The 226,301-nt window shown below is 60.7% G+C and carries 198 protein-coding genes, 1 tRNA gene and 14 pseudogenes (2 of these 213 running past the window's edge); 97 read left to right on the top strand and 116 right to left on the bottom strand.

Annotation, left to right across the window (positions count from 1 at the left end; genetic code table 11):
* From QYQ99_RS23480 to QYQ99_RS23470, 3 genes are all read left to right on the top strand, one after another.
* Positions 1-455: the 3' portion of a hypothetical protein gene (locus QYQ99_RS23480; RefSeq protein WP_302090253.1), read on the top strand. The gene continues 118 nt to the left of window position 1, outside the view; only the last 455 of its 573 coding nucleotides appear in the window; its start codon lies beyond the left edge, outside the window; its stop codon occupies positions 453-455.
* Positions 456-523: 68 nt separating this feature from the next.
* A complete protein-coding gene (locus QYQ99_RS23475) occupies positions 524-871 on the top strand; it encodes a PRC-barrel domain-containing protein (RefSeq protein WP_302090252.1) in 348 nt (115 codons plus the stop codon).
* Between the two features lie 1,023 nt (positions 872-1,894).
* The gene (locus QYQ99_RS23470; RefSeq protein ID WP_003053971.1) at positions 1,895-2,089 is read left to right on the top strand and encodes a hypothetical protein; all 195 of its coding nucleotides are present in this window, start codon (positions 1,895-1,897) and stop codon (positions 2,087-2,089) included.
* 255 nt (positions 2,090-2,344) lie between these two features.
* Here QYQ99_RS23470 and QYQ99_RS23465 read toward each other — a convergent pair whose 3' ends face one another.
* Positions 2,345-2,725, bottom strand: a complete 381-nt coding sequence (locus QYQ99_RS23465; protein ID WP_302090251.1) for a cupin domain-containing protein — start codon at positions 2,723-2,725, stop codon at positions 2,345-2,347.
* A gap of 568 nt (positions 2,726-3,293) precedes the next feature.
* Positions 3,294-3,539: a putative hemolysin gene (locus QYQ99_RS23460; RefSeq protein WP_302090250.1), complete on the bottom strand. Its 246-nt coding sequence runs from the start codon at positions 3,537-3,539 to the stop codon at positions 3,294-3,296.
* A 320-nt stretch (positions 3,540-3,859) separates the two neighbouring features.
* On the opposite strand from QYQ99_RS23460, the gene QYQ99_RS23455 reads away from it, so the two are divergent.
* Both QYQ99_RS23455 and QYQ99_RS23450 read left to right on the top strand, forming a co-directional pair.
* Positions 3,860-5,077, top strand: coding sequence for a GGDEF domain-containing protein (locus QYQ99_RS23455; protein ID WP_302090249.1), 1,218 nt, complete (start codon positions 3,860-3,862; stop codon positions 5,075-5,077).
* Positions 5,078-5,227: 150 nt separating this feature from the next.
* A complete protein-coding gene (locus QYQ99_RS23450; RefSeq protein WP_302090248.1) occupies positions 5,228-6,007 on the top strand; it encodes a YoaK family protein in 780 nt (259 codons plus the stop codon).
* Positions 6,008-6,021: 14 nt separating this feature from the next.
* On the opposite strand, the gene QYQ99_RS23445 is transcribed toward QYQ99_RS23450, so the two are convergent.
* Complete coding sequence (locus QYQ99_RS23445) at positions 6,022-7,134, bottom strand: GGDEF domain-containing protein (RefSeq protein WP_302090247.1); 1,113 nt, start codon at positions 7,132-7,134, stop codon at positions 6,022-6,024.
* Between the two features lie 322 nt (positions 7,135-7,456).
* Positions 7,457-7,771: a hypothetical protein gene (locus QYQ99_RS23440; RefSeq protein WP_302090246.1), complete on the bottom strand. Its 315-nt coding sequence runs from the start codon at positions 7,769-7,771 to the stop codon at positions 7,457-7,459.
* A gap of 484 nt (positions 7,772-8,255) precedes the next feature.
* Between QYQ99_RS23440 and QYQ99_RS23435 the strand changes: the two genes are divergently transcribed.
* Positions 8,256-9,275 carry a D-2-hydroxyacid dehydrogenase family protein gene (locus QYQ99_RS23435; RefSeq protein WP_302090245.1) on the top strand — a complete coding sequence of 340 codons (1,020 nt, stop codon included), beginning with the start codon at positions 8,256-8,258 and terminating at the stop codon, positions 9,273-9,275.
* Between the two features lie 17 nt (positions 9,276-9,292).
* Here the strand turns inward: QYQ99_RS23435 and QYQ99_RS23430 are convergent, their stop codons facing one another.
* Genes QYQ99_RS23430 through QYQ99_RS23420 form a run of 3 tightly spaced genes read right to left on the bottom strand, consistent with a single transcriptional unit; the run spans position 9,293 to position 12,143 of the window.
* Positions 9,293-10,099: a hypothetical protein gene (locus QYQ99_RS23430; RefSeq protein WP_302090244.1), complete on the bottom strand. Its 807-nt coding sequence runs from the start codon at positions 10,097-10,099 to the stop codon at positions 9,293-9,295.
* 3 nt (positions 10,100-10,102) lie between these two features.
* The gene (locus tag QYQ99_RS23425) at positions 10,103-10,534 is read right to left on the bottom strand and encodes a DNA polymerase III subunit chi (RefSeq protein ID WP_302090243.1); all 432 of its coding nucleotides are present in this window, start codon (positions 10,532-10,534) and stop codon (positions 10,103-10,105) included.
* Positions 10,535-10,586: 52 nt separating this feature from the next.
* Positions 10,587-12,143: a leucyl aminopeptidase gene (locus QYQ99_RS23420; protein ID WP_302090242.1), complete on the bottom strand. Its 1,557-nt coding sequence runs from the start codon at positions 12,141-12,143 to the stop codon at positions 10,587-10,589.
* A 23-nt stretch (positions 12,144-12,166) separates the two neighbouring features.
* On the opposite strand from QYQ99_RS23420, the gene lptF reads away from it, so the two are divergent.
* The 5 genes from lptF to QYQ99_RS23395 are packed head-to-tail and all read left to right on the top strand — an operon-like array spanning position 12,167 to position 17,015.
* Positions 12,167-13,276 (top strand): LPS export ABC transporter permease LptF, encoded by a 1,110-nt coding sequence (gene lptF, locus QYQ99_RS23415; RefSeq protein ID WP_302090241.1) that lies wholly within the window; start codon positions 12,167-12,169, stop codon positions 13,274-13,276.
* A complete protein-coding gene (lptG, locus tag QYQ99_RS23410) occupies positions 13,273-14,376 on the top strand; it encodes an LPS export ABC transporter permease LptG (RefSeq protein WP_302090240.1) in 1,104 nt (367 codons plus the stop codon). The genes lptF and lptG overlap by 4 nt, the downstream gene beginning before the upstream one ends.
* A 3-nt stretch (positions 14,377-14,379) precedes the next feature.
* Complete coding sequence (locus QYQ99_RS23405; RefSeq protein WP_302090239.1) at positions 14,380-14,808, top strand: sirohydrochlorin chelatase; 429 nt, start codon at positions 14,380-14,382, stop codon at positions 14,806-14,808.
* 58 nt (positions 14,809-14,866) lie between these two features.
* Positions 14,867-15,808 (top strand): CysB family HTH-type transcriptional regulator, encoded by a 942-nt coding sequence (locus QYQ99_RS23400; RefSeq protein WP_302090238.1) that lies wholly within the window; start codon positions 14,867-14,869, stop codon positions 15,806-15,808.
* Positions 15,809-15,848: 40 nt separating this feature from the next.
* Entirely contained in the window at positions 15,849-17,015 is a 1,167-nt protein-coding gene (locus QYQ99_RS23395) for a pyridoxal phosphate-dependent aminotransferase (protein ID WP_302090237.1), read from the top strand.
* Between the two features lie 116 nt (positions 17,016-17,131).
* Here the strand turns inward: QYQ99_RS23395 and QYQ99_RS23390 are convergent, their stop codons facing one another.
* From QYQ99_RS23390 to QYQ99_RS23340, 11 genes are all read right to left on the bottom strand, one after another.
* Complete coding sequence (locus QYQ99_RS23390; RefSeq protein ID WP_302090236.1) at positions 17,132-18,241, bottom strand: YeeE/YedE family protein; 1,110 nt, start codon at positions 18,239-18,241, stop codon at positions 17,132-17,134.
* A 96-nt stretch (positions 18,242-18,337) separates the two neighbouring features.
* Positions 18,338-20,071, bottom strand: a complete 1,734-nt coding sequence (gene soxB, locus QYQ99_RS23385; protein WP_302090235.1) for a thiosulfohydrolase SoxB — start codon at positions 20,069-20,071, stop codon at positions 18,338-18,340.
* A gap of 213 nt (positions 20,072-20,284) precedes the next feature.
* Positions 20,285-20,938 (bottom strand): sulfur oxidation c-type cytochrome SoxX, encoded by a 654-nt coding sequence (soxX, locus tag QYQ99_RS23380; RefSeq protein WP_302090234.1) that lies wholly within the window; start codon positions 20,936-20,938, stop codon positions 20,285-20,287.
* A 9-nt stretch (positions 20,939-20,947) separates the two neighbouring features.
* Complete coding sequence (soxA, locus tag QYQ99_RS23375) at positions 20,948-21,757, bottom strand: sulfur oxidation c-type cytochrome SoxA (RefSeq protein ID WP_302090233.1); 810 nt, start codon at positions 21,755-21,757, stop codon at positions 20,948-20,950.
* Positions 21,758-21,836: 79 nt separating this feature from the next.
* Positions 21,837-22,148 (bottom strand): thiosulfate oxidation carrier complex protein SoxZ, encoded by a 312-nt coding sequence (soxZ, locus tag QYQ99_RS23370; RefSeq protein ID WP_003053938.1) that lies wholly within the window; start codon positions 22,146-22,148, stop codon positions 21,837-21,839.
* Positions 22,149-22,180: 32 nt separating this feature from the next.
* On the bottom strand, positions 22,181-22,636 hold the full coding sequence (soxY, locus tag QYQ99_RS23365) for a thiosulfate oxidation carrier protein SoxY (RefSeq protein WP_302090232.1): 456 nt from the start codon (positions 22,634-22,636) through the stop codon (positions 22,181-22,183).
* A 47-nt stretch (positions 22,637-22,683) separates the two neighbouring features.
* Positions 22,684-23,757, bottom strand: a complete 1,074-nt coding sequence (locus tag QYQ99_RS23360) for a c-type cytochrome (protein WP_302090231.1) — start codon at positions 23,755-23,757, stop codon at positions 22,684-22,686.
* A complete protein-coding gene (soxC, locus tag QYQ99_RS23355) occupies positions 23,741-25,093 on the bottom strand; it encodes a sulfite dehydrogenase (RefSeq protein ID WP_302090230.1) in 1,353 nt (450 codons plus the stop codon). The genes QYQ99_RS23360 and soxC overlap by 17 nt, the downstream gene beginning before the upstream one ends.
* Positions 25,094-25,148: 55 nt before the next feature.
* Positions 25,149-25,469, bottom strand: a complete 321-nt coding sequence (locus QYQ99_RS23350; RefSeq protein ID WP_302090229.1) for a c-type cytochrome — start codon at positions 25,467-25,469, stop codon at positions 25,149-25,151.
* Positions 25,470-25,583: 114 nt separating this feature from the next.
* On the bottom strand, positions 25,584-26,075 hold the full coding sequence (locus tag QYQ99_RS23345) for a hypothetical protein (protein ID WP_302090228.1): 492 nt from the start codon (positions 26,073-26,075) through the stop codon (positions 25,584-25,586).
* Entirely contained in the window at positions 26,075-27,094 is a 1,020-nt protein-coding gene (locus tag QYQ99_RS23340; RefSeq protein ID WP_302090227.1) for an MBL fold metallo-hydrolase, read from the bottom strand. The genes QYQ99_RS23345 and QYQ99_RS23340 overlap by 1 nt, the downstream gene beginning before the upstream one ends.
* Before the next feature lie 160 nt (positions 27,095-27,254).
* Here QYQ99_RS23340 and QYQ99_RS23335 point away from each other — a divergent pair, with 160 nt between their 5' ends.
* On the top strand, positions 27,255-27,668 hold the full coding sequence (locus tag QYQ99_RS23335) for a DsrE family protein (protein ID WP_302090226.1): 414 nt from the start codon (positions 27,255-27,257) through the stop codon (positions 27,666-27,668).
* A gap of 62 nt (positions 27,669-27,730) precedes the next feature.
* On the opposite strand, the gene QYQ99_RS23330 is transcribed toward QYQ99_RS23335, so the two are convergent.
* Together QYQ99_RS23330 and QYQ99_RS23325 are read right to left on the bottom strand one after the other, a co-directional pair.
* Positions 27,731-28,039, bottom strand: coding sequence for an ArsR/SmtB family transcription factor (locus QYQ99_RS23330; RefSeq protein WP_003053925.1), 309 nt, complete (start codon positions 28,037-28,039; stop codon positions 27,731-27,733).
* A gap of 233 nt (positions 28,040-28,272) precedes the next feature.
* Positions 28,273-28,866, bottom strand: a complete 594-nt coding sequence (locus QYQ99_RS23325) for an NUDIX domain-containing protein (protein ID WP_302090225.1) — start codon at positions 28,864-28,866, stop codon at positions 28,273-28,275.
* A 176-nt stretch (positions 28,867-29,042) separates the two neighbouring features.
* On the opposite strand from QYQ99_RS23325, the gene QYQ99_RS23320 reads away from it, so the two are divergent.
* Positions 29,043-29,345 (top strand): DUF1493 family protein, encoded by a 303-nt coding sequence (locus QYQ99_RS23320; protein ID WP_302090224.1) that lies wholly within the window; start codon positions 29,043-29,045, stop codon positions 29,343-29,345.
* 265 nt (positions 29,346-29,610) lie between these two features.
* The gene (locus tag QYQ99_RS23315; RefSeq protein ID WP_302090223.1) at positions 29,611-30,549 is read left to right on the top strand and encodes an MBL fold metallo-hydrolase; all 939 of its coding nucleotides are present in this window, start codon (positions 29,611-29,613) and stop codon (positions 30,547-30,549) included.
* Positions 30,550-30,692: 143 nt separating this feature from the next.
* Here the strand turns inward: QYQ99_RS23315 and QYQ99_RS23310 are convergent, their stop codons facing one another.
* The gene (locus QYQ99_RS23310; protein ID WP_114864084.1) at positions 30,693-31,763 is read right to left on the bottom strand and encodes a 3-keto-5-aminohexanoate cleavage protein; all 1,071 of its coding nucleotides are present in this window, start codon (positions 31,761-31,763) and stop codon (positions 30,693-30,695) included.
* Between the two features lie 304 nt (positions 31,764-32,067).
* Between QYQ99_RS23310 and QYQ99_RS23305 the strand changes: the two genes are divergently transcribed.
* A complete protein-coding gene (locus QYQ99_RS23305; protein WP_302090222.1) occupies positions 32,068-33,237 on the top strand; it encodes a Bug family tripartite tricarboxylate transporter substrate binding protein in 1,170 nt (389 codons plus the stop codon).
* Between the two features lie 78 nt (positions 33,238-33,315).
* On the opposite strand, the gene QYQ99_RS23300 is transcribed toward QYQ99_RS23305, so the two are convergent.
* Positions 33,316-34,338, bottom strand: a complete 1,023-nt coding sequence (locus QYQ99_RS23300; RefSeq protein ID WP_302090221.1) for an AraC family transcriptional regulator — start codon at positions 34,336-34,338, stop codon at positions 33,316-33,318.
* A gap of 110 nt (positions 34,339-34,448) precedes the next feature.
* On the opposite strand from QYQ99_RS23300, the gene QYQ99_RS23295 reads away from it, so the two are divergent.
* From QYQ99_RS23295 to QYQ99_RS23280, 4 genes are all read left to right on the top strand, one after another.
* The gene (locus QYQ99_RS23295) at positions 34,449-35,360 is read left to right on the top strand and encodes a TauD/TfdA dioxygenase family protein (RefSeq protein WP_302090220.1); all 912 of its coding nucleotides are present in this window, start codon (positions 34,449-34,451) and stop codon (positions 35,358-35,360) included.
* 15 nt (positions 35,361-35,375) lie between these two features.
* Complete coding sequence (locus QYQ99_RS23290; RefSeq protein ID WP_302090219.1) at positions 35,376-35,978, top strand: RBBP9/YdeN family alpha/beta hydrolase; 603 nt, start codon at positions 35,376-35,378, stop codon at positions 35,976-35,978.
* A 100-nt stretch (positions 35,979-36,078) separates the two neighbouring features.
* Positions 36,079-37,137: a Bug family tripartite tricarboxylate transporter substrate binding protein gene (locus QYQ99_RS23285; RefSeq protein WP_302090218.1), complete on the top strand. Its 1,059-nt coding sequence runs from the start codon at positions 36,079-36,081 to the stop codon at positions 37,135-37,137.
* Between the two features lie 251 nt (positions 37,138-37,388).
* Complete coding sequence (locus QYQ99_RS23280) at positions 37,389-38,495, top strand: porin (RefSeq protein ID WP_302090217.1); 1,107 nt, start codon at positions 37,389-37,391, stop codon at positions 38,493-38,495.
* 134 nt (positions 38,496-38,629) lie between these two features.
* Here the strand turns inward: QYQ99_RS23280 and QYQ99_RS23275 are convergent, their stop codons facing one another.
* From QYQ99_RS23275 to QYQ99_RS23265, 3 genes are all read right to left on the bottom strand, one after another.
* Entirely contained in the window at positions 38,630-38,980 is a 351-nt protein-coding gene (locus tag QYQ99_RS23275; protein WP_302090216.1) for a Rieske (2Fe-2S) protein, read from the bottom strand.
* Entirely contained in the window at positions 38,949-39,605 is a 657-nt protein-coding gene (locus tag QYQ99_RS23270; protein ID WP_302090215.1) for a DsbA family protein, read from the bottom strand. The genes QYQ99_RS23275 and QYQ99_RS23270 overlap by 32 nt, the downstream gene beginning before the upstream one ends.
* A 91-nt stretch (positions 39,606-39,696) precedes the next feature.
* Positions 39,697-40,677 carry a quinone oxidoreductase family protein gene (locus QYQ99_RS23265; RefSeq protein WP_302090214.1) on the bottom strand — a complete coding sequence of 327 codons (981 nt, stop codon included), beginning with the start codon at positions 40,675-40,677 and terminating at the stop codon, positions 39,697-39,699.
* A 484-nt stretch (positions 40,678-41,161) separates the two neighbouring features.
* Between QYQ99_RS23265 and QYQ99_RS23260 the strand changes: the two genes are divergently transcribed.
* A complete protein-coding gene (locus QYQ99_RS23260; RefSeq protein ID WP_302090213.1) occupies positions 41,162-42,982 on the top strand; it encodes an acyl-CoA dehydrogenase in 1,821 nt (606 codons plus the stop codon).
* 221 nt (positions 42,983-43,203) lie between these two features.
* Here the strand turns inward: QYQ99_RS23260 and QYQ99_RS23255 are convergent, their stop codons facing one another.
* The 5 genes from QYQ99_RS23255 to QYQ99_RS23235 all read right to left on the bottom strand — a co-directional run bounded on the left by QYQ99_RS23255 (position 43,204) and on the right by QYQ99_RS23235 (position 50,243).
* Positions 43,204-43,428 (bottom strand): hypothetical protein, encoded by a 225-nt coding sequence (locus QYQ99_RS23255; protein ID WP_302090212.1) that lies wholly within the window; start codon positions 43,426-43,428, stop codon positions 43,204-43,206.
* Positions 43,429-43,624: 196 nt separating this feature from the next.
* Positions 43,625-43,843 carry a hypothetical protein gene (locus QYQ99_RS23250; protein ID WP_302090211.1) on the bottom strand — a complete coding sequence of 73 codons (219 nt, stop codon included), beginning with the start codon at positions 43,841-43,843 and terminating at the stop codon, positions 43,625-43,627.
* A gap of 674 nt (positions 43,844-44,517) precedes the next feature.
* A complete protein-coding gene (locus QYQ99_RS23245; protein WP_302090210.1) occupies positions 44,518-44,997 on the bottom strand; it encodes a hypothetical protein in 480 nt (159 codons plus the stop codon).
* A 955-nt stretch (positions 44,998-45,952) separates the two neighbouring features.
* Positions 45,953-48,673, bottom strand: a complete 2,721-nt coding sequence (locus QYQ99_RS23240; protein WP_302090209.1) for an RHS repeat-associated core domain-containing protein — start codon at positions 48,671-48,673, stop codon at positions 45,953-45,955.
* A 25-nt stretch (positions 48,674-48,698) separates the two neighbouring features.
* A complete protein-coding gene (locus QYQ99_RS23235; protein ID WP_302090208.1) occupies positions 48,699-50,243 on the bottom strand; it encodes a DUF6531 domain-containing protein in 1,545 nt (514 codons plus the stop codon).
* A 633-nt stretch (positions 50,244-50,876) separates the two neighbouring features.
* On the opposite strand from QYQ99_RS23235, the gene QYQ99_RS28390 reads away from it, so the two are divergent.
* From QYQ99_RS28390 to QYQ99_RS23175, 12 genes are read left to right on the top strand one after another with little or no spacing between them, the layout of a single operon-like run.
* Positions 50,877-51,566, top strand: a complete 690-nt coding sequence (locus tag QYQ99_RS28390) for a lytic transglycosylase domain-containing protein (protein WP_367882823.1) — start codon at positions 50,877-50,879, stop codon at positions 51,564-51,566.
* 5 nt (positions 51,567-51,571) lie between these two features.
* The gene (gene gspG, locus QYQ99_RS23225) at positions 51,572-52,003 is read left to right on the top strand and encodes a type II secretion system major pseudopilin GspG (protein ID WP_302090207.1); all 432 of its coding nucleotides are present in this window, start codon (positions 51,572-51,574) and stop codon (positions 52,001-52,003) included.
* A gap of 11 nt (positions 52,004-52,014) precedes the next feature.
* Entirely contained in the window at positions 52,015-53,217 is a 1,203-nt protein-coding gene (locus QYQ99_RS23220; RefSeq protein ID WP_302090206.1) for a type II secretion system F family protein, read from the top strand.
* A complete protein-coding gene (locus tag QYQ99_RS23215; protein WP_302090205.1) occupies positions 53,214-54,899 on the top strand; it encodes a GspE/PulE family protein in 1,686 nt (561 codons plus the stop codon). The genes QYQ99_RS23220 and QYQ99_RS23215 overlap by 4 nt, the downstream gene beginning before the upstream one ends.
* Complete coding sequence (locus QYQ99_RS23210) at positions 54,880-55,704, top strand: hypothetical protein (protein ID WP_302090204.1); 825 nt, start codon at positions 54,880-54,882, stop codon at positions 55,702-55,704. Before QYQ99_RS23215 ends, QYQ99_RS23210 begins: the two co-directional genes overlap by 20 nt.
* The gene (locus tag QYQ99_RS23205) at positions 55,701-56,279 is read left to right on the top strand and encodes a hypothetical protein (RefSeq protein WP_302090203.1); all 579 of its coding nucleotides are present in this window, start codon (positions 55,701-55,703) and stop codon (positions 56,277-56,279) included. The genes QYQ99_RS23210 and QYQ99_RS23205 overlap by 4 nt, the downstream gene beginning before the upstream one ends.
* Positions 56,270-56,881: a hypothetical protein gene (locus QYQ99_RS23200; RefSeq protein WP_302090202.1), complete on the top strand. Its 612-nt coding sequence runs from the start codon at positions 56,270-56,272 to the stop codon at positions 56,879-56,881. Before QYQ99_RS23205 ends, QYQ99_RS23200 begins: the two co-directional genes overlap by 10 nt.
* Positions 56,882-56,885: 4 nt before the next feature.
* A complete protein-coding gene (locus QYQ99_RS23195) occupies positions 56,886-57,428 on the top strand; it encodes a hypothetical protein (RefSeq protein WP_060710256.1) in 543 nt (180 codons plus the stop codon).
* Positions 57,425-59,755, top strand: a complete 2,331-nt coding sequence (locus QYQ99_RS23190) for a secretin N-terminal domain-containing protein (RefSeq protein ID WP_302090201.1) — start codon at positions 57,425-57,427, stop codon at positions 59,753-59,755. The genes QYQ99_RS23195 and QYQ99_RS23190 overlap by 4 nt, the downstream gene beginning before the upstream one ends.
* A 2-nt stretch (positions 59,756-59,757) precedes the next feature.
* On the top strand, positions 59,758-60,273 hold the full coding sequence (locus tag QYQ99_RS23185; RefSeq protein WP_302090200.1) for a type II secretion system protein: 516 nt from the start codon (positions 59,758-59,760) through the stop codon (positions 60,271-60,273).
* A 2-nt stretch (positions 60,274-60,275) separates the two neighbouring features.
* On the top strand, positions 60,276-60,668 hold the full coding sequence (locus QYQ99_RS23180; protein WP_302090199.1) for a type II secretion system protein: 393 nt from the start codon (positions 60,276-60,278) through the stop codon (positions 60,666-60,668).
* Positions 60,628-61,182 (top strand): type II secretion system protein, encoded by a 555-nt coding sequence (locus tag QYQ99_RS23175; RefSeq protein ID WP_302090198.1) that lies wholly within the window; start codon positions 60,628-60,630, stop codon positions 61,180-61,182. The genes QYQ99_RS23180 and QYQ99_RS23175 overlap by 41 nt, the downstream gene beginning before the upstream one ends.
* Positions 61,183-61,267: 85 nt before the next feature.
* Here the strand turns inward: QYQ99_RS23175 and QYQ99_RS28515 are convergent.
* A pseudogene (locus QYQ99_RS28515) lies at positions 61,268-61,640 on the bottom strand (helix-turn-helix domain-containing protein); the annotation flags it as partial.
* A gap of 40 nt (positions 61,641-61,680) precedes the next feature.
* Between QYQ99_RS28515 and QYQ99_RS23165 the strand changes: the two are divergent.
* Positions 61,681-62,818: pseudogene (locus tag QYQ99_RS23165) on the top strand (IS30 family transposase).
* A 9-nt stretch (positions 62,819-62,827) separates the two neighbouring features.
* On the opposite strand, the gene rng reads toward QYQ99_RS23165, so the two are convergent.
* From rng to QYQ99_RS23130, 7 genes are all read right to left on the bottom strand, one after another.
* Positions 62,828-64,315 (bottom strand): ribonuclease G, encoded by a 1,488-nt coding sequence (gene rng, locus QYQ99_RS23160; protein ID WP_302090196.1) that lies wholly within the window; start codon positions 64,313-64,315, stop codon positions 62,828-62,830.
* Positions 64,316-64,454: 139 nt separating this feature from the next.
* Positions 64,455-65,069, bottom strand: a complete 615-nt coding sequence (locus QYQ99_RS23155; RefSeq protein WP_302090195.1) for a Maf family protein — start codon at positions 65,067-65,069, stop codon at positions 64,455-64,457.
* Positions 65,070-65,179: 110 nt separating this feature from the next.
* Positions 65,180-65,647, bottom strand: coding sequence for a 23S rRNA (pseudouridine(1915)-N(3))-methyltransferase RlmH (gene rlmH, locus QYQ99_RS23150; protein ID WP_003075623.1), 468 nt, complete (start codon positions 65,645-65,647; stop codon positions 65,180-65,182).
* Positions 65,648-66,325: a ribosome silencing factor gene (rsfS, locus tag QYQ99_RS23145; protein ID WP_302090194.1), complete on the bottom strand. Its 678-nt coding sequence runs from the start codon at positions 66,323-66,325 to the stop codon at positions 65,648-65,650.
* A gap of 229 nt (positions 66,326-66,554) precedes the next feature.
* Positions 66,555-67,508, bottom strand: coding sequence for an oxygen-dependent coproporphyrinogen oxidase (hemF, locus tag QYQ99_RS23140; protein ID WP_302090193.1), 954 nt, complete (start codon positions 67,506-67,508; stop codon positions 66,555-66,557).
* Entirely contained in the window at positions 67,508-68,800 is a 1,293-nt protein-coding gene (gene purD, locus QYQ99_RS23135) for a phosphoribosylamine--glycine ligase (protein ID WP_302090192.1), read from the bottom strand. The genes hemF and purD overlap by 1 nt, the downstream gene beginning before the upstream one ends.
* A complete protein-coding gene (locus QYQ99_RS23130) occupies positions 68,797-69,516 on the bottom strand; it encodes a YebC/PmpR family DNA-binding transcriptional regulator (protein ID WP_302090191.1) in 720 nt (239 codons plus the stop codon). Before QYQ99_RS23130 ends, purD begins: the two co-directional genes overlap by 4 nt.
* An 80-nt stretch (positions 69,517-69,596) precedes the next feature.
* Here QYQ99_RS23130 and QYQ99_RS23125 point away from each other — a divergent pair, with 80 nt between their 5' ends.
* The 5 genes from QYQ99_RS23125 (at position 69,597) to upp (ending at position 75,938) form a co-directional block, all read left to right on the top strand.
* Positions 69,597-71,132, top strand: coding sequence for a helicase HerA-like C-terminal domain-containing protein (locus tag QYQ99_RS23125; RefSeq protein WP_302090190.1), 1,536 nt, complete (start codon positions 69,597-69,599; stop codon positions 71,130-71,132).
* 258 nt (positions 71,133-71,390) lie between these two features.
* Entirely contained in the window at positions 71,391-72,965 is a 1,575-nt protein-coding gene (locus tag QYQ99_RS23120) for a methyl-accepting chemotaxis protein (protein ID WP_302090189.1), read from the top strand.
* Between the two features lie 174 nt (positions 72,966-73,139).
* Positions 73,140-74,036: an enoyl-CoA hydratase-related protein gene (locus QYQ99_RS23115; RefSeq protein WP_302090188.1), complete on the top strand. Its 897-nt coding sequence runs from the start codon at positions 73,140-73,142 to the stop codon at positions 74,034-74,036.
* A gap of 182 nt (positions 74,037-74,218) precedes the next feature.
* Complete coding sequence (locus tag QYQ99_RS23110; protein WP_302090187.1) at positions 74,219-75,193, top strand: threo-3-hydroxy-L-aspartate ammonia-lyase; 975 nt, start codon at positions 74,219-74,221, stop codon at positions 75,191-75,193.
* Positions 75,194-75,305: 112 nt separating this feature from the next.
* Positions 75,306-75,938, top strand: a complete 633-nt coding sequence (gene upp / locus QYQ99_RS23105) for a uracil phosphoribosyltransferase (RefSeq protein ID WP_003053872.1) — start codon at positions 75,306-75,308, stop codon at positions 75,936-75,938.
* A 124-nt stretch (positions 75,939-76,062) separates the two neighbouring features.
* On the opposite strand, the gene QYQ99_RS23100 is transcribed toward upp, so the two are convergent.
* Positions 76,063-77,160 carry a DUF6817 domain-containing protein gene (locus tag QYQ99_RS23100; RefSeq protein WP_302090186.1) on the bottom strand — a complete coding sequence of 366 codons (1,098 nt, stop codon included), beginning with the start codon at positions 77,158-77,160 and terminating at the stop codon, positions 76,063-76,065.
* 4 nt (positions 77,161-77,164) lie between these two features.
* Positions 77,165-77,980 (bottom strand): MetQ/NlpA family ABC transporter substrate-binding protein, encoded by an 816-nt coding sequence (locus tag QYQ99_RS23095; RefSeq protein WP_302090185.1) that lies wholly within the window; start codon positions 77,978-77,980, stop codon positions 77,165-77,167.
* A gap of 292 nt (positions 77,981-78,272) precedes the next feature.
* Between QYQ99_RS23095 and QYQ99_RS23090 the strand changes: the two are divergent.
* Positions 78,273-79,027: pseudogene (locus tag QYQ99_RS23090) on the top strand (hypothetical protein).
* A 31-nt stretch (positions 79,028-79,058) separates the two neighbouring features.
* On the opposite strand, the gene QYQ99_RS23085 reads toward QYQ99_RS23090, so the two are convergent.
* Positions 79,059-80,933, bottom strand: a complete 1,875-nt coding sequence (locus QYQ99_RS23085; RefSeq protein ID WP_302090184.1) for a hypothetical protein — start codon at positions 80,931-80,933, stop codon at positions 79,059-79,061.
* 130 nt (positions 80,934-81,063) lie between these two features.
* Complete coding sequence (locus QYQ99_RS23080) at positions 81,064-81,768, bottom strand: YebC/PmpR family DNA-binding transcriptional regulator (RefSeq protein WP_167002829.1); 705 nt, start codon at positions 81,766-81,768, stop codon at positions 81,064-81,066.
* 187 nt (positions 81,769-81,955) lie between these two features.
* Here QYQ99_RS23080 and QYQ99_RS23075 point away from each other — a divergent pair, with 187 nt between their 5' ends.
* Positions 81,956-83,098 carry a PQQ-dependent sugar dehydrogenase gene (locus tag QYQ99_RS23075; protein WP_302090183.1) on the top strand — a complete coding sequence of 381 codons (1,143 nt, stop codon included), beginning with the start codon at positions 81,956-81,958 and terminating at the stop codon, positions 83,096-83,098.
* Positions 83,099-83,105: 7 nt separating this feature from the next.
* On the opposite strand, the gene QYQ99_RS23070 is transcribed toward QYQ99_RS23075, so the two are convergent.
* Positions 83,106-83,531: a virulence factor MviN gene (locus QYQ99_RS23070; RefSeq protein WP_302090182.1), complete on the bottom strand. Its 426-nt coding sequence runs from the start codon at positions 83,529-83,531 to the stop codon at positions 83,106-83,108.
* Positions 83,532-83,665: 134 nt separating this feature from the next.
* On the opposite strand from QYQ99_RS23070, the gene QYQ99_RS23065 reads away from it, so the two are divergent.
* Complete coding sequence (locus QYQ99_RS23065; protein WP_302090181.1) at positions 83,666-84,895, top strand: nucleoside recognition domain-containing protein; 1,230 nt, start codon at positions 83,666-83,668, stop codon at positions 84,893-84,895.
* A 60-nt stretch (positions 84,896-84,955) separates the two neighbouring features.
* Positions 84,956-85,573, top strand: coding sequence for an HD domain-containing protein (locus QYQ99_RS23060; protein WP_302090180.1), 618 nt, complete (start codon positions 84,956-84,958; stop codon positions 85,571-85,573).
* A gap of 6 nt (positions 85,574-85,579) precedes the next feature.
* Here QYQ99_RS23060 and QYQ99_RS23055 read toward each other — a convergent pair whose 3' ends face one another.
* Positions 85,580-86,233 carry a flavin reductase family protein gene (locus QYQ99_RS23055; protein ID WP_302090179.1) on the bottom strand — a complete coding sequence of 218 codons (654 nt, stop codon included), beginning with the start codon at positions 86,231-86,233 and terminating at the stop codon, positions 85,580-85,582.
* 321 nt (positions 86,234-86,554) lie between these two features.
* Here QYQ99_RS23055 and QYQ99_RS23050 point away from each other — a divergent pair, with 321 nt between their 5' ends.
* Positions 86,555-87,577 carry an ABC transporter substrate-binding protein gene (locus QYQ99_RS23050; protein WP_302090178.1) on the top strand — a complete coding sequence of 341 codons (1,023 nt, stop codon included), beginning with the start codon at positions 86,555-86,557 and terminating at the stop codon, positions 87,575-87,577.
* 88 nt (positions 87,578-87,665) lie between these two features.
* Here the strand turns inward: QYQ99_RS23050 and sbcB are convergent, their stop codons facing one another.
* Both sbcB and rtcR read right to left on the bottom strand, forming a co-directional pair.
* A complete protein-coding gene (sbcB, locus tag QYQ99_RS23045; RefSeq protein ID WP_302090177.1) occupies positions 87,666-89,105 on the bottom strand; it encodes an exodeoxyribonuclease I in 1,440 nt (479 codons plus the stop codon).
* Between the two features lie 102 nt (positions 89,106-89,207).
* Positions 89,208-90,818 (bottom strand): RNA repair transcriptional activator RtcR, encoded by a 1,611-nt coding sequence (gene rtcR, locus QYQ99_RS23040; protein WP_302090176.1) that lies wholly within the window; start codon positions 90,816-90,818, stop codon positions 89,208-89,210.
* Positions 90,819-91,020: 202 nt separating this feature from the next.
* On the opposite strand from rtcR, the gene QYQ99_RS23035 reads away from it, so the two are divergent.
* The 5 genes from QYQ99_RS23035 to QYQ99_RS23015 all read left to right on the top strand — a co-directional run bounded on the left by QYQ99_RS23035 (position 91,021) and on the right by QYQ99_RS23015 (position 97,990).
* Positions 91,021-92,598: a vWA domain-containing protein gene (locus tag QYQ99_RS23035; protein ID WP_302090175.1), complete on the top strand. Its 1,578-nt coding sequence runs from the start codon at positions 91,021-91,023 to the stop codon at positions 92,596-92,598.
* A gap of 699 nt (positions 92,599-93,297) precedes the next feature.
* Complete coding sequence (locus QYQ99_RS23030; protein ID WP_302090174.1) at positions 93,298-94,524, top strand: RtcB family protein; 1,227 nt, start codon at positions 93,298-93,300, stop codon at positions 94,522-94,524.
* Positions 94,525-94,574: 50 nt separating this feature from the next.
* Positions 94,575-94,745: a DNA polymerase beta superfamily protein gene (locus QYQ99_RS23025; RefSeq protein WP_302090173.1), complete on the top strand. Its 171-nt coding sequence runs from the start codon at positions 94,575-94,577 to the stop codon at positions 94,743-94,745.
* Between the two features lie 138 nt (positions 94,746-94,883).
* Positions 94,884-95,840 carry an AEC family transporter gene (locus QYQ99_RS23020; RefSeq protein ID WP_302090172.1) on the top strand — a complete coding sequence of 319 codons (957 nt, stop codon included), beginning with the start codon at positions 94,884-94,886 and terminating at the stop codon, positions 95,838-95,840.
* Between the two features lie 416 nt (positions 95,841-96,256).
* Entirely contained in the window at positions 96,257-97,990 is a 1,734-nt protein-coding gene (locus QYQ99_RS23015; protein ID WP_302090171.1) for a methyl-accepting chemotaxis protein, read from the top strand.
* 522 nt (positions 97,991-98,512) lie between these two features.
* Here QYQ99_RS23015 and QYQ99_RS23010 read toward each other — a convergent pair.
* Positions 98,513-99,457 (bottom strand): GlxA family transcriptional regulator, encoded by a 945-nt coding sequence (locus QYQ99_RS23010; protein ID WP_302090170.1) that lies wholly within the window; start codon positions 99,455-99,457, stop codon positions 98,513-98,515.
* Between the two features lie 266 nt (positions 99,458-99,723).
* Between QYQ99_RS23010 and QYQ99_RS23005 the strand changes: the two are divergent.
* Positions 99,724-100,083, top strand: a pseudogene (locus QYQ99_RS23005) (hypothetical protein); the annotation flags it as partial.
* Positions 100,080-101,213, top strand: a complete 1,134-nt coding sequence (locus QYQ99_RS23000) for a thiolase family protein (protein WP_302090169.1) — start codon at positions 100,080-100,082, stop codon at positions 101,211-101,213. The pseudogene QYQ99_RS23005 and the gene QYQ99_RS23000, both read left to right, overlap by 4 nt.
* Positions 101,214-101,680: 467 nt before the next feature.
* Here the strand turns inward: QYQ99_RS23000 and QYQ99_RS22995 are convergent, their stop codons facing one another.
* Together QYQ99_RS22995 and cls are read right to left on the bottom strand one after the other, a co-directional pair.
* Positions 101,681-102,532, bottom strand: coding sequence for an NAD-dependent protein deacetylase (locus tag QYQ99_RS22995; protein ID WP_302090168.1), 852 nt, complete (start codon positions 102,530-102,532; stop codon positions 101,681-101,683).
* Positions 102,532-103,971 (bottom strand): cardiolipin synthase, encoded by a 1,440-nt coding sequence (gene cls / locus QYQ99_RS22990; protein WP_419145848.1) that lies wholly within the window; start codon positions 103,969-103,971, stop codon positions 102,532-102,534. Before cls ends, QYQ99_RS22995 begins: the two co-directional genes overlap by 1 nt.
* A gap of 167 nt (positions 103,972-104,138) precedes the next feature.
* Between cls and QYQ99_RS22985 the strand changes: the two genes are divergently transcribed.
* On the top strand, positions 104,139-104,435 hold the full coding sequence (locus QYQ99_RS22985; protein ID WP_302090166.1) for a helix-turn-helix transcriptional regulator: 297 nt from the start codon (positions 104,139-104,141) through the stop codon (positions 104,433-104,435).
* A gap of 83 nt (positions 104,436-104,518) precedes the next feature.
* Positions 104,519-105,106: a GAF domain-containing protein gene (locus QYQ99_RS22980; RefSeq protein ID WP_302090165.1), complete on the top strand. Its 588-nt coding sequence runs from the start codon at positions 104,519-104,521 to the stop codon at positions 105,104-105,106.
* A 27-nt stretch (positions 105,107-105,133) separates the two neighbouring features.
* On the opposite strand, the gene QYQ99_RS22975 is transcribed toward QYQ99_RS22980, so the two are convergent.
* Together QYQ99_RS22975 and QYQ99_RS22970 are read right to left on the bottom strand one after the other, a co-directional pair.
* Positions 105,134-105,982, bottom strand: coding sequence for a fumarylacetoacetate hydrolase family protein (locus tag QYQ99_RS22975; protein ID WP_302090164.1), 849 nt, complete (start codon positions 105,980-105,982; stop codon positions 105,134-105,136).
* 131 nt (positions 105,983-106,113) lie between these two features.
* On the bottom strand, positions 106,114-106,845 hold the full coding sequence (locus QYQ99_RS22970) for a maleate cis-trans isomerase family protein (RefSeq protein WP_302090163.1): 732 nt from the start codon (positions 106,843-106,845) through the stop codon (positions 106,114-106,116).
* 273 nt (positions 106,846-107,118) lie between these two features.
* Between QYQ99_RS22970 and QYQ99_RS22965 the strand changes: the two are divergent.
* From QYQ99_RS22965 to QYQ99_RS22940, 6 genes and pseudogenes are all read left to right on the top strand, one after another.
* Positions 107,119-108,424, top strand: a pseudogene (locus tag QYQ99_RS22965) (MFS transporter).
* 183 nt (positions 108,425-108,607) lie between these two features.
* Positions 108,608-110,041, top strand: a pseudogene (hydA, locus tag QYQ99_RS22960) (dihydropyrimidinase).
* A gap of 15 nt (positions 110,042-110,056) precedes the next feature.
* Positions 110,057-110,803 carry an aspartate/glutamate racemase family protein gene (locus QYQ99_RS22955; RefSeq protein WP_302090162.1) on the top strand — a complete coding sequence of 249 codons (747 nt, stop codon included), beginning with the start codon at positions 110,057-110,059 and terminating at the stop codon, positions 110,801-110,803.
* A 142-nt stretch (positions 110,804-110,945) separates the two neighbouring features.
* Positions 110,946-111,593: a GntR family transcriptional regulator gene (locus tag QYQ99_RS22950; RefSeq protein WP_302093252.1), complete on the top strand. Its 648-nt coding sequence runs from the start codon at positions 110,946-110,948 to the stop codon at positions 111,591-111,593.
* Positions 111,594-111,752: 159 nt separating this feature from the next.
* Complete coding sequence (locus tag QYQ99_RS22945) at positions 111,753-112,340, top strand: chromate transporter (RefSeq protein ID WP_302090161.1); 588 nt, start codon at positions 111,753-111,755, stop codon at positions 112,338-112,340.
* Complete coding sequence (locus QYQ99_RS22940) at positions 112,337-112,936, top strand: chromate transporter (protein ID WP_302090160.1); 600 nt, start codon at positions 112,337-112,339, stop codon at positions 112,934-112,936. Before QYQ99_RS22945 ends, QYQ99_RS22940 begins: the two co-directional genes overlap by 4 nt.
* A gap of 94 nt (positions 112,937-113,030) precedes the next feature.
* On the opposite strand, the gene QYQ99_RS22935 is transcribed toward QYQ99_RS22940, so the two are convergent.
* Entirely contained in the window at positions 113,031-113,804 is a 774-nt protein-coding gene (locus tag QYQ99_RS22935; protein WP_302090159.1) for an SIR2 family NAD-dependent protein deacylase, read from the bottom strand.
* Between the two features lie 91 nt (positions 113,805-113,895).
* On the opposite strand from QYQ99_RS22935, the gene QYQ99_RS22930 reads away from it, so the two are divergent.
* On the top strand, positions 113,896-115,836 hold the full coding sequence (locus QYQ99_RS22930; protein WP_302090158.1) for a hybrid sensor histidine kinase/response regulator: 1,941 nt from the start codon (positions 113,896-113,898) through the stop codon (positions 115,834-115,836).
* A 78-nt stretch (positions 115,837-115,914) separates the two neighbouring features.
* On the opposite strand, the gene rlmB is transcribed toward QYQ99_RS22930, so the two are convergent.
* A complete protein-coding gene (gene rlmB, locus QYQ99_RS22925; RefSeq protein ID WP_302090157.1) occupies positions 115,915-116,685 on the bottom strand; it encodes a 23S rRNA (guanosine(2251)-2'-O)-methyltransferase RlmB in 771 nt (256 codons plus the stop codon).
* A gap of 292 nt (positions 116,686-116,977) precedes the next feature.
* On the opposite strand from rlmB, the gene sstT reads away from it, so the two are divergent.
* On the top strand, positions 116,978-118,210 hold the full coding sequence (sstT, locus tag QYQ99_RS22920; RefSeq protein ID WP_302090156.1) for a serine/threonine transporter SstT: 1,233 nt from the start codon (positions 116,978-116,980) through the stop codon (positions 118,208-118,210).
* A 99-nt stretch (positions 118,211-118,309) separates the two neighbouring features.
* Here sstT and QYQ99_RS22915 read toward each other — a convergent pair whose 3' ends face one another.
* Positions 118,310-118,990: an ABC transporter ATP-binding protein gene (locus QYQ99_RS22915; RefSeq protein ID WP_302090155.1), complete on the bottom strand. Its 681-nt coding sequence runs from the start codon at positions 118,988-118,990 to the stop codon at positions 118,310-118,312.
* On the opposite strand from QYQ99_RS22915, the gene QYQ99_RS22910 reads away from it, so the two are divergent.
* Positions 118,989-119,720 (top strand): arylesterase, encoded by a 732-nt coding sequence (locus QYQ99_RS22910; protein WP_302090154.1) that lies wholly within the window; start codon positions 118,989-118,991, stop codon positions 119,718-119,720. The two genes, QYQ99_RS22915 and QYQ99_RS22910, sit on opposite strands and share 2 nt — an antisense overlap.
* A gap of 17 nt (positions 119,721-119,737) precedes the next feature.
* Here QYQ99_RS22910 and QYQ99_RS22905 read toward each other — a convergent pair whose 3' ends face one another.
* From QYQ99_RS22905 to QYQ99_RS22885, 5 genes are all read right to left on the bottom strand, one after another.
* Complete coding sequence (locus QYQ99_RS22905) at positions 119,738-119,956, bottom strand: hypothetical protein (RefSeq protein WP_302090153.1); 219 nt, start codon at positions 119,954-119,956, stop codon at positions 119,738-119,740.
* A 21-nt stretch (positions 119,957-119,977) separates the two neighbouring features.
* A complete protein-coding gene (locus QYQ99_RS22900; RefSeq protein ID WP_302090152.1) occupies positions 119,978-120,775 on the bottom strand; it encodes a DUF2189 domain-containing protein in 798 nt (265 codons plus the stop codon).
* Between the two features lie 225 nt (positions 120,776-121,000).
* Positions 121,001-122,224: a PLP-dependent transferase gene (locus tag QYQ99_RS22895; RefSeq protein WP_302090151.1), complete on the bottom strand. Its 1,224-nt coding sequence runs from the start codon at positions 122,222-122,224 to the stop codon at positions 121,001-121,003.
* A gap of 84 nt (positions 122,225-122,308) precedes the next feature.
* The gene (locus QYQ99_RS22890) at positions 122,309-122,818 is read right to left on the bottom strand and encodes a BON domain-containing protein (RefSeq protein ID WP_302090150.1); all 510 of its coding nucleotides are present in this window, start codon (positions 122,816-122,818) and stop codon (positions 122,309-122,311) included.
* 176 nt (positions 122,819-122,994) lie between these two features.
* The gene (locus QYQ99_RS22885) at positions 122,995-124,260 is read right to left on the bottom strand and encodes an MFS transporter (RefSeq protein ID WP_302090149.1); all 1,266 of its coding nucleotides are present in this window, start codon (positions 124,258-124,260) and stop codon (positions 122,995-122,997) included.
* A 274-nt stretch (positions 124,261-124,534) separates the two neighbouring features.
* Between QYQ99_RS22885 and QYQ99_RS22880 the strand changes: the two genes are divergently transcribed.
* Positions 124,535-125,566: a patatin-like phospholipase family protein gene (locus tag QYQ99_RS22880; RefSeq protein ID WP_302090148.1), complete on the top strand. Its 1,032-nt coding sequence runs from the start codon at positions 124,535-124,537 to the stop codon at positions 125,564-125,566.
* A gap of 60 nt (positions 125,567-125,626) precedes the next feature.
* Here the strand turns inward: QYQ99_RS22880 and QYQ99_RS22875 are convergent, their stop codons facing one another.
* The 11 genes from QYQ99_RS22875 to QYQ99_RS22825 all read right to left on the bottom strand — a co-directional run bounded on the left by QYQ99_RS22875 (position 125,627) and on the right by QYQ99_RS22825 (position 140,053).
* Complete coding sequence (locus tag QYQ99_RS22875; RefSeq protein WP_302090147.1) at positions 125,627-127,486, bottom strand: acyl-CoA dehydrogenase; 1,860 nt, start codon at positions 127,484-127,486, stop codon at positions 125,627-125,629.
* A gap of 137 nt (positions 127,487-127,623) precedes the next feature.
* Positions 127,624-128,799 (bottom strand): acetyl-CoA C-acyltransferase, encoded by a 1,176-nt coding sequence (locus QYQ99_RS22870; RefSeq protein WP_302090146.1) that lies wholly within the window; start codon positions 128,797-128,799, stop codon positions 127,624-127,626.
* Between the two features lie 45 nt (positions 128,800-128,844).
* Positions 128,845-130,944, bottom strand: a complete 2,100-nt coding sequence (locus QYQ99_RS22865; RefSeq protein ID WP_302090145.1) for a 3-hydroxyacyl-CoA dehydrogenase NAD-binding domain-containing protein — start codon at positions 130,942-130,944, stop codon at positions 128,845-128,847.
* 243 nt (positions 130,945-131,187) lie between these two features.
* Complete coding sequence (locus QYQ99_RS22860) at positions 131,188-131,883, bottom strand: ABC transporter ATP-binding protein (protein ID WP_302090144.1); 696 nt, start codon at positions 131,881-131,883, stop codon at positions 131,188-131,190.
* 1 nt (position 131,884) lies between these two features.
* Positions 131,885-132,703, bottom strand: a complete 819-nt coding sequence (locus tag QYQ99_RS22855; protein WP_302090143.1) for an ABC transporter ATP-binding protein — start codon at positions 132,701-132,703, stop codon at positions 131,885-131,887.
* 3 nt (positions 132,704-132,706) lie between these two features.
* Positions 132,707-134,047 (bottom strand): branched-chain amino acid ABC transporter permease, encoded by a 1,341-nt coding sequence (locus QYQ99_RS22850; RefSeq protein WP_302090142.1) that lies wholly within the window; start codon positions 134,045-134,047, stop codon positions 132,707-132,709.
* 3 nt (positions 134,048-134,050) lie between these two features.
* Entirely contained in the window at positions 134,051-135,004 is a 954-nt protein-coding gene (locus QYQ99_RS22845; protein WP_302090141.1) for a branched-chain amino acid ABC transporter permease, read from the bottom strand.
* Between the two features lie 112 nt (positions 135,005-135,116).
* Entirely contained in the window at positions 135,117-136,352 is a 1,236-nt protein-coding gene (locus QYQ99_RS22840) for a branched-chain amino acid ABC transporter substrate-binding protein (protein ID WP_302090140.1), read from the bottom strand.
* 229 nt (positions 136,353-136,581) lie between these two features.
* Entirely contained in the window at positions 136,582-137,817 is a 1,236-nt protein-coding gene (locus tag QYQ99_RS22835) for a branched-chain amino acid ABC transporter substrate-binding protein (protein ID WP_302090139.1), read from the bottom strand.
* Between the two features lie 187 nt (positions 137,818-138,004).
* A complete protein-coding gene (locus QYQ99_RS22830) occupies positions 138,005-138,289 on the bottom strand; it encodes a hypothetical protein (protein ID WP_302090138.1) in 285 nt (94 codons plus the stop codon).
* A 120-nt stretch (positions 138,290-138,409) separates the two neighbouring features.
* Positions 138,410-140,053, bottom strand: a complete 1,644-nt coding sequence (locus QYQ99_RS22825; RefSeq protein ID WP_302090137.1) for a 3-(methylthio)propionyl-CoA ligase — start codon at positions 140,051-140,053, stop codon at positions 138,410-138,412.
* Between the two features lie 204 nt (positions 140,054-140,257).
* On the opposite strand from QYQ99_RS22825, the gene QYQ99_RS22820 reads away from it, so the two are divergent.
* The 5 genes from QYQ99_RS22820 (at position 140,258) to QYQ99_RS22800 (ending at position 144,132) form a co-directional block, all read left to right on the top strand.
* The gene (locus QYQ99_RS22820; RefSeq protein WP_437439053.1) at positions 140,258-141,793 is read left to right on the top strand and encodes a protein adenylyltransferase SelO; all 1,536 of its coding nucleotides are present in this window, start codon (positions 140,258-140,260) and stop codon (positions 141,791-141,793) included.
* On the top strand, positions 141,790-142,206 hold the full coding sequence (msrB, locus tag QYQ99_RS22815; RefSeq protein ID WP_280008463.1) for a peptide-methionine (R)-S-oxide reductase MsrB: 417 nt from the start codon (positions 141,790-141,792) through the stop codon (positions 142,204-142,206). The genes QYQ99_RS22820 and msrB overlap by 4 nt, the downstream gene beginning before the upstream one ends.
* Positions 142,207-142,420: 214 nt before the next feature.
* Positions 142,421-142,990: a septation protein A gene (locus QYQ99_RS22810; RefSeq protein WP_302090135.1), complete on the top strand. Its 570-nt coding sequence runs from the start codon at positions 142,421-142,423 to the stop codon at positions 142,988-142,990.
* Positions 142,987-143,253 carry a BolA family protein gene (locus QYQ99_RS22805; protein ID WP_302090134.1) on the top strand — a complete coding sequence of 89 codons (267 nt, stop codon included), beginning with the start codon at positions 142,987-142,989 and terminating at the stop codon, positions 143,251-143,253. The genes QYQ99_RS22810 and QYQ99_RS22805 overlap by 4 nt, the downstream gene beginning before the upstream one ends.
* Positions 143,254-143,340: 87 nt before the next feature.
* On the top strand, positions 143,341-144,132 hold the full coding sequence (locus QYQ99_RS22800) for a peptidylprolyl isomerase (RefSeq protein WP_409817003.1): 792 nt from the start codon (positions 143,341-143,343) through the stop codon (positions 144,130-144,132).
* Between the two features lie 75 nt (positions 144,133-144,207).
* Here QYQ99_RS22800 and QYQ99_RS22795 read toward each other — a convergent pair whose 3' ends face one another.
* The 3 genes from QYQ99_RS22795 to QYQ99_RS22785 are packed head-to-tail and all read right to left on the bottom strand — an operon-like array spanning position 144,208 to position 146,621.
* On the bottom strand, positions 144,208-145,101 hold the full coding sequence (locus QYQ99_RS22795; RefSeq protein ID WP_302090133.1) for a hypothetical protein: 894 nt from the start codon (positions 145,099-145,101) through the stop codon (positions 144,208-144,210).
* The gene (locus QYQ99_RS22790; protein WP_302090132.1) at positions 145,098-145,685 is read right to left on the bottom strand and encodes a sigma-70 family RNA polymerase sigma factor; all 588 of its coding nucleotides are present in this window, start codon (positions 145,683-145,685) and stop codon (positions 145,098-145,100) included. Before QYQ99_RS22790 ends, QYQ99_RS22795 begins: the two co-directional genes overlap by 4 nt.
* Before the next feature lie 39 nt (positions 145,686-145,724).
* Complete coding sequence (locus tag QYQ99_RS22785; RefSeq protein ID WP_302090131.1) at positions 145,725-146,621, bottom strand: hypothetical protein; 897 nt, start codon at positions 146,619-146,621, stop codon at positions 145,725-145,727.
* Between the two features lie 428 nt (positions 146,622-147,049).
* Here QYQ99_RS22785 and QYQ99_RS22780 point away from each other — a divergent pair, with 428 nt between their 5' ends.
* Positions 147,050-148,342 (top strand): purine-cytosine permease family protein, encoded by a 1,293-nt coding sequence (locus QYQ99_RS22780; protein ID WP_302090130.1) that lies wholly within the window; start codon positions 147,050-147,052, stop codon positions 148,340-148,342.
* Positions 148,343-148,404: 62 nt separating this feature from the next.
* Here the strand turns inward: QYQ99_RS22780 and QYQ99_RS22775 are convergent, their stop codons facing one another.
* On the bottom strand, positions 148,405-149,172 hold the full coding sequence (locus QYQ99_RS22775; protein WP_302090129.1) for an ankyrin repeat domain-containing protein: 768 nt from the start codon (positions 149,170-149,172) through the stop codon (positions 148,405-148,407).
* 123 nt (positions 149,173-149,295) lie between these two features.
* Here QYQ99_RS22775 and QYQ99_RS22770 point away from each other — a divergent pair, with 123 nt between their 5' ends.
* A complete protein-coding gene (locus QYQ99_RS22770; protein WP_302090128.1) occupies positions 149,296-149,784 on the top strand; it encodes an SH3 domain-containing protein in 489 nt (162 codons plus the stop codon).
* Positions 149,785-149,852: 68 nt separating this feature from the next.
* Here QYQ99_RS22770 and thiD read toward each other — a convergent pair whose 3' ends face one another.
* Entirely contained in the window at positions 149,853-150,725 is an 873-nt protein-coding gene (gene thiD / locus QYQ99_RS22765) for a bifunctional hydroxymethylpyrimidine kinase/phosphomethylpyrimidine kinase (protein WP_034365936.1), read from the bottom strand.
* Between the two features lie 290 nt (positions 150,726-151,015).
* Between thiD and QYQ99_RS22760 the strand changes: the two genes are divergently transcribed.
* The 7 genes from QYQ99_RS22760 (at position 151,016) to QYQ99_RS22730 (ending at position 158,063) form a co-directional block, all read left to right on the top strand.
* The gene (locus QYQ99_RS22760; protein ID WP_302090127.1) at positions 151,016-152,122 is read left to right on the top strand and encodes an FAD-dependent oxidoreductase; all 1,107 of its coding nucleotides are present in this window, start codon (positions 151,016-151,018) and stop codon (positions 152,120-152,122) included.
* 106 nt (positions 152,123-152,228) lie between these two features.
* Complete coding sequence (gene thiS, locus QYQ99_RS22755; protein ID WP_302090126.1) at positions 152,229-152,426, top strand: sulfur carrier protein ThiS; 198 nt, start codon at positions 152,229-152,231, stop codon at positions 152,424-152,426.
* Between the two features lie 159 nt (positions 152,427-152,585).
* The gene (locus QYQ99_RS22750) at positions 152,586-153,389 is read left to right on the top strand and encodes a thiazole synthase (protein WP_053281721.1); all 804 of its coding nucleotides are present in this window, start codon (positions 152,586-152,588) and stop codon (positions 153,387-153,389) included.
* Positions 153,390-153,399: 10 nt separating this feature from the next.
* The gene (thiE, locus tag QYQ99_RS22745) at positions 153,400-154,341 is read left to right on the top strand and encodes a thiamine phosphate synthase (protein ID WP_302090125.1); all 942 of its coding nucleotides are present in this window, start codon (positions 153,400-153,402) and stop codon (positions 154,339-154,341) included.
* Between the two features lie 333 nt (positions 154,342-154,674).
* Complete coding sequence (locus QYQ99_RS22740; protein WP_034349335.1) at positions 154,675-155,394, top strand: Crp/Fnr family transcriptional regulator; 720 nt, start codon at positions 154,675-154,677, stop codon at positions 155,392-155,394.
* Positions 155,395-155,650: 256 nt separating this feature from the next.
* Positions 155,651-156,736: a phosphotransferase gene (locus QYQ99_RS22735; protein ID WP_302090124.1), complete on the top strand. Its 1,086-nt coding sequence runs from the start codon at positions 155,651-155,653 to the stop codon at positions 156,734-156,736.
* Positions 156,737-156,788: 52 nt separating this feature from the next.
* Complete coding sequence (locus QYQ99_RS22730) at positions 156,789-158,063, top strand: acyl-CoA dehydrogenase family protein (protein ID WP_302090123.1); 1,275 nt, start codon at positions 156,789-156,791, stop codon at positions 158,061-158,063.
* Between the two features lie 256 nt (positions 158,064-158,319).
* Here QYQ99_RS22730 and QYQ99_RS22725 read toward each other — a convergent pair whose 3' ends face one another.
* Entirely contained in the window at positions 158,320-160,098 is a 1,779-nt protein-coding gene (locus tag QYQ99_RS22725; RefSeq protein ID WP_302090122.1) for a methyl-accepting chemotaxis protein, read from the bottom strand.
* Between the two features lie 297 nt (positions 160,099-160,395).
* Between QYQ99_RS22725 and prfB the strand changes: the two genes are divergently transcribed.
* From prfB to QYQ99_RS22690, 7 genes and pseudogenes are all read left to right on the top strand, one after another.
* Positions 160,396-161,500, top strand: a protein-coding gene (gene prfB / locus QYQ99_RS22720) for a peptide chain release factor 2 (protein WP_100086375.1) whose coding sequence is annotated in 2 segments (ribosomal slippage) — positions 160,396-160,476 and positions 160,478-161,500 — 1,104 coding nt in all. Because the reading frame shifts where the segments join, the coding sequence is not laid out codon by codon here.
* Positions 161,501-161,518: 18 nt separating this feature from the next.
* On the top strand, positions 161,519-164,221 hold the full coding sequence (gene pepN / locus QYQ99_RS22715; RefSeq protein ID WP_302090121.1) for an aminopeptidase N: 2,703 nt from the start codon (positions 161,519-161,521) through the stop codon (positions 164,219-164,221).
* 11 nt (positions 164,222-164,232) lie between these two features.
* Positions 164,233-165,216, top strand: a complete 984-nt coding sequence (locus tag QYQ99_RS22710) for a hypothetical protein (protein WP_302090120.1) — start codon at positions 164,233-164,235, stop codon at positions 165,214-165,216.
* A 61-nt stretch (positions 165,217-165,277) separates the two neighbouring features.
* Complete coding sequence (locus tag QYQ99_RS22705; RefSeq protein WP_003061245.1) at positions 165,278-166,300, top strand: class 1 fructose-bisphosphatase; 1,023 nt, start codon at positions 165,278-165,280, stop codon at positions 166,298-166,300.
* A gap of 13 nt (positions 166,301-166,313) precedes the next feature.
* Positions 166,314-166,389, top strand: a tRNA-Thr gene (locus QYQ99_RS22700).
* Between the two features lie 75 nt (positions 166,390-166,464).
* Positions 166,465-166,980, top strand: a complete 516-nt coding sequence (locus QYQ99_RS22695) for a thermonuclease family protein (protein WP_302093251.1) — start codon at positions 166,465-166,467, stop codon at positions 166,978-166,980.
* Between the two features lie 45 nt (positions 166,981-167,025).
* Positions 167,026-167,489 (top strand): annotated as a pseudogene (locus QYQ99_RS22690) (transposase); the annotation flags it as partial.
* Positions 167,490-167,692: 203 nt separating this feature from the next.
* Here QYQ99_RS22690 and QYQ99_RS22685 read toward each other — a convergent pair.
* A complete protein-coding gene (locus tag QYQ99_RS22685; protein WP_437439052.1) occupies positions 167,693-169,117 on the bottom strand; it encodes an MFS transporter in 1,425 nt (474 codons plus the stop codon).
* Between the two features lie 72 nt (positions 169,118-169,189).
* Between QYQ99_RS22685 and QYQ99_RS22680 the strand changes: the two genes are divergently transcribed.
* From QYQ99_RS22680 to QYQ99_RS28385, 4 genes and pseudogenes are all read left to right on the top strand, one after another.
* Complete coding sequence (locus QYQ99_RS22680) at positions 169,190-169,855, top strand: ArsR/SmtB family transcription factor (protein WP_302090118.1); 666 nt, start codon at positions 169,190-169,192, stop codon at positions 169,853-169,855.
* A 275-nt stretch (positions 169,856-170,130) separates the two neighbouring features.
* Positions 170,131-171,171 carry an IS481 family transposase gene (locus QYQ99_RS22675; RefSeq protein WP_302090104.1) on the top strand — a complete coding sequence of 347 codons (1,041 nt, stop codon included), beginning with the start codon at positions 170,131-170,133 and terminating at the stop codon, positions 171,169-171,171.
* A gap of 60 nt (positions 171,172-171,231) precedes the next feature.
* Positions 171,232-171,483 (top strand): annotated as a pseudogene (locus QYQ99_RS22670) (transposase); the annotation flags it as partial.
* A gap of 189 nt (positions 171,484-171,672) precedes the next feature.
* Positions 171,673-171,933: pseudogene (locus QYQ99_RS28385) on the top strand (hypothetical protein).
* Positions 171,934-171,938: 5 nt separating this feature from the next.
* On the opposite strand, the gene QYQ99_RS22660 reads toward QYQ99_RS28385, so the two are convergent.
* The 6 genes from QYQ99_RS22660 to QYQ99_RS22635 all read right to left on the bottom strand — a co-directional run bounded on the left by QYQ99_RS22660 (position 171,939) and on the right by QYQ99_RS22635 (position 175,645).
* Complete coding sequence (locus QYQ99_RS22660) at positions 171,939-172,817, bottom strand: hypothetical protein (RefSeq protein ID WP_302090116.1); 879 nt, start codon at positions 172,815-172,817, stop codon at positions 171,939-171,941.
* Between the two features lie 231 nt (positions 172,818-173,048).
* A complete protein-coding gene (locus tag QYQ99_RS22655) occupies positions 173,049-173,327 on the bottom strand; it encodes a crAss001_48 related protein (RefSeq protein ID WP_302090115.1) in 279 nt (92 codons plus the stop codon).
* Between the two features lie 123 nt (positions 173,328-173,450).
* Positions 173,451-173,954 (bottom strand): hypothetical protein, encoded by a 504-nt coding sequence (locus tag QYQ99_RS22650; RefSeq protein ID WP_302090114.1) that lies wholly within the window; start codon positions 173,952-173,954, stop codon positions 173,451-173,453.
* The gene (locus QYQ99_RS22645; protein WP_302090113.1) at positions 173,930-174,247 is read right to left on the bottom strand and encodes a hypothetical protein; all 318 of its coding nucleotides are present in this window, start codon (positions 174,245-174,247) and stop codon (positions 173,930-173,932) included. The genes QYQ99_RS22650 and QYQ99_RS22645 overlap by 25 nt, the downstream gene beginning before the upstream one ends.
* Before the next feature lie 20 nt (positions 174,248-174,267).
* The gene (locus tag QYQ99_RS22640; RefSeq protein ID WP_437439051.1) at positions 174,268-174,651 is read right to left on the bottom strand and encodes a hypothetical protein; all 384 of its coding nucleotides are present in this window, start codon (positions 174,649-174,651) and stop codon (positions 174,268-174,270) included.
* 109 nt (positions 174,652-174,760) lie between these two features.
* Positions 174,761-175,645, bottom strand: coding sequence for a LysR family transcriptional regulator (locus QYQ99_RS22635; RefSeq protein ID WP_302090112.1), 885 nt, complete (start codon positions 175,643-175,645; stop codon positions 174,761-174,763).
* 198 nt (positions 175,646-175,843) lie between these two features.
* Here QYQ99_RS22635 and QYQ99_RS22630 point away from each other — a divergent pair, with 198 nt between their 5' ends.
* Positions 175,844-176,362, top strand: coding sequence for a universal stress protein (locus QYQ99_RS22630; RefSeq protein ID WP_302090111.1), 519 nt, complete (start codon positions 175,844-175,846; stop codon positions 176,360-176,362).
* Positions 176,363-176,398: 36 nt separating this feature from the next.
* A pseudogene (locus QYQ99_RS22625) lies at positions 176,399-176,956 on the top strand (TerC family protein); the annotation flags it as partial.
* Positions 176,957-176,977: 21 nt separating this feature from the next.
* On the opposite strand, the gene QYQ99_RS22620 reads toward QYQ99_RS22625, so the two are convergent.
* The gene (locus QYQ99_RS22620) at positions 176,978-178,204 is read right to left on the bottom strand and encodes an IS256 family transposase (protein WP_034390491.1); all 1,227 of its coding nucleotides are present in this window, start codon (positions 178,202-178,204) and stop codon (positions 176,978-176,980) included.
* A gap of 71 nt (positions 178,205-178,275) precedes the next feature.
* Between QYQ99_RS22620 and QYQ99_RS22615 the strand changes: the two are divergent.
* Together QYQ99_RS22615 and QYQ99_RS22610 are read left to right on the top strand one after the other, a co-directional pair.
* Positions 178,276-178,713: pseudogene (locus tag QYQ99_RS22615) on the top strand (TerC family protein); the annotation flags it as partial.
* Positions 178,710-179,225: a universal stress protein gene (locus QYQ99_RS22610; protein WP_302090110.1), complete on the top strand. Its 516-nt coding sequence runs from the start codon at positions 178,710-178,712 to the stop codon at positions 179,223-179,225. The pseudogene QYQ99_RS22615 and the gene QYQ99_RS22610, both read left to right, overlap by 4 nt.
* A gap of 47 nt (positions 179,226-179,272) precedes the next feature.
* Here QYQ99_RS22610 and QYQ99_RS22605 read toward each other — a convergent pair whose 3' ends face one another.
* The 4 genes from QYQ99_RS22605 to QYQ99_RS22590 are packed head-to-tail and all read right to left on the bottom strand — an operon-like array spanning position 179,273 to position 181,095.
* Positions 179,273-179,830: a hypothetical protein gene (locus tag QYQ99_RS22605; protein ID WP_302090109.1), complete on the bottom strand. Its 558-nt coding sequence runs from the start codon at positions 179,828-179,830 to the stop codon at positions 179,273-179,275.
* Between the two features lie 22 nt (positions 179,831-179,852).
* Complete coding sequence (locus tag QYQ99_RS22600; RefSeq protein WP_302090108.1) at positions 179,853-180,434, bottom strand: hypothetical protein; 582 nt, start codon at positions 180,432-180,434, stop codon at positions 179,853-179,855.
* Positions 180,425-180,682, bottom strand: coding sequence for a hypothetical protein (locus QYQ99_RS22595; protein WP_302090107.1), 258 nt, complete (start codon positions 180,680-180,682; stop codon positions 180,425-180,427). Before QYQ99_RS22595 ends, QYQ99_RS22600 begins: the two co-directional genes overlap by 10 nt.
* Entirely contained in the window at positions 180,679-181,095 is a 417-nt protein-coding gene (locus tag QYQ99_RS22590) for a DUF1064 domain-containing protein (protein WP_302090106.1), read from the bottom strand. The genes QYQ99_RS22595 and QYQ99_RS22590 overlap by 4 nt, the downstream gene beginning before the upstream one ends.
* 559 nt (positions 181,096-181,654) lie before the next feature.
* Here QYQ99_RS22590 and QYQ99_RS22585 point away from each other — a divergent pair.
* Positions 181,655-182,176, top strand: a complete 522-nt coding sequence (locus QYQ99_RS22585; protein ID WP_302090105.1) for a hypothetical protein — start codon at positions 181,655-181,657, stop codon at positions 182,174-182,176.
* A 60-nt stretch (positions 182,177-182,236) separates the two neighbouring features.
* On the opposite strand, the gene QYQ99_RS22580 is transcribed toward QYQ99_RS22585, so the two are convergent.
* The 4 genes and pseudogenes from QYQ99_RS22580 to QYQ99_RS22565 all read right to left on the bottom strand — a co-directional run bounded on the left by QYQ99_RS22580 (position 182,237) and on the right by QYQ99_RS22565 (position 185,645).
* Complete coding sequence (locus QYQ99_RS22580; RefSeq protein WP_302090104.1) at positions 182,237-183,277, bottom strand: IS481 family transposase; 1,041 nt, start codon at positions 183,275-183,277, stop codon at positions 182,237-182,239.
* Between the two features lie 173 nt (positions 183,278-183,450).
* Positions 183,451-184,696, bottom strand: a pseudogene (locus QYQ99_RS22575) (IS3 family transposase).
* Between the two features lie 68 nt (positions 184,697-184,764).
* Positions 184,765-184,982, bottom strand: a pseudogene (locus tag QYQ99_RS22570) (IS481 family transposase); the annotation flags it as partial.
* 231 nt (positions 184,983-185,213) lie between these two features.
* Complete coding sequence (locus QYQ99_RS22565; protein WP_302090103.1) at positions 185,214-185,645, bottom strand: hypothetical protein; 432 nt, start codon at positions 185,643-185,645, stop codon at positions 185,214-185,216.
* 557 nt (positions 185,646-186,202) lie between these two features.
* Between QYQ99_RS22565 and QYQ99_RS22560 the strand changes: the two are divergent.
* A pseudogene (locus tag QYQ99_RS22560) lies at positions 186,203-186,985 on the top strand (recombination-associated protein RdgC); the annotation flags it as partial.
* Between the two features lie 472 nt (positions 186,986-187,457).
* Here the strand turns inward: QYQ99_RS22560 and QYQ99_RS22555 are convergent.
* Together QYQ99_RS22555 and QYQ99_RS22550 are read right to left on the bottom strand one after the other, a co-directional pair.
* Positions 187,458-188,321: a transglutaminase-like domain-containing protein gene (locus tag QYQ99_RS22555; RefSeq protein WP_302093250.1), complete on the bottom strand. Its 864-nt coding sequence runs from the start codon at positions 188,319-188,321 to the stop codon at positions 187,458-187,460.
* Between the two features lie 216 nt (positions 188,322-188,537).
* Positions 188,538-190,061 (bottom strand): RNB domain-containing ribonuclease, encoded by a 1,524-nt coding sequence (locus tag QYQ99_RS22550; RefSeq protein ID WP_302093249.1) that lies wholly within the window; start codon positions 190,059-190,061, stop codon positions 188,538-188,540.
* Between the two features lie 304 nt (positions 190,062-190,365).
* Between QYQ99_RS22550 and QYQ99_RS22545 the strand changes: the two genes are divergently transcribed.
* A complete protein-coding gene (locus QYQ99_RS22545) occupies positions 190,366-191,022 on the top strand; it encodes a DUF1566 domain-containing protein (protein ID WP_147282748.1) in 657 nt (218 codons plus the stop codon).
* Between the two features lie 693 nt (positions 191,023-191,715).
* Here the strand turns inward: QYQ99_RS22545 and QYQ99_RS22540 are convergent.
* Entirely contained in the window at positions 191,716-191,985 is a 270-nt protein-coding gene (locus tag QYQ99_RS22540; protein ID WP_302090102.1) for a hypothetical protein, read from the bottom strand.
* Positions 191,986-192,067: 82 nt separating this feature from the next.
* Between QYQ99_RS22540 and QYQ99_RS22535 the strand changes: the two genes are divergently transcribed.
* Positions 192,068-192,430 (top strand): hypothetical protein, encoded by a 363-nt coding sequence (locus tag QYQ99_RS22535; RefSeq protein ID WP_302090101.1) that lies wholly within the window; start codon positions 192,068-192,070, stop codon positions 192,428-192,430.
* Positions 192,431-192,793: 363 nt separating this feature from the next.
* On the opposite strand, the gene QYQ99_RS22530 is transcribed toward QYQ99_RS22535, so the two are convergent.
* The 12 genes from QYQ99_RS22530 to QYQ99_RS22475 form a co-directional block, all read right to left on the bottom strand.
* A complete protein-coding gene (locus QYQ99_RS22530; protein ID WP_302090100.1) occupies positions 192,794-193,195 on the bottom strand; it encodes a crAss001_48 related protein in 402 nt (133 codons plus the stop codon).
* On the bottom strand, positions 193,192-193,686 hold the full coding sequence (locus tag QYQ99_RS22525; protein WP_302090099.1) for a hypothetical protein: 495 nt from the start codon (positions 193,684-193,686) through the stop codon (positions 193,192-193,194). The genes QYQ99_RS22530 and QYQ99_RS22525 overlap by 4 nt, the downstream gene beginning before the upstream one ends.
* Positions 193,674-194,309 carry a lysozyme gene (locus tag QYQ99_RS22520; protein ID WP_302090098.1) on the bottom strand — a complete coding sequence of 212 codons (636 nt, stop codon included), beginning with the start codon at positions 194,307-194,309 and terminating at the stop codon, positions 193,674-193,676. Before QYQ99_RS22520 ends, QYQ99_RS22525 begins: the two co-directional genes overlap by 13 nt.
* The gene (locus QYQ99_RS22515; RefSeq protein ID WP_302090097.1) at positions 194,306-194,602 is read right to left on the bottom strand and encodes a hypothetical protein; all 297 of its coding nucleotides are present in this window, start codon (positions 194,600-194,602) and stop codon (positions 194,306-194,308) included. The genes QYQ99_RS22520 and QYQ99_RS22515 overlap by 4 nt, the downstream gene beginning before the upstream one ends.
* A 50-nt stretch (positions 194,603-194,652) precedes the next feature.
* Positions 194,653-196,455: a hypothetical protein gene (locus QYQ99_RS22510; protein WP_302090096.1), complete on the bottom strand. Its 1,803-nt coding sequence runs from the start codon at positions 196,453-196,455 to the stop codon at positions 194,653-194,655.
* 1 nt (position 196,456) lies between these two features.
* Positions 196,457-196,897, bottom strand: coding sequence for a hypothetical protein (locus QYQ99_RS22505; RefSeq protein ID WP_302090095.1), 441 nt, complete (start codon positions 196,895-196,897; stop codon positions 196,457-196,459).
* A gap of 8 nt (positions 196,898-196,905) precedes the next feature.
* The gene (locus QYQ99_RS22500) at positions 196,906-199,188 is read right to left on the bottom strand and encodes a hypothetical protein (RefSeq protein ID WP_302090094.1); all 2,283 of its coding nucleotides are present in this window, start codon (positions 199,186-199,188) and stop codon (positions 196,906-196,908) included.
* Positions 199,185-200,351 (bottom strand): hypothetical protein, encoded by a 1,167-nt coding sequence (locus tag QYQ99_RS22495; RefSeq protein ID WP_302090093.1) that lies wholly within the window; start codon positions 200,349-200,351, stop codon positions 199,185-199,187. The genes QYQ99_RS22500 and QYQ99_RS22495 overlap by 4 nt, the downstream gene beginning before the upstream one ends.
* Positions 200,345-201,007, bottom strand: coding sequence for a hypothetical protein (locus QYQ99_RS22490; protein WP_302090092.1), 663 nt, complete (start codon positions 201,005-201,007; stop codon positions 200,345-200,347). The genes QYQ99_RS22495 and QYQ99_RS22490 overlap by 7 nt, the downstream gene beginning before the upstream one ends.
* 116 nt (positions 201,008-201,123) lie before the next feature.
* Positions 201,124-202,239 (bottom strand): hypothetical protein, encoded by a 1,116-nt coding sequence (locus QYQ99_RS22485; RefSeq protein WP_302090091.1) that lies wholly within the window; start codon positions 202,237-202,239, stop codon positions 201,124-201,126.
* Between the two features lie 9 nt (positions 202,240-202,248).
* Positions 202,249-202,650, bottom strand: coding sequence for a hypothetical protein (locus QYQ99_RS22480; RefSeq protein WP_302090090.1), 402 nt, complete (start codon positions 202,648-202,650; stop codon positions 202,249-202,251).
* 199 nt (positions 202,651-202,849) lie between these two features.
* Positions 202,850-203,857: an NAD(P)H-binding protein gene (locus tag QYQ99_RS22475; protein ID WP_302090089.1), complete on the bottom strand. Its 1,008-nt coding sequence runs from the start codon at positions 203,855-203,857 to the stop codon at positions 202,850-202,852.
* A gap of 97 nt (positions 203,858-203,954) precedes the next feature.
* Here QYQ99_RS22475 and QYQ99_RS22470 point away from each other — a divergent pair, with 97 nt between their 5' ends.
* Positions 203,955-204,929, top strand: coding sequence for a LysR family transcriptional regulator (locus QYQ99_RS22470; RefSeq protein WP_302090088.1), 975 nt, complete (start codon positions 203,955-203,957; stop codon positions 204,927-204,929).
* Between the two features lie 166 nt (positions 204,930-205,095).
* Here the strand turns inward: QYQ99_RS22470 and QYQ99_RS22465 are convergent, their stop codons facing one another.
* Positions 205,096-216,216, bottom strand: coding sequence for a PLxRFG domain-containing protein (locus QYQ99_RS22465; RefSeq protein ID WP_302093248.1), 11,121 nt, complete (start codon positions 216,214-216,216; stop codon positions 205,096-205,098).
* Between the two features lie 293 nt (positions 216,217-216,509).
* On the opposite strand from QYQ99_RS22465, the gene QYQ99_RS22460 reads away from it, so the two are divergent.
* Complete coding sequence (locus tag QYQ99_RS22460) at positions 216,510-216,956, top strand: hypothetical protein (RefSeq protein ID WP_302090087.1); 447 nt, start codon at positions 216,510-216,512, stop codon at positions 216,954-216,956.
* On the opposite strand, the gene QYQ99_RS22455 is transcribed toward QYQ99_RS22460, so the two are convergent.
* From QYQ99_RS22455 to QYQ99_RS22420, 8 genes are all read right to left on the bottom strand, one after another.
* Positions 216,953-218,875 (bottom strand): hypothetical protein, encoded by a 1,923-nt coding sequence (locus QYQ99_RS22455; protein ID WP_302090086.1) that lies wholly within the window; start codon positions 218,873-218,875, stop codon positions 216,953-216,955. The genes QYQ99_RS22460 and QYQ99_RS22455 overlap by 4 nt on opposite strands.
* An 8-nt stretch (positions 218,876-218,883) precedes the next feature.
* Positions 218,884-219,558, bottom strand: coding sequence for a phage adaptor protein (locus tag QYQ99_RS22450; protein WP_302090085.1), 675 nt, complete (start codon positions 219,556-219,558; stop codon positions 218,884-218,886).
* A gap of 1 nt (position 219,559) precedes the next feature.
* Positions 219,560-220,003, bottom strand: coding sequence for a hypothetical protein (locus tag QYQ99_RS22445; protein ID WP_302090084.1), 444 nt, complete (start codon positions 220,001-220,003; stop codon positions 219,560-219,562).
* 67 nt (positions 220,004-220,070) lie between these two features.
* Entirely contained in the window at positions 220,071-220,550 is a 480-nt protein-coding gene (locus QYQ99_RS22440; RefSeq protein ID WP_302090083.1) for a hypothetical protein, read from the bottom strand.
* A 60-nt stretch (positions 220,551-220,610) separates the two neighbouring features.
* Positions 220,611-221,900: a phage capsid family protein gene (locus tag QYQ99_RS22435; RefSeq protein WP_302090082.1), complete on the bottom strand. Its 1,290-nt coding sequence runs from the start codon at positions 221,898-221,900 to the stop codon at positions 220,611-220,613.
* A gap of 14 nt (positions 221,901-221,914) precedes the next feature.
* Entirely contained in the window at positions 221,915-222,961 is a 1,047-nt protein-coding gene (locus QYQ99_RS22430) for a hypothetical protein (RefSeq protein WP_302090081.1), read from the bottom strand.
* A gap of 232 nt (positions 222,962-223,193) precedes the next feature.
* Positions 223,194-225,482: a hypothetical protein gene (locus QYQ99_RS22425; protein ID WP_302090080.1), complete on the bottom strand. Its 2,289-nt coding sequence runs from the start codon at positions 225,480-225,482 to the stop codon at positions 223,194-223,196.
* Positions 225,479-226,301, bottom strand: the 3' portion of a protein-coding gene (locus tag QYQ99_RS22420; protein WP_302090079.1) for a PBSX family phage terminase large subunit. 494 nt of this gene lie beyond the right edge of the window; only the last 823 of its 1,317 coding nucleotides appear in the window; its start codon lies off the right edge, out of view — the gene reads right to left on this strand; the stop codon is at positions 225,479-225,481. The genes QYQ99_RS22425 and QYQ99_RS22420 overlap by 4 nt, the downstream gene beginning before the upstream one ends.

Raw genomic sequence — 226,301 nt, 5'->3', positions numbered from 1 at the left:
CGACTTGCATCGTGGAGGCAGCGACTGCAATCCTGAGTGAGCCCGAGACCCACCACATCCTGCTGCGTGTCCGGATGAATACTGTGAGGAATATCGAGAGTTCCGCCTCAAACGTAAACCAAATGCTACGTCATGGCCATGAACTCACAAAATTCAGCGTTGCGCCACGTTCTCCTACAGAAGGGTTTTCCATGACTCGACGACCATGCACCCACAGCAAGCCAACCCGGTTTGCTGGTCACCAACCTGAAGGAGTGAAGGACATGACGCAACAAGCGAACCAGCAGCACAGCCCCAGCCAACAGGACAAGCAGCAGCAGCAAAACCCTGGGCAACGCCAGCCAGGCCAGAGCACCAGTCAGCCCGGCCAGCAGCAACAGCAAACCCCGGGACAGCAGAAGAACCCTGCTCAGCAACAGCATCCAGGGCAGCAGCACAAAACGCCTCAGCAGTGAAAGTCAGCGCCTCAGCGCTGGCCCACCTTGCCCGCGTTGTTCTGTACCACGCAAAGAAAGGAGCAGGCATGCAATTAGCCTCACCCGTCATCTCATCCGATCGTGTCAACGGCACCAACGTCTACAACCCCAACGGCGACAAGCTGGGAGCTATCGACTCACTGATGATCGACAAGCTCACCGGCAAGATTCGATATGCAGTGATGCAGTTTGGCGGTTTCCTGGGCATAGGCTCGGATCTCTACCCACTGCCGTGGGATAGCCTCAAATACGAACCCAGCCAAGGCGGGTACGTGGTCTCTGTTACCAAGGAGCGGCTGGAAAACGCCCCTCACTACGAGGGAGGCACATTGCCCGAATACACCGACGACTACGGCCGCCGTGTTTATGACCACTATGGTGTGCCCTTTGTCTAACCCCGGCACGCAGCCACACATGCGCTAGTGCCCAACCTCAAGAAGAACCGCAGGCCGGTCAGCGCCGGCCGCCAACCATTCGAAGTTCAGCCCACCTCGCGGTCGGCTTTTTTTTCGCGGAGATTTTCAAATGTAGCCTCCTGGCCACGCAGGCCTTAAGCGCAACCTCTCCCCGCAGGGTCAAGCGGGGCCATCTGGTGTGATTGTTCCAGGTACAAGGTATTGCTCAAAATCGAGGCCTGAAATACGCTTTACCAATACCGTACGTAGTGCACAAGCTGTGAACTGCGGTCTGAGCGGTCACGCCAGATGGTGACGTTACCCATCGCTTTCTGCCGAGCCTGAGGTTCTCTACCCTCCCTCCGCTTCCCCAGGCACGCCGCAAGGCATCGGCCTTTACACATAAGCCCACCCGCCAACGCCGGTGGGCTTTTTCTTTGGCGGCAGGCACTCAGTGCGGCCACGCAACACATGGGGTCGACGTCTGTTGACGCGCTGTACAGGGCAAATTTAAACTACTGTACAAATGAACAGCACTGATGAAAATAACAGTAAAATTCAAAGCAACCGCTTGCTGCACCAGAGCGCGAAGCGCATTCACTCCATACCTTCGTTGGTTTCGCCTGCTCGCAAGAGTGCTGGCCTTTTTTATTCGCCCCGCCCATTCAGCGGGCCTGCCTCTCGCCCATAGGAGATTCCATGCTGCACAACACCGTTCCTCAACCCGTTGATGAAGACCTCGTGCAGCGCCTGCGCGAAAAGGGGGGCCTGTGAAATGGCCACACACCCCCACCTTCGCGCTCGCGCTGCTCCTCGCAGTCCTGCTCTTGATCGCCCCGGCCTTGGAACAAGGCTACTGACCGCCGCGCAATGGGGCCTCACCCTGCTGGGGATTTTTTGCCTCATCGGCGTGGCCGTCGTCATTGCCACCACCCCGCAAGCATGGCCGCTGTGAACGGTCAATCTCATCGATTTTGATAGCTACAGGCGTTTTCCTGACAAGCGCCAGACCGGAGAAATATCATGGAAAAGATCATCGAATCCCTGATCCTCGTCGCCGCCATCTTCATGGGCGTACTGTGGCTTGCCACCCCCAACGCCCAAGCAGACGAACCCACCACACTCACCAAATCCGTGCGCGACGAATTCGCCTGCCCGGGCATGCACGCCGAATGGCTGGACGCCCACACCGTCCAGTGCCTGCGCGAAAAGCCCTGATCTGCCGCTACGCCCCCATTTCCCCGTGAACAGCCCATGTCCCATCGACACCGTGTGCCAATAACTGCAGCACCGTAACAGCCGACGCAGTCAGCGCAGCACACTGCCGACGGCTATTGAAAGCAAGACAGCTAGTTCAATCCAGACGATGCCATCACTAGCAGCACACTTTCAAATGCAGATAGGGCAAGCGCAACGGGATCACCAATTCAAAAGCTTGGAAGCGCCCTCCAAGCAGACAAAAGCCCGCAAGCACTATTCGGAAGGTTTTGCGTAGACCTCTGCACTTAGCACCTCAAGGCCGACAAAGGGTTCATTCCCTTCGACCCAGGCGTCATGACCGGGTGGGATGGCGTAGGACTGCCCTGCGCTGAGCATTTTCTGAGAGCCATCCTGCATTTGAACGGTGAGCTTTCCCGAAACGACATGCCCCACATGCGAGAGTTGGCAGTAGTCGGTCTTCACCACGGGCTTGATGCATTCGGACCAGCGCCATCCGGGCTCAAAGTTGAACCGCCCAATCGTGTAGCCCTGAAGCTTTACGAGCTCCACGCGAGTTTTGCTAGGTGTGCGAAGTTCATCGGGCTCGCTGTGCGACCTGACTTCTAGCTTCTCAACGCTGACTGGAGTGGCCATGATTTCTCCTTCATAAGAGCTGCACCTAGAGCTCCCAAGGAATTCTTCAGGTATGGCTGGTGAGCCGAAGGACAGGTGAAAAAACTTATCACTACGTCATTCGCATGGCATTGCAAGGAGCGCTTGTCAGTTACCAATTGCTGTATACGGCACGGCACCGCCTGCGCCGCCCAATCCACGGCTGACAGCAAAAAGCATGCTTTGACATACAGGGGGCCAACGCGACCCATCCCAAGCACCACAAGTTCGCACAATTTTTTCAGATTTGCATACCGCAAGCAGATCGAATGCAGCTGCATCAGAACGGCATGACTTCTTTGCGCAGACCCAAGACGGCGCGGTGCTGACTGTTTTGGACACAGCCAATGCCTTACAAATTGGTCAAGCTGGCTGAACTGTCCAGATCCCGCCCACCCAGCCTGCACAGTGTGGATTTGTTTGTTTTCTATTCACGGAAACGCGATGGGTCACGCCGCCCCTTGACCTCAGGGAGGTACATGCCGCGTCATCCAGCGCGCACCAGGCACCTGCTGGCACTTGAGCCCCCAATGTGAAGACTACGGCTCGGTTACTTTGCAGGGTGGTCGCGGCGGAACAGCTCCCACTCGTCAATTTCCATGCCGTTGGGCAGCACGCATATGCCGCGCTCTGCGGCAGTTGTCTTCTCGATGCGGGTCTTGCCGCCCAGCTTGGCGCAGTACACCGATGCTGGGTTGGCCATGCCGATCACAGGTGCAGCGGGCTGAGGCTGGGCGCAACCGCTGATGGCAAGCGCAGAAAGTACTGTGCTGGTGGTTCCAAGTGCTTTTTTCATGAACTCAATGTAGCAAATGCCGCCTTTTTCAATTGAGCCGCCCAAACTCCTGATTTGCATCAATCCCTCGTTTCCTTCATCCATAGGGACCAAGGGTTGGCACCGATGATGCTGGCGGCACTCTGTCAGCCAATGTCACTTTTAGTTATTTCACCTCCAAAAAAAGGAAAAGTGAACTGTCAGAAATCGCAAGAAGTTGTTAATTTCTGATCCGGAAGATGAGCGGCTGACACATTAGCGGCCGCCTTGGCATTTAGATTTGACTAGAGATATGGCCAGTCTGGCCTGTCTGTTGGTGATCACTAGCAGAAGGGCTGTGTATGCATACGAGCAACGACCACATCTTTGTGTTGATGCCATCTCTGTCCCTGCTCTTCTTGGCCGGCCTGCTGGGAGTGTGCTGGGCGACCCAGCCCAAGCAACGCTTTCTGCTCTGGCTGTGCGCCGCTTTCCTGCTGACAGCCATGTCCATCAGCATTCGCAGCGTGCTGAAGTTTGAAGTCCTCAATCACTATGTGGTTCTCGTCAACGCACTGTTTCTGGCGGGAGCTTGGTGTTTTTCCAAGAGCTTTTCAGAGCGTCGGCGTGTGCCCACATATCCGCTTGCAGCCCTTGCCCTGTGTGCCGCAACGCTGGCCTCGCTCTACTACTTCGCCAACGTGGCGCAGAACCCGGTGGGTCGGCTGCACACATTCGGTATAGGCGTAGCACTGATGCTCTTGCTGCCAGTGCCAGCAGTTCTCAAACGAGGCCTCACCAACGATTGGCTGGATAGGACTTTGCTGTGGTCCTATCTGTCTTATGCAGTCTTCACCATGCTGCGCCCAACGCTGGTTGCGACTTTCGCGCACAACGGTCTCGGCGATGCCATGGATGCCAACTCGACCTATTGGCTGACAACGCTGATGAGTATTTTGCTTTTTGCCTTGCTGTTCACGGTTTTAGTCTGTGCAGTCACCATCAGGGACACAGTCCGTCAACTGCGCACTGAACGCGACCTGGATGCTTTGACCCAGATACTGAATCGCCGCGCATTCAGGGAAGCCGCACAGCATCGCCTGACCGACCCGCGCCTGTACCCCATGGCGCTTCTGGCCAGCGATATTGATCACTTCAAACGCATCAACGACAACTGGGGGCATGACAAAGGTGACGAGGTCTTGCGGCTTGTCGCCGCAGCGATGCAGCACAATGTGCGCAGCAATGATCTGGTTGCACGCTTCGGCGGTGAAGAGTTTATGGTTCTGCTGACCAAGATCGATTTGCAAGGCGCCGAGCAAGTCGCCAAGCGCATTGGACTGGAGTTGAGAAATGACCAGGAGGTATTGCCGAACGGGCCAGCCCTGACACTGAGCTTTGGCATCACTTCAATCAGCAATGCTGAGCAGCTTGAAGGTGCACTGAGACAAGCCGACCAGTTGCTGTACAGCGCCAAAAATGCTGGCCGAGATCGCGTTCATGTGGAAGGCCGCACTTACCCGGACATCAGCTTTGAACACACCGTACCGGCAGACCACCCCATGGCCTTGTCGATGTGAGCCGGTGAAATCGCTGACCAATGCCATCACGCACCAGGCAGCTCACGTATCCAAGTTGGCCCACAATGATTCCTGTATGGTCGCTGGCAAACCAATTTGTCAGCATTGATGCACCCCGTCATGGGTGCACTTTTGTCAGTGGAATCTTTGATGCGCAGACTTCGCCATCTCACCAATCGGCATCGCACGCCGTCCACCAATATCGCACTGGGTCTGCTGCTGGCCTTTAACGCGGGCGCGGTCAACGCTGGCGGCTTTCTTGTGCTGCGGATGAATACCTCGCACATGACGGGCTTCGCCTCTCAACTGGCTGACGGCCTGGTGCTTGAGAACGCCAAGCTGCTGCTGAATGCGCTTGGTGCCATCATCGCCTTTACAACTGGCGCAGCCGTCTGCGCGTTGCTGGTGAACTGGGGACGCAAACGCCACCTCTACAGCGTCTATGCCCTGCCGCTGATGCTGGAGGCCGTCATGCTGATTGCCTTTGGCCTGATGGGCACAGTCACCTTGACCTGGAACACACCCTTTGCAGTGCCGCTGACCGTGCTGCTGCTGTCCTTCATGATGGGTTTGCAGAATGCCGTGGGCTCCAAGACGTCCGGCGGCAGCACTCGCACCACGCACATGACCGGCAATTTCACGGATCTGGGCATGGAACTGGGCAAGATGTTTTTCTGGAAGCGCCACGCCAACGCCGGCCTGCAACTATCGCCCCTGGTTCGGCATGACTGGCGCCGTATGAAGGTGTCCGCAGGGCTGATCTTGATGTTTGTGCTGGGCGGCATCACCGGTGCACTGGGCTTCAAGCATATCGGCTTCATCTGCGTGGTTCCGCTGGCCGCTCTTTTGCTTGTACTGTCCGTGCCGCCATTTATGCGCGACGCAGCGCAGTCCGCCGAACGGCCGTCACTCTTTAGCAAGAAGAGCTGAGTGGATCCGGGATCTCACGCCGCTGCCGCAACGCCCCCTGCTCCGTGCACGACGACCTGATCGCGCCCGCGCTCCTTGGCCTTGTAGAGCTGCTGGTCAGCCCGCATTACGGCTTCGCGCAAATCACTGCCGAATGTGTTGACCACGATACCCATGCTCAAGGTCACACGCTGGCCATCGGGCAATGGCGCAATGATCTCGACCGCACCTGCTCGAATACGCTGCGCCACACCTTGTGCGGTCTCAATGTCGGCATGGGTCAACAGCAGCACGAATTCTTCGCCTCCAAAGCGAGCCACCAGGTCGCTACCACGGACACTTGCCTGCACGACTTCCGCGACGGCCTTGAGCACTCCGTCGCCATACTCGTGCCCCCAACTGTCATTGACCCGCTTGAAGTGATCCAGATCCGCCACCACGATGGAAATCGGCTGCGCTTTTCGCTCCCTGACCAGCGGGTCTGCAAACTCCCAGAAGCCACGACGATTCAACACGCCAGTGAGCATGTCGTGATTGCGCTCGTCTCTGAGTGTGGCCATTGCATCCCTCATCGACACGATGAGCATGAGGCCCGAGAACACCAGGCTGAACAATAGCGAGCCCAGCATGGTGACCAGCCAGTAAATGGAGCTGAGCATGTCCTGGAGTTCAGTGAATCCAAGGAACAGCACCATGATGGGCCTGAGCACTGTGTAGATCGCAAAGGCCCCGTATGACCGGTAGAGCAGCTTCTCCAGCCCGTCACGTCTGACTTTTTTCAGCGCGATGGCAGGAAACGGTATGAAATGAATGATGCCAAGCCCTGTGTTCAGCCAGAGCACGCGCGCTGCAATGTTGTCCTGCGCGATGCTGTACTCGTAAAGAGCAGCAACCACGATGATCGATACCAGGGCCGAGAACTTGGGATATGAGGAGACGGAAAATTTCTGAGCGACGCCCCAGGTACAGAGCCAGGCGCCAAGCAGATAGATGGGCCCGGTGTAAACAGCCCACCGAACCAGCTGTCCGTGAGGCGTCAGGCATTGCCAACCCAAGGCAAGCCCCGTAAGCGTCAAACCACAAGCCGTCGAGAGCAAAAACACGGAACGGCACTGTGCAAGCCAGCAAAAAGCCATGAGTGCGCCCAATGCCGTTATGCATACCGGCGCGACCAACAAGTAGAGCTGCAAATTGCTAGACATGAATTGGCGGATCAGAAAAGCTCATTCACGCGGCAACGCAATTGTGGTGACCCATGCTCTGAGACCCAGAAGGTGGAGTCCATTTGCTAAGTGGACTGATAAACGCCTGAATGTTAACAAGTGTGCCGAGAACCCTGCAAATCTCCTCCGAAACCCATTGGTTTCCCTGGAGCGTCACGAGTTCGTCAAGAAGCAGCAACTAGCGGCCGCCCTCACCCGCACCCGCAGCGCTCACACTCGCCCCCGCCCCCGTCTTTGGGCGGGCTTTTTATGACTGAATCAAAGATGCATCTCCCAGGCAATACCTTCTGGAGTCATCGCCAAAGAAGTCGCTAGTCAACTGATGGACCTGCTCTGGAAGACCTTTGAGCGCCTTGAACGGCAAAACAGCCAACCTGCCCCAGCCTCGGAAAATCAACGCGGAACGCTTGCCGGCTGGCAATCTTGACGCATGGGTGAGCAAGCACCCGTTGTCTCGATGGCAGTCATCAGAAAACACCGGCGCCCAAAAAGCCTCTGCGCAGTCACACAGCATCTGCTTGATCAACGGCCGCAAGCCGCAGTGCCAGATGGCTGCGACCATGGCCGCTTCTCGGCGTCGCATTTGTGGCAATTACAGATGCCAGGCGCACAGGCAAGCACATGGCCCGGAATCACTTCCCTCACAGCCTCTGGAGGGTTTGGATACATCAGTGACACAGGTACTCGGCCAAGTGCCGAACTTGGCCTGCCGCATATGCCCGTCTACCCGCGACTGATGCCTATAACCCCAATTTCTAGCTGACGCAACAGCCTCCCGTCGCAACCCGGGACAAGCATGAATCACAATAGCATCCCCATCGGACAGAGCTTTTGCGGCAGGGGCATCAAGAGACCTGCAAATGGCTTGGGCCAGCGTAGCTTTCAGCACCTGCGCCCAACCTACGCTAAGCTCTGGAGTGTGTAGGGTGCGCGTAGGGAATCTGGTGGCGTCGATTTGGCGTTAGTTTTCACAGAAGCAATCCTAAGCCTTTGATCGCATTGAATTTCATTCAATAAACTCAGCCACTTATTTAAGGATTCCAGTGGTGAACATCGTTATCCTGGACGATTACCAAGACGCGGTTCGCAAGCTCGATTGCGCCAAGCTGCTCGATGCCTTCAACGCAAAGGTCTATACCAACACCATCAAGGGCGTGGGTCAGCTCTCGGTTCGACTGCGCGACGCGGATGTCATCGTCCTGATTCGCGAACGCACCCAGATCTCGCGGCAGCTGCTCGATAAACTGCCCCGGCTCAAGCTGATTGCCCAGACGGGCAAGGCTGGCGCCCATATCGATGTGCAGGCCTGCACCGAACGTGGCGTGGCGGTTGCAGAGGGCGTGGGCTCTCCCATTGCTCCGGCAGAGCTGACCTGGTCGCTGATCATGTCGGCCATGCGCCGTCTGCCGCAGTACATCTCCAATCTCAAGCATGGTGCATGGCAGCAGTCCGGACTCAAGGCGGCTTCCATGCCGCCCAACTTCGGACTGGGCAGCGTGCTGCGCGGACGCATTCTGGGTATCTGGGGCTACGGCCGCATCGGGCAACTGGTGGCGGGCTATGGCAAGGCCTTTGGCATGCAGGTCTGTGTCTGGGGCAGCGAGGCCTCGCGTCACAAGGCCGAGGCCGATGGCTATCTGAGTGCCCCGTCCAAAGAAGCTTTTTTTGAACAATGCGATGTGCTGTCGCTGCATCTGCGTCTGAACGACGCGACGCGCGGCATTGTGACGGCACAGGAGCTGGCACGCATGAAACCGACCGCCCTGTTCGTCAATACCTCGCGGGCCGAACTGGTGGAGCCCGAAGCACTGCTCTGTGCCCTGAACCGTGGCCGCCCGGGACTGGCCGCGATCGATGTATTCGAAAGCGAGCCGATCTTGCAAGGCCATGCCCTGCTCCGTCTGGAGAACTGCATCTGCACGCCCCATATCGGCTACGTGGAGCAGGACAGCTATGAGCTGTATTTCCGTGCGGCGTTCGAGAACGTGGTGAACTTTGCCAACGGCCAGCCCAGCAACATCCTGAATCCTGAAGTTTTCAGCGGCCCACTGCGTTTGAACCGCTAACCGCCACCGCTCGGCAACTACTGCCGGGCTTGCAGCGCCAGCTCGGCCTCCACGGCCTCGTAGACCGATTGACGCACCACGGTCTCCACTTCTTCACGCAGACGAAGCACCATGGATCGGGTCTGTGCTTCCACAACCTGAGCTATTGCTTCCTTGAGCTTGTGCTCCAGAACCAGATCCACCCGCTGCATCAGCCGGTGGACCAGATATTCTTCGGTCACCACGGCTCCGTGTGCATCCAGCGCCTGCTGCAGGCCGGCTGCCTCGAAGACCGGGTCGGGTTCAACGGCCTGCACCACATCCTGTGCCTGCACGAGCGGCTCGGCGGCTTCCTCATGGAAGGGCTCAGCCCCGGGCTGAAGCTCTTCATCCTGGGCTTGGCCAGCATCCGTAATGGATGGCTGCTCCGCCTGGTCTGCCAGCGCAAATGCTTCCACGAGCTCGGCAGTTGCCGACTCAGGCTCAGACTCCACCTGCACGGCCGCTCTTGCTTCCACCGCCTCCGCAGCCATGCTTTGCGCAAATGACTGCTGCGGCGGCAAGGATTCCGGCAAGGGGGGCAGCTGATGCGGAATACCTGCAGGCCGGCCACGGCCGTAAAGACCATCCGCCAGCCATGAGGTATGAAACGACGGCCGCGCCAGAGGGACAACGCTGTCTCCCAGCGTCTGCGGGCCCAGCACCTGCTGTGCAGCTGCCTGAGACTGCTCCGGCTGCGCCGACTGAGCGCTGTCTGCAGCATCTTCGGGCGCGGCAGCTTCGGGCTGGACCACCTCGGTCAGCGTGGGAACAAAGCGTGGCGGAACTTTGGATGAGGAGTTCATGACCTAGCCCTTGAGATTCAGATCGTGCCGGACAATGGAAAAACCACGCGCGGCATAGTCGCGCCAGCGGGCACGCGCATCCTGGCGATCCATCTCATCGCCGGAAGAAACGATTTCCACCACACGCTCAAAGCGCTCAAACCCCGAGGGCACCTGCGGCGTGAGATTGACCAGCACATCGCAATGGGGCAAGTCCTGCAGGTGTTCGGCCAGGATGACGGGAGAAGCAGCCAGCATCTGTGCTCCATCCGACTCGAAAGCATGGGCCAGAAAATCCGTGGCCGAGACGCTCCACAAACGGGGCGAAAGCCGGCTCAGCGCAGCGCCATCCCCCAGAACCACGATGCGCGCACCATGACGCAAAGCCTTGCGCGCGAAGCGACACACATAGCCCAGCTTGTCCGGTGCGTTGAAATGAAAGGCAATTTCTGTCACAGCTGTTGGCGGCAGCAGCAGTCCGAAACCGGGCTGCTCCTGCCGGCTTTCCTTAAGTCGAAGCCTTGGCTGTCACACGCGTGCGGCGTGCGGCCGCAGGCTTGGCAGCGCTCTTGCGCGACGCCGAGGTCTTGGCCGTCGCGGTTGCAGCGGCTGCCTTGCCTTGCTGGCCCAGCAGATATTGCACCAGCAGACCCACGGGGCGACCGGTGGCACCCTTGGCGGCACCGCTCTTCCAGGCAGTACCGGCGATATCCAGATGCGCCCAGGGAATATCGCCCACGAATTTCTGCAGGAACTTGGCCGCCGTCACCGCACCTGCGGCGCGCCCTGCCACGTTGCCCATGTCCGCAAAATTGCTCTTGAGGCCATCGGCGTACTCCTCGTCCAGAGGCATGCGCCAGCAAGGATCGAGCGCCATATCGCCAGCGGTCTGCAACGCGGCTGCCAGCTCGTCGCTGCTCGAGAACAGGCCGCTGCGCAAACCGCCCAGAGCGATCACGCAAGCGCCAGTCAGCGTGGCCATATCGACCAGCGCAGAGGGCTTGAAGCGCGCTGCGTAATGCAGCACATCGCACAGCACCAGGCGGCCTTCTGCGTCCGTGTTGAGGATCTCGATGGTCTGGCCGCTCATGCTGGTCACCACATCGCCGGGCTTGACGGCTGCACCGTCGGGCATGTTCTCGCAGGCGGGGATCAGGCCGACGACATTGATGGCCGGCTGCAGCTTGGCCAGCGCCTGGAACACGCCCAGCACGCTGGCAGCGCCGCCCATGTCGAACTTCATCTCGTCCATCTCGGCTGCAGGCTTGAGCGAGATGCCGCCGGTGTCAAAAGTGATGCCCTTGCCCACCAGCACGATGGGGGCCACGTTCTTAGCCGCTCCGTTGTAGTGCAGTTCGATGAAGCGCAGGGGCTCGCGCGAGCCCTGGGCCACCGCCATGAAGGCACCCATGCCCAGCTTGGCCACTTCGGCAGGGCCGTGGATCTTGCAGCTCATGCGTGCAGCCTTGGCAATGCTCTTGGCAGCATTGGCCAGCAAGGTGGGCGTTGCATGGTTGGCCGGGCGGTTGGCCCATTCGCGGGCCGTGTTCACGCCCTCCTGCTGCGCGACGGCAGTATTGAAAGCAGCGGTAACAGCAGCCGTCTTGGACGATACGCCCAGCACGAGCTTGGTCAGCGCAATGGGCTTGGCCTGGGATTTGGTGTGGGTATAGAGGTAGGTCGCATCGGCCACTGCCTGCACGGCAGCCGCTACAGCCTGGACATCGGCATCAAAGGCGAAGCTCACCACCGCCTTGGCAATGCCTTCGGTCTTGAGCACCGCGCCGCAGCCGGCCAAGGCATTGCGCACATCCTTGGCAGTACCCGCTCCCACGCCCAACAGCACCACACGGCGTGCGGCAATGGCGGGCACTTGGTACAAAGGCAATTGCTTGCCGCAAGACAGGGCAAAATCACCCTGCTTCACCGCATGAGCCACCATGGCTCCGATGGCGTCGCTGCCGAATGTGCCCGATGCTGCCTGTTCAGAAACCAGCACCAACAGCAGATCACATTTTTCACGCGCTGCAGCGGCAGCGGTCAGAGCCTTCAGTTCAAAGTTCATAATCGGTGTTTTCCTTTTAGCCAATGTTATTCGATTCATCCATACGCAAAGAGCTGGCCCGCAGCTTTGGTGCAACGGCCGTGGTTCTGATCACTGTGGTGATGACCATGATGCTGATCCGCACCCTGGGTCAAGCTTACAAGGGCAGTGTCAGCCCTTCCGACGTGATGCTGGTCATGGGTTTCACCGTGCTCGGACAACTCCCGACCATTCTGGGCCTGAGTCTGTTTGTCGCCATTGTGGGATCTCTTTCCCGCATGTACCGCGACAGCGAGATGGTCATCTGGTTTGCGGCCGGCCAGGGTCTGGCCAGCCTGCTCAAGCCTCTGCTTCGCTTTGCCTGGCCGGTGATTCTCATCACGGCAGTCCTGGCTCTGGGCGTGCTGCCCTGGTCCTATCAGCAAATCGAGCAGATCAAGACCCAGTTCCAGCAGCGCAGCGACTTGGATCGCATCGCCCCCGGCGAGTTCCAGGAATCGGCGGGCGGCACACGCGTGTTCTTCGTCGACAAGGATTCCCCTTCGGATATGGCTGCCAGCAACGTCTTCGTGGTCTCGCGTGACCCGGGCAAGGAGTCCGTGACCTCGGCCAAGGGCGCGCATCTGGCCGTCATCAAGGGCCAGCGCATGGTGATTCTGGAGGACGGCCAGCGCATGGAGACACACAGCGAAGACGGCTCGGTGCGCATCACCGAGTTCAAGGAATACGGTGTGCAGATCGACAACGACAACCCCGTCACCATGGAGGAGATGGCCGCGCGCAGCATGCCCACCAAGGACTTGATCGGCATGGATGAGCCGATTGCCCGCTCCGTGCTGGCATGGCGTCTGGGCCTGCCCTTTGCCGCGCTGAATTTTGTCATTCTGGGCCTGGCCATCTCCAGCGTGAACCCGCGTGCGGGCAATAGCAGCAGCCTGATGATCGCCCTCTTCGCCTTTATCGTTTACTACAACCTCATGACCCTGGGCGAGAGCTGGGTCAGCGCCAACAAGATAGGCATGTGGGGTCTGCTGGGCCTGCTGCACGGCAGCATCCTCACGGTCAGCGTGCTGGTGCTGCTGGCGCGCCATTTCCGCTGGTCGCCGCGCGATCTGCTGCAGCGCTCGGGCACCCGCAAGGAGGCCGCACGATGAAAGTCCTGCGCAACCTGATCTATCGCGAAGTCATACAGGCCGTCCTGTATGTCTCGCTGGCCTTTCTGGCGCTGTTCTTCTTCTTTGACCTGGTCGATGAAATGCGCTGGGTGGGCAGCGGCAATGCCGGCTACACCGCTACGCGTGCCTTGCTGTTTGTGGCCCTGTCCATTCCGGGCCACCTCTACGAGCTGATGCCGATTGCCGTGCTGATCGGCGCCATCTTCGTGATGGCCAAGTTCGCCCAGAGCTCGGAGTTCACCATCATGCGCACCAGCGGCATGGGCCCCTGGCTGGCATTGCGCACGCTGCTGATTCTGGGCATGAGCTTTGTGCTGCTCACCGTGCTGGTGGGTGACTATATTGCCCCTGCTGCCGACAACTTCAGCCAGAAACTGCGCGTGATCAGCAAGGGCCAGATCTCCCGGGGCGCCACCGGCGCCTGGCTCAAGGAAAAGCAGGGCGATCATTCTGTGGCCATCAATGTCGGGGCCGTCAAAAGCCCTGGCGATTTCGTCAATGTGCGCATCTTCGAGTTCGACAGCAAGGGCCGCATCGCCGCGCAGATCAACGCTCAATCAGCCCAGGTCGATGAAGACCAGGAGCAGTGGACGTTGAATGGCGTGCAAGGCAGCAAGATCGCTCAAGAAGGCGATGTCACCAAGCTCAGCCCAATCAGGGAAGCCAGCATGAACTGGCCCACCAAGGTCACTGCGGCCATGGTCTCGGGCGCGCTGCTCAAGCCCGATCGCATGACCACGATTGCACTTTTCCAGTTCATACGCCATCTGCAGGACAACGGCCAGGCGGCGCAGAAGTACGAAATCGAGTTCTGGCGCAAGGTCTTCTACCCGCTGAGCTGCCTGGTGATGGTGGTTCTCGCACTGCCTTTTGCCTATCTGCATTTCCGCTCGGGCGGTATCACGGCCTATGTGTTTGGCGGGGTGATGGCAGGCATCAGCTTTTTCTTGCTCAACAACGTCTTCGGCTATATCGGCACCCTGCAATCCTGGTGGCCCTGGCTGGCCGCCGCAGCGCCGGGCCTGCTCTACACCGCGCTATCGCTCTCGGCCTTTGCCTGGCTGGTTCTGAGACGCTAGACCATGAACGACAAGCAAGCTACTTTTCCTGCCCCATCCGGCCTGATCCTGCTGGCCCATGGCTCCAGAGACGCGCTCTGGCGCCAGCCCATAGAGGCCGTGCATCAAACGGTTCAGGCCATGCAGCCCGGCCTGCCCTGCATCTGCGCCTATCTGGACGCCTGCGCCCCGGATCTGCCTGCCGCCACTCAGACCCTGATTGCCCAAGGCGTCAAACATCTGATCGTGCTGCCGCTGTTCCTCGGTACCGGCAAACATGCACGCGAGGACATTCCGCGCCTGCTGGACGAATTGCGCCGGCAGCATCCCGACTGCCGGTTCGATCTGCAGACTGCGGCCGGTGAGAATCCGCGCGTCACGTCCCTGCTGGCGCAGCTGGCGCTAGAGGCGGCAGCCGGCAGCGAAGCGCTCAAACATACAGATTTCAAATAAAAAATAGCTTCTTTAGATATTTGAAGCATAATGATGCGAGTTCTTAGTCCATGCCGTCATGAACCTGCATCAATTCCGCTTCGTCCAGGAAGCCGCCCGCCGCAATCTCAACCTCACCGAGGCGGCCAAGGCCCTGCACACCTCCCAGCCTGGAGTCTCCAAAGCCATCATCGAGCTTGAGGAAGAGCTGGGCATCGATATCTTTGCACGCCACGGCAAGCGCCTCAAGCGCATCACCGAGCCGGGACAGGAAGTCCTCAAGAGCATAGAGCTGATCATGCGCGAGGTGGGCAACCTCAAGCGCATCGGCGAGCAATACAGCGCCCAGGACAGCGGCACGCTGAGCATCGCCACCACCCACACCCAGGCCCGCTATGTGCTGCCGCCCGCCGTGGCACGCCTGCGCGAGCTCTATCCCAAGGTCACCATCAGCCTGCACCAGGCCACGCCTGCCGAAGTTGCGCGCATGGTGATCGATGAAGTGGCCGAGATCGGCATGGCCACCGAATCGCTGGCTGACTACCCCGATCTCGTGACCCTGCCCTGCTACGAATGGCAGCATGTGCTGGTCATTCCCACGGGCCACCCGCTGGCGCAGAAAGAGCGCATCACGCTGGAGGACATCGCCCAGGAGGCCCTGATCACCTACCACCCGTCCTTTACCGGACGCGGCAAGATCGACCATGCCTTCGAGATGCGTCGCCTGCACCCGCATATCGTGCTGGAGGCCATCGATGCCGACGTGATCAAGACCTATGTGCGCCTGGGCCTGGGCATTGGCATCGTGGCCGAGATGGCCATGCGCGACGACCCCGTCAATGACCTGGTGGTGCGCCCCGTCGGCCATCTGTTCGGCGCCAGCGTGGCCCGTGTGGCCATCAAGCGCGGCGCATACCTGCGCAACTTCGTCTACCGGTTTGCCGAGTTGCTCAGCGACCGACTCTCGCGCGACCTCATCATGCGCGCCATGAACGGCAGCGTGGACGACTTCGGGCTCTGATCCGGCCCGCCCTAAGGGCTGGTGCCTGCGCACCCGGCCCATGCATTGCAAGACTATCGTGACTCCCCACTTTCCCAGCAAGCTGCCCAATGTGGGCACCACCATTTTCACCGTCATGTCGGCGCTGGCCGCCGAGCACAAGGCCGTCAATCTGGGCCAGGGCTTCCCCGACTTCGGTTGCGACCCCAGGCTGCTCGACGCTGTCAACGACGCCATGCGCGCCGGCCACAACCAGTACCCGCCCATGGCGGGCTGGCCCGCGCTGCGCGAAGCCGTGGCGGCCAAGATCGAAACGCTGCACGGCCGCCACTATGACGCGGGCAGCGAGATCACCATCACCGCCGGCGCCACTCAGGCCATTCTCACCGCCATCCTGGCCACCGTGCATGCGGGCGACGAAGTCATCGTGCTCGACCCCTGCTACGACAGCTATGTGCCCAATATCGAGATGGCCGGCGGCGTGGCCGTGCGGGTGCCGCTGACGCCCGGCAGCTTCCGCCCCGACTTTGCCGCGATCGCGGCCGCCATCACGTCGCGCACGCGCCTGCTGATCATCAACAGCCCGCACAACCCCAGCGCCACCATCTGGAGCGATGCGGAAATGCGCCAGCTCGAAGCCCTGCTGGCACCCACCAATGTGCTGCTGATCAGCGACGAGGTCTATGAGCACATGGTCTTCGACGGCGCCCAGCATCTGAGCAGCGCCCGCTACCCGGGCCTGGCCGAGCGCGCCTTCATCGTCTCCAGCTTTGGCAAGACCTACCATGTCACGGGCTGGAAGGTGGGCACCGTGGCCGCGCCCGCCGCCCTCAGCGCCGAATTCCGCAAGGTGCACCAGTTCAATGTGTTCACCGTGAACACGCCCATGCAGGCGGGCCTGGCGCAGTACATGCAGGACCCCGCGCCCTATCTGGAGCTGTCGGCCTTCTACCAGGCCAAGCGCGATCTGTTCCTCGGCGGCCTGCAGGGCTCGCGCCTGAAGCTGCTGCCCACGGCCGGCACGTATTTCCTCTGCGCCGACATCTCCTCGGTCTCGGATCTCGACGAGGCCGAGTTCTGCCAGTGGCTGGTCCGGGAAATCGGCGTGGCCGCGATTCCGCTGTCGGCCTTCTACGGCGACGGCTTCGATCAGCGCGTGGTGCGTTTTTGCTTTGCCAAGAAGGACGAAACCCTGATCGAAGCAGCCGCGCGTCTGCGCAAGCTCTGACACGCTGCAACCGATAAAAAAGGAGCGCCTACCGCGCTCCTTTTCTCGTTCTCAGCATGTTTTCATGCTGAATCTGTTTATTAACAAGCGCAAGCAGCTATCAAATTTATTGGGCTTCATACCGTCTTTGCCAGATGGCGCAGCATCAGCACCGCCCCCAGCACAATGCCGGCCAGCGCCACAAAGCTGCCCAGGCTGAGCATGGAGATCGCGCTGATGCCCTGGCCCACGGTGCAGCCCATGGCCGTCACCCCGCCCACGCCCATCAGCAACCCGCCCAGCAAATGACGGGCCAGGTCCCGGCGGTCGGCAAAGCCCTGCCACTGGAAGTCCCTGCGCCACAGCGCATGGACAAAGCTGCCCAGGACCACGCCTGCCACCGAGGCAATGCCCCAGGTCAGCACCTTGTTGCGATCGCTGAAGAACATCAGCCAGTCCAGCGTGTGCGCCACCGGCGTGACAAAGCTGAAGGCCTCGATACGGCCGCTGTAGGTCGCGGCATAGATCTGCTCCAGCGTCTCGGGGTGCTCGGCCACCAGCGCCAGATGGCCGCTGAGCCACCAGGCCGCCGTCACGCACAGGCCCACCAGCAGCCCGCCCAGCAGCACGAGCCGGCTGCGCTCGGCACCGGGCCGGGGGTCGAAGGCCAGCAGCAGCAGCAAGGCCCCCAGGCCCAGACCCAGCACGCCGCGCAGCAGCGTCAAGGGCCAGGCCATATGGCCGGCCAGCCACTCGGGCAACAGGGCCGGGCCCGCGAATTCAAGATGCACGCTGTCCAGCCAGCGCACCCGCGCCACGGCGGTGATGCCCTTGAGCGTGGCAAAGGCGGCCACGCCCATGACCAGCAGCACCACCAGCGCCTTGAGGCTGCCGCTGCCCAGCCGAGTCAGATTCCTGGCCCCGCAACCCGATGCCAGCACCATGCCTGCGCCAAACAGCACCCCTCCGGCCAGGGCCGACAGCCACAGCAAGCGGCGGCTGGCATACAGGGCATCGCCCACCTGCAACTGGCCCCACAGCGCCAGCGCCGTGAAGCCCAGCATGCTCACGGCGATGGCCATGCACCACTGGCGCGCCCGCCCCCAGTCCTGCAGATAGACCACATCGCTGATGGCGCCCACGGTGCAAAAGCGGGTCTCGCGCATCACGAAGCCCAGCATGGCGGCCAGCAACAAAATGGCCACCAGAACGGTGGCCGTCAGGGAATCAAACTCGGCAAGACTCATGCGGGCATTGGACGGCGCGGCCCGGCTTCAAGGCAATGGCATATACCCCAGCCCGCGCGCTAACGCTGTCTTAATCGGCTTTCCCATCGACTTTCATCAGACCCTGGCCAGCCCCTGATTGCCGCCGACATTGATCAGTCGGGGCTCATCGAGCCGGCGCGGCCCCAACGTCTTGCGGTCCTTGAGCCAGGGCTCTACCACCTCCCAGATCTGTTTGTGGCCTGCGCTCTTGGCATCTTCGGCCACGGGAGCCCAGCCGGCCACCTTGTATTTCTTGTCCGCTTCCAGCAGCTGGCCGTTCAGGCGCATGTCGCTGATGCGCCGGCCCGCGCCGGCCACCGGGTCGCACTGGTATTGCAGGCCGCCCACGCGCACCATGTCGCCGCCCTGCTGGTAGTAGGGATCGGGGTTGAAGAGGTTGTCGGCCACGTCTTCGAGCACCGTCTTGATCGTGGCACCCGTCATCTCGGTCACCGTGGCGTAGGAATACGTGGTGGCCGTCATGTCCATCAGCCATTCGCGCGTGATGTCCTGCCCGGCCAGCAGCGTTGTCCCCCAGCGAAAGCCCGGCGAGAAGGCAATCGGTGCATTCTGCACGGCCATCATGGCGTCCAGCAGCAACTGGTCGCCCGTGCCGTTGAAGTTGCCACGGCGGTACAGCGTGCCGTCGGTGCGCGCCAGCACTTCGCCCAGCCGGCTTTCATAGGGCGCACGCACCCGCGTGATCAGCGCCTGCATCTGGGTATCGGCGGGGAGGATGTTGGCGAACACCGGCAGCAGGCGGTACTGGAAGCCGCGCACCTTGCCGTCCCTGACATCGAAGTCCAGCACTCCGAGAAACTTGCCGTTGGAGCCCGCGTTGGTGACGATGGTCTTGCCCCCCGCGTTCTGCACCAGCGTGGGCACAGGCATGCCGTCATGCGTGTGCCCGCCCAAAATGGCATCTATGCCGCGCACGCGGCCGGCCATCTTGAGGTCCACGTCCATGCCGTTGTGCGAGAGCACGACCACCACCTTGGCCCCCTTGGCGCGCACCTCGTCCACCATCTTCTGTAGATTGTCGTCCTGGATGCCGAAGCTCCAGTCCGCCACCATGTAGCGCGGATTGGCGATCGGCGTGTACGGAAAGGCCTGGCCGATGATGGCCACGGGCACGCCGTTGATCTCGCGAATCACATAGGGCTTGAACACCGGATCGCCGAAATCGGCCGTCTTGACGTTTTGCGCCACAAAGTCGAGCTGCGTGCCGAAGTCCTTGTCGATGATCTCCTGCACGCGCTGCATGCCGTAGGTGAACTCCCAGTGGCCCGTCATCACGTCCACGCCCAGCAGCTTGCAGGCATCCACCATGTCCTGGGCATTGGTCCACAGCGAAGTGGCCGAGCCCTGCCAGGTATCGCCGCCGTCCAGCAGCAGCGCACCCGGGCGCGAGGCGCGCATGCGCTTGACCAGTGTGGACAAATGGGCAAACCCGCCCACCTTGCCGTAGCGCCTGGCCGCCGCCTCGAAGTCCAGATAGCTGAATGCATGGGCCGACGCCGTGCCGGGCTTGATGCCCACGGAGCGCAGCAGATGCTCGCCCACCAGATGCGGGCGCTGGTTCTTCATCGCAGCGATGCCGAGATTGACACTGGGCTCGCGAAAGTGCACCGGATTGAGCTGAGCATGGCAGTCCGTCATATGCAGCAGGGACACATTGCCGAACGGTGCCACCTCATACAAGGCCTTGTCGGCCAGCGACTGATCGGCGTAGGCATAGCGCTGCAAGCCCATGCCCGAGACACTGGCTGCCGCCAGCACTTGCAGAAATTCGCGTTTGGAAAGACTCATGCTGATATCCGTTGGTGCCTGAGCAAGCCAGGAATCAAGCACGGGCATTTCTACCCTGCCTGATCCGAATTTGCACAAGCTGTGTCCGTAATGCTGCGCGCCGCAACTGCTTGGCAAACGCCAGGCTGGGCACTCCATCGCGAAGGGGCATCCCCTCTCGAATTGCGAAGCAACGCGAGAGAGGGGGCAAGCGGCATGGCCGCTCAGAGCAAGCTATCTGTTGACGGGAGAGGCCGGATCGACCAGCAAGGCGACAAGATCCCGTGTCTGCGCTTCGCTGAGGATGCCGGAGTGACCGAAGCGCGGCATGCCCGAGCAGGCGTTGTAGGCCTTGGCGTTCCAGATCTTGCCCCAGGTGTACTCGACGATGGCTCTGGATTCGGGGCTGCCCGGATCCTTGATGCCGCGAATCTTTCCATAGTTGTAGAGACTGGGGCCCAGCGTGCCAAAGGAGATTTCTTCCTTGCTGATCTGGTGGCAGTTGTAGCAGTTGCCGCCATTGGCGCTGCCCGCCTTGTCGCTCCAGGTCATGCCCCGGCCGTTCTGGGCGATTTTTTCGCCCTCCTTCCAGTCGCCGAGCAGCTTGCCATCCTGAGGCCATTTGACGGTCTTGAGATTGGCCGCTTCGATGGCTTGCGCACGCTCAGGCGCCAGCGGCTTGCCGGAGGCATCGGCAGCGCTGCAGGCCGCATTCGCTTCGTCCTGCTGCAGGCGATCGACCTTGGCGATGCCCTGATCGCGAAAAGAGGTCTGCACCATCTTGGTCGTCAAGGCATCGATGTCCGCCACCCCGTCGACGGAGGCACAGCCGAGCACCAGCAACGATGCGGCCACGGCCAGGTACGGCATGTATTTTGGCTTGCGCATAGGGCCTCCTTATCGTTTGATGGCCGGTGCGCTCGACGCTCCGCCCTTGCCGTTGACGCCCATGAACACACCCAGCGCCACCGTCACGTCGCTGGCGTAACCGGGATAGGGAAAGCGCTGCTGACGGAAGCAGTCGTTGAGGCGGCGCTGCATGCTCCACAGCTCACCCGATGAGACGCGATAGGCGGGCCAGGCGCCAAAGCCTTCCGCTGCACCGGGGTTCCGGGTCAGATTGGGCAGATCCTGCATGCGGATGCGCTTGCCATCCGCACCATGGCAGGAGGCACAGGCAAAGTCATGCGGGCCGCCACGCATATAGAACAGGCGCTTGCCCGCCTCGTACATCTGTCTTTCCTGCGCATGGCTCTGGGGCAGGTTGAACTTCATGCCTTTGGACTGCGATGAAATCCATGCCACCAGCCCTTCCATGTTCTTTTGCTCGTCCTTGCCGAACGGTGTTGCCGCAATCTTCTGGGCGTCCAGCCCCTGCAGCCTGTCGATGCAGGTCAGCAGGCGCGACTCCAGATCCTGCACCTTGCCCGTGTCGGCAAAATAGCGCGGCAGCTCTACAAATGCGCCCTTGACCACGCCTGGCCCCTGGCCCAGATCGCACTGCTCCAGGGACGCCTTGCGGGGGCCTCGCTTTTGCTTCCACAGCTCCTCGCCCTTCATCTCGAACAGCTCGGCAGGGTTGCCGTCCTGCAGCATCTCGCGGTACTCGGCAATGCCGTCGGCCGTGGACTTTTGCGCCAGCACCGGCGCGGCCATGCACAAGGCCAGCACGGCGGCAGCCGCCTGGCCCGGGGAGGAATGTCTCATGGGGCACCTCTCTGCTTTTTTGATTGATTCTGGTCCAGGGTGAAGGCTGGCCGCCAGCCAGCCGCTGTCTGCGCCGTGCTCAGCTCACGGTCGCTTCATCCGTGCGGGTCTCGCCCTTGTTGTCCTTCCAGCTCACCGAGATCTTGTCTCCCGCCTTCGCGCCCTTGACCACGAACTGCAAAAACGGGTTCTTGGAAACCGCAGGACCCCATTCGGCCTGCAGCACCTGCTTGCCGTTGTGCGCCGCCGTCACCTCCTGGATAAACCAGGCGGGCACGGTCTTGCCTTCCGCATCCTTGCGCTGGCCGGTCTCCATCTCATGGGACATCAGCACGCGCACGGTGGTCTTGTCACCCGCAGCCTGGGCACGAATACGCATTGGATCAGCCATGTTCTTCTCCTGTTTCAGATGATTGGTTGCCATCAACCGCCACAGCCACCGAGGGTGACCTTGACTTCCTTCTTGGCATAGAAAGCCTTGCCGTCATTGGTGATGGCCACGGCATACACATCCGAGGACTGTCCCAGCTTGGCGCGGGTCAGAAAATTGGCGTCCAGCGCCTCGTTGACGGTGAAGGCCGCCACCAGCGTGTTGGGGTTCTTTTCCACCAGCACCAGCATCTGCTTCACATTGGGCAGGGTGGTCGCGGCCCCCAGGGGCACGACGGCACCGTTTTCGGCGATGTCGGGCGCCGTCAGCGTCACGTCCTTGCTCTCGGCAGGTGCCGACGCTCCCATGGCCTTGAGCACATCGGCCACGGTCTTGGCGTCGAAGGCGGTCTTGTTATAGGCCGCCTGCGCAGCCTGCGGCAGCAGGCCGGCGGCCATCAGCATGCCGAGCACGGCCGCGCTGTTCTTGAGGGCGTCTCTACGTTTCATCTTTGTCTCCTTTTCATTCACTTCACTGTCGCACGACACAAGCTGCATCAGGGCTTGGCGCCCGCCGCCAGCCACTGGGCAATCACCCTGGCATCAGCATCGCTGAGATTGGGCTGAGGCGGCATGGGTGTTGATCCCCAGACGCCGGAGCCTCCTGACTTGACCTTGCCGGCCAGATAGTCTGGCTGGCCGCCGCGCTTGCTGGCAATGTCGCTGAATGCCGGGCCAACGAGTTTTTGCGTCATGCCATGGCAGGCCATGCAGGCGTTCTTCTCCAGCAAGGCCGTCGGTGCCGCGCTGCCCGATTTCCCGGCGGCCGCAGGCTGAGCGGCCTTGCTGGCGCCGCCATCGGTAGCGATGCCGCGCTGGGCACCGACCAGCCGGTTCTGCTGGGCCAGATTGCCGTGGTTGTTGCTGGCATGCTCGGGCAAGGCCGAGCGCAGCCTGGGCTCAGGGCCGCAGTTGCTCATGCAGGCAGTGGCCAGCACATCGGGCCTGGCGCTCTTGCCGAACTCATTGCCGGGCCACAGAGCATGCCGGGTCGTCATGCCATTGCGGTTGGGCAGCTTGCGCTGCACCTCGGCAATGTTCGTATCGCTGAGCGTGAAGCTCTCGGGCACCACGCCGCCGAGGTTGAGCAGATAGGCGGTGACGGCATACACCTCTTCGGTGGACAGCGACTTGGGCGCATTCCAGGGCATGGCCCGGTTGATGTAATCCCACAGCGTCGAGACCGTGGCCACCTTCATCAGGGTCGTGCGCCCCGGAAAGGCCGGGTCCTTGAGCCGCGCCACATGGCCGGTCCTGATGTCCTCGGCCGTGGTGCCGCCGATCAGCGGGCTGAACACCTCGTTGGATTCGCCGAACACCCCGTGGCAGGACGCGCACTTGGCCTCCCACACATCCATGCCTTTTTGCACGGACCCCGAGCCCGGGGGCAGCCCCTTGAAATCCGGGCGCACATCGATATCCCAGGCCAGAACCTCCTTGCCCGTGGCATTGCGGCCCACGCCGGGATAGCGCTCTTCGCCAGACTTGCCCTGCGCCGCAGCGGGCCCGGCAGTCACGCCCATGACCAGCAACAGCGCCAGCAGCGCCAACGGTTTACGCAAGCTGAACATTGGCGACCTCCCCGTTGGCTCGTACCGCCCAGGACTGGATGGAGTTGTTGTGATAGATGGAGCGCGTGCCGCGCGCGGCACGCAGCTGCTGGTAGCTGGGCTGCACATAGCCCGTCTCATCCATGGCGCGGCTCTGGATGATGCATTCCTCGCCATTCCAGACCCAGTCCAGATGAAAGCGCGTCAGGCACTTGTCCATCACCGGCCCTTCGAGCCGGGCTGCACGCCAGTTGCGACCGCCGTCCACGCTCACATCCACGCGCCTGACCTTGCCGCGCCCCGACCAGGCCAGGCCCGTGATGCTGTAGAAGCCCTTGTCCAGCAGCATCTGCCCGCCGGACGGCGTGGTGACCACGCTCTTGCACTCCTGAATGCTGGAGTACTGGCGGTGCTGTCCGTCGGGCATCAGGTCCACATAGTGGATGGCCTCGTCCTTGGCCGCATAAGGCATGTCGCCCACTTCGATGCGGCGCAGGTATTTCACCCAGCTCACGCCCTGCACACCCGGCACCACCAGGCGCAGCGGATAGCCCTGCTCAGGCCGCAGCATCTCGCCGTTCTGGCCGTAGGCGACCAGCACCTCGCCGGAAGTGATCAGCTCCACGGGAATGGTGCGCGTCATCGACGAGCCGTCCGCCCCCTCGGCCAGGATGAAGCGGCCTTTTTTCAGATCGGCACCGGCCATCTCCAGCAAGGTGATCAGGGGCACGCCCGTGAACTCGCTGCACGACAGCATGCCGTGCGTGTACTGCACCGTGGGCACGGCCACGTTGCCCCACTCCATGCCGGTGTTGGCGCCGCATTCTATGAAATGAAAACGCGACACCGAAGGCAGACGCATGATCTCGTCCATGGTGAAGACCTTGGGATTCTTCACCAGACCATTGATCATCAGCCTGTGCCTGGAGGGGTCGATGTCCCACCAGCCCTGGTGGTGACGCTCGAAATGCAGACCGCTGGGCGTGACGATGCCGAACAGCGACTGCAGCGGCGCAAACGATACCGAAGCCTGCTTGGTCTGGGTCAGCCCCGGGCTCTGGCGACGCTGCACATTGGCCTCGTACCGGGAAGGCTTGCCGTAGCCGTCGGTGACCACCGGCTGACCCAGGCCCTTGCTGTGCGCGGGCAGCTCCAGAATATTCGGGTCTCCCTCGCCGCTCGCGGCCTGCCGGCCCTGCGCATGGACGGCTGAAGCGCCGGCCGCTGCGGCTGCGAAAGCCCCGCGAATGAAGTCACGCCGGCCTGCCCTGGCTTCGGCAAACACGGTGCCGACATCGCCTGAGCACACGAAATTCTCGGGTGCCTTGCGCACCTTGCCCGTCAACTGGCTTTGCATAAGCTCTCTCTTTGATCGCTGCTGGCGCTTACCGGGAAAGCGTGAGGCGCCGGTTTCATTGGGAACCCTTGAGAATCCAGGCCGCCAGTGTCTGGGTGTCGGCATCGCTGAGAGCGGGCTGGGCGGGCATGGGCACCGGCCCCCATTTGCCAAAGCCGCCAGCCTTGATGCTTTTGACCAGATAGGCCTGTGCATCGGCCTGGGCCGCATATTTCCTGGCCACGTCCTGGAACGCCGGGCCTACCAGTTTCTTGTCTGCCGCATGGCAGGCCATGCAGGCGTTCTTCTGCGCCAGCGCCTGATCCGCCTGCGCCAGTGCAGGAGCCGCCAGCCCCAGCAGCACCGTCAAGCCACCCAGCCAGGATGCAGTCTTCATCGCTTGGTCTCCTTATATTTATATATAAGCATGTTGTTATTTAAAGTATCGGACAGGATGCCCAATTTGAAATCCCGCGCTAACCCTCGTTATTCCCGAGCAGGAACAACGAGCTCAACGCCCCTGCACCGCTGCACGCGCCGTCTGCATGCGCTCATCCAGATAAGCGCCATAGAAATCGGGGATGGAGCTGCCGCTCAAGCGCTCGGCCACCTCCTTGTGAGCAGCGCCATAGAAGAGCACGGTCGGCGCGACCTCGATGCTCAGTTGCCTGACCATGCCGCCATGCGTGATCGCCGCGCCATTCCAGTCCCGCAAAGGCTCGGGCGACAGAAAATGAATCTGGGTCACCAAGGCCCCGGAGCGCTGCAGCGGCAGCAGATGATGCTCGCGCACGATCTTGCAATACGGGCAGCCATGCAGGCTGGCCATCACCACCAGCGGCTGCTTGTGGGCCAGCGCCAAGGCCAGGTCACTTTGCAGACTCTGGCTGGTGGGCAGCAGGCGCTCCGAGGCATCGAGCGCCGCCCATGCCGGTGCCGCGCCCGCCAGCAGCAACTGCAAGCACAGTCTTCTGCGGACATCAAAGAAGCGGGCCGTGGCCATCACGGCTTTTCCTGCTCCATCAGCAAGAAGGTGTTGTAGGCATTCATGCGATTGGCTTCCTTGAACAGCGGGTAAGCCGAGAACCTGGACCAGTCCGTCGCCTGGTAGGCCTCGTCAAACGGGTCGAGATTGGCTGCGGCCTTGCCCATGGCCCCGCGCAGATAGTGCAGATAGTCACGCGTCAGCTGCATGTCCTGGCGCGGCTGCTCGGAGGCCGGACCGTGGCCCGGCACCATGACCCTCACGGGCAGCTTGAGCAACTCGTCCAGCGCCGCAATCCAGTGGCGGCTGTCGGCCTGGCCCACATAGGGAATGCGGTTGCGAAACACCACATCGCCAATGAACAGCACACCGCTTTGCGGCAGGAAGATGGCCGTATCCTCCGGCGTGTGCGAGGGCCCCATGTGCTGCAGCACAAAGTCCACGCCCCCTATCTTCAGCGTGGAGCTGTCGCCTGCCACCCATTGATTCGCCGGCACCAGGCGCGTGCTCCGGTCGACCCAGGGCGCCAGATCCTTGCGCGAAGCCTCAAGCCGCAGATGCGCGGTCTCGGAGTTGATGTACTCACGCGCCTGGGCATGGGCCACGATTTTTGCGCCCAGGGCCTCGAACACCTGCAGGCCATAGATGTGGTCGGCGTGATAGTGGGTCAGCAGCACATGGCTGATGGGCTTGGGCGTCAGCGCCCGGATTTTCTGCACCAGCTCCTCGGCCAGTGCGGGTGAGCCCAGCGCATCGATCACGACCACGCTGTCATGGGTGATGACAAAGCCCGCATTGGAGATGAAGTTGCGATTGGCCGCACTGCCCAGCGCCGATACGCCCTGCACAAAAAACACATTGGCCGCCACCTGCTGCAGCTCCATCACGGGGGCACTGGCCGCCACAGGAGTGCCTGCCACGCGACTGCCCGCCACGGGGTGCGCATCATGCGCAGCAGCTGCTCCCGGCGCTGCGATGGCCGCTGCGATTGCCATTCCTGCAAAGCTCCTCAGCGCCGCCCCTGCCCAGCTTGTCATCGCGGTGTCTCCCTTCCGTGGGCAGCGACCGGCGACAGCGAAGCCGCCACTAGCGCTTGCCCTATTTTTGAATGTTTGCGTCATCGTTAATATAAGCAAGTGGCAATATTTAACCAGCAGCATCTTCCCTGATGCCTACAGACACCACAGGAGACCTTCGATGAAGCGCCAACTTGTTGCCCTGAGCTTTGCCCTGTGTACGGCGATTGCCGCCGCTCAGGATGTGAAAGTGGTCTATCACGTCAACACCGGCGTGGAAACGGCGGCCGCCATACTCGCCAATATCAATAACGAACTCAATGCCTCGCCCACGGACAAGATCGTGGTGGTCACCCATGGGCCCGGCATAGACTTTTTGCTGAACCAGGCCAAGGACAGCAAGGGCCGCGAGTTCAGCGGCCAGGTCAGCGCACTGGTGGGGCGCGGCGTGGAGTTCAAGGTCTGCAACAACACGCTGCAAACGCGCAAGCTCGAGGCCTCCAGCCTGCTGATGGAAGCCTCGGTCGTCCCCTCCGGTGTGGCCGAAGTCGCACGCCTGCAGGCCAAGGAGGGCTTTGTCTATCTCAAGCCCTGAGGCGCATACGGCCATGAAAAAAGGCGCCTGGTGCGCCTTTTCTTCTTTTGGGGCTCAAGCCATCAGTTCTGTTCGATGGCAATCTGCACGCAGATGGTGCGGCACATATGGACGACCTTCTCGTTGGCGATGAAGTAGTAGATGCTGACCCCTTCACGCCTGCGGCCCAGAATGCCGGACTGGTACAGCGTGTTCAGGTGCTGAGACATATTGGGCTGGGTCGTGTCTATGGAAGCGAGCAGTTCGGAGACGTTTTTCTCTCCGTTGCACAGCGCGCTGATGATCTTCAGCCGCATGGGGGCAGCCATAGCTTTGAACAGCTCGGCCGCACTCTCGAAAACGCTGTCATCCTCAAGCTCTGACGATTCCATGAAACACTCCTGAACACCGCTTCAGACCGCAACCTTCCAATAGAGGTGGTGCGCCATGGTGCATGGCACCAGTTTATAGGAAGGCCATGCAGCGCCTGTCATCATCCGGCGACAAACACTGATGGGCATCAGGCAATCCTAAAAAAGAAGCAGCCAGCGCCCGATTGACATGAATTTCAGGCACTTTTATAGCTAAAAATCATATTTTACGAGCGCAAGCAGCTATCAAAAAATCAGGCCGGCTTCCACTCCAGAGACCAGGCACCGCTTTGCACATTCTGCAGCCACAGGCAACAGCTCAAGGTCTTGGCATCGGTGACCTGGCCGCTACGCACGCCGTCCAGCAACTCGGCAGGTGTCATGCTGCAGACATCGAGAAACTCGTCGGCATCGAGCTGGCGCTCGCCCGCAGTCAGACCGCGTGCAAAGAAGATGTGAATGACTTCGTCGGAGTAGCCGATCGCCAGATGCATGGGGCCGGCATAGGCCCATTCGCGCGCGCTGTAGCCGGTCTCCTCCAGCAGCTCGCGCTGGGCGCAGACCAGCGGCCGCTCGCCCGCATCGAGCTTGCCAGCCGGAAACTCTGTCATGACCCGGCCCACGGGGTAGCGAAACTGCCGCTCCAGCAGCACGCGGCCATCGTCGAGCAGCCCGATCACCACCACCGCACCGGGGTGCACCACATACTCGCGCGTGGCCTGACCGCCATGGGGCAGGCGCACGGTATCAAGCTTTACTTGCAGAAAACTGCCCTGATGCACCAGCTCGCTTTTGATGGGGTGCTCGATCAGATGGCTTTCCTGAGCCTGTTTGTCTTGTTGGGTCATCTGCGACTCGTCTTTCAAAGCGCTGTGGTGACAGCGCAAATACAGGAAATCTAAAACAAAATATTTTGGCAGTTTTATTGGAAGGTGGATACCTTTACTTGGCCTGGCCATAGGCGCTTATGATGCGATACAGATCGGCATATGTACAAAAGACTGTATGGATCAAGAGGATCAATGTGAATAATAAAGAAAGCGAAGTAATTGACTTTCTATCAAATTTCTTAAGCATTAAAAAAGATGAAATAAAATTAGACTCTTCTATTCTTTTTGATTTTGGGGTGACCGGAGATGACGGAGAGGATCTAATTAAAACTTTCTCAGAGAAATTTTCTGTAGATATTTCTGAATTTAATTCTGAATTACACTTTGGCTCGGAAGGGTTCTTATCTTTTTTCAGAAAAATTCAAAGGAAATTAAAAGTTTATGACCTTATAAATGCAGCAAAATCAGGATATTTAAAGAATAAAGAAATTATCTAACTAGTTCAGCGCCAATAAACATATGAAATACAGTCAGCAAAAACTGTAAAAACCATAACTATTTACATCAGATTACACTGATACAGTGGCTTTGTATAACTTCCTATATCACGCGCACGCCAACAACGATTAAACAATATCTTCTCTCCAAGAGGAGTCACCAGTACCCCTTGCAATTTGATTTTTTGCAAAGCCGTTGATACTTGCAACACCCCCAAGGTCTTAATCTTCGCAGAAGCCGGCTTCACTTTCCTCTACCCAGACCATGACGCATCCCATCGACACAGCCCAGACAGACATACAGCGCCACCAGTTTGGCCGCGTGACGGTGTTTCGCGGCGCCAAGGGCGGCAAGTATCCGGACGGCAACCAGATCATGATTCGCGGCAGCGATACGCTGGCAGCGCTGGATACGCCTATTGTTGCCAACCATATCGGGGCCGAGTTCGATGCCGCCGAGCTGGTGGTGATGGGTCATGTGCATGAGGACCATATGGCTGGCCTGCACCGCCTGCCAGACGCACAGGTCTTTGCTCACGTGGGCGATCTGGCGGCCTTGCAAAGCTGGGAGGGCCTGGTTGCCACCTTTGGCTGGGCCGATTCGGCGCAGGCCGACCTCATGCGCAGCAAGCTGGAGAGCGAATTCTTCTACACCCCCAGACCCGATGCCAGGGGCTACGAAGATGGGGCCGTCTGGGAGCTGGGCCAGTCGCAGATTCGCGCCATTCATATGCCGGGCCATACGGCGGGCCACAGCGTGCTGCTGATCGAGCCCGAGGGGGTTGCCTTTATCGGAGATATCGACCTGACGGGCTTCGGGCCCTATTACGGCGATGCCTGCTCCTGTCTGGCGGACTTTCGCCGCAGCCTGGCACGGCTGCCGGAGATCGATGCCAGGATCTGGGTGACTTCTCACCACAAAGGCATCTACACCGAGCGCGAGACGTTTGTGCGAGACCTCAGGCGCTTTGCTGCTGTCATTGACGAGCGCGGTGCACGCATTCTCGAATGGCTGGCGCAGCGGCCCCTGACGCTCTCGCAGATGGTGGAGCAGCGCCTGCTCTACCCGCAAGGCTTTGATGCGCCCTGGGTGCTGGGGGCCGAGACGCGCAGCATCTCCCAGCATCTGGACGAGCTGCAGGCGGCCGGAGAAATCCTGCGGGAGTGCAATGTGCGTGGCGAAGACCTTTATCTGCGGGCTTGAATCCAGAAAAATAAAAAAGCCGACTTCTCAAGGAAGTCGGCAGGGCCAAGCGCTTGGCCACGCATCCACCAGGCAAGCGTGACAAACGCACAGCGGCTAGCCCTTGGCCGATGAGCCGGGCCCAGTCATCCGGGCTTTGAGACTCAGGCCACAGCATCCATGGGCTTGCGCAGAAAGCCCTGGTTGGCGCCCTTGCGGTTGGGTGCGAAGCCGTTCCTGGCCAGGGTTTCGTCGGCGGTTTCGTAGAACACGCCGATCTGCTTGATCTCGCGGGCCTGCTGGGCGGTGGCAATCGGGCGACCAAACTCGCCCGCAATGCGCACCAGCTGCCTGATCTGCTCCACGGTGCTCATCTTGCCGGTCCGGGTCTGGTTCCACAGCACGTCTTCGATACCGCAGCGCACATGCAGACCCAGTGCCATGCCGATCATGTTGATGGGCAGCACGTTCAGCACCGAGCTCTCCACCGTCACGATGGCGTTGTCGGGCACGGCGCGCAGCATATTGGCCAGGTTGTAGATATTGGCCTGGTCCATGCCGCCGCTGATGGCGACCCAGTTCATGACCAGCGGGCCCTTGTAGACGCCGCGGCGAATCATGCGCTCGATGGTCTCGAAACTGTTGATGTTGTAGACCTGGAAGGCGCTCTGGATGCCCTTTTCGGACAGGCGGCGGATGTGTTCTTCGACGAAGCTGGGGTTCGAAGGAACAATCATGTCCTTGTAGGTCTTGTGCAGATGCGGGAAGCCGCGCGAGACACCGCGGAAGTCGTCTTCGCCGGCATGCTCGGTCACGTTCATCTGCGTGGTGTTGACGGTCACCGTCACCTGATCGGGCACGGGTGTCAGCTCGGCCAGCATATGGCGGGTATCGTCGGAGAGCCACTTGGCTTGGCCATCCGGGCCTTCGGGCGCAAAGCTGATGGAGCCGCCCACCTGAATGATCATCTCGGGCACACGCTCGCGCACACCGGCGATCAGCTCGTTGAACTTGGACAGACGCTTGCTGCCCTTGCCATCGTCTTCCCGCACATGCAGGTGCAGCACGGTGGCGCCGGCCTCATAGCAGTCCACGGCCTTCTGAATCTGCTCTTCCATGGTGATGGGGATGTCCTCGGGGAAGTCCGAGGGAATCCAGCCCGGAGCGTAGGGAGCCGCCGTGATGATCAGCGGCTGCTGGTTTTCGGGATACAGGTGACCGTCGAGAAAGTTCATGGTTGTTGTCTCCGGTTTGAGTGCGAGAAATCAGTGTCTGGACCAGCGGCAACAGGGCATTTCAGTCCCTTGCCGATGCGTGAGGCCAGTATCAAATGCCGTGCGGGATGCCACTTTGCATTTCAGGACACGCGCTTTCTCAAACGCGACAGGGCCGGCAAGCCACGCCTGAAAGCGAGACAGGCAGCAAAGCTGCGCCAAGAGCTTCGCAGGCCGCAGACTCAAGCTGCCGCAGCCTGCGAACGACATCGCCCGCATCGGGTAAGTGCGGGGTACGGCAGTCATCAAATGCGAAGTCGCAGGCATGAACCGTCAAGTCCGGCGACTGGCCGCCAACCATCATGAATGGCTGCATTCCTCCACCCGGGCACCTGCACGCAAGGACATGCCAGACCCCATGACAAAACGACAGGAGACCTCCATGACAAGCGCCGTGAATTTCGCAGAACCCGCCACGCCATCACGCAAGCAACATAGGCGCGGCATGGTTCAAAGCCTGCGCTGCTGCGCCGCCGTGCTTTGTACCGGCCTGCTGGCCGCCACCGCCGCACAGGCCCAGACCCCAACACTCGCCTGGCCCGTCAAACCCATCCGCCTCGTCGTTCCTGCGCCTCCAGGTGGCATCACCGATGGTGTGGCGCGCCTGGTGGCCGATCATCTGCAGAGCAATCTGGGCCAGCCCGTGGTCGTCGACAACAAACCCGGCGGATCGGCCGTGATTGCCGAGCGCGCCGTGATGAATGCACCTGCCGACTGGCACACGCTGATGATTGCGCCCTCCAGCATCTGGACCGACTTTCCACTCACCGTGAAGACGCCGTTTGACGTGCACAAGACCTTCACCTATGTCTCGGATGTGGCCTCCATGGTGCATATGCTGGTGGCCAACAACAGCTTTCCCCCCAACAGGATTCAGGAGGTGCTGGACTATGCAAAAAAGAGCTCCGGCCCGATCAATATCGCCAACCTGAGCCCCGGCACTCGCTCCGACATGCTGGGCGAGCTGCTGAGCGAGAAAAGCGGCGGCAAGATCACCGCCATACCCTACAAGGGCTCGGCCCCTGCCATCGTTGATCTGATTGGCAACCAGGTACAGCTGACCTTTGAAGTGGTGACCAATGCAGCCCCGCTGGTCAAGGCCGGCAAGGTCAAGGCCCTGGGCGTGGTCTCGCCCAACCGCTCGCGCCTGCTGCCCGATGTGCCCAGCTTTGCCGAGCAGAACATGCCCGACTTTGTGCTGCCTGATGCCAGCGTGGGACTGTTCGTGCTCAGCAGCACGCCCCCGGCCCTGATCCAGAAGGTGCGCCAGGAAATGGACAAGGTGACTCAATCCGCCAAGTTCCAGGCGCAGCTCAAAACCCAGGGCTTTGACGCACCCCAGCCCGGCACGATGACGGAGCTGCAACAAAAAATGCTGAACACGGTGGAGCAGAACCGCAAAATTCTGAGCAAGCTCAGAATCGCCAGCAACTGAATGGCGCTGGCGTAGCCGCCCTCTCCCCGAAGGCGGCACTTTGGTAGTGTGTTTGGCGGGCCCCTGCGGCCCGCTTTTTTATGCGCCGCCTGTGCCTTCGGTCTGTGCCTTGGCACGGCTGTCCTTGGCACTGCAGCCAAACTGGCTCTGATACCAGCGCGAAAAACTGCTGGGGGCCGTAAAGCCCAGCAGCTCGGCCACTTCGGTCAGAGAGCGGTTGCTCTCAAACACATAGCGCACGGCCAGCTCCTTGCGGATATCGTTCATCAGCGAGGAAAAGCTCTGACCCTTTTCCGTCAGCCGGCGCTGAATGGTGCGTGGCACCACACCCAGGTGCTCGCTGACCTTGTCAATGCTGCAGCGACCGCTGGGCAACAGCAGCAAGATGGTGCGGCGCACATCGTCCAGCACCGCTTCCTCGCTCATGGGCGCCACGGACTCCAGCAGCTTCTGGGCATAGCGCACCATGGCAGGGTCGGCAAACTCGTTGCGCGTATCGAGATCGTCCTTGACGCACACAATGCAGTTGAACTCCTGATTGAACTGCACGCGCGGGCCGAACATCAGGTGATGCATGCTCAGGTCCTTGGGCGCGGCATGCTCGAAACACACCATGCGAGGCTGCCAGTCACGCCCGATGAGCTGCCGAATGGCGCGCACCATCACGCCCAGCGCCAGCTCCACGCGCTGGCGCGTAGGCTCATGGGCACGGCCGGCCAGCAACAGCTCACGGATCAGCACGGTATCGGCCTGCTCATCGAGCTCCAGCGTCATCGCGCCATTGAGCAGGGCCAGATGACGCACCAGCAGGTTCAGCGAATCGCGCAGCGTGGCCTGATCGCGAATCAGCAGGCCCACCGGCCCCATATTGGACAGCAGGCGCGAGCGCGCCATGCACAGACCAAAGCTCTCATTGCCCGACTGCGTGGCCGAGGCCTGCAGCAAACGCCCCACCTTGTCCACCGGGATCATCAGATCCGGCTCGTCGAGCACACCGGGGCTCAGGCCGGCATCGAGCAGCATGCGCGTGCCATTCAGCCCCGAAGCCTGGGCGACTTCGGCGTAATTGGTCAAGCAGGCTGCGCGAACGAGAGAGGCCATGGGGTTTCACTAACTTGGCACTAATTGCAAAGCACCAGTCATGTAATGACAAGCGCTGTTTGAGGGGAGTTTTCACACTGGCGACATTGATTCTATAAGGAGACTTCCCCATGAAAAACGAGGTTGGCGCAGCACCCGCCCTTATCCGCTCCAGCTCTTTGACCCGCTCTGTGGAAGTCAATCCTCTGACCTGCTCCATCGGTGCGGAGCTGTCCAACGTTCATCTGGGTGCGGCCGCCGAGGACGAAGGCCTGATGGCCGAGATCCGCCAGGCGCTGCTCAGGCACCGCGTGATCTTTTTCCACGACCAGAACATCACACGCGCCGAGCATGTGGCGTTTGCACGCAAGTTTGGCGAACTGGAAGACCACCCGGTGGTGGGCAGCCACCCCGAGCACCCTGGCCTGGTGCAGATCTACAAGACCCCCGACAGCCCTGTGGACCGCAACGAGAACTCCTGGCACACCGATGCCACCTGGCGCGAGCAGCCCCCCATGGGCTGCGTGCTGCGCTGCGTTGAATGCCCGCCCGTGGGCGGCGACACCATGTGGGTGAATATGGTGATGGCCTATGAGAACCTGCCAGCCGACATCAAGGTCAAGATCGAGCATCTGCGTGCCCGCCACAGCATCGAAGCGAGCTTTGGTGCCGTCATGCCCATCGAAAAACGCCTGGCGCTCAAGGCCCAATACCCCGACGCCGAGCACCCCGTGGTGCGCATCCACCCCGAAACCGGCGAGAAGATTCTGTTCGTCAACAGCAGCTTCACCACCCATTTCACCAACTACAACACACCCGCCAATGTGCGCTTCGGGCTGGACAAATCGCCCGGCTCCTCGCAACTGCTCAACTACCTGACCAGCCAGGCCATGATTCCCGAGTACCAGGTGCGCTTCAAATGGCGCAGGAACAGCGTAGCCTTCTGGGACAACCGCTCCACCCAGCACTACGCAGTGATGGATTACCAGCCCTGCCACCGCAAGATGGAACGCACCGCCATCATCGGCGGCCCCACGGACTGAGCCAGGAGACAGAAGATGACCTTGAACCACACGATTCTCATCATCCCCGGCCTGCGCGACCATGTGGAAGAGCACTGGCAAACACTGCTGGCCAAGGAGCTGACTGCGCAGTCCATCCCCTGCGTCACCGTGCCACCGCTGGAGCAGGACAAGCTCAGCTGCCAGGCCCGCCTGGACGCAATCGATCGTGCACTGGAGAGCATCGACGGCCCCGTCATCATCGTGGCGCACAGCGCCGGCTGCATGATGGTCGCGCACTGGGCGCTGCTTCGATCCCGTCCCGTTCTCGGAGCCTTGCTTGCGGCCCCCGCCGATGTGCAAACCCAGATGCCTGCCGGCTACCCCTCCAAAGATGTGCTGGCAGCCCACGGCTGGACGCCCATCCCGCGCCAGCGCCTGCCGTTTCCCACACTGCTGGCAGCCAGCAGCAACGATCCGCTGACCTCGTTGGAGCGCGCGCGCGGCTTTGCGCGCGACTGGGGAAGCGAGCTGGTGGAGCTGGGCCCGCAGGGCCACCTGAACCCAGCCTCGGGCCATGGCCCCTGGCCGCAGGCAAAACAGCTGATCGAGGATTTGCAGGCTCGGATCGAAGCCCGACAGCCCGAGCCAACGGCCTGAGCCGCCCGACGACCATCACGATGAATGCGCAGCCACCCACAATATGTAGTAGGTGCGCGCTGATGGGGAGCCAGACCTCCCCCATTGAAGGAGACAAGCAATGAAGGCAACGACACCCGCCTCGCGCAGTTCCGTGGACACGGCAGACTCTCGCACCGCGACAGCCAGCGCACTGCGCCGCAAATCAGGCCTGGCCGTCATGGCCGTAGCCGTGGCCGCCAGCCTGACCCTGCCCGCACAGGCCGAGCAAAGCGCAGACTGGCCGAGCAAGCCCATACGCCTGATCGTCACCGGGCCTGCCGGCGGCACGGCCGACACCCTGGCCCGTCTGCTGGCAGAGGGCATGCAGCAAGAGCTCAAGCAGCCCGTGATCGTGGAATCCAAGGCCGGTGCCTCGGGGGCCATCGGCATCCAGGACCTCAAGTCCCATGGCAAAAGCGGCTACACCTTTTTGGTGATTCAGGACGGAGCACTGAGCGAGGCGCCCCTGGCCCAGAAAGTCAGTTTCGACCCGTTCAAGGACCTGACTCCGCTGGCCCAGCTCACACGCACCGGCCTGGTCATGGTCGCCAACAAGGATCTGCCGTTCCAGACCCTGCCCGAATTCATCAGCTACGCCAGACAGCAACGCGACGGCGTGGACTTTGCCTCCTACGCCACGGGCCTGAAGGGTCACACCTCGGGCATGCTGCTGGGCCAGTTGGCCAAGATCAATATGCGCCATGTGGGCTACAAGGGCTCGCCCCCTGCTCTGGTGGACCTCATGGGCGGCCATGTCCCGGTGATGTTCGATGGCGTCACCACTTCGCTACCCCTGATTCGCAGCGGCAAGATCAAGGCGCTGGCCGCCGTCTACCCGAGCCGCCTGCAGGCCCTGCCCGACGTGCCGACGTTCACGGAGCTGGGCTACCCCCAGCTGTCCAAGCCCGGCTGGTTCGCCCTGTGGTCCCACCCGCAAACCCCGGCCGTCATCCAGCAAAAACTCCGGGATGTGGCGCTGACACATTTCCGCAAGGAGTCCGTGCTCAAACAGCTCGCTGCGCTGGGCATGGAGCCGGGCCAGCCCCTTACCACGGCAGAAATGACGGCCGAGCTCAAAGAGGCCAACCGCAAGCAGGCAGCCCTGCTCAAGTCCATAGGCTACAAGCCCGAAAACTGAGCCCCGGGCCCTTGAGCAGTGGCTCTCAAGCGGCTCCATCCCCTATCTGATTCAAGACCTCTGCCCGGTGCCTCCCCCTTGGCACCGTGGGCGGCTGCACCCGGCTCAAGCCCTTTTTGCGGATTCGAGCCGGGGGCTTGCCTGCGCCTTCAACCCATCCCCAGGCCCGGGCTCGGGTCCGGCTTTGCCCTGCTGTGTGTTTCGTCGGTTTGCCATCAGGCATCTTTTTTCAACGGTTCAAGGAGACATGAATGACTACAAAAAAAATGGCTTTCAATGCGCTGGGCGCTCTGGCATGCACGCTGGTGCCGCTGGCGGCCTCGGCACAATCGTCCGTGCAGGTCTACGGCGTGGTGGATATGGCCGTATCCAATTACCGCGGCGCGGGCGCAGGCTCGCGCCAGATGCTGACCTCCAGCGGCAATCAGGCCAGCCGCCTGGGCTTCAAGGGCCGCGAGGACCTCGGCAGCGGTCTGGCCGCAGGCTTTGATCTGGAAGCGGGACTCAACACCGACAGCGGCACCGGCCAGGCCTCCAACACCAACAACCAGCCTTCGGGGGCCGGCAGCGGCAACGGCCTGAGCTTCAACCGCAAGTCCCTGGTCTATCTGCAGAGCAAGCAATGGGGCGAGGTGCGCCTGGGCCGCGACTATGTGCCCGCCTTCTGGAACATGTTCAACTACGACCCCTTCCGCCTGGGCGTGGGCATGAGCCTGCATGTGCTGCACGGCACGACGGTGACGGGCTTTCGGGCGTCGAACAGCATTGGCTACCTCTCGCCCGGCTGCTCCAGCTGCAAGGGCCTGTTCTATCAATTGATGACGGCATTCGGCGAAAACGATGCCGGCCCCAACCGCCAGGACGGCCGCGCCTATGGTGCACGACTGGGTTATGGCGGCGACAACTGGGATGCAGCCGTCGCCATCACAACCACCAAGAACCGTGCCGCCGACGATTACAGGCAGATCAATGCCGCCGCCTCCTACCTCTGGGAGGGCCACCGCCTCATGGTTCTGGCTGCCGATCACCGCACCGGCAACCGCCTGGCAGCTCTGGACAATGCCAACCATGTACGCTACTGGCAGCTGGGTGCCATCTGGAAGGTCGGCAACGGCAACATTCCCATGAGCTTCATGCGCCTGAGCCGCAATGACAACAGTGGCAGCAGCTCCAACAAGTACGCCGTGGGTTATGTGCACAACCTCTCCAGGCGCACTGCACTCTACGGCACCTATGCCTACGTGGACAACCGCGGCAGCATCAACCTGCCCGTGGCCACGGGCGCGCTGCAAGGCCCGATTCCGGTCGCAGGCGGCAATGCTTCGGGCTTTGACATCGGCATTCGCCACACGTTCTGAGCCCAGTCCATGGCAACCGGCACCTGCTGGTTGCCGGCTGCCGGCCAGAGGACATCCATCCTGAAACCATAGAAAAAGGCCCGCAGAGATAATCCGCAGGCCTTCTTCATCGCACATCAGCGCTCGATGGTTTATCAGCAGTTGTCAGGCGGTTTGAGCCAGAGCAGCCCCTCTCTGACAAGAACTTCGTAGAGAGGAATCGTCATCTGCGGCGATGCCGTGCATCTGCCGCTGCGGATATCAAACTTGAGCCCATGCGCGGGGCAGCTCAGCACATGGGCATCGCAGCTGCCACCGGCCATGGAGGCACCCGCATGCGGGCAACTGTTGTCCAGGGCATAGAACTCGCCTTCGACATTCAGCAGCAAGATGCTCTGGCCACCAGGCGTGAAGACCAGCTTTCGCCCGCCCGGCGGCAAATCCCGCACGGCGCCGGCAGCCAGCAATGCGGTATCAGGCGAAGATGCTGTCGGCAACACGAGCATGCTCCATGGCCCGCAGCAGCTCTGCGGGCGCCACAGCGCCCGTCACCTGCAGGCGCTGGTTGAACACCATATGCGGCACGCCACCGGCATGGCCCGCCTCGCTTTGGTAGCGCAGCGCATCAAAGCGGGAAGGATTCCAGTCCAGTGCTGCCGAGTGCGCCAGCTGCTGCAGCACCATGACCGAGCCTATATCGCGGCCCTGTACAAAGTAGGCGGCAAAGATGGACTCCACAAAGCGGATCATGGATTCGCCATCGAGCTGGGTCTGGGCGTAGTTGACCAACGCACAAACCAGGCGTGTGCTGGGGAAGGTTTCAATCAGCGCATGATTGATCTGCAGGCCCGCCGCATGGGCCGCCGAGCGCACCTGGGCACGGCGAACCTCCACGGCCCTGGGGCCGCCCAGCCTGGCTTCATAGAAAGCCTGATAAGGCACTCCATGCTCCGGGATCTGGGGCAGCAGAGTGTCTGCATGCCATTGAATTGCAAGCTGCTGGTCGGGATAGGCGACCTGCATCATCTCACGGGCAGCCAGCAGATTGCGCAGACCGATCCAGCACCAGGGGCAGATCAGGTCCAGCGAAAAGTCGACCTGCAATGTCGTTGCAGCGCAGCGTTGAGTCATGGCATTTATTTCTGTGGGCAATCACCAGGGTTGATGCAATAAGGGCTGAATGGCTCAGCCCTTTTCATACCGAAGTGCTGCCTTCGGTATCTCAGAGCGTGAAAATGGCCGATCCCACAATCTTGCGGGCTTCCAGATCGCGGTGAGCCTGCACGGCGTCTTCCAGCGCATAGCGCTTGCTGATATCCACCTTGATACGGCCTTCGGCCACATGGGCGAACAGCTCGTTGGCCAGCTCTGCACGCTCCGTGGGGTCGGCGATGTAATGCGCCGATGCGGGACGGGTCAGGAAAAGCGAGCCTTTGCCGGCCAGAATCTGCGGGTTGAATGGTGCAATGGAGCCCGAAGCCGTACCCAGACAGACCATCAGCCCGCGCACCTTCAGGCTGTTGAGCGAGCCCTCGAACGTGTCCTTGCCCACGCTGTCGAAGACGGCATTCACGCCCACGCCGTCCGTCAGCTCACGCACGCGCTTGGCCACGTCCTCATGGCTGTAGTTGATGGTGTGAACACAGCCGTGGGCCTTGGCCACTTCAGCCTTGGCATCGCTGGAGACGGTGCCGATCACATTCAGGCCTTCCAGCTTTGCCCACTGCGACACCAGCAGACCCACGCCACCGGCCGCAGCATGCAGCAAGATGGTGTCGCCCTTCTTGAAGTCCCAGATCCGACGCATCAGGTAAGCCGCCGTCAGTCCACGCATGGTGATGGCTGCTGCGGTTTCAAAGCTGATGCTGTCAGGCAGACGGATCAGGGGAGCCGCAGAAATCAGGCGCTCCGTGGCGTAAGCGCCGATGGTGTTCAGTGCGCCGGTATAGGTCACGCGGTCGCCGACCTTGAAATCCGCCACGCCGTCGCCCACGGCCGTGATCGTGCCGCAAGCCTCGCTGCCCACGCCTGCAGGCAAAGGAGCGGGATACAGACCGGAGCGGAAATAGGTATCGGCAAAGTTCAAGGCCACAGCGCCTTGCTTGAGGCGGACCTGACCAGGTCCGGGTTGGCCGACTTCAATGTCTTCCTGTCGCAACACCTCGGGGCCGCCCACTTCGTGATAACGGATTACTTTAGCCATACAAACTCCCAGTCAGATACCAATCGAAAGGTGATACGGCACACGGCCTCACCTCGAACAGAATCAATACGAATCAATGACTTAAGCCATATCCCCGGTATTCCTCCATTCAGACTGGACTGAATTTATGGGAGTTCGTCTTCAGGACATTTCCCGAGAGCGCCGCTCTCTTGTCTTTACGCGACAGTACGGGTAAATACCAGGCATAAAAAGTTAACCTCAAAGTTTCTCTTTGATTGAAAGCTTGCCGCAAGCGTTGGCCACCATATTGCGCGTCTGCGACTGCGACAAACCCGTCCCAGCCTCTAGAATCATTCCGTTTACGTAAACGTCAAACCAATGCGAGGGCCAGGCATTCTTGCCAGGCGCCGGACATGAAGTCGAGGGAAGCCCCTGCCGTCCGTGGCAGGCAACATCCCCAACAATCCAAGGCACAACCCAGGTCTGGCTGCCAGCCGGGCCAGCATTCAAGGAAACAGAGACGATGACTTACAAAGCGCCCATCAAAGACATGCTGTTCGACATGGAGCATCTGGCCCAGATCGAGCAGGTCGCCCAGATTCCCGGCTTTGAAGATGCGGGGCTGGAAACCGCGCAGGCCGTTCTCGAAGAATGCGCCAAGCTTTGCGAAGGCGTGGTCGCTCCCCTGAATGTTCCCGGCGACCTCAATCCCTCTTCCTTCAAGGATGGTGTGGTCACCACCACGCCCGGCTTCGCCGATGCCTTCAAGCAGTACGCCGAAGGCGGCTGGCAGGGTCTGCAGCACCCTGCCGACTTCGGCGGCCAGGGCCTGCCCAAGACCATTGGCGCGGCCTGCATCGAGATGCTCAACAGCGCCAACCTGAGTTTTGCCCTGTGCCCGCTGCTGACCGACGGCGCCATCGAGGCACTGCTGACTGCGGGCAGCGACGAGCTCAAGTCCACCTACCTGGAAAAGCTGGTCACCGGCGAGTGGACCGGCACCATGAACCTGACCGAGCCCCAGGCCGGCTCCGACCTGGCCCTGGTGCGCACCAGGGCCGAGCCTCAGGGCGACGGCAGCTACAAGGTCTTCGGCACCAAGATCTTCATCACCTATGGCGAGCACGATATGGCGGACAACATCGTCCACCTGGTGCTGGCCCGCGTGGCCGGCGCTCCCGAAGGCGTCAAGGGGATCAGCCTGTTTGTCGTGCCCAAGTTCCTCGTGAACCAGGACGGCTCCTTGGGCAAGCGCAACGATGTGCACTGCGTCAGCATCGAGCACAAGATGGGCATCAAGGCCTCGCCCACGGCCGTGCTGCAATTTGGCGACGGCACGGCGGCGAGCATTGCAGACAGCACCGGCCCCGGCGCTGTGGGCTACCTCGTGGGCGAGGAAAACCGCGGTCTCGAATACATGTTCATCATGATGAACGCCGCGCGCTATGCCGTGGGCCTGCAGGGTCTGGCCGTGGCCGAGCGGGCCTACCAGCACGCCGTGGCCTATGCCAAGGAACGCGTGCAAAGCCGCCCCGTCGACGGCTCGGTCAAGGCCAGCGCCACCATCATTCACCACCCCGATGTGCGCCGCATGCTGATGACCATGCGTGCCAGCAACGAGGGCTGCCGCGCCATGGCCACCACGGCGGCTGCCGCCTACGATGCCGCCCACCACCACCCGGACGCCGAAGTGCGCCAGGCCAACCAGACCTTCTATGAATTCATGGTGCCCCTGGTCAAGGGCTACAGCACCGAGATGAGCCTGGAAGTCACCAGCCTGGGCGTGCAGGTGCATGGCGGCATGGGCTTCATCGAGGAAACCGGCGCCGCCCAGTACTACCGCGACGCCAAGATCCTGACCATCTATGAGGGCACGACCGCCATCCAGGCCAATGACCTGGTCGGCCGCAAGACCGCGCGTGATGGCGGCCTGACCGCCAAGGCCATTGCCGCCCAGATCGAGAAGACCGAAGCAGCTCTCATTGCCAGCGGCACCGATGCGGCCAAGGCCGTTGCCAGGAATCTGGCCCAGGCCCGCCAGGCCTTTGTACAGGTGGTGGACTTCATCGTGGCCAAGGCCAAGGCCGACCCCAATGCCGCCTATGCCGGAAGCGTCCCCTATCTGATGCTCACCGGCAATCTGGTCGCAGGCTGGCAGCTGGGCCGCTCGGTGCTGGCTGCGCAGGAGCTGTTGTCCAAGGGCCAGGACACGGCCTTCATGCAGGCCAAGCTGGCCACGGCACAGTTCTATGCCGAACATATCCTGACCCGCGTGCCCGGCCAGGCCGATGCCGTGATCAACGGCGCCGCCAGCGTGATGGCATTGCCCATGGATCTGTTCTGAGCCTGCACCTGAAGGCGGGGCGGCAATGCCCTGCCCCATCGTGAAATGCATGGAAATAGCGGCCAGCGCTTATGGATAAAGCGCTGGCCGCTATTTTTTTGAATCTCTAGAACGCACCTGGGCCAGTTGCCAGGCAGACTCCGGGGCCATCGCTCACGCGGGCAAATACTCGCCTCGGGTGGAATGAGCGATCTGTGCAACCCAGGAAGTGAAGCCATGGGCTACGGCAGCGCAATCATCCGGGACCTGACAGTTATCGTCATGCTGGGCTTGCAATGGATCTGTGGTGAGAGACCATCAATGCCTTGCAATCGGTAATGGCTCACCCACGTTCGGATCTTCTCCTCCGGCACAGACCATGGCCGCGCCAGCAACTTCGCTCCACCCTCACCAGCCAAGAAACTCCTGACGCCTGCGAGTTTGAATTCTGTTTGGTACTTCTTCATGGAACTCCTGAGTGTTTGTCCAACTCCTTGGGTCAGTTCAAACTCGGGGCGATTCATAGCGCCCAAACACTCAGCGGCGAAAAGAAGAAGCCACCCGAACCCCATAGCTTTAGCGGCTGGCTGGGGTAGCGGGTGGCTTTCTTGGTGAGTAATAGACCTCAGTGCGGACTACCTCAGATCTGGGTCGCACACGGCATCACGGCTTCGGCCTCTTCCAAATGGCATAGGCAACAATTGCGACTCCCATCAGGAACCATGATATGCCTCCCGCTAAGAACTCGTAGTCCTTGGGAAGAAGCCACTTGAGCACGTTGTCTAACCAGCAACTCGTGCTGCACATTCGCTGACCGCTCATCATGAGAGCCAGTCCAATTGCTATGGCTGTGAGCCCAATTCCAATTTCGACCTTATTCATAGGGCAGTCCTGTTAGCGAATGATGGAGCGCAACATGCCGCCTAATTGGCCACCACTGTTGCGATATTTTCCAATCGTGTCTAGCGCACTGTTCCGATCGGCACTGGGCGCATTAAACACTGGGCCGAGATTTGTTTGGGTGCACTTGCATCCGCTTGGGGCGTCATCTTGGTGATAAGCCGCAGGCAAGAAAGCAGTCGGAGATTTCCCAGGAGTACAAGAGTTTTCACTGCACTCCCTGCGGATCACTTCGAGATGGAAATCAACAGCCCTCAGCTTCTCAAGGCTCGATACCCCCTCGTCCTCCGTCCAATACAGCGCCGCAGCCTGCACAGGGTCTGCACCGGCGCTTGGTCCGCGCCTCAATGCTGCCTGCTGTCCTGCGGCAGCGGCTCTACACGCTTCGATATTCAGTCAAGCTTGTTACCACAATTTGCGCACTCGCTCGACGAGAAGCTTCGGAAGATGGCGAGCGCGGTTGCGCCGCTTGGCGGCGCCAACGGATGACCGCAGTGAAGGCAGCTAACGCGCTTGAGTCGCCAACTCCAGAAGAGAACATTCACGAAAAACAGAACCACAAAGGCCTCATGGACATAGAGGCTCAGAATGGCGATTAGAAAGCAAGATGCCACGAACAGCGCTAGCGAGGCTCGGTACTTTACGAGGGGGCCCATTTACGCCTCACTAACGGCCGAGAACGCGTTCGAACAGTCGGCCGAATGCCTCGCCCAAACTCCAGGCACCTGTAGCTGAATACGTAAGCGAACTGCCAATTTTTGACCCTCCGCCGAACTTGGGGCCACAATTTGCGCACCAGCGGAAGGTTCGACCACCACCAACTCCAAACTACCGGCCTCGCATGCTGCGCACCACTCGCGTCGTCGCGCTTCACTTAACCCAGATTCAGCATCAGGCAAGCTGGTTACCCACAGCAGCCATCGCTCAAGTACCTCTTTCGAGAGCTGCCCACTTGACGACCGAAGAACGCGGCTGACTACGTTCTGCAAAGTCATTGCCTCGCTGCGGAAAGCTTTCAGCCCATAAAACTCAACAGCGCGCAGAACGCCATCCTCTTGCCGCAGACTGAGCCGAGCAAGGCCGCTCAGCCTATCAACAGCAACGGCAATGACTTCCGCGTCGTGGAGTTGAACCATCTCTTGCTCTTGCATCTTTATCCCTCAGGTCCACGCCCTTGCAGCCAAGGGCTAATCGACACACCAGGTCCGCGAACCGGCTGGCCGTTAGGGCCACGCCCCCAGTTGTGCCCGTGCGGAACGCCTTGCCCATGGTTGTGGTCCCAATCAATGTCGTACTCAGGTTTCCCGTCCGTGCCGTACTTACGCTCTTGGCCCTGCCAGGGTTCACATGAGACGAGTCTGGCTCCCCGCTATTCGGGGTTTTTGTGCCCTCGTTGAAGGTGCAAACACCTGCAAGCAGGCATGCTTGGGGCATCACCCAGATCGCCGACTACGTCGCCGTCCGGGTTACACACTTCACCGGTTTGAGGATTAACCTCGTACTTGTCGCGACCACGCCCCTTATCGCTCTGCTTGACTCCATGAAAGCGGCCACGAGCGTCATTCGGATCGATGCCGCTATTCCTTCCCCATTGTTCTGCACCTTTGTCCCCAGGAATGAATCCTGGAGGCAGCCCAGAACTCATGAGGCGATCCAGTCCCATCAAAGCTCCCGCACCGACAACTCCTACAGCAATCTCAGTCGCCGTAATGCCGCCCGCCACAAGCGGCATTGCCAAACAGAAGGGGCAAAGGCCACGCGGGTCCGCCCAAGTCAATGGATTGCCATTGACATAGCCAAATGTATTAGTTCCGCCGAGTAACTAGACTCATGCAAAATTCTTAAATCCGTTGATCTACTGATTGGGCTCTCGACACTCGCAATCACTGCGGGCATCTTTGCCGAAATCTTTTGGCGTTAGAGGCCCTCGATAAACAAGAACGCCATCTTTATTAAAGGAAGCACATTTCTTAGTACATGCCTGTTGTGCAGTGGGAACGTCTCTTGCCAAATATGCAATCAGCCATGGCGCACCGCCTATCACAGTCAAGACAGCAACTACTACTAAGTTCCTCCGTCCATTTGTGGTCACTACCGATCCTCCACAAGTTTCCATGCCACGCATCGCATTGGCCTCATCTCAGGTCCTCCCCAATTTGAGCGGCAAATATTTCCTCTTGGATTTGGTGGGGATATGCCCTCCCATTTTTCACAGACCTGCCCTAGTCTAGGCATGCTCCAAGGGTAGTTTATTCCCACATAATGTCCAGGCAATCCCTGTGTTGGATTCGGTAGATTGGTGAATTGCTGAAGAATTGATCTGTCGCTCGGATAGCCGCCATTTTCGGAGGCGGTAGGAGCCCCAGCTGGAATTGAGCCACCACTACGGTTAATTTCGCGCGTACTCGGGATGTACCCGGGACGACCATACGGCGATGATGGACTACCTCCCCGCTGCAAGCCGAGTGGGTCAACAAACATCAATGGGTTTGCATCCACATAGGCAAAAGTATTAGTTCCGCCCAGTAACCCGATCGGATCGCTCTGAACATAGCGCCCTGTCTCCGGATCGTAGTCCCGGAAGTAGTTGTAGTTCAAACCAGTTTCATCATCACGAATCTGCCCAGGAAACCGCAGGGCGATGTGCGTGTGGCTCCCATCTCCATCCGGATCTGTTGCAGCATCGCGGTCACCGAAGGCCTGCGTCTCCGGCAACTGCCAGACCACCGCCTGCCCTCCATTGGTGGCGTGCCTCGGCGTGTCAAGGTGGTCTGCATGGAGGTAGATAGTCTCCAGATTCCCGGCAGCTCCAGCCGCATCATGGGTCACATTCAGCACAGCCACCGGAAGTGAGCCAATCCAAACGAAGTATTCAGACTTCGACGGCGCACCCGAGTTCCCATATGCTGTGCTGCCCAGCAATTGGCCGGAGAGATCGTACAGATAGGTGGTGGTACCTGCAGGCGTGATTTTGTGGGTGCGCTGCCCCAGCCCGTTGTAGATGAACGAGGCTACTACTGCACCATCGATGGATACGGACGCCAATCGCCCTTGCGCATCATGGACGAGTATGCGATTGGCCCGATCCTGCGCGAGATTGCCGGCAGCATCAGATGACACAACTTGACCGTCGATAGCCGTCAGTCTGTTGCTGTCGATGGCGTAGCTGTAGTTCACGGACACAGGCGCACTCCCGGCCGCGGTAGTGGTCTTGCGGACACGATTCCCGACGGAATCGTATTCATAGCCGGTGACCTCGCCACCGTCGCTGCTGCTGATCAGCCGATCCAGCTCGTCATACCCGAAACTGAGCGGTGTGCCTGAAGCCGATGCGATCCCTGTGATGTTCCCCTCAGCATCATAGGAATACGTTCCATCCAACGTGGTTCCCACACTGTGGGTCACAAGCCGAAAGTCCTGATCAAAAGTTCGGCTCAAGATCAGACCGTTACCCCATGTGAGCGCGTTGAGAGGACCGAAGGGGAGATAGGTCGCCCCGCTCACCAAATGAACCGGAGCGCCGCTGCCGACTTGCGCCGAGGCCCCAGTAAGCTGCCCTGCCGAATTGCGCGAGTATTGGATCTTGACCCCGCCTGGGTAGTCGATGGAGGTGACCCGGTTTGCAGCGTCATACCCGTATGCCAATGCCTCGGTCCGATTGGCACCGCCCAGCGCAGTCTGCCGGACCTGGCCGACCACATTGCCCCGCGCGTCATAGACATACCGCAGGGAGCCACTGGCATCAGTAACACCCGTTAGGTACCCAACGCCAAGGTTGCCTCCAGTGATGTCGTCATAGCTGAACTGCGTTGCCAGGCCAGGCGCGGAGGGCCAGGCCTTCGACGTGATGCGATTGAGCGCGTCGTAGGTTCTGGTGCTGACCACGCCGCGTGCATCAGTGAACTGCACGACATTGCCAGCGGAATCGTGGATGAAGGCTGATGCCCCCGTGTCCGGACTGGCAAGCGCAGTGCGGTTCCCAAACCCGTCGTGGGTGTAGCTGGTGGTCAATCCACGGGCATCGGTTACCTGGCTCACATTGTCTGCGGAGTCATAGCCCGTTGCTGTCACGCCATTGAGCGGGTCCGTGACGCTGACAAGCCTGTCCAGGGCATCGTACGCAAGGGTGCTCGTTCTCCCGAGCGCATTGGTGGTGCTGGCGACGTTGCTATTTGCGTCATAGGCGACATGGCTGGTTTGGGAATTTGCTCCAATCGTGCGCAACAGGCGGCCGAGCTCGTCGTACACCCACTGCTGCTGGCGCACGATCGTTCCCGGTCTACTCTTGACATTCTCGGAGGTTCGAGCCCCAAGTGCGTCCAAGACGTACTCCGTTCGCTCACCGAGGTTGTTCTCGATGGCGATCAGACGTCGTGCGTTGTCCCAGGTGTGCTCCAGCCAGCTACCGTCCCCTTGGGTAATGCGGGTGATGTCTCCGGTGGCGTTGTAGGTAAAGCTTGTCGTTGAGCCCCCCTTGGAGACTGAAGCCAGCCACCCCCGTGGCGTGTAGCTCAGCGTGGTGACGATGCCGTTGGGGTCAGTCACGGTCTGAGGGCTGCCGAAGCTATCGAAGTTGGAGAGGCTCGTGGCTTGTCCAAGCGCATTGAGAACCTGGCTCTGGTTTCCTGCAGCGTCATAGACGTAGGTAGATGCGTCGCTCATCTCGGTACGAGGGCCTTGAGACGAGATGAGTTGACCGGCTGGCGAATACCCGTAAGTCCACGTACGGGTCGCAGCCAATGCGCCCTCTGCGGCAAAAACTGCGGTGACGGCAAATGCCAGCGCGTGCTGGACGAATTTACGATTTACCATGGATTCCTCCCTGTTTCTGGACGGCTCAGTCATTAATGGTTCTGGTCAGGAGTCGTCCCTGAGCGTCATAGGTGAACGTTGTCGTGTTCTCAGGCTTCACGATCTGCGTGATCAAAGGCAAGGTGGCATGCCAGGTTGTCGCGATTGATCGTGCGCTTGGCGTGCCGCTGGCCTCAACGCGCAAGGTTTCGAGTCCACGATCGTTGTATTGATAAGTCGTCACATTCCCGTTGTTATCAGTCTTGGACGCTGGCAACCCCCTCACATCGTGTGTGTAGGTCGAGTTACTCATGGGGCAGTTCGCGGTCGGTTCGCCGACGACTTGAGTGATCCGACGCACGCCGTCGATCACCGCGAAGTGGTAGGTCGTAGGCTTGCCCAGTGCATTGGTCACCGTGGTGGTGCCGTCTACGTTGTAGGCCACCGTTGTCGCCTCGGCACCATCGGCATGTGTGCTCGAGGTCGGGCGGCCCTGCGAGTCATATGTCCAGGTTGCAAATCGGATGCCCCGCTCATCGGTGATGCCAGTAAGCAGCCGCGGGTAGAGCGAGTTTTCGTAGTGATACGTCCTGATCTTGATATCAGCACCCATCGTGCTCGTGACGGACTGGAGGAGTTGTCGGGCGCCAAACGAGTAGGAGAGCGTTGCACCTGGCGCAGTCATTGAAACGGGCTGCAGGCGACTGTCCTCGGTGAATGCCAGGCTGTTGCCATAGTCATCGGAAACCGTGACTCCGCCGGAGGCGGCATACACCAAGCTATGCGACTGACCAACTGCATTGGTCTGCTTCGTCAGGCGCCCGACCGAGTTGAACTCATACACCTCATTGCCCACAGCTACATAGCGGTAGCCGCTGGCAGTCTGGGACAGGCTTCCGAGTTCGGTAGACTCCTTCGTGAGCACCCCGCTTCCGCTGAAGACAGACTCTCTGCCATCAGCAAATATCAGCGTTGTGGAAGACGTCGTAATCCGCAGACGAGTCGAATACGAGTGAGTCCAGTCACCGCTTACGCTGTTGTAGTGGCGACTAAAACGCAGTGGGAAGCCTGAGTTTTTCCTCTCGTAGTCGGTCTCTTCTTGGTACTTGTTGCCAACTGAAAAATTGATGGGATTGCCGGCAACCGAGCAGGCCTGGTTGTTGCCAAGATCGTCCCGACCATTGCCCAAGGCCTTCGCCAGTTTTGGCGCTGGCGTTGCCGGCTCGTACAGGACGGTCATGTCGTCCGAAGCACTGCATCCGCCGACGCTGCCGGTGACTGACAAGCGGTTTTGGCCAACGCGCATCGTGACAGGCACTCCACGCCCCTCCAGAAAAGCCACAGCTGCAGTAAAGGATCCGGAGTAATTAAAGAATGGAACACCGTTCAATGTCGCCGTCACCGTACCTTGGTCGCCTAGTTGGGACTGCCCTCCACCGGTTCCGCTCACCACGATGTTTGGCGTACTTACTGTACTTCCACGTCCTGGCGAGGTAAATGTGAGTGAACACTGTGCATTCGCGCCAGCCGAATACCCATATAGAGAAAACGCTGCTGCAACTACAGCGCTCCATTTGTGGAAATATTGCATGATTCCAGACCCTCCTTATATGGCTAGTTAACCAGTGAAAACATATAGACGTGCCATTCCCTGGCCTATTTTCAGCCATGGATAAAGATGTGCTTAAGACTCCTCCCGAGCCCTGATTTGTGACAGATCGTCTCTGATTTTTTATTGAAAATGATGCTGTATACGCAGCGTGGCGCTGTGGTAGCTATTTTTATGCGCCAGCCCTTGATCGGGAGGTATCTAATGACCTATAAGGTCTAGATGCGTATTAGTCTGCAATTTATTATTGCCGCATTGCTTGCGAAAAACTTACACCATGCAATTGCTTCTTCATTTACCTCTCTTGCAATGCACTCGAAGTAGGACGGATTTACTATTCTTATTTTTTCGCAAAGGAGAAAATACTTAACCACAGTCAATCGATTGCATTAAATTCCTCTAAATATCTTTCTCACAAGCCGCGTGGCAGAAATGTGGGATAAATGGCGCGATATCTTGGTTTTTTGCATATTCAGCATCTGAATATCAACTAAATTGATGCTAGGATAGGGTTATCCTTGGGAGCTGACTAACAGCATGACTGCCATTTAATTGCATGGCTTTTCATAAAAAATAGCTACGGCAAACGACCGGAGTCCATTCAGAGGGGGATTAATGCACGTTTTCTCAGAATCGTTCCGTGTATCGGGGCCCCTATGCTGCCTTCAATACACGGCGAGGGCATTTCTGATTGCGGCAGTCTGGGCGGCAGCCACCGACGTGGCAGCCCAAGCGCATCCTCACCTGATGCTAGGCGTAGACGGTCAGCATCATTGGGCGAGCCACCCGACAGACAAGAATTTTCACCCCACGACACTTGGAGCCCGTAACTCCAGTCCAACAGACCCTGACGAAAGCCACATTGCGCGCTCCAGAGCGAGTTCTCACGGGATGGATTCGATCCGTAGACTAGCTGTGGCATCAGGCACTCGACATGGGGTCGACCCCGCATCTGTTCTCGCCTTGATCGAGGTGGAATCTAGATTCAACACCCATGCAGTGTCAGCAAAGGGGGCCCGTGGCCTCATGCAATTGATGCCCGCAACGGCCCTTCAATACGGGGTAACCACCGCGGCTGATTTGCACCGCCCCGAGGTCAATATCGATGCAGGCACCCGACATCTCAAGGTGCTTCTGACCCGGTACCAAAACAGTTGGCCGCTCGCTCTGGCGGCCTACAACGCTGGCGAAGGTGCCGTAGCTCGCAGTGATAGACGCATCCCGGGATTCCGGGAGACGCTGCTGTACGTGCCTTCCGTTCTCGCCAGCGCCGAGCGCTATCGCGTCACACTTCTCCCAAATTAATTGCCATGAAACTCCAACGCTCCGACCTCCGCGGCTTCACCCTGCTTGAGCTGCTTGTGGTGGTGGCCATCATCGGCCTGCTGGCCGCGTATGTCGGCCCGCGTTACTTCACGCAAATTGGACGCTCTGAACAGGCGGTGGCGAAGTCACAGATCGAAGGGTTCGCTAAGGCGCTGCATACCTACCGTGTCGATGTAGGCCAGTACCCAACGACACAGGAGGGACTGGAGGCGCTCATGCGTCCTCCTGCTGAATCTGCGGCCGCAGCAAAGTGGCGCGGCCCGTACCTGGAGAAGGCAGTGCCTCTGGATCCATGGTCCAAGCCTTACATTTACCGCAGTCCCGGCGATCAGAACCAGGACTTCGAACTCCTGAGCTACGGCAAGGACGGGCGCCCTGGCGGCACCGGTGACGCCGCAGACATCAGCAACAACTGAGGCCACGACTCGTGTCTGGCCAACGCTTCTTGGTGCGCGCGATGGATGCGAGCCAGCGTATTGTCGAAATCAAGATCGATGCGCTCGATGAGGCGGATCTCGAGCGCCAAGTCGCCACGCGCAACCTGGTCACTTTGACGTGCCGCGCCACGAGCCGCTCTCTCGGGTCATCTTTCGGCTCGCGAGCCGCGAAGTTTGACCTCTTGCTCTTCGTTCAGGAGCTCAATGCGCTGGTATCAGCCGGCCTGAGCATCACGGAAACGCTGGATACCCTCCTCGAACGCACGTCAACGGCTCAGGGGCAACTGGTGCTGCAGCGCCTGCTGGAGCATCTCAAGCAAGGCCTGCGCCTATCTCAGGCGATGCAGCAGCAGCCGGAGGTGTTTCCCCCCCTCCTCGTGGGCGTCATCCAGTCCTCCGAGGACACCAGCGACCTCCCCCGGGCATTGCTGCGCTACCTGCAGTACGAGACACAGTTGCAAGGCCTGCGGCACAAGATCACCAGCGCGGCCATCTATCCTGTGATTCTGATAAGCGTAGGGTCGCTCGTGGCCCTGTTCCTTCTGGGGTACGTGGTTCCGAAGTTTGCGGGGGTCTACCAAAACGGCTCACGCGAGTTGCCCGTCGCTTCCCACCTCTTGCTGCTCACGGGCCAATGGATCGCAGAGCACCGCGGTTTGACTTCTTCCGTTCTCGGGGCCGGCATTCTCGGGCTCGCTTGGAAGCTGTCGGAGCTGAAGAAATCCGGGCAATGGTGGCGGGTCCTTCGCTTCGTCCCTGGTGCCACACCACGGTTGGAAGTGCTGGAACTCTCGCGGCTCTACCTCACCATGAGCATGCTGCTGGAGGGCGGGTTGCCGATTGAACGGGCCATGCACCTCGCCTCCTCGGTCCTGATGCCGGCCCGGCAACTGCATTGGCAGAAGGTTCGGCACCAGGTCTATGAGGGCTCGTCGCTAACCTCGGCCATGGAGGCCCATGGTTTTTGCACCAACGTCGCCCAGCGTCTTCTTCGCGTTGGCGAACGCTCTGGGCAGATCGGAATGATGCTCGGCAAAGCCGCTGCCTTCTACGAATCGGAGACTGCGCGCTGGATTGAGCAGTTCACCAAGACCTTTGAACCCATCCTCATGGCCATCATCGGCATCGTGATCGGGCTGATCGTGATCCTTCTGTACATCCCCGTATTTGATTTGGCGGGCAGCATCCAATGAGTGATCTCGCCCACGCGTCCCTGGACGTCACCCGGCTGCATGAGCTGCGCCACACGGCAGCCAGCCGGAGCCTGGCACTCTCACAGTGCGTGTCTGACGAGCTGTCCATTCCTCTGCAACAAGCCACGGCACTGATCGCCGACACGTTCGGGATGGAGGTGGCGGATACGGCTCGGATGCAGCAGTGGACACCAGAGTTTGGGGCATGGCCCTTGATGCAGGCGCAACAGTTCCACGCCCTGTTGATGAGCAAGCCCGGGCGGGGGGACGTTTTGGCGATCATCACCGATCCATTTGACGATGTCTTGCTGAGCAAGCTTGAGCAAGCAGCTCGGCAGCCCGTCGAGCAGTTGCTCACCACGCGGGAAGACATCCACGCATACCTGCATCTGCAGGAGGGCTCCATGAAGGCCATGGACCAGCTCGAATCCGGCGCTGCAACTGCGGCCGATTCTACGGCTTTGATCGAGTCGCTCTCGCTGGCCAGCGTTGCGGAAGCTACCAGCCCTGCCGTCAAGTTGGTGAGTTCGACGCTCTACGACGCACTCAGATCCGGGGCAAGCGACGTCCACCTGGAGAGTACAGCGGCAGGCCTCGCCATCAAGTACCGGATCGACGGCGTACTGGATGAGATCAAGCAGTCCAGTGGCGTGGCTCTGGCAGAGCAGGTGATCTCTCGTATCAAGGTCGTTGCCAATCTCGACATCTCCGAGCGGCGTGTCCCACAGGACGGCAGCTTCCAGGTTCATGCCCAGGGCCGCCTGATCGATCTTCGCGTGTCGATTATGCCCAGCATCCACGGAGAAGATGCTGTGATCCGCATTTTGGACAAGCAGGCCATCATCGAGGCGCACGGCCGTCTGAGCCTGGATGCACTTGGCTTCGACAAGCACTCGATCGAGTTGCTGCGAGAGCTGACCCGGGCCGCCTACGGCATGCTGCTGGTGACGGGTCCGACAGGGTCAGGCAAGACTACCACGCTGTACGCATCACTGACCGAAACCAACTCGGGCCAGGAAAAGATCATCACGATCGAGGATCCCGTCGAGTACCAGCTCCCCGGGGTGCTTCAGATTCCGGTCAACGAGCGCAAGGGCCTGAGCTTCGCCCGGGGTCTGCGCTCCATCCTGCGCCACGATCCCGACAAGATCATGGTCGGGGAGATCCGGGACAAGGAAACCGCCGAGATTGCCATCCAGTCCGCGCTGACTGGCCACCTGGTGCTCACCACCGTTCACGCGAACAACGTGTTTGACGTGTTTGGCCGATTCACACACATGGGTCTGGATCCGTACGCGCTGGCTTCCGCGTTGAATGGCATCTGGGCGCAGCGTCTGATCCGGCTGAATTGCCCGAACTGCGCTCAACCCTATGAGCCCGAGGAAGCCGACTGGCGCGGACTCGAACGGGACCCGTCTGATCATCATCACTTCCGGTTCATGCGTGGGGTTGGCTGCGCACACTGCCGCGGAACCGGCTACAAGGGGCGCCGCGCGATCGCCGAGACGCTGCTGCTTGATGACGAGATGCGCGAGATGATCATTGGCGGCGCGCCGGTCAGGCAGATCAAGGAGCGCGCCAAGCTGAAAGGGTTCGCCACCTTGCAGGGTTCTGCCCTCGCCCTCGTGCGTGACGGACTGACGAGTTTGGAGGAGGTGCGGCGTGTCACGCTCTCTCTTTGAACGCAAGGGACCACAGCGCTCCGTCCTGGCCGCCCTCGGCAAGAGCGGCCTCGCCTGGCAGGTGGCTCTTGGAGCCGAGAGCGGTCCCATCGAGACCTCGGATTTCAGCGCAGGGTTCGCGCGGCTGGCCGTTCTGCAGCAGCGGATGCCCGTGCGCTGGGTCTGTGGCATCGAGCAAATGCCCCAGTGGCTGCAGATCGTTCCCGACGGAGTGCGCAGTTTGGGAGAGCTGCGCGCTGCAGCGTCCGCCAATGCACGCTATCGGCTGGGAACATTGCCTGGCGGTGCGACCTGGATCGCTGATGGCTACTGGTCTGCCAACGCGCCGTTCATCTGCCGAGCCATGAGTTCTGATCTCTTGGAGCATTTGGGCGCTCGCCCTTCGGTCACCTCCGTCCTCGAGGCCGGGCTGCAGTTGATGGACCGCAGTGCGTGCGCCCGTGATTCAGCCGGCGCTTGGCGCTGTGTCTCCAGTGCACATGAAGCCCACCTGCTGCATTACAGCGGCAAGCAATGCCAGCACCTGCGAAGCTTTCGTTTGCGGCAAGAACCGCAAGGCGGTGAAATTGGACGCGTTGTGCAGGCGGAATGGCGAAAAGAACGGGTGAGGTCCAACCTACTCGGCGATTCTCTAGAGTGGATCCATCTCGGGACGCTCGAAGAAGCATCAGTTCCTGATGGCCTCCAATGGGTGGATGCCCAGCTTCAGTCGCACCTTTCCCTAATTCCCCGGCCTGGAACAGACGGAGATGCTGTTCATCTGCTGAACGTCTTCAACGCGGTCACAACCTGGAGTTCCCCATGAAATGGGCCCGCTCCACGTTTCATTCCACTCTCCAATGGCAGCCTTGGGGTGCTGGAGAGCGCCGGGTATCCGCAGCCATCTTGTGGACTGCACTCTTGGGATCCATCGCTCTCCTCTCGTGGCTTGTGGTGGACCTCGCTGCAGTCCAAGCCGAGCGCGAGCGTCTTGCGACGGAGGCCTCGAAGGTTGACGAAAAGATCGCCTCCGCGCTCGGAACGCCCAAAATCACAGCATCTGGGGCGCAGCCATCCTCCGTCGACCGCGAAACACGTCGTGGGCTGAACCGGATGATCGGGCACCTCAATACGCCATGGCCCAGCATCCTGGATGCTCTTGAGCAAGCAACCCCACCGCACATTGCCCTGCTTCGCATTGAGCCAGAGAGCGGAAGCACGATCGCGATCGAAGCCGAGGCAAAGGTCATTGATCTGGTTGTTGCTTATGCAGGAGATCTGGCACATCGAGGGGTCTTCGGCGATGTCCGCTTGCAACGGCACATCACCAACGACCAGGACCCCAACCGGCCGGCGCGCCTGACCTTCAGCATTGCGCTGCGGGAGAGCCCATGGCGATGACACCGGGTCGAAACACTAACCTCCGGCTGGTGCTGGAAGTCTGGTTCTGGCGACAGGGCTGGGGAATCCCTGTGCTCGGGCTGTTGCTCACGGCCAGCGCCTTCGTGTACTGGCTTGCGATCGATGCCAAGCAGGCCCTTCGAGCGGACGACCAAACACTGCAATTGCAGAAGGGCCGGCTGACCAAGCTCGAGCAGTCGCAGCCCGCGGCCCCACCCATCGACCCAGAGCAGGAAACCCTGGCCGCCCTCAAGCAGATCGCGTATTCCGACATGGAAGTGAACGCGCTGATCCGCCGTGTGTATGCCATGGCGGCGGAGCATCAGGTCAGGATTACCGAAGCAGAGTATCGACTCACCACCCAGGGCTATGGCGGCTTCCATCAGCAGCAAATCATGCTGCCCGTGCAGGCCCCCTACCCCAGGATCAAGGCCTTGGCCCAGCAAATGCTTCGTGACTTCCCTGGCATGAGCATCGACCAATTGATGCTGCGCAGGGAAGATATTGCCCGCGACAAGCCGGAAGTCACCATCCGCGTCTCGTTCTGGGTCCTGCCGGGCAAGCCCTTGGTCACGGCTCCAGACAACCCGCCGACGCCGTGAGGACATGATGATGAAGATCACTCCTCAACGCCGCTGGCTTATATGGATTCCCTTGCTTGGCGTCGCGGGCTACCTCGCCCTGCAGCCGCCTCCCGACGAGGCTCCTGCAGATGTGGTCAAGCCAGCGCAGCGCCGGGAGGTGGCGCCAGGCCCTGCCAAAGCGCAGAGCCCGACCATGGCCTTGCTGGCATTGCGTCCCCGCACTGACGTCCTGGCCCTGGCCCCCTCTCCTGAAAGCACTCCGGCGCCCGGCAGTGTGGACCTCTTCGGTTCGAAGTCCTGGACGCCCCCGCCTCCCCCACCTGTGGCCCCTCCCCCGCCCCCAGCGCCAACCGCACCCACCTTGCCCTTCACGGTGCTGGGAAAGAAGCTGCAGGACGCTCAGTGGGAGGTGTACCTGTCACAGGGCGACTTCACCTATACGGCCCGCGAAGGTGCAGTGGTGACCGCCAACTATCGCATCGAGAAGATCAGCCCTCCTCATATGACACTGATTTATGTACCGCTGAACGAGCGGCAAACGCTTCTGATCGGAGACGCCTTATGACCGATCGGCGCAGAGGGTGGATCGCCGCTCGGGTAATAGCGTGCGCGTGTGCGGTTTCCGGGTGTGCTGCTCCTACGCCTTACGAAGAAGGCCAGCAGCTGGCGAGGGAAGGAAACCGCCGCGCTGCGACCGAGAAGCTCGCAGAGGCCAGCCGCCAGGAGCCACATTCGGCGCGCTATCGCCTGGAGACGCACAACGCCCGAGATGCGGTTGAAAACGACGACCGGGAGGCGGCCAAGACTGCCCTGAAGAATGGGCAGCCAGAACAAGCACGCGCCGCCCTCGGCAGGGCGCTGGGGGTGCCACGCAGCGCAACGGAGGCCTCGGATCTGCTCTATGCGCTGGATGTCCAGGATAAGCACCGTGCTTTGGTGAACCAGGCCAGGCTGGCACTGGACAAGAAGGAATGGGACACGGCCCGGGCGTTGGTGCGGCAGGTGCAGCTCGAGTCGCCCAACCACCCAGAGGCCGCTGTCTTGGCACAGGAGATTGCCAAGCTGGAGGCGGGGTCGAGGGGTGGTCAGCGCCAGGCGCTCAGCCAGAGTTACCGCAAGCCTATTTCGATCGAGTTCAAGGACACACCGCTCAAGTCCGTGTTCGAGGTGATCTCCAGAACCTCGGGGATCAATTTCCTCTTCGATCGCGACGTCAAGCTGGACCAGAAGACATCGATATACCTGCGCAATTCCACCATCGAGGCTGCAGTCAAGCTGACGCTGCTCACCAACCAGCTGGAGCAGCAGGTCTTGGATGCCAACAGCGTGCTCATCTATCCGAGCACCCAGGCCAAGACGCGGGAGTATCAGCCACTGAAAGTGCGCATCTTCTACCTCTCCAATGCAGAGGTGAAAACGGTCGCTGCGACGCTCAAAACCATCCTGAAAACCAAGGACCTGGTGGCGGATGAGAAGCTCAACATGCTGGTCATGCGTGACACGGCAGAAGCCATTGAGCTGGCCGAGAAGCTGGTCGCTGCGCACGACGTTGCGGAACCGGAAGTGATGCTCGAAGTGGAGGTTCTTGAGGTAAACCGCATCCGGCTCATGGAGCTGGGTATTCGCTGGCCCGAGCAGCTCGGACTGACACCGCTGGGTTCAAACACGTCTGGCCTGACCCTTTCCGAGCTCTGGCGCGCCGCTGGCGACGACAGTCGAATCGGCGCCAGCATTGGCGCCACCACCATCAACGCCCGGAAAGTAGGCACCGACGGCGAGGTATTGGCCAATCCGCGCATCCGGGTCAGGAACCGCCAAAAGGCCAAGATCCTCATCGGCGACAAGGTGCCAAACATCACCAGCACCTCGACTGCGACGGGCTTTCTTGCCGAGTCGATCAATTACGTCGACGTTGGTTTGAAGCTTGATGTGGAGCCCGTGGTCTACGTGGACGGCGAGGTGGGGATGAGCATCTCGCTGGAGGTCAGTAACCTAGTGGAGCAGATCAAGACCCAGGCGGGCTCCATTGCCTATCGGATCGGGACACGTTCAGCCCAGACCGTTCTGCGCCTTAAGGATGGTGAGAACCAGATCCTCGCTGGGCTGATCAACAACGAGGAACGGACCTCCGCGAACAAGGTGCCAGGCTTGGGCGACCTCCCCGTGGCCGGCCGGTTGTTCGGCAGCCAGCTGGACAACGCGACCAAGACCGAGATCATTCTCTCGATCACCCCTCGGATCGTACGCAACATCCGCAAGCCGGCTGCCTCCATGCTGGAGTACGACTCCGGCACCGAAGCCTTTGTGGGCCAGTACGCGCCTGCCCCAGCGGCACTGCCGGGCTCCGCATCTACCCCCAAAAAGTCCGCCTCCGGTGTACCTATGCCAGCAACGCCATCGGCACCTGCCGCAGCCAGTCCATCGCCAGGTGTCACGGACACTACAGGGGCCTCGGCAGGCGAGAAAGTAGCGACCTCCGCCAGGGCACGCTGGCTTGGGCCATCCAAGGTCAAGAAGGGAGACATGGTTGCCGTTCAGCTCGCTATCGATTCACCGCAGCCGATTGCCAGCCTACCTGTCTCCGTCGCATTCGATCCGAAAGCGTTTCAGGTCATCTCCGTCACTGAAGGGGACTTCTTCAAGCGTACTGGCGGCAAGAGCAACTTCGCACAAAGGGTGGATTCATCCGGACAGGTGCTGATGACGGGCACCCTCACGGGAGACGGTGGCGTGGAGGGCGCCGGTGTGCTGGCGACATTCAACCTGCGCGCCCTCGCCTCCTCCCCCGCGCAATCCAGTCTGCGAATTACGGCAATTGCGCCGGTGGGCCTAAAGGGCAGCAGTGTGACGACATCGCCGCCGCCTGCACACGAGTTCTCGGTGGAGCCCTGAAGATGCCTCGCTGCTCTCGCCTCCCGGCACATGTCTTTGGCAAACGAAGGAGCCGGCGGGGATTCACGCTCATCGAGCTGCTAGTAACACTGGGCATCGTGGCCGTGCTCGCTGCTATGGTAGTGCCTATCGCACAGATCGCGAGCCAGCGGCAAAAGGAAGCCGAACTGCGCTGGGCCTTGCGGGAGATCCGCGGAGGGCTGGATGCCTACAAACGCGCGTCGGATGGCGGGCGCATCGATCGAAAGGCCGGTGCGACGGGCTATCCGCCCAACCTGGAAATACTCGCTGAAGGGGTTGCGGACAAGCGCAGTCTGAAACGTGAGAAGATTTACTTCCTACGGCGCATTCCCCGAGACCCCTTCCACACGGACTCGACAACATCGGCAAGCGAGACTTGGCAGCTTCGCTCCTACGCAAGCGAACCGGATGCACCAGAGCCTGGAGACGACGTCTATGACGTCTACACATCCTCTGTCGTCACAGGCCTCAACGGGGTACCCCTCCGGGAATGGTGACCATGGATCGCAAGCAAATGCAATACCACCTCGCCGGCTTCACCCTGATTGAGCTCATGGTAACGCTCGCCATCGTGGCCACCCTCACTCTGATGGTATACCCTCGATACAGCCTGCGCATCGACGACAGCAAAGAGGCCGTCCTGCGGGAGAACCTGCGCGTGGTGCGATCGGTGATCGACGACTTCAGGGGCGACAAAGGCCGATACCCAGAGAACCTTGACGAGCTGGTTACGCAGCGCTACCTACGCGCCCTGCCTGTGGATCCAATGACCGAATCGGATTCGACCTGGGTGATCGTGGAAGTGCCCGAAGGCGAAACAGGAGAGGTTTTCAGTGTGCGAAGCGGCGCGAGTGGAACTGCACGCAATGGGCAGGCGTATGCGGACTGGTGAACGCGGCTTCGGCTATGTCTTTCTGCTCGTTGTCGTGGCGGTGCTGGGCTATGTCAGCGCGTACAGTATCTCGCGAGGTGATGCCTACAGTCGTAGGCAAGCAGAGCAGGAGCTGCTCTTGATCGGGCGCGAATTTGAAGCTGCACTCTACAGCTACTCGGGAATGCAGGCACCAGCGGTGGGCGCTAATCTGCCGATTGGCGTTATCGGAGCCACAGGCCCAGAACAGCTGTCAGATCTGGTACGCGATCCACGGTCACCGGGCATCCGACGGCACCTCCGGAAGCTCTATCCAGATCCCATTACTGGAAAGACGGAATGGGGCCTCGTTCAAAACGAGGCCGGCCAAATCGTGGGCATTCACAGCCTTTCAGCAGCCGCGCCGCTGAAGACCAATGACTTTGATGCTGCGCATGCACATTTCGAGAATGCGCGGACCTATGAAGAGTGGATTTTTGGGCTTCCTTTTCGCGCACCGCAGTCTCCCGCTCCTATACAAAAAGCGGAGCAGTAAAGCCTTTCAACACATATACAAATTGAATTGTTTTTGCACAAAATTTAAGCTCAAAAGATCAAGTACACATTCTATGTGTCAGGTTGGGCCGCAGTGCTCGCTCCCAAGCCGCTTTGCCGGCATTCGCCGCACGTTAACCACGTCTTGCCCCCGTTGCGTTGGATTTCGCGACTGACGGTGGATACCGCCCTTTTAAAACGAGCGGCCACGCAGCGTATTGACTCACCTGCGGCCAACGCCCTGGAAGTTTCTTCAAGCTCGGCCAGCGTCAGTGCCCTGCGATACAGATGCTGGACCATTGGCGGGATACCCCCGTGGCACTCAGAATGGTATGAATGGAGGTGTGCAGTCGATCAAATAGCTTGTCGATCTCGTGCAAGGTATCGCCGGCTTTCCAGCCGTTCCCACATCAGCGACATCTGCGATTCTGTGAAATAAATCCGCGGTCTTTGCTTCATGTAAGCACTCCTTCCGCCAGAGGCGGTCATTGTGTTGCAAATGAAGCAGCGACCCAGAATCTACTATTCGGACAGCCAGAAGGCGCTGATGTGGGAGCGCTGGAAGCATGGCTGGACGTTGCATGAGATCGGCAAGTTCTTTTATCGCGCCCACTCTTCGATCCATCGAATCCTGGCCGAGACAGGTGGAATCCGTCCCGCCCAACAGCACGGGCCGCAACCGCATTGACGCTGGCCGAACGAGAAGAGATCTCGCGAGCCATCGCAGCGGGGGCATCGATTCGGGCCATCGCTGCACGACTGGGACGAGCACCATCGACAATCAGCCGGGAGATCAAGCGCAATGGTGGGCACTACAGCTATCGTGCGAACCAGGCAGATGCAGCTGCCTGGGACCGAGCGAGGCGTCCAAATGCTGCAAACTCGTTATGAACCGCGCATTGGTCCAAACCGTGGCCCACAAGTTACGGGTGCTGTGGTCGACGCAGTAGATTACTGGTTGGCTCAAGCAGACTTATCCTTGCGACGAGAGCCGCCACGTGTCACACGAAACCATCTACCGCAGTCTGTTCATTCAAGCGCATGGCGCCTTGAAGAAAGAACTGTTGGAACACCTCAGACGCACCTGCGGAATGCGCCGCTCACGGCACTACACGCAGAAGACGGCCATCCATGGTCAGATCGCCGATGCCGTCATCGATCCGTGAGCGCCCGGCGTGCGCTGAAGACCGAGCTGTGCCTGGGCATTGGGAAGGCGATCTGGTCTTTGGAAGTGGCAACAACCTTGGTCGAGCTTCAAACGCGGTACGTGATGCGATGGCAAAGACTCGCAGACAGTCGTCAACGCGCTCATTAAGCATGCTCGCAAACTGCCACAGGAACTCTACCAATCTCTGACCTGGGACCGGGGTACAGAGATGCATGCGCACAAGCAATTCACCCTGGCTACGGACATCCAAGTTTACTTCTGCGACCCGCAAAGCCCATGGCAGCGTGCGAGCAATGAGAACATGAATGGGTGGCTCAGGCAGTACATGCCCAAGGGCATGAACCTATCGGGGCTGTCCCACCATCAACTCGACGCGATAGCGAGACAATTAAACGAGAGGTCGCGCAAGACGCTCGGCTTCCGTACAGCCGCTGAGATGTCCAGCGCATGTGTTGCATTGACCGGTTGACTCCGCCACTCAAAGTAGAACAATGTCATATTGCTCCTGCGCCATCGCAGTCTCGGCCTGCAGGGAGATCGGCTTGCCGATGAAGTCGGAGAGGCTGGCCAGATGCTGGCTTTCCTCGTCGAGAAACATCTCCACCACCTTGGGGGACGCCACGATGCGGAACTCATGGGGATTGAACTGGCGCGCTTCGCGCAGGATTTCACGCAGAACCTCGTAGCAGATGCTGCGCGCGGTCTTGACGTTGCCCTTGCCGGAGCAGGCGGCACAGGGCTCGCACAGCATATGGGCCAGCGACTCGCGAGTACGCTTGCGCGTCATCTCCAGCAGGCCCAGCTGCGAGAAGCCGCCGGCCATGGTCTTGACGCGGTCACGTGCCAGCTGGCGGCGGAATTCGGAGAGCACCTCGCCCTGATGCTCCTCGCGCACCATGTCGATGAAGTCCACGATGACGATGCCACCCAGATTGCGCAGCCGCAACTGACGCGCAATGGCGTGCGCCGCTTCCAGGTTGGTCTTGAAGATGGTGTCGTCAAAATTGCGCGCGCCGACATAGCCCCCCGTGTTGACATCGATGGTGGTCAGGGCTTCGGTCTGATCGACGATCAGATAGCCGCCCGACTTCAGATCCACACGCCGCCCCAGCGCACGCGCGATTTCCTCGTCAATGTTGTAGAGGTCGAAAATCGGCCGCTCGCCCTTGTACAGCGCCAGCTTGGGCACTGCCGCCGGCATGTATTCCTGGCCAAAGCTCTTGAGCAGCGCAAACTGCTCGCGCGAATCGATGCGGATGCTCTGGGTGTTCTCGCCGACCAGATCCCGCAGCACACGCTGCAGCAGGTTCAGGTCCTGATGCAGCACCGACATCACGGGCAGCTTCTGCGCGGCATCCTTGATGCGCGCCCAGGTCTTGCGCAGATAGCGGATGTCATCGGCCAGCTCGGCATCGCTGGATTCCTCGCCATTGGTGCGCAGAATGAATCCGCCGCCCCCGCCGCCGTCCTTGGTGCCGACCAGCTCCTGCAGACGGGCCCGCAAGGCGTCGCGCTCGTTCTGGGGGATTTTCTGGGAGATGCCGATATGGTCGTCCTGCGGCAGAAACACCAGCAGGCGCCCTGCAATGCTGATCTGCGTGGACAGACGCGCGCCCTTGGTGCCTATGGGGTCCTTGATGACCTGCACCATGATGGACTGGCCTTCGAACACCTGCTTTTCGATGGGTGTCAGCGGCTGGTCCTTGCGCGCAAACATCGGAGCTTCGCCGCTTTCCTGGCGCTGCCAGACATCGGCCACGTGCAAAAAGGCCGCACGCTCCAGACCGATATCGATGAAGGCGGACTGCATGCCGGGCAGCACGCGCGAGACCTTGCCCAGATAGATGTTGCCGACGAGCCCCCGCTCCAGCGGGCGCTCCATGTGCAGCTCCTGCACGGCACCATTCTCGACAATCGCCACCCGCGTTTCCTGCGGCGACCAGTTGATCAGAATATCTTGCTGCATTGACTGTCGTTCTTTCTTGATATGTCTTGGCTTTTGCTGCGCCCAGTGTGCGACGCGCGCATGGCTGGCGCAAGACAGCTGCCATGCAGACCTTCCCTTGGGCAAGCCTCAAGAACAGAGTGTCGATTGCGCCAAAGATTCAGAGCGGCCAGCCCAGCTGGCGCAAAAGCTCGGCAGTTTCGTATACGGGCAGGCCCATGATGGCTGAATAGCTGCCGCAGATCTGCGCAATATGCGCGGCCGCCCTGCCCTGTATGCCATAGGCACCGGCCTTGCCCATGGGCTCGCCCGTGACCACATAGGCATCGATCTGTGCCTCGGTCATGGGCGCGAAGCGCACGGTGGATACCGACAGCGCCTGCAGACGCCGCCCGCCGCTTTGCAGCGCCACGGCGGTCAGCACCTCATGTTCGGCCCCGGAGAGCAGACGCAGGATGCGTCGCGCGTCTTCGGCATCGGCGGGCTTGCCCAGAATCTGCTTGCCCAGTGCCACGGTGGTGTCGGAGCACAGAATGGGCGCTGCCGGCAGACCGCGCCGCGCATGGCGAGCCACGGCCGCATCGAGCTTGCCGGCCGTCACGCGCTGCACATAGTCATGGGGATCTTCCCCGGCCAGCTCGACCTCTATGGCCTCGGCATCCTCGGCGATATCGCCGGCTGCATTGGGCAGCAGCAACTCATGCGCTACGCCCAACTGCTCCAGCAGCTGACGACGGCGGGGACTTTGGGATGCAAGATAGAGAAATGGCGCCATGATTTTGATTAAAAATGGCCTCTAGCGCCCATATATAAAGCGCAACAGGCTATCAAAATCATAGTATCACGCACTGCGCGAAATTGCACGCAGAGTCCGATCACAAGCGCTTATTCGCGGTGGTAGGGATGGCCGGCATTGACCGACCAGGCGCGGTAGAGCTGCTCGATCAGCAGCACGCGCACCATGGCATGCGGCAGGGTCAGGTCGGAGAGACGGATGCGCTCATGTGCCGAGGCCTTGAACTCGGGGTCCAGCCCGTCGGGTCCGCCGATGACCAGGGCCACATCATCGCTCTCTAGCTGCCAGCCCTTGAGACGCTGGGCCAGCGCCTTGGTGGTCAGATTGGTTCCGCGCTCGTCGAGGACCACGATGCGGGTGCCTCTGGGAATGGCGGCTTCGATACGCTTGCGCTCTGCCGCATACAAGGTCTCCAGCGTCTTGGAGCCGCGCGGCTCGGTCTTGACGGCCTTGAGTTCGACCTTGAGTTCGGGTGGAAAGCGCTTGGCGTAATCGTCGTAGGCCGTCTGCGCCCAATCGGGCACATGCAGGCCTACAGCCACGATGGTCAACTTCATTTAGGCCTTGGCGCGGGGAGCACGCTTGGCTGCGGGTTTGGCCGCAACCGGCTTGGCAGTACGGGGCGTGCTGGGCTTGACGATCACGGTCTTGACCGTCTTGGCAGCGGCGGACTTGGCAGCAGACTTCTTGGCTGCAGGCTTGGCACCGGCAGTCGTCTTGGTGGCAGGCTTCTTGGCCGCAGCCTTCTTGGCGGCAGGCTTTTTCGCGACCACGGTGTTTTCCGCAGCAGCCTTTTCCACGGCCAGCTTGGCAGCCAGCTTCTTGGCGGCCACTTCGGCGGGCTTGGGCTTGGCGGCACCGATCTTCATACGCACCGGTGTCTCGCCCCAGATTTCTTCCAGGCGGTAGTACTGGCGGATGGCCGGCTGCATGATGTGGCAGACCACCGAGCCGCAGTCCACGATGATCCATTCACCGTTTTGCTCACCTTCCTGGCGGGGCACGGGAAACCCTGCTTCCTTGACGGCTTCACGCACGCTGGAGGCAAGTGCCTTGGTCTGGCGGTTGGAAGTACCCGAGGCCACGATCACGCGCTCGAACAGCGGCGACAGTGCTTCGGTGTTGAACACCTGGATGTCGGGGGCCTTGACGTCTTCGAGGCCGTCAACAATGGCTCGCTGGAGTTTGGTGACGTCGCGCTTGGCTGCGGAATCCGATTTGGTGGAGGTGGTCATCAGGCGATGGAATCAGTAAATGATGGGATCAATATAGCGTGTGCTGCGCCACACCCGTATCAGGGCTGGGTTAGCGTCTGCGTTCAGGCCCCTAAGACCTGTGCTCTTCACGCATTGAAAAAGGTTGACGCGCCAGTCGATAGCGCGCATCCAGCTATGGAAATTATAGTTTTCAAAAAATTTCCTTGCTGACAGGGCTTTATGCGCTGCCGGCAAGGAAACAGACTGATTACAGCCAGTCGCGGCGAATCAGGAATTTATCCAGCAAATCACGCTCAGGGGTACCCGGTGCATCCTCGCGCTGATAGCTCCAGTCCGCATGGGGCGGCATGGACAGCAAAATGGATTCGGTACGGCCGCCGGACTGCAGGCCGAAATGCGTGCCGCGGTCCCAGACCAGATTGAACTCCACATAGCGCCCACGGCGGTATCGCTGAAAGTCCACCTGCTGCTGGGTGTAAGGCAAATTCTTGCGTCGCTCCACGATGGGCAGATAGGCCTTCAGAAAGGCATCGCCCACCGAGCGCAGCATGGCAAAGCTCTGCTGCTGACCCAATTCACTGAAATCATCGAAGAAGATACCGCCGATGCCGCGCTGCTCGTTGCGATGCTTGAGAAAGAAGTACTCGTCACACCATTGCTTGAAACGCGGGTACAGCGGCTCGCCAAATGGTGCCAGCGCATCGTGGCAGGCCTGATGGAAATGCACGGCATCTTCTTCAAAGCCATAGACTGGCGTCAAATCCATGCCGCCGCCAAACCAGCAGGTCTTGGACTGCCCCTCATGGCCGGCCGAGATCATGCGCACATTCATGTGCACCGTGGGTACCAGGGGATTGCGCGGGTGAAATACCAGCGACACGCCCATGGCCTCGAACGGCGCACCCGCCAGCTCGGGCCGGTGCTGTGTGGCCGAAGGCGGCAGCTGCGGCCCGCGCACATGCGAGAAACCGCAGCCTGCACGCTCGAACACGCGCCCGCCCTCCATGATCTTGGTGACGCCGTTGCCTTGCAGCTTTTCGCCCGGCTCCTTGTGCCAGGCGTCTGCCAGAAAACGCGCACCACCCTCGCCTTCGATCGCTTCCAGCGCCTCGGTGATACGGGTCTGCAGACCCATCAGGTACTCACGCACCTCGGCCGCAGGCAGCTGATCAGCCACAGAAGATGAGGATGCCTGGATCATCAGTCGGCTTTCTTGACGGCGCGGAAGCCGATGTCGCGGCGATACTGGGCTCCATCGAAATGGATGCCACGTGCCACGTCATACACCTTCTGCTGCGCCTGCTTGACACTGTCGGCCAGCACGGTCACACACAGCACGCGACCACCGCTGGTCACGGGCTGTCCGTCATCGCCCAGCTGGGTGCCGGCATGGAAGACCATGGCATCGTCGGCTGCGGCGGGCAGCCCTGTGATGGCATCGCCCTTGCGCGGGTTTTCGGGGTAGCCGGCGGCAGCCATGACCACGCCCAGTGCGGTACGACGGTCCCACTGCAGCTCCAGCTGATCCAGCTTGCCTTCGCAGGCTGCCACCATCACGTCCACCAGATCACTCTTCAGACGCATCATGATGGGCTGGGTTTCCGGATCGCCCATGCGGCAGTTAAACTCCAGCGTCTTGAGATGCCCGGCCTTGTCGATCATCAGACCTGCATACAGGAAGCCGGTGTAGGGCACGCCGTCTTTTTCCATGCCACGGATGGTGGGCAGGATGATCTCGCGCATGGCGCGGGCATGCACATCGGCCGTCACCACGGGCGCAGGCGAATAAGCGCCCATGCCGCCGGTATTGGGGCCCTGGTCGCCATCCTTGAGACGCTTGTGATCCTGGCTGGTCGCCAGCGCCAGCACGTTCTTGCCGTCGCACAGCACGATGAAGCTGGCTTCCTCGCCTTCGAGGAACTCCTCGATCACGACGCGTGCACCGCCTTCGTTGTGCTGGACACCGTACTTGTTGTCCACCAGCATGAAGTCCACGGCATCGTGGGCTTCATGCAGCGACATGGCCACCACCACCCCCTTGCCGGCAGCCAGGCCGTCGGCCTTGATGACGATGGGAGCGCCCAGGCGATCCACATAGGCGTGGGCCGCGACGGCGTCGGTGAAGGTTTCATATTGCGCCGTGGGGATGCTGTGGCGCGCCATGAAGTCCTTGGAGAAGGCCTTGGAGGACTCCAGCTGCGCTGCAGCCTTGGTCGGGCCAAAGACCTTGAGTCCGTGGGCACGGAACTCATCGACCACGCCGGACGCCAGCGGAGCCTCGGGCCCAACCACGGTCACGACAATTTTTTCGGCCTGGGCCCATTCGCGCAGAGCCTTCACATCGGTGATGTTGAGGTTCTCCAGCTTGCCGCCAGCCAGGGCAGTGCCACCGTTACCGGGAGCCACATAGACCTTGGTCGCCTTGGGCGATTCGGCCAACTTCCACGCCAGAGCGTGCTCACGGCCACCGCCGCCAATCACAAGAATTTTCATAGTTCTGCGTTGTGGTAGACGTCCTGAACGTCATCCAAGTCTTCAATCATGTCCAGCAGCTTCTGCATGCGAGCTGCATCATCGCCTTCGAGAGCGATTGTATTTTCGGGGCGCATGGTCACCTCGGCCATGTCGGCGGTAAAGCCGGCGGCCTGCAGTACATCACGCACGGCTTCAAAGTCGCCGGGGGCCGTCAGCACCTCGATGCCACCTTCGTCATCGGTGATCACATCGTCGGCGCCAGCCTCCAGAGCGATCTCCATGACTTTTTCTTCGTCTGTGCCGGGGGCGAACATGATCTGACCCACGTGCTTGAACTGGAAGGCCACCGAGCCTTCGGTGCCCATATTGCCACCGTACTTGCTGAATGCATGGCGAACATCGGCCACCGTACGTACACGATTGTCCGTCATTGTGTCCACAATGATGGCCGCGCCGCCGATGCCATAGCCTTCGTAACGGATTTCCTCATAGGTCACGCCGTCGAGGTTGCCCGTGGCCTTGTCGATATTGCGCTTGATATTGTCGGCCGGCATATTGGCGGCCTTGGCCTTGTCCACTGCCAGACGCAGACGTGGATTGGCACTCAGATCGCCGCCGCCTTGGCGGGCGGCAACCATGATTTCACGAATGATGCGCGTCCAGATGCGGCCACGTTTTTCATCCTGGCGACCCTTGCGGTGCTGAATGTTGGCCCATTTGCTGTGTCCTGCCACAGGGAATCCTTTGATATTTGATTTAACCTAGCGGGAGCGATTTTACTTTTGACTGCATGCCCCCCCAGAGGAAACCCGAAATGGCTTCACCCCTTTTGATTGCCCAGCACTCTGCCACAGAATGTGTCCTGCTGCCCGGACTGGCCAATCGGCATGGCCTGATTACAGGCGCCACCGGCACCGGCAAGACGGTCACGCTACAAAAACTGGCCGAAAGCTTCTCGCAAATCGGCGTGCCGGTCTTCATGGCCGACGTCAAAGGAGATCTCAGCGGCATCAGCCAGGCCGGCAAGATCGAAGGCAAGCTGGCCGCATCGCTCAAGGATCGCGGCCTGGACCTGCCCCAGCCCCTGGCCTGCCCCGCCACGCTGTGGGATGTGTTCGGCGAGCAGGGCCATCCCGTGCGCGCCACCATCTCGGACATGGGCCCGCTGCTGATCGGCCGCATGCTGAATCTGAACGAAACCCAGATGGGCGTGCTCAATCTGGTGTTCAAGATTGCCGACGACAACGGCATGCTGCTGCTGGATCTCAAGGATCTGCGCGCCATGCTGAACTTTGTGGGCGACAACGCCAAGCAGTTCACCACCCAGTACGGCAACATCAGCTCGGCCAGTGTGGGCGCCATACAGCGCGGACTGCTGGGCATTGAAAGCCAAGGCGGCGACAAGTTCTTTGGCGAGCCCATGCTCGACATCAACGATCTGATGCAGACCGACGCCAACGGCATGGGCGTGATCAACGTGCTGGCGGCGGACAAGCTGATGAACGCGCCGCGTCTGTACTCGACTTTTTTGCTCTGGCTTCTGTCCGAGCTGTTCGAGCAGTTGCCGGAGATCGGCGACCCCGAGAAGCCCAAGCTGGTGTTTTTCTTCGACGAGGCCCACCTGCTGTTCAACGATGCGCCCAAGGTGCTGATCGAGCGCATCGAGCTGGTCGTGCGTCTGGTTCGCTCCAAGGGCGTGGGCGTGTACTTCGTCACCCAGAATCCGCTGGACGTTCCCGACAGCGTGCTTGGGCAGCTGGGCAACCGCGTGCAGCATGCCTTGCGCGCGTTCACCCCACGCGACCAGAAGGCCGTGGCCTCGGCCGCCTCCACCATGCGCCCCAACCCGGGCCTGGATATTGCCGCTGCCATCACCGAGCTGGCCGTGGGCGAGGCCCTGGTCAGCTTCCTTGACGACAAAGGCCGCCCCAGCGTGACCGAGCGCGTGTTCGTGATTCCGCCTGGCAGCCAGCTCGGCCCCATCACGGCCGAGCAGCGCAAGGCCCTGATCGATGGTTCCCTGGTCGCTGGCGTCTATGAAAAAGCCGTGGACCGCGAATCGGCCTTCGAGATATTGCGCGACCGCACAGCGAGCGCAACGCCTGTCAAGCCCGGCGACGCCCCTGTCGCGGCCGGAGCGGCAGACTCAGCCCAGCAAGCCAGCGCCACCGACTCCATGATGGACGGGCTCAAGGAGCTGCTGTTCGGGCGTACCGGCCCGCGCGGCGGCCAGCACGACGGTCTGGTGCAGACCATGGCCAAGTCCACGGTGCGCACCGTGGGCAACAGCCTGGGCAAGGAGATTCTGCGCGGCGTGCTGGGCGGCATTCTGGGCAACAAAAAGCGCTGATTCCAACGCACTCACTCGCTCCAAGGGCCTGCGTCAGCAGGCCTTTTTCATGGTCGCAGCAGAGAAAATCCTCAAGGCTGCACTCATTATGTCGATACATAATAAATCCAGCTCCTGGTGCCTGCCGCCAGACTCTTGGACATGTGCTGCTGCCTGCAGGCACAGCTGCTTCTTCCTCTACGCTAACCACGCTGCCCGGTCTTGCCGCAGACCACCAGTTCGCTCCGGCCGGGCAGTGCTTTTGCAAATTTTCAGCCAATGCAATTCAATCAATGGCGTGTATCCACCAAGCTGTGGTGCACTTTGGGCGGGCTTCTGACCATGATGCTGGCCGTCTCGCTGTGGAACCAGCACTCGTCCACCAAGGCCCTGCAAATCGGCATGCAGACCCTGGCCGACTATGACAATCGCATCAACCTCGCCCTGCAGTGGAAAGGTGCGACCGAGACCACGGGCGAGCGCGTGCTCACCAGCAATATGACCACCGACGAAGCACTGACCCAGCGCATGGACGAGCGTGTCAGCGAAGGCGTGGCCGTCAATGGGGCACTGCAGGCGCAGGTCATCAAACTGGCTCAAAGCGACGCCGACAAGGCCGCTCTGCAAAAAATTGCAGCCGTGCGCGCCGAAGTTCTGGCGCTGAACAAGCAGGCGCGGGAGATCAAGCTGACCGGCGATATCGAAGCCATGCGCGACTTCATCCGCCTGCAATATCTGGGTGCCATTGCCCGCTATGTCGATTCGCTGCAGAGCTTTGTGAAGCTGCAGGAGCAGCAGCGCGACGCCGCCAGCCTTCAGCTGCAGCAAGACCACCAAAAAGCGATCTGGCTTTCATGGGCAGTACAGGCTCTTGTGCTGACGGCCGCTCTGGGCCTGGCGCTGGCCCTCACCCGCTCCATCACCCAACCTCTGAACGAAGCCGTGGAGTTGACCCAGGCCATTGCGCAGGGCGATCTCACGGTGACCGCCGGCAACGACCGCCATGACGAGTTCGGCCACCTGCTCAGCTCCGTCTCGACCATGGCGGCCCAGCTACGCAGCCTGGTGAGCGATGTACGCACCAGCGTGCACTCCATCAGCACCGCCTCGTCCGAAATTGCCACTGGCAACCACGACCTGTCCGCACGCACCGAGCAGACTGCAGCCAATCTCGAGGAAACTGCGGCCAGCATGGAGCAGCTGACCGCCACCGTCGCCCAGGCCTCGGACACTGCCCGTCAGGCCAACCACCTGGCAGGCAATGCCGCACAGGTGGCTCAGCGCGGTGGCCATGTGGTGCAGTCCGTGGTCAGCAGCATGGGGCGCATCAGCGATAGCGCACACCGCATCTCCGACATCATCGGCGTGATCGACTCGATTGCCTTCCAGACCAATATCCTGGCCCTCAACGCGGCTGTCGAGGCCGCCCGTGCCGGCGAGCAAGGCAGAGGATTTGCCGTGGTCGCCGGCGAGGTACGCGCCCTGGCCCACCGCAGCGCCGAGGCCGCCAAGGAGATCAAGGCGCTCATCACCACTTCCGTGGACGCCGCCCAGGAAGGCGCCAGCCAGGTCTCCCAGGCGGGCCGCGTGATGGAGGAAATCGTCAGCAGCGTGAGCAAGGTCTCGGACATGATTGGCGAGATCAGTGCTTCGGCCATGGAGCAACATGACGGTATCAGCCAGGTCAACCAGGCCGTGACCAACCTGGATCAGATGACGCAGCAAAATGCTGCCCTGGTTGAAGAATCCACGGCTGCCGCTGTCTCTTTGAGCGACCAGGCCCAGCGCCTGACCGGCATGGTGGCCGTGTTCAAGGTCCATACTGCGGACAGAGCGCCAGCCCTGACTGCCTGATCCTGGTCGAAGTTGCTGGAACACAGCATCCGGCTCTTCACCAGCTTCTCTGCCAGCCGCTCCATTGCACCCAGAAAGGAACGGCTGGCACTGCGGGTTTGACCCAGCCCGATTCTTCTGTCTGCAGTCGCGAGTGCGACTGGCCCGGCCGATGCCGCAAGACACCATGCCGGCATGCCCCATATCTCTGACGACACCTTGCTGACCGCGGGTCTGAGCAGCTTTCGCCTAGACCTGGTCGACCATATCGCCCATCTGGTGCTCAACCGCCCCGATGCCTTCAACACCCTGAACCCCAGATTCTGGCAGGAGCTGGACCTGGTGCTGGATACGCTGCAGCGCAGCGGCCAGTCGCGCGCCCTGGTCATCAGCAGCACGGGCAAGCATTTCTGCGCAGGCATGGCACTTGAGACCTTTGCCGACCCCGACTTTGCGCCCAATGACCGCACGCCAGAGGGCCGCGCCGCCATCATCGACACCCTGGCCCAGTTGCAGTCCACCTTCAACAAGATTGAAGCCCTGCGCATGCCGGTGATCTGCGCCATTCAGGGAGCCTGCGTGGGTGGAGGGCTGGATCTGGTGGCCACTGCCTGCATACGCTATGCCAGCGCCGAGTCCTTTTTCTGCGTGCAGGAGATCAATATCGGCATGACCGCCGACCTTGGCAGCCTGCAGCGCCTGCCCAAGCTGATGCCGCTGGGCATCGTCAAGGAGCTGGCCTACACCGGCCGCCGCATGACTGCCCAGGAGGCCGCCAGCCATGGTCTGGTCAATGCTGTCTATGAGACTCCCGAAGCCGCCGTCACCGCAGCTCTCGCCTGCGCGCGCGAGATTGCGGCCAAGCCGCCCGTGGCCATCTGGGGCAGCAAGCAGGTGATCAATTACGCGCGCGACCACAGCGTGAGCGACTCGCTGCAGCAAATGGGCTGGGTGCAGAGCGGCATCTGGAGCAACCGCCATGTCATGGAGGCCGTGAGTGCCATGCAGGCCAAGCGCGCCGGCGACTTCCCCCCGCTGGAGCCGCTGCAGGCGTTTGCACCGACACTTCCTTCAGCGAACGATCGCTCCTGATTGAATAGCTATCAGCCCTTCCCAATAAAGGGCTGCATGCCTTTTCTTCTCGTATTTCTCTATCTTCTTGATGATCCGCTGGCCGCCATCGACATGTAGCTGAGCAGCAACGCAGCGATTCGGGCCGGAGTGGACCATGCGCCGTTATCATGGGTTCAGTCACCACCTCAGCCTGTCCTGCCATGAGCACAAACACCGCCCCCCTGCCCACTTATGACGATGTCGTGGCCGCTGCCCAGCGCCTGCAGGGCGTAGCCCACCGCACGCCGGTGCTGACCAGCCGCACCATGGACGAACAACTGGGCGCGCGCCTGTTTTTCAAATGCGAGAACCTGCAGCGCATAGGCGCTTTCAAGTTTCGCGGCGCCTATAACGCTCTGGCCCAGTTCACGCCCGAGCAGCGCAAGGGCGGTGCCCTGGCCTTTTCCTCCGGCAACCATGCCCAGGCCATTGCCCAGGCGGCCCAACTGCTGGACATGCCGGCCCTGATCGTCATGCCCGAGGATGCGCCCGCCTCCAAGATGGCGGCCACGCGCGGCTATGGCGCCCAGGTCGTCACCTACAACCGTTTCACCGAAGACCGCGAAGCCATCGCCGACAAGCTGGCGACCGAGCGCGGCATGACGCTGATCCCGCCTTACAACCACCGCGACGTGATTGCCGGCCAGGGCACGGCCGCCAAGGAACTGCTGGAAGAAGTGCCGGATCTGGACTATCTGTTTGTCTGCCTGGGCGGCGGCGGTCTGCTCTCGGGCAGTCTGCTGGCCGCCAACGCCCTGGCTCCGCAATGCAAGGTGATCGGGGTCGAGCCGGAAGCCGGCAACGATGTGCAGCAGTCGCTGCGCGCCGGCCATATCGTCAAGATCGATACGCCGCGCACCATTGCCGACGGCGCCCAGACCCAGGCGCCGGGCGATCTGACCTTTGCCATCATCCAGCAGCGCGTGAACGAGGTTCTTACCGTCAACGACGAGCAATTGGTCCAGGCCATGCGCTTTTATGCCGAGCGCATGAAAATCGTGGTCGAGCCCACGGGATCGCTGTCTCTGGCAGCCGCCATCCACGGCGGTCTGCCGCTCAAGGGCAAGCGCGTGGGCATTGTGATCAGCGGCGGCAATGTGGATTTAGAGCGTTTTGCCAGCCTGCTGTCCGAGTGACAGCGAAAATAGCGTCCGTTGCGGCCCGGCCCGCATCCGCCTGATCCCATTTTTTGCAAGCACGAGCCCGCCACAAGCGGGCCTGCCTGCCTTCACCACAAAGACCAAGAACATGAGCACTTTGCATTTGATCGACCACCCTCTGGTCCAGCACAAACTGACACTGATGCGCCGCAAGGAAGCATCGACCAACAGCTTTCGCCGCATGCTGGGCGAGCTGTCCACGCTGATGGCCTATGAGCTGACGCGCGACTTCCCGCTGCAGGACATCGAGATCGAGACGCCTATGGAAAAAATGACGGGCAAGGTCATCGACGGCAAGAAACTGGCCCTGGTCTCCATCCTGCGCGCAGGCAACGGCTTTCTGGACGGCATGCTCAACGTGGTGCCCGGCGCCCGTATCGGCCACATCGGCCTGTACCGTGACCCCGAGACGCTCAAGCCCGTCGAGTACTACTACAAGATGCCCGAAAACATGGGCGAGCGCGACGTGATCGTGGTCGACCCCATGCTGGCCACCGGCAACTCGGCCGTGGCCGCTGTGCAGCAGCTCAAGGACAAGAGCGCGCCCAAGTCCATCAAGTTCATGTGCCTGCTGGCCGCACCCGAAGGCGTGAAGACCATGCAGGCCGCCCACCCCGATGTGGACATCTACACCGCCGCCGTGGACCGCGAGCTGGACAGCCATGGCTACATCCTGCCCGGCCTGGGTGATGCGGGCGACCGTATCTTCGGCACCAAGTAAGCGGCTTTCGCCTCAATCGAAAACCCCCGGCAGCCGCCAGACTGCCGGGGGTTCTCTTTGCCTGAAACCTGCTCTAAAACAGCAGCGCCTGGCGAACAGACGCCTGAGCCTCGGCTGGTCAGCGCTAGCGCAGCGCCATATTGTTGAGCTTATCCAGCCGCGCAGGCCAGCTGCCTTGCCGGGCCGACTGCAGCAAGATACGCGTCCAGGCAATCCAGGCATCCCACTGCACGCGCTTGTCCCAGGCATTGCCCCAGGTGCAAAAGCATTGCAGCGCGCTCTCGGCAGCCCGAGCGGCCTCGGCGCTGCGGCCCGCGCTCAGGTATAGCTGGGCCAGCACCATCTGCGGCTCGCCCACCCAGGGGTTGAGGGTCACAGCCTGCTCCAGCGTGGCGGTGGCAGCGTCCAGATCGACCAGCGGCTGATCGAGCTGAATCACCGACCAGTACAGCGCCACCGCCGCAGCCTCGTTGCCCGCGCTCAGCAACTGGCTGCCGCTTGCAAACACGGGCGGCAGCGGCAGCTGGGTCTTGAGCGCAGGATGCTGCAGCGCATGGCCCAGGCCGCTGATCTGGCTGAGCATGCGGCTGCTGGGGCGCATGGGGCCGGGCCACAGCGACGCCGCCCAGTGCACGGCCTGCTGACGACTGTGGTCCACGGCCGGGAAACGCGAATAGATGTCTTCCTGCCAGCTGAACCACTGCTCCATGCTGTCGGCCATGCTGACGATCGCGAATACAGCCACTTCATAGGCCGTGAGCCTGAGGGTCTCGCGCGGCTCGGGGCCGCTGCGCTCGATCTGCAAGCTGCCGTCGGCTCCCAGCTCGCCCGCCAACAGCTTTTGCACGAACTGGGTACGGCTCATGGTGCAAAACAGGTAGACCAGATGCTCGGCCTGCTCTCCGACCAGGCGCTTGAGCTGCTCGCGCTCGTTGCCGGCATCGAACTTGACCAGATCGACAAAGGCATTGCCGTAGACACTGTGCAGCAGACCCAGCTGGCGCACCTCCCTGGGTTGCTGCCATAGCGCCAGAGAGCGCGCCACGCCTGCCAGATGGTGGCGAAAAGTGCCGGCCTTGTGCCAATCCTGGCCTACGCCGCGCTCCAGCACCACGGGCAGAAGCGACGCCAGATCGGCGTCACGGCTCAGCCATTCCTCGTCCAGCAAAGTCTTGGCGCGCTCGAACAGCGCCTCATCCAGTTGATTCCAGGGCTGATTCATGCACTCACCATGCGGTTGTGTAAGCACCCTTGAAGGTCTTTTCCACAAAGGCCTTGACCTCAGGTGACTGGTAGGCCTTCACAAACGCCTGCAGGCCTTTGCTGTTTTCATGACCGGCACGCGTGACGATGAGTACGGTCACATAAGGCGTGTTCACATCTTCCAGCGCCAGCGAGTCGCCCTGAGGGGACAGGCCGGCCGCCACGGCATAGCTGCTGTTGACGGCCGCGGCATCCAGATCATCAAGGGCACGGGCCAGCTGGGCGGCTTCAAGCTCGACAAACCTGAGCTTTCTGGGATTGGCCGTGATGTCCAGCACCGAGGCGCGCGCACCGGCATCGGCCTTGAGCGTGATCAATCCCTGCTTGGCCAGCACCATCAGAGCACGCGAGCCATTGGTGGGATCGTTGGGAATGCCCACGCGCGCGCCGCTCTTGAGATCGGCCAGCTTTCTGACCTTCTTGGAGTACACGCCCATTTGCTGGTTCACGGCCTTGGCCACGGGCACCAGCTTGTAGCCACGGTCCTTGTTCTGGGCATCGAGGAAGGGCTGGTGCTGGTAGATGTTGGCGTCGAGATCGCCAGTGGACAGCGCCGCATTGGGCTGGATGAAGTCGCCAAACTCCACCAGCCTGACCTTCAGGCCCTGCCTGGCTGCAACCTGCTTGGCCACTTCGGCAATCTGGGCGTGAGGGCCGGCCGTCACGCCAACGGTCACAGCCAGATCCTGGGCCTGGGCCAGCAATGCGGCAGGTACCAGGGCGGAAGGTACAAGGGCGGCAACCGCCAGGGCTTTTACGAGAGAACGCTTGTGCACCATGGGCACCTTTCAAGACAAATCCGGGAAATGCTGGTCCGCCAAGCATGTGCACACTCAGGGACAGCAGCTTGAAACTTAACGCATAAAGCAAACCTCAGCAGCCAGGCTGGGGCCCTCCCCCATCACAAAGCGGGATGGCTGACAGCGCGGCTCGGCAAATATCAATAAAACCAGCTCACTCCCTTACCTATCAAGCGATGATAGCTATCAAAACAGGAATACTTAAAGCACATCGCAGGCTTGACATTGAACTGCACTTCAAGCTTAAGTTGGGAGCCACAGGAGACTCCCCATGCCTCGTCGCATTCTTCACGTCCTCAGCAACGTCGCCCATTACGATGATCCTGCCGAGCCCATCGGCCTGTGGCTGCCAGAGCTCAGCCATGCCTGGGAGGTCTTTGCACGGCGGGGTTACGCGCAGCACCTGGTCAGCCCGCCGGGCGGCCACTCGCTGCTGGAGCCGCGCTCGCTGAAATGGCCAAACCGGGATGCCACGGCCAAGTCATGGCTGGGGGATTCAGCGCGCATGGCCCTGCTCTCCAACGCGGTCGCCCCTGATGCCGTGGACGCGCAGACTTTGATGCGATTTATTTCACCGGCGGCCATGCCGTGATAATTGACAGGCTCAAGGCCGGCAAGACACCTCTGGCCCCCGTGCGTGACGACCGTCTGCGCACCCTCATCTGGACGCCTGATGCTTACGGCCAGACCTGGAATCTGCCGTGCGACGATGAGCGTCCCAGCTACAAGCAGCTGATCTGCTGGGCCAGCCAGAGCTTTGGCCGCTCTTGCAGGTTTTCCCGCCATCGCCTGCTGCCCCGCTGGACACTGAGCGCAGCCGGCCTGATCTCCAAGCCCGTGGCAGAGCTGCGAGAGCTGCTGCCCCGCTATGCCCACGACAATCTGTTTGACTTCAGAGAGTTCAAGCAGGCATTTCCGGGGTTTTCCGTTACCAGCTACCGGCAGGGGCTGGCGCTGATTGCCAATGAATTTCAGCAAAATCAGCAGACATCCCTTACCCAGCCTGAGAAAGCAGCTATCAAATAAGAATCAACAATAAGAATCAATAGCTAAAAAGCTACCAACTCAGCGCCTGGGCCAGCTGCTCGGCCCGGGTTTGCTCGCGCGGACTCGCCACCGAAGCGCGCAGGATGGCTCGGCTTGCGCCCTGGTCAACGATCCAGAAGACGACGCGCTTGACGGGAGCTGCGCCCGGCCTGCTCTCCTGCGGGCTCACTTCAAACGTCCATTCGCGACCTTCAGGCCGGCGGTCCCTGGTGCGCGTCTGCGCAGTGAAGCTGCGCTTCTTCAAGCTCTCTGCCTTCAAGCGAAACTGCTTTTCCAGCGCGGTGCGAAGCAGCTTTTCCTGCGCCTCGTCGGACTCGGGGATCTTCAGCCCCGTGGTCAGACCCAGCAGTTGCCCAGTCATCAGATCGCGGTACATCATGCGCTGCGAATCCTTAGGCTCTTGCAGATGAAAGCCTGCTGCACGCATGGGCAGCACCATGCCGGTGCGCCGATTTTCCAGATCGGCCACCTGCGGCTCCTGGGCCTGCACCCAGATGTTCTGCAGCCCGCCTGCATTGCGCAGGTACTGGCGCATCAGTCGAGCGGCATCGGCGTCGCGGCCCTGCTGCGCCGCCAGCTCGGCCCCATATTGCTGAGCCTGGTCCACCAGCTCGGACTCCAGCCTGAACAGGCTGACATAGGGCCAGGCCTGCAGCGCCTGATCCAGATAGCGGCTGGCCTCGGCTTTCTGACCGACCTTGAAGGCCGAGATGCCCGCCACCGTATTCAGGCGCGCCAGCTCGGCGGGGAACTGGGCATCTACCAAGGCCGCGCGGGCCAGTTGACCGGCCCTGGACCAGTCCTCATCGACCCGCCAGGCACTGGCCACCTCGCGCTCCTGGCGCGGTAGCTCTGGCGGCAGCTCGGGCGCTTTGGGCCATTGCATGGCCTGCCACAGCTGGGGTAGCTGCAGCAGCGCGCTATCACGCTCGCTGTCCATTTGCTCGGCGTGCAGGCTCAATTTCCAGTTGCCGCGCACCAGCCCCCAATCCAGATGCAGGATGTCGGGCCTCCCCTCTTCTTTTTTCTCGCGGCTGGCCTGCTGACTTTGCACAGCGTCGGCGAACGGCAAGGCCGGCAGCCTCAGCCCAAGCGCTGGCGTCTGCTCGCGGGCAAAAATGCCATGCTCCTGCTGCAACGACTTCTGCCTGGCTGCAGCGTCCATGTCTTTAAGACCATCGTCATAACCGAGCCGCATGCGGACCCGCAAGCGCCTGCCATCGGGCTTCAGATAGACGTACTCCAGGTTCGCGGAGTCGTTGCGATCCCTGGCCGGCTCCAGCTGGACCAGTACCCAGCGCCCCTGCACCAGCGGCACGCTGAGCTGCGCGGCCTGGTAGTGCAGTTGCTTGTGTTCCGCATCCCACTGCCACAGCGGCGCAAAAGCCTTGGATTCCTGCCAAAGCGCCTGCAGATAGCGAGCCAATGCCTCCTGATCGCCAGCCATCATGGCGGCCGTCAGGCCCCGCTGTATCAGCGCCTGCATCTGACCGCTGACCGGGTCGTAGCCCTCGGCTGCGGCCAGAGCCATCATCTGGTCGGTCTGCAACACGGCCTGCGCGTACTGCCCTTGCTGATAAAGCAAGGTGTAGAGCAAACCGGAGGCATCGAGCTGCTCGTAAGGATTGCCGCGTGGCAGCGTCATGTCCAGCAGCTTGCGCGCCTGGGCGATGGCATCGTCCCAGCGTTTGGCCTGCGCGGCCTCGACCACGGCACGGCGCAGCCTGAAAAAAGGCAAATCCTGTTCGGCAGGCGAATCCGCCTGTCGCGCACCCCCCGTCAGCCTTTCAGGCTCGGCCGCCTGTGGCGCAGGGCCCGCCAGCAACAAGGCCACCGCCATAGCGGTCAGGGAAACAGGCGCGGGAATGCGAGGTAAAAAAACCATGAAGTCGATCCACAAGACAGTTCAGCAGGCTTGCAGTATAGAAAGCGGCTGCCGGGCCGCCGGCCGGGGGCGACTCGGGGCAAAAAAAGAGCGACCCCGGGGCCGCTCGTTTTGCCATGCTGCGATGACTTCAGTCCACCAGACCTGCGTAGACATGCTGCACATCGTCGTCGTTTTCCAGACCGGCCAGGAATTCCTGCACTTCTTCCTGCTGCTCGGCAGACAGGCTGCCCATGCTGATGGGGTTCTTGGCCTTGTAGCCCAGCTTGACCGACAGCACCTTGATGCCTTGCGCGGGCAAAGCCTTGCTCACGGCGTCCAGATCGGCAATATCGGTAATGAACAGGGTGGTGCCTTCTTCTTCGCCCGCTTCGAAGTCTTGCGCGCCGGCTTCGATGGCGGCCATTTCGACGTCGGCACCGTTTTCAGGCTCGCCTTCGATCATGCCCACATGGTCAAAATCCCAGGCCACGGCGCTCATCTGGCCCTTGCGGAAGCAGACACGCATATTGGGAGCCGTGCGATTGGGATTGTCGGTCAGACATTCCACCATCACTGGCACACGATGAGGGGCATAGCCCTCAAACAGCACGCTGGAATAGTTCACTGCGTCGGCACCAACGCCGGCGCCCTTCTTGATGGCGCGATCCAGCGTGTCCTTGGGCATGGAAGCCTTGCGGGCCGCTTCCACCGCCATGCGCAGGCGCGAGTTGGCAGCAGGGTCGCCGCCGCCCAGACGGGCGGCAACCATGATTTCCTTGACCAGCTTGCCAAACAGCTTACCCTTGGCATCGGCGACCAGCGCCTTGCCCTTTGCTTTCCATTGCGCGCCCATGGCTGCGTTCCTTGTTGAATGTTGTCAAAACCCGCGCTATGCACACGCAAGCCGCCCGCCAAAACATCGGCGAGCAAAAGCCGGATTTATACACCTGCGCGCAATCTTTTGTCGGCAAACTGCATCAAGTCCGGGTCATAAATACAGGCAAACAGCAAGCGATTGACCGCCCACCCAGGAGGAAAAAATGCACCGCATCACCATTCATGCCCTCGCGTGCAGTGTGCTGGCCCTGCTCGGCTCGCAGGCACTGGCGGCCGCCGAGCTGAGCACGCAAACCGTGGCAACGGGGCTGGAGCACCCCTGGGCACTGGCCTTTTTGCCGGACGGACGCTATCTGGTCACGGAGCGCCCCGGCCGCATGCGCACTGTGGAGGCCGGGGGCAGGCTCAACGCCCCTCTCAAAGGCCTTCCCGCCATCGCCGCCGCCGGGCAAGGCGGCCTGCTGGATGTGGTGCTGGACAGCGACTTTGCCAGCAACCGCCAGCTCTATTTCTGCTTCTCGGAGCCGGGGCAAGGTGCGGACAGAGGCAAGAACAGCACGGCCCTGGCCAAAGCCCAGCTCTCGGCCGACGCCGGCTCTCTGGAAAACGTGCAGATTCTGTTCAGCCAGCGCCCCAAGATCGATTCGGCCTTGCACTTCGGCTGCCGCATCGTGGAACGCAAGGTGAACGGCAAACCCGACGGCTCGCTGTTTCTGACGCTCGGAGAGCGCTACAAGGCCATGCAGGAGGCCCAGAATCTGCAAACCCATCTGGGCAAGATCGTGCGCGTCAACAAGGATGGCAGCGTGCCTCGCGACAACCCCTTTGCGGGCAGGCCCGATGCGCTGGCCGAGATCTGGAGCTATGGCCACCGCAACAGCCAGGGTGCGGCGCTGGGGCCAGGAGACGAGCTCTGGATGACAGAACATGGCCCGCAGGGCGGCGATGAACTCAACCGCATCGAGCCGGGCAAGAATTACGGCTGGCCCGTCATCACATACGGCGAAAACTATGGTGGCGGCAAGATCGGTGCCGGCATCACCGAAAAGACGGGCATGGAACAACCCCGGCATTACTGGGTACCGTCCATCGCTACCTCTGGACTCGCCTATCTGAGCAGCGAGCGCTATGGCGTGGCCTGGAAAGGCTCGTTCATCACGGGTGCACTCAAAGGCATGCAACTGCAGCGCCTGCAGATCGCCGATGGCAGGGTCACCGCCACCGAAGTGCTGCTGCCGCGCCTGGGCCAGCGCGTACGCGATGTGCGCCAGGGACCGGACGGCCTGCTGTACCTGCTCACCGATTCATCCAATGGGCAATTGATGCGCGTGCTGGCAACGCCTTGAGTTCGGATCAGCGCAGCACGCCGCGACTTCTGAGCCAGTAGAGATAGCCCACAATGCAGAACCAGAAGATGGCCTCTCCCAGCCACAGGCCCAGCGACAGCATATCGACCTGGCTGCCGAGCCTGCTGACATACCAGAACATGCCAGCCTGGCTGACCACGCCGAGCATCACGTAAAGAGCGCCCAGCAGCAAAGCCGCGCGATTGCGCGTCCACAGCAGCCACACCAGCGTGAAGCACATGGCCGAGTTCAGCGCCAGCATGGCCTGCAGCACCAGCGCCCACTGGATCCTGGCGGCATTGCGCCAGCCGTCTGAAAAATCGGCCTCCAGCAACATCCATCCGCTCATCAGGCCAAGAAAACCGAACAGACACATCAACAGGGCCAGCCCCTTGCCATAGGGCTGCTCCCAGAGAACTTGCTTTGCTGTCATCCGTCCACTGTCCCTGTCTGATTCAAAACATCTGAGAGCCCGCCATGCTCTCCCGGGCAACCAAGGAGCCACAGTGTGCCATTGCTGCCCCGGTTTCGCGCCACAATCGGCTGCAGTACAAAACAGGCGCTTATATGCTCAATGCCTTGTGGCTCGGTTTTTTTCTCGTGGCAGCGGCAGCTGCGCTCGCGCAGTGGCTGCTGGGCGGTCAAGCCCAGGTGTTCTCATCCATGGTTCAGGCCCTGTTCGCCATGGCCAGGCTGTCGGTCGAAGTGATGGTGCTGCTGTTTGGCACGCTCACGCTGTGGCTGGGCTTTCTGCGCATTGCAGAAAAGGCGGGCGTGGTCGAATGGCTGGCAAAGATGCTGGGCCCGCTGTTTGCCAAGCTCATGCCCGAGGTGCCGCGCGGTCACCCAGCACTGGGCCTGATCACATTGAACTTTGCCGCCAACGGGCTGGGGCTGGACAACGCGGCCACGCCCATGGGCCTCAAGGCCATGCGTGCTTTGCAGGAGCTGAACCCGCAGCCCGACACCGCGACCAATGCGCAGATTCTGTTTCTCGTGCTCAATGCCTCGTCGCTGACGCTGCTGCCGGTCACCATCTTCATGTACCGCATGCAGCAGGGTGCGGCCGATCCGACGCTGGTCTTCCTGCCGATTCTGCTGGCCACTTCCGCCTCTACACTGGTGGGCATGTTCAGCGTGGCTCTGGTGCAGCGCCTGCCCATCTTCAGCCCCGTGGTGCTGGCCTATCTGTTGCCCGTGGCACTGGCGCTGGGCGCTTTTATGGCGTTTCTCACCACGCTCAGCGCGGCGGCACTGGCCCAGCTGTCATCGCTGATGGGCAACCTCACGCTGTTTATGCTGATCGTACTGTTCGTGGGTCTGGGCGCGCTGCGCAAGGTCGCCGTGTACGACAGCTTTATCGAGGGTGCCAAAGAGGGCTTTGATGTCGCCAAAGGCCTGTTGCCCTATCTGGTCGCCATGCTTTGCGCCGTGGGCGTGTTTCGCGCCTCGGGCGCACTGGAATATGCACTCTCAGCCATCCGCTGGGCAGTAGATGCCCTTGGCGTGGATGCCCGCTTTGTCGACGCCCTGCCGACGGCACTGGTCAAGCCCTTTTCCGGCAGCGCGGCCCGCGCCATGCTGATCGAGACCATGCAAAGCCAGGGCGTGGACAGTTTTGCGGCTCTGGCTGCTGCCACGATTCAGGGCAGCACCGAAACCACGTTCTACGTGCTGGCCGTGTACTTTGGTGCCGTGGGCATTCAGCGCGCGCGCCATGCCGTGCCCTGCGCGCTGGTGGCCGAGCTGGCCGGCGTGGTCGCTGCCATCGTGGTTTGCTATCAGTTTTTTGGATAAATCTCAGAACTGGCGGGCGTTGCAAGCCGTTTTTCATCAAATCATTCAGAGAGCAAAGCCATGGACACTGCAGCTTCCCTGTTCCAAGCCTCCTGGCAGCGTACATGGCAGGCCCTGGGCCTGACGCCCCCCGCAGATCTGCTGCAACGCCTGCTCGCAGCCTGGGCCGAACCCCAACGCCACTATCACACCCAGCAGCATCTGGCCGAATGCCTGGGCCAACTCGACTGCGTCTGGGCACAGGCGCAGCGGCCCGGCGAAGTGGCTGTGGCACTCTGGTTTCACGATGCCGTCTACGACATCAAAGCCAGCGACAACGAGCTGCGCAGCGCCGACTGGGCGGCACAGGAACTGCAGGCCTCGGGCGCGCCCGAGGCCTGCTGGCGGCGAGTGCATGAGCTGATCATGGCGACCTGCCACAAGACCACGCCAGCCGATGCCGATGCCCGGCTGCTGGTCGATATCGATCTGGCGATTCTGGGTGCTGACCCCGTACGCTTTGCCGAATACGACCGCCAAGTCGCCGCCGAATATGCCTGGGTGCCGCGTCTGGTCTATGGCTTCAAGCGCAAGCAGGTGCTGCGCGGCTTTCTGGACCAGGCCTTCATTTATGCCACGCCGCACTTTCGGCAACTGCTGGAGGCCCAGGCCCGCAGCAATCTGCAGCAGATCACCTGAACAGGCCTACATCTCGTCAATGACCGTGCTGGCCGTGACGCTCAACGCGGGCGCCCGGCCCTCATCGGCCTCGACGGCAAAGCGGTCGCGGCAGTTGACGTAGAAGCTCGCCCCAAAACGCCCCACGGGGAAGAACTCCTGAAGACGCACCCGCCATTTCTCGGTGTCCACCAGCCCTTCGCGCACGGCCAGCCATTGGACTCGGCCGATAAAGACATAGCGGCTCTCGGTCTCCAGCGTCTCATGCAACACGCATTCAAAGGCCACCGGCGCCTGGGCAATGCGCGGCGGCTGCACGCTCTGCGACGGGGTTGCCGTCAGGCCTGTGTGCAGCAACTCGCTGTGCTCGGGCGGCAGACTGTCACCGCAGCGATGCATGGCAGAGGCCATGGCCTCGTCAGTGATGTGCACCACGAATTCGCTCGTGCGCAGGATGTTGGTGGCCGTGTCCTTCTGCGCCATATCCTGGCGCTTGTTGACGCTGAGCATGACCACCGGCGGGTCCTCGCCCATCATGTTGAACATGCTGAAAGGCGCCGCGTTCACCGTGCCATCGACACCTAGCGTGGTCACGAGTGCAATCGGGCGCGGCACGATCAGGCTGGCCATCAGTTTGTAGCGGGCATAGGTGTCCAGTTGCGCAAAATCAATTTCGGTCATTGCAGTCTCTCCCGGCCTTTGCGGCAGCTCTCGCCCTGGCGGCGGATCTGGTATGGATTCGATAGCAGGCTGCGCAATCAGCAGCAGCCCTGAAGCTGCACAGGATTGCAATATTCATGCCGGATGCCTGCCAGCCGACCCGCGCTCGATCTGCGCACGGCCACGCACCATCGCAGGCGCCCCATGCACCAGAGCCGGACACGCAGGTCCGGCACGCACCGTCGCAGTGCCCTCTTCAGCAGTTCATGCTTTGTATACACATTGGCATCGATCTTGCGCACAAGCAGCAGTCCCTTAGCCATCGATAAACCAAGGAGCCATATGCGCAAACGAACCTTTCTTCAGGCCGCCACGGCTGCTGCAGCCCTGAGCTGGAGCTCGGCCCAGGCGGCGGACACGCCGCTCAAGTTCCAGCTGGACTGGCGCTTCGAAGGACCAGCAGCCCTGTTTGTTCACCCCGAGCAAAAAGGCTATTTCAAACAGGCCGGTCTGGATGTGAATGTGGAGGCCGCCAGCGGTGCGGGTGCCATCCAGCGCGTGGCCTCCGGCACCCATGACCTGGGCTTTGCCGACCTCGCCGCGCTGATGGAATTCCACGCCAACAACCCCGATGCGCCCATCAAGCCTGTGGCGATCATGGTGATCTACAACACCACACCGGCCTCGGTGATGGCACTCAAGAAGTCGGGCATCACCAAGGCCGCCGACCTGACGGGCAAGAAAATGGGAGCCCCCATCTTTGACGCAGGCCGCCGCACCTTCCCCATCTTCGCCCAGGCCAATGGCGTGGGCGATGTGCAATGGAGCACCATGGAGCCGCAACTGCGCGAAACCATGCTGGCGCGCGGCGATCTGGATGCCGTCACCGGCTATACCTTCACCAGCCTGCTCAATCTGGAGGCCCGCGGCATCAAGCGCGAGGATGTGGTGGTCCTGCCCTACGCCACGCATGGCGTTCAGCTCTACGGCAATGTGATCATCGCCAGCCCCAGGCTGATTGCCGAAAAACCGGAAGCCGTGCGCGCCTTCCTCAAGGCCTTTGCGCGTGGGGCCAGGGAAGGCATTGCCAATCCCGAAGCCGCCATTGCGTCCATGAAAGCCAAGGACGGACTGGTCAACGTGCCGCAGGAGGTCAAACGCCTGAAGCTGACGATTGAGACCGCCATCGACAGCAAGGGCGCACGCGAAGAAGGCTTCGGCCAGTTGCGCACCGAGCGTCTGGCCAGGATGGCCGAGCAGGTCGCCAAAGCCTATGCCACCAAGAACCCGGTGCCGGCCAACGCCGTATGGAACGGCAGTTTCCTGCCCAGCATGGCGGAACTGGACATACTGCCGCGACGCTAGGTCAAGGCCCCCTATGCACGGACTTTGAAACATCGGGACAAAATAAAAAAGGCTGCCAGGCAGCCTTGTTTATTGAGGTTCAGCGCGATCAGAGTTCGGGCACCATGGCATCGGCATAGTCATAGAGCTCGCCCAGAATCTCCTCGGCGCGCTCGTCGGCGGTTTCTGACAGGCTGTCGATCATGGCAAACATCTGCTCGGCCGTACGTGCGCCGCCCTGGCCTTCGATCAGGCAGGCCGCGCGGTGCTCCTCCCAGCGCTGCTGCTCGGCGGCATTCAGCGTCATAGGGAAGTTGCGCGCACGGTAGCGCCAGACCAGCTCGGTCAGACGTGCGTCATCAAAGCCGGTCTTGTCCAGCGCCAGCTCCTGCGGCGAGAGGCGCTTGATGCGCTCAAGACGGCGTCGGTCCTCGTTGCCTACAAAGCCGCCATACAGATCCTGGTCCACGTCCAGCGGCTCACCCGCCTCGCGCGTGAAGACGGCCTTCCATTGCGCGCTCATGTCGGGCAGGTCGCGGGCAATCGCCGCATGCCGCATCGCCAGCTCCATGTCCACACCCCATTTTTCAGCCATTGCGGGGCTCAGGGTCTTGAGGCTTCCCACCACCATGGGCGACTTATTGACGTGGATGCTCTTGATGGGCAGACGGCTCACGCCCTCGGGCAGCTCGGCCTGACGCGTGAACAAACGCAGACGCAGGTCTTCGATGCTGATGCCCGAGAGCTCGGCCGGGTCGGCCGCCAGATCCCAGCAGATGACTTCGTTCTTGTTGGTGGGGTGGGTAGCCAGCGGCCACATCACGCCCAGACAGCCGCGCGCGGGGCTGATCATGCCGGTCACATGCAGAAAGGGGCGCGCGTGCTCCTGCGTGGCGGGCAGGCCCATCTCGCGCAGGGCGCCGTCCTTTTTATGCAGACCAAAGGCAAAGTCAAACAGGCGCGGCTGCTTTTCGCGGATCAGCCGGGCCAGGGCAATCGTGGCGCGCACATCGCTCAGCGCATCGTGGGCCTGTTCGTGCAGCAGGCCATTGGCGCGGGCCAGATCCTCGAGCTTGAAGCTGGGCGTGCCGTCTTCCTTTGTCGGCCACTGAATGCCGTCGGGGCGCAACGCATAGACCATGCGCACCACGTCGAGCAAATCCCAGCGGCCGCAGCCGTTCTGCCACTCGCGCGCATAAGGGTCAATGAGATTGCGCCAGAACATGAAGCGCGTGATCTCGTCGTCAAAGCGGATCGTGTTGTAGCCCACGCCCACAGTGCCGGCCTGGGCCAGCTCGGCCTCGATCAGCGCTGCAAATTCATGCTCGGCAACGCCTTCCTGCAGTGCACGCTGGGGCGTGATGCCCGTGATCAGACAGGATTGCGGGTCGGGCAGATAGTCATTGGCCGGCTGGCAATACCACATCACGGGCTCGCCGATTTCGTTGAGCTGGTCATCCGTGCGTATGCCCGCAAACTGCGCGGGACGGTCATAGCGCGGCTGGGCGCCAAAAGTTTCGTAGTCGTGCCAGAAGAAGGTATGAGCCATGGGCCCGAAGTATGCCTGCGAACCGGCAAAGCTTGCGGCTCAGCCCCATCAACTTCAAGTCTTTTTGGCCTTAATCCCTTATGGATAAAGCGCAAGCAGCTATCAATATGTTTGTTTGAGCTGCTCCCAATTCAAACCAAATTTATGCAGAAATTTGCGCAGCCGGTCTGCATCGTTGACCACGGCTTTTTGCTGGCGCGACTGGTCAAACAGTTTGCGACCCGCATCGGACAGCGTGGTCGATGCGCGGCAGACGGCGATGACGGACTGCAGTTGCAAGCGGTCAAACAGATCGATCTGGGCGATGGCGTCTTCGGACAGATAGTCGCCCAGATCCACCTCAGCCTTGGGCAGAACATGGCTTTGCGAATGCTGCCACAGCCAGTCCAGGCGCTTGATCTCGGCCTCCACCTGCCTGGTCGTGATGCGACCGCTGTCGGCCAGCGTGGCCAGCCGCGTGATGCTGGCCGCAAGGTCGCGGAAGTTGCCGCTCCAGGGAGCCTGGGCAGACTTGGCGAACTGCAGATACAGCGCCCTGGCCTCGGCGTTGAAGCGCACGGAGCTGCCGGTCTCGGCCACGGCGCGAAGCAGCAGGTGGTCGATATTGGGCTCCAGATCTTCGGGGCGCTGTGCCAGGCCCGGCAAGGTATAGGACCAGAGATTGATACGCGCAAACAGGTCTTCGCGAAAGCGCCCCTCGGCCACATCGACGCGCAGGTCACGGTGAGTGCCGGCTATGAGCTGAAAATCGCTGCTGACCTCCTTGTCGCTGCCCATGGGGAAAAAGCGCTTTTCCTCCACGGCCTTGAGCAGCATGGCCTGCTCGTCCAGACCGAGCTCGCCGATCTCGTCGAGAAACAGCACGCCTTCATGCGCCGTGCGCAGCAGGCCAGCACGGTCTGCCGCCGCCCCGGTGAACGCTCCCTTTCTGTGGCCGAACAAGGTGGAGGCCGCGCCGTCACCACGCAAGGTGGCGCAGTTGACCTCGACAAAATCGCCGGCCACCTGGTGGCGCGATTTCTTGAGCTCGAAGATGCGCCGCGCCAGATGCGACTTGCCCGCACCCGTGGGCCCGGTGAAAAGAATCGGTGCACGCGAGCGAATCGCCACGCGCTCTATCTCTTCAATCAACTGGTTGAACTGCGGGTTGCGCGTGGCTATGCCGTTCTTGAGGAAGTCCAGCGCCTCGGTCTGGGCCAGATGGAAGCGCTGGGCCAGGGCTTCGTAGCGCGTGAGGTCCAGATCGATCAGGATCATGTTGCCCGGCGAGCCCATCTGCTGCTTGCGCGGTGGCGAGGTCTGCAGCAGCACACCCGGTATCTGGCGCGACTCCACCATAAGGAACATGCAAATCTGCGCCACATGGGTGCCCGTGGTGATGTGTACCCAGTAATTCTCGCGCTCGGTATCAAAGCGGTAATTGCGCGCCCAGTCGTAAAGCGAGGCATACATCTCGCCAAAATCCCAAGGGTCCTGGACATCGGAGTCCACCAGATTGACCCGGGTTTCGGGCGAGACATTGGCAATGTCCTGCACCAGGGTCTGCGCCAGCTTGTCGTAGCGGCTGGAGTACAGCAGCTCCAGCCGGTCTATCACCTGGTCTTCATGCTGCATCAGAGATACCGTAGGCCGCCACTTGCTCCAGCGCCCTGCTCCCTGCCCTGAATCGAGCTGCGTTCCCATGAAGCCAATCACCACATTCTTTTTTGACATATCTTTTTGGATAAATATCTATCTTTAATTCTAATAATATTTCAATTCCTCTTCCACCGCATCTGCCACCAAAAGCAATTGAAATGAAATTTATCCAATTAATTCAATAACTTAAAATTTAACCACTCCACTTTCAAGAAGTTGGCACACCGCTTGCAATAACCTAAGCATCTGCAAGTTGAATGCAAACAGGAGAAGAAGAATGGTCAACACGCAATTGTTTCAAACCAGCCGCGGCGCACTGACTGCAGCCGCCAACACGGTCAATCAGGAAGGCGCCGCAGCCTATGCCTTCAGCCCCCGCCACCAGTTGGCCCAGATGGCCGTGACCGGCTGCCTGAGCCAGACTTTCTATGCCAGCGGTCAGGATCAGCTGGAGCAGTTGGGCAATCTGGTGCTGGAGGTGGACACGCGCTTTACCGCCCAGACGGCCGTCTATGCCCGCCAACGCGGCTATATGAAGGACATGCCAGCCACTCTGGCTGCCGCGCTGGCTGTATGGGATACCGCGCTGCTGAGCCAGGTGTTTGGCCGCGTGATCGACAACGGCAAGATGCTGCGCAACTTTGTGCAGATCGTGCGCAGCGGCGCCATGGGTCGCAAGTCCCTGGGCTCGGCACCCAAGAAGCTGGTGCAGAACTGGCTGCTCAATGCGAGCGAGAAGCAACTGCTCAGCGCTTGCGTGGGCAAGCAGCCATCGCTCGCCGATGTGGTGAAGATGGTGCACCCCAAGCCTCAGGAGGCTTGGCGTTCCGCATGGTTTGCCTGGTTGATCGGCAAGCCTTTTGATGAGGCATCTCTGCCTCCCATCACCCAGGCCTTCGAGCGTTTCAAGCGCGATGCGGCCCAGGGCCTGGTGAGTGCCGAGCTGCCTGATGTGCCGTTTCAGATGCTGACCGCACTTGAGCTGAAAGCCCAGCAATGGGCGCAGATCGCCCGCAGCGGCTCATGGCAGATGGTGCGCCAGAACCTCAACACCTTTGCACGCCATGGCGTGTTCGAGATCAAGGGAATGGCGGCACTGGTCGCCCACAAGCTGGGAGATGCCGACGCCGTGGCCAAGGCCCGTGCCATGCCCTACCAACTGCTGTCGGCCTACCAGGCTGCCGGTGAGCAGGTACCGGCCCAGGTGCGCGATGCGCTGCAAGATGCCATGGAGCATGCCATTGCCAATGTGCCCTGCTTTGCAGGAGCGGTAGTGGTCTGCCCCGATGTATCAGGCTCCATGCACAGCCCAGTGACGGGTTATCGCACCGGAGCCACCACGGCGGTGCGCTGCATCGATGTGGCCGGCCTGATGGCCGCCGCCGTGCTGCGCAAGAACAGGACGGCCCGTGTACTGCCCTTCGAGCAGAAGGTGGTGAAGCTGGAGCTCAACGGCCGCGACTCGGTGATGACCAATGCGACCAAGCTAGCAAAGATCGGCGGCGGCGGTACCAACTGCAGTGCACCACTGAAGCAGTTGGCCGATGAAAAGGCAAGGGTGGATATGGTGATCATGGTCTCGGACAACGAGTCCTGGGTCGATGGTGTGCGCCGCGGTGCCACCGAAACCATGTTGCAGTGGGAGCGCATCAAGCAGCGCAACCCCGACGCCCGGCTGGTCTGCATAGACATCCAGCCCTATGGCACGACGCAGGCCATGGAGCGTGACGACATTCTGAATGTCGGCGGCTTCAGCGATGCGGTGTTCGATGTGGTGGCAAGTTTTGCCGAAGGCAGGCTTGGCGCCGAGCACTGGGTAGGCGAGATCGAGAAGATCGCTCTCGAGTCCCAGTGAGTTGAAGTGATTATCTGTTGTTGGCGAATGCTGGTGGGACTACATATCCAAACTGTCCCGTCTCACCAACCCCTTGTCGCCCGCAGCAGATGTCCTGGATGAAGTTGAACGGTTTGAATGACTGGCTGCGAATGCCGGTGGAACTACATGGGTGCCCGGATTGCAGGTTCGATTCCTGCCCGCCTCGTCGGATCGAAAGATCAACGAGCGGTAGCCAAAGGTACAGCGCGGGTTATGTTTCACCCAGCCCTTGTCGCAGCAAGGCATTCATCACCATGGTTTGAGTTTGGCGCGAATGCCAGCAGGACTACATCTGGTTGCCGGGGTTCGATTCCCCAGCCGGGAAACCGGTCATGGCTATGTCTTGCTTCTCTGGTCGCGCCGCCTTTTTTGAACAAGACTTGCGCAAGCGTGAGTCCCATTGAATTTTCGGTTTGGCTGCCCTGCAGCGAATGCCGGTGGAACTACAGACTTTTAATCTCGTGGTCGCAGGTTCGAATCCTGCCAGCAGTTGCAAAGCTGTTGTAGCTCAGCCTGGTAGAGCACGATGTTTCACCAACCCTTGTCGCTGCAAGACCGCCATCCAAGACATGAACAACAAGGAAACGACTTGCGCAAAACCGGTCCAGGCAAGACGACTACCTCAGCAGGCAGTCCGTTGTTGCGCTCCTGTTTGCGTAGGTCCTGAAGGAAATCAAGATGTCCGAACACAATTACCAACTACTGGAAGTCGCTGGCGGCGTGCCCGTCAAGATGTGGACCAAGGGTGTGCCCGTGGAAACCGAAGCCCGGCAACAGCTGACCAACGCCGCGCGCCTGCCCATTGTCTTCAAACATATTGCCGCCATGCCCGATGTGCACCTGGGCATTGGTGCCACCATCGGCTCGGTGATTCCCACCGTCAAGGCCATCATCCCCGCAGCCGTCGGCGTGGATATCGGCTGCGGCATGATGGCCGCCAAGACCACGCTGCGCGCCGAAGACCTGCCCGACAGCCTGACCACGCTGCGCTCGGCCATTGAAAAAGCCGTGCCCCATGGCTCGGCACCCAGAAGCCGTGGCCGTGATCCTGGCGCCTGGGAGAACCCTCCCGATCTGGTGGACCAGAAATGGGCCACGCTGGTGGACGAGTTCGACGCGCTGTGCGAGCTGCACCCTAGGCTCGAAAAGACCAATAACCGCAAGCACCTGGGAACCCTGGGGAGCGGCAATCACTTCGTGGAAGTGTGCCTGGACGAACTGGGCTTTGTCTGGTTCATGCTGCACTCGGGCTCGCGTGGCGTGGGCAATGCCATCGGCAACCATTTCATCGAGCTGGCCAGGAAGGATGCCGAGCTGCACCAGCGCAATCTGCCCGACCGGGACCTAGCCTACCTGGAAGAGGGTGCCCGCTATTTTGGCGACTATGTGCGCGCCGTGTCCTGGGCGCAGAAGTTCGCCATGAGCAACCGCGAAGTGATGATGGCCAACCTGATCGCCACCGTGCGCCAGGTGATTACCAAGCCTTTCGAGTCCCACGTGGAGGCCGTGAACTGCCACCACAACTATGTGCAGAAGGAGCATCACTTTGGCGAGGATGTGTTCGTCACCCGCAAGGGCGCCGTGAGCGCCAAGCGCGGCGAGATGGGCATCATCCCCGGCAGCATGGGCGCGCGCAGCTATATCGTGCGCGGCCTGGGCAACCCCGAGAGCTTTGAAAGCTGCAGCCACGGCGCGGGCCGCGTAATGAGCCGCACCAAGGCCAAAAAGCTGTACTCGGTGGCTGACCAGATCAAGGCCACCGAAGGCGTGGAATGCCGCAAGGACGAGGGCGTGATCGACGAGATCCCCATGGCCTACAAGGACATCGACGCCGTCATGGCCGCCCAGAAGGACCTGGTGGAAGTGGTCCATACCCTCAAGCAGGTGATCTGCATCAAGGGTTGAATGAAGCGAGAGCATGGACTCACGCCCCATTGCCTGAAAGGAGATCCATTGTGCAAACCATTGAGCACAAAGCCATTCCGGGTGCATTCCTGCTACAGGAGGTCATGCGCGCCATGCACTGCAAACAGAAGCACGATTTGACGGCACTGCTTGCCAGTGAATCGGGCAAGCGAAGCTGGGGCTTCACCTCGCCCAATAGCAACCAAGACTTGCTCATTTAGCAGGTTGTGCGATAGCTCGCAGAGGAAGCGGGATCCGAAAACGAGTGTGCAGAGGCGTTAAGCTCAGCGCCCGAGAAGTGCATATGCTCAAGCCTGGAGCAAGGTGCAAGCAGCGATTCGGTTTTGTTGGAGAGTTGAATGAATGGTTCCGCAGTAGCGGCCCTGCTACCGGTGATTGCGTTGATCGGTACAGGTTTTGGCCTGGCGCGTGTCGGGCTGGTGCGGCAGGCTGCAGTCAAGGACATGTCCAACCTTGTGTTCCTGTTGCTGCTGCCTTCACTGCTGTTTCGCACCATGGCTCAGGTTCATATCGGTGAATTGGATTACCGACCGATTGGCGTGTATTTCCTGTCGGCCATCATCGTATTCGTGACAACGATGCTGGTCTACGGCTTCAACACCCTGGCTGCAGCGCGCGGATTGGCCAGCATGTTCAGCAATGCCGCCATGATCGGCGTACCGCTCGTGGGCCTGGCCTTTGGCGAGCAGGGACTGGTGACGCTGTTCACCTTGATCTCGGTGCACGCCCTGGTATTGCTGACGGCCGCGACCATGGTGTTCGAGTTGGCATCCTCGCGTGAACAGCATGCGGACGACACCCACAACAAACGGTCCATGGGGCGTACTGTCTGGCAGGCAGTGCGCAATAGCGTCATCCACCCTGTGCCTTTGCCGATTCTGGCTGGCTTGCTGTGGTCATTGACAGGCTGGCCTCTGCCTGACGTACTTGATACCTCGCTCAAGATGCTGGGCTCGGCCATGGGTCCCATGGCGTTGCTGCTCGTCGGCATCACGCTGGCATACACCAGGATCGGAGCTTACTGGCGAGCCGCGATGCGTATCACGCTGGTCAAGTCGCTGGTGCACCCACTTGTGTTTCTCACCTGCGCCTGGACGCTGCAGCTGCGTGGCCCGGCCATGGGGGTGATGCTGATCTGCTCAGCCTTGCCTGTGGGCGCCAACGCACTGCTCTTCACCCAGCGCTACCAGGTTGCCGAGGATGAGGTGGTGGCCAGCATTGCCCTCTCCACACTGCTGGCGCTGGTGACCATGCCGCTGCTGCTGATGCTGCTGCACGTCCTGCATGGGACATAGTTCCTCAAGGTAGTCCTTCGCGTATATCCACCCTGATTCAATCGGAGCTCAGTCTTGCCCTGCCGACGCATGGCACTGCGGCATTGGCTGAAACATTGCAGTGAGCCAGTCAGGAGCCGGCCAGCGAAAGTTGGAGCAGATCTCGACCTGTCCTGAAGAAAAGCTTGGCTTTGGAGTCCAGGCAGCTACTCCAAAGTGCCGGACGGGATGACGCAGATCAGTGGACAGGGAACAACGCTCATCCAGTTCGGCAAGGAGGAAGAAGGCAAGGACTTAGGCTCTGTCGTTCAGAAGCCGCAATCACTCATAAAAAAGGCGCCCCTGAAACCCTCGCAAAGTTACACTTTGAATACATGAACACAAATTGACACGAGCTCTCAAACCGAAAACATTGGCTGCTAAAGGAGGCGCGCGAAATGGATCGTTTGAAAATTTCCACTCGGCTGACTTTCTCGTTCATGACATTGATGGTGCTGATACTAGTGCTGGGAGGGGTGGCACTTTGGGGGTCGTCGACTCAGCGCTCAGCCCTGACCGACATCACCCAGAAGCAAATCCCGATCATTCGCACGCTGAACACCATCACGGATGGTGCCAATGAACAGGCGATTCAGTTCCGCAACCTAGCGATCTTTTCCACGGAGACGCTCCAGGCCTCGGCACGCGCCATGATTCAGAAGACCCGCACCGAGCTGGCTGCAGAAATGGATTCGCTGAGCAAGCACACGCACTCCGGCCTGGGACAATCGCTGCTGGAAGATCTGAAGCAGCGGCGCGTGGCCTTCCTCAAATCCGGTGATGAATTTCTTGGACTGCTCGATCAGGGCCAAAGAGATGAAGCGCTGAGATTGCTGGAAACCCAACTGCGCCCCAACCAACTCGAATATCAGCGGGTCATCCGCAGCATGCTGGATCACCAGACCCAAAGCTCCGACTTGGCCAGCCAGAAGGCAGAAGCTGCTGCCGACAATCTGTTCCAGGAAGTGTTGGCGGCAGGTGCAATCGCCATTCTTCTAGCGGTAACCCTGGCCATCAAGATTACTCGATCCATCACCGGCCCCCTGTCCCTGGCCATGGCAGCAGCCGACCGTGTGGCCAGAGGTGATCTTAGCGGCCAGATCACCGTGAAGTCTCAGGATGAAACCGGTCAACTGCTGAGTGCGCTGCAACGCATGCAACACAGCCTCGTGAGCACAGTGTCGGCGGTGCGTGGCAATGCTCAGGGAGTTGCGTCGGGCAGTGCTCAGATCGCCATGGGCAATAACGACCTATCCAGCCGCACGGAAGAGCAAGCAAGTGCTCTTGAACAAACTGCTGCATCCATGGAGCAGTTGAGTGCGACGGTCAAACAAAATGCCGACAACGCACGCGAGGCCAATCAGATGGCCGTGAATGCATCCTCTGTGGCCACACAGGGCGGTGAAGTGGTCGCAGAGGTCGTGGAGACCATGAAGAGCATCAATGACAGCAGCCGCAAGATTTCCGACATCATCGGTGTCATCGATGGCATCGCTTTCCAGACCAATATTCTGGCTTTGAACGCCGCCGTCGAAGCTGCCCGCGCCGGTGAGCAAGGACGAGGCTTTGCGGTGGTGGCAAGCGAAGTACGGGCTCTGGCTGGACGCTCAGCCGAGGCAGCCAAGGAAATCAAGCAGCTCATTACCACCAGTGTGCAGCGCGTGGAGCAGGGCTCCTTGCTCGTGGACAAAGCTGGCGAGACCATGACCAATGTGGTCACGGCCATTCGGCGCGTCACCGATATCATGGGTGAAATCAGCGCTGCCAGCCATGAGCAAAGCTCGGGGATGGCCCAGATTGGGGAAGCCGTTACCCAAATGGATCAAACCACGCAGCAAAATGCGGCATTGGTCGAGGAAATGGCCGCCGCAGCCAGCAGCCTGCACAACCAAGCACAGTCGCTGGTCGAAGCAGTGGCAGTCTTCAAGTTGTCAGAGCACCAACAAAATACCTCTGCCGCAATGCAGGCAGCCTCGGTCAACCCGACAAAACCAGCGACCGTAGCAAAGGTATCGGAGTCGTCACCCAAGCCATTCATGGCCACCAAGTCCCCTGTGCTGCGTCGACCAGTTGCTATCGCTGGAACACAGCAGGCTACGGACAAGCATGGCGATGACTGGGAAACTTTTTGACGGAGCTTCCGAGCAGATCCAGTGAACAAAGGCAGTGAGGCGTCAAGCCTGCCGCTTTTTGAACTTATCGGTGTCGTTGCATAGCTCCGTGCTCTACAGCAGATATGCGTAGACGATGAGCAACTCCACACACCAGGACCTGCTGCCAGTAGCTCCTTAGGCGCACTACAACGGCCAGCCTCAGGTGATGCTCGCCAAACCTTTCACACAGTGCCCCGCACTTTGAAGGAGGCTGACGGGCATCGCACACCTCAGCGAGGAACTCTCTCACCCGCAAGTCATCAGCCTGCTGACAGCAACCCTGTTTTTATTCGAGATGATGAGAGATCGGGATCCCAGGGGAGCCGCCTCCCCGCGCTAGAGCAGACATCCAAGTACTTGCATATCCCCCGCATCAGCGCCGACTGCGGCGTTAGTTAGTTCGCAGTTTACAGATCGCCATCATGGCCAGTTGGCTCAGTACCCGGCTGGTCGTTCCACGCACGGTGCAAGTTACGCATTTCACGGAGCGTGTCAGACGTTTTACGGCTCCACCCGAGCTTCGCGCCGTACGGCCTGTGGCGGCATGCCGAAGCCACGCAGGAAGGCTTCGCGCATATGGCGCCGGTCACGAAAACCTGTCTCCTGAGCAATCACCTCCAGCGGATGCCGACTGCCCTCAATCATCAGCCGCGCGGCTTCAAGCCGAAGACCCTCCACGGCTTTGGCGGGGGACTGCCCCGTCTCGGCCGTGAACACCCGGCTGAACTGGCGTGGACTCAAGCTGGCAGCCTCTGCCAGCTCTTCCACGCTCAATGCTTGAGAAAGGTTGCGCCGAGCATGCTCCAACGCCTGCTGGATGCGGTCTGACTTGGGTGCCAGCTTGAGCATCTCCGAGTGCTGTGACTGCCCGCCCGAGCGGCGCTGGTGCATGACCAGGCGGTGTGCAACCGACCGTGCAACCTTGGCGCCCAGGTCTTTTTCCACCAGCGCCAACGCCAGGTCGATCTCCGCTGTCATACCGGCAGAGGTCCAGATCGGTCCGTCGGCAATGTAGATGCGGTCGGCCTCAATCTGCGCCTGTGGGTGGCGCTGCTGCAAGGCCTCGGCCCAATACCAGTGCGTGGTGGCGCGGCGCCCATCAAGCAGGCCCGCGTCGCCCAGCAGGAAAGCGCCCGTGCACAGGCCGGCCACGCGCCAAGCGGATACCGTCACTTTGCTCAGCAGCCGGATCAGCTCCGGTGCCGGAGCGACGTCTCTTGGAGTGAGATTGCCCGCAACCAGCCAGGTGTCTGCCCTGCTGTTGGCTGTGAAAGGGTTTGCCTGCAATGCAAGCCCTGCCGAAGCTCGGACCGCGCCATTCATCGCATAGGTCTCCACCTCATAGAAAGGCTTCTCCGCCATCAGGTTGGCGAGTTCGAACACGGCCTGGGTGGCCAGCGCCATGACTTGGAAGCCTTCCGGCAGGATGTAACCGATGCGGTGCATAAGGAGCGTCCTTTTCGATGTCCTTTTTCATGACTATATACGTCATTTACGACAAACCACGCACATCGCACCATTCAGGCCATGGACAACATCCATCAACCTCAAGGAGTTCCACCATGGCACAAACCCATCTCGGTACCACCCTCGTTACCGAGGCATCCAGCGGCATCGGTGCGCCACATGCAACAAAAGCTCGCTCAGCGTGGCTATGACCTGATCCCGATCGCCCGCAGCGGCGAACAGCTGAACGCGCTGGCGAGCAGCGCAAGGCTTTTGTACTGGCTTTGAGCCAGTCGCTGCAGCATGAGTTGACTGACCAAGGTGTTCGGGTTCAGGCAGTGTTGCCTGGTGCCACGGCCACGGACTTCTGGGCCATCGGTGGATTGCCGGTAGAGAGCCTGGATGCAAGCATCGTGACGGGCGTCGAAGACCTCGTCGATGCAGCACTGCTGGGGTTTGAGCGTGGAGAAGAGGTCTCTACTTCCTCGCTGCATGCTGGCGAGAAGTGGGATGCCTATGAGGCCGCACGCCAAGCTATGGCTGGCCAGTTGTCCAGCAACATCGCCGCCCAGCGCTACGCCGCTGCGCCGCTGCGCATTGACTATCGCAAGGAGCCCATGTCATGAAAGCCGTTATTGCCGCATATGCGCGCTCGCCGTTTCACTTCGCCCGCAAGGGCCGCTTGGCCGAAGTGCGGCCGGACACGCTGGCAGCCCAGGTCGTACAGGGTTTGTTGAAGCGCTCCGACCTGGATCCTGCACTCCTGGAGGATGTGATCCTCGGCTGCGCCTACCCCGAGGCCTCGCAAGGCAACAATCTGGCGCGCATCGTCGGCCTGCTGGCCGGCCTGCCCGAGACCGTGGGCGGCATGACTGTGAACCGGTTTTGCGGCTCGTCGATGCAGGCCGTGCATATTGCCGCAGCGCAGATCGAGGCCGGCATGGGCGACGCCTTCCTCTGCGTGGGCGTGGAATCCATGACGATGGTTCCGCAGGGCGGCTTCAACTTCTCGCCGAACCCCCAGTTGCAGGCCAATACCGACGCCTATATTTCAATGGGCGAAACGGCGGAAAACGTGGCCCAGAGATGGGGGGTGACCCGCGCCGACCAGGAGTTGCTGGCACTGCAATCCCATCAGAAAGCCGCCGCTGCTCGCGACCGGGGTCTGCTGATCGATGAAATCGTGCCTATTCTTTTACCGGATGGAGAACTGCTGGATGCCGACGGCTGCATACGCCCCGCCACCACACTGGAGACCCTGGCCGGGCTCAAGCCCGCCTTCAGGCCTGATGGCGTGGTCACGGCGGGCACATCGTCGCCGTTGACCGACGGCGCTGCGGCCGTGCTGGTCACTAGCGACGATTTTGCCGAACGCCATGGTCTGCAAGCACTGGCGCGCATCCGCAGCTTCGCGACCGTGGGAGTGGACCCAGCGATCATGGGCATCGGTCCGATACCCGCCGCACGCAAGGCGCTGGCCCGCGCAGGTCTCACCGTGGCCAATCTGGACGTGGTTGAGATCAACGAAGCTTTCTCTTCGCAGGCGCTGGCCTGCATCCGAGACCTCGGCCTGGACATGGAGACCGTGAATATTGACGGCGGTGGGCTCGCCATCGGTCATCCACTTGGCGCCACTGGTGCGCGCATCACCGGCAAGGCAGCTGCCTTGCTTGCACGACAGCAGGGACGATATGCCCTGGCCACCCAATGCATCGGCGGTGGGCAAGGTATTGCGACGGTGCTGGAGAGACCGTGAGCTCATATCGACAGAGACCAAGACTTCAACTCCACTCGAGGAAACCATGATGCTCCGTAGCACCGAAACCCTGAACAGTCTGTTTGAACGCCAGCGCGGCACACTGCCCGATACCTTTGGCGCACGGCCGCACATTCCGACGGCCCCAGCTCCGCCAGGCGTTTCACGCTGGAGCTTTGGCCGCATGGCCCGCACCCATGCAGGCCACGAGCCGCTCAAGCGCGGCACACCCCCCCCTTGGCATTCCCCGCCGCTTCATGAAACGCAGCCATGCGCCGCTGCTGCGCCACGATTTGCACCCGATCGGTGGCAATGAACTCGAGACCGTGATCGCCGACACCGGAGGCATGCTGCCATGTATCTACCTCAACGAGACCGCTGCACGCTCGAGGAATATGCAGACTGTTTGCCGCGCCCTGCCCTCATCGACTGCGCAAAGGGAGGGAGGGAGGGAGTGAGTGAGTGAGTTAGCTTGCCTCGATCAGGCCCATCAAGACCTGGCCCACATCGGCCTCGAGCTTGAAATCCAGCAATACATCGGCTCGCGTCACCCCTTGGTTGATGGCCACGATGGACTTGCCCTGCTCATGCGCTGCCAGCGCAAAGCGGTAACCCGAATACACCATCAATGAAGAGCCGGCGATCAGCACGGCGTCAGCCCTGGCCACGGCAGCCATGCAGGTCTGCACGCGCTCACGCGGCACGGTCTCGCCAAAGAACACCACATCGGGCTTGATCAGGCCCGTTGCGCAATGTGGGCAGGCCGGCACGACAAAGCGACTGAAGTCCTGGTTTTCCAGATCGGCGTCGCCATCGGGCGCAGGTGTGGCATAGAGCTGGGCCCAGGCCGGGTTCAGTGCCAACAGCCGCTGCTGCAGATCGGCACGGGCAGAGCGCTTGTCGCAGTCCATGCAGCGTACGGTGTCGATGCGCCCGTGCAGGTCCACGATGTTCAGGCTGCCGGCCGCATCATGCAGGCCATCGACATTCTGGGTGATCAGCAACTCCAGCCGGCCTTGCCGCTCCAGTCGCGCCAGGGCCTGGTGGGCGGAACCGGGCCGCGCCTGACCCATCACGCGCCAGCCCAGCATGGAACGCGCCCAGTAGCGCTGACGCACCAGCACATCGCCCATGAAGGCCTGATAGGTCACGGGCTGTGGACGCTTCCACTGTCCGTTGCGGTCACGATAGTCGGGAATGCCGGCTTCGGTGCTGCAGCCGGCACCACCAATGACCACCACGCGCGGGTGCGCATGCAGCCAGTCCTGCAGGCGCCACAGCGCCAGAGCATCCACACAATGATTCAGGGTTTCACTCATTACAGCAGCGGTGATGTCAATCGGGCCACGGAACCGATCAGCCGTCGTCGCAGGCCTTTTTCGCTGCGATATTGCACCATTCGAGCCTGACCCAGGTCGGCATCGAACTGGGCAGCGATGGCCTGATTCAGCTCTGGCCCGTAGCCGATCACACAGACCTCGTAGTTGAGGAAAAAGCTGCGATAGTCAAAATTGGCTGTGCCGATCATGGCCATATTGTCATCGACCACCAAGGTCTTGGAGTGCAGCATGCTGGCTGCATATTCATAGATATGCACGCCACAGCGAATCAGCTCGTCAAAATAGGAGCGCGCAGCGGCCGTCACCAATAACGAATCGGACTTCTTCGGCACCAGAATGCGGACCTCCACACCACGCAACGCGGCATTGGTGAGAGCCGTCAGCGCGCCTTCGGTCGGCACAAAGTAAGGCGTGGTCAGCAAGATGCGCTGCTGGGCCGCGTTGATGGCCGCCAGATAGGCGCGGTAGATGGCGTCCAGGTGGTCATCAGGCCCAGAGGTCACGACCTGCATGGGGATGGGACCGTCTTCGCAATCAGGCAGCAGATCATCTAGATCGTCGGGCAGGCGATGCGGATCGTCGCTGCGGGTGTAGGCCCAGTCCTCGAGAAACACTGTCTGCAGCCAATTGACAACGGAGCCTTCGACCCGGATGTGCACGTCATGATATGCATCGTTACAAATGCGCTCGTTCTCTTCATCGGTGACGTTCACGCCGCCCGTAAAGCCCACTTTTCCATCGCAGACCAGAATCTTGCGGTGGGTACGGAAGTTGATCACGGGCCGCAGCCGCCGCCCTATCTTGGCGTCGTGAAAGCGCAGCACCTCGGCCCCGGCCTGCTGTAGCGGCTCCAGAAACTTTCGCCCCAGCTTCTTGGAGCCCAGAGCATCCACCAGCAAACGCACCTGCACGCCCGCACGTGCTTTCTCGATCAGCAAATCACGCAAGGCCGTGCCAGTCTGATCGGGCTCGTAGATGTAGTACTCCAGATGCACATGGTGGCGTGCTGCGCTCACGGCCTCGGCAATCGCATCAAAGGTAGCGCCCCCCCCCACAAGCAACTGCATGGAAGTGGCCGTGCTTACCGGGAAATCGCTGGTCATGCCAACCAGCCGCGCCACCTGACGCAGACGTTCCTGCTGGGCCGGAATGCGCTCCCTGAGCTTTTGCATGCTGTTGCGCAAACGCGAACGCTTGCGCGAGCGCAGCCGCTTGATACGCTGGCGTTTCATGCGCTGCGGACCGAAGTAGTAATAGACCAACAGACCCACCACAGGTAGCGCTGCCATGGACAACAGCCAGCTCAGCGTGGCAATCGGCTGGCTGCGCTGCAGCAGAATCCAGATGCCTACCACGACGACATACAGCGACCAGCCCACAGACAGCCAGAGCTTGACGCTCTCGTGGCTCAGCTGCATTGCTATCCAGTCCAATTGCGCACTCCTGTTGTTCGATGAACCATTTCCAACATGCCCTCGCAGTATGGCAGCGGCATGGCAGACTGCAGCGGTCCGCCTGACCGGGGAAACGCCCTCCAGCAGACGCCATGCTTTTGTGCCGCGCTACAAAGAGTATATTGATACGCATGACTTCCGAACTCATCACGACTCTGGCCCAGGCTCGCAAGGCCGCCCGCATCACCCAGGCCGATCTGGCCGAACGTGCCGGTCTGTCGCGTATGGCCGTACAGCGCACTGAAACCGGCGATGTCGACCCGCGCTTTTCCACTCTGCAGGAAATGGCCCGTGTACTGAATATGGAGCTGATCGCCGTGCCGGCCGAGCTCCACGCCCAGGTGCTGGCACTGATTCAGCCCCAGACCGACCAGAAGGGTGCAGCCAGCAGCATCGCCAGTCCGGTGACCGGCCAGGATTCGCTATGAAGTCTTACGTCTTGTTAACTTGAGAACCCTGTTTGCTCGGCCACAATGGCCCGTTTTTTTGCTGACATTCAGAGGTTTGAGAGATGGCGATTCACAACTGGGATTACGCACCGGAGGCGCTGGAGGTACAGGTCAGCGAATTGTTGCTGGCCACAGCAGATCAAAGCGACGAACTGGTCGATGAAAGCGTGCGTCTGGTCCTGCAGGAGCTGCGCCAGCACCTCAATATGGAGGTGATTTTTATCTCAGAGATCCGCAACAGCCAACGCATGTTCCAGCATGTCGATACTGCTCCCGGCAAGGAATTGATTGCTACTGGCGGCGGCGGCCCTCTGGAAGAGTCGTTTTGCCAGTGCGTACTCGACGGCGTTCTGCCCGGTCTGGTCCAGGATGCGGCCACCCACCCGGCCTTTACCAAGCTGCCGGCAACTCCTTTTCGTGTAGGTGCTCATCTGAGCACCCCTATCGTGCTGGCCAGCGGCAAGGTCTACGGCACGCTGTGCTGCTTCAGTCAGGCCGCCGATGAAAGCCTGACGGCCAAGGACCTGCAAAAACTCGAATGCGTGGCCAGGATCATCGCCAGGCGACTCGATATCAAGCAGGCTCAACAACTGCAGCCGGCCGAAGAAAAGCGCACGCCTTGCGGCCCGACTTCTCCCGGAAAGCTCTGAAAACCAGCTCTCCGGGGAAAAGCTGCGTCAGTTCACCGCCACGCAGACCTGGCGCTGCTCGCCCAGTCCGTCAGCACCCAACCGCACCACGTCGCCGGGCTTGAGAAAGACGGGCTCTGGCTTTTGACCCAGGCCCACGCCCGCAGGCGTTCCGGTGAGAATCACATCGCCGGCCTCCAGCGTCATGAAGTGGCTGATATAGCTGATGATCTTGGGCACGCCAAAGATGAAATTGCTGGTATTGCTGCCTTGCATGCGCTGGCCGTTCACTTCAAGCCACAACGCAATGCGGTGCGGATCGGCCACCTCGTCGGCCGTCAGCAGCCAGGGTCCCAGCGGTGCAAAGCTGTCATGGCTCTTGCCCTTGTCCCAGGTGCCTCCGCGCTCCATCTGCCAAGCCCGCTCGGACACATCGTTGCCCAGCACATAGCCGGCCACATGACCCAGCGCGGCCTGCTCGCCCACCCGCGTGGCGCGGCTGCCGATGACCACCCCCAGCTCCACTTCCCAGTCCACCTTGGTCGCCGCCGGCGCTATCTGTATGGCATCATTGGGCCCGCTGATGGCCGTGACCGCCTTCATGAACAGCACCGGTTCGGCCGGTGGCGCAGCCCCCGCCTCTGCCGCATGGTCTGCATAGTTGAGCCCCACGCAGACGATCTTGCCCACCTGCGCCACCGGGCAGCCCAGTCGGGGGGCTCCTGACACGGCCGGCAGCGCCTCGGATTGTCGATCGCGCCATTGCGCCAGCTTTTCTGGATGCAGCTCGGCGCCGCGCCAGTCCGCCACCCAGGCCGAAGCATCGCGCAACACTCCTTGAGCATCCAGCAGACCGGGCTTTTCCTCACCGGCAGCTCCAAATCGAACCAGTTTCATAGTCTCTCCATTCCTCGGAAATCACTTTCGGGCGCTCGGCACAAACACAGGTATTCCACCACCAGGCACCGTCATCCTCGACTCGTCTTTCACCACAGCCTGCTGGCGGCCCCTGCTTGAGCCACCCGCTGTCACGCCACTTCAAACAAGCGCCCCCACCCCTTGATATCCGCCGGGCTACGCCCTGCCGCACGCAGCATCCCCCACACCGTGGTACTTACCGTATCGAGCAGCGGCACATTCCAGCGCCGCTCCACCTGATCGGCCAGCTGCGCTGCATGCAGATTGGTGCAGTAAGTCACCACCGCATCGGGAGCGCCCTCCTCGATCACCTCTGCAATCAGCCCCAGCAGTTGCTCCGGCTCCACGAGCGCGAAGCGGTGATTGACCGAAATGTTCAGATGCCGGTGAGCCGTGGTTTCCACACCGGCTGCGCGGTAATTGTTGACGATACATTGCTGCACATCCGCGGTATAGGGGCTCACGATGGCCAGCTTTTTGACGGAAAGCTTTTGCATCAGCTCATTGAGCGCCAGGATGGCCGTCGTTGCCTTGATGCCCGTACGCTGCTCGATGCGCTCGCACAACTGCCGATCGCAGTCAAAACCGCGCCAGCCAGCAGCGGTACCACTCCAGCCGATCACATCCACTTTGGCATCCGCCAGCAGCTCTGCGGCCGCAAGAATCTTGCTGTCATCAAACTGATTGAGCGCGGCCTGCGCCAACGAAATCTCCGTCACCGTGAAGCGCGAAAAATGCGCCGAGCATCGACCCGCGCTGGCGGCAAGCGCACTGGTCAGAGGCTCCAGCGCCGTATTCGAAGAAGGCGTCAGCACGCCCAGGCATGTCTTGGTTGCAGTCATCTCTTGTGTTTCTCCGTGAAGGGCTGATCGTCTCAGCAGCCGAATCATATTGTTCTCAGTCCAGTGAAAAACGTCAACAACACTGTCAACAACAATAAAAGCGTAAATTCTTAAAGTCGCCAGAAAATACATTCCACTTCGTCTGTAGCACTGCGAAAATGCAGATATTTCAACGCAAATTTATTCACATAGGTGTTTTCTATATTGTTTACAACATTGTCGACATTTAAATTTTCATCACATCAACCAACCCTGGATGGAGTGACCCCGAAGATGCATATCCCGACCACAGCCGCAGCGGAGCACACGCAGGCTCCGACCAAAGTCCGATGGAAGATCTTCCTGATGATGTTGTTCCTCATCTCGATCAACTACATCGACCGAGCTTCGCTATCGGTAGCCATGCCGATGATTGCCAAGGAATTCGATCTAAGTCCTGCCATGCAGGGCTTGTTGCTGAGCTCTTTTTTCTGGACCTATGCCTTCATGCAGATCCCGGGAGGCATGCTTGCCGACAAATACGGCCCGCGCTCCGTCATCGCCGGCGCCACTCTGGGCTGGGGTCTGTTTCAAACCATCGCCGCCTTCACCACGGGCTGGTTCCCACTGCTGCTGACACGCCTGGGCCTGGGAGCCGCCGAAGCCCCCATCTACCCGGCCGGCGGCAAGCTCAACGGCATCTGGATGTCCCAGAACGAGCGCGGCCGCGGTGCCACGCTGCTTGACGGCGGCGCACCGTTGGGCGCCGCCCTGGGCGGCCATCATCATTGCAGGCCTGATCGCCTTCTTCGGCTCCTGGCGCATCTCCTTCGTGGTCGCCGGCGTCGGCACCATGATCGCGGGCTACTTTGCCTGGTCCTATATCCGCAACCACCCTCGCGAACATTCCGGCGTGAACGAGGCCGAAGCCCGTCACATCGAAGCAGCACATGCCGAAGACGCCAGGGCCGACGCCGGCACCAGCAAGGGCAAGCTGCTGGACTTCTTCAAGTACCGCTCGGTGTGGGGCATGTTCTTTGGCTGGATGTGCTTCAACGCACTCTTTTACGGTCTACTGACCTGGATGCCCACCTACCTGTCCAAGGTGCACGGCATGGACATCAAGGCCATGGGCGGCGCGCTTTTCGCCATGTTCTTCTCCGGCTTCGTGGGAGAAATGATCGGCGGCTGGATCGCCGACAAATGGCGTGAGAAAGGTGGCAACCAGGCCACCGTGCTGCGCACTCTGTTCGGCATTGCATCGATCATCGCCACCATCGCCATCTATGGTGTCTCGCAGATCACCGACCCCGTCACGGTCGTCATCCTGCTGTCCATCACCCTGTTCTTCCTGCGCTGGTGCGGCCTGTTCTGGTGCATCCCCTCCCTGATCGGAACCCGCAATCGCGTCGGCTTTCTGGGCGGCGTCATGAACCTCGGCGGCAATTGCGCCGGTATTGGCGTGCCCATCATCGTGGGGCTCATCGTGCAGGCAACAGGTTCCTACTTCATGGCGCTGATGATGTTCACCGGCGCAGGCGTGGGCTTGTTCATCTGCTCGGCCTTGCTGATCGACTACAGCAAGAAGGTACCCGTGTAAGCCTCAGGCATGAAGACAGCCAGAGCGGCCTGCCGACGCAGCGCCGCTCCTGCCTCCTCGGTACACAAAGGAAGCCCCTCCGAAGCAGCCACTGCCTCATCGAGCTTGAGCGCGCCACACACATCACCACAGTCATGCCAGCACCGGCAGCCACTCACTTTCAACGTAGAACCGACCCCGAACATGAACCCCTGCGAATTCGATATCGTGGTGCGCAATGCGCAAGTCGCAACCGCCAGTGACATCTTTGAAGCCGACATCGGCATCCGCAACGGCAAGATCGCCCAGCTGGGCAACAAGCTGCCTTCCGGCACCCACGAATACGACGCTCAAGGCCGAGTGGTCACACCGGGCGGTATCGATGCCCACTGCCATCTGGATCAGCCCATGGAACCGCCCGTGCGCATGGCAGACGACTTCGAAAGCGGCACCCGCGCTGCAGCCTGCGGCGGCACCACCACGGTCATCCCCTTTGCCGCCCAGGCCAAAGGCCAGTCCTTGCGCGCAGCCGTGGCCGACTACCATCGCCGCGCAGAAGGCAAAGCATGTGTGGACTATGGTTTCCACATGATCGTCAGCGACCCCACCCCGGAAGTACTGGAAAACGAACTGCCCGCGCTGATCCGGGAAGGCTACACCTCCTTCAAGATCTACATGACCTATGACGATCTGAAGCTCGATGACGGTCAGATTCTCGATGTTCTGGACGTGGCTCGCAAATACGATGCCACGGCCATGATCCATGCCGAGAATGCCGACTGCATCCAATGGCTGACCAAGCGCCTGGAAGCCAGCGGCCGCACCGCCCCCCGCTATCACGCAGTCTAGCGCCCAATGCTGGTGGAGCGCGAGGCCACGCACCGCGCCATTGCGCTCTCGGAGCTTGCAGATGTGCCGATACTCATCGTCCATGTCTCGGGCCGCGAGGCTGTCGAGCAGATCCGCTGGGCGCGCTCCCACGGCATGAACATCATGGCCGAGACCTGCCCTCAATACCTGTTCCTGAGCGCAGAAGACCTGGGCCTGGACGACAGCTACCAGGGCGCCAAGTGCGTATGCAGCCCGCCGCCACGCGACAAGGCCAACCAGGAGGTCATCTGGAACGGTCTCAATGACGGCCTCTTCACCGTATTCTCATCCGACCATGCGCCATTCAACTACGACGCCCCGGAAGGCAAAAAGCCGGGTGGCCAGGAGGTGTCCTTCAGCCATATCCCAAACGGCATCCCGGGCATCGAGACTCGCCTGTCCCTGCTCTATACCCACGGCGTGCTGGCTGGACGCATGACGCTGAACCGCTTCGTGGAACTGACCTCCACCAACCCGGCCAAGGTCTATGGGCTGCATCCGCGCAAGGGCAGCATCGCCATAGGAGCCGATGCCGACCTGGTCGTCTGGCAGGAGGGCGAGCGCACCATCAACAACCGCGACCTGCATCACAACGTGGACCATACTCCTTACGAAGGCCAGTTGATCAAGGCCTGGCCCTGCCTGACCCTGTCGGGCGGCCAGATCGTCTGGGATGGCGAGAAGTTCCAGGCCCGAGCCGGCCAGGGACGATTCCTGCAGCGTGGAGCCCCCACATTGCTGCCCAAGCGACCTGCACCCCGCTTCTGAACCGGAGCACACACCATGAAACTGCTCATCATCAATCCCAATATCTCCGAGAGCGTCACTTCCTTGATAGAGAAAGAGGCGAGGCTAGCCGCTGCTTCGGGTACGGAAATCACCATGCTGACTGCCCCTATGGGCGTGGCCTATATCGAGACGCGCTTCGAGGCCATGATTGCCGCCTACGCTGTAGCCGAGCTGGCCGCAACCCATGCCGCGCGGCATGACGCCGTCATAGTGGCTGCCTTTGGCGACCCCGGTCTCGAAGGCCTGCGCGAGGCCCTGGACATTCCCGTACTGGGCATGACCGAATCCGCGCTCATGAGCGCATGCATGCTCGGCAAACGCTTTTCGATCATCGCCATCTCCAGGCGCATTACCGCCTGGTACCGAGATATGGTCGAGCGCAACGGACTCATCGACCGACTGGCCAGCATTCGCTGCCTGGACGAGCCTCTGCGAGACATCGGAAGTGTGCAGGACGACCATGCCGCACGCCTGCAGGCCTTGTGCGAAGCAGCGGTCAGAGAAGATGGCGCCGACGTACTGATCATTGCCGGCGCCCCGCTGGCCGGCCTCGCCCGCTCCATCAAGCAGAGTTTGCCGGTACCGGCCGTTGATGGTGTCTCCAGCGCAGTCAACCATGCACAGAGCCTGGTCTCGCTGGCTCCCGCTCCAGCACGCGCCGGCAGCTTTGCCAAACCTCCACGCAAGGACTTCAAGAACCTCCCCCCGGGGCTCACCCAGCTATTGAGCCAGCTGCCCTGAGCACACTGCGGGATAACCTCAATCGGGACGTTCGAAGCCGACATGCCGTGTGACACTAGAATTCACCTACATGTCGACAAAAGACACTACAAAAGTGAACAATCGAAGCAATACATCTCGATCTGAAATTACCGTGGATGAAATGGCAACCCGCATTGCCACAGCCATCCATGAGCACCGACTGCTGCCGGGAACCAAGCTCGGCGAAGACAGGCTGGCCAATATCTTCAACACCAGCCGGGCTCGCGTGCGCGAGGTCCTTGCCCGCATGGCCCGCGACCAGATGGTGGAGTTGTTCCCGCAGCGCGGAGCCTTTGTCGCCAAACCCAGCATCGAGCAGGCGCTGGACGTCTTTGAAGCACGCCGACTGATAGAGCCAGGCATTGTGCGTCGCCTTGTTCTGAACATGGACAACAGCAAGATCCGTCGCCTGCAGACCCATCTGAAGCAGGAGCGCGAAGCACGTGCCAACTCCGACAAGCGAGCCACGGTGCGCCTGTCCGGCGAGTTTCATGTGCTGCTGGCGGAGCTGGCCGGCAACTCCGCGCTGCTGCGCAGCATGCGTGAACTGTCCACACTGACCTGCCTGACGATCTCGCTGTATGAATCGGCGGTCAACACCTGCTGCCTGGTGGATGAGCACGAAGCCGTGGTCGATGCCATCATCGCGGGCAATGGCGAGCTGGCAGAGCAATTGATGCTCAGCCACCTGGACCACATACAGGGCAGCCTGCGCCTGGAGGCCGATGCCGACGACGCTGATCTGGAGCAGATCCTGGGCGACCTCTGAACTGCGCCAGGCGTCGCGCTCCGGCAACAGGAGCCATCAAAGTGATCGATACACCCTTCTCTACTGAAGATGGCTCGAGCCGATCCGAAGACAGGCGCCCGGATTAGCATCCACAGCTGACTCCGATCACTCTCTGCCTGAGGCCTTGAGACCCGCCCGATGAGCTCGCCCGCCCCACCGTCCTTGCCGCTAGCCGAGCGGCCACGCCCGCGCCATCTGCGCGAACTGTTCTGGTCGCTGACCTTTCTGGCCTTGCAGGGCTTTGGCGGCGTGCTGGCCGTGGTGCAGCGCGAACTGGTCGAAAAACGCCAATGGCTGAGCAATGAGGAGTTCATGGAGGATTGGGCCGTGGCGCAGATCATGCCCGGGCCCAATGTGGTGAATCTTTCCATCATGCTGGGCGAACGCTACTTCGGCTGGCGCGGCGCCATCGTGGGGCTGTTCGGCATGCTGACGTTTCCCATGCTGGTGGTCATCAGCCTCACCTTGGTCTACACGCAGTTCGCGGCCAACCCGGCCGTTGCCGGAGCACTGCGCGGCATGGGCGCCGTGGCGGCAGGGCTGGTGGCGGGCATGGGCCTGAAGCTGGCCGGCACGCTGCGCAAGCACCCGCTGGGCAAGTGGTATTGCGCAGGGCTGGCCATCGCCGCCTTTGTGCTGGTGGCCGTGCTGCGCCTGCCGCTGTTCTGGGCCTTGCTGCTGGTGGGCGCAACAGGCTGTGTGCTGACCTACCGGAGGCTGGCATGAGCCCGCTGGCGATCGCGCTGCAGACCGTGGACTGGCTGCATCTTTTTGCCTATTTCCTGACGCTGTCGCTGATGGCCGTGGGTGGAGCCATCACCGCCGCGCCCGATATGCACCGCTATCTGGTCGACGGCAACCACTGGCTCTCGGAAACCCAGTTCACCAGCTCCATCGCCATTGCCCAGGCCGCCCCCGGCCCCAATGTGCTGTTCATCGCCCTGCTGGGCTGGAACGTGGGACTGAATGCGGGCGGCGGCGCCGGCCCTGCCGCCTGGGGACTGGGTGCACTGGGTGTTGCCGTATGCATGGTGGGCATTTTGCTGCCCAGCTCGCTGCTGACCTGGCAGGCCTCGCGCTGGGGTCAGCGCAACCGGGACAAACGCGGCGTGCGCGCCTTCAAGCAAGGCATGGCTCCGCTGGTGATCGGTCTGCTGCTGGCCACTGGCTGGCTGCTGGGCAGTGCCAGCGGCAACCCTGGCAAGGACTGGAAGCTATGGCTGCTGAGCCTTGCGTGCACATTGCTGGTATGGCGCACCCGCATTCATCTGCTGTGGCTGCTCGCTGGCGGTGCGGCGCTGGGTGCGCTGGGCTGGGTGTAAAAAAACAGTACCGTCAGGCTCCGGGTTCGGCAGATCAGGCCTCAACTGCCAAAGCAGTCTCTTTCCTGAGGCCGCTGCTGGCTCCAATGCCTGCCTAGTCGGAGCTTTGCAGCAGCAACGGCAGCACCTGCGCCGATGGCATGGCGATCATCTGGTCCGCCACCGAGTCCAGCTCGCTGGCATGCGGGTTGATGATGACCACGCGCGCCCGGTTGCGCCGTGCGATCTTGGCCAAACCTGCTGCCGGGTAGACTGCGCCCGACGTGCCGATCACCAGCATCAGCTGACATTGCTCTGCCGCCTGCTCTGCCCTGGCCCAGACCTGGCTGGGCAGAGACTCGCCAAACCACACGACGGCAGGCCGCAGCAAATTGCCGCAGGCGGCGCAATGAGGCGGCTCCCCGGGGACAGCCTGCTCCAGGTCGCAGGACGCACAACGGCGATTCAGCCAGCGATTGCTGTTCAGCTCTCCATGCAGGCTCAGCACCTCTTGACTGCCCGCCTGCTGGTGCAGGCCATCCACATTCTGTGTGATAAGTGTCATTCGACCGGGATGCTGCCTTGCCCAGCGCGCCAGCGCCAGGTGCCCCTCATTGGGGGCCACCTTGGCAACCAGCGCGCGTCGGTGCTCGTACCAGCGCCAGACATGAGCCGGATCGCGGCGGTACCCCAGCTCGCTGGCCATTTCCTCAGGCTTGAACCGGGACCAATACCCGTCTGCATCCTCCCTGAAAGTGGGCACTCCCGACTCGGCGCTGACACCGGCCCCTGTTAGCACGGCCACTCGCTGCGCCTCGCCCAGCCAGCGACGCACGCAGGCGATCGCGGCCAAGGACGTCGAAGAATTGTCAATAAGTGCTTGAACCAAGGCTATAACCTCAAAAAACAAGTTGCAACGTGGAATACTTGAATTTATCTGCGGAGCTTCTTCTTTGCCTGATATTGCACCACACCAGCATATGAACGAATCGGGCCAACTGTTCGCACTTCAGCAAGCCATGACGCCTGCAGCATTGGCATGGGGTCTTGTTGATGTCCAAACGTTGGAGCTGCGCTTTGCCAATCCTGCATTGCAGCGCCTTCTGCAACCCAGCCACCAGCCCCCCGGCATACCCCAACGCGAGATTCTGGAAACAGCCAGGCTCGCTATCAGGCAGTGCATGGAAACAGGCCTGGAAGCGACTGCAAACCTGCCCGATCACCCTGGGCTCTGGCATTTTTCACCGATTCAAGGCGCTGGCACGACAGAAGCGGTGCAATGCTATGTACTGCCTACCGAAACCTCGTTTCGTGAACCCGATGAAGAACTCGGGCTGGGACATGTCAACCGCTTTGAGGCCTTTCTGGACCACCTGCCCTACCAGGTCTGGATTGCAACACCCCATGGAGAAGTGACCTGGCTCAACCGGGCCCTGCATGAATACGCCTACCGGGAAGTACGCCTCCTGAGCCTGCGCGAAGGCATCTGGATTGATATCGTGCATCCCGACGATCTGGCGGCCGTCAACACCGGGCTGTCACGCGCCCTGATCACCGAAAAATCGACAGGATACCGGCTGCGCATCAAGCGCCATGACGGCCAGTACCACTGGTTTTTTTCGTCGCTGTCTCCCGTCAAGAATGCGCAGGGCAGGATTCTCTACTGGGTCGGCGCCAACCTGAGCATAGACAGCGTCCGGCAGTCCGAGAATCAACTGCGCGACCAGATCACCACGCTGAGCCACCAGCTGAGGCTCAAGCAGCAGGCGCTGGATCAGGCCGAGACCTACCTCGCGCAGGCCCAGAAGATGGGCATGGTGAACCAGCTGTCTGCCGGCGTCGCGCACGACATGAAGAACCTGCTTTTCATCACCGGCCTGCATGCCGGCATGCTGGAAAAGCAGTTGGGTGAGCCCGAGCAGCTCGAGCATGTGGATGTGATACTCAACACCATCCAGAAAGCAGGCAGCCTGGCATCGCATCTGACGGGGTTCAGCAGTCGCAAATCCATGCAGCTGGCTGCTGCCGACCCCCGTGCGCTGGTACAGGATCTGGAGCCGCTGCTGAGCAAGGCCGTCGGCCAGAACGCTGAATTGCAGCTGCATATGGCAAGCAGCATCTGGCCCATCAGCGTGGACAAGCTGTATTTCGAGAACTCGCTGATCAATCTCTGCATCAATGCGCGTGATGCCACCGAAGAGCACGGCCAGATCACGCTGACAGCGGAGAACGTGTTGCTCAAGCGCGCCAGCCATGCGGGCGACTACGTAATGATCAGCGTGGCCGACAACGGCACGGGAATGAGTGAAGAGATCAAGGCCCGCATCTTCGAGATGTTCTTCACCACCAAGCCCGAAGGCAAGGGCGCGGGCCTGGGCCTGCCCATGGTCAAGAACTTCATGGACCACGTCCAGGGCCTGATCGAGGTGGAAAGCACCCCAGGCCTGGGCACCATCGTGAGCCTGTACTTTCCGCGCGCACAACCGGTCATACCGCAGAGCCCGCAAGCCTCGGCCCCTGCGGGCCGGCAGGAAACGATTTTGCTCATCGAGCCCGATCTGGCCACACGCAATGCCATGGCCCAGGTGCTCTACGGACTTGGTTATCAAGTCGTGACCGCATATTTACCCGAAGTCGCGCTGCGCTATATCAACAGCGGCATGAAGGTGGATCTCATCATTGCCGCCGATGAGTTTTCCGGTGCCTTGAGCATCGCGAAAATGCAGGAAAAGCTGGCGCGGGAGAATGTTCTCATTCCGCTCATTCTCATGACAAGCAGCGAAGAGGCCGAAGTGCCGCATGCTCAGGAATGCCGCTATGTGGTGCTCAGCAAGCCCATGGAGATTGGTGAGCTGGCACGCACCGTACAGCGCATGCTGCATCCGGACTGCAAGACGCCAGCCGATCTGCCTGCCGTCTGAGAACGACTCGGCCGGAGCTTCAAAAAAGGCGCTGCTGCTCTCGCAGCCGCGCCTTGCTTCAGTACCCGGAAAGCCGACTCAGGCCTTGATCGCAACGGCTGCGGCCAGGCGCTGGCGCAACGCCTCATACAGGCATACCCCGCTGGCGACCGACACGTTCAGGCTTTCCACCGCGCCCTGCATGGGGATGCTGACCAGCGCATCGCAGGTCTTGCGGGTGAGCTGGCGCATTCCATCGCCCTCGGCCCCCAGCACCAGCGCTGTCGGGCCAGTCAGATCCATCTGATAGAGATGTTTGTCGGCATCGCCGCTGGTACCGATGATCCAGATGCCGCGCTCCTTGAGTTCCTTGAGCGTGCGCGCCAGATTGGTGACCATGAAGTAAGGCACGGTCTCGGCCGCACCACTGGCCACCTTGGCCACGGTGGCGTTGATGCCGGCCGCGTGATCCTTGGGAGCGATCACGGCATGCACGCCGGCGCCATCTGCCACACGCAGGCAGGCACCCAGATTGTGCGGATCAGTCACGCCGTCGAGCACCAGCAGCAGCGGGGCCTTCACCCCCTCCTCCTGCAGGTCGTCGAGCAGCTCATCGAGCGTGCGCGTGTCCTTGACTTCTTCCACGCGTGCAGCCACGCCTTGATGGCCGTGAGAGCCAGCCAGCTTGGCAATGCGCAGGGCATCAGCCTCGATCAGACGCACACCGGCTTCCTTGGCCCGCTCCAGAAACTGGCGCATGCGCGCATCGCGACGCGAAGCCTCGAAATAGACTTCAATGATGGATTGGGGGGCGGTCTTCAGACGCACGCCTACGGCGTGAAAGCCGAAAAGAACTTTGGGGGACGACATGGGGCCACATTATCCCGGCGTTTACGGCAGACCTGAGACTCGCAGGGCCATGTCTGGGCTGACAGCTGAGGTTTTCCATTGCCGCTACACTGCGCCCCCAACGGGCAAGGCACCGGCTCATCAGGCAGCACCAGCATGGCTTTTGCCGAGTGCGAGTCTTTACATGAAGCTCCACTGCCACCCAGAACGACTGGCAACAGGCTTGAGCCTGTTGCCCCTGCATTCACGCAACAGCCTCTTCATGTCGCTTGCGTGCTTGTATCCCCCTCCAATCCCATAACGAATACCCAGCATGCTCAACGCCTTGCTCGATTGGTTCAACCGCACCAGCCTGGTGCTGCAGATTGTGATTGCCCTGGTTCTGGGCGGCCTGGTGGCCTGGCTATGGCCCGCAGCCGCCCAGCCGGTTTCCCTGTTGGGCAGCTTGTTCATCGCCGCGCTCAAGGCTGTCGCTCCGGTTCTGGTGCTGCTGCTGGTCATGGCGGCCGTCAGCAGCCACCGCCCCGGCCAGCCAACGCAAATCAAGCCCGTGCTCTGGCTGTACGTCCTCGGCACACTGGCGGCGGCCTGTGTGGCCGTTGCAGCCAGCGCGCTCTTTCCCTCGGTGATTCACTTTCGTGAAGCGCCCAAAGTCCAGAGCGTGCCCGGCGAGATCAGCCAGGTGCTGAGCACCGTCGTCCAAAGCCTGTTCGACAACCCCGTCCATGCATTGCTGAACGCCAACTACATCGGCATTTTGGCCTGGGCTATTGCGTTGGGCCTGGCACTACGCCACGCCACACCCACCACCCGCACCATGGTGGATGACTTTAGCCATGCCATCACCCGCGTGATTCAAGGCGTGATTCGCCTGGCCCCCTTCGGCATCTTCGGCCTGGTGGTCGCCACCTTCTCCTCCGGCGGGCTGGAAGCACTCAAGGACTACGCCCATCTGCTGGCCGTGCTGGTCGGCAGCATGGTGTTTGTGGCATTGGTGATCAACCCAGTCATTGTCTGGACACAGACTCGCCGCAATCCCTACCCGCTGGTGCTGACCTGCCTGCGCGAAAGCGCAGTGACCGCCTTCTTCACGCGCAGCTCGGGAGCCAATATTCCCGTCAATCTGGCCTTGGCCCAGAAGCTCAGGCTCGACGAGAACACCTACAGCATCTCCATCCCGCTGGGCGCCACCATCAATATGGCCGGCGCTGCCGTCACCATCAGCGTGCTGACACTGGCCGCTGCCCATACGCTCAATATCTCGGTGGACATCCCCACGGCCATATTGCTGTGCGTGGTCTCTGCGGTCTGCGCCTGCGGTGCCTCGGGCGTACCCGGTGGCTCGCTGCTGCTGATTCCGCTGGCCTGCAGCCTGTTCAACATCCCCAACGATGTGGCCATGCAGGTGGTGGGGGTCGGCTATGTGATCGGCGTGATTCAGGACTCGACCGAGACAGCCCTCAATTCCTCGACCGACGTGCTGTTTACCGCAGCCGCCTGCCGCGCCGCAGAGCGCAGGGCCGGACTGGAAGTCGCGCGCATCTGAGGCTTGAGCTCAGAGACTGCTGATTGAATCGCTGCAAGCGCTTGTTTGATAAGCGCAAAAATCCCCAAAGGCCTGTGATCACACAGGCCTTTTTGTTTTTCAGACAGAGCGCCCGGCTTCTATGGTGATGCTGCGATCACATTGCGCCGCAATCTCGCGATCATGCGTAACCAGAATCAGGGTCGTGCCGCGCTCGCGGTTGAGTGCAAACATCAGCTCCATGATGGTCTGGCCCGTGGCGAAGTCCAGGCTCCCAGTGGGCTCGTCGGCCAGCAGCACGGCCGGCTCCACCACAAAAGCACGCGCCAGGGCCACGCGCTGCTGCTCGCCACCCGACATCAGCCTGGGATAGTGATTGAGACGCTGACCCAGGCCCACACGCTCCATCATCTGCGAAGCCCGTGCCCTCGCTTCGCGCTGACCCGCCAGCTCCAGCGGCAGCATGACGTTTTCCAGAGCCGTGAGATTGCCCAGCAACTGAAAGCTCTGGAAGACAAAGCCCATCTTCTGCGCCCGCACCGCCGCCCGGTCGTCCTCGCTGAGTGCAAACAGATCCTGGCCCAGCAGGCGGACCGTGCCGTGACTGGGGGTATCGAGGCCGGCCAGAATCGACAGCAAAGTGCTTTTACCCGAGCCAGAGGCCCCCACAATGGCAACTGTTTCACCGGCCGTGAAACTCAGATTGATATCCCGCAAAATATCCAGCACGCCTGTGGAATCGCTCACCGATTTGGACAGTTGCTCAACGGCAATCAAAGGAATGGCAAGAGTTTTGGACATGAATCAATTGGATAGCAAAAACGTCAAGAGTCGCAGCCAGCACTTTGCGCTGCAGCGCCGTCACTGTATCGCTGTTGCTCTGACGCTCGCCATTTCAGGGGCTTGCGGTGCGGCAGTAGCCTCATCGCCTGCCAGAAACAAGGAGCCGGCCAAGGCCGCTGCCGGCGCGAAACCCGGCCCGGTGCTGGTGCTTGGCGACTCCCTGAGCGCAGAATACGGCCTGACACGCGGCAAGGGCTGGGTGCAGTTGCTGCAGCAGCGCATGAGTGATGAAAAAAACCCGCGCAAGGTGGTCAATGCCAGTATCAGCGGCGAGACCACGGCCGGCGGCAGAGCGCGCCTGGCGTCGCTGCTCAGGCAGCATGAACCCGGCATCGTTATTCTGGAGCTGGGCGGCAACGACGCATTGCGCGGCCTGGCGCTGCAGAGCACACAGCAGAATCTGGAAGTCATGATCAAGGCAGCCAGGGAGGCCGGGGCCCAGGTACTGCTGGTGGGCATGCAGGTACCGCCCAACTATGGAGCGGCATATACCGAGCAATTTGCCGATATGTTCAGGAGCATTGCCGACGCGCAAAAGCTGCCGCTGGTGCCGTTTCTGCTGTCGGGCATCGGCGATGCTGCGGACGCCGAACGATGGTTTCAGAGCGACCGCATTCACCCCAATGCCCAGGCCCAGCCCCAGATGCTGGCCAATGTCTGGCCCAAGCTCAAGCCCCTGCTGAAATAAGCGACCGCCGCGCGGCCTCAGTCGCCGCCGCCTCCGCCATCACCGCCAGAGTCCCCGCCGTCCGAGCTGCAGGCACTCTCGTGGCTGCCCGAGCCGCAAAAATAGCTGTCGTTGAAGACGTCGCTGCCGTCTTCGCGGCTGCTCGCCGAAGTCCAGGCCAGCGGCGAATCGGTGCTGTGGCCCGAAGCGCCTGGCTGGGGCGTAAAGACTTTTTTCAACCAGTTCCAGAACTCCATGACATTCCCCCTCATTGCGCCTCAAGCAGCTTCCTCCTTGCTCTCGGCGCGGACGCTGGCTTTATAGGCATGCCAGCTGGCGCAACCCAGCAGCGGCCCGATGACGATCAGACCTGTACTGTAGAAGAGCAGCGAGACCGCAATCAACACGGTGATGATCAGCCCCCACAGCAACATCACACCCGTGTTGGCCCCCACCACGCGCATGCTGGTGATGCAGGCCGTCAAGGCATCGGTATCCAGATCGAGAATGGCGGGCAGTGAAACCACCATGCTGGCAAACACCAAGGCAGCAAATATCCCGCCAACTGCGGTGTAGCCCAGCAGGAACTCCCAGTTCTCGGGGCGCACCAGGGTCTGCAGCAGGGTGGCCGTACTGGGCATGCCGGTATCGAACGAGATGGCGAACACCACCATGGCGGCGCGCCCCCAGAGCATCTCCAGCACCATCAACACCATGACCAGCATGCCCATGCTGGCCAGATGCTTGTCCCAGCAGGTCAACGACTGCGACAGCAGCACGGGCTTGCCCTGCTCCAGCTGCTTGCTGACGTAGTACAGGCCCATGGCCATGAAGGGGCCGACCAGCAGACAGCCGCTGGCCATGGACATCACATATTCGGGGCTGGCGCGAAACACCCAGGCCAGCAGCCGCGCCATGCCCCAGAAACACAGGCCGTAGAACAGCGCAATCATGGGTGCGCGCCGCACATCGCCCAGACCGCGCACCAGCCATTGCCAGGGCTCGCTCCAGCGCAGCTGCAGAATCTGCAGATTGCCGGACTCGGCCTTGACCTCGGAAACAGGGGAAGCTTGCATGCGAGATCCTCCTTGGCGCCCGTGCCGCGCCTCGGTGGCGGCAGCTGACAGGAACAAGTTACCCGCTCGACCCTGAATCTGCATTGCGGAAAGCCCGCATGTCAGCCCTCCCGCATTTTTACTATGAAAATAAGAGCTTATAGCGCCTACCCACTATTGATTTCAGACAACAATGATACTAAAGTCTTTTATTCATAATCGCTTAAAGCTCCTATTTAGATAGCATCAATCAAAGGCCTTGAGCAGCGCCTGGGCCAGATCGGCCTGCAGATCGCTCGTATCTTCGAGGCCGATGGCAAAGCGCACCACGGTCCCCGCCTTGATATGGGGTGTGGCACGGCTGCGCATCTCGGGCAGCTCATAGGGCACGACCAGGCTCACAGGCCCGCCCCAGCTATAGCCCAGCTTGAACAGGCGCAGGCTGTCGCAGAAGCGATCCAAGGCAGCCTGGTCGAAGCGCTCGTCGATGACCACGCTGAACAGACCGGCTGCCACGCCATCCTGGCCCTGCCCTTGTCCGCACAGCTGCTTCCAGTAAGCATGGCCCGGGGCGTCAGGCATGGCGGGGTGCAAGACCTGCACCACCGCACTCTGGGTGGCCAGCCACTGTGCCAGCTGGCGTGCCGAGCGATCCTGTGCGTGATAGCGCAGGCCGATACTGGGCAGGCTGCGCAACACGGCTTCGGCGTCGTTGCCGCTCACGCCCAGACCCAGGCGCATGTGCGCGAGCTTGATGCGCATATGCAGGGGCTGGTTGCGCGTGATGATGCTGCCCATCAGCACATCACCGCCGCCGCTGGGGTATTTGGTCAGGGCATGGACCGTGACATCGACGCCCAGGCTGCCATCGCCCAGCAGGTCGAAGGGGCGAAAAGCCAGACCCGCGCCCCAGGTGTTGTCCAGCACCATGGTCACGCCCCTGGCCCGGCACAGGCGCACCTGCTCGACGAGATTCGGGAACTCCATGGTCACCGAGCCCGGAGCCTCCAGCCAGACCAGCTTGGTGGCCGGCGTGATCTTGGCCGCCAGGTCTTCGACGCTCATGGGGTCGTAGTACTGATGGCGAATGCCGAAATGGGCAAGTTCGCCCTCGGTCAGCGTCTTGTTGGGACCGTATACGTTATCGGGCACCAGCACCTCGTCGCCCGTCCTGAGCAGCGCCAACGACACCGTGGCAATCGCGGCCAGGCCGCTGGGCACCAGCAGGCACTGCAGCCCCCCCTCCAGCGAGGCCAGACGCTCTTCCAGTGCGTAGGTCGTGGGCGTGCCATGCAGACCGTAGGTGTAGCTGCTCTTGTCCAGCCAACGGCGTTCGCGCATGGCCTGCACATTCTCGAAGTACACGGTCGAGGCCTTGTGCACGGCAGGCTGAGGGCCTTCGAAGTCCGTGGGTGGCTTGTAAGGGTGGTGGATCAGATGGGTGGAGAGCTTGTGGTCGGCTTGGGTCATGCCCTGATCTTAGTGCCATGCAGCCACAAAAAAGCCAGAGGGCTTGCGCGCTCTGGCTTCATGCGAGATGCAGTCTGAAAGGTCTCAGCCAGCCTTCACAGTCAGATTGTTGTTGACCGAGGTCACGCCCTTGGCGGCCTTGGCAATCTCGCCGGCCTGGGCCTTCACGGCTTCGCTGGGCACGGTGCCGGTCAAGGTCACTGCGCCGCCCTTGGTGTCCACATTGATCTGCAGAGCGCTGATTTCCGGGGCCTTGATCAAATCGGTCTTGACGGCCGCGGTGATGCCGGCGTCATCGAGGGCAGCACCCGCCTTGGCAGCGCCTTCCTCCATCTTGTTGCCAGCCTTTTCCATGGCGGCACCAGTAGCCTCACCAGCCTTGGCCAATGCATCAGCGGCTGCATCGCCGGCCTTGGCCGTACCTTCTTCAATCTTGCTGCCAGCATTTTCCGCAGCCTTCTCGGTCTGGGAAATGGCGGAATCGAGCTTCTGGCCAGCGGTCTTGTTGTCCTCGGACTTGCCGCAGGCAGCCAAGCCAAAGGCCAAGGCGGTAATGGCCAGAACTTGGGCGGAACGCTTGAACATATTGGTCATATCGATTTCTCCCTTAATGCTTGCAAAAACATGACAGTTAACTGTAACCAGGCACCATTTTGTCCCGGATACGAACTTTTCCCGCATCCCTGTAGGACAAATTTGTCCGAATTTGTGACATTTAATTAATAAAAGTCATCTTCTGTAATTGACAGAAACGAGCTGCAAGCCTGCTCTCAGTTCACAGCCTCCCGCATGCGCGGATGGCGCGCAAATGCCAACCCCAGCAGGGTAGCCAACAGCATGACGAAACCGGCAAACAGGCTCACGGCCAGCGTAATGCTCCAGCGGTCGGCGATCCAGCCCACGGCCAACATGGGCAGCATGGAGCCGAGCAGACCTATGGTCTGGTAGGTGGACAACAGGCCGGCCCGGTTGTCGGGCCTGGCAAGACGGCCCACCATGGTCATGCCGGCCAGCATACACATGCCATGCCCCAGTGCCGTCAAGCCCACGCCCAAGATGAACAGCAGCGTCGAGCGCATCTGCAGGTTCCACATCAGCATGGCGTTGCTCAGCACCAGCAGCGCCATGCCGGCAAAACCGCAGCGGTGCAGCGGCAATTTCGCAGCCACCAGCTGAATGCCCGCTGAGACGAGCAAGATCACCGCAATGGCCGTACCGCTGACCACTGGGCCGCGCCAGGGAATCATCTGCTGTAGAAACAGCGGTGCCATGGAGGCATACAGCCCGAATACGCCGAACGCCACGAACGGATAGCCGCAGGTCAGTGCAAAAGCCAGGGAATCCTCGCGCACAGGCCAGGTCAGCCGCGGCAGGCAGTCCCGCCAGTGCAGACGTCCGGGGGCCTGCCCCGGCTGGCCCGCATCCCGCTGCACCGACTCCGGCAGCTTGAGCGTGACAACGCCCGCCACACCGATGCAGCCCAGCACCAGCGGCACCAGATAGGCCGTCGTCAAGGGCTGAGGCAGCCACTGCCCCGCCATGCCGCCGATCAAGGGCCCCAGACCAAAGCCCAGCACATTGAGAAAGCTGGCCACCATGGCCACGCGCTGAGGCTGCAGACGGGTGACTCCGTCAGCCGCCAGCAGCGTCAGTCCCGTGGTGGCGCTGATGGTGATGAGGCTTGACGACACCCCCACCATGAAGCGCCCGACGATCAGACTGGGCAGATTCCAGGCCAGCATGGAGATCAGGGTGCCCGCCAGCGTCAGGCACAGGAAGCACAGCATCACGCGCTCAAAGCCGATGCGGTCAGGCAGGCGCCCCAGAAACAGCAGGGCGCACAGCCCGCCGCACATATAGAGCACATAGATCAGCGAGATATCGCTGGGCCGCAACTGCCAGGCTTGCTGATAGAGCGCATAAAGCGGACTGATCAGCGCCGCCCCCAGCACTCCCACTACCAGGCCGAAGCCCACCCACCAGACCGAGGCCTGTGCCATTGTGGCGCCGGCCTGCCATATATTGCTTTGCGACATTTGCTGCCTCTTGATCGGGCCGGGCCTGCGACAGGGACAGGGCGACAGGCGTTCGTCCTGTCGCGCCGTCAGAGCGGGCCAGCTACTTGCTTGTGATGAGAACATTGTCTGCAAAGCCACATCGGCACGCATAGGCCAAACAAAGGATACATGCCCCAAGCCATTTGCAGCCAAGCACAGGCAGCTATGCTTTTTGACGATCAAAACCAGCACGTCAACGCATCAAACACCCGTCGCTATACTTTGCGCCCTAATGACAGCAGGATTTCCCGGCATGCGCCTGAACGTTTTTTTGCGCCCCTTGGTCTGTTTGAGTCTGCTTGGCCTTGCCGCCTGCGGCAGCAATCCCCCCAGCCCCGCAGCGACGCCCGAGCCGCCCACCGCAACCACATCAGCCCCCCCGATCAAGATCGGCCTGGCGCTGGGCGGCGGCGCGGCCAAGGGCTTTGCCCATATCGGCGTCATCAAGATGCTCGAGGCCAATGGCCTCACGCCCTCGTTCGTGGCCGGCACCAGCGCCGGCAGCGTGGTGGGTGCGCTCTATGCAAGCGGCATGAACGCCTTTGAGCTGCAGGAAAAAGCCGTGGCCCTGGACGAAGCCAAGATTCGCGACCTGCAGCTGTCCGCTGGCGGTCTGGTACTGGGGCAAAAGCTCGAAGACTATGTCAACGAACAGGTGCACCGCAAGCCGCTGGAGCAGATGGCCAAGCCCTTTGTCGCCATCTCCACGCGCCTGGAAGACGGTGAACGCACGGTGTTCGCACGTGGCAATGTGGGCCAGGCCGTGCGCGCATCCAGCAGCGTGCCGGGCGTGTTCCAGCCCGTCACCATCGGCAAGTACCACTATGTGGACGGCGGCATTGTCAGCCCCGTGCCGGTGGATGCCGTGCGCAATCTGGGGGCCGACATCGTGATCGCCGTGGACATCTCCAACAAGGCCAGCGGCAAGACTCCGGCCAATATGCTGGGAGCGCTCAATCAGTCGATTGCCATCATGGGCCAGAAGCTGGGCCAGGCCGAGCTGGCGCGAGCCGACATCATCATTCGTCCCAAGGTGCTGGACATCGGCCCGGCCGACTTCGCGCAGCGCAGCCATGCGATTGTGGAAGGCGAGAAGGCCGCCACTGCACTGATGCCGCAGATTCGCGAACGCATCGCCCAGCTGCGCGCCGAACGCGCCAAGGCCACTCAGGTCGCGCAGCAAAAGGCCTCCGAAGCCAGCTATCAGGACTGCCTGAAGCAGCGATCCAGCCTTCAGAAGCTGTCCGGCATGGTGGGTATGAGCGGCAACTGCGAAAAGCCCTGAGCTGAACCTGCCCCATGAAAAAGGCCCGCTGACGCGGGCCTTTTTGCAGCGCTGCGAGGCTCAGAACGCCTCTTCCTCCATCGCTGCGCAGGTCATGTCGCGCGCCTTGACCACCTGTAGCCAGGCGCCGATGCGCGGCAACTCGTAGTGGAAGAAGTAGCGCTGCGCCGCCATGCTGCCGCGATGAGCCGCAATCGCCAGATCCTTGTCCATGGCCAGTACGGCCAGTGCCACATCCAGCCAGATCCAGGCCAGCACCAGATGACCGAAGGCCTGCATATAGGGCACGGCATTGGCCAGTGCCTCCTGCGGATTGCCCGTGGCCCAAGCCGCCTTGGTGGTTGATCCAACATCGGCCAGCGCACGCGCCAGCTGGTTGGCATAGGTGCCCAGCCTCTCATGCTGCATGGCTCGCTGAATGGTCACGTTGATGCGGGCCGCCAGCAGCTGCAGGCCCTTGCCGCCGTCCATGACAACCTTGCGGCCCAGCAGGTCCATGGCCTGAATGCCATGTGTGCCCTCGTGAATCATGTTCAGGCGGTTGTCGCGCCAGTACTGCTCGACCGCGAAGTCGCGCGTATAGCCATAGCCGCCATGGATCTGGATGGCCAGCGAATTGGCCTCCAGGCAGAACTCGCTGGGCCAGCTCTTGGCCACCGGTGTCAACACCTCCAGCAGCAGCCTGGCTTCTGCCGCCTCCTCGCTCTGGCCGGTGTACTGCTCGTCCACCAACCTGGCGCACAGCAGGTTCAGGGCCAGCGCACCTTCGCAATAGGCCTTCTGTGCCAGCAGCATGCGTTTGACGTCGGCATGCTCGATGATGCGCGACTGCGGCCGGCTCGCATCCTTGCCGCCCTCGCCTATGGGCCTGCCCTGTGGGCGGCTTTGCGCATATTCGAGACTGGCGTGGTAGCCGGCCATGCCCAGCATGGAGGCCGCCATGCCGATGGAGATGCGCGCCTCGTTCATCATGTGGAACATGCATTTGAGGCCCTCCCCGGGCTTGCCGACCAGATAGCCTATGGCGCCCGCACCGCGGCCGTCCAGGCCCCCGCCACTCTGGCCGCGCACCGGGTATTTGCCTTCGCCAAAATTGAGCAAGGTATTGGTCGTTCCGCGCCAGCCCAGCTTGTGGTTGAGGCCCGCCAGAGCCACGTCGTTGCGCTCGCCGGTCAGCCGGCCCTCGGCATCGACCAGCTTCTTGGGCACGATGAACAGCGAAATGCCCTTCACGCCGGCAATCGTCTTGCCATCGGCGCCCGCAATCTTGGCCAGCACCAGATGCACAATATTCTCGGTCATCTCGTGGTCGCCCGAGCTGATCCACATCTTGTTGCCCTTGAGGCGATAGCGCGGCCCCAGTGCGTCGCTCTCATGCTCGATGCCATCGGGCTCTGCGCGCGTGGCGATGTCCGACAGCGACGAGCCCGCCTGCGGCTCGGACAAGGCCATGGTGCCGGCCCAGCGGCCATTGAACTCGTTGGCGGCAAAGACTTTTTTCTGGCGCTCGGTGCCATGGGCCATGATGGCGTTGGCATTGCCCGAGGTCAGCATGTTCGAGCCAATGCTGATGGAGGCCGCTGCGAAAAAGCAGTTGGCCGCCGCCTCCACGGTATAGGGCAGCTGCATGCCGCCCATCTCGTAGTCCTGGGCCGCGCTGAGCATGCCCGATTCGGCATAGGCCTCGCGGGCTTCATAGGTGCATTGAGGCAGGATGACTTTTTCGCCGTCGAACTGCGGCTCCTGCAGATCCACCGTGCGGTTGAAGGGCGCGTATTTCTCGCGCGCAATGCGCTCGCAGGTGTCCATCACCGCATCGAAAGTGTCGCGCGAATGATCGGCAAAGCGGGGGCGGCTGGTCAGTCCTTCGGCCTGCAGCCAGTCGTAGAGCAGAAAGTCAATGGTGGAACGCAGGCGCATAAATTACCCATAAAAACAGGCTTAAACGCTTATAAGTAAAGCGATTGAAGCTATCAAATTCATAAATCCAGAGGAGAGAAAAGCCGTCTCCAGCCCCAACTCAAGGTGGCCAGAAGACGGCTTGATCCAAGCCCTGCTTACAGGACTTCAAACACGCCTGCCGCGCCCATGCCGCCGCCGATGCACATGGTCACGCAGACACGCTTGGCACCACGGCGCTTGCCTTCGATCAGCGCATGACCCGTCAGGCGCTGGCCCGAGACACCATAGGGGTGGCCCACGGCAATCGCGCCGCCGTTAACGTTGAGCCTGTCAGCCGGAATGCCCAGCTTGTCGCGGCAGTAGATGACCTGCACGGCAAAGGCTTCGTTGAGCTCCCACAGGTCGATATCGTTGATCGACAGACCCAGCTTCTTGAGCACCTTGGGAATGGCATAGATGGGGCCGATGCCCATCTCATCAGGCTCGCAGCCGGCCACGGCAAAGCCCAGGAAACGGCCCAGGGGCTTGAGGCCCTTGCGCGAGGCGTATTCCTCGCTGACCACGGCGCAGGCACCGGCACCGTCGGAGAACTGGCTCGCATTGCCGGCGGTAATCACCCCGCCGGGCAGCGCGCTGCGCAGACCGCTGATGCCTTCCTTGGTCGTGCCCTCGCGAATGCCCTCATCCTTGCTCACGATCACCTCCTTGGTGACCATGCCACGCACCTTGTCCACCACGCCCATAACGGTCTTCATGGGGGCGATCTCGGCTTCGAACAGGCCGGCCGCCTGTGCCGCAGCCGCTTTCTGCTGGCTGGAGGCACCGTACTCGTCCTGGGCATCGCGGCTGATGTGGTAGCGCTTGGCCACCTGCTCGGCAGTCTGCAGCATGCTCCAGTAGATCTCGGGCTTCATGGCCGTCAGCTCGGGATCGAAGGCCATGTGCTGATTCAGATGGGGCTGCACGCAGGAGATGCTCTCCAGGCCACCGGCCACCAGCACCTCGTTCTCGCCCGCGATGATGCGCTGGGCAGCCAGCGCAATCGCCTGCAGACCCGAGGAGCAGAAGCGGTTGATGGTCAGGCCCGATGTCGTGACCGGCAGACCTGCACGCATGGCAATCAGACGGGCGACGTTGCCGCCGGTCGTGCCTTCGGGCAGGGACATGCCCATGATCACGTCCTCGACCTCGGCACCCTCGATACCTGCGCGCTCCACTGCGGCCTTGACCGCATGGGCACCCATGCTGGGACCGTAAGTCATGTTGAAAGCGCCCTTCCAGCTCTTGGCCAGCGGAGTGCGCGCGGTAGAAACAATCACTGCGGATGTCATGTTCTGTCCTTTGATTCTGGGTGTTTCGTGGCAGATCGTCCGCGCCTAGCTGAACTGCTTGCCTTCGGCGGCCAGCTTGGCCAGCAACGGTGCGGGCTGCCAGAACTTGGCATCGTCGTTGGGGTTCTGGGCAAAGCGACCCATGGCTTGAACCACGTTGAACAGGCCGACCTCGCCCGCATAGTGCATGGGGCCGCCGCGCCACAGCGGAAAGCCGTAGCCGGTCAGATACACCATGTCGATATCGCCGGACTTGCTGGCAATACCGTCTTCCAGAATCTGCGCGCCTTCGTTGACCAGCGCAAAGACCAGGCGCTGCACGATTTCCTCGTCGGAGATCTTGCGCGGCGTGATGCCCAGACTCTTGCGGTGCTCGTCGATCATCTTGGCCACCACCTCCGAAGGGATGGCATCGCGCTTGCCAGGCACATAGTCATACCAGCCCGCACCAGTCTTCTGGCCGAAGCGGCCCAGCTCGCACAGGCGGTCCGCACTGGCGCTGTACTTCATATCAGGCTTCTCGACATAACGGCGCTTGCGAATCGCCCAACCGATGTCGTTGCCCGCCAGATCGCCCATGCGGAACGGGCCCATGGCAAAGCCGAACTTCTCGATGGCCTTGTCCACCTGCTGTGGCGATGCACCTTCGTCCAGCAGGAAGCCGGCCTGGCGCGAGTACTGCTCGATCATGCGATTGCCGATGAAGCCGTCGCAGACGCCGGAGACCACGGCCGTCTTCTTGATCTTCTTGGCCACCTTCATCACCGTGGCCAACACATCCTTGGCCGTGGCCTTGCCGCGCACCACTTCCAGCAGCTTCATCACATTGGCGGGACTGAAGAAATGCATGCCCACCACGTCCTGGGGACGCTTGGTGAAGGCGGCGATCCTGTCCACATCGAGCGTGGAAGTGTTGGATGCCAGAATCGCACCGGGCTTGGCCACTTCATCGAGCTGCTTGAAGACCTGCTCCTTCACGCCCAGCTCCTCGAACACGGCCTCGATGATGAGGTCGGCATTCTTCAGATCGCCATAGTTGAGCGTGGTGGACAGCAGGCCCATGCGCTGCTCGTACTTCTGCTCGGAGAGCTTGCCCTTCTTGACCTGGGCTTCGTAGTTCTTGCGGATGGTCGCCACGCCGCGGTCCAGGGCTTCCTGCTTGGTCTCCAGAATCGTGACGGGAATGCCCGCATTCAGGAAGTTCATGGAGATGCCGCCGCCCATGGTGCCGGCGCCGATCACGCCCACGGCCCGGATCTCGCGCACCGGTGTATCGCCGGGCACGTCAGGGATCTTGGAGGCGGCACGCTCGGCCATGAACAGATGGCGCAGCGAACGCGACTCAGGCGTCATCATCAGCTGCATGAAGGCTTCGCGCTCGGCCACCATGCCGTCGTCGAATTTCTTGGTCGTGGCGTTCTTGACGGCTTCCAGGCAGCGCATGGGCGCATGGAAGTTCTTGGACATGCCCTGCACCATGGTGGCGGCAAACTCGAAATAGGCCTCGCCCTGGGGATGCTTGCAGGACAGGTCGCGCACACGCGGCAGCGGGCGGACGTCAGCGACCTCCAGCGCCAAGGCCTTGGCCTCGGCCAGCAGCGTCTCGGCCGATGCAGACATCTTGTTGAACAGCTTCTGGCCGGGCAGCATGGCCAGCATTTCGCTCATCACGGTCTCGCCGCTGACGATCATGTTCAGAGCGGCTTCCACACCCAGTGCGCGCGGCAGGCGCTGGGTGCCGCCGGCGCCCGGCAGCAGACCCAGCTTGACCTCGGGCAGTGCCACAGCCGTGCCGGGGGCGGCAATGCGGTAGTGGCAGCCCAGCGCCAGCTCCAGCCCGCCACCCATGCAGACGCTGTGAATCGCGGCAATCAAAGGTTTGGTCGACAGGTCCAGCTGCTGGATGACCGAGATCAGATGCGGCTCACGGTAGGCATCTTCCTTGCCGAACTCGGTGATATCGGCTCCGCCGGAAAAGGCCTTGCCGGCCCCGGTAATGACGATGGCCTTGACGGCGTCATCCGCCAGAGCCTGACGCAAACCTTCAACCACACCGCGCCTGGTAGCCAGACCCAGGCCGTTGACCGGCGGGTTGCTCAAGGTAATGACGGCGATGGCTCCGTCCACTTTGTATTCAGCAGTCATGCTGTTGTCCCCTGTTCAATAAATAGAAAAGAACGGTCGTGCGTTTTTTATTTTCCGAGTTTTGCTGCGTTGCGCAACTGATGCTTGTCCTGAGCGAGACAGCTCACAGAATGAGCACACCTCATGTCAGAGACATCAAGCAAGGGCCTGGGCGGCCCCACCGCCCCGCAGCAAGGTGTCGTCCCCCTCCCGCAAAGCGAGAGAGAGGGGGAAGCGGTAAAGCCGCTCAAGGGGTGTATCGGCTCACACCTCCAGCCACTCCTTGCGAACCTTTTCGTTCGCTCTGAGGGTCTCGGGGGTGCCGTCAAACACGATATGTCCGTGGCCCATGACCAGCGCCCGATCCGAGATATTCATGGCGATGGTGAGCTTTTGCTCGATCAGCAGCACGGACACGCCGCGATCCTTGATCTTCTTGAGGTACTCGCCCACCAGCTCCACGATCTTGGGCGCCAGCCCTTCCGTGGGTTCGTCGATGATGATGAGATCCGGATCGCCCATCAGCGTGCGGCAGAGCGTGAGCATCTGCTGCTCGCCGCCCGACATCACGCCGGCCTCGGTGTGCTGGCGCTCCTTGAGGCGGGGAAACATGGCATACATGTCGTCAAAGCCCCAGCGGCTGCCTTTGCCCTTGCCTTTCTGCCCCAGCATCAGGTTCTGATGCACGGTCAGATTGGGGAATACGTCACGACTTTCGGGCACATAGCCGATACCCAGATGGGCCACCTCATAGGCTTTTTTGCCGTTCAGGTTCTTGCCTTTCCAGTCCAGCGCTCCCTCCCAGTGCACCAGCCCCATGATGGCCTTGGCCGTGGTGGAGCGGCCCGAGCCGTTGCGCCCCAGCAGGGCCACGATCTCGCCCGCATGGACCTCGAAGTCCACGCCATGCAGCACATGGCTTTTGCCGTAGTAGGCATGCAAATCGTTGATCTTCAGCATCTCAATGCGCTCCTGCCTGTTGGTCTGCGACGGAAGATCCCAGATATGCTTCCTGCACTCTGGCGTTGGCACGCACGGCTTCGGGCGTGTCATAGGCGATGACCTCGCCATAGACCACCACGGCAATCTTGTCCGCGAGCCCGAAGACCACGCCCATGTCGTGCTCCACGGTCAGCAGCGTCTTGCCTTCGGTGACTTTCTTGATCAGCTGTATGAAATGCGCGGTTTCGCTGTTGCTCATGCCGGCCGTGGGTTCGTCCAGCAGGATGACGCTGGCACCGCCACCGATGGTGATGCCGATCTCCAGCGCACGCTGCTCCGCATAGGTCAGGTTCACCGCCAGCGTGTCGCGCTTGCGGTGCAGCCCGATCATCTCCATCAGCTCGTTGGCGCGTTCGTTGGCGTCATGCAGATTGGAGAGAAAGCGCCAGAAGCTGTAGCGATAGCCCAGGCTCCAGAGCACGCTGCAGCGCAGATTTTCAAACACCGAAAGCTTGGGAAAGATGTTCGTGATCTGAAAGCTGCGCGACAGTCCCATGCGATTGATTTCGAAAGGCTTTTTGCCGTCAATGCGCTGGCCGTGCAGCAGCACCTCGCCGCTGCTGGGCTCGAAACGGCCGCTGATGAGATTGAACAACGTGCTCTTGCCCGCACCGTTGGGGCCGATGATGGCGATGCGTTCGCCGGCATTGACCGCCAGATTGGCGCCGCGGATGATTTCGGTCTTGCCGAAGCTCTTGCGCAGATCGCGCAGCTCCAGCGCATGAGAGGACTGCTGCACCGCTTGCGCAGCCGGTTGATGGATGGCGATGCTGGACATGGTTCAGCCCTCCCCTTTCTTGATGCTTTCTTCAATCGCTTCCTGTATGCGGCCCCAGCGACGGGCCGTCAGTCGGCGCACGCCCTCCAACAGCCCCAGGCCCACCACGAACACCACAATCGCCACTGTCCAGGTGGCAGCAGCACCGGTGTCCAGCTCGGCTCCCATGAACGGCACCTTGGGGCCCAGAGCCGCATTGAGCTGCATGTGATAGATCATCTCGATCAGCGACGCAGCGCCGATCACCGTCACAGTTCCCGCCGCCAGAATGCCCAGATAGGGCATCAGCAGGCGCTTGAAATGGCCGAACTTGGCGACACGCAGATTCATCATGATCAGGCTGGCCACACCGCCGGGGGCATACATGACCATGAGCAGGAACACCAGGCCCAGGTACAGCAGCCAGGCCTTGGTCAGCTCGGACAGCAGCACCGATGCCAGCACCAGCAGCACGGCACCGATGATGGGGCCGAAGAAGAAGGTGGCTCCGCCCAGGAAGGTGAACAGCAGATAGCCTCCCGAGCGAACCACGCTGACGCTGTCCATGGCCGTGATGATCTCGAAATTGATGGCCGTCAGCCCACCGCCGATGCCGGCGAAAAAGCCTGCAATGATGAAGGCGAAGTAGCGCACGCGCTGGGTGTTGTAGCCCACGAACTCGACACGCTCGGGGTTGTCGCGCACGGCGTTCAGCATGCGCCCCAGCGGCGTGCCGGTAAAGGCAAACATGGCAGCAGTGCAGACAAAGCAATACACGGCAATCAGGTAATACACCTGCAGGCCCGAGCCGAAATCCAGTCCGAAGAACTTGCTGTAGACCCGGTCCGTGGTAATGCCGCCCTCGCCGCCGAAGAACTCGGGAAACATCAGCGCCATGGAGGCCACCAGCTCTCCCAGACCCATGGTGATCATGGCAAAGGTGGTGCCGGATTTCTTGGTCGTCACATATCCGAAGAGCGCGGCGAAGAACATGCCCGCAAGGCCGCCCACAATGGGAATCAGCACCAGCGGAATGGCCATCTCGCCTGCAGCGGCCTTGTTCATGGCATGAATGGCCAGGAACGAACCCAGGCCGGTATAGACCGCATGCCCGAAGCTCAGCATGCCGCCCTGCCCCAGCAGAATGTTGTAGGACAGACAGATGATGATCAGATAGCCGATCTGGCTGAGCATGGTCAGGGCCAGCGAGCTGGTGAAGATCAGCGGTGCCACGATCAGCGCCAGCGCAAACAGGCCCCAGATCAGAATTCGCCCTATGTTCAAGGGCTTGAAGCGGTAATGCCCCTGGTTCCGAGCTTTGTCGGCAGCAGAAGAATTCATGGATGTTTTTGCAATCGAAGACATGGCTCAATCCCCTCTGGTACCCAGCAAGCCCTTGGGGCGGAAGATCAGAATCAGCACCAGGAACAGGTAAGGCAGAATCGGCGCGACCTGCGACAGCGTCAGCCGCAGCACGGGCCAGCCGAAGGTGGACTCATTGACCTGATGGCCCATGGAGGCGAACAGGCCAGCCAGAGACCAGTCCAGTGCCACGGCAAAGGTCTGCAACACGCCGATCAGCAGCGAGGCCACGAAAGCACCGGCCAGCGAACCCATGCCGCCGACCACCACCACCACGAAAATGATGGAGCCCACGGAGGCCGCCATGGCGGGCTCGGTCACATAGGTGTTGCCGCCAATCACTCCGGCCAGACCGGCCAGCGCGCAGCCGCCGCCGAACACCAGCATGAACACGCGCGGCACGTTGTGGCCCAGCGCCTCCACCATTTCGGGGTTCTTGAGCGCCGCCTGAATCACCAGGCCGATGCGTGTGCGCGTCAGCAGCAGCCAGACAGCCACCAGCATCAGCAGCGCCACCAGCATCACAAAGGAACGCGACTTGGGGAACTGTGTGCCATACAAGGTGAACAGCGGCCCCTGCAGCGCCGATGGCAACGCATAAGGCACGGTGCCGCGCCCCCAGACCAGCTGCACCACCTCAAGAATCAGATAGGACAGACCAAAAGTCACCAGCAACTCGGGCACATGGCCATATTTGTGCACGCGGCGCAGGCTGTAGCGCTCGAACAGCGCCCCCAGCACGCCCACCAGCAGCGGGCTGAAAAAGAGCGCGGGCCAGAACCCGATGACGCCGCTGAGCGTGTATGCGAAGTACGCACCCAGCATGTAGAAACTGGTGTGAGCGAAATTAAGCACACCCATCATGCTGAAGATCAGCGTCAGGCCCGAGCTGAGCATGAAAAGCAACAGCCCGTAGCTCACGCCGTTGAGCATGGATATGGTGAAAAATTCAGGCGTCATCGACTTGCCTTGTTCTCATGAGCAAAAAGACCGCTGCAGCACTGCACCTGTTATGCGTTCTTGTCGGTGCGGATGCTGCAGCACGAGGGAAAGCGAGATATGCGAGCCTGACTCAGGACGGACGCTTCATCTGGCAACTGGTGGGCGTGCTGGCCACATAGGGCTCGTAGTACTTCACGGGGGCGAAGGTGTAGCCGGTGTTTTCGGCGTCATAGGGGAACTTGCCGCCCGCCTTCTGCCACTTCGAGATATACAGGCCCTGCTGCAGCTGGTGGTCGCTCTTGCGCATCTCAACATCGCCGTTGAAGCTCTTGAGCTTCATGCCCTCGAGCGCTGCCGCAACCTTGACCGGGTCGGTGGAGCCCGTCTTGACAAAGGCCGCATCCAGCAAGGCGAAGACATGGTAGATTGAGCTTTGCGTCAGGTCGTCGTTGAATTTCTTCTTGAAGCTTTCCATGCTGGCCTGAATCGGCGCGCCCATGTTGTAGTGCCCGTAGGTCACGGTATAGACCTTGCCGTCGGAGGCCGCGCCCATGGCCGTGGGAGCGCCGGCGCCAAATGCGTAATAGGTATAGAACTTGACGTTGTTCAGCCCCGCGTCGTTGGCCGCCTTGAGCAGCAGCGACAGATCCGCGCCCCAGTTGCCGGTGATCACGGTATCGGCTCCCGACTGCTTGATCTTGGCCACATAGGGCGCGAAGTCGCGCACCTGGGCCAGCGGAGAAAAGTCATCGCCCACGATCTGCACATCGGGACGCTTTCTCTTGAGCAAGTCCTTGGCGAACTTGGACACCTGCTGGCCATGCCCGTAGTTCTGGTTGATCAGATAGACCTTCTTGACCTCGGCATCGTCCTTCATGAAGGTGGTCAGCGCCTCCATCTTCATGGAGGTATCGGCATCGAGCCGGAAATGCCAGTAGCTGCACTTGCTGTTGGTCAGGTCGGGATCCACGGCCGCGTAGTTGAGATAGAGCAGCTCCTTGCCCTTGTTGCGGCTGTTGTGCTTTTCCAGCGCATCCATGATGGCCAGCGCCGGGCCCGAGCCATTGCCCTGCGTCACATAGCGCACGCCCTGATCCATGGCCGAGCGCAGCGCGGCCGTGGTCTCCTGCGGGCTGAGCTTGTTGTCCAGCGCCACGATCTCGAACTTCACCCCCGAGGCATTTTTCTTGTTGAACTCCTCCGCCAGCAACTGAAAGGTCTTGAGCTGATTCGTTCCCACGGCAGCCATCAGACCCGACAAGGGATCAATCCAGGCGATCTTGACGGTTTCGCCCTTCTGAGCCCAGGCTCCACCTGCACTCACTGCCATGGCCGAGACGGCCACTGCGCGTATAACCCATTTCATACTTGTCTCCTTTCACCATTTTTGCTAGCAACTTACGCCAATCTACCGGCCGGTAGACTTTTTCCCGCTGGGGAAAGCCTTAGGAACTATCACGCATGCGACTTGCCGGGCCGATTCGCGGCAGTTGGCGACACTTGCGCGACAGCTGCTCGCACTTGCAGACGAATGAAATCCGGGAACAAAAAAGGACGCCACCAGGGCGCCCCGAATATCGATCCCGCCTCCCCGCTCAGGACGGGCGCTTCATCTGGCAACTGGTGGGGGTGCTGGCCACATAGGGCTCGAAGTACTTCACAGGTGCAAAGGTATAGCCCGTGTTCTCGGAGTCCATGGGGTATTTGCCGCCGGCCTTCTCCCAGCGCGCGATGTACAGGCCCTGCTGCAACTGGTGATCGCTCTTGCGCATCTCGACCTCGCCGTTGTAGTTCTGGAACTTCATGCCCTCCATGGTCGCCGCGACCTTGACCGGGTCGGTGGTCTTGGCCTTGGCAAAAGCCTGGTCGAGCATGTTCAGCCCCGTGTACACGGTACCGGTGTACATGTCCTCGTTGACCTTGGCCTTGAAGCCCTTGACGATCTTGTCCATGGCACCGGGCATGTTCAGGTGGCCATAGCCCACCATATAGACCTTGCCTGCCGCCGCTGCGCCCATGGCCGTGGGCGCGCCCGTGGCAATGCCGTAATAGGTGTAGAACTTGACGTTGTTCAGGCCCGCGTCGTTGGCGGCCTTGATCAGCAGCGCCAGGTCCGAGCCCCAGTTGCCGGTGATCACCGTATCGGCGCCCGACTGCTTGATCTTGGCCACATAGGGCGCAAAGTCACGTACCTGAGCCAGTGGCGAGAAGTCATCACCCACGATTTCCACATCGGGGCGTTTGCGCTTGAGCATCTCCTTGGCGAACTTGGACACCTGCTGACCATGCGAGTAGTTCTGGTTGATCAGATAGACCTTCTTGACCTCAGGCACGTCCTTCATATAGGTGGTCAAAGCCTCCATCTTCATGGAAGTGTCGGCATCGAGCCGGAAATGCCAGTAGCTGCACTTGCTGTTGGTCAGGTCCGGATCTACCGCCGCATAGTTGAGGAACACGACCTCCTTGCCCTTGTTGCGGCTGTTGTGCTTTTCCAGCGCATCCATGATGGCCAGCGCCGGGCCCGAGCCATTACCCTGGAACACATAGCGCACACCCTGATCCATGGCCGAGCGCAGCGCGGCCGTTGTCTCCTGCGGGCTGAGCTTGTTGTCGATGCCGATGATTTCGAACTTCACCCCCGAAGCACTGCTCTTGTTGATTTCCTCAGCCACATACTGCAGGCTTTTGAGCTGATTGGATCCCAGCGCTGCCATCAGGCCCGAGAGCGGGTCAATCCAGGCGACCTTGACGGTCTCACCCTTCTGCGCCATCGCACTCCCCGCGCACGCCAGGATCACCGATGCTGTCAAAGCCTTGATTGCAAACTTCATAGAGCGTCTCCGTTGGTGGTTATGAGCGACGCCCAGCCTAAAGGGCAAGCCAGCGCCTGCGGCCTGGGGGTTGCCCTAGCGCATATCACATTGGTGACTGCAGGGTTTACCTCAGGCCACAACTTCAAAAACAATAGCTGGCTTCTCTCTCCCATAAGGGGCTAGAGGCACTTTAGACTTCAAAAGTCTAGAGAGGTAGCTGGCTTTCCGTCAGCGGCAGGCCGCTGGAGCTGCTCAGCACCTGAGGCTCAGGCAACTCCCTGCCATCCAGAAGCGGGCCTACCTCGCGCATCAGCGAATCGAAGCTCAGCCTGTCGGTCTTGACCCGGGCCAAAAGCTCCTTCACGCCGGGCAGCTGATCAAAGCGCGCGCCCGCCATCAGCGCCAGGCACAGAGAGTTGAGCAGGTCACGTGTGCCCGATAGCCCCTGGCGGCGTGCAAACACCAGTTGCTGACGCACAAACCAGTGCATGGCCAGTGGCGGCAATTTGTCGCGCAGATCGATCTGAATGGCCCGGCCGCCCAGACAAAAAAGCCATCATCTCGCGATGATGGCTTTGCTCGGGCAGCGCCAGGCCTGGCCTAAGGCGGTTCAGGCAGCCGAAGGCAGCTTGTAGTCCTTGAGTTCCTCGCGCAGACGGGTCTTGAGCATCTTGCCCGTGGCACCGATCGGAATGGCCTCCACAAACACCACATCATCGGGAATTTGCCACTTGGCCGTCTTGCCCTCGTAGAACTTCAGCAGCTCCTCGCGCGTGATTTCGGCACCTGGCTTCTTGACCACGGCCACGATGGGGCGCTCGTCCCACTTGGGATGCGGCATGCCTATGCAAGCTGCCATGGCCACGGCCGGGTTGGCCATGGCGATGTTTTCAATATCGATGGAGCTGATCCATTCGCCGCCGGACTTGATCACATCCTTGCTGCGATCGGTAATCTGCATATAGCCGTCGGGGTCTATCGTCGCCACATCCCCCGTCGGGAACCAACCGTGGCCATCAGCCCCGCGCACCAGGGGATTGCCGCTGCCTTTGTAGTAGCTGTCGACGATCCAGGGGCCGCGCACCAGCAGGTCGCCATAGCTCTTGCCATCCCAGGGCTGCTCGTCGCCGGCGTCGTTGACGATCTTCATCTCCACACCATAGATCGCGCGCCCCTGCTTCTGCCGGATCTTCATCTGCTCGTCCTTGGGCAGATCCAGATGCTTGTTCTTGAGCGTGCACAGCGTGCCCAGGGGGCTCATCTCCGTCATGCCCCAGGCGTGCAGCACCTCCACGCCATAGTCGTCCTGGAAGGCCGTGATCATGGCCGGCGGGCAGGCGGAGCCGCCGATCACCGTGCGCTTGAGCTTGGAAAAACGCAGGCCGCCCGGCTTCATATAGCCGAGCAGCATCTGCCAGACGGTGGGCACGCCGGCAGCAAAGGTCACGCCTTCCGACTCGATGAGGTCATAGACTGACTTGCCATCGAGCGCCGGGCCCGGGAAGACCATCTTGCAGCCCGTGAGCGCCGCCGAATAGGGCAGGCCCCAGGCATTGACGTGGAACATGGGAACCACGGGCAGCACAGAATCACGGGCCGACAGGCACATCACGTCCGGCAGCGCGGCTGCATAGGCGTGCAAGGTGCTGGAGCGGTGGCTGTAGAGCACGGCCTTGGGATTGCCCGTGGTGCCGCTGGTATAGCACATGCTGGAAGCGGTGTTCTCGTCGAACTGCGGCCAGCGGTATTGATCGGACTGACCCGCAATCCAGCTCTCGTAGCTGACAAGGCCGGGAATGCCGCTGTCAACCGGCAGCCGGTCTGCATCGCAGAGCACCACCCATTGCTGCACCTCGGGGCATTTGGCATGCACGGCCTGGATGATGGGCAAAAAAGTCAGGTCAAAGCACAGCACCTTGTCTTCGGCGTGGTTGACGATCCAGGCAATCTGCTCGGGGTGCAGGCGCGGGTTGACGGTGTGCAGCACCCGGCCCGAGCCGCTGACGCCGAAATACATCTCCATATGGCGATAGCCGTTCCAGGCCAGGCTGGCCACGCGATCGCCCTGGGCCAGCCCCAGGGAGTCGAGCTTGTTGGCCAGTTGGCGCGAGCGGGCCGCCAGATCCTTGTAGGTGTAGCGGTGGATATCGCCCTCCACACGGCGGGAGACTATCTCTCCATCGGCATGGTTGCGTGCGGCAAACTCGATCAGGGAAGAAATCAGCAGCGGCTGGCTTTGCATCAGACCCAACATTGGCACTCTCCTGGATATCGTTGTGATGATCGGGAAGCATCCTAGCGCGGGCTTCCCGGTCGTCATCTGAGGACTGTCACCAATGCGTAACCTTGGCGACCTTTGCCGGCATCCTCCCTCTGAACGATATGCGCGCACTCAGGGAAAAACCTAGGCCACCCGCCAGCTTCAACCGGCTCAACAACCCTGCAAGCCCTGTCCCTGATGCCGCTCAAGCACAATGCCCGCATGAGCGAATCCCCTGCCCCGCAATGGCGCAAGCCCGGCCGCTTCGAATCCCTGGGCCCTGCTTTTTTCACCTATCTTCAACCCACGCCAGTGCCCGAGCCGCACTGGATTGCCACCAGCGTCAGCACGGCCCGCTGGATGGGTCTGAACCCCGAATGGCTGCGCAGTGCCCAAGCACTGCAGATACTCAGCGGCAATCCTGCCCCCGACCATGGCAACGGCGGCAGCAAGTCGCTGGCCGCTGTCTATAGCGGTCACCAGTTCGGCGTCTGGGCCGGCCAGCTCGGCGACGGCCGTGCCATCTTGCTGGGCGAGACGGAGCAGGGCTTTGAAGTCCAGCTCAAGGGCGCAGGCCGCACCCCCTATTCACGCATGGGTGACGGCCGGGCCGTGCTGCGCTCGTCGATTCGCGAGTTTCTCTGCAGCGAAGCCATGGCGGCCCTGGGCATTCCCACCACGCGCGCGCTGGCGCTGACAGGCTCGCCCCTGCCCGTGGCGCGCGAGACCATGGAAACCGCCGCCGTCGTGACCCGTGTGGCCGAGAGTTTCATCCGCTTCGGCCATTTCGAGCATTTCGCCGCACGCGACATGCAGGCCGAACTAAAAGCCCTGGCCGATCTGGTCATCGACCAGCACTACCCTCAGTGCCGCACGGCCGCTGCACTGAACGGCAATCCCTATGCCAACTTTCTGCAGGCCGTGAGCGAGCGCACGGCCCGATTGCTGGCCCAGTGGCAAGGCGTGGGCTTTTGCCATGGCGTGATGAATACCGACAATATGAGCATCCTGGGCCTGACCATCGATTACGGCCCCTTCCAGTTTCTCGACGCCTTCGACCCCGGCCACATCTGCAACCACAGCGACAGCCAGGGCCGCTATGCCTTCAACCGCCAGCCCCAGGTGGCCTACTGGAATCTCTATTGCCTGGGCCAGGCCCTGCTGCCGCTGATCGGCGACGAAGAGCTGACGATTGCCGCGCTGGAGTCGTACAAGACCGTCTTTCCCGCCGCCTATGCGCGCCAGATGCTGGCCAAGCTGGGCCTGCCCGAGAACGAGGCCGGCACGCCCGCCACTGAAGGGCGCTTTGCGCTGCTGGTCAACCCGCTGCTGCAGATCCTGGCCGACAGCAAGGTGGACTACACCATCTTCTTCAGCCTCCTGACCGATGCTATTGCACAGAGGCAGGAAACGAAAATCGACTTTGAGCCACTGCGTGACATCATTTTGGATCGCGCCAGCTTTGATGCCTGGTCACTGGGCTATTCAGCTCAGCTGGCACAAGTGGATCAAGCGCAAGCCGTCGATTTGATGCAAAAATCCAATCCGCGCTTTGTGCTGCGCAACCATCTGGGCGAGACCGTGATTCGTGCCGCCCAGTCAGGCGACTTTGCGCCTGCGCAGCAAATGCTGGCCGTGCTGCAAGCGCCTTATGAATCGCACCCGGACCACGCTGACTGGGCCGGCTTCCCGCCCGACTGGGCTTCCTCGATTGAGATCAGCTGTTCATCATGAGCTTCCCTGTCCAGAAATCCGACCAAGAATGGCAAGCCCTGTTGCAGGACAAGGGCGCCGAAGCCGCGGCCTTCCAGGTCACGCGCCACGCGGCCACCGAGCGGCCGTTCACCGGCAAATACGAACAGTTCTGGGCCGATGGCAGCTACCACTGCATCTGCTGCGGCAACAAGCTGTTCGACTCCCATACCAAGTTTGACGCCGGCTGCGGCTGGCCCAGCTTTGACCAGGCCCTGCCCGGCGCCATCACCAATATCGTGGACCGCAGCCACGGCATGGTGCGCACCGAGACTGTGTGCAGCAACTGCGGAGCCCATCTGGGCCATGTCTTTCCTGACGGCCCCACCGACACCGGCCTGCGCTACTGCATGAACTCGGCCTCGCTGGATTTCCAGAACGAGCCCCAAAAATAAGAGCTGGCAACGCTTGGGCAGCAAGGGCTACGCTTCCAAGCGAGCTTGCTGCGCTGGCGTTGCGCATCAGCTTTGATAGCTGATTCCGTCCGGCGCACAAGGCTTTGCTCACGGAATGACCTGGGCTTTGGTGCATGATGCGGCTTTACTCACAGCGCCGGGAACCTTGTCGGTGCTGCGCAGTCTGAATTCCAGAACGACTACCATTTCGCGCATGAAGCTGCTGATTGATTTCTTCCCCATCATCCTGTTTTTCGTGGCCTTCAAGGTCTGGGGCATCTACACCGCCACAGCCGTGGCCATTGCCGCCACTGTGGCGCAGATCGCCTATCTGCGCTTGAAGACCGGCAAGATCGAGCCCATGCAATGGATGAGCCTGGGCGTCATCGTACTGTTTGGCGGCGCCACTTTGCTGGCCCATGACGACAACTTCATCAAATGGAAGCCCACGGTGCTGTACTGGCTCATGGGCGGCGCGCTGCTGATCGGCCAGTTGGTGTTTCAAAAGAACCTGCTGCGTTCCGTCATGGGCGCGCAACTGCAACTGCCCGACGCCATATGGCTCAAGCTCAACTGGGCCTGGACCGCATTCTTCGCTGCCATGGGCGGACTCAACATCTGGGTAGCCTACAACTTCGACACCGATGCCTGGGTCAACTTCAAGCTGTTTGGCGGCATGGGACTGATGGTGGTGTTTGTGATTGCACAAGCCGTCTACATGAGCCGCTACCTGCCCCAGGACGGTGTGCCCAACACGGCCGAAACCAAGGACAAGCAGCCATGAGCGTGACCATCAGCGCCCAGGCCATGGACGCCGCCCTGCGCCAGCGTCTGGCCCCGAGCCGACTCGAAGTCATCGACGAGAGCTATCAGCATGCCGGTCATGCCGGTGCCAACGACAGCGGTGTGGGCACGCATTTTCGCGTGCGCATCGCTGGTCCGGCCTTTGATGGAAAAACCCGCGTGGCACGCCACCGCCTTGTGTATGATGCACTGCAAGACTTCATTGACCAGGGTGTTCATGCCATCGCCATTGAAGTACTTTGAGAACGCACCGTTCTGACCACAGGCTCCTTGATGGGAGCCTGTTGCGTATGGACTGAACTTCACTTACTTTTCTCAATCACAACTCGAATGAGCATGAAACAAAAGCAACTGGCCCGTATCGTGGCCGCCGCTGTTCTGGGCGCAGCCGCCCTGTCCGCCTCGGCCCAGAATGTGGCCATCGTCAATGGCAAGGCCGTTCCCATGGCCCGCGTCAATGCCCTTAAGGCCCAGATCGAAGCCAGCGGCCAGCCCGTGGCCCCCGAGATGGACAAGATGATCAAGGACGAGGTCATCGCGCGTGAAGTCTTCATGCAGGAAGCCAACCGCCGCGGTCTGGCAGCTTCCGAGGCCTACAAGCAACAGATGGACATGGCCCGCCAGACTGTGCTGATCCGTGCGCTGTTCGAAGACTTCCAGAAGAAGAACCCCGTGACCGATGCCGAAGCCAAGGCCGAATACGACAAGTTCGTTGAGGCCAATGGTGGCAAGGAATACAAGGCCAGCCACATCCTCGTGGAATCCGAAGACCGCGCCAAGGCCATCATCGCCGAAGTGAAGGCCGGCAAGAAGTTCGAAGACATCGCCAAGAAGGAATCCAAGGACCCCGGATCGGGTGCCCGCGGCGGCGACCTGGACTGGGCCAACCCCAACAACTACGTGCCCGAGTTCACCGAAGCGCTGATCAAGCTCAAGAAGGGCGAAATGACCGACGCCCCCGTCAAGAGCCAGTTTGGCTGGCACATCATCCGCATGGATGACGAGCGCCAGGCTGAAATGCCCAAGTTCGAGGACGTCAAGCCCCAGATCACTCAGCAGCTGCAACAGCAAAAGCTGCAGCAATTCCAGGATCAGCTGCGCAAAAGCGCAAAAATCCAGTAACATGCTCTTACGCCAGACCTGAAAAGGACTGGCCAGACCATCACCCAAGCCCGCGTCAAGCGGGCTTTTTTTGTCTCATCGCTGCGGTGTTGCTACATCTTGCGCAGCATCTGGACCAGACCCAGACTTGACTGGCGGCAATTGCTCGGGCTTTCGCGGACGGCAATGCGGGGATCGGCGTGCCGTGCCCGAGCCCCTATCCGCCCCCTTATCCGCCCCCTCTGTTGCGGCTTGCCGACGGGCCTCTTCTTCGGTCTGCAAGGGACACAGCGGCAATTGCGCGGACAAGCGAGAGTTTTGGGGTGCCACCGCATCGGCCGCAGGGGCAACAGGCTGCGCAGCGTCCGTGCTCAGGGAAAGCGCCTTGGCTGCCGGTGCTCTGCTTGCAGCCGCTCCTGTTGCTGCGCTGGAGGCTGGCGCAGCCTCGGATTGCGGCGCGGGGGCCGACGCCTGCACATCCTGGGTATGCGGCACCTGCTGCGCCTTGGCTGGAGCCCCGCTCTGCCTGGACTTCTCAGCCAGCGGAGCCGAAGGAGCTGCGCTGGCATCTGCAGCGGCCGGGGCAGAAGCGATTACAGAAGCCATTGCAGACGCCTGTACAGCCGCCTGTGCAGCCGGGTCGATATCCGCAGGCTGGGCAGGCTCGGCCACGACTTCGGAGCTGGAACCGGATCCGGCGTCCGGCCCGCTCCACCAGGCACCATGCTGCAGCATCAGCCAGCCCACCAGTCCGACAGCCGCCAGTCCGCCCAGCGCATGACGCAGCCAGAAGCGGTCATTGGCGGCCGGCTTGTCCATCGGCACCGAGGGCTCCTGCCCTACGCCTGCCGCGCGCTGGCGCGCGCGATCCAAAATAGCGGCGCTGCTTTGCGCACTGGGGCCACGGTCTTGTGCCACCGCATCGTGGTAGATCTCTCGCAGCGCATCGGGCTTGTCGTCGCCGGACGGGGCGTCGGGGTGCATATTCATGCCAGTTCCTCCAGCGCGGCGCGCAGTTTGGCACGCGCATAGCGCAAGCGGCTCTTAGCCGTTTCCTCGGCAACGCCGGTGGTCTGCGCAATTTCGGCCAGTGTCAGATCAGCCTCGACCTGCAGCAAAAAGCACTCGCGCTGCTCGGCCGGGAGCCGGGCCAACGCTGCCAGAATGGCCTGGGCCATGAGTTGGCGATCGAGCTGCTGCTCGGGCTCGAAGCCCGAGGCCGCAAACAGGCTTTCGGCCAGCCGCATGGACTCTTGCGTGTCTGCCAACAGGCTGATGCCCGGCCGCTGCCTGCGCCAATGGTCGACCAGCCGGTGATGCGCGATGGTGAACAGCCAGGTCGTGAACCTGCTGCGCACCTCATAGCGGCAGGCGCTGTCCACCACGGCAAACCAGAGGTCTTGCGCCAGATCGTCGGCCAGCGCCGCATCGCCCGTGTTGCGATAGAAATAGCGCCACATGCGCAAGCTGTGCCGGGCATAAAGCGTCTCAAAAGCCGTGGTCTGCCCTGCGGCATAGCTGCACATCAGGGCTTCATCGGCGGTTGAGGGTTGGGCAAGCGGCGGTGCAAGCATGCCCGCGATTATGCAAATTCCGGCGACAGCGCCACCAACTCAGTTGCGGGGCGGATCCGGCACAAAGCCGTTGTCCCCGGGAAAAGGATTGGGCACGCGCGGCTGGGACGGCCGTGGACGAGGCTCGCGAATCACGCCTCTGGCGACCAGATTGGCATAGCTGTCGTAACGGATGCGCACCATCTGCCGGGGCTGGTCAGTGTCGGCTTCGAACTCCACCTGGGTGACTTGCGAGCGCTCCACTGCGCCATGGCCCGTGCCCAGCGAGGGGGCCGGCGAGGCCTGTGGCGCACGGCGCTCGGCGCTGCGGCTCTTGCTGGCGGCCTGCGGCACGGCGACATCCGCCGCCGCAGATTCAGCCGCCGAGGCACTGGCCTGCGCTTGCGGCTCATAGAGCGGCCCCTGGTAGGCGGCAGGCTCGGGGAGCTTTTCACGGTACAGCGCAACCCCGATCACGCCCACATCCTGCGGCCGGCCGGTTCTGGCGGCATAGGACATATCGCTTTCGGAAAAATAGAACGCAGCCACGTTGTCATTGCTTTTGCGCCAGCCCCTCACGTCATAGCTGTCGCCCGCATCCAGCACATAGCCGCCTTCGGCGCGGGAGCTCGCCGTGCGGCCGTTGATGGCATTGACCCCGTCAACGCTGATGACGCCCATGATGCGGCGGCCCTCGAGATTGCGGATGCGCACCGCATAGTTGGCACCAGGACGACCCACCACCCACAACTCCCCCTCGTGACTGTACTGGGGCAGTACCCGACCCGTGGCACGTTCGACGATGCTGATCTGGGCCAGCTTGTGGCTGCCACGCGTCCAGGCCGAAGCCGGCGCGGCGGCCACCATCGCGGCAGCGCAGAGCACAGAAGCGCGCAGCAGACGGCCGCGCGACAGCAAGAAACCGGAAACCGGGGGATCGATACGGACAGACAACATGGACAAGGCCTCCTCAAAGTACAGCCACAGCGGCGTGAAACAAACTTGTCGAAGGCTGAAACGCAGCAGCAGAGCCAACGGGGTCAAGACCGGCCCTCTGATTTGCAAGCATTTGCAACACCATTTCCAACACCCTTTGCAACACCGCTTCGCGCCGCAGTCCTGCTCCGGCCTGGCATGTCTGGCACAATCGCGCTCGCTGCAGCCCAAGGCTGGCAGCCATGCTGGGGGTGTCCTGACCATGACCGGTCAGGGCTGAGAGAGTCCCTTTGAACCTGATTGCGCAAGCGGTGTCTTGAGGTCCGCTTGCCCGAGATCATCCTCGCGCAGGGAAGCTGTCCAAGGTGTCAGACCGCGACTGGCCATGTCTTTGCTGGCCTGCCGCGCCAACCATGCGGCCCCTGCTTCGTTTTTCTGGCGGAGCATTCATGAATTCATCTTCTTCCACATCGGCCAATCGGGCCCTGGCCCCGGTGACGGCGCAGGAGCGCGTCTTTGCCTGGCGCGACCATGCCTCGCTGTGGTTCAGTCTGGGCGTGGGCCTGCTGGTCATGCAGATGGGCGCCTATCTGCTGCCCGCGCTCAGCCCTCTGCATGCGCTGATCGCGATCGGCATCGGCTCCCTGATCGGCGCCGGCCTGCTGGGCTGGGTGGGCAAGCTGGGCTGCGACAGCGGCCTGTCCAGCGCCGGACTGATGCACAGCGTCTACGGCCGCCGCTTCGCACGACTGCCTATCGTGCTCAACATCATCCAGCTGCTGGGCTGGGGCAGTTTCGAGCTGGTGGTGATGCGCGACGCCACCGTGGCGCTGGGCAAGCAAAGCGGCATCATGGGCGCCGCCTACTGGCCCTGGCTGGCCACGCTGCTCTGGGGTGGCGTGATCCTGCTACTGATGAGCGGCTCCATGACCACCCTGGTGCGCCGCATCATCTCGCGCGTGGCCTTGCCGCTGGTGATTGCCTCGCTGCTGTGGCTGAGCTGGCAATTCCTGAAAATGGCCAGCGCCACCGGCCTCGGGACCTTGCTGGCCCGCGAAGGTGCAGGCGGCATGAGCATGCTCGGCGCCGTCGATCTGGTGATAGCCATGCCCATCAGCTGGCTGCCGCTGGTGGCCGACTATGCGCGCCACGGCAAAAGCGGCAAGTCCGCGCTGACGGGCACCTGGAGCGGCTTTGCCCTGGCCAATATCTGGTGCTACAGCCTGGGCGTGCTGGTGGCCCTGACCCTGCCCAGCGAAGACCTGGTCACGGCCCTGCTGCTGGCCCAGGGCGGGCTGATTGCCCTGTCGCTGATTCTGATCGACGAGGTGGACAACGCCTATGGCGATGCCTACTCGGGCGCCATGTCGGCCCACAGCCTGCAACCGGGCTGGAGCATTCGCCGCTGGGGCCTGCTGATCGCGTCGCTGTGCACGGCGCTGGCCATGGTGCTGCCTATGCACAGCCTGGAGCCGTTTCTGCTGCTGCTCAGCTCCTGCTTTGTGCCGTTGTTCGGCGTGATGCTGGGTCGCCTGGCCTTTGGCACCGATGCCGTGCAGCTGATGCAAAAAGCGCCCGCCGTGCGCTGGGATGCCGTGGCCATCTGGGTGCTGGGCATTGCCTTCTATCACCTGCTGCCCTATGCCAGCACAGCCCTGGGCTCGGCCCTGCCCACGCTGGCGCTGACTTTTGTGGTGGCCGTCGCCACACGCCAGCTGCAGCCGCGCTCCGTTGCCGCCTGAAAAACGAAATCAATAGCAAAAAGCGCCCCCTAACAGAGCGCTTCAGCCATTTTCTCTACTTCTTACCTGGCGCCCGCTGCCTGCAGCAGTTGCACCACGGCCAGCTGCCCGCGCTGGCGTGCATGGGCCAGGGCCGTCACCCCATCCTTGTCGGGCAGGTTCAGATCCGCTTTCGCATCGATCAAGGCCTGGATGATGGCCTGATGGCGCGGCCCGCCATCGCTGAGCACCACGGCCTCCATCAGGCAGGTCCAGCCCAGCCGGTTGACATGGTTCACATCCACACCAGCCGTGATCAGCGCCTGGGCTGTTTCCAGATGGCCTCGCTCGCAGGCCGGAATCAGGGCCGTGCCGCCATAGCGGTTGGTGCTCTTGAGATCGGCACCATAGGAAATCGTCATGCGCACAATCTCCAGCCGGCCCTGCGCACCGGCCAGAAGATAGGCGCTGTCTTGCATCTGGTTCTGGATATTGGGGCTGGCACCGTGCATCAGCAGCGATCTCGCCACCTCGATATGGTTGGCTGCCGTGGCCAGCAGCAACGGGGTATTGCCCTGGGCGTCCTGCGCGTCGACAGGCGCGTTGCCGGCCAGCAGATTGCGCACCGCCACGGCATCGCCCTGCGCGGCAGCGGCCAGCAATTGCCGGCCCAGCATCTGCAGCTCCCGGGCTTTTGCATCCGCAGCGGCGGCAGGTGCTACAGCTGGAGCATTCGCCGACGCCCTACTCTGGCAGGCCGTGAGCAGCGTCGCTGCGGCCAGAGCCGTCATCGCAAGCGTCAATCGGGTGGTCAACGAGGCGCTCCCATGGGCGCTAGCTGGCTGGTTCATGGCATTCCTTGATGGCTGTCGGGCGTTCAGCCCCTGTCAGCTTTCTACAGGAACTATAGCTAGCCACGCAAGTCCGATAAGGGTTACAGCCTGTTTTCAATCGATAAAAGGAGAATCTGCCCCGTGCCTTGCAACCAACGCCGCACAGCCCGCTGGATCCGCACCGCCGCCACTTCAAGCCTGATCGCGCTGGGTGCGCTCACCGCCGGCCTGCTGCCGGCCCTTGCACAAGCCCAGGAATTTGTCAGCATCAAGGGCAAGACCGTGAATGTGCGCGAACAGCCCAACACCCGCTCCGCAACCCTCTGGGAGCTCAGCAAGGGCTACCCGCTGCAAGTCACCCAGCGCAAGGGCCAGTGGCTGCGCGTGAAGGACTATGAGTCCACACTGGGCTGGGTCCACGCCCCGCTGACCAGCAAGAGCCCGCATATGGTGGTGACGGCACGCACGGCCAATCTGCGCTCCGGCCCCGGCCAGAAACACAACCGGGTAGGCAAGCTGGAGCAGCATGAGGTGCTGCAGACGCTGAAAAAGCAAGGCAGCTGGGCCCAGGTCCAGCGCAGCAATGGCCAAAGCGGCTGGGTGGCCAATAATCTGGTCTGGGGCTGGTAAGCCCAGCAACAAGCACACCCCAAAAGCAAAGGCCTGCAGCAGCAGGCCTTTTTTGTGAGTGCCGGCAATCAGCCTTCGACGATCAGCTGCGCGCGCGGCGCATAGCCATGATTGAGCGGACCGTGGCCCTGGCCGGTATAGACCTCGGCGCCCGCTTCGATGGCGCCCAGAATATAGCGCCGCGCCTCGGTCACTGCCGCCTCCAGCGCCAGCCCCTGGGCCAGGAAAGATGCAATCGCCGACGACAGCGTGCAACCCGTGCCGTGACCGTTATGGGTGATGATGCGCTGCGACTGCAGGCGCAGATAGTCGCCGGCCTGCTGGCCTTGCCGGCCCAGCACATCCATGACCAGATCGCCGCTCAGATGACCGCCCTTGAGCAACACCGCCGGCGCCCCCATGGCCAGCAGATCGGCGACGGCCGCATCCAGCGCTCCAATGCCGTCGATGCTGCGACCCAGCAGCAAAGCTGCTTCATCCAGATTGGGGGTAATCACCGTCGCCAGCGGAAACAGCTCGCTGACCAGCGCCTGTGCCGTCTCGGGAACGATCAGGCGATCGCCACTGGTGGCCACCATCACGGGGTCCAGCACCACGTTCCTGATCCGGTGGCGACGGATCGCATCCGCCACCACGCTCACCACATCGGGGGTTGCCAGCATGCCGATCTTGACGGCATCGACGCCTATGTCCTGCACAACGGCATCGATCTGGCCGCGCACGGTATCGAGCGGAATGCCGTGAATACCCGTCACGCCCAGCGTGTTCTGCACGGTGATGGCCGTGATCGCCGTCATGCCGTAGCAGCCCAGTGCCGCGCAGGTCTTGAGGTCGGCCTGGATGCCGGCGCCCCCACCGCTGTCGGAGCCGGCAATGGAGAGCACGCGCGCATAGCGCTTTTTTGCGGCGCCGGAGATGGAGGATGAAGCAATCACTGTCATGGCAAAAATTATCGCCCATGCGCATGGTCAATGCGTGCAGTTTGCGGTTGTGCTGTAATGTCCAACGGACGAAACAGGGGTGTCCCGCAGGCAAGCAGCCTGCGCGGACTGAGAAACACCCTGGGGCAGCGCCAGCCACCGGCTGCGCACCAGAGCACCATCCGTGCCCTGTGCCCCCTGCACCCGATCCAGGTCATGCTGGCGTGGGGAGTTTCACAAGCCGCAAGGCATGCCGCGTTTTGTCCTGCACATGGCCCTGTTCCTGTGTCCGGATGGAAAACGATTTGCACATGTCATTGCTACAAGCTTCTTCAAAGATCGCCATTCTCGGCGGCGGCCTCATGGGCCGTCTGCTGGCGCTGGCCCTGGCCCAGCGCGGTCATGCCATCGACCTCTATGACGCGCACGGCCCGCAAGGCGATGGCGCTGCGGCGCGCGTGGCGGCCGCCATGCTGGCGCCGCTGGCCGAGTCGGCCATTACCGAGCCCGGCGTGGTGCGCATGGGCCAGCATGGGCTCAAGCGCTGGCCCGAGCTGATAGCCCAGCTTGAGCAGCATGTGTTTTTGCAGCAAAACGGCACGTTGATCCTCTGGCACCGTCAGGACCAGGGCGATGCGGCGCGCTTTTTCGGCCTGCTGGAGAAAAACCGGCGCATCAACCCCAGCCTGCCGGCCATGCAGGAGAAGACCGGCGCGGCGCTGCAGGACTGCGAGCCCGCGCTGCAGGGACGCTTCAACCAGGCCGTCTATCTGCCCGGCGAAGGTCAGCTCGACAACCGCCAGCTGCTGACGGCGCTGCTCGACAAGCTCAGCGCCCTGGGCGTGCGGCTGCACTGGGAGAGCCCGCGCGAAGTGAGCGACTTCCGCCCCGGCGAAACCCATGGCGACAGCGGCCAGCCAGACTTCGTGTTCGACTGCCGGGGCCTGGGTGCCCGTACCCAGTGGAAGCAGCTGCGCGGCATTCGCGGCGAGGTGGTGCGCATCCATGCGCCCGAAGTCACGCTGCAGCGCCCCACACGCCTGATCCATCCACGCTACCCCATCTATATAGCGCCCAAGGAAGATCATCTGTTCGTGATTGGCGCGACCGAGATCGAGTCCGACGATATGTCGCCAGCCAGCGTGCGCTCCACGCTGGAGCTGCTGAGTGCGGCCTATACCGTGCACTCCGGCTTTGCCGAAGGCCGCATTGTGGAGATCGCCACCCAGTGCCGCCCCACCCTGCCCGATAATCTGCCCGCCGTGCGTCTGCTGACCCCGCGCGTCATGGAAGTCAACGGCCTCTACCGTCACGGCTTCATGATCTCGCCCGCCATGCTGGACGTGGTGCTGGAGCTGGTGGACCACAACGACTCGCCGCTGGCGCGCGAATTCGATGTCGCCGTGCATCGTGGCTGAACTGCGAGCCCGAACTTTGGCGCACAGCACTTGCACCCCCGGCGCACGCAAGCACCGCCGTGCAGAGGTTTAACTTAGCACCCGCTTTATTTTCCTTTTCGATGCCATGAAGATCACTCTCAACCAGCAAGCCACCGAGCTTCAAGCCCATGCCACCGTGGCCGATGCGCTGGCGCAAATGCAGGCCAGGCCCCCGTTTGCCGTGGCGGTCAATACGGTATTTGTGCCCAAGACGCAGTACGCCGACCATGCGCTCAACGAGGGCGACAGGATGGAAGTCATCTCTCCGGTGACAGGCGGCTAGCAATGAATCCCCCTGAGTCGCTTCGCGCCTTCCCCCAGGGGACGACACCCTCGCGGCGAGGCGGCTCTTGCTCGGTGTCACTGACTTGGCACATGCTCGTTTGAAGTCCATTTAGCTTGACGAGCATTGCGATACAAAGACAAGAGATATAGATAAATCATGAATACCAAAACCACCGACGACGCACTGGTTCTCTACGGCCAGCGTTTTGAAAGCCGCTTGCTGCTGGGCACCTCGCGCTACCCCTCGCCGGCGATTCTCGAAGCCGCCGTGGAGCGCTCCAGGCCCGCCATGGTCACGGCCTCGCTGCGCCGCCAGGGCAGCAATGCCGCCGAGACCGGTGCCAGCTTCTGGGAGCTGCTGCGCAAGCTCAATGTGCCCGTGCTGCCCAATACGGCAGGCTGCATGACCATCCAGGAGGCCGTGACCACGGCCCAGATGGCGCGTGAAGTCTTCGACACCCCCTGGATCAAGCTGGAGCTGATCGGCGACGACTACACGCTGCAGCCCGATACGCTCAATCTGGTGGAAGCGGCCTCCATCCTCATCAAGGACGGCTTCCAGGTCCTGCCCTACACCACCTACGACCTGGTGCTGTGCCAAAAGCTCGTTGACGTGGGCTGCCAGGCCGTCATGCCCTGGGCTGCGCCCATCGGCACCGGCCGTGGCCCCGTCAACCCCTATGCCATGCAGATGCTGCGCGAGCGCCTGAAGGTGCCGCTGATCGTCGATGCCGGCCTGGGCCGCCCATCGCATGCCTGCACCGTGATGGAATGGGGTTATGACGCCGTGCTGCTGAACACCGCCGTGGCCCTGTCCGAAGATCCCGTGGCCATGGCCGGTGCCTTCTCCGATGCCGTCAATGCCGGTCACGCCGCCTGGCGCGCAGGTGCCATGGCCGAGCAAAACGCCGCCCAGCCCAGCACGCCAGTGCTGGGCACCCCTTTCTGGCATCAGGAATAAAGGCCGTCCCATGGACTCCGCTGAAATCAAGGCCCTTGCGCAAGCCATCATCCACCAGCACAGCGCCAACTTTGGCGCCCAGCTGCACCACGATGCCAACTCGGTCGAGCTGACGCCCCAGCCCGTGCCGCCCGCGCTGCGTCAGGACCCGGCCTATCTGGCTGCGCTTGAGGCCTGCAGCGAGCTGGGCTTTATTGCCGTGGATGCGCAGACCGTGGCCCAGGCCTGGCAGTGCCAGAGCGAGCGCAACAATCATTTCGATGCCACCCACTGGCCCGACGACCCACGCGACTTCGGTCTCGGCAAGGCCGACCCGGCCCTGGCCTTTGCCCATTGCCCGCGCGAGCTGGGCCTGTATGGCGTGCTGCCTACGGCCGAATGGGTGGGCCGCATGGCCCGCGCGGGTGTGCCCACGGTGCAGCTGCGTTTCAAGTCCGACGACAGGGCCGCCGTGGCACAAGAGGTCAAGGCCGCTGTTGAAGCCGTCAAGGGCACGCAGGCACGCCTGTTCATCAACGACCACTGGCAGGCCGCGCTGGACGCGGGCGCCTACGGCATCCATGTGGGCCAGGAAGATCTGGACGTGATCGGCCAGCGCGATCTGCAGACCATCCGCAGCTCGGGCACACGCTTGGGCGTCTCCACCCATGGCTACGCGGAGATGGTGCGCGCCCATGCTGTCCAGCCCAGCTATATCGCCCTGGGCGCAGTCTTTCCCACCACGCTCAAGAAGATGGCGACAGCTCCGCAAGGACTGGCACGTCTGGCGGCCTATGTGCGGCTGATGCAGCAATACCCGCTGGTGGCGATTGGCGGCATTTCCGAGGACCTGTTCCCCGCCGTGCGTGCCACGGGCGTGGGCTCGGTGGCCGTGGTGCGCGCCCTGGTCAATGCCCCCGATCCGGAGGCAGCCGCCCAGCATCTGCTGCAGCGCATGCAAGTGCCGGCCTAGCCCACCTCCAAGAAACAATAGCTGCAATGCCTCGGGATAGGCGTTGCAGCTATTTTTTATGGTGGTTTCAATGGCTGTAGACTCGCCGCCCGCGCCAGGCCTGCCCAGCACACCCGATGCCGGAAATGACAAGCTCGAATGCCCGCAGCCAGCGGGCATTTTTTATGGAGCGCCGCTGCGCAGCCCGCATGGACACTGGGTTTTCTTGATCGGCGCAAACCCTCTTCGCGGTAAAAGCGGACACACAGGTGACAACCCTGAGTCCCGCAGTTGCGGCACAGCCGGTCCCACACGCGACAATGGGACGGTTACCAGTCACGCATAAGACAGAACATGGACGAGCCAATTCTTAGTATGGAAGAACGTGAGGCGATCAACTCTGGTCGCTGGTTTTCATCCCTTTCGCCCTCTTTGAGGCACGACATTCTTCGATGCGCTTACGTCAAACGATACAAAGATGGCATGCTCATCTGCGCTCGCGGCGAACCGCCCGAGGAGTGGATCGCCTGTGCACGTGGCGCGGTGCGAGTCAGCTCCACCTCCATCACGGGCAAGCAGATCACGCTGACCTACGTAGAGCCGGGCATCTGGTTCGGGGATGTCGCGATTCTGGATGGCGACAAGCGCACGCACGACGCCTATGCACATGGCGAGACCACGCTGCTGTGCGTATCCAAGGCGGACTTCAAGCGAATTCTGGCAGAGCATGTGGAGTTTTCCGAAGCGATCTTGCGCCTCAACGCACGCCGAGTACGTCAGCTCTACGGCCTGGTGGAAGACCTCAACACCTTGCCGCTGCGAGCGCGCCTGGCCAAGCAGCTGCTGCATCTGACGCGCAGCTATGGCGTGATGAGCCTGTCGGACAGCAACGAGATCCGCATCGGCCTGCATCTGGCGCAGGAAGAGCTGGCGCAGCTGCTGGGCGCCTCGCGCCAGCGCGTGAACCAGGAGCTCAAGTCCATGGAGCGCGAGGAGGTCATTCGCATCGAGCCGGGTGGCCTCATCGTGCGCGACCGGGTGACGCTGCTGCGCATTGCAGACACGGATCACTGATTCACCCCCTGAGCCGCTTTGCGGCTTCCCCCTCTCTGGCTTCGCTGCGCTTGCGGGAGGGGGACGATGCCATCGCCGCGAGGCGGCTCTTGCTCGGCATCTCTGGCTGGAATCGCGCCAGTTTTCACCTTCGTTTCTCTCTTGCCGCGTTCTGCGGCAACTCTTCCCCATTTCACGCATTCGCTCGCTGCGCCCTTGGCGCGGCGTGGCGGGCTGCGCCTTGGCCATCACAAATCGAACAAAGGACTGAATCAGCATGAGCACTTTTGACCATTTCGTCGGCACCCGCGCGGTTTCCGATCAGCATGCGTTTGATATCGATGCCATGACCGACTGGATGAGCCGGCATGTCCAGGGCTTTGAAGGTCCGCTGCAGGTGGAGATGTTCAAGGGCGGCCAGTCCAACCCCACCTACAAGCTGATCACGCCCGGCAAAAGCTATGTGATGCGCGCCAAGCCCGGCCCCGTGGCCAAGCTGCTGCCTTCGGCCCATGCGATCGAGCGCGAATACCGCGTAATGAAGGGCCTGGCCGGCACCGATGTACCCGTGCCGCATATGTATGCGCTGTGCGAGGACGAGTCGGTGATGGGTCGCGCCTTCTACATCATGGAGTTCATGGAAGGCCGCGTGCTCTGGGACCAGTCCCTGCCCGGCATGACGCCCGCCGAGCGCGGCCAGATCTACGACGAGATGAACCGCGTGATCGCAGCACTGCACAGCGTGAAGTTTGCCGAGCGCGGCCTGGCCGACTTCGGCAAGAGCGGCAATTACTTCGAGCGCCAGATCGGCCGCTGGAGCAAGCAGTACGTGGCCTCCGTCACCCAGCCCATCCCCGAGATGGACCAACTGATGCAGTGGCTTCCCGCCCATATGCCGGCCAGCGCGCGCGACGAGGGCCGTGTCTCCATCGTGCATGGCGACTACCGCCTGGACAACCTGATGTTCCACCCCACAGAGCCGCGCGTGATTGCCGTGCTGGACTGGGAGCTGTCCACGCTGGGCCACCCGCTGGCCGACTTCAGCTACCACTGCATGAGCTGGCATATCCCGGCCGAGCTGGGCCGCGGCATCGCGGGTCTGGACATCGCGGCCTTGGGCATCCCCGCCGAGCACGATTACATCCAGCGCTACTGCCAGCGCACCGGCATTGCCGATGTGGCCACGCTGCAGCGCGACTGGAACTTCTACCTGGCCTACAACATGTTCCGCATCGCCGCCATCCTGCAAGGCATTGCCAAGCGTGTCGAGGCCGGCACGGCCTCCAGCGCCCAGGCCAAGGCCTCGGGCGACACCGCCCGTCCCATGGCGAAGCTGGCCTGGTCCTTTGCCCAGCGCGCCTGACTCTTTATCCACCACCACGCAACTTGACCGTCCCACAATAAAAGGAGCACTCATGGACTTCGACTACTCGCCCAAAACCAAGGACTTGCAGCAACGCCTGCTCAAGTTCATGGACGACTACATCTACCCGGCGGAAAAGGAATATGCCGACGAGATGCAGGCCAACACGGCCGCTGGCAAGCGCTGGACGCCGCTGCAAACCATTGAAAAGCTCAAGCCCAAAGCCCAGGCTGCAGACCTGTGGAATCTGTTTCTGCCCGTGGACAGCGCCGAAGCCTCGGGCTACCACGGCGCGGGCCTGACCAACCAGGAATACGCACCGCTGGCCGAGATCATGGGCCGCGTGCCATGGGCTTCCGAAGTCTTCAACTGCTCCGCGCCGGATACCGGCAATATGGAGACCATTGCACGCTACGGCAGTGCCGAGCTCAAGGAGCGCTGGCTCAAGCCCCTGCTGGAAGGCAAGATCCGCTCGGCCTTCGCCATGACCGAGCCCGAAGTTGCCTCCTCCGACGCCACCAACATCTGCACCCGTATCGAGCGCCAGGGCGACGAATACGTGATCAACGGCCACAAGTGGTGGATCTCGGGTGCCGGCGATCCTCGCTGCCAGGTCTTCATCACCATGGGCAAGACCGACCCAGAAGCGGCCAAGCATTCGCAGCAGAGCATGATCATCATCCCGGCCGATGCCAAGGGCATCCGCATCGCGCGTCCTCTGAACGTGATGGGCTATGACGATGCGCCCCACGGCCATATGGAGATGTATTTCGAGAACGTGCGCGTTCCCGTCGGCAATATCTTGCTGGGCGAAGGGCGCGGCTTCGAGATCGCCCAGGGTCGCCTCGGCCCGGGCCGCATTCACCACTGCATGCGCCTGATCGGCCTGGCCGAGCGCGCGCTGGAGCTGATGTGCAAGCGCGCCAGCAGCCGCGTGGCCTTCGGCAAGAGCGTGGCCCAGCAGACCGTGACGCAGGAGCGCATTGCCGAAGCGCGCTGCAAGATCGACATGGCGCGCCTGCTCACGCTCAAGGCCGCATGGCTGATGGATGTGGCAGGCAACAAGGTGGCCAGGACCGAGATCGCCATGATCAAGGTCGTGGCCCCCAGCATGGCTTGCCAGGTCATCGACTGGGCCATGCAGGTGCATGGCGGCGGCGGCATGTGCGATGACTTCCCGCTGGCCTATGCCTATGCCGCAGCACGCACGCTGCGCTTTGCTGACGGCCCCGACGAGGTGCACCGCAACGCGATTGCCAAGTGGGAGCTGGGCAAATATGGCAGCTACGGCAAGAACGCCGAAGTGCCCATCACGCGCGGCGGCTGATGCGAGGCGGCAGGAGCGGCTTGCGCAGCTCCTGGCCCGGACACAAAAACACCCCGTCAGCCACCGCTGCGGGGTGTTTTTGCTTCGAAGGCAGACTTGTTAACCGCTATCAATAATGAAGCTTATATCGCACTAAATCAAACGATTTTAGATACAAAACATATTGAAATTCAATGAGTACATGCGGTACACGCTTCCTAATTAATAGCGGCATATCTAGCGGCACCGGGCCCGGCACCGCACGCCCGCACCAGGCTTAGAAACTCTCCCACTCGCCATCGTCTGCCGCCGCGGCCTTGTGCGGCTGGGGCGCTGCTGCGCTTTTCGCCGAGCTCAGGACCGGGTGCTTGCCTGCCGCCGACATTGCGGGGCGCTTGAGCGCAGTCGACTGAGCCCTGACCGGAGCCGAGACCTTGATGGCGGCCCTGGCAGGCGCGGGCTTGAACGTGGCCGGCGCCAGGGCCGGCGCGGCCTGCAGGCCGGACTGGGCGCCGAGCTTGAAGAAGCTCACCGTCTCGGCCAGCGCAGCGGCCTGGCCGCGCAGCGCGTCGGTCGCAGCGGCGGCTTCCTCCACCAAAGCCGCGTTCTGCTGGGTCATCTGATCCATCTGCGTCACGGCCTGAGTGACCTGCTCGATGCCCGAGGTCTGTTGGTGGCTGGCTACCGAGATCTCGCCCATGATGTCGGTGACACGGCGCACGCTCATCACGATCTCGTCCATGGTCTTGCCGGCCTCGTCGACCTGGGTGCTGCCTTCCTGCACCTTGCTCACGGAGTCGTCGATCAGCTGCTTGATCTGCTTGGCCGCCTCGGCCGAGCGCTGGGCCAGGGTGCGCACTTCGGAGGCCACCACGGCAAAGCCGCGACCCTGGTCGCCCGCACGGGCCGCTTCCACCGCTGCGTTCAGCGCCAGAATATTGGTCTGGAAGGCGATGGAGTCGATCACGCCGATGATGTCCACGATCTTGCGCGAGGACTCATTGATGGCCGACATGGTCTGCACCACCTGGGCCACCGTGGCACCACCGCGCACGGCCACCTGAGACGCTGCAGAGGCCATCTGATTGGCCTGTTGGGCATTGCCGGCGTTCTGCTGCACGGTGGCGGTCAGCTCTTCCATGGAGGCTGCCGTCTGCTCCAGAGAGCTGGCCTGCTCTTCGGTGCGCGAGGACAGATCCTGGTTGCCGCTGGCAATCTGGCTGCTGGCCGAGGCAATCGAGTCCGTGCCCTGGCGCACCTGGCCCACGATGCGTTGCAGGCTTGTGTTCATCTCCTTGAGCGCCTGCAGCAGCTGGCCCACTTCATCGCGGCTTTGCACCGTGATGCTGGCGCTCAGATCGCCAGCGGCCACGGACTGCGCCAGCTGCACGGCCGACTCCAGCGGACGCGAAATGGAACGACCGATCAGCACCGCCAGCGCCACGCCGATGACGATGGAGCCCAGCAGCAGCGCCATCACCCACCAGCGGGCAGCGGCATACAGGTCGTCGCCCGCCTGATTGGTCTCCTCGGTCGCCTGATGGTTGATCTCGCTGAGCGCCTCCAGACGCGTGTTGATGCCACGACTGATCTTGAGAGCCTCGCCGCGCAAAATCTCGCTGGCGTCATCGTTGAGCAGCTGGTGTGACAGATCCACCACCTTGGCCGTCTGCACGGCATAGGCCTTGAGATCCTCGCCGATTTCGGCCAGCAGGGCCCGCTCCTTGTCGGTCCTCACATACTTGCCATAGGACTGCTGGTTCTGGACCAGCTCGTCCCAGAGCTTGGGCATGCTCTTGTCATAGACCGCCATTTCCTCGGACGACTGGGCCATCACATGCTGCATGGTCTGCGATCGATAGCGCTGCAGCTGGTAACGCATGTCCTGCAGGTTTCGGGCCGCCGGCAGCCACTGGCGCGCCAGATCGGTGGCCGTGGCATTGACACGCTCCATCTGGACCAGGCCGTACAGACCCGATACCGCACTGATCAGCAGGATCAGCACAAAAGACACCAGCAGCTTGTTAGCCAGCTTGAGGTTGCGAAAGAAGTTCATGGGGGAATTGGGTGCCTGGGCGACCTGCAAGGTCTGGCACCTGCGAGATGGGGAGTGGGGGAAACTGCTTGATAAGCGCGTACACACTGCGCGCGCCTGCGAATTCTATGCAGTATTTGTTACTTCGAGTAACGGCATCCATGAATAAAACCGATGGAGGCAGCAGGGGCATAGCTGGGCTCAAAAAGACACCCCGATGAAGCACTCAAAAACCCTGTCGAAGGCCATTGCATCCTTACAGCCGTCCGGCATGAGAAAATCAGCCCTTATTTATCAGCAAGAACAAACGGATTCACCATGGAAGCAGAACGCGTCAACTCTATCGGCAACACCCTCCAAGATCTGGCCGAGCGCACGGCCGATCTCCGGAGGTATCTTTGACTACGATGCCAAGTACGAACGTCTGCGCACGGTAAACGCCTCGCTGGAAGACCCTGCCGTCTGGAACGACCCCAAGAAGGCACAGGAGCTGGGCAAGGAAAAGAAGTCGCTCGACTCCGTCGTGCTGACCCTGGAGAAGCTCACCACCGAGCTGGCCGACAATTCCGAGCTGTTCGAGATGAGCAAGGAAGAAGGCGATGATGCCGGCCTTGAAACCATCGAAGCCGAAACCGCCAAGCTCAAGCCGCTGATCGAGGAGCTCGAATTCCGCCGCATGTTCGGCGGCGAAGCCGATCCGCTCAACTGCTTCATCGACATCCAGGCCGGCGCCGGCGGCACCGAAGCCTGCGACTGGGCCAGCATGCTGCTGCGCCAGTACCTGAAGTACGCCGAACGCAAGGGCTTCAAGGCCACGGTCGAAGAAGAGACTCCGGGCGACGTAGCCGGCATCAAGAGCGCGACCATCAAGGTCGAAGGCGAGTATGCCTATGGCCTGCTGCGCACCGAAACCGGCGTGCACCGCCTGGTGCGCAAGTCGCCCTTCGACAGCTCGGGCGGCCGTCACACCAGCTTTTCCTCGCTGTTCGTCTACCCCGAGATCGATGACTCCATCGAGATCAACATCAATCCGTCCGACGTGCGTACCGACACCTATCGCGCCTCCGGCGCGGGCGGTCAGCACATCAACAAGACCGACTCTGCCGTGCGCCTGACCCACATCCCCACGGGCATCGTGGTGCAGTGCCAGGACGGTCGCTCGCAGCATAGCAACCGTGACGTGGCATGGCAGCGCCTGCGCTCCAGGCTGTATGACTTCGAGATGCGCAAGCGCATGGAAGAACAGCAAAAGCTCGAGGACACCAAGACCGATGTGGGCTGGGGCCACCAGATCCGCTCCTATGTGCTGGACAACAGCCGCATCAAGGACCTGCGCACCAACGTCGAAGTCTCGGCCACCCAGAAGGTGCTGGACGGCGATCTGGATGTGTTTATCGAAGCCTCGCTCAAGCAAGGCCTCTGATCCTAGAAAGGAATCGATATGCTGCAACTGCGTGACGGGCAAGCCCCGGCCGCCGCCATTTACCTTGCCGACTACGAGGCTCCGGCCTGGTGGATCGACACGGTGGATCTGACTTTTGATCTGGACCCGGCCAAGACGCGCGTGCTCAGCAAGATGCGCGTGCGCCGCAACCCCGAGGTGCCGGCACAGGCGCTGCGCCTGGACGGCGACGAGCTGAATCTGGCGCGGGTGATGGTCAACGGCGGAGGTACCTCCTTCAAGATGGACGGCGACCAGCTGGTGCTGGAGAACCTGCCCGAGGGCAACGAGCCCGTGGAGCTGGAGATCTTCACCACCTGCGCCCCCATCAAGAACACCAAGCTCATGGGCTTGTATGTGAGCGAGGACACATTCTTCACGCAGTGCGAGGCAGAAGGTTTTCGCCGCATCACCTACTTCCTGGACCGCCCCGACGTGATGGCCATGTACACCGTCACACTGCGCGCCAGCAAGGCCCAGTACCCGGTGCTGCTGTCCAACGGCAATCTGGTGGAGTCCGGCGATCTGGAAGACGGCCGCCACTTTGCCAAGTGGGTCGATCCGCACAAAAAGCCCAGCTATCTGTTTGCGCTGGTGGCCGGCAATCTGGTGGCCCGCGAGCAAAAGATCAAGAGCCGTGCCGGCCGCGACCACCTGCTGCAGGTCTATGTGCGCCCTGGCGACCTGGAAAAGACCGAGCACGCCATGAACTCCCTCATGCACTCCGTTGCCTGGGACGAGGCGCGCTTCGGCCTGAGCCTGGATCTGGACCGCTTCATGATCGTCGCCACCAGCGACTTCAACATGGGCGCCATGGAGAACAAGGGCCTGAACATCTTCAACACCAAGTATGTTCTGGCCAGCCAGGCCACGGCCACCGACACCGATTACGCCAATATCGAGTCCGTCGTCGGACACGAATACTTCCATAACTGGACGGGTGACCGCGTCACATGCCGCGACTGGTTCCAGCTCAGCCTCAAGGAAGGCCTGACGGTATTCCGCGATCAGGAGTTCAGCATGGACATGGCGGGCACGGCTTCGGCCCGTGCCGTCAAGCGCATCGACGATGTGCGCGTGCTGCGCACCGTGCAGTTTCCCGAAGATGCCGGCCCCATGGCCCACCCCGTGCGCCCCGACAGCTATATCGAGATCAACAACTTCTACACGGTCACGATCTACGAAAAAGGCGCGGAAGTCGTACGCATGCAGCACAACCTGGTCGGCCGCGAAGGCTTTGCCAAGGGGATGAAGCTGTACTTCGAGCGTCATGACGGTCAGGCCGTGACCTGCGATGACTTCTCGCAGGCCATTGCCGATGCCAACCCAGGCTCTGCTCTGGCGCAGCATCTGCAGCAGTTCCGCCGCTGGTACAGTCAGGCCGGCACGCCTGTGCTCAAGGCCGTGGGCCAGTACGATGCCGACGCCCGGACCTATACGCTGACGCTGACGCAAAGCTGCGCGCCCACCGTGGGTCAGGCCGAAAAACTGCCGTTCGTCATTCCCGTGCAAATGGGTCTGCTCACCGCCAGCGGCCAGCCCATCGCCCTGCAACTGCAAGGCGAAGAGACGGCCCAGACCGTCACCAGCCGCATGCTGGTATTGACCGAAGCCGAACAAAGCTTTGTCTTCAGCAATGTGAGCGAAGCCCCCGTGCCCTCGCTGCTGCGCACCTTCAGCGCCCCCGTGGTACTGGAGCATGAATTCAGCGATGCCGATCTGCTGACCCTGCTGGCTCACGACAGCGACCCGTTCAACCAATGGGAAGCCAGCCAGCGCCTGGGCCTGCGTTACGCCCTGAAGGCAATCGCAGCCAGCGGCGAAGCCAGTGCCGAAATCCTGCCGTCAGACTTCATCGAAGCCATGCGCCGCGTACTGCGCGACGACAAGCTGGATGCTGCTTTCAAGGACCTGGTGCTCACGCTGCCGTCCGAGAGCTATATCGCCGAGCAGCTGGCCGAAGTCGATCCGCAGCGCGTGCATGCCGTGCGCGAAGCCATGATCTTGCAGCTCGCGAGCGCCCTGCAGCCCGAGTGGGAGAGCCTCTGGGAGGCCAACCGCGACACCGGCGCCTATCGCCCCGACCATGTCAGCGCCGGCCGCCGCGCGCTGGCCGGCCGCGCTCTATCCATGCTGTGCCTGCATGCCGCTCAAGCTGGCGACACGGTCTGGCCCGGCAAGGCCTACCAGCGCTGCAAGGACGCTGGCAACATGACGGACCGCATGGCCGCACTCTCCGCCCTGGTCTACAGTGCCAGCCCACTGGCCGAGCAGGCGCTGCAGCGCTTTCACGCGCTGTTCAAGCAAGATGCGCTGGTGCTGGACAAATGGTTTGCCCTGCAAGGTTCTGCCAGCGACCGCGGCGGCGATGTGCTTCCTGCCGTCAAGGCGCTGATGAAGCATGCCGACTTCCAGATCAAGAATCCCAACCGCGCACGCAGCCTGATCTTCAGCTACTGCAACAATGCCGGCGCGTTCCACCGCGCCGATGCGGCGGGCTATGTGTTCTGGGCCGATCGCGTGATCGAGATCGACGGCATCAACCCTCAGGTGGCCTCCCGTCTGGCCAGGGTGATGGATCGCTGGAAAAAGCTGGCCGAGCCCTACCGCTCTGCAGCCCGCGAAGCCATCGCCCGCGTGGCAGCCAAGCCCGATCTGTCCAACGACGTGCGCGAGGTCATCACCCGCGCCCTGGCGGACTGATGGAGCTGCACATGCTTGCCCGACACGCGACTCGGGGCGTGAAGGCCCTTGCCGTCGCTGCGGCGAGCATGTCGCTGAGCACTCAGGCTGCAAAGCCCGATGCGGGATTCGAAGCCCGTTTTGCGCCCCTCTATGCCACTGTCTTCAGCGAAGGCGGCAGCTTCAGCGGGCGAGCCATGAGTGCCGATCTGCAGGCGCTGGAGCCGATGTTGAAAAAGCCGGGGTTCGCTGCACGCGATATCTTCCGGCTCTACTACACACAGGCCAGCGTCTACGCCCGCCGCAGCATGCCCAAAGAGGCAGCCGAAGCAGCGCAGACGGCACTGGCGGCTTTGTCCGGCACTCAGGACCCGGAGCTGTCATACGCTCATTTTTTCCTGCGCTACTCAAGCATCCGCTGGCTGGCGGAGGCCGGGCAGCATGAAGCGGCACTCAAGCGGGTCAAAGCCTTTCAGGCTCGATATGCGCTGCCGCAGATTGCCTTGCTACCCGCCGAAATGCGCTGGGACGAGAGCGTGAAGCCTGCACGGGCTCTGGATTTTCCGAGCCAGATGCAGATTCTCGGCGTCTATGAGGACGAAGGCTATCTGCTGCATGAGCTGGGGCGATTTCGCGAGGCCAGACAAGTCAACGAGCGACTGCTTCCTGTCGCGCGTGAGCGCCTCAAAGCCTTGGGCAAGCTGCAGCAAATACGCGGTGTGCTCACCAATATTGCGCAAAATTGCTATGAGCTGGGCGACCTGAAGCAGGCTGGCGCCTATCTTCAGGAGCGTCTGCAGATTGCGCAGGCGGCGCAAGACCATGCCACCGTCTACGACAGCTATTTCCAGCTCATGGTCCTTGCCCATGAGCAAAAGCAGGAACCGCAGGCCCGCCAATGGCTGGCCCGCTATGAACAATACGCGCTGAACCAGAAAGACAGCCAGCAGCAAACCCGTGCCAGGGAGCTGCTGACGGAACTGGAACAGCGCAATGCAGGGCGTCCCGGCAAGTGATCGTGCCCACCCCTGCTCTCTGTCCATTTCAGATTTGCATCGAATTTCAAGGAGTTGAAACATGAAGAAAAACATCAGCCTGACCCGCTATCTGGTCGAGCAGCAACGTGTGGACGGGCTCATCCCCGGCCAGCTGCGCCTGCTGCTGGAAGTGGTGGCCCGCGCCTGCAAGCGCATCAGCTTTGCCGTGAACAAAGGTGAGCTCGGCGACGTCATGGGCACAGCCGGCAGCGAAAACGTGCAGGGTGAAGTGCAGAAAAAGCTGGACATCATCGCCAACGAAACCCTGATCGAAGCCAATGAATGGGGCGGCCACCTGGCGGCCATGGCATCGGAGGAAATGGAAGGCATCTATGTGGTGCCCAACCGCTATCCCCAGGGCGAGTACCTGCTGATGTTCGACCCCCTGGACGGCTCGTCCAACATCGACATCAACATGTCCATCGGCACCATCTTCAGCGTGCTCAAGAAGCCTGAAGGCCACCCTGGCGTTCACGACAGCGACTTCATGCAGCCCGGCACCCAGCAAGTGGCTGCCGGCTACTGCATCTACGGCCCCCAGACCACCCTGGTGCTGACCGTGGGCGACGGCGTCTCCATGTTCACGCTGGACCGCGAGCAAGGCTCGTTCGTGCTCATCGAGGAAAACGTCAAGATCCCCGAAGACACCAAGGAATTCGCCATCAACATGTCCAATATGCGCCACTGGGATGCCCCTGTGAAGCGCTACGTGGACGAATGTCTGGCTGGTGCAGACGGCCCGCGCGGCAAGAATTTCAACATGCGCTGGGTCGCGGCCATGGTGGCCGACGTCCACCGCATTCTGTGCCGCGGCGGCATCTTCATGTACCCCTGGGACAAGCGCGAGCCACAAAAGGCCGGCAAGCTGCGCCTGATGTACGAAGCCAATCCCATGAGCTGGCTTGTCGAGCAAGCCGGCGGCATGGCCACCAACGGCCGTCAGCGCATCCTGGACATCCAGCCAACGCAATTGCACGAGCGCGTGAGCGTCGTCCTCGGCTCCAAGAACGAAGTGGAACGCGTGACCAGCTACCACCTCGAGGCCGATGAAAAAGCGCTATAATCTATAACTTATCGCCGGTGTAGCTCAGTCGGTAGAGCAGCTCATTCGTAATGAGAAGGTCGGGTGTTCGATTCATCTCTCCGGCACCAGAATTGCTAGTAAATAAGCCATTCCCCACGTAAAATGGGTAGAAAACCTGAAACGGTTTCTACCCATTTTTTTGCCTGCATCTAAAGTGTAGCGATGCTTGCAGCCCCCTCCTCTGCCCTGTCGTGGGCATCTCAGACGGCGACACCCTGACCGCCCCATGTGGCGAGCCAGGGCAATACGAACAGGTCAAGGTGAGGCTGCAGGGCATCGACGCCCCTGAGCGCAAGCAACCATTCGGGGAGCGCGCCCGGCAAGCACTGGCCAAGTTGACATTTCAGAAAGAGGCCGAGCTGCGCTGCACCAAGACAGATCGGTACAAGCGACAGGTGTGCTCTGTCTGGGTTGCCCCCGCATCAGCGCCGCCCGGCCCGCGCACACTCGATGCAGGCTTGGCCATGATCACGCAAGGCATGGCCTGGTGGTATCGCGCCTATGCCCGCGAACAGTCACCGCAGGAGCGCGGCCAATACGAGTTTGCTGAGCAAGAAGCTGCGGCGCGCAAAGTGGGTCTTTGGCGCGATTCGCAACCGATCGCACCATGGGATTGGCGCAAAGCCTCACGCGAGCTTCGACAAAACCTAAGTCAGTAAACGACCGAGGCTGTGTGAAAACGCTTGGCTGGCCAATCTCGCTTCCAAGGGCGCTTCGATCGTTCAGACTTCATCTACATCCAGAAAGATGACGACTACCAATGCCTGCAGGGCAGCGTGCCATCTACCGCTTTACCCGCGAGGAAGGTGGTTTGCAAATGCGACGCTACTGGAGCACCGCCTGTACGCAATGCGCGATCAAATCCAAGTGCACGCCCAGCGATTACCGACGCATTAGCCGCTAGGAGCATGAAGGTGTTGTGGAACGTGCGCAGCAGCGTTTAGATCAAATGCCAGACGCAATGATGGTGAGAAGGCGAACAGTGGAGCATGTGTTTGGCACGCTCAAGCACTGGATGGGGTACACGCACTTCTTGACCAAGCCCAAGCGGTTGCCCAATGTCAGCGCCGAGATGAGCTTGAATGTACTGGCCTACAACCTCAAGCGAGTGCTTTGCATTATTGGGTTTGAGAGAGCAATGGCCGCGATGCGTCTGGTGGGCGGATGAGCCCTTTTTACGCGGTGAAATTAGCGTAAAAAAGACCTTGAATGCCCGATTGGAAGGGGGCAGATTGTTCTTAGCTGGAAAAATCTTCGACACCAGGAAAGGCGGGAAATCTATCGATTCGTTGGCTGAGATGCTGATGAAGTTTTTGAGTTTCCACACAGCCTCGACCCATAGCAGCCTCATGAATATGCGCCACAAGGCAGTCACTCAGGACCTCGCTCCATTCGGCCGGACAGAGCAACGGCGAGAGCTGGAGCAACTGCAAACGATGCGAACAAAGCCAGCGCTGCCGATCGCGCACCGTCGACGCCACCAGGTTCGGTCAATCCAGCCAGATTGGCCACCACACCAGCGATGGCAGCAGCCAGGGCCGTGGCATACAGTTGAACCGTGGTGATGGAGGAAGACGCGAGCGTCTCCTCTCCTGGAGCTGCCACGGAAAACACACGTGTCAGCAAGTGAGGCCAGCTCAGGCCGATACCGAACCCCACGGCGGCGAGGGCCACGCCATATGTCACCTTGCCAACCAGGGTGCTCCCCCATGTCACGCTGGGGAGCATAAAAGCCAGGCTCAACAATGCGACCAGCACGATGGGGGGGCCAAGCCGTATGAGGCAATAGGCAGTATGTCGCTCCCCGCGTCCTGCGCTGTACAGCGAAGCTAGCGTCCATCCTCCCGCCATCATGGCGGTCATGTAACCTGCCGCCAAAGGCGTCATCTGATGGATAACCTGCAAGAAATACGGCACGAAAATCTCGGTCGTCAACCCGATGACAAGCAAAACCATCATGGCGTAGACCACTCCAAGTGGAGCTGACAGCGACCAGGCTCCCGACGGCAGCAGCTTCACGCTGCCCTGCCTGTCCCTTTTTGCAATGACAAAGACCAAGACCACGCCTGCTGCAATACCGGCCATATGCCAGGCAAGGCTCTCACTCAGACTGGCGGTAGAGATTGCCAGCACCGACAGGACCAGCAAGGTGATCGACAGCCAAGGCAGAGGACCGGAGGCTCCGGCCGCCGACGCGCAGCGTTGAACCTGGCTTGCCACGATTGCCGCCAGCAACAGCACAATTGGCAGCAGTACCCAGAACGCCAACCGCCATTGGCCGCTTTGCGCGAAGACACCGCCGACGGCTGGGCCGCACAGGGTTGCCACACCCCACATGCCCGAAACCAGGGCCATGGCTCTCGGCCACAAATGCACCTTAAAAACCACGCGGATCAGGGCATAGCTAAGTGCGAACAACACGCCGCCTCCCAGCCCCTGCACCGCTCGCCCAAGCAGCAGGACAGGCATCGACAGGGCCAATGCGCAGCATGCTGCGCCCAGCGAAAAAATGGCAAGCGCCGATAGATAGGCCATGCGTGGCCCCATCGCATCGATGAACTTGGCAGAGACGGCCGATCCGACAATGGATGCCACGACGAACAAGGTCGTGTTCCAGGCGTAATACTCCAGCCCGCCAATTTCTTGAATGATGGTGGGCAGGATGGTCGTGACCACGTAGATATTGATTGCATGCAATGCAACCCCACCCGCCAGAGCAATGGAACGAAGCCCATTGCGTCCCTGAAACAACTCACCCCATGACGCGTCTTTCCCTGATGTTGAGTCCATCTTCATCCTTTAAAAACATTATTCCATTAATTGTTGAAATGATATTAGGGTGGTATCTTGGCGTCAATGAAGACCACAATGAGCGCGACTCCGCCTCCCTTTGAATCACTGGATGACCTGGCCAACGTCGCCAAGACACTTGGGCATGCCCATCGGTTGGCCTTGCTGGAGGCGATCTTTAAGCGCGAGAGTTCCGTGGAACAGCTGGCTGAAGACACCGGCCTTTCCGTCACTAATGCATCCCAGCACCTGAAGCAATTGCGACAGGTGGGATTGGTTCAGTCGCGGCGAGATGGAAAGCAGGTGCTGTATCGCATTGGCAGCGGTCCTGTCGCCAACCTGCTTGCGTCCCTACACGACTATGTTTGTCACCAGCAGGCTGACATGCAGCGCATCATTTCGGACAGCATCCAGCGTCCGGAACAACTGGAGGGAGTCTCCATCGAGGAATTGCTCGAGAAATTGGAGAACGGGGCACTACTTCTGGATGTCCGGTCTCACCAAGACTATGAGAGTGGACACATCCCAGGTGCGATCAATATTCCGACCGAGGAGCTCGATCAACACCTAGCCCAATTGCCGCGCAACCAGGAAATCCTTGCCTATTGTGGCGGCCGCTATTGCGTGCTCTCGATAGAGGCAGTTGCCTGGCTGCGTGCTCAAGGATTCCAGGCGGATCGGGTGTACGACGGCTTTCCTGGGTGGTGGGCTGCGGGGATGCGTGTGGAGACGATAAGACACTAGGAATGTTGTGCCTTGGTGGCCAAATGGAGTCTGCCCTGTGGCTGCTGATCCTTTCCATCATTGCCTGCTTCTGGCCGAGGCTGTGTAAAAACGCTTGGCTCGACAATCTTCAAAAATTAAAATCAAAACACCCGGTTTTAGCGAGGTGACCCATGAAGTGTAGAAGTTCAGACTTGATCTGACAGTGGGCCTTGCCAATAGGTGAGGTTTCCCGTTTTGATAAGGGTACGAATCTTTATCAATCCGGGCGCGCGAGCGCCCAACGGAGAAACCTCATGAACAGTTTCAACCAAACCATCATTCGGCACAAGGTCGGCCTACTCAATCTGGCCAGTGAGCTGGGCAACATCTCCAAGGCATGCAAAGTCATGGGCGTGTCCCGTGACACCTTTTATCGCTATCAGCATGCCCACGAAGAAGGTGGCGTTGAAGCCCTGATCCAGACCTCTCGGCGAAAGCCCAATCCCAAGAACCGGGTTGATGAAGCCATTGAAGCGGTTGTCCTCGCCTATGCCCTTGAGCAGCCAGCGCATGGACAGTTGCGTGCCAGCAATGAATTACGCCAGCGGGGCATCTTTGTGTCGCCATCCGGTGTGCGCTCCATCTGGATGCGCCATCAACTGGCCAGCTTCAAACAGCGTCTGTCAAACCTGGAGGCCGAGGTCGCCAAAACTGGCGCTGTGCTCACCGAAGCCCAGGTGACAGCCTTGGAGAAAAAGCGTGAAGATGAGCTGGCCTGCGGAGAAATCGAAACCGCCCATCCCGGTTATCTGGGTAGCCAGGACACCTTCTATGTGGGCTCGATCAAGGGAGTCGGGCGCATCTACCAGCAGACCTTTGTGGACACCTATTCCAAATGGGCCGCTGCCAAGCTCTACACCACAAAAACACCGATCACGGGTGCTGATCTGCTCAATGACCGGGTGCTGCCGTTCCTGGCCGAGCAAGGCATGGGGCTGTTGCGAATCTTGACCGACAGGGGCACGGAGTATTGCGGTAAGGCCGAAACGCACGACTACCAGCTGTACCTAGCCGTCAATGACATTGAACACACCAAGACGAAGGTGCGTCACCCGCAGACCAATGGCATCTGCGAGCGATTCCACAAGACCATCCTGCAGGAGTTCTACCAGGTGGCGTTCAGGCGCAAGATCTACCGATCAATTGACGAGCTGCAAACGGATCTGGACGACTGGATCAATTACTACAACGGGCAGCGAACACATCAAGGCAAGATGTGCTGTGGCCGGACGCCGCTGCAAACGCTGATGGATGCAAAGGAGGTGTGGGACGACAAGGTAAAAGAGCTGAATTAATCTGACAGCCGTACCGTCCGAAACGGGAGCATCTGTCAGATCAGATCGGAACTTCTACACATGAAGCGATTCATCGAAGGCCAGTCCCGCGAGCGAGTGACCTTGCCGCCCGCGTGTCTCGATGACTTGGTGGGTGCAGACAATCCGGTGCGCATTGTCGATGCATTCGTTGAAGAACTGGACCTGCTCTCGCTGGGCTTTGATGGGTCAACACCAGCATCCACAGGCCGCCCGGCCTACCACCCTGCGGTGCTACTCAAGCTCTATATTTACGGATATCTCAATCGTATCGAGGCTGTGTGGAAACTAAAAACTTCATGAGCATCTCAGCCAACGAATCGATAGATTTCCCGCCTTTCCTGGTGTCGAAGGTTTTCCAGCTAAGAACCATCTGCCCCCTCCCAATCGTGCATTCAAGGTCTTTTTTACGCTAATTTCACCGCGTAGGCCGTTTCCAGTCATGCGCCCAAGAGCCGCGCCCCGCTCTGAGACAATCGCGCCATGACCGATGAATCCCCGATCCACACAGTCCACAAGCGCGTGTGCCACACGTTCCTCCGGCACTAGAAGGCCCACAATAACGCCTATCCCATTCCCATGCTCATCAAGATGACGCCTGAAGAGCTGCGGCAGTTCAACATCGTCAACGCCTTCGCCAAGCCCGATGAAATGTGGGGCGTCCCAATTGAAATCGACCACAACACCACGGGCGTGATGATTGCGGTCGATGGGACGGAAATGCCTTTGATCGAAGGCTATTGATTGAGTTAGGACTTTGCAGTGCCAGCTTCGTCATTTAGCAGATCAAAGTGATGCTGAATTTCTGCAGGGTTCGACGTGTTGCGAATGCCAGCGCTGAATTTCCTCACGGCCATTGAGAACGACAAATAATCTGCAATGCGGTAGTAGCCCAGCTCAGCCTGCACATGACCCAAGCTCGGGGGCAACGCTTCATCCCAGCCCTCCTTGGCATCTGGCCAAGGTCGCAGCGCATAGACGCCATCCTGCCGCTGATACACAACCCATTGGCTCTCATCCTTAAAAAGATGGCAGAAGAAACTCCCGTTTTGCTTCACCTCTGCTGCCCAGGCTGGAGGCTGCCCGAGTTTGACGGCCGGATGCGAGATTGGATCAACAGCCGCCTGCTGCATTGCTTGTTGGACCGCCTTTCTGGCGCCAAATTCAGCCCGCAGAAGCCGCAGCTTTTCTCTGGGATCCATCCTCCCTGATTGCGCTCGCTCACGCGCAGCGCGTGCAAACTCAGCTCTCCGCTCCGCATCTTTTGCCTCGAGCCTTCGTCGCTCTTGTTCTAAGGCCTGAACTCGCAAAAGATGCACCCGCACCTCTTCAGCAAAGCGTGCCAACAAAAGCTCGGTGTTGGAGACAAGCAGATCGCGCTCATCCGCAGATAGCTGGCGGCCACCTGAGCCCGAGCTGTATTGGGCTCCCCCCAATGCTTTTGCAGAGCCATATCTGCGCTCAAAACATTTGCTGCCAAGAACCATCAAGTCACCGGTATCTCGAACGATATAAACCGCAGCACGTACGCCATGCCCACATCCCGGATTCTGGCATTGCACTCGATCCTCTTCAGGCACTCTAATGACGGCCAGCAACTGAGCATTCGCTATCTTTTCATCTGTCATGGCTCTCCCTCCTTTGACCAGTTTAGAGTCAAAGCGGAATTGGCCACCATGAGACAAAACCAGGCGCTAACGCTTTGTTGAAATCACAGGCGAAGTAGCCCTGCATGTTCCTGCATCAGTTATGTGTGCATTTGCGGTTGATGGGAGGGAATGCCTTTGGTTGAATGCAATTGAAGATTGCTGATCAGCATGCAGCGGAATCCGGCAGCCGGCCGGTGCGGGCCGGAAGGCCTAGAAAGCAGAGATGCGCTCGCCCAGGATCACAGACAGCTCACGCATTACATCGAGCTGACGGCGCATGCGGGCCTGCTCATCGGGGTCCAGCTGGTGAAACAAGGCATTGCGCAGAATGAACTCGTCCAGCCTGGTGATTCGGATGTCCAGCTCTTGCTTTTCATCCAGCACGCGCTGCTGTTGGGGCGGCAGCGCACTGGTATTGGGTTCGCAGCCATTGATGCAGTGCTCGAGCATCGCCATGGCCTGGCCGAAGTGCAGCAGGTTCGTGCCCATGGGGGGTCATGCCAGCATGTGGCGAGCTGGTGAAGGTAATACCGCAGTCAGGCGCAAAGTCGGCCGGCAGAGGCGAGGACAGGAAGCGGCCGACCATCTGCTCGGTGAGCGCAATTTTGCTCATTAGTTTTCCTTGGTTTGGGGAATCACTGGCCAAGCTGCGCGGCAGGTTGCTGCATCAACTGCGTGGCCATCAGCTCGGATTGCCAGCTCTGTGTATCGCTGGCTGCACTGTCCGAATACTTTTCCGAGGGCTCGGGCGTACTCGATGAGGGCTGCGGTGGAAGCGTCGGCAAGTCCCTGCTCGGCATCGGACATTTGCTTGCGCAGGCCGTCACGCTCACGGCGAACGCGATCAGCTGCAGCCTGCAAACCGGTCTGCTTCTGGATGGCTTCATTCAGGGCTCCTTGGTATTTGTCGTTGACCGTGCGTTCGACGGCCAGTAGACGCCGGCCGGCGGCCGTGCGTTCATCAGCGATCTGCTCGCGGTACTGGCTGGCCTGCAACCGCTCGTCGGCCAGATCGGCCCCAAGGCGCGCCGCCTGAAAGGGCCATGCCAGTGCAGCGCCGGCCGCAGCTGCTGCCAGGGATGTGTAGAGGGTCAGCCGGGCCAGGCCAGCCCCCACTCGCAGAGCTCGGCATTCGCATCGCCGCCCAAGAAAATCAAATCCTGCGTCGCGCCCACATAAATGCCCGTCTCCACGGGCACCAGGGCCGTAATGTCGGCCGCCATGGGCTTGAAGTCGCGCCAGTCGCTCAGGTGCGGCACGGCCGGGCGGCTGGCCCACAGCACCTTGCCCTGGGCCACAAGCACACGTCCCCGCCAGAAGGCCATCAGCGTGCCATCGGGCAGCACCCGAGAGCTATTGCGCCCGCCAAATTCAAAGCTGCGCTCTGTGGCGGTACCGGCGAAGAACATTCCCTAGCCATCGCGCCCGCTCAGGTACACATGTAGAGCATGGCCCGGCAGCTGCGGCGCACATCGGCAATGGCCTGTGCATTGGCGTCGACTACTGCGCGCTCTGCAGCTCTGGTTTCCTTGGATACCTCGCTGGATACTGCCGCTTTGGATACCAGCGCATCCGCCTTGCGCTGGATTTTCTCGGACAGATCGCGCGCCCATCCGTCGCGTTTCGCTCTCTTGTTGATAGCACCGTGCGTAATGCCATTCTCATCTGCGATCTGGCGTAGTGTCTTTACGCCTGCACGGTAATCAAGCTCGATGCGTTCCCAATCGGTGGGCGCGGCCTTGCCGGCCTCCTTCGCGCCGGGGGCCGACTGGGTACTCTTCTTGGATTTGGATACTGCCTCACTGGATGCCATGCACCAGATACTGAGGCGCGTGGCGTCAAGCGTCGAACCCTAGCCGGGTCACTAGCGCGGCAAAGTGCAGGCCTTGCTACCCAGTCTTCAACGAGAAACCGTCGATCCGCTATTCTTGTGATGGGAACAACTGCTGCACCAGCGGATGCAACACTTTGCGACTTGCAGCAATCGCAAAAAAATGTTCTTCAACACCCTCGCAGGCACCGAGACGTTTCACTGCATATCGGCTGGTCAACTCCTCGTGAACGAGGCTGGCCATGGGAAATACACCCATACCGGCAGCGCCAAATGTCTTGAGCAAGGCACTGTCTTCAAATTCTCCGACGAGGTGTGGTCTGATTGAGTTGCGCTCAAACCACTGATCGAGCCTTGGACGCACGGCAGCATGCGTGGTTGGCAGTAGGACGGGCACCGTGGATAGAGAATGAGGAAAATTGTGCTTAGCTGCTACATACAGCGATGATGGCGCATACCAAGCCAACGGAGATGAACCCAGGGAATGACTATAGACTTTCAAGTTCGGGTTGAGCGGCGCGGCTCGGTCTGCAAGAACAACATCTAATCGATGCAACGCGAGGTCACCCAACAGGTCCTCAAACTCATCGACCATACACAGTAGCCGGAGGTTCCTCTCCTGCATCACTGACTGCATCAAGCTCTGAACCGCCAGCTTAGGCAATTCGTCGGAGATTCCGACAATCAGACGCACCGTAGGCGCGCCTACTGCATCGCGCACTACCGCAGGAAGTTGCTCTCCAAGTTGAAATATTTGCTCTGCCTGCCGCATGGCGGCAAGTCCCGCATCCGTCAGCACCACTCCTCGACCTGAGGGCTTGAGCAGAACATACCCCAGAGACCGCTCCAACTCACGAACTTGCGTGCTCACAGTTTGCACGGCCATGCCCAAACGTTCTGCAGCGCGAGCCATGCCACCTTCTTTGGCGACAACCCAAAAATAGTAAAGGTGCCGGTAACTGAAGCCTGGGTTCATTGTTCGGCTTTTCAGAGCTATTGCTTCTGAATTATCTGCTTTTATTAATTGGCTGCATCGCTATTGTTGATGTCATGCAATGCAGGGAGAAGTGCCATGCAGAAAGCCTTCGCAGCAGAGGGTGCATGCGGCCTCTAAATCACGGGTCAACCAACGTCGAGTGATAGCGCTGCGCAGCGCAACTTCAAGGAGCAGACCATGCTGAAAGTACTTGTCCCATCAGACGGTTCGCCCAATTCTCTGTATGCCATACGTCACGTTATCGATGAATTTAATAAAGGCCAAGGGCTTGAAATTCATCTTTTGAACGTACAGCCGCCATTCTCGAAACTCATCACCGAATACTCAAGCAAGAGCGCTCGAATGGAGTTCCACCAAGAACAGGCTGATGCTGCGCTCTTGGAAACGCGCCGGATGCTGGATACCGCGGGAATCCCGTACACCGTTCACTCAGAAGTTGGCAACAAAGTGGACTGTATTGTGGACGCTGCACGTAGGCTCCACTGCGACCTAATTCTGATGAGCACGGCGCGCAAGAGCTCACTGGTACGGCTGATTGAGAACTCTGTAACCAATCAGGTGCTAGAGAAAACAAGTGTCCCCGTAGAGGTCATTCCTGGGGAGGCTGCATCGAAGCTCGAGCGCATTGGCATTCCCGCCGGAGTCGGCGCCGGCGCCGGCGCAGGCATCGTTGCTTTGTGGATGGCCTCGAGCTGACGGTCTGCATCGGGGAACCGTACCCGGAACCTTCCCATGAACAACATTGAAACGCTTGCCACAGGACCGATGTGGATAGGCTTCGTCGCCTTTGTAATGATAATGCTGGCCTTGGACCTGTTTGTGCTTGGCGGCAACAAGGCTCACCGCGTTTCGGTCAGGGAGGCTGCTGGCTGGACAGTGGCATGGATGACTCTGGCCACGTCATTTGGTGCTTTGCTGTGGTGGTATCTGGACAGCACTGCCGGTCGCGAAGTTGCCAACCACAAGGCCCTGGAGTTTTTCACCGGCTATCTCATCGAGCAAGCGCTTTCGGTGGACAACATGTTTGTGTTCGTGATGATCTTCACGTACTTCGCGGTTCCACCGGAACTACAGCGTCGTGTACTGCTTTATGGAGTCCTTGGTGCCATAGTGATGCGCGCAGCAATGATTCTTGGGGGGATCTGGCTGGTTTCCGAGTTTGCCTGGGTGCTCTATGTATTTGGGCTGCTCTTGGTTGTGACAGGCTGCAAGATGCTAATCATGGCTGACCAAAAGCCCGACTTAGAAAAAAATCCATTGCTACGCTGGTTGCGCGGGCGTGTCCGAATTTTTGTGTAAACGGTTCGGACTTCAATTGACGGAGATGCGGTCTCCGAACTGAATGGTAAAGCGGGTCAGCGCAGCCTTCCAATCCCGGATGGGCATGGTCCACTTCTGACTGATGTTGCGCAGGGCCAGATAGAACAGTTTGGTCAGCGCTTCGTCACTGGGGAACGAGCCCCGGTTCTTGGTCAGCTTCCTCAGGCTCATGTTGACCGACTCGATGGCGTTGGTGGTGTAGATGACCTTGCGGATTTCGGGTGGGTAGTCAAAGAACGGAATCAGCCGGCTCCAGTTCCTGCGCCAGGACTGGCCGATGGGTTGGTACTCGGCATCCCAGCGGGCCTCGAATTCACCGAGCATCAGCTCGGCCTCCTCGGCGGTGGTTGCCGTGTAGATGCGTCGCAGGTCGGCGGCCACTTCTTTGCGACGCTTCCACGAGACGTAGTTCAGGCTGTGGCGCACCATGTGCACGATGCACAGTTGCACCACCGCCTTGGGGAATACCGCCTCAATGGCGTCGGGGAAGCCTTTAAGCCCGTCGACGCAGGCGATGAAGATGTCCTGCACGCCCCGGTTGCGAAGTTCGGTGACGACCTGCAGCCAGAACTTGGCACCCTCGGTTTGCGCCAGCCACAGGCCCAGCACCTCCTTGTCACCCGTCATGGTGATGCCGATGGCCAAGTACACCGCCTTGACCCGCACAGCGCCCTCGCGCACCTTCACATGGATGCAGTCCAGATAGACGATGGGGTAGATTGCATCGAGCGGGCGGGCTTGCCAGGTCTTGACCTCATCGGCCACGGCGTCGGTCACCGAGGAAATCAGGCTGGGCGAGACCTCGGTGCCGTACATCTCCTCCAGGTGGGCCTGTATCTCGCGCACCGTCATGCCGCGGGCGTACAGCGAGATGATTTTGTCGTCGAAGCCGGCCCAGCGGGTCTGGTGCTTGGGGATGAGCTGGGGCTCGAAGCTGCCATGGCGGTCACGTGGCACCTCGATGGGCAACTCGCCGAAATCGCCCTTGAGGGTCTTCTTGCTCTTGCCATTGCGGGTGTTGCCAGTGGTGTTGGCTACCGCTTCGTTGCGTTCGTGGCCCAGATGCTCGGTCAGTTCGGCGTCTAGGGCTCGCTCCACCAGCAGCTTGGTCAACTGCTTGAGCAGGCCGTTCTCGCCGATGAGGTCTTCGGGCTTCTTGTAGTTGGCCAGCAGGCCAGACAGCAGTTCTTCGGGTACGTCGTGTTTCTTGGTGCTCATTGTGCTTACGGACAGGCCGGCTTGCGCCGGCGGTTGATTGTCCGTTTACACAAAATTCTGCACACCCTCGGTTGCGCAGCCACATGCGTATTGCACCTGGGTTTCATGGGCAATCCTTTTTTGTGCGGATCGATGGATTGCTCTATGCAACACCGATGTTTCTTGTGCTGTTGATGATCGAGGCCAGTGATCTGGTCTTCGCTGTCGATAGCATCCCGGCAATCTTTGCAGTAACCACTGACCCCTTCATCGTCTTTACATCCAACATTTTTGCGATACTGGGCTTGAGGGCGCTGTACTTTTTGTTGGCCGATATGGCGGAACGTTTCTATCTGCTTAAGTACGGCCTTGCTCTGGTGTTGATCTACATTGGAGCAAAGATGGTTGCGATGCCCTGGTTTCATATGCCGGTGCATTGGTCGCTGCTTATTGTTGGCTCCATTGTTCTGATTTCCGTGTTGCTAAGCGTGAAGCTCTCGTCACGCAAGCCATCCAGGAGAGCTTTATGAGCGATGGAAAATTGACAGATCTGGCTCCCTCGCCTTCTCTTCAGCGGCGCGATAGCTTTGGCAGGCTCACATTAATTGCTTGGAACTCAGAGTTAAGTGGAAAGAAAGCTAGCGGCGCGCGCTGGCTGGCTGCAGTTGATGGTTCGGAATGCTCATTGCGAGCAGTTGCCGCGATTGCACGCTTGATAGGAATAGGCCAAGGAGATGCAGTCGACCTGGTTAATGTCCAGCCTTGGATGAGCAAAGAAGCTGCAGAGACAGAGCTAGCACGAAATGCTTGGGCTGCAACAGCCCAAGCACGCAGCTTGATCAGCGTAGCTGAAATCCCCTGCAGCACCTACGCCTTGATGGGCGAGGATGCGACCTCTATCGTGAACCTAGCCGAGGAGCTTGGCAGCCTTGCTATTTGCATCGGCTCACACGGACTGACTGCTGCCGAGTCTGTTCTATTGGGTTCCGTGACCTGCAAAGTTCTTCATTTGACAAAAGCTCCAGTTCTTATCGTGCGCTGAATTCCCATTCCTCGGTGGTCGTCCGAGAAACACACTGATTCCTCTCGCTACTGGATCAATTCAAGACTCCGCTGCGCCAAATTCTCCACTCTCGATGCCTTCAGCGCTTTGTAACGACGATCAATCTCCCTCAGTTGCTGCGTCATCTCCACCATGCGCGCCTCCATCTCATGCACGCGCTCCAGTGCAGAAGCCTCCAGCGCCTTGCCGGCCAACATAGGTGCCAGCTGACGCGCCTCCGCAGGCACCAGTGTCATCACTTCATCGCCCTTCTCAATCTTGTAAATCCCATTGGGCATGACCGTGCAAGAGACAGCCTGCGCGGCCACATGCTGGTGCAGCGGACGGTAGCACTGTTTCAATGGGCTGATCATGCCCTCGCCTCGCAGCACCTTGATACGGTCATCCACCGTGGTGGGTTTCAGCCCCGTCATGGCGACAATGCGCTCGCGCGTGGGCTCGCCGCCGGCGTCGTTGATCTGCCTGATGGCCTCAAATACCAGCATGAGCGTCGGCGTTTCCTCCGTGGTTCCCAGATCCACGCCTCCATCACGGGCGCGGTGTGTCGATGTTCCAGAGGTTTGCTTTGCTTGTGTGGAATTCATTGATGCTCCAGGGTTCTTGGTTCTATGCGCTCATCAGGCCCACAGGGGCAGCTTCTTGGGCCACAGGCCGGCCTTCAGGATTTGTTCGCGGGTAAAGCGGCCTGCCGTACTCGCGGTGGGCATCGCGCCCTCCGTGCTCGAGCAGTCGATAGTTGTCATAGGCCACATGGCAGCCCTCTATGCCAGGGCGGCTGCAGCAGAGCGGGAAGCCGGTGCGGTCGTCGGTCTTCAGGCTCAGGCCCTTGCCGTAGTTCAGGTGGGCGTGCTGGCTGTAGCCGCTGATGCCGCACCAGAAGCAAGGCAGCTCGGCCACCAGGCGGCGGTAGGGCTCGCTCTCGATGGCGTTCTCTTTCAGCACAGCTATGCCAGTCGCCCCAGCTCCGGGCGTCATGGTGACGTTCTCAGGCACCAAGTCGGCCGTTGCAAGGGCGCTCTCGATCTGACGGGCGGCGCGCTCAGCAAGGCGCTGCTCTCGGCTGTCCGCCTGGCCGGGCTCGCAGTAGTGGCCCTCGTCCTGCTCATCACGGAGCCCAGCGCCAGTCCAACTGCCGCGTGACTTGAAGCCCTTGCCGGGCTTGAGGGGGCAACGGCGCATCAATACCATGAGGGCCCCCAGTCATCGACCAGCACGGTATCGCCGTACTCGTCCATCACGTAGATCCGGCGGGAGCCCACTTCGATGGGGTTGCCGCAGCGGTTTTCCATGGTGACGCGATGCATGTACCGACCGTCGCACATGCGGTCCAGGTGCGGCTTCAGCAGTCGGGTGATCGTGGATGTGCTGGGCGGCTTGCGCTGGCCGGCCAGCGGCACGACCTTGCCAAAGAAGGTGGGGTTCAAAGGCTGGATCATTTGACCAACCTCACTTCCAGGCCCAGCAAAGCCTTCATCAGGTGGCGCTTGAGCTTGAATTCGGTGGTCAGCACGCCCTTCACGTCCTCGATCACTTCCGCGCCCTTTTCCATGTAGACGAAATCGGCCACGTAGCGGATGGCCGGCTTGACGCGGCTCGCATCGGCAAACTTCACGGCAGGCACCAGCTCATAGGCCACCTGGCGGCGCAGCTCGGTGATTTCCCCAGCGCGCAGCTGCATGCACAGATGTCCCCAGCGGCGTGCCTCGGCCCTGCTGTCGAACTTCACCCCATCGGGGGTGACGGTCTTCTTCTTGCCGTACCTGGCTCCACCGGCGCCAGATCGCTTGCCAGTGGCTTGAACCCCAGGCGCTTGAGCTCGGCTCGTACCGCTTCCCGCATTCTCGGCCACAGGCCGTGCCCATGTGTCACGGATTACCGCGCCTTGGTGGTTGACTCAATCGCAACAGCCAGGCAACGCAAACGAGATGTGGCACCAGCAGAAGAAGGTGCCGATGTTGAGAGTCCAGCCGCTGGGACGGTACGGGGTGAGGCAGACGGGATGCCAAGAACAGAAACCTGTTGAGGTATTCAGGGATACCAAGAACAGAAAAGCCCACCGAGCAATCGGCGTCGACATCAGGGGTGCCAACCAGAGCTTTACGTGCAGGCGTTGTCTTCGCACAAACGCGCGGCATTTGGTCAATCTGAGCCACTGTACTTTTTTTGTTTCAGTTTGATACACATCAACCGATAACCTCATATGAACTGAACAGACTCAAGGAGATTTCAATGAAGCGATGCATCATCAAAGTAGCAGGAGCCTGCTACACAGCCTTATTCCCAAGCACATGCGCCGCACTGGAAGATGCCCTGAAGCGCTTCCCAAGCGCCACCGCAATCTCCGTGAAAGCCGCTTGAATTCGGTTTGATCTAGCTATTCACCTAACAGCCAACGCCAACGAGCAATCGTGTCTGCGACCGTTGCAAAGTCCCGGCTTGGCCAAATCAATACTGGAATAGCTATGCGTCCATCAACGCTGTCTCTTAGCATATCGATCGCCATTTCAGGCTTCGTCCTTGTCTCCTGTACGAATGAGGAGAGCCACAAACTTGAGGCCAAGCGAGCTGCCAGGCGGCTGCTTGACTTCCCTGAGCACGCAGAGTTCGAAGACGTGAAGTTGGGAAAGAACGGCGATGCTGTATGCGGATTTGTGGGCTTTCGTCAAGGTAAGTTAACGACCTATCCAGGCAAGAAACCATTTGTCTATGAAGTCAACACGCACACGGCAAGTCTTGTGGAAATGCTTCAAGACAAGGACTTCAAGAACTTTATAGAGGACAGGCTCGAAAACGAAGATGAAGTTGCCAAAGCAAAAAACTTGATCAAGAACTGCCACGGGCAAGCTCTATGGGAAACGAGCTGCTCTCCTGCACTTGATATCAAGAAGCACGCTCTCTGCAGCTATGTTGAGCCTCCCACATTGCTTTAGCTGTAGAAGTTCCGATCTGATCTGACAGATGCTCCCGTTTCGGACGGTACGGCTGTCAGATTAATTCAGCTCTTTTACCTTGTCGTCCCACACCTCCTTTGCATCCATCAGCGTTTGCAGCGGCGTCCGGCCACAGCACATCTTGCCTTGATGTGTTCGCTGCCCGTTGTAGTAATTGATCCAGTCGTCCAGATCCGTTTGCAGCTCGTCAATTGATCGGTAGATCTTGCGCCTGAACGCCACCTGGTAGAACTCCTGCAGGATGGTCTTGTGGAATCGCTCGCAGATGCCATTGGTCTGCGGGTGACGCACCTTCGTCTTGGTGTGTTCAATGTCATTGACGGCTAGGTACAGCTGGTAGTCGTGCGTTTCGGCCTTACCGCAATACTCCGTGCCCCTGTCGGTCAAGATTCGCAACAGCCCCATGCCTTGCTCGGCCAGGAACGGCAGCACCCGGTCATTGAGCAGATCAGCACCCGTGATCGGTGTTTTTGTGGTGTAGAGCTTGGCAGCGGCCCATTTGGAATAGGTGTCCACAAAGGTCTGCTGGTAGATGCGCCCGACTCCCTTGATCGAGCCCACATAGAAGGTGTCCTGGCTACCCAGATAACCGGGATGGGCGGTTTCGATTTCTCCGCAGGCCAGCTCATCTTCACGCTTTTTCTCCAAGGCTGTCACCTGGGCTTCGGTGAGCACAGCGCCAGTTTTGGCGACCTCGGCCTCCAGGTTTGACAGACGCTGTTTGAAGCTGGCCAGTTGATGGCGCATCCAGATGGAGCGCACACCGGATGGCGACACAAAGATGCCCCGCTGGCGTAATTCATTGCTGGCACGCAACTGTCCATGCGCTGGCTGCTCAAGGGCATAGGCGAGGACAACCGCTTCAATGGCTTCATCAACCCGGTTCTTGGGATTGGGCTTTCGCCGAGAGGTCTGGATCAGGGCTTCAACGCCACCTTCTTCGTGGGCATGCTGATAGCGATAAAAGGTGTCACGGGACACGCCCATGACTTTGCATGCCTTGGAGATGTTGCCCAGCTCACTGGCCAGATTGAGTAGGCCGACCTTGTGCCGAATGATGGTTTGGTTGAAACTGTTCATGAGGTTTCTCCGTTGGGCGCTCGCGCGCCCGGATTGATAAAGATTCGTACCCTTATCAAAACGGGAAACCTCACCTATTGGCAAGGCCCACTGTCAGATCAAGTCTGAACTTCTACACTTTAGCGATACTGATCTTGCCCCCGTAGTCCCGGACACCGTCCACAGTCGCTAAGCTAGCCCTGATGGGCGGGGTGATTCTGCCGTCTTCGGAACTCCCTGGGCGACATCATCTTCAAACTCGAATGCGGGTGGATCTCGTTGAAGTGCTCGGATGCACCCGGCAATTGCGCCAGCACCGTCGACGCATCACGCAGGTCCATACGGCTCATGTAGTCGCGCTTGAAGGTGCTCACGAAGCTCTCGGCCATGCCGTTGCTCTACGGGCTACACACCGGCGTATTGATTGGCTTCAGTCCCAGTGACTTGGCAATGCTCCGCGTCTCGTGCGCGATGTAGGCGCTGCCGTTGTCGGTGAGGAACTCCAATTCACGCTCCAGGGGCACGGCTTCAACCGTGCCAAAGCGCCGCTCCACGGCCTCCACCAGCATGTCGCGCACAGGCTCTCCCGCAAGTCCCTTGCCCTCCCAAGCTCGCCAGGCCAGGATCTCCCGGTCGCAGCAGTCCGTGGCGAAGGTGGCTGTGACCGTCTCGCCCGAATCGCACTTGATCTCAAAGCCGTCAGAGCACCAGCGCATGTTGCTCATCGGCACACTGACCTGGCCATCGTGAATGCGGCTCGAATGCCGTCGCTTGGGCACCTTGGGCAACAGCAGTCGATGCAGCGCCATGACTCGGTAGATGCGCTTGTGGTTCAGCGCCTGTTGACCTTGCGAACATCGCTCTCGATTGAGCAGCGCACCGGCGCGGCGATAGCCATAGCTGGGCAACTCGGCAATGTGGTGCCGCAGCTCGGCCAGCAAGAGCTCATCCTGGGTCGGAGTGCGGCCTCTGGGCTGTCTTGCCAGCCGCCAGAGCGGTGATGCCGCACATGCAGATTCGAGCGCGCCACGCCCAGCACCGAGCAGGCCGACTTCATTGGTCGTCCCCAGGCAACAAGGGCGAGCGCGCAATCCGCTTTTTTGCTGCGGCGAGCTCCACGGCTTCCTTGAGGATCTCGTTCTCCAAGGTCTTTTTGCCCAGCACACGTTGCAGCTTGGCGATCTCGGCGCGAGCTGCGGCCAGCCCCGAAGCCGGTACAACCGCTTCGCCGGCGCTCTCGGCCACCAGCGCGCCTTCGCGATCCAGTCGCCGCCAAGTGAATAGGAAGCTCGCCGACACGCCCTCCTGGCGGGCCACGAGCGAGACGCTCATGCCCGGTTCATACGTCTTGCGAACCAAGGCAGCCTTCTCGGCAGCCGACCAGCGCCGCCTGCGCTGGTCTCGGGCGATGACCTCAATCGTCTCTGTATGCCTAATCACATGCACAGTCCTATGCCTATCTCGAAGATAAGCGATGGACTGTGTCCGGAGATTCAGGAGGCTATCTCAATGATCGCCGCCTCATCTTCAACGGACAAAATGGTGGAGCACGGCTGCCTCGGCCCTGTTGGCAGATCGGCGACCGAGGTTCGCTTCTGCCGCTTCGCCACCGTCTTCTGATTGATCCCGTAGCGCTTGGATAGTGCTCTTAAGCGCTCTTGACTATGTTGTATCGCTCGACGGACTGCCTCGTCGTTGTGGCGCTCACGTGCAGTACCTGGCCCATAGTGCTTCCTTCCATTCATGGGAAAATTGCACCATCAAAACATGGGATCAAACACCTGGCAATCGTCGGCACCCTGCTTTGGGTGGCCTGGTTGTCCGCGCCTGACGCCCAAGCCGATGAACCCCAGGCCATCACCCAAGGCCTGCGCGACTAGTTCGCCCGCCCGGGTATGCAGGCCGAGTGGCTGGGCGAAAAAACGGTGCATTGCCTGAAGAAAGGCCCTGACAAATATCAAGGCTTGCCGCCGGGCATTTTTTCTCTCTGCACAACCAACGCTCGCACCATTATTTGATCGATAGCTTGCAAGTACTGTTCATTAGCCACTCGCCCATGGCCGTTAGACACGAGCCAAGCCTGTCCTCGCTTAGAGACGGATTCATCGTAGAAGTACTCGCTCAATTGAGTCCCCGAATGCGTTGCACCTAAGGCAAGACGATGCGATGCAGCGTCCAGATAGAGACAAAAGTCGCGCGGAAACTTCCAGCAATCAGAAACTGCACTTATCAAACCTGATACGCCGCTCTTTTGATAGACCTGCAGCGACTCAGAAGCAGCCCTCCTTACCTCCCCGGCAATTGGGTTTGGGTCGTGCGCAATTGCTTTTCCGCACAGGGCGCTGAAAGCGATAGACGTCAGCAGGAAGGCAATGGCTTTGGTTCTCATGACATGACCGCAAACAGCGATTCCGATGACCGAACTTGGTATCGGTGAGCAATTGTGTAGTTGCTCGCACCCCGCAATCTTGATGCGCATCAACAAAACAACCAAGCCCGCACTCTGCAGGTTTTGTGCATGTGACTATTTAGGAATGATTAACGTAGTTACATAAGCCAACACTCCTGAAAAATCCAAACTGCGGGGGTACCTTGCTTCGACTCTTCGTGTACTCGTTGATCCCACTGATTGCATGGAAGACCGCTTATTACCCGCTGCAACTACGGTCACCCGCAAGTCCCTTCAATGAGCATCAGCGTGCACGGGCCGCAGGAGTGTTGACCAATACCACGATGAAAGTCCCTAAGCGGCAATGTGATGGGCGCACGCACTGCCCACAAGTAGCGCTCTGCCTCGAAAAGCCACCTGCGCATTACGCTAAGGCCCTCTGCCCCAAATACGCTGGGCAACGCCCCAAGCACGTTCCCAATCACATAAACCTAGCCCCCTTCTATCCACTCGTACCAAGCCCGCACCAGCGGGCTTTTTCTATTTCTGGAATCCCGATGTTCAAGAGCATGATCATTTACCGCATTGCCAAGAGCTGGCATAGCGATCTACAGATCGCTAGAGGATGCCCTGCAAAAGACAGTTTTTGCCGAATGCGGCGCCACACCGGAGCGCTCCGTCGGCTGGGCGCCGCCGCGCGGCGAGCAGCACGGCCTGCTGGTCGAATCCGTGGCCGGGCAGTGGGTCATGCGCTTCATGACAGGGGCCAAGGTGCTGCCGGCCAGCGTGCTCAATCGCAAGGTCAACGATAAGGCCGAGCACATCGAAAAGAACGAAGGCCGCAAGCCGGGCAAGAAGTAAAAGCGCGACCTCAAGGACGAGGCCAAGCTGAACCTGCTGCCCATGGTCTTCACCAATCAGGGGCGCATGTGGGTTTGGATCGATCCGCAAGCCCGTACCCTGGTGCTCGATACCGGCGCGCAAGGCCGCTCCGACGAGGTGGTGACGCCGGCGGCCGAAGGCCTGCACGGCTTTGCCCTGGCCCTTCTGGATACCCAGACAGCCCACAGGCTGCCATGGAGCACTGGCTGATGACGCAGGAGCCGCCCGCCGGCTTCACCGCAGACCGAGAAACGGAGCTAAAAGCCGCCGACGAATCCAAGGCCATCGTGCGCTACGCCCGCCGCCCGCTGGATATTGATGAAGTGCGCCAGCACATCGAGCACGACAAGCTGCCCACCAAGCTGGCGATGACCTGGGCAATGACCTGGGATGTCCGAGTGCGCTTTGTGCTAACCGAAGGCCTGCAGATCAAGAGCATCACGCTGCTGGATGCGGTCAGCTCCTGTACAACCAACGCCAGCAGTCGCTGTCGTGCCTGAGCGTTGATGCCCTGATGCGTGCCCGATCGCAGGCCGCAAGTTCTTCACATTCATCGCACTACACCAATTTCACATCCTTCATAACATGTTGATTTAATTCATATTTACACATCTATTGCACAGCACAGCACAAGCGTTCGATTCATCTCTGCGGCACCAGAATTGCTAGTAAATAAGCCATTCCCCACGTAAAGTGGGTAGAAAGTGGGTAGAAAACCTGAAACGGTTTCTACCCACTTTTTTTGCCTGCATCTAAAGTGTAGCGATGCTCGCAGCCACCCTCCTTTGCCTTGTAGTGGACACATCAGATAGCCACGCCCTAACTGTCAGCCTGAGAGAAGACTGGGCTTCTTACTAGAGATTGGCGGCACACACGCTACTCCAAAGTACCGCAGCAACTTCTACCTCAATGCCTATGCATCGCATGGGACTATTCCGTTGACAAAGCAAGTGACGTATAAACGGGCCACTCCCAATTCTTCTTCTCCGAATGTTCAACTTGAACATGAATGTGCGGAGGCTCACTAATCACACTGCCAAATATGGTTGCGAACGCCACATCTGCGGCATCCCGCCCCGTTGCAATTCGCATCAGCCCCATGGGAATAGACGTTCCTGATGGGTCAAAAATAAACCAGCGATACCCAAGATAAACTTCCACATAGGCGTGGAAATCGCTTGGCCCTAGAGCCGGATCAGCACCATAGTCCGTACCTGTCACAAATCGCGCAGGTAAGTTGATTGCTCGGCAAATCGCTATCATTAAATGAGCAAAATCACGACATACTCCTACCCGCTCGATCAACGTGTCGACTGCTGAAGTTGTACTAATAGACGTATTCGACCGAAATGTCACGTTTTGCCTCACCCAATCACAGATCGCTTGGGCTCGGGTGTAGCCTTGCGGCAGATGACCAAACCGATCGACCGCAAACTTCGACAATCGGTCCGACTGACAGTAGCGGCTGGGATAGACATATTGCAGCACCTCTAACGGCAACCACCGAACAGGCACCTCTGAAACGTATCTTGGCTCAGCTTTATGGTGAGAAATCTCTACGATTGCCTCGTAATTCACAGTCAGTGTGCCAGGCCTAGCACTGACCCTTAGACAACGTTGCGTGACGTCTTGACATTGTTGAATTTTCCAGTCAGCACTTTCCTCACTTACTGTCAAATGCTCAGATGACACTTGTTGATGAGAAGTATTAGCAGCATGTATGTAGAAGAAAAAATCTGCACCATGCTCTAAAACTTGGTAGTTCAACTTCAGTTGGAAATTAAGTCTGATCATTGCAACCCCGGGCACCCAGAACATCAAGGAAAATTCCTGTCGCTGATAAATCATCCATCTGCGCCGCGCATTCTGGGTTGCCATTTGAATATGCGCTTCAAGCAGTAGCTCCGGGAATGCCTACAGCATGCCAGGGGGATATGAAGAACCTTTTCAGAAGAAGATCACTTCCTAAACTCTCCACTTCTGCCAAGACCAATATTTTTCCATTGAATCTCAATGAACGATAGTGAAATCAATAAATCCACGCTCAACTGAGGTAGAAACAAGCTTTACCTTCACTTTTTGACCCACATTAAGAGTAGGGAGGTCTCCCTTTAAGCGACCCTCTGCGGGAGGTGTAAAAATACGCACCCAAGTTCCGCGCTCCCCTACACCAATGATGAGTCCAGAAAATATTTCACCGATTCGATCATGCAATAGCAGGGCAGCCTCCGACTTACGCACCTGCCTTTCTACTTTTTGAGCCGCATCCTCTTGAGTGGTGCAATGTGCGGCAAGAGCCTCCAGTTCATCGTAGGTATAGGGGGACTTTTCCCCAGCAAGTGCAGATTTGAGTAGACGCAAGGTAATCAGGTCCGGGTAACGTCGATTAGGGGCTGTCGAATGCATGTAGTCTTGCACCGCTAATCCGAAATGGCCGATAGATTGCCCGCGCGGGCGCTCAACAACATATTCACCTCGCCCCATCAACTTTATGATCACCAACGATAGATCCGGAAATCTCAAGGGATCTGCCTGGTGCTGCATTGCAAGAAACGCCTGTAAAGCCTCTCCATCAGGCTCACCTGGCAAGCTCCAGCCGTAGCTTTCAGCGACTTCGACAATTCTCTGCCAACGCTCTGGTGAACGGACTACCCTTCGCAATGAAGCGGTGCCTTGCGCGGCCAAGAAGCGCGCCGTGCAACCGTTAGTCGCAATCATCAACTCCTCGATCAATTGACGAGCCCGATTGTGTGGCTGTTGACGAATGTCGATGATGATGTCGCCGTCAAACACAGCATGAGGCTGAAAAGTTTCTAACTCCAGCGATCCTTGCGATCGCCTTAGCAATCGCAATTTCTGAGCGAGCTCATCTTGCATCCTAAGCTGGGTGTCCATCCCCGCAACTTTCTGCGCTGGCTCTGGCAACTCCCCGACCCCCTCGAACCATTCCGACACTGCGTCGTATGCAAGCTTTGGTTTGTTCCGCACAACTGCCCGATATATGTTCGATTCAATCAGAAGACCATCGCCACTGAAGGTCATCTCCGTGATAAGAGCCAGGCGATCTTGATCTTGGTTCAAAGAGGTGAGATCTGTACATAGCTGCTCCGGCAGCATGGGAAACACTCGAGCAGAACTATAGACAGAAGTTGTATTTAGCCTCGCATGCTCATCAATCGGAGAGCCTTTCTTGACCACGCTGTCAACATCAGACACGGCAACGAAAACCCGAACATTACCCTGCTCTAGTTGCTCAATTGATGATATTTGGTCAAGGTCGCGTGAGTCGTCGTTATCAATTGAACACCACAGCAGTTGAGTCATCTGATGAACTCCATGGCCAGACTCTTTCGCGTGACCAGATAGGAGGGACAGCTGTTCGAGAACGCTGTACGAGAACTCTGCTTCCAAGCCTCGGCTATACATGGCCCAGGCCGCGAGGGTTGAGATATTTTCTCGGTGATTCGATAGAACGTCTTGCATAGTGCCTTGACCTTCCATTTTTTCAATACATTTTGAACCAAAATAGCTCATTGTCAAAGATATATTTAATTATCTATAACACTACTACAGCCATTAGCAGACATAAAATTCCCAACTGAGAGCAATCCAATCAATATTCAAACTCAAAATTATACAAACTCGACAAATCAATACTTAAAAGGCTAAGCAACCATCTTCTAAATGTATTTTTCACGCTAAAAATTAAATAAAAGTAATATTTCGTATTATTTTTATTTAATTACAAGAAATGGACTATCCTAATAAAGAAAAATCAAAATGACTCTCAACAAAATATAACATTAAAAAATTGAATTTAATTCAACCGAGATCAATCATGCGCATCCCTCAATTCTTATCCAGCATAGATACTGAATATGGGAAACCATTTGAAGGTGGATTCTACGGTGGATTAATAAATATTAACTCAAACATTTATGCGATAGTTTGGGCTCCAAAATCCACCCAAATCAAAGAAAAAATTGACGTTGAAAAAGCGAATGCATTTGATCCTGCTGACAGCAGCAGCAATACTATCGCTTTAGCAGATGCAGGAAGCCCGCTTGCTAAAGCTGCACTTGCAGCAAACATCAATGGATATAACGATTGGCTGATACCAGCACGTGACGTATTGGAGCTGGGTTATCGCATGCTAAAGCCATCTCGAAATCGGAACTATGCGAACTATTTTGATGGTGTGAACCACAATAGTCTTCCCGAGGGAAAGCACTACTCTGACTCTTTCCCCGCTCAAACCATCGCACCAGATTTCCTTGACGGAGGATCTGAGTCCTTTGATCTTGCTTGGTACTGGTCTAGCAGTCTGCACTCAGGAGGTGTAGCGTTCTGCCAGCATTTCGAAGATGGCTATCAAAGTCACTATCACTCAGTGTCAGCGGTCGGCCTCGCTAGGTTTGTGCGCTTGGCCCAAGTTCCTGTCCAAGCCCTGACAACTACGCCCATAGACGCACAGCCCATCAATTTGCACCATTGACTTATGGGAATTGGCCGAACGGCGCGACAGGTTGCCGTATCAGTTGCGTGTCGACTAAGACACTGTCCGCGTAGCTTGCTGACGATGCGGACTTGTCTGCTTGAAGACCGGCATGGCTACTGTGGCGCTCCAGTTCTCTATCCAGAGGCTGTTTGCAAAGTAATTCCAATGAGGCGTCACCATTGAAATCGTCCTCAACGTGATGATTGCGGTCGATGGAACGGAAATGCCTCTGGTTGAAGGCTACTGAGAGAAGTCGCGCGCCAGGGCCAACATCGGAGTCCCTGGCCGAAGCACATCAGCGACTGCATCACATAAGAAGAGATCCTCCCCGGGCGCGTGTTTGTTATCACAGCTCTTGGTGGGCTAGTTTACTTTGGACCTGTGCCTGCCTGGGTGGTACGGTCGCCTGCGCCGTTTTGGTCCACCGAATCTAGGCTTGGATTGCCTGCTTGGAAGTTATGTGGCAGGTCGATTTCACGGGCATTAGGGTCGGCCTCAGGGGATCGCTTTAGAAATTCAGGAATCTCCAGCTCATCCCCAGATTGAGCAATGCTGGATCCACAGGTCCCGCACCACATTTTTCTACGACTTGTGCTTGTCATATGAAGACCTTCAAGAGTGAAGACGCCATTCACGCGCGATACGTCACACGGAGTTCGGAGGCATTCAAACGGAGTGCCACCTACGGAGCTAGTCTGCCAAGCTACTGAGCTTTTGGGGCTTGGAGGCATAGAAAAAGGAAACTCCACCACTCGTCTCCGCAACGTGTGGATCTTGATATTTCTGACCAGCCTCTTCCAGCAGGTCTGCCCATCGCGCCTTGATGTCCCTCCATGGAGCCTTTGCGATCCGCTCTATGGAGTACCAGTAGTAGATTTCTGGCCACGAAATGTAGGTCGTGCCCTTTGTGTACAGATCGTCCAGCCGCGCCATCAGCTGCTCTTGGTGTCGCTTATTCATTTAACAATCTCTTAAATATTATTGCTGACTCTTATTTTTACTAAGACAATCATATCTCACAACACACAACCAGGAGATCTCAATGCCCCAGTTCTTCTCCGGCACTCTAGACTTCGTTGGAGAGCGCCTCGATGTCGAGTACCTTGCCATCAATGAAGCTGTAGCGCCCCTTAAAGCCATTGCGCATTTCAACGGCGCACCATGGACGTTTGAGGTAACAGGGCGAAGAGTTCCTAGTACAGCCAACGTCTATGAGTTCAAAGGCCCATGCAGGTACGCGGGGAGCAATAGACCCAGTGAGCCAACGCCGGGGGACTACATATTGCGAGTCAAAGTTAACTACGAGGATGGCGAGCTCGATGTCGAAGGCGAATGGTGGGAAGCTGGTTCAGACGAAAAGTATGCAGTCAGCGGACTGCTTGAGGAAACACGTCCAGCGCGCTAAGCCTTGAATTGAATCCTTGGATCAGAGCTCTGCAATGAGCTGTGGGGCGTCCCAATCGAAATTGACCGCGACACCAGGCGTGGTGATTGCGGTCGATGGGACGGAAATGCCTTGGGTCGAAGGCTACTGAAGTAACTACTCGATCAGCTATCGTCGCTAGCCATCCTCAGGTCGTCCACGACCGAAGCGCAAAAGCTGATGCAGAGTGTGAGTATGACAAGCGCGGAACAGATAAGCAGCCATTTCATTTCAGCACCTCGCGATTGAAATCGTCAAACAGTATGCATTCACCCATTGAAGCTTAAAAATAGCTAATTACGCTAAGTCAAATGCGAGGCAGCCGGCCGGTGCGGGCCGGAAGGCTTAGAAAGCAGAGATGCGCTCACCTAGGATCACAGACAGCTCCCGCATCACATCGAGCTGACGGCGCATACGGGCTTGCTCTTCGGGGTCCAGCTGGCGGAACAAGGCATTGCGCAGAATGAACTCGTCCAGCCTGGTGATTCGGATGTCCAACTCTTGCTTTTCATTCAGCACGCGCTGCTGGTGCGGCGGCAGTGCACTGGTATTGGATTCGCTGCCATTGATGCAGTGCTCGAGCATTGCCTTGGCCTGACCAAAGTGCAGCAGGTTCGTGCCCATGGGGGTCATGCCAGCGTGTGGCGAGCGGGTGAAGCTAATGCCACAGTCAGGCGCGAAGTCTGCCGGCAGTGGCCAGGACAGCAAGCGGCCGACCATCTGCTCGGTGATCGCAATTTTGCTCATTGTTTTTCCTTGAGTTGGGGAATCACTGGCCAGGCTGCGCGGCAGGTTGCTGCATCAGCTGCGTGACCATCAGCTCGGATTGCCAGCTCCGTGTATCGCTGGCTGCACTGTCCGAATACGTGGTTGAGGGCGCGGGCATACTCAATGAGGGCACTGGGGGAAGCGTCAGCAAGTCGCTGCTCGGCATCGGACAGTTGCTTGCGCAGGCCGTCACGCTCACGGCGAGCGCGATCAGCAGCAGCTTGCGAAGCGGCTTGCCTATTGATGGCGTCATTCAGGGCTCCTTGGTATTTGCCGTTGACCGTGCGCTCCACGGCCAGCACGCGCCGGCCGGCGGCCATGCGTTCATCAGCGATCTGCTCGCGGTATTGGCTGGCCTGCAGGAGTTCGTCGGCCAGCTCGGCTCCAAGGCGCGCTGCCTGGAAGTACCAGGCCAGGGCAGCGCCAGCAGCAGCTGCTGCCAGGGCTGTGTAGATGGTCAGCCGCGCCACGACAGACCCCACTCGCACAGCTCGGCATTCGCGTCGCCGCGGATCTTCAAACCGGGCAGCACCACAGACACGCCATTGACCGTGCCCTTGTTCCAGCGCAGGTTTTCGCGGCAGGCCTTGGCCCAGTTGCCCGCGTTCGCGTCGCGCCGCATGGTGCTGGTCTGGAAATTCCCGTCGCCCTTGTTGTGCAGGAAGTCGTAGAACGTGGCCTGCTGGAACGGGTTGTAGCTGCCCCAGTAAGTCAGCGAGCGCTTGGCAATCTGCTCATATTGCACATAGCGCTTTTTCTCCAGACGGAAGCATTCGACGGGGCTGTACCACTTGCCCGCGATCACATCCTTGCCCGTCAGTCCGTTGCAGACCGTCAGCGGCTGGCCCTTGCCCACCTTGTCCACGTAGGGCGTGCCGATGTGGCGATTGCTGGACTCATAGAACGCGGCAATGACCATGGCAATACGCATGCCATCGGGCATTTCAGGATCCGCTGCGACTGCCTGGATGTATTGATTCTGCTGGGCCTCGGCCGTCCCGGCCTGGTCCACGTAGTAGCTGCCGCCACCAATGCCTGTCAAGACCAGCAAGGCACCAATGCTGGCGCGCAACTGCGATGGGATCTTGCTCATGGCGTGCCCCCTACGGCAGCTTTGGCCTTATCGCGCAGCTCCTGGCGCACCTGCTCGTGCACATAGTCGCGGCGCCATTTCCAGATCAGATAGGCCGCCTGCAGCGCCACAAAAGCGATGGTTGCCACCACTGCCCAATCGCTGAGAGGAAGCCCGCCCAGCCGCGCTGCACCGGCTGATGCAGCTCCTGGCGTGGTCTGCACGGCCGCGATGGCTATGTCCTGTTTTTGCTCGGCACTCAGATGCTGGTGAATGCCCAGCAGCGCCAGCATTGATGCGAGAGCTTTTTTCATGCCCCGGAGTGTTCCGGGGCTAGGTCCAACAGTCGAACCCTAGAGGGGTGCTAGACGCTCTGGCTGACAGAGCCACTGATTGCAGCGGAAGTGCTCACCATGCTCCAAGCGCTGGCCACACGCTGCGATGCCGTCGCGAGGCCAATCTTCGCCGCCTCCAGGCGCGCATTGTTGGTCTGGATCGCCAAGTCGGTGTTGATCCTGGCCGTCTGCAGACTGATATTGGAGCCGGCCTCATACTGCTTGATGTCCGCTTCCCAGCGGCGCATATAGCTCGCAGCCTTGGCCTCGATGGCATGCGCGCTCACGCGGTAGCCGTCCACCAGAATGGCCGACTGCTTGGCCGCCGCGTCCATCTTGGCCACTTCGGCAGATAGCTTGGCCTTCCAGCCGCTCCACTCCAGTTCCTTAGCCGCGATCTTGGCCTGGGCCTGGGCGATTGCCACACGGGCGCGCTCGGCCTGGGCGCCGGTATAGGCGCCGTAAGCCTGCACCTGGGACTTGTAGGCGTCCTGCTTGGTGGCCTCGGCCTGGGCGCGTGCCTTGTACAGTTCCACCTTGGAAGTCTCAGCATTGATGGTCGCCACAAAGGCGCGGATCTGCTCGCCGCCGGCCTGAATCCGGGTCTGCTCCAGCCCCACCAGCGTCTGCGCGGCCTGCACGCGGGCCTTGTAGATCTCCACGGACGCCATGCGTCCATCAATCTCTGCCTTGTAGCGCGCCACCAGCGACTGGTTGATGTCAGCCTTGGTCTGCTCGGCCTGCAGCAGCGCCTTGTAGACCTCGACCTTGTTCATTTCCGCCTTGATGACGGTTTCATAGGCCATGGCATAAGTGCGGTAGCCGTCCAGCAGTGCTTTGAAGCGCTCAAGCGCCGCATTGTGCGCGGCAATGCTGTGATCGGCTGCCGTCTTCGCTGCATCAAAGGACAGGCGATCCAGCTGCAATGCCTGGTCAATCAACTGCCCCTCCAGTGCCAGCCCCTGGGTGATCGCATCCTTGACGTTCGATTGCTCCAGCTCGGCCTGCTTGATCGCAATGTCACGGGCCAGGCCCGAGAGCTTGTCGTGGTACTCGCGGCGGGCATCGGCCAGCTGACCGGCCAGCACCCCGGACGGCAGCGGGAACCCCAGCGCCTCGGCACCGCGCATCACCTCGCGCTCTCGCGCCAGCGCAATCTGGGTTTCGCGGTCGCGCGATCGATCCCAGATGGCCTGCTCCACCACGGGATTCAGGCCTGTTCCGCCCTGAATGCGCGCGGCCAGGATGGCCTTGAGGTTGCCCATCAGCTCCGAGGCATAGCCGGGCGCGCGCTTGAACTCAAAGGGCGCGGGCTCCAGTAGTTGCAACTCGGGCACATCATCCAACCTGTCCAGCCAGTCCTCGTGCAGATTCACGCCGCCAAAGCTGTGCGTGGTCAAGGACAGGAACTCGGGCGCATCAGGCAAGCTCACATCCGGCGCATCGGGTATGGCCACTTCCCGCATCTGGGGCAAGGCCGGCGCCTGGCCAATCACCAGATTGGGCGCGGTGCCAAAGTCCATGGCCGGCGGCTGCAGGTCGAAGCCGACCACCTCCACATCTGGCAGGCTGCCAAGATCAAGCGCGGCCGGCATATCACCGGGCGTGGTGAAGCCCACCTGCGGTAGCTCGGGCAAGTCCGGTAGATTCGGCAAGTTGGGCGCGGCAATCGTGCCCCAGCGCACGCTGATCACGGGCGTGGTGGGAAGCAGCGCATTGAAGGCTTCCTGCATGGACTTGGTTTCGCTCAAGGCCTGGTTCGCCAAGTCGATGGAGCGCTCATACTTGTCCTGAACAATCTCGGCGGGGCCGTTGAAATCAAACTCTGCCATCTCAAACTCTCCTTGTTTTGGACTTCACGCTCAGCACTTCCACGCGATCGAGCGTGAAGGCCTGCCCAGCGGGGGTACTCAGACCGAAGCCCAGATAGTTTTCCCGGATGCCCTTGCCCACCGGGCAGCGCGTCTGGCTACTGTCGCGCAGTGGAAACGGATACGACCATCCCTGCGCGCCCGGGCCGAAGACCGTGAACTCGGCTTCGCCCTGCCCCTGCATGGACAGATAGACCATGGCGATCTGCTGCTTGAGCGTGTTCTCGCGCAGCGTGATGGGCAGACGCAGCGTGGACTGAATCGGCAAGCCGGCATCCGTGTCCCCGCCAAAGGCATACAGGCCCGAGGCGCTGCCGCCATGGTTTGGCGTGATGCTCTGGAAGTCGTGGCGCGTGTACTCGGACACTGCGCCGGTGAGGGTGTTGACGGTGATTGCAGTCATGAGGGATCTCAGAAGGGGTAAAACGATGGGGCATTGCGGGCGGCTTGCGGCCACGGCAGGACAGACTCGGCCTCTCTGACCCCAGCCACCGGATCCACCAGGAAACGCCGGGTTTGCTGGTCTGGAAAATTGCCGACCGCGATCTCCAGGAGCATTGCTGGCGTTTGCGGGCACTTCGCGCAGACAGCCGAGGCAAACAAGTTGTTGATGGACAAAGGCGCCACAACGCTGTCCACATTGGTCGCAATAAAGTCGGACAGCGCGGCATAGTTCACATCCCAGCCGCCGATGGGCTCCGAGTCCCCCAACAGGTTCTCAGAGGGGCGCAGGCTTTCGCCACGCTCGGTAATATTGGTGCCCAGGTTGGCATAGCCGGCATAGCCCGTGCCGCTGGGCTCCATAGGGAAAGTCGTTTCCTCGCCCCGGTACCAGATATGCACCTGTGCATGAAGCACGGGGATGGCGGTCGAGGGCGACTCCGTACTCGTCTGCTGCGAATAAGCCGAAGAGGATTGGTGGCTCAGCTCGGCCGAGTGCACGTAGTACACCAGCAGCCCATCCGAAAGACGCTGCAGCAGCACCCGGCGACTCACGACCCGCGAGGTGTACTGCACCTGGGCGCTGCCATTGCGCACCCTACCAAGGGGTATCAGATCTTCAAAGAACGTCCCGCTCTTGACGCCTTCCACATAGCTTTCGCTGATGACGAGCTCGGGGCCGTGGCTGTATTTGCGCAGATTCTTGGCGTGGTACTTGAACTTCGCTTCAAAGCTGCCGGAGCTGACATTGATGCTGGGCATGCCCATGACGAGTTCGACACCGACCTTGGGCGGGTTCTCTTGCTGAGTGAGGGCCACGACGCTGGAGGAAGTGGGCCGGCTGTAGTCCACCTCGTAAACGAGGCTGACGTTATCGTCCTGGGTCATCAGCTCACCGCTATCGGTGATACCGATCAAGCGCCGGGTTGTACGCTCGCTGGACTTGCGCAGCTGGTAGCTATTCGTGGTGGAGTGCGTGGCCGACACCTGGTACACGTTATTGGCCCCGCCGTGGTCCTCGATCAGGCTGACACTGCTGATCAGGTGCGGATGCGGCCAGTATTGCTGCACCACATGAAATCCGGCGTGATAGGCCGCCTGCACCACGTTATTGACGACCCGAGAAATCGTGGGCGTGAACACGCTGGGCGTGACGGGGAGCACCACATCCGCAGCAGGCTCATACCCAGCGCTGCCGGCCCTGAAGGCCTTGACGACCTGCTCCGTCTCCTCATACTCGGCCGGCCCCGCGTTGTTGGGCGTGAGCTGCAAGTACAGATTGACGCTATCCCCACGGAAATAGCTGACGTAGGGCCACATATCCCACTTGATCTCGAAATAGTCCGGGGCATAGACAAGCGGGCCCACGATGGTGGAGCGCCGGCCCGCATACTTCTGGACAACCACGGCCAGGTATTTGCCGTTGGGAGAGACAACATGGAACTGACGCTCATCCGGGTTCGGCAGCGGAAACAGATCCACCAGGTCGATAAACCCGGGCGTATCGACCGACATATCCTGACTCTCGGCCGCCACCTCCTGCTTGATGACCGTGGTTTGCGTATTGGCGCCAAAAGGCGCTGGGCTCAAGTCGCTCACGCCCTTCTTGAGCACCGATTGGCGCATTGTTCGCGCGCCAGATACCAAAGTATTCACAAAGACCGCGGCGCCGCCGGGAGAGACATGCATCAGCTCGCCCGGATAGTCGCCCGTGCTCAGCGGCGTGAACACGTTCAAGTAGCCATACCGCCCCAGCCCCTGCGTGGCATAGGAATAGCCCCAGCCACCAGGCACAGCAATGGCCCGGTCTGTCATCCCCTGCAGGGCAAAAATATCGGACTTCTCGGGCGCGCTGTACTCCTGGGCAATATTGCGAAACACCCATTTGGCCGAAGGCCGGCCATCCACCAGTTCGTTGACCAGCAGCCAGATCTCACCCGACTGCATCTGGGAGAACAGAATCCCGCTATCCACCTTGACGCGGCAGCTGCTCTGCGCCGGCCAGATCTGCATGATGTGCTGCCCGGCCACCGAGACAATGCGGTAAGGCGTGCCGTCCGCCAGCTTGCCCAGTTGCGTGGGGTTGGGCACCTGGGACAGACGGGCATGGCTCACATAGCGCGCAAAGACCTGCTGCGCCATCGCCCGTTGCTCGGTGCTGGCCTGTCCGCCCTCCACGCGCAGCGCCGGCGGCGCGGCCGCCGCCACGGGTCGGCCCAGCACATCGAAGGCAAACGGGTTCCACAAATTCATTGGGGCACCGCCAGATATTGAGGAATGCCGTTCACCTCGCGGAAAGTCGCGCACACCTCCTTGATCGCAGTGCGGTAGCGATCTGCACTCAGGCTGGTGGTCTGACCACCGGCAAAGCCGGCCACCACCTCGCCCCCTGCAATGCACAGCATGGCCTGGCCGCCACCCGTGCCGTCGCCCAGCTTGATGCGGTGCCCGGGCGCCGACACGCCGGAGCCAAGCACCACCGGGCCGCGCTTGGTAGGCACATAGGCCAATTGCTCCCATTCCGTACCCGCCAGGAACACCAGATCCTGCTCGGTGCCCACATACACCCCATCCTCCACCGGCTGGATGGCCGTGATCGGCGCAGGCAAGGGCTTGAAGTCGCGCCAGTCCGACAGATGCGGCGCCATGGGGCGCGAAGCCCACAGCACATTACCCTGCGCCACCAGCACCCGCCCGCGCCAGAAGGCCGTGACCGTGCCCACCGGGAAGGGCTCGGCCCCCAGCGTGCGGCAGGGCAATACAAGCGCCGTGTTGTCGCCCGTGAACTCAAAGCTCGGCCCCAAGGCCGTGCCGGCAAGATAGGCGCCCTCCCCGTCCTTGCCGCTCAGATAGACATTGACCGCATGGCCCTCCAGCTCGGGCAGCCCGTCCAGACGCAAACCGCCCTGCGCCAGCATCAGCGGCTCGGAGCTGATGGCCGGGCCTTCCAGCCGGTCAGCCAGGCGCACAAAACTCAAGGTGTAGCGGTACTGGCCAGGGTGCAACGCACCGAAACACTGATCGGGCACGCCCAGCGAATCGGGCAAGGCCACGCTGCGCTCCACGCCGGCGCGCCCGTCCGTCACACCATGAATCAGCCCATTGCTATAGGTAGTGCGGCCATCCGGCAGATCGCAGTACCAGACCCGGCCCGATCCCAACGCCGGGTGAATCACATGCCGCGCGCCATCGGGGTGAATCGCTGTCAGGGCGCTGCCGCAGGTCGCCAGCATGAAGCTGTGGGCCTGATGCAGGTTCTTGTGGCACTGCTCGGAAACCACAGTCAGCCCCGCGCGGCGCGTGACCTCCCCTGTCAGGCCGATGTCCACATCCTGCGCCAGCAGCAGATCGCCGCTGCCCATGCGGTGCTCGGGCAGCACATTGTTGATGCCGGTAAAGCCTTTATAGGTCAGCATGCCGTTCCTCTATCCAATGTGGGGCGCCCAAACCGAACCGGGCACAGTGTTCTGGCGCGCATCGCCATGCCGCCCAGCGCCGGGCTGCCAAAGTTCACCGGCTGCAGGCTCTCGGGCGTGAATGACAGACCAGCGAGCTGCACGCGCGGAGTGCCAAAGCGCCCGACCTGCAGCCCCGCCACGCCAAAGCCCAGCTGCAGCGAAGGCCCGCCCAAGCGCGCGGGCCGCAGCGAATCCACACGCGCAACCGTGACCACCGCTGGCGCGCCAAAGCCCGCAGGCTGCAGACTCTGGACACGCAGGCCCATGGAAAGCCAGGGCTGGCCGAAGCGCGCAGGCGTCAGACTAGGTGGGGGGCCGACCTGAAGAACCGCCTGCAGCGATGGGCGGCCGAAAGTCACTGGGCGCAGGCTCTGGGCCTGCAGTGTCACCTCGCCAGGGGGCATGCCGAAGCGCGCCTCGGGCGTACCAAAGCGCGCCGGCACCAGGCTCTCGGGGCGCATCTCCTGGCCCTTGAGCCGTGGCGTACCGAACTGCACAGGCGACAGACTCGCCACACGCATCTTTAGCTTGGCTGCAGGTACCCCAAAGCGCACCGGAGCCAGGCTATCGACCGCAAACTCACCCGTGTGCACCACCAGCGATGGGACACCCATGGAAACAGGCCTCAAGCTAGAAACCCGAATCCCGCCAGATCCACCACTGGTTCCCGATGCCGCCCCGTTGATCTGCGCTGCGTTAAAGCCTGGGTATGACATATGCTGCTACCTAGCTAAACTTCGTCGGGCGGGCCATATTCAGAGGGGAATCCGGCGGCTGTATTGGTGCACACAAACAAACCCTTCCAGTAGAAACGCCCCCTGAACGTTCCTCCTGCAGCCGCGGTGTCGATGGAGAAAATCATCCCCCGCACGCCCTTCTTGATGTTGGTAGCCATCACAATGCGCTGATGGCTGCCATCAATGGCTGTAAGGGGCGCTGCATTGACCAGATTGGTCTTGCTGACCACGGCACCACCGGCATTGAGTTCGCCAACAGACACCGTCGGCGTGCTGGTAGCTGCGTAGTCTTCGCAGATGAAGCCGATCTCACTGGGGTAAAACCAGGTATCCGGGTCATCCCAACCATCCTGGAAGCCCACTCGGGCAATCCCACCGTCGGCGTCTTCAGAAACCTCCGACCAATATTCCTCGCCTAGCGCTGGCTTCGGGATGCCCGGGCCCAATTTCACAGCGCGGCTGGCCGAAAACACCTTAAACGGAGCTTCTGTGCTCTTGACGATCGAGCCTGGATAGTAGGCCTTGGTGCTTTCGTAGTCGGGTGCCACACCCAACTCAACAGCAGCACTGTTCCCTACACCTTCCACAGACGAGCACATCAGCATGAAGCCAGCTTCATCTCCACCCGCTTGGGCCAACACCGGCGCGCCGCCAATTGCCCAAGAATTGGCAATCAAGCTTTGGCCGTTAGGAGCTCCAGCCGCATAGCTGTACACGCGCAGGTTGTCTCCGAAATTGATACTGAGTGCGCCCGTGTTCGGGGAAAACGCCGATCTAGCACGCGCCGCATTCAACATGCCCGCCGTGATGCGGCACTCCAGCTTGGTGCCCTCATTCCAAGCCAGCGCCGTCGTTCCCTCCTGGCCTCTCAAGACTTCTACCGTCTTTTCGAATTCGTTGATCTTGACGATGAACACGATTTCCACGGCATCGCGTTGTTCTGGGTTGACGAGGGTCGCCCGCGCAAAACTGGTGAGATTGAAGCGCCCCCCGCCTTCAATCAGGCCCGCTTCGGGCATCGTGATGGCAGAAGAAATCACGGTATCCGCAGCCGAGATCCCGCCCGCCAGAGCAAATCCGGCATTGTTGAAATAGCTCTCCTGCAGCATGCCAGCCCCTTACACCAGCGAGAGGATCTTGGCCGGGCCGTCAGACCATGGCGTGCTGACTTCGCTGCCGTTCGTGCTGAAAGGGAAACCCGTCACCCCGTCCAGATGGCACAGCAGGGGCGAAGTCGAGGCGTTGCCCGTGTCCTTGAACAGCACAATCGCCTTGACCGTGCTGCCAGCGGCCAGAGCGCCAAAGGTAATATCGTCCGCGTCGAACACGCCGCCCGCGATGGTCTTGTTGACAAGCTCCACTGCGGCGCCGACGACCGAACCGATGTCAGCCAGGAACTCATGGCCGTCACTGTACGCATAGGCAACCGGCACCAGCACGGCCTTGATGGTGTCGGCGCTGAAATTGATGGCGCCGCTAAGCAGCTTCTGCGCGCCTTTGGGGTAGAACTTGTTGGCCATGGCAAAACTCCTGTGTGACTTGCAGGGAGTTTTGGCCAATGGCCTTCAAAGGTCGAACCCTAGAGGGGTGTAGCGGTAGTGAATATTTGGCGCGAAGGACTCAGAACGGCCAGGAGCTGTCGTCCAATGCATGGCCGCGAACGGCAGGTTCAGGCTTATCGCTGTCAATCGAGCACGGTGACATTTGCGTCATCTGTCGTTAGCCATCACTGTTTACGGTGCTTAACTTGCGCACAGGCGTCGCCTGCAAGCACCCCATACCTTCCAAGGTGGCCTCCACCGCCTCATCCAGCGGCGTATGCGGCTCATGCCCGAGCGTCGAGACCAGCTTGGCGTTACTCATCTCTACCCGCGTGCTCCACAAATAGCGCATCTCACGTAGCTCACGCAGGGTCGGTACAAAGGGCGCGGCAACCGCGGTAAGCCACCAGAGGAAGCCTCTCACTTTGGGTTTGACGCCGCCGCGCTTGACTACCACGCGGCAGATCGCTTCGGCCAACTGGGTACCGTCGGCGTCCCAATGACCGGCCATGTGGAAGGCTGCAAAGGGGGGCAACGTGTCACGCCGCTGCAAAAGCTCCACCATTGTGCGGGCTACGTCGGGTAGGTAAGACCATTGGTGGCCTATGCCGGGTGCGTTGGGCACACTAATGGATTTGACCGGCTGACCGGGCTTCAGCATGCCCTGTGAGAACCAGCTATTGCCCGGCTTGGGTCCGAAGAAGTCCCCCGCCCGCACCACGAGCACTCTGCAGTTCTGGCTGCTGGCCTGCTGCAGGTGCCGCTCCATCTCCACTCGGATGGCCCCCTTGCGGGTTATGGGCTGCTGCAGCGAATCCTCATGTAACGTGGGAAAGGAGCTGGGACCGTAGTTGTAGACTGTGCCAGGCAGCACGATGGTAGCGCCGTTGGCCTGCGCGGCGATGATGGTGTTGTCCAGCATGGGCATTACCAGCTCACCCCAACGACGGTAGCCGGGCGGGTTGACGGCGTGCACAATGACGGAGCAGCCTTCTCCTGCAGCCAGCACGTCTTCGCGGTTCATCGCGTCGCCGCGTATCCAGACCATGCCATTGCGCCGCTCAATTTGCTGCTCACCGCTTCGGCGCAATGCACGCACTGTCCAGCCAGCATCGCGTAGTTGCCGAGCCACTTCGCCACCGATACCGCCGGTGGCGCCTAGTACCAAGGCCGTGTTGCTTTCCATTTCATTCCCCCTGAATGTGTTGCGATGGCAGGAAGTTTCTGGCGGGCACTGCTATTAAGCAATTGACCAACATGTGATAGCCGTCATACATTTTTGTATGACTATCAACAACACCACCGAGATCGGCTGGGAGCTGTATCGCTCCTATTTGGGCGTGCTGGAAGAGGGCTCGTTGTCCGGTGCGGCGCGCGCCATGGGAATTGCCCAGCCCACAGTGGGGCGGCATGTCGACGCACTGGAAACAGCACTGGGCGTGACGCTGTTTACCCGTTCCCAAACGGGGCTACTCCCTACCGAGGCGGCGTTAGCGTTGCAGCCGTTTGCCCAGACCATGTACAGAGCTGCCGCTGCGCTGAAGCGTGCGGCCGAAAGCCAAGGTTCGGGTATCCAGGGCACAGTGCGAGTTACGGCCAGCGAGGTGATAGGGCAAGAGGTATTGCCACCTATCTTGGCGAAACTGCAGGACACACACCCGGGCCTGACGGTGGAGCTGGTGCTGACCAACCGGGTGCAGGACCTCCTGCAGCGCGAGGCCGACATTGCAGTGCGTATGACACAACCCAGACAGGAGCAACTGATTGCTCGGCGCGTTGGAGTGATGCCACTGGGATTTCATGCGCACAAGCGCTACCTGGACAAGCACGGGACGCCCAGCTCGCTGGCCGATCTGGCGCAGCACGCGCTGATTGGCTTTGATGAAGAGACGCCGTTCGTGCGTGTAGCACGCAAGGCATTCCCGATCTGGAACCGCGAAAACTTTGCTGTGCGTACCGACAACGACATGGCACAGATGGCTCTGATCCGAGCTGGCTGCGGTATTGGCGTGTGCCAAGTGAATCTAGCGGCGCGCGACCTGAATCTGGTGAACATATTGCCTGGAAGCATACGGCTGAGCCTGGAGACCTGGCTCACCATGCACGAAGATCTGCGCAATAACCCGAGCTGCAAGGTGACATTTGATGCGCTGTTGAAGGGACTACAAGACTACGTGACTCCCTCGCAAGTCGACACCGCTCTGGCCAGATGTGGTTGCTTGCCAATGACTGAAGAACTTCACTTAGCAGACGGTTAAGCCCATACAGTTGGTGCCCCGCGAACGACTATTTGATGCCAGTGATGGGAAGTACGCCCACCAAAGGCTGCCGGCAGCAACCGCTGCACAGCAGACATTGCTGCTATCAGCTCGAACGACTGCAACGGGTCGTTAGCGCCACTTCACCAACGACCCAAGGCACTGTTTACCCCAATGAACGCACCTGCTCCCTCATTTGCATCCTCAGTGCCTTCGGCGCGGTGTCGGCAATCCGGTCGCTGCGGTCCTTACCCATCTCGCGCACGCGCTTCCACACATCGGGCATCTTGACCACGATGGGCTGCTCGGGGTTGTCGCGGTTCCATGCCGCCAAGCGCTCACGTACCCGCTGCACGGCCGCCTCATCCTTGCGGAACAGCGCGTCCGCCCATTGCGCCTTAATGTCAGAGCTGGTCTGGGTATAGAACGACTTGCTGCGCTGCATAAAGCTATTGGCCTCTTGCACCTCGGCCACGCTCTTGGGCTGGAAGCCGATGGCTTTCGCCGCGGCTTCGGCCAGAGTCGTATCGATCACCTTGTAGCCCTTGGTGTCGCGGTACATGCCGGTGGCTGCCATGTCGGCACCCTTGGCCAGGTTGCGCACTGCAGTGGGCGAGATTTCCAGCGCCGCACCAGCAACATCGCCTCCCAGCAGCTTGCGCGCACCGGTAAAGCCGCGCGCCACCAGGTCCCCGGCCGGGCCCACTATCTCCATCAGATCCCGTTCGCGGTTGGGCTTGTTCAAGAACAGCCCGGTACCGGGCAACAGGTTGCCCATGCCCAGGCGTCCGGACACATCGATGGGCGCGCCCGGCAGGCCAGACAGCCCCTGCTCCATGAACTCGCCCAGCTCCTTGCCCACCACGTTGGCCAGCAGTTCCTTGCGCCACTGCTTGGCGCTGATGTTGTAGCCCATCATCTGGCCAGCGCCATCGATCAGATCCTCGGCATCCTCCATGAAGGGAACGCCGCCGGCACCGCTCATCAGCAACAGCATCGCCAAGGCCCATCCCACGGCGCGCTTGCCTTCTGGGCCGCCCTGGTTCCACATGCGGTGCATCAGCTCCAGATAGGACACGCTGTACGTCTTAAACGTAAAAATTGTGCCGCCGACTGCACCGCGTGCCCACTTTGGCTTCGTTGCCTTAGAGTAGACGAACTGCGTTTCAAGCACCGCCTTACGGGCGAAAGCCGCTGGATCCGCCATGCCCTGGTCCTGAGCCGTGCGGTAGGCCGCAATAAAGGTGCTGCGGCGGTTGAACTGCTCGGCCAGAGCAAAGGGCTGACCCCAGAGCACCTTGCCCTGCTCCCAGAGGTTGCCGGCCTTGGCGCGCAGATCGCCTGCCTTGGTGCCATCGCCCGATCGCAGCATGCCCGCGCCGCGCGCCTGGGCCATCAGTTGGTGGATTTCCTGGGGGCTGACTACGCCGTCATCCTCGGCAGCCTGCAAGGCCTTGGCCAGGTCGGCCTCGTACTCGAAGCCCTCATCAGCGACGGACCTTCCCATGTCCTTGAGCGCACGGGCCAGCTGCGCGCCGGCCTTCTTCATGCCGCCGTACTGGCTCAGCCATGGCAGCGTGACCGCGAAGGGCTGCGTCGTATTCACAAAGGCCGAGGCGATGGAGCCGCCCAGATACTGGGCAAACAGCATGCCGCGCACGGCCTGGCCCTCTTCCTGCGGGTCGCGGATGTAGTCGCGCAGGCCCATGGCCAGATCCTTGAGCTCGCCCTGCTCCTTGGGGATCTTGCCGATGGCCGTTTCCATCTTGCCCGCATTCAGGCCCATGGCTCCGGCGCGCGCGTTGGAGTAGACAAAGTTGGCCACCACTCGCCCCACATCCTCACTGAAACCGGCGATGCCCTTGCGGTGAATCAGCCGCTTCATGGCGCTGTGGTTGTTCTTGGTCAGCTTCAGGAACTCCTGGAAAGCCTTGTCCTGGGCTTCGTTGCCCTCGGCTTTCAGGCCCAGCATCTCCCCGAACTGCTCCAGCGTCTCCGGCGTCACGCCGGCAAACAGCTTGTAGGCCTCGGCACTCATGGTGCCCGTGGTGATGGTCGCGCCTTTGAACTCGTGCTCGAGTTGCATCTTGGCCCGGTTGGAATCGCGCGCGGTTTCGTACATGCCGAAGTACAGGCGCTCGCCGTTGGCATCCACCACATCCACGGTATAGCGACCAAAGCGTGACAGCGGGGCATAGCCACCCTGCTGCAGATCCACCGCCGTTTCCATGCGGCTCTTGATCTGCTGCATGTATCGACCCAGGCGGTCTGCAGAGTCGGGATCTGCCTTGGCATCCTGCTCCAGTGTGTCCAGCAGCAGCTGGGCCGCAGCTTCGACGGATGGCTGCGCCAGCACGGCATCGCGCATGGGCTCGTACTTCTCACCCACCACGCGCAGCATGTCGGTGCGTGCCGTCATGTCGATGGAGCGATCAATGGCCGCGCGCGCCTCGCGGTACAGGCTGATCTGGTTGGCATCCGTCCCGAACTGCGCCTGCAGCTCCGCATCGGTCCAGACAATGCCAGGCTTGAGCATCTTGTTCTCAAAGCGGGAGTTGATGAGCTTCTCGAACTGAGCCACGGGCAGGCCTTGCCACATGGCCAGCACACCCGCATCGATCTTGCCGTGCTTGAGCAGCATCGCTGCCTTGTTATGGGCCGACAGATTGGCATAGCGCTTTTGCAAGTCGTCGACCAGGGTCGGCTTGCCGTTCTCGTCGCGCGCCCAGATCAAAGTGCCCTCAAACAGGGGGCGGGCCACGGCCTTGTTGTCAGCAGCAGAGACCGGCTTTTTCTTGAGGTCGCCCAGCGACTCCACGCGCGGCAGGATGCGCGGTGCCATGTCGGCCGCGTCATTGGCCAGCATGCTCACATCATCGATGTTCTGCTGGGCCGACTCATAGACAGGCTTGAAACTTGGCGCGCGCTCGGCCAGGTGGCGCATGGTGCCCACGGACTTGTCCCAGAGCGATACCTTGCCCTCGTGGGTGAAAGTCTTGGTCAGTTGGTCAAGTGCGCTGTCCTTGAGGTCTGCGAAGCGCGAACGACTGAAAACCGGGTCGTCGTTTACGCCGTCCGGGCCAGAATTTCCCGGATCTTCACCTGCGCGGCTTGCGTTTCCTTCCGCAGTGATTCGATCTCGGAGTCGCTCAGCCGGTTCGTAACGCGCGAGATAGCGGGCTTCCGACTCGGTGAGCGCGTCGAAGCCGTAGCCTGTTGCGGCGCGGAATTCGTTTTCGAGGTCACCATGTTTTTGTCGGAGAGAAGCCAGAGATTCTGCAGAGGGCTGAATTTTTGCACTGTACTGCTTGCCGGTCAATGCAATGACCCCGGCCACGGTCCCGCCTCCTTCCCGAATATGGCTGGCCAGCGCCGCGAACGTTCCGCCCTGGGTCAATGTGTCGTCGACCAGCAGATAAGGCACAGCCTGCACCGCGCCGGAAAAGTCCACCGGTGCAAAGATGCGGTCCAGCCCATCCATTCCTGTGCGATGAGCCCGATTGGCCTGCACGATCATGTCATCCGTCGACAGCCCGAGCCGTGCCGCCAGCACTTCGGCGGCTGCCACCGGGATCTTGTTACGGCCAGAGGCCTCCACGGCTGCCACTGGCACCACCCGTGGCTTGCTGTCGCCAATCGCAGCCTTGACCTTTGCTACCAGCTCCGGTGTCACCAGATGCTGGGCCAGGCGCACGGCCGCCTCAATGTCTCCGCCCTTAGCCGCAGCATAGTCAGGGTGCGATGAGGCAGAGCCCAGTGTGCTTCCGATGACGGCATCCGGCATGCTGGTGGCGCTGGTGCGGCTGAATGCAATATCTTGGGACGTATTCACGCCTGCACCACGCTCCACCCAGACGCGCGCCGGCAGGATGAAGTTGCGAATCAACTCGTCATCGGTCAGCGCCAGGGACTTGAAGCGCGGCACATGGGTGCGCAACCAGGTCCGGATCGCGGCCACGGCTCGGCGCACAAACCCGATCTGCGGCGTGTTCTGAGCCATCTCGGCCAGCACTTCCTCGGCGGCCGTGCGGCGGTCGAGCCTGTTGACGCGGCGCAGACCGTACTCAGCAATCTTCGCGTCCACATCGGCCTTGCGCATGGTGGCCACCTGATTCAGGATCAGCCCCAGATCCTTGCCGAACAGGCCGCGCAGCCCATGGTGCCCCAAAGCCTCATGGAACAGCACGCGCGCAGCATCGTTGGGCGTCTTGAGCTTGGACGCCATCAGGTACACCTTGCCCTGGTAATAGAAGCCTTCCGGAGCGCCCCGGGCACCGCCGCTGCGCTGCTTCAGGTCGGCACGCCGCGCACTCTCTGGCACCACAGGGTCCTGCATGTCAAAGGCCACGATCACCTCGGGACCGTTGGCCCAGGCCTGGCGAATGGCATCGGCCGTGCCCTTGACGGCGCGCACCGCCTCGGCACGGGCCGCCGGCGAATAGCTGGGGCGCACGTTCACTGCTGGGGCAGCAGCTGCGGATAGATTGGCTGGCAGCCCTTCGCCCATGCCCTGAAGAAAGCTCGCCACATCAAAGGCCGCGCCTGCCAGTTGCTCGGACTCCTGGCGTCGGAAGCTTGGGGCACCTGTGTCGTCGGTGACCATATCGCCGGCCGGCTTGTCGACCACCACCATGCGGGCCGCCACGCCGGTGTTGACCGGCAGGCTTGGATCCATGAAAGAGCCATCGGGCAGCTTTTCATTTGTGGCGCCGCGTTCGTCCAGCCATTCGCGGAAGCCCTCGGCGCGCTTGTTGGACTGGAAGAATGCGCCCTCACCCATGATTGCCACAATGCGGCCACCTGGGCGCAGCAGGCTATAGGCATGCATGACGTGCTGAATGTCGCGTCCGTCCGAGAAAGGCGGGTTCATGATGATGCGGTCATAGCCGGACCAGCTGCCGTTCTGCGCAATGCCGGTCAACTCGTCGCGGTTGTATAGGCCCAGGCGGTTACCGTCCCCGTCCTCCAGGCGCACCCGCTGGCTGCCCATGCTGCCCACGCCGCGCATGGTGCCCTCAACGCCATCGGGCGCCCGGAAGGTGTCCCCAAAGGTGAAGAAGTTGCGCGGCTCCATCTGCAGGAAATCATTTGCCTCGGCCAGATGGAAGCCCTTGGCCTCCAGCAGCTCGCGGCGGCTGGGTGACAACTCCACCACATCCGGCCATGCGCCAGACTCGGCAACGATGGCATCAGCAATGTGGCCCATGCCTGCAGACGGCTCAAGCACGGCCATGCCTTCGGCAATCTCGGCGGCATCCAGCATGCTCTGCACCACGGCAGGGCTGGTCGGGAAGAAGTCGAGGCCATCATTGGCCCGACCCACCATTGCCCGCTCCATTTCCTTGATGCGGTCGGGTGAACCCATCTCCTGCTGCAGCGATGCCAACTCACGTAGCGCGCTGCGGAACTCAGCGGGCGACTGGATGCCCATGCGCTGCAGGCGCTGGCGGTTCTCGTAGGCGCTTTCCAGCTGCCACGGCAGGGACAGGGCCTTGCTGCCCTTACGCTTGCCCAGCTTCACCAGATCCTCAACGAACCCCATGCCCAGGCGAATTCGCTTATCGCCATCGCCTTGCCAAAGGCCTTGCTGCATGGCCTCACCGGGCGACAGCACCACGCGGTTCTGGCCGCGCTTGACTTGCAGCACGATGGCTTTACCCACCAGACCGCTGCGCTTGATGGCGCGCTCGGCCGTTTCCTTGTTGGTGAACTCCGCGAACCCGCCCGCAGCCTTGTTGCCAAAGTGGCTCACACGCAGCAAATTCTCCTTTGCCCAGTTCGTATAGGCGTCGGTCACGTCATCGGCCAGCCGGCCCAGAGCCGCACCCATCTTCTTGCCACCTTCGATTTCTTGTAGTTGACGCGCGAGGCTTGCCAGGTCACTACGGTACATCTCAAAGCGCGGGAACTGGGCAAAGTCCACGGTTTCACCGTCGATAGGCTCGCCAACCCGGTTCATGCGCTCCCCGTAGTTGGGATACTTGGCCTGCAGCTGGTTGCTCTTGGCGGTACGCAGTTGGGCCATCAGGTATTCCACCTGCACCCGCTGACGCACGCCGTCGAGGAACTTGGCGCGCCCCTCGTCAATGGCCTGGGCAATATTGCGCATAGTTCCGGCCAGAGCCTGCTGCATGCGCGCGGCAGCCTCCGCCGAAGCAGCGAAGCGCGCGCGGCGGGCGGTGTTGGCCTTGCGATCCACTCCCAGAGACTCGGTAGCGCGCTCGTCCAGAGCCTCGGCCATGGTGCGCAGTCGCTCAGCCGCGCTCTGGCTCTTGTCGTCCTCGAAGGCATCGCGCCGCTGATTGGCCAGATCCTGGGCCTGCGCTGTATCGCCGGCCACCAGCTTCTGGAAGGCCTCGGCCGCCTCTCGGGTGCGGAACTGGAAGCCAGGCACGGCGCCATTGCCGCGATAGCTGCTGTAACTGCCGCCCAGGCGCTTGGCGCTGCTATTGAGGGTGTCGTAAGCATCGCGCTCCACGCGCTCGGCCAGCTGTACCACAAACAGGTCATGACCGTGTTTTGTGTGCTTGGTGGCGATGATTTCGCCGGCCGTGGTGTTGCCTGCGCTTTGCACCGTGACCCGTGCCCGGCGCTTCTCCGCCTCGCGTTGATCCTTGGTCTGCTCTGCCTCCAGGGCATCAAACTGCTGGCGCTGCTCAGGCGTCAGGCGCAGATAGGCCGCTTCACTGGTGTCTCCTTGATCGACCCAATGGCTCATGAAGCCGCGGTAGTCCTGCAAGGTCTTGGGGTTGGCCAGCGCATCGGCCTCGGCCGCACGTTTGGCCTTGAACTCATCGCGCAGGGCCTTGATTTCAGCAGCCCGGGCAGCCAGGTCTTCGGCTGTGGTGTTGCCCACCAGCTCGCGCAGCGCCTGGGCTTTGTCGGCCTTGTTCTTGGCAATATTGGCTGCAGACAGGATTTGAAAGCTCGGCCCATAGCTGCGCCCCAGCGCGTAGGTGTCCAGCATCTTTTGATAGGCCGCCAGGACAATGGCGTCCTTTTTCTCGCTCCCCATCCGATAGGCGAATGCTGGGCCGCCTGCGCGCAACAACTGGTCCTTGGTCAGCTTCTGCAGCTCGGCATGCACCGCATCCGGGTTGGATTCCAGCTCAGCAAAGGCGCTCTTGTAGTCATCCAGCGCCAGCTGGCCCGAGTTGATGCCGTCATCGATGGTGTTATGTCGGTCGAGAAAGGAAGCAGGTGCAGGGCTGGAGTCTTCTTTGACGGCCGGCTTCTCCGCTTTCGCTGAAGCTGCAGCACGCATTGCACCAATGCCTTTAACCAGTTCGGGATTCTCGGCGCGCAACTCATCGACCAAAGCGCGAATTCGCGTTTTGGCCTGCTCCAAGGTTTCATCTTTGCCCTTGAGAGTCGGCACCAGCTCCACCTTGTCATTGGTCAGAGCCGAACCATCCGCCATTTTGAAGGTCAGGCTGCTTGGGTAGCCGTCACGGTCATAGCTGACGCGAGTGATGATGGCATTCTTGCCATAAGGCATTTCTTCACCACTCTTGAATCGCAGGAACTTCAGCAACTGAGCCTTCAGGTTCGCTGCCTTTTTGTCTGCCTTCTCCTTGATGTCAGCGGCTACTTTGTCCTTATCGGCCTTTACCTGCTCAGGGGTGCGAGCGGCAAGCACAGCCTTGCTCACGCGATCAGCGTTATCACCGGCCCAGCTATCAAAGCGCTCCATGGCCTTGTCCAGCGCACTATTCCGGCTATTCGCCTGCTTGCTATTGAGGTTTCCACGTCCAGCAACGAACCCGCTGTAAGCACCTGCTCGCACATTCATCAGGGATCGGTACTGTTTCAGGTAATCAGCGCGCAGGCTGTCTGTAGCTGCTGCCAAGGCATCGCGCTGGGCATCGGTGGTGGCGAGCTTTTCAGCAGCTGCACGCGCCGACTCCATGTACTTATCGAAGGCCTGCTTGTCCCCATCGGCACGACTGCGGCCAGAGTGGGAAATGCCGCTGTAGCTCTGCACTGCTTCGGACATGGGAAAGTCGCCGCTGTCAGGTTGCTCCTGCACAGAAGCGGCCTGCGTTGCTGGATCTGGAGCAGCCGCGCTGGCGGCCTCCTTGGCAGCCTTGGCCTCCTTCATGCGCTCCGGCACCGACTTGGGCGCAGCCACGGGTGCTGCAGGCGCCACTTTGGCCTGCATCACCTCAAGGTCAGCGTCTGAAAAGTCCTTACCAAACACAGACCCGTCTTGCGTTACGGCCTTGAGCTGGGAGCCATTGAGTCCAAGCGCTGCAATCTGCTTGACTGCTGCCCACTTGGAGACCTTTCCATCCTGAACGATGTCCAACGCCTTTGCCATTTCAGGGCTGGATGCGCGAACCGCGGCATATCCATCGCCAGTGGTGAAATCCGAGGTCCGCATATACAGGGCGTGCACCTGCCCAAGGGTCACACCATCACGCAAGGCCTGCGCTGCCTTGGTGACAAGCTCCGACTTGCCCACATCGCCATTGAGATAGTCGACTGCTGCCTTCTGCAGCTCATATTGGGCAGGCTTGGTATTTCCTATGGCTGGGTACTTGTAGCGTTCTGGCGCTGCTTCGATATTCGCGCTGGGCGATGCCTTCACCGCCGCCAGCGCCTTCTCCACGGGGGCATCCAAGACGATGGCCTTGACATGCTTGCCTTCCTCGGCTGCCGCGACTGCCTGGTGGTGGCCGTCGATGATGTGACCATCGCTGGAGACAATCACCGCACGGTCGCCGGTGGCGGTCTTGGCCGCTTCAACCTTGGACGGGGAGTATTCAGCCTGGGTAGGCTTGAGCTGGGCCGCGTCCACGGTCGTGGTTTCATGTGAAATGCCCTGGGCCTTCAAGTGCTTGACCAGGCCGCCATGGTTGGCGGTGGGCACCTGGGGCATATCGGCGCGCGGGATGCCCAGCGTGCCAGTCTCTGCCGTGAACGGCTTTTCATCGCCCACGGGCTGCGCGGCAGGCTTCGGCAGCGCGTCTCCGGAGACGGCATTGGGCGCAGGTTTTGCTGCATTTTCAATAGCTGCAGGCGCTTTACTCGTGGACTCCACCAGCGGTGCCACCAGAGAATCCAGCAGCTTCTCGCGGATCTTCTCGCCAAGGTCCGGCCATGCACGGGTATGCACGTTCTTGCGTGCGATGACGGTCAGACCAGGGGCCGTGGCCGCGACGGCCTGACGCTCCGCCGTGGTCATGCGTGTCCAGCGCTCGCTGGCATCGAGCTGGCGCTGGCGCTGGCGCTGGGCTTCACGCTCTGCATTGCCTTCGCGCGCGATCTGCGCCGCCTTGCCTACAGCTGCCTGGGCCGCGCCGGCTGCTTCCGAGACTTGCGCTTGAGCTTTCGCAAGGCTCGCGCCCTGCTCTTGCGCTCCAGGGTTCGCAGTTGGGGTGGTGCCATTGCCTACCCCTTGGTCTGCATCTTGGCCAGCTTGCGCTGCTCCTGCTTGCGAAGGTTGCGCGCTGCCTTGCTGGGCTTGATCGGCTTCAGAGACATTGGCATTCGCTCCTGATTCAATAGCTGTTAGCGGTTTCTGCGCAAGCGCTTGAAGTGCTTTTTCAAGTTTTTTGGTGCGCTTGTGGGTGGGCCCGTAATGGGCAATGGCCTGCTGCAGCTCCTGCTCGTTCATGTCGGGGATCTGCTTGGCCAGGATCTGGTTGATGCCGGTCAACTGCACGGGTGCTGGCGCGCCAGCGGTCGAAGCGCCGCGCCCCTGACCGCCGGCGGCCTGCAGCTCCAGGCGGGTGAGCTGAGTCTGTAGCGCATTGCGCTGGGCGGCCCTATTTCCGTCCCAGCCCTGGGCCGCGCCCTGCTGCTGCATAAAGGCAATGCGGCTCTTGAGCTCGTCCATCTGGGCTTGCAGCGATACCTCGCCGGTTTCCGGGTCCACGCCGGCGGGCACCTGGGGGGTGGCCTGCTGTTGCACTGGAGCCATCTGGGGCTGCACCACAGGGGAGGCACCTGAATCCACCGCCATGGCGGCAGCCTTGGACAGCGCACCGGCCTTCGGGTCCAGGCCCATGCGCTGACTCAGCGGCGCTTGCGGCTGCGCCTCGCCCACTAGGCTCAGATTTCCGGTATCCCACTGGCGCGGCGGTTGCTCGTTGGACAGCGGCTGCAGGCCTGTTGCCACCTCTATGCGGCCGGAATCCAGTTGGGGCGGCATCATCACGCCGGCCTTGTCGCGCAGCGCGTCGTGGTCCAGCACAGGGGCCACGGCTGCCGGCTGCGTGCTTTGCAGGCTCAGGCCACCGGTATCAAACTCGCGTTCAAAGGGAATTTCCTTGCCGACAGCCTCGGGGGCCGCGCCTGGCAGGGTTTCATAATCCAGATTTGGAGCATTGGCGGGGGATGCCGGCGCTGTGCCGGGCTCGGCCCTGGCTGCCGCACCGGCAGAGGTCGTCCACTGCGCCGGCGGCAAACCACCTGCAGCCGAATCTTGGCCGGGGGCCGCGCCCGGGACGTTCGCAGCAACCTTCTTCGCATTCGCTGCTGCATCATCAATCTGCTTGTCCTTGAAGCCACGATAGCCAGCCGCGCCCGCGCCCATGGCGCCGCCAGACAGGATGCCCATCACAATGGCATCGTCCAGACCCTCGCTCCAAGACTTGCCAAGCGCTTCGTTCTGCAGGATCTGCTCTGACACCGACTGGGGCAGCTCTTCCAGCACGCCCTCGGTGATCGCGCCCTCGCCCATTTGGCGCAGGATGCTCTTTTGTGCAGGCTGGGCCAGAGGATTGACGGCTGCGGCCGTGGCGCGCTCTGCGGCATCCTTGGCCATGCCCTTGGTGCCCTGGGCCAACATCATGTCGGCATCACCAATGCCCAGACGGTTCGCAACCTTGTTGCCAGCAAAGCCCAGCGCACCGGTAGCCAGGCCGGTCCCGGCGGCCAGGGCGGCCTGCTTGGCGGTCAGCTCGCCGTCTGCAGTTTCCTGGCGGATCTGCTCTGCGGCCGAGCCAGCACCCACCACACCCTCACCAGCAGCGCCAGCAATGGCCGCGCCCTTGGCACCCATCTGACCCAGGCGGGTAGCAGCCATCAGACCACGCCCGACCCCACCGCCCGCAAGCATCGAAGGCAGTGATTCCGCGACTGCGCCGACCACCAGGGACGGGTTTTGCACCGCAACCTTTGCCTTCTCTACAACGCCATCGGCCTGCTGAAATTGCTGCTGCCTTAGTTTGGTGGCGTCCGAGTGCAAATCATTGGCGACTTCGCGCGCCTGTTTGAAGCGGAGGCCAAAGCTGCCACCCTCATTTTCCAGGGCCTTGCCCGCCTTGCCGCCGGTGACCATATCAGCCAAGCCTACGGCTGCTTCAGGTACGGCAATGGCACTTTTTAGGCCCCAGGCAGCCGCATCGCGTAAGTAGTCGGTTGCGCTGCGTTTCGTGGGGTCTTCAACAAGTTTCGCGTTGCTCGCATCGAATCCAGTATCGATTTGCTGCGGAGCTGAAACCAGCTTGGCGTTTTGGGGGTCGAAGGCATTGCTCATGCCATCGATGTGACCGCATCTTGCGCGAGTGGTCGAACCCTAGCGGGGTACTAAAACGGCTCTGCTACAGTGCGCTAAATAAAGGAGAGAGAGAAATGGGACAGTCCAGCACATCCCCTGCTGTATTCAACCCGGTGCCCCACTTGATCGGCATAGGGCTTCTTGGGGCGGCCAACCCATTGATTTACGTGGGGCGGTTTGACTTGGGCGCATGGCTGGCCCCTCTTCTGGGGGTCGCATTGCTGGTGGGACTGATCGGCGGTGGTTATCGCCTTCTGGCACCTGCCCAAGCAAAGGCGGCCGGACTCAAGCCATTTATTCTTCTGGCATGGCTCTTGGTCGCACTTGTCACTCTGCAGTCATGGACTGAAGGGCGGCCAGCGGCTGCAAACACTCCCCAAGCAATTAGCGCCAACTCTGCCGCGCCACCTGCAAACAGCAGCAGCGGCTTTGATGCTGCCAATGCTGTGTTGGTTTCTCCACCTCCGGCTACTAAAGACTTTGACCCCACCAATGCAGTACTGGTGGAGATCCGCCCTTAAAGTGGCTCGAAGGCCGACCCGTTCCAGCGTTGCATACGTCCTTGCGGATCTCGATATACACCATCCTTGACGTACTGAGGCGCCTGCTGCTGCGCCCCCATCCGCCTCATTTCCCCTGTTCGCTCATTGACTGCGCCCAGAATGCTCTCGGTCTTGTTGCCTTGGGCGTCTGTTCCACCCTGCAGCGCGACAGCCTTCCAGCTATCCGATTCCTTGCCAGAGTAGGCGCGGATCTGGGCTGCAAGTGCCGCCTGCTCCTCGGGAGTCTTGGCTTTCAGATACTGCTCCTGGAGCTGTCCGATACGCTCCGCTGCGCGGATCTGCGGCGCGCGCAGGCGTTCATCGTTGGTGATGCGCTGGGCATCGAGCTGGTTTCGCTGGGCACCTAGTGCCAGTTGACCCAGCCCCAGACCGATCTGCCCTTGGGCACGGCGATCAGCCCCCGCCTCGGCCATGGCCGCGCGGCGCAGGCCCGCGTTGATTTCATTGGTGCGCTGCTGCAACTCAGGCGCCCTGCCTTGCGCAACCAAATCAGCCTGTGTGGCTGCATTGAAGCGCGCGACTTTTCCATCCGGGTCGTTCTGGCCTTGATGGCGAGAGCCCCATGCTTGGGTGCTGCTGCCACTGCGCCACTCGGCACGGTTGGTGATCGAGCTTGCGGAAGTCTCCATATCCTTGAGCCGTTGGCGTGCCGCCCAGTCATTTCCGCTGTGTGCAACTGTGGGCGCACGGAGCCCAAAGCCGCCATCTTCGGGTTGACCACTGACAGCAGGAGCAGCATTAGAGGCAGCCAGGTTGTCAGCCGCCGCCATGTTCCTCGCATTGGGCTTGCCGGTGAATCCAGCCGGGAAGCCCATACCACTGGCTTGGTCGCTGTACTGGCCGCGCCCATGGTTGTACACGCCCTCAGGAAGTTCACCGCTGGCGCTGGCAGCCGTCACCGACTGAGCAGCACGCGGAGCGCTGCCTACCGTGTTCGTCAGGCCTGGTTGAATCGCGGCCGGCGCTGTAGGTGGAGTTGCAGGCTTGGTGCTTGTGGCTGCGTTTGGTCTCGGCGTTGAGGCTTGTACAGCCGGCGACTGAGCAGCATGGGCATCCGAGCCAATCAATCCACCGGCAAAATTGCCAACCGCGTTCGCCACGGGAGAGCCGACCTTATCGGCCAGCTCAATGCCATACATTCCCAGACCCTGAACCGCCGTGCGGGCAGCGGTACCAGCGGCTTGCGCATAGTTGCCAGAGCCCCACTGATCACGCATCTCCTGGGCGCGATCCTGCATGTACAACTCAGAGGGCCCAGGCGAACGGGTGGCAGCAGCAGGAGCCCCGGCCGGCGGCGTTACGGCGGCCTGAGATGCACCGGCGGCATCAGGTGCGCTGCCAGTGGCAGCAATCGGAGTTGCCGCAGGCTGAGCAGTAGGAACGGTCTGAGCTTGAGCCGGCAATTGGCGGCCAGGCTGCTGACCAATGGCATCTGGAACTTTGGCGATCTGCCCGCTGCTTCCAAACTGGTCACGCCCAAGGCCTGCACCCGAGTAGATGGATGCCCCCGCGCTGGGACTGGCCTGCGGAAAGGTATTAGACGGCGAGGCTTGGCCGTTCCCCGCGCGGCGCAGCTGGTCCTCTGGCGCGCCGCCATTGGCAAAGAACACTTCGGGCTTGAGCCCCAGCTGTGGCGCGGCCTTGGATAGCGGGCCGCTGGCGCGCGGGGCATTCAGGCCATATGCAGCCACTGGTGTATGCGTGGCATCCACCACACCTTGAAGTGCCTGCTTACCGCCCATGGCATGCACAGTATCGGGTGGCAGCACGAATTCTCCCGGCTTGAACATGCCAGGGATGCTGTCGGGTGCCTGGTTCTGGGCCTGTGCCAGCTTCGCGCCCTTGTCTTTGGGGATGGGTTTGGACAGTCCGAACATGCGGCACCTTAAAGAATGTGGACCACGTTCACTTGGGGTTCATCGTGGCGGGTGGATCGGCGCAAGTCCGAGTCGGGGCGTGGTCCGAAATAATCGGTAAAGGCGCGCTCAGACGTATCTGCGCGCTGAGGATCGAATCCATCGCTATCAGGCTTGCTAAAAGCACGATGCAAAGCCCAATGCACCAGGTAAGCATGGTGAGCTTCGTGGATCTCCGGCTTGTCGCTGTCATTGACAAGCAACTTGATGGGCAGGCGATAGACCTCCATCGTCAGCATCCCATCTTCTTGTGGGATGGGAACCAAACGCAAAGCGCGCTCGGTCTGGATGGCAAACGCATCATGGGCGTGGGCATTGCTGCGCCAACCTGGGCGCATGTCGTCAAGCCATTCGCGAGAAACTAGCTTAACGGTCCTGCCGCGACCGCTTCCAGTGCCCTTCTGCCAGTGCAGATGCGCGATTTCAAACACCTTGGGATGGAGCTGATAAGAGGCCTTACCCTCCAGCACCTCAATCGTGGTCACGGCAGGCGTGCTGTCATCGAGCAGCAGTCGCCCACGGATCGCAGCCTCATCCTGAGCTTCGTTGAGCCAACGGGTCACATGCTCCGTTTCCCACAGGAATGGCTCCAACGTGTCTGATGCATCTTCACGGAACGAGGCAATCAGCTCATCGCGCGTCATATCAGCACACCCCGTACTGATCCAACATGGACAGAACCTTGGCGCGCATGTTGTCCAGCGACAGGTTCTTGGGCACAACCTGGTTGTAGCTGTCCTTGGCGAACTGCTGCACACCATCCTTGTCCATATTCATGATCTGATCGATCAGCTGCTGGCGTTGCGTGTCCTTTTCACGCTGCTCATCCTGGAGTTTTTGCGCCTGCTCCAGTGTCTGAAGCGTGTCATCCGAAAGAGTTGCACTGCTCTGCCCTGCCTGACTGCTGGTGGCCTGCTCATCCTTGCTCAAGGCAAACATATCGGCATGGCGCAAGAACTTCTTGGCAATTTGGGCGGGTATGCCGCGCACCTGGCCGTGCTCAAAGGACAGATTGGTGCCATAGAGACGGTCCACATATGGGCTTCGACGCCCTATGTACTTCACGTCGGTATTGATCTGGGTGTTCATATTGATCCTAGAAGGGCGCGAACGAAAGAGCGAAAGGGCCGCGCCCCTTCACTCCTTACGAAAGTGCTTAATCAGCACCCAAGTGCTCACCCTTGATGACCACATCCAGGTAGGCAGCCTTGGCCACGGCCGCGCCGGTGATGGTCAGAATGACAGCAGCACCTGCAGGCAGCTTGGCCAGCTTCTTGGTGAAGGCCTGACGCAGGTTTGCAGGCGCGGACAGATCGATACCTGCACCAAAATAAGTTGGACTCTGAGGCAAAGCCGGGCGGTCTACGCCGTCCAGATATTCAAAGCCCAGGGAGGCTTGAACGCCCGCCCCAAAGCCCATAGACACGATAACCTTGACCTCATCGACCAGAAAGCCTGGCTGCAGGGTATTGATGCGCACCACATCATTGACGGCCAATGCGGCCACGGCATCAGAGCCAATGGGCAGCCCGCTGGCCGCCGTCGCCAGAACACTGCGAATGGTGGTGGTATTTCCGTAAGGGCGCGCGCCGCCGAACTGGTTACGAGATGCGCCGAGAATGGTGATTTTTGCCATGATTGGCTCCTGAAGGTTGAAGCAACGCGGTTGCAGAGGGGTTCCCCCCTCTGCCTTGGCTTAGATGGTCCTGCCGAAGATGGGCACCACCGTGTCGAGCACCGCAATGCCGTGGTCGGTGAACTCCACCTTGTCGTCTCCCGTATTCACCGCAAAGCGAATCTTGGAAGCGCCCACAATCGCGCCAATCAGTGCTTCCATCTTGTCGTCAAAGTCGTCGTCCTGCTCCTTCCAGAAGTAAGGCAGGCCGTTGTGACGACTCTTGGCGTAGCCCTTGGCCAAGGCCTGACCACCCAGAAGGATTGCGCGGTCCATTGCGAACTTGTCACCAAATGACGCGGGCACAATCGCGCTTGACTCGCTCTCGCTGTCGAACTGGCCGCAATACTTGACCTCATCGCCAGCAAAGAAGCGAATGGGCTTGGGCATCTTCACTACCAGGGTGTTGGACCAGAAGGCCGACTCGGGGCTGCGGAACAGCGGGTGATCCTTGGCATTGCGTGCACGGGCCAGGGCCTGTGCTTGATATGCTCGGAAGTTGGGATCAGTCGCAAACGCCGTGTATTGGGATGTGGAGACCAGCAACACTCGGAAAGGGCTGTCTTTGGCCATCTCGTCGCCTTCAAACTCCACCGGCGGTGGCGGCATCACCATCTGCTCCAGGTAGCTGCTGAGTGCGTCCACGTTGGGCATCTTCATGATGTCGGCCGTGGTCAGATCCACCTCGCCAGCGTTGGCCTTGAAGCGCTGCAGCGAATCGCCTTCAATAATGAAGTGGCGGTTCTTGGTGGGTGCCTTCACGCGATTGACGACCACCTTTCCAAATCGCGGATCGGCCGCCAGAGGAACGCGCCAGGTGTGGTCGCTCATAAAGCCGCGCGCGCCTGCCATGTGCACCAAGGCCAACTGGTCCTCATAGTCGTCCATGGCGCGCTGCAGCAGCGGCTTGGCCAGTCGATAAATATCGACAGGGCTGCGCACTTCATCCATGACGCCACCCAGATCCAAGGGAAAGCGAGCCTGATTCACACGCAAGCGGTCCTCAGACAGAGAAACGCCCTCGCCGCGCCCGGCCGCATATTCACTGCCCATGATGGGGATGCCACCCACCGGGTTAACGAAGTTCATTTTCAGCTCATCGCCGCGCCCTTTGCCCAAGTCCATGGTCTGGACGATTGGCATGGTGTTGCTGGACTGATTGTTCAGCGCGCTGGCAGTGGCCTCGATCTTGGGGAACTTGCCTGTCAGGCGATTGATATTGGAATGGCGCTTTTGGGTGGCCGAAAACACCCCCATGGCCTGCTGAACCAGCTTCTGCTGATCGCCTGCGGACATATTGGTCTTGCTCATGTCAGCCTCGCTTCTTAAGATTTACGTCGAAGAAAGGAATCGACCGCATCGTCCGACATCTCGTTGAATGCGTTGAAGAGATCGACTCCGTGTAGCGAATCCAGGCGTTCCTGCATGGTTTGAGCACCACCCCTGCCGCCGGGAATGTCCGAAAGGCTGCTGGGAGCAGGCAACTGCAGGTTATCGACCACCGCTTTGGCGGCCACGTCTGGCTTTCGCTCTTGCTGACTCTTGTGGCCGGTGGCGGCCTTGTACTGATCGAGCAACTCGATCACCTGCGCTGTCGAGCCTTGGTCAAGCACCATGCGAATGGGCTCCTGGGCATAGCTGGGCTGCGCCTTGATCCATGCATCAAACTCCGCGCTCTCCGCGATGGATCCGGCATCAGCATGAGCCTTGGTGATCTGCTCGAAATGGGTCTGAGCCGCGCTGCTTTGATGCTGTTGAATGACCGGCGCCAGTTCTTGGCGCAGCTCAGACAGCAGCTCTTCGCGCAGCTCTTTACGCATCTCGGTACGACCCTGAGAGTTGAGCTTCTGGATGCCTTGAGTGATGGCCTCTTCGGAGAAGTCCCCAAACAAAGACACATCCGCACCGCTGTTCACAGCCTCTTGAGCCATGTCCAGCAGCTTGTCCTTTGTTGTGGCCTGCTGGCCGGAATCCTGCCGAGCCTGAGATTGCGCCTGCGCATCGGCCAAAGCCTGACGCGCCTGGGCAGCCTCTTGCTCAGCCGCCTGGGCGCGCTGCCTCCACTCGCGCTCACCATCCCGATGCGCTTGGAACTTCTCAAAGGAGATGGTGTGAACACCATCCTTTGCCAGAACTCGCGTATTGGCAGAGTTCAGGTCTGTATCGCTGGGCACATCAGTGGTTTTTTCCACCGGGTCAGCCTTTGCAGCAATGTCTTTCGCAGCATCAGCGGCGGTCGCTGGCGCGCCGCCTTCATCCCCGGCACTACCCGAGGTATCGCCATGCAGGCCGGCATTGAGCATGTCGGTCAGCTGAGTGCTGTTCAGTGCGCTGTCTTGGCTTTCTAAAGAGTCGTTGGTTGATGTCGTCATGCTGTCCCGCCACTTGTCGCAGTAGCCGCAAAGGGCTGAGCAATCAGGCGCTATGGTTTGAATAGCTCCATCTGCTTGCTTAACAACGGCCGTAGCCGCTGCACTTCGCCTTCAGCTCGCGCTGGTGGCTTAGGAGGAAGTGTTGTTGACGGGCTTACTCTGGGCAAACTCTAGTGGGGTAACAAACAAGAAAGCCGCCCCAATGAACGGCTTTGCTTGATGGCGCTGCCGGTCAGGGTAAGTTGTCCTGGTCGGAAGGCGTTTCAATGCCCTGCATCCCTGTGTCCGCACTCTGAGGAATGGGCGGAAAGGTTGGACTGGTGTTCTGGCGCACTGGGTCTATTCCCGCGTCTTGAGCCACAGACTCCGTCGCACCCTGAGGTATCGGGAAATTCGGATCGTCGCCGCCCGGTGTTGGCTTCTGGTAGCCGGCCGACTGCATGATGGCATCCGCAATGGGGGCAATCATCGGCATCTGCGCCACTTGCGCGCCACCCTGCATGGCAGAGAATGCGGCCTGCACGCCGGTCTGCACTGCCTGGGCCATGATCTGCTTGATCTGGGCTTCGGTCAGTCGCTCCTTGAGATCCAGCTCGCGCGCCTTCAATTCATGCCCAGCCTTAACCAAAGCCTCCTGCACCGCCTGCTGCACACGCTTTTCAACTTGCTCCGGCGTCTCCTGTGAGCCCACAGCCCGTAACGCCTCAACGATCTGCTTTTTGTAAGGCGTATCCATAAGAGCCACCATGTAGGGGAAGGCGGCCTGTTGGAATTGCGGCGGCATGGTCTTGATAACCTCCTGCATGGCATACAGCTGCTGAGAACGGTAGCCGGCCGTGCTGGGAACCTCATCCAGCTGAACCTTGCAAAGGGTGCGCTGTACATCATTGGACAGGTAGGTATAGCCCTCAGGGTCGGTTTCCAGCTGATTGAGCGAGATGGTCCGGTCTGGCAACACGGCATCACCCTCGACGGCAACCTGCTTTGGCTTGTCGCCCAGCCTCTTGATGATCAAGGAGAGCAGCATTTCGCCTATTAGCGTGCGCGCCTTGCGAAAATTGCTCATCACCGCGCCAAGGCTTTGGTTGGCCTGCTCCAGCTGTGTGCGCTCCTGCAAGCCACTTGTAGCGTTTCCTCGCTGACCAGTAAATGCAGCCGGTGCAGCAGACAGCTGCTCAAACACAGAACGGCAGTTGTTCATCAGCTGCAACTGCTGCTCGCTGAGTTGCACATCACGCTTGACCTCGAAGCGCGCACCCTTCTTTTCCATGTGCTCCTGATCCAACGTAATGTCAGCGTTGCGCCGTCCGATCTGGCGCCGAAACTGGGCATCCGTCATGGCCACCGCCCCCTTTGTTCTCTCGGTGCGATATGCAGCCATGCCCCAGCGCTGCAAAGCGGTGCCACTGTTGAGGCTGTCTTGCTGGTAGATCACGCCACGCACATAGCCGTAGGGAACGCGCGTGCGGTCCTCGCGGAATCCCCAGAACATCACATAGGGGAAATGTTCATGCGGGTAAGGCGTTGGGCTGTCATGCAGCTTGTGTGGCCCTAGCCAATAGCTGCGTCGAACCTTGGACACCACGGCGCGAAAGGGCTTGGTGCGGCCCGTTGCGATGCCGTAGTTGTGCGCCTGATTCTCGCTGTCGTACTCCACCACCCGGCCGTCCGGTGTTTCTAGCAAGGTAGCCTCCACCCAGCGGCGGTACCAAAGTTCTGTCAGGCACAGCTGCTTGCTCACCCGGCTATACCAGCGCGCCTCCTCAATTGTGGAGCTTCGGCCCTCCAGCGAGGCATTCTGTAAGCCCGTTGATGCTCCGCCCTGACTGGAAAACCGACTGTTGAGCCCTTCGTTCCACCACTGAGCGCCATGCCAGCCGCACTGCAAGATCAACTCCCGGTGCTGAGGGAAAGCACGCGCGATGCGGTCCGGCAACAGCCATTTGTCACGCTTGAAGTAGCGCGCATCAGACAAGTCCCACTCCTGAGCCTGCCAGTCCCATCGCACTTCATTGCGGTGCACGGCCGCGCATTTGAAGGGAAACTTGGTCGGATCGCTCTCAAACTTGACCTCTACGCAACCCAACCCCACCCCGACCTGGGGACGAAATGCATCTGAGCATGCGTCGTCTGCTTTCGATTTTCGCTCGGCCTGGTTCAACTCTTCATTCAGTGCCTGGGCCACATCATCTGCACCGTCCTGCCCGCTATTGGCCGACACCCGCCAATCGGTGCGCGTAGTGGTTTCATAGCCTTGCAAGGCAAGCAACATGGGACCGATACGGTCCTCGATCGCCGGCGGAATACCTTGCTCTTTCATGGCTGCCAACAGCTCTGTATCGAGCTGATTGCCATCGGCATAGTCCATTTCTTTATCTGCGGTCGCTCGCCATCCTGGCTCCTCGTCCATCTCCCGCAGCCACTGGGTGAACTCTTCCTGGGTCACCTCCAGCGCTTCCGGATAGGCAACGCCAAACTCTTGGCCAGAGTCAGCCGTATTAGATTCATAGGTATTGATCAATTGAGCCTCCAGTCGGATTCCTCTGGTTCTTCATAGTCGTCATTGGCATTGGGAATGCCAGCCATCTGCGGAACCCAAAGCGCGACATAGCGCATGCAGTCCGCGCCGTGGCTGAATTCGTCGTGCAGCGGCTCCATGGGTTCGTTCGTGACCGCGTGAATGCGGCGCTGGTAGCGCTTCAGGCACTCCAGCAGGCGAGCGGTCTTGGTCAGATCAAAGTAGCAGCGCGGCATGAGCATGCGTAGCTGCTTGATGCCCTCTTCCACATCCGTCGCCCGGTCCTGCGATCTGACTGACCGGCGCCCGAGCTCCCGCAACACCTGCTCGGAACTCTTTCCTGTCTGGATATTCTTGGTCTTGCCATCGTGGGGCAGGTAGTCCGTTCCCCAGCGGAAGGGGAGCTTCTCCAACTTGGCCACGTACCACTCCAGCGTGCGGTGACTGTCCTCGATATACCCAATGATTCGCACATCCTGGGGTCCGCGCTGCACCAGGGCGATGCTCATGGCATCGTTCCAGCCCAGATCCCAGACCGTGTGCACCGGCAGCGTCGGGTCATAGGGAACATCGCGCGCTCGGTTGTCCAGATAGACCGACTCCATCTCATGGCGATAGATCGCGCCGGCAGCCACGCGCCGCGCCTTGCCTTCCCAGATATGGGCGTAGTCATCGGCCAGCATGGTGCGCTTGGCCTTGCGCCGCTCCTCATCCAGCACACGCGGAAACCAGGGGTTGTCGCGCCAGTTGATTTCGACCACCCAGGTATCAGGGCTGGGTGTAGCGATGAAGCGCTGGTAGGTTTCATCCGTCTCCATATCC

The organism is Comamonas testosteroni (genome assembly GCF_030505195.1).
In the GTDB taxonomy this organism is placed as follows: domain Bacteria; phylum Pseudomonadota; class Gammaproteobacteria; order Burkholderiales; family Burkholderiaceae_C; genus Comamonas; species Comamonas testosteroni_G.
The sequence above is the reverse complement of the archived record's forward strand: the minus strand, read 5'-3'. Positions and strand labels throughout refer to the sequence as shown.

What these genes read in the sequence shown, in the direction of transcription:
- QYQ99_RS23475 (WP_302090252.1), top strand. Translation starts at nt 524, where the DNA reads ATGCAATTAGCCTCACCCGTCATCTCATCCGATCGTGTCAACGGCACC.
- QYQ99_RS23470 (WP_003053971.1), top strand. Translation starts at nt 1,895, where the DNA reads ATGGAAAAGATCATCGAATCCCTGATCCTCGTCGCCGCCATCTTCATG.
- QYQ99_RS23465 (WP_302090251.1), bottom strand. Translation starts at nt 2,725, where the DNA reads ATGGCCACTCCAGTCAGCGTTGAGAAGCTAGAAGTCAGGTCGCACAGC.
- QYQ99_RS23460 (WP_302090250.1), bottom strand. Translation starts at nt 3,539, where the DNA reads ATGAAAAAAGCACTTGGAACCACCAGCACAGTACTTTCTGCGCTTGCC.
- QYQ99_RS23455 (WP_302090249.1), top strand. Translation starts at nt 3,860, where the DNA reads ATGCATACGAGCAACGACCACATCTTTGTGTTGATGCCATCTCTGTCC.
- QYQ99_RS23450 (WP_302090248.1), top strand. Translation starts at nt 5,228, where the DNA reads ATGCGCAGACTTCGCCATCTCACCAATCGGCATCGCACGCCGTCCACC.
- QYQ99_RS23440 (WP_302090246.1), bottom strand. Translation starts at nt 7,771, where the DNA reads ATGGTCGCAGCCATCTGGCACTGCGGCTTGCGGCCGTTGATCAAGCAG.
- QYQ99_RS23430 (WP_302090244.1), bottom strand. Translation starts at nt 10,099, where the DNA reads ATGAACTCCTCATCCAAAGTTCCGCCACGCTTTGTTCCCACGCTGACC.
- QYQ99_RS23420 (WP_302090242.1), bottom strand. Translation starts at nt 12,143, where the DNA reads ATGAACTTTGAACTGAAGGCTCTGACCGCTGCCGCTGCAGCGCGTGAA.
- lptF (WP_302090241.1), top strand. Translation starts at nt 12,167, where the DNA reads ATGTTATTCGATTCATCCATACGCAAAGAGCTGGCCCGCAGCTTTGGT.
- lptG (WP_302090240.1), top strand. Translation starts at nt 13,273, where the DNA reads ATGAAAGTCCTGCGCAACCTGATCTATCGCGAAGTCATACAGGCCGTC.
- QYQ99_RS23405 (WP_302090239.1), top strand. Translation starts at nt 14,380, where the DNA reads ATGAACGACAAGCAAGCTACTTTTCCTGCCCCATCCGGCCTGATCCTG.
- QYQ99_RS23400 (WP_302090238.1), top strand. Translation starts at nt 14,867, where the DNA reads ATGAACCTGCATCAATTCCGCTTCGTCCAGGAAGCCGCCCGCCGCAAT.
- QYQ99_RS23395 (WP_302090237.1), top strand. Translation starts at nt 15,849, where the DNA reads ATGCATTGCAAGACTATCGTGACTCCCCACTTTCCCAGCAAGCTGCCC.
- QYQ99_RS23390 (WP_302090236.1), bottom strand. Translation starts at nt 18,241, where the DNA reads ATGAGTCTTGCCGAGTTTGATTCCCTGACGGCCACCGTTCTGGTGGCC.
- soxB (WP_302090235.1), bottom strand. Translation starts at nt 20,071, where the DNA reads ATGAGTCTTTCCAAACGCGAATTTCTGCAAGTGCTGGCGGCAGCCAGT.
- soxX (WP_302090234.1), bottom strand. Translation starts at nt 20,938, where the DNA reads ATGCGCAAGCCAAAATACATGCCGTACCTGGCCGTGGCCGCATCGTTG.
- soxA (WP_302090233.1), bottom strand. Translation starts at nt 21,757, where the DNA reads ATGAGACATTCCTCCCCGGGCCAGGCGGCTGCCGCCGTGCTGGCCTTG.
- soxZ (WP_003053938.1), bottom strand. Translation starts at nt 22,148, where the DNA reads ATGGCTGATCCAATGCGTATTCGTGCCCAGGCTGCGGGTGACAAGACC.
- soxY (WP_302090232.1), bottom strand. Translation starts at nt 22,636, where the DNA reads ATGAAACGTAGAGACGCCCTCAAGAACAGCGCGGCCGTGCTCGGCATG.
- QYQ99_RS23360 (WP_302090231.1), bottom strand. Translation starts at nt 23,757, where the DNA reads ATGTTCAGCTTGCGTAAACCGTTGGCGCTGCTGGCGCTGTTGCTGGTC.
- soxC (WP_302090230.1), bottom strand. Translation starts at nt 25,093, where the DNA reads ATGCAAAGCCAGTTGACGGGCAAGGTGCGCAAGGCACCCGAGAATTTC.
- QYQ99_RS23350 (WP_302090229.1), bottom strand. Translation starts at nt 25,469, where the DNA reads ATGAAGACTGCATCCTGGCTGGGTGGCTTGACGGTGCTGCTGGGGCTG.
- QYQ99_RS23345 (WP_302090228.1), bottom strand. Translation starts at nt 26,075, where the DNA reads ATGGCCACGGCCCGCTTCTTTGATGTCCGCAGAAGACTGTGCTTGCAG.
- QYQ99_RS23340 (WP_302090227.1), bottom strand. Translation starts at nt 27,094, where the DNA reads ATGACAAGCTGGGCAGGGGCGGCGCTGAGGAGCTTTGCAGGAATGGCA.
- QYQ99_RS23335 (WP_302090226.1), top strand. Translation starts at nt 27,255, where the DNA reads ATGAAGCGCCAACTTGTTGCCCTGAGCTTTGCCCTGTGTACGGCGATT.
- QYQ99_RS23330 (WP_003053925.1), bottom strand. Translation starts at nt 28,039, where the DNA reads ATGGAATCGTCAGAGCTTGAGGATGACAGCGTTTTCGAGAGTGCGGCC.
- QYQ99_RS23325 (WP_302090225.1), bottom strand. Translation starts at nt 28,866, where the DNA reads ATGACCCAACAAGACAAACAGGCTCAGGAAAGCCATCTGATCGAGCAC.
- QYQ99_RS23315 (WP_302090223.1), top strand. Translation starts at nt 29,611, where the DNA reads ATGACGCATCCCATCGACACAGCCCAGACAGACATACAGCGCCACCAG.
- QYQ99_RS23310 (WP_114864084.1), bottom strand. Translation starts at nt 31,763, where the DNA reads ATGAACTTTCTCGACGGTCACCTGTATCCCGAAAACCAGCAGCCGCTG.
- QYQ99_RS23305 (WP_302090222.1), top strand. Translation starts at nt 32,068, where the DNA reads ATGAACCGTCAAGTCCGGCGACTGGCCGCCAACCATCATGAATGGCTG.
- QYQ99_RS23300 (WP_302090221.1), bottom strand. Translation starts at nt 34,338, where the DNA reads ATGGCCTCTCTCGTTCGCGCAGCCTGCTTGACCAATTACGCCGAAGTC.
- QYQ99_RS23295 (WP_302090220.1), top strand. Translation starts at nt 34,449, where the DNA reads ATGAAAAACGAGGTTGGCGCAGCACCCGCCCTTATCCGCTCCAGCTCT.
- QYQ99_RS23290 (WP_302090219.1), top strand. Translation starts at nt 35,376, where the DNA reads ATGACCTTGAACCACACGATTCTCATCATCCCCGGCCTGCGCGACCAT.
- QYQ99_RS23285 (WP_302090218.1), top strand. Translation starts at nt 36,079, where the DNA reads ATGAAGGCAACGACACCCGCCTCGCGCAGTTCCGTGGACACGGCAGAC.
- QYQ99_RS23280 (WP_302090217.1), top strand. Translation starts at nt 37,389, where the DNA reads ATGACTACAAAAAAAATGGCTTTCAATGCGCTGGGCGCTCTGGCATGC.
- QYQ99_RS23275 (WP_302090216.1), bottom strand. Translation starts at nt 38,980, where the DNA reads ATGCTCGTGTTGCCGACAGCATCTTCGCCTGATACCGCATTGCTGGCT.
- QYQ99_RS23270 (WP_302090215.1), bottom strand. Translation starts at nt 39,605, where the DNA reads ATGACTCAACGCTGCGCTGCAACGACATTGCAGGTCGACTTTTCGCTG.
- QYQ99_RS23265 (WP_302090214.1), bottom strand. Translation starts at nt 40,677, where the DNA reads ATGGCTAAAGTAATCCGTTATCACGAAGTGGGCGGCCCCGAGGTGTTG.
- QYQ99_RS23260 (WP_302090213.1), top strand. Translation starts at nt 41,162, where the DNA reads ATGACTTACAAAGCGCCCATCAAAGACATGCTGTTCGACATGGAGCAT.
- QYQ99_RS23255 (WP_302090212.1), bottom strand. Translation starts at nt 43,428, where the DNA reads ATGAAGAAGTACCAAACAGAATTCAAACTCGCAGGCGTCAGGAGTTTC.
- QYQ99_RS23250 (WP_302090211.1), bottom strand. Translation starts at nt 43,843, where the DNA reads ATGAATAAGGTCGAAATTGGAATTGGGCTCACAGCCATAGCAATTGGA.
- QYQ99_RS23245 (WP_302090210.1), bottom strand. Translation starts at nt 44,997, where the DNA reads ATGGTTCAACTCCACGACGCGGAAGTCATTGCCGTTGCTGTTGATAGG.
- QYQ99_RS23240 (WP_302090209.1), bottom strand. Translation starts at nt 48,673, where the DNA reads ATGGTAAATCGTAAATTCGTCCAGCACGCGCTGGCATTTGCCGTCACC.
- QYQ99_RS23235 (WP_302090208.1), bottom strand. Translation starts at nt 50,243, where the DNA reads ATGCAATATTTCCACAAATGGAGCGCTGTAGTTGCAGCAGCGTTTTCT.
- QYQ99_RS28390 (WP_367882823.1), top strand. Translation starts at nt 50,877, where the DNA reads ATGCACGTTTTCTCAGAATCGTTCCGTGTATCGGGGCCCCTATGCTGC.
- gspG (WP_302090207.1), top strand. Translation starts at nt 51,572, where the DNA reads ATGAAACTCCAACGCTCCGACCTCCGCGGCTTCACCCTGCTTGAGCTG.
- QYQ99_RS23215 (WP_302090205.1), top strand. Translation starts at nt 53,214, where the DNA reads ATGAGTGATCTCGCCCACGCGTCCCTGGACGTCACCCGGCTGCATGAG.
- QYQ99_RS23205 (WP_302090203.1), top strand. Translation starts at nt 55,701, where the DNA reads ATGAAATGGGCCCGCTCCACGTTTCATTCCACTCTCCAATGGCAGCCT.
- QYQ99_RS23200 (WP_302090202.1), top strand. Translation starts at nt 56,270, where the DNA reads ATGGCGATGACACCGGGTCGAAACACTAACCTCCGGCTGGTGCTGGAA.
- QYQ99_RS23195 (WP_060710256.1), top strand. Translation starts at nt 56,886, where the DNA reads ATGATGATGAAGATCACTCCTCAACGCCGCTGGCTTATATGGATTCCC.
- QYQ99_RS23190 (WP_302090201.1), top strand. Translation starts at nt 57,425, where the DNA reads ATGACCGATCGGCGCAGAGGGTGGATCGCCGCTCGGGTAATAGCGTGC.
- QYQ99_RS23185 (WP_302090200.1), top strand. Translation starts at nt 59,758, where the DNA reads ATGCCTCGCTGCTCTCGCCTCCCGGCACATGTCTTTGGCAAACGAAGG.
- QYQ99_RS23180 (WP_302090199.1), top strand. Translation starts at nt 60,276, where the DNA reads ATGGATCGCAAGCAAATGCAATACCACCTCGCCGGCTTCACCCTGATT.
- rng (WP_302090196.1), bottom strand. Translation starts at nt 64,315, where the DNA reads ATGCAGCAAGATATTCTGATCAACTGGTCGCCGCAGGAAACGCGGGTG.
- QYQ99_RS23155 (WP_302090195.1), bottom strand. Translation starts at nt 65,069, where the DNA reads ATGGCGCCATTTCTCTATCTTGCATCCCAAAGTCCCCGCCGTCGTCAG.
- rlmH (WP_003075623.1), bottom strand. Translation starts at nt 65,647, where the DNA reads ATGAAGTTGACCATCGTGGCTGTAGGCCTGCATGTGCCCGATTGGGCG.
- rsfS (WP_302090194.1), bottom strand. Translation starts at nt 66,325, where the DNA reads ATGACCACCTCCACCAAATCGGATTCCGCAGCCAAGCGCGACGTCACC.
- hemF (WP_302090193.1), bottom strand. Translation starts at nt 67,508, where the DNA reads ATGATCCAGGCATCCTCATCTTCTGTGGCTGATCAGCTGCCTGCGGCC.
- purD (WP_302090192.1), bottom strand. Translation starts at nt 68,800, where the DNA reads ATGAAAATTCTTGTGATTGGCGGCGGTGGCCGTGAGCACGCTCTGGCG.
- QYQ99_RS23125 (WP_302090190.1), top strand. Translation starts at nt 69,597, where the DNA reads ATGGCTTCACCCCTTTTGATTGCCCAGCACTCTGCCACAGAATGTGTC.
- QYQ99_RS23120 (WP_302090189.1), top strand. Translation starts at nt 71,391, where the DNA reads ATGCAATTCAATCAATGGCGTGTATCCACCAAGCTGTGGTGCACTTTG.
- QYQ99_RS23115 (WP_302090188.1), top strand. Translation starts at nt 73,140, where the DNA reads ATGCCCCATATCTCTGACGACACCTTGCTGACCGCGGGTCTGAGCAGC.
- QYQ99_RS23110 (WP_302090187.1), top strand. Translation starts at nt 74,219, where the DNA reads ATGAGCACAAACACCGCCCCCCTGCCCACTTATGACGATGTCGTGGCC.
- upp (WP_003053872.1), top strand. Translation starts at nt 75,306, where the DNA reads ATGAGCACTTTGCATTTGATCGACCACCCTCTGGTCCAGCACAAACTG.
- QYQ99_RS23100 (WP_302090186.1), bottom strand. Translation starts at nt 77,160, where the DNA reads ATGAATCAGCCCTGGAATCAACTGGATGAGGCGCTGTTCGAGCGCGCC.
- QYQ99_RS23095 (WP_302090185.1), bottom strand. Translation starts at nt 77,980, where the DNA reads ATGGTGCACAAGCGTTCTCTCGTAAAAGCCCTGGCGGTTGCCGCCCTT.
- QYQ99_RS23085 (WP_302090184.1), bottom strand. Translation starts at nt 80,933, where the DNA reads ATGGTTTTTTTACCTCGCATTCCCGCGCCTGTTTCCCTGACCGCTATG.
- QYQ99_RS23080 (WP_167002829.1), bottom strand. Translation starts at nt 81,768, where the DNA reads ATGGGCGCGCAATGGAAAGCAAAGGGCAAGGCGCTGGTCGCCGATGCC.
- QYQ99_RS23075 (WP_302090183.1), top strand. Translation starts at nt 81,956, where the DNA reads ATGCACCGCATCACCATTCATGCCCTCGCGTGCAGTGTGCTGGCCCTG.
- QYQ99_RS23070 (WP_302090182.1), bottom strand. Translation starts at nt 83,531, where the DNA reads ATGACAGCAAAGCAAGTTCTCTGGGAGCAGCCCTATGGCAAGGGGCTG.
- QYQ99_RS23065 (WP_302090181.1), top strand. Translation starts at nt 83,666, where the DNA reads ATGCTCAATGCCTTGTGGCTCGGTTTTTTTCTCGTGGCAGCGGCAGCT.
- QYQ99_RS23060 (WP_302090180.1), top strand. Translation starts at nt 84,956, where the DNA reads ATGGACACTGCAGCTTCCCTGTTCCAAGCCTCCTGGCAGCGTACATGG.
- QYQ99_RS23055 (WP_302090179.1), bottom strand. Translation starts at nt 86,233, where the DNA reads ATGACCGAAATTGATTTTGCGCAACTGGACACCTATGCCCGCTACAAA.
- QYQ99_RS23050 (WP_302090178.1), top strand. Translation starts at nt 86,555, where the DNA reads ATGCGCAAACGAACCTTTCTTCAGGCCGCCACGGCTGCTGCAGCCCTG.
- sbcB (WP_302090177.1), bottom strand. Translation starts at nt 89,105, where the DNA reads ATGGCTCATACCTTCTTCTGGCACGACTACGAAACTTTTGGCGCCCAG.
- rtcR (WP_302090176.1), bottom strand. Translation starts at nt 90,818, where the DNA reads ATGTCAAAAAAGAATGTGGTGATTGGCTTCATGGGAACGCAGCTCGAT.
- QYQ99_RS23035 (WP_302090175.1), top strand. Translation starts at nt 91,021, where the DNA reads ATGGTCAACACGCAATTGTTTCAAACCAGCCGCGGCGCACTGACTGCA.
- QYQ99_RS23030 (WP_302090174.1), top strand. Translation starts at nt 93,298, where the DNA reads ATGTCCGAACACAATTACCAACTACTGGAAGTCGCTGGCGGCGTGCCC.
- QYQ99_RS23020 (WP_302090172.1), top strand. Translation starts at nt 94,884, where the DNA reads ATGAATGGTTCCGCAGTAGCGGCCCTGCTACCGGTGATTGCGTTGATC.
- QYQ99_RS23015 (WP_302090171.1), top strand. Translation starts at nt 96,257, where the DNA reads ATGGATCGTTTGAAAATTTCCACTCGGCTGACTTTCTCGTTCATGACA.
- QYQ99_RS23010 (WP_302090170.1), bottom strand. Translation starts at nt 99,457, where the DNA reads ATGCACCGCATCGGTTACATCCTGCCGGAAGGCTTCCAAGTCATGGCG.
- QYQ99_RS23000 (WP_302090169.1), top strand. Translation starts at nt 100,080, where the DNA reads ATGAAAGCCGTTATTGCCGCATATGCGCGCTCGCCGTTTCACTTCGCC.
- QYQ99_RS22995 (WP_302090168.1), bottom strand. Translation starts at nt 102,532, where the DNA reads ATGAGTGAAACCCTGAATCATTGTGTGGATGCTCTGGCGCTGTGGCGC.
- cls (WP_419145848.1), bottom strand. Translation starts at nt 103,971, where the DNA reads ATGCAGCTGAGCCACGAGAGCGTCAAGCTCTGGCTGTCTGTGGGCTGG.
- QYQ99_RS22985 (WP_302090166.1), top strand. Translation starts at nt 104,139, where the DNA reads ATGACTTCCGAACTCATCACGACTCTGGCCCAGGCTCGCAAGGCCGCC.
- QYQ99_RS22980 (WP_302090165.1), top strand. Translation starts at nt 104,519, where the DNA reads ATGGCGATTCACAACTGGGATTACGCACCGGAGGCGCTGGAGGTACAG.
- QYQ99_RS22975 (WP_302090164.1), bottom strand. Translation starts at nt 105,982, where the DNA reads ATGAAACTGGTTCGATTTGGAGCTGCCGGTGAGGAAAAGCCCGGTCTG.
- QYQ99_RS22970 (WP_302090163.1), bottom strand. Translation starts at nt 106,845, where the DNA reads ATGACTGCAACCAAGACATGCCTGGGCGTGCTGACGCCTTCTTCGAAT.
- QYQ99_RS22955 (WP_302090162.1), top strand. Translation starts at nt 110,057, where the DNA reads ATGAAACTGCTCATCATCAATCCCAATATCTCCGAGAGCGTCACTTCC.
- QYQ99_RS22950 (WP_302093252.1), top strand. Translation starts at nt 110,946, where the DNA reads ATGGCAACCCGCATTGCCACAGCCATCCATGAGCACCGACTGCTGCCG.
- QYQ99_RS22945 (WP_302090161.1), top strand. Translation starts at nt 111,753, where the DNA reads ATGAGCTCGCCCGCCCCACCGTCCTTGCCGCTAGCCGAGCGGCCACGC.
- QYQ99_RS22940 (WP_302090160.1), top strand. Translation starts at nt 112,337, where the DNA reads ATGAGCCCGCTGGCGATCGCGCTGCAGACCGTGGACTGGCTGCATCTT.
- QYQ99_RS22930 (WP_302090158.1), top strand. Translation starts at nt 113,896, where the DNA reads ATGAACGAATCGGGCCAACTGTTCGCACTTCAGCAAGCCATGACGCCT.
- rlmB (WP_302090157.1), bottom strand. Translation starts at nt 116,685, where the DNA reads ATGTCGTCCCCCAAAGTTCTTTTCGGCTTTCACGCCGTAGGCGTGCGT.
- sstT (WP_302090156.1), top strand. Translation starts at nt 116,978, where the DNA reads ATGCTCAACGCCTTGCTCGATTGGTTCAACCGCACCAGCCTGGTGCTG.
- QYQ99_RS22910 (WP_302090154.1), top strand. Translation starts at nt 118,989, where the DNA reads ATGAATCAATTGGATAGCAAAAACGTCAAGAGTCGCAGCCAGCACTTT.
- QYQ99_RS22915 (WP_302090155.1), bottom strand. Translation starts at nt 118,990, where the DNA reads ATGTCCAAAACTCTTGCCATTCCTTTGATTGCCGTTGAGCAACTGTCC.
- QYQ99_RS22905 (WP_302090153.1), bottom strand. Translation starts at nt 119,956, where the DNA reads ATGGAGTTCTGGAACTGGTTGAAAAAAGTCTTTACGCCCCAGCCAGGC.
- QYQ99_RS22900 (WP_302090152.1), bottom strand. Translation starts at nt 120,775, where the DNA reads ATGCAAGCTTCCCCTGTTTCCGAGGTCAAGGCCGAGTCCGGCAATCTG.
- QYQ99_RS22895 (WP_302090151.1), bottom strand. Translation starts at nt 122,224, where the DNA reads ATGACCCAAGCCGACCACAAGCTCTCCACCCATCTGATCCACCACCCT.
- QYQ99_RS22890 (WP_302090150.1), bottom strand. Translation starts at nt 122,818, where the DNA reads ATGACCAATATGTTCAAGCGTTCCGCCCAAGTTCTGGCCATTACCGCC.
- QYQ99_RS22885 (WP_302090149.1), bottom strand. Translation starts at nt 124,260, where the DNA reads ATGTCGCAAAGCAATATATGGCAGGCCGGCGCCACAATGGCACAGGCC.
- QYQ99_RS22880 (WP_302090148.1), top strand. Translation starts at nt 124,535, where the DNA reads ATGCGCCTGAACGTTTTTTTGCGCCCCTTGGTCTGTTTGAGTCTGCTT.
- QYQ99_RS22875 (WP_302090147.1), bottom strand. Translation starts at nt 127,486, where the DNA reads ATGCGCCTGCGTTCCACCATTGACTTTCTGCTCTACGACTGGCTGCAG.
- QYQ99_RS22870 (WP_302090146.1), bottom strand. Translation starts at nt 128,799, where the DNA reads ATGACATCCGCAGTGATTGTTTCTACCGCGCGCACTCCGCTGGCCAAG.
- QYQ99_RS22865 (WP_302090145.1), bottom strand. Translation starts at nt 130,944, where the DNA reads ATGACTGCTGAATACAAAGTGGACGGAGCCATCGCCGTCATTACCTTG.
- QYQ99_RS22860 (WP_302090144.1), bottom strand. Translation starts at nt 131,883, where the DNA reads ATGCTGAAGATCAACGATTTGCATGCCTACTACGGCAAAAGCCATGTG.
- QYQ99_RS22855 (WP_302090143.1), bottom strand. Translation starts at nt 132,703, where the DNA reads ATGTCCAGCATCGCCATCCATCAACCGGCTGCGCAAGCGGTGCAGCAG.
- QYQ99_RS22850 (WP_302090142.1), bottom strand. Translation starts at nt 134,047, where the DNA reads ATGTCTTCGATTGCAAAAACATCCATGAATTCTTCTGCTGCCGACAAA.
- QYQ99_RS22845 (WP_302090141.1), bottom strand. Translation starts at nt 135,004, where the DNA reads ATGACGCCTGAATTTTTCACCATATCCATGCTCAACGGCGTGAGCTAC.
- QYQ99_RS22840 (WP_302090140.1), bottom strand. Translation starts at nt 136,352, where the DNA reads ATGAAATGGGTTATACGCGCAGTGGCCGTCTCGGCCATGGCAGTGAGT.
- QYQ99_RS22835 (WP_302090139.1), bottom strand. Translation starts at nt 137,817, where the DNA reads ATGAAGTTTGCAATCAAGGCTTTGACAGCATCGGTGATCCTGGCGTGC.
- QYQ99_RS22830 (WP_302090138.1), bottom strand. Translation starts at nt 138,289, where the DNA reads ATGCACTGGTTTGTGCGTCAGCAACTGGTGTTTGCACGCCGCCAGGGG.
- QYQ99_RS22825 (WP_302090137.1), bottom strand. Translation starts at nt 140,053, where the DNA reads ATGTTGGGTCTGATGCAAAGCCAGCCGCTGCTGATTTCTTCCCTGATC.
- QYQ99_RS22820 (WP_437439053.1), top strand. Translation starts at nt 140,258, where the DNA reads ATGCCGCTCAAGCACAATGCCCGCATGAGCGAATCCCCTGCCCCGCAA.
- msrB (WP_280008463.1), top strand. Translation starts at nt 141,790, where the DNA reads ATGAGCTTCCCTGTCCAGAAATCCGACCAAGAATGGCAAGCCCTGTTG.
- QYQ99_RS22810 (WP_302090135.1), top strand. Translation starts at nt 142,421, where the DNA reads ATGAAGCTGCTGATTGATTTCTTCCCCATCATCCTGTTTTTCGTGGCC.
- QYQ99_RS22805 (WP_302090134.1), top strand. Translation starts at nt 142,987, where the DNA reads ATGAGCGTGACCATCAGCGCCCAGGCCATGGACGCCGCCCTGCGCCAG.
- QYQ99_RS22800 (WP_409817003.1), top strand. Translation starts at nt 143,341, where the DNA reads ATGAGCATGAAACAAAAGCAACTGGCCCGTATCGTGGCCGCCGCTGTT.
- QYQ99_RS22795 (WP_302090133.1), bottom strand. Translation starts at nt 145,101, where the DNA reads ATGAATATGCACCCCGACGCCCCGTCCGGCGACGACAAGCCCGATGCG.
- QYQ99_RS22790 (WP_302090132.1), bottom strand. Translation starts at nt 145,685, where the DNA reads ATGCTTGCACCGCCGCTTGCCCAACCCTCAACCGCCGATGAAGCCCTG.
- QYQ99_RS22785 (WP_302090131.1), bottom strand. Translation starts at nt 146,621, where the DNA reads ATGTTGTCTGTCCGTATCGATCCCCCGGTTTCCGGTTTCTTGCTGTCG.
- QYQ99_RS22780 (WP_302090130.1), top strand. Translation starts at nt 147,050, where the DNA reads ATGAATTCATCTTCTTCCACATCGGCCAATCGGGCCCTGGCCCCGGTG.
- QYQ99_RS22775 (WP_302090129.1), bottom strand. Translation starts at nt 149,172, where the DNA reads ATGAACCAGCCAGCTAGCGCCCATGGGAGCGCCTCGTTGACCACCCGA.
- thiD (WP_034365936.1), bottom strand. Translation starts at nt 150,725, where the DNA reads ATGACAGTGATTGCTTCATCCTCCATCTCCGGCGCCGCAAAAAAGCGC.
- QYQ99_RS22760 (WP_302090127.1), top strand. Translation starts at nt 151,016, where the DNA reads ATGTCATTGCTACAAGCTTCTTCAAAGATCGCCATTCTCGGCGGCGGC.
- thiS (WP_302090126.1), top strand. Translation starts at nt 152,229, where the DNA reads ATGAAGATCACTCTCAACCAGCAAGCCACCGAGCTTCAAGCCCATGCC.
- QYQ99_RS22750 (WP_053281721.1), top strand. Translation starts at nt 152,586, where the DNA reads ATGAATACCAAAACCACCGACGACGCACTGGTTCTCTACGGCCAGCGT.
- thiE (WP_302090125.1), top strand. Translation starts at nt 153,400, where the DNA reads ATGGACTCCGCTGAAATCAAGGCCCTTGCGCAAGCCATCATCCACCAG.
- QYQ99_RS22740 (WP_034349335.1), top strand. Translation starts at nt 154,675, where the DNA reads ATGGACGAGCCAATTCTTAGTATGGAAGAACGTGAGGCGATCAACTCT.
- QYQ99_RS22735 (WP_302090124.1), top strand. Translation starts at nt 155,651, where the DNA reads ATGAGCACTTTTGACCATTTCGTCGGCACCCGCGCGGTTTCCGATCAG.
- QYQ99_RS22730 (WP_302090123.1), top strand. Translation starts at nt 156,789, where the DNA reads ATGGACTTCGACTACTCGCCCAAAACCAAGGACTTGCAGCAACGCCTG.
- QYQ99_RS22725 (WP_302090122.1), bottom strand. Translation starts at nt 160,098, where the DNA reads ATGAACTTCTTTCGCAACCTCAAGCTGGCTAACAAGCTGCTGGTGTCT.
- pepN (WP_302090121.1), top strand. Translation starts at nt 161,519, where the DNA reads ATGCTGCAACTGCGTGACGGGCAAGCCCCGGCCGCCGCCATTTACCTT.
- QYQ99_RS22710 (WP_302090120.1), top strand. Translation starts at nt 164,233, where the DNA reads ATGCTTGCCCGACACGCGACTCGGGGCGTGAAGGCCCTTGCCGTCGCT.
- QYQ99_RS22705 (WP_003061245.1), top strand. Translation starts at nt 165,278, where the DNA reads ATGAAGAAAAACATCAGCCTGACCCGCTATCTGGTCGAGCAGCAACGT.
- QYQ99_RS22685 (WP_437439052.1), bottom strand. Translation starts at nt 169,117, where the DNA reads ATGAAGATGGACTCAACATCAGGGAAAGACGCGTCATGGGGTGAGTTG.
- QYQ99_RS22680 (WP_302090118.1), top strand. Translation starts at nt 169,190, where the DNA reads ATGAGCGCGACTCCGCCTCCCTTTGAATCACTGGATGACCTGGCCAAC.
- QYQ99_RS22675 (WP_302090104.1), top strand. Translation starts at nt 170,131, where the DNA reads ATGAACAGTTTCAACCAAACCATCATTCGGCACAAGGTCGGCCTACTC.
- QYQ99_RS22660 (WP_302090116.1), bottom strand. Translation starts at nt 172,817, where the DNA reads ATGACAGATGAAAAGATAGCGAATGCTCAGTTGCTGGCCGTCATTAGA.
- QYQ99_RS22655 (WP_302090115.1), bottom strand. Translation starts at nt 173,327, where the DNA reads ATGGGCACGAACCTGCTGCACTTCGGCCAGGCCATGGCGATGCTCGAG.
- QYQ99_RS22645 (WP_302090113.1), bottom strand. Translation starts at nt 174,247, where the DNA reads ATGTTCTTCGCCGGTACCGCCACAGAGCGCAGCTTTGAATTTGGCGGG.
- QYQ99_RS22640 (WP_437439051.1), bottom strand. Translation starts at nt 174,651, where the DNA reads ATGGCATCCAGTGAGGCAGTATCCAAATCCAAGAAGAGTACCCAGTCG.
- QYQ99_RS22635 (WP_302090112.1), bottom strand. Translation starts at nt 175,645, where the DNA reads ATGAACCCAGGCTTCAGTTACCGGCACCTTTACTATTTTTGGGTTGTC.
- QYQ99_RS22630 (WP_302090111.1), top strand. Translation starts at nt 175,844, where the DNA reads ATGCTGAAAGTACTTGTCCCATCAGACGGTTCGCCCAATTCTCTGTAT.
- QYQ99_RS22620 (WP_034390491.1), bottom strand. Translation starts at nt 178,204, where the DNA reads ATGAGCACCAAGAAACACGACGTACCCGAAGAACTGCTGTCTGGCCTG.
- QYQ99_RS22610 (WP_302090110.1), top strand. Translation starts at nt 178,710, where the DNA reads ATGAGCGATGGAAAATTGACAGATCTGGCTCCCTCGCCTTCTCTTCAG.
- QYQ99_RS22605 (WP_302090109.1), bottom strand. Translation starts at nt 179,830, where the DNA reads ATGAATTCCACACAAGCAAAGCAAACCTCTGGAACATCGACACACCGC.
- QYQ99_RS22600 (WP_302090108.1), bottom strand. Translation starts at nt 180,434, where the DNA reads ATGGTATTGATGCGCCGTTGCCCCCTCAAGCCCGGCAAGGGCTTCAAG.
- QYQ99_RS22595 (WP_302090107.1), bottom strand. Translation starts at nt 180,682, where the DNA reads ATGATCCAGCCTTTGAACCCCACCTTCTTTGGCAAGGTCGTGCCGCTG.
- QYQ99_RS22580 (WP_302090104.1), bottom strand. Translation starts at nt 183,277, where the DNA reads ATGAACAGTTTCAACCAAACCATCATTCGGCACAAGGTCGGCCTACTC.
- QYQ99_RS22565 (WP_302090103.1), bottom strand. Translation starts at nt 185,645, where the DNA reads ATGAGAACCAAAGCCATTGCCTTCCTGCTGACGTCTATCGCTTTCAGC.
- QYQ99_RS22555 (WP_302093250.1), bottom strand. Translation starts at nt 188,321, where the DNA reads ATGATCAGACTTAATTTCCAACTGAAGTTGAACTACCAAGTTTTAGAG.
- QYQ99_RS22550 (WP_302093249.1), bottom strand. Translation starts at nt 190,061, where the DNA reads ATGAGCTATTTTGGTTCAAAATGTATTGAAAAAATGGAAGGTCAAGGC.
- QYQ99_RS22545 (WP_147282748.1), top strand. Translation starts at nt 190,366, where the DNA reads ATGCGCATCCCTCAATTCTTATCCAGCATAGATACTGAATATGGGAAA.
- QYQ99_RS22540 (WP_302090102.1), bottom strand. Translation starts at nt 191,985, where the DNA reads ATGAATAAGCGACACCAAGAGCAGCTGATGGCGCGGCTGGACGATCTG.
- QYQ99_RS22535 (WP_302090101.1), top strand. Translation starts at nt 192,068, where the DNA reads ATGCCCCAGTTCTTCTCCGGCACTCTAGACTTCGTTGGAGAGCGCCTC.
- QYQ99_RS22530 (WP_302090100.1), bottom strand. Translation starts at nt 193,195, where the DNA reads ATGAGCAAAATTGCGATCACCGAGCAGATGGTCGGCCGCTTGCTGTCC.
- QYQ99_RS22520 (WP_302090098.1), bottom strand. Translation starts at nt 194,309, where the DNA reads ATGAGCAAGATCCCATCGCAGTTGCGCGCCAGCATTGGTGCCTTGCTG.
- QYQ99_RS22515 (WP_302090097.1), bottom strand. Translation starts at nt 194,602, where the DNA reads ATGAAAAAAGCTCTCGCATCAATGCTGGCGCTGCTGGGCATTCACCAG.
- QYQ99_RS22510 (WP_302090096.1), bottom strand. Translation starts at nt 196,455, where the DNA reads ATGGCAGAGTTTGATTTCAACGGCCCCGCCGAGATTGTTCAGGACAAG.
- QYQ99_RS22505 (WP_302090095.1), bottom strand. Translation starts at nt 196,897, where the DNA reads ATGACTGCAATCACCGTCAACACCCTCACCGGCGCAGTGTCCGAGTAC.
- QYQ99_RS22500 (WP_302090094.1), bottom strand. Translation starts at nt 199,188, where the DNA reads ATGAATTTGTGGAACCCGTTTGCCTTCGATGTGCTGGGCCGACCCGTG.
- QYQ99_RS22495 (WP_302090093.1), bottom strand. Translation starts at nt 200,351, where the DNA reads ATGCTGACCTATAAAGGCTTTACCGGCATCAACAATGTGCTGCCCGAG.
- QYQ99_RS22490 (WP_302090092.1), bottom strand. Translation starts at nt 201,007, where the DNA reads ATGGGTGTCCCATCGCTGGTGGTGCACACGGGTGAGTTTGCGGTCGAT.
- QYQ99_RS22485 (WP_302090091.1), bottom strand. Translation starts at nt 202,239, where the DNA reads ATGCTGCAGGAGAGCTATTTCAACAATGCCGGATTTGCTCTGGCGGGC.
- QYQ99_RS22480 (WP_302090090.1), bottom strand. Translation starts at nt 202,650, where the DNA reads ATGGCCAACAAGTTCTACCCCAAAGGCGCGCAGAAGCTGCTTAGCGGC.
- QYQ99_RS22475 (WP_302090089.1), bottom strand. Translation starts at nt 203,857, where the DNA reads ATGGAAAGCAACACGGCCTTGGTACTAGGCGCCACCGGCGGTATCGGT.
- QYQ99_RS22470 (WP_302090088.1), top strand. Translation starts at nt 203,955, where the DNA reads ATGACTATCAACAACACCACCGAGATCGGCTGGGAGCTGTATCGCTCC.
- QYQ99_RS22465 (WP_302093248.1), bottom strand. Translation starts at nt 216,216, where the DNA reads ATGGTCACCGGCGGCAAGGCGGGCAAGGCCCTGGAAAATGAGGGTGGC.
- QYQ99_RS22460 (WP_302090087.1), top strand. Translation starts at nt 216,510, where the DNA reads ATGGGACAGTCCAGCACATCCCCTGCTGTATTCAACCCGGTGCCCCAC.
- QYQ99_RS22455 (WP_302090086.1), bottom strand. Translation starts at nt 218,875, where the DNA reads ATGTTCGGACTGTCCAAACCCATCCCCAAAGACAAGGGCGCGAAGCTG.
- QYQ99_RS22450 (WP_302090085.1), bottom strand. Translation starts at nt 219,558, where the DNA reads ATGACGCGCGATGAGCTGATTGCCTCGTTCCGTGAAGATGCATCAGAC.
- QYQ99_RS22445 (WP_302090084.1), bottom strand. Translation starts at nt 220,003, where the DNA reads ATGAACACCCAGATCAATACCGACGTGAAGTACATAGGGCGTCGAAGC.
- QYQ99_RS22440 (WP_302090083.1), bottom strand. Translation starts at nt 220,550, where the DNA reads ATGGCAAAAATCACCATTCTCGGCGCATCTCGTAACCAGTTCGGCGGC.
- QYQ99_RS22435 (WP_302090082.1), bottom strand. Translation starts at nt 221,900, where the DNA reads ATGAGCAAGACCAATATGTCCGCAGGCGATCAGCAGAAGCTGGTTCAG.
- QYQ99_RS22430 (WP_302090081.1), bottom strand. Translation starts at nt 222,961, where the DNA reads ATGACGACATCAACCAACGACTCTTTAGAAAGCCAAGACAGCGCACTG.